The 230,686-nt window shown below is 52.2% G+C and carries 205 protein-coding genes, 7 tRNA genes, 30 pseudogenes and 1 riboswitch (1 of these 243 cut by a window edge); of the genes and pseudogenes, 118 read left to right on the top strand and 124 right to left on the bottom strand.

Translation table 11 applies throughout. From position 1 onward, the window contains the following. From L1889_RS05030 to L1889_RS05015, 4 genes and pseudogenes are all read right to left on the bottom strand, one after another. Window positions 1–1,079 carry the 5' portion of an outer membrane protein assembly factor BamB family protein gene (locus tag L1889_RS05030; RefSeq protein WP_238664197.1) on the bottom strand. Its footprint begins 247 nt before the window's first position, so 1,079 of the gene's 1,326 nt are visible here — the first part of the coding sequence; it begins with the start codon at window positions 1,077–1,079; the stop codon falls past the left edge of the window. Beyond that, window positions 1,076–1,525 carry a PQQ-binding-like beta-propeller repeat protein gene (locus L1889_RS05025; RefSeq protein ID WP_238664196.1) on the bottom strand — a complete coding sequence of 150 codons (450 nt, stop codon included), beginning with the start codon at window positions 1,523–1,525 and terminating at the stop codon, window positions 1,076–1,078. The genes L1889_RS05030 and L1889_RS05025 overlap by 4 nt, the downstream gene beginning before the upstream one ends. 89 nt (window positions 1,526–1,614) lie before the next feature. Then, window positions 1,615–2,373 (bottom strand): c-type cytochrome, encoded by a 759-nt coding sequence (locus L1889_RS05020; RefSeq protein WP_238664195.1) that lies wholly within the window; start codon window positions 2,371–2,373, stop codon window positions 1,615–1,617. Window positions 2,374–2,613: 240 nt separating this feature from the next. Next, window positions 2,614–3,038: pseudogene (locus L1889_RS05015) on the bottom strand (OsmC family protein). 232 nt (window positions 3,039–3,270) lie between these two features. Here L1889_RS05015 and L1889_RS05010 point away from each other — a divergent pair. After that, window positions 3,271–3,818 (top strand): annotated as a pseudogene (locus L1889_RS05010) (type 1 glutamine amidotransferase domain-containing protein). A gap of 31 nt (window positions 3,819–3,849) precedes the next feature. Here L1889_RS05010 and L1889_RS05005 read toward each other — a convergent pair. Further along, window positions 3,850–4,641, bottom strand: coding sequence for an alpha/beta fold hydrolase (locus L1889_RS05005; protein WP_238664194.1), 792 nt, complete (start codon window positions 4,639–4,641; stop codon window positions 3,850–3,852). 221 nt (window positions 4,642–4,862) lie between these two features. Between L1889_RS05005 and L1889_RS05000 the strand changes: the two are divergent. The 6 genes and pseudogenes from L1889_RS05000 (at window position 4,863) to L1889_RS04975 (ending at window position 9,857) form a co-directional block, all read left to right on the top strand. Continuing rightward, window positions 4,863–6,195: pseudogene (locus L1889_RS05000) on the top strand (FAD-dependent oxidoreductase). Window positions 6,196–6,245: 50 nt separating this feature from the next. Continuing rightward, complete coding sequence (locus L1889_RS04995; protein ID WP_238664193.1) at window positions 6,246–6,686, top strand: thiosulfate oxidation carrier protein SoxY; 441 nt, start codon at window positions 6,246–6,248, stop codon at window positions 6,684–6,686. Window positions 6,687–6,698: 12 nt separating this feature from the next. Then, entirely contained in the window at window positions 6,699–7,025 is a 327-nt protein-coding gene (gene soxZ, locus L1889_RS04990) for a thiosulfate oxidation carrier complex protein SoxZ (RefSeq protein ID WP_238664192.1), read from the top strand. A 123-nt stretch (window positions 7,026–7,148) separates the two neighbouring features. Further along, window positions 7,149–7,502, top strand: coding sequence for a c-type cytochrome (locus tag L1889_RS04985; protein WP_238664191.1), 354 nt, complete (start codon window positions 7,149–7,151; stop codon window positions 7,500–7,502). Window positions 7,503–7,504: 2 nt separating this feature from the next. Further along, window positions 7,505–8,800: an NAD(P)/FAD-dependent oxidoreductase gene (locus L1889_RS04980; RefSeq protein ID WP_238664190.1), complete on the top strand. Its 1,296-nt coding sequence runs from the start codon at window positions 7,505–7,507 to the stop codon at window positions 8,798–8,800. A gap of 34 nt (window positions 8,801–8,834) precedes the next feature. Continuing rightward, entirely contained in the window at window positions 8,835–9,857 is a 1,023-nt protein-coding gene (locus L1889_RS04975) for a YeeE/YedE family protein (RefSeq protein WP_238664189.1), read from the top strand. Between the two features lie 14 nt (window positions 9,858–9,871). Here the strand turns inward: L1889_RS04975 and L1889_RS04970 are convergent, their stop codons facing one another. Both L1889_RS04970 and argG read right to left on the bottom strand, forming a co-directional pair. Continuing rightward, window positions 9,872–10,111 (bottom strand): DUF4351 domain-containing protein, encoded by a 240-nt coding sequence (locus L1889_RS04970; RefSeq protein WP_238664188.1) that lies wholly within the window; start codon window positions 10,109–10,111, stop codon window positions 9,872–9,874. A 376-nt stretch (window positions 10,112–10,487) separates the two neighbouring features. Then, window positions 10,488–11,825 (bottom strand): argininosuccinate synthase, encoded by a 1,338-nt coding sequence (gene argG, locus L1889_RS04965; protein ID WP_238664187.1) that lies wholly within the window; start codon window positions 11,823–11,825, stop codon window positions 10,488–10,490. A 312-nt stretch (window positions 11,826–12,137) separates the two neighbouring features. On the opposite strand from argG, the gene L1889_RS04960 reads away from it, so the two are divergent. Further along, window positions 12,138–12,611, top strand: coding sequence for a hypothetical protein (locus L1889_RS04960; RefSeq protein WP_238664186.1), 474 nt, complete (start codon window positions 12,138–12,140; stop codon window positions 12,609–12,611). A gap of 49 nt (window positions 12,612–12,660) precedes the next feature. On the opposite strand, the gene L1889_RS04955 is transcribed toward L1889_RS04960, so the two are convergent. Next, window positions 12,661–13,158, bottom strand: coding sequence for an HPP family protein (locus tag L1889_RS04955; RefSeq protein ID WP_238664185.1), 498 nt, complete (start codon window positions 13,156–13,158; stop codon window positions 12,661–12,663). Window positions 13,159–13,278: 120 nt separating this feature from the next. On the opposite strand from L1889_RS04955, the gene L1889_RS04950 reads away from it, so the two are divergent. Beyond that, window positions 13,279–13,836, top strand: coding sequence for a TetR/AcrR family transcriptional regulator (locus L1889_RS04950; RefSeq protein ID WP_238664184.1), 558 nt, complete (start codon window positions 13,279–13,281; stop codon window positions 13,834–13,836). Between the two features lie 66 nt (window positions 13,837–13,902). Here L1889_RS04950 and L1889_RS04945 read toward each other — a convergent pair whose 3' ends face one another. The 5 genes and pseudogenes from L1889_RS04945 to hemN all read right to left on the bottom strand — a co-directional run bounded on the left by L1889_RS04945 (window position 13,903) and on the right by hemN (window position 19,664). Beyond that, window positions 13,903–15,414, bottom strand: coding sequence for a tripartite tricarboxylate transporter permease (locus L1889_RS04945; RefSeq protein WP_238664183.1), 1,512 nt, complete (start codon window positions 15,412–15,414; stop codon window positions 13,903–13,905). A 3-nt stretch (window positions 15,415–15,417) separates the two neighbouring features. After that, a pseudogene (locus L1889_RS04940) lies at window positions 15,418–15,756 on the bottom strand (tripartite tricarboxylate transporter TctB family protein); the annotation flags it as partial. Window positions 15,757–16,113: 357 nt separating this feature from the next. Then, the gene (locus L1889_RS04935; protein WP_238664181.1) at window positions 16,114–16,815 is read right to left on the bottom strand and encodes an aquaporin; all 702 of its coding nucleotides are present in this window, start codon (window positions 16,813–16,815) and stop codon (window positions 16,114–16,116) included. 99 nt (window positions 16,816–16,914) lie between these two features. Next, window positions 16,915–18,056 (bottom strand): annotated as a pseudogene (locus tag L1889_RS04930) (NAD(P)H-dependent flavin oxidoreductase). 174 nt (window positions 18,057–18,230) lie between these two features. Continuing rightward, window positions 18,231–19,664 (bottom strand): oxygen-independent coproporphyrinogen III oxidase, encoded by a 1,434-nt coding sequence (hemN, locus tag L1889_RS04925; RefSeq protein ID WP_238664180.1) that lies wholly within the window; start codon window positions 19,662–19,664, stop codon window positions 18,231–18,233. Between the two features lie 203 nt (window positions 19,665–19,867). On the opposite strand from hemN, the gene L1889_RS04920 reads away from it, so the two are divergent. The 8 genes and pseudogenes from L1889_RS04920 (at window position 19,868) to L1889_RS04885 (ending at window position 28,439) form a co-directional block, all read left to right on the top strand. Then, window positions 19,868–22,783 (top strand): monovalent cation/H+ antiporter subunit A, encoded by a 2,916-nt coding sequence (locus tag L1889_RS04920; RefSeq protein WP_238664179.1) that lies wholly within the window; start codon window positions 19,868–19,870, stop codon window positions 22,781–22,783. Beyond that, window positions 22,783–23,129: pseudogene (locus L1889_RS04915) on the top strand (Na+/H+ antiporter subunit C). The gene L1889_RS04920 and the pseudogene L1889_RS04915 overlap by 1 nt, the downstream one beginning before the upstream one ends. Beyond that, window positions 23,129–24,762, top strand: a pseudogene (locus L1889_RS04910) (monovalent cation/H+ antiporter subunit D). The pseudogenes L1889_RS04915 and L1889_RS04910 overlap by 1 nt, the downstream one beginning before the upstream one ends. Then, window positions 24,759–25,247 carry a Na+/H+ antiporter subunit E gene (locus L1889_RS04905; protein ID WP_238664178.1) on the top strand — a complete coding sequence of 163 codons (489 nt, stop codon included), beginning with the start codon at window positions 24,759–24,761 and terminating at the stop codon, window positions 25,245–25,247. Before L1889_RS04910 ends, L1889_RS04905 begins: the two are co-directional and overlap by 4 nt. Further along, window positions 25,244–25,525 (top strand): K+/H+ antiporter subunit F, encoded by a 282-nt coding sequence (locus L1889_RS04900; RefSeq protein WP_238664177.1) that lies wholly within the window; start codon window positions 25,244–25,246, stop codon window positions 25,523–25,525. Before L1889_RS04905 ends, L1889_RS04900 begins: the two co-directional genes overlap by 4 nt. Continuing rightward, a complete protein-coding gene (gene mnhG / locus L1889_RS04895) occupies window positions 25,522–25,950 on the top strand; it encodes a monovalent cation/H(+) antiporter subunit G (protein ID WP_238664176.1) in 429 nt (142 codons plus the stop codon). The genes L1889_RS04900 and mnhG overlap by 4 nt, the downstream gene beginning before the upstream one ends. 121 nt (window positions 25,951–26,071) lie before the next feature. Continuing rightward, the gene (locus L1889_RS04890) at window positions 26,072–26,530 is read left to right on the top strand and encodes a hypothetical protein (RefSeq protein WP_238664175.1); all 459 of its coding nucleotides are present in this window, start codon (window positions 26,072–26,074) and stop codon (window positions 26,528–26,530) included. A 322-nt stretch (window positions 26,531–26,852) separates the two neighbouring features. Then, window positions 26,853–28,439 carry a TerC family protein gene (locus L1889_RS04885; RefSeq protein ID WP_238664174.1) on the top strand — a complete coding sequence of 529 codons (1,587 nt, stop codon included), beginning with the start codon at window positions 26,853–26,855 and terminating at the stop codon, window positions 28,437–28,439. A 62-nt stretch (window positions 28,440–28,501) separates the two neighbouring features. On the opposite strand, the pseudogene L1889_RS04880 reads toward L1889_RS04885, so the two are convergent. From L1889_RS04880 to L1889_RS04810, 15 genes and pseudogenes are all read right to left on the bottom strand, one after another. Then, a pseudogene (locus tag L1889_RS04880) lies at window positions 28,502–29,589 on the bottom strand (sensor histidine kinase). A gap of 47 nt (window positions 29,590–29,636) precedes the next feature. Next, a complete protein-coding gene (locus L1889_RS04875; RefSeq protein WP_238664173.1) occupies window positions 29,637–30,314 on the bottom strand; it encodes a response regulator transcription factor in 678 nt (225 codons plus the stop codon). A 165-nt stretch (window positions 30,315–30,479) separates the two neighbouring features. Further along, a complete protein-coding gene (locus L1889_RS04870) occupies window positions 30,480–30,968 on the bottom strand; it encodes an ExbD/TolR family protein (protein WP_238664172.1) in 489 nt (162 codons plus the stop codon). Continuing rightward, window positions 30,968–31,846 (bottom strand): MotA/TolQ/ExbB proton channel family protein, encoded by an 879-nt coding sequence (locus tag L1889_RS04865; protein ID WP_372871193.1) that lies wholly within the window; start codon window positions 31,844–31,846, stop codon window positions 30,968–30,970. Before L1889_RS04865 ends, L1889_RS04870 begins: the two co-directional genes overlap by 1 nt. Before the next feature lie 9 nt (window positions 31,847–31,855). Then, complete coding sequence (locus L1889_RS04860; protein ID WP_238664171.1) at window positions 31,856–32,704, bottom strand: energy transducer TonB; 849 nt, start codon at window positions 32,702–32,704, stop codon at window positions 31,856–31,858. A 166-nt stretch (window positions 32,705–32,870) separates the two neighbouring features. Beyond that, window positions 32,871–33,941, bottom strand: a complete 1,071-nt coding sequence (locus L1889_RS04855) for a sulfate/molybdate ABC transporter ATP-binding protein (RefSeq protein WP_238664170.1) — start codon at window positions 33,939–33,941, stop codon at window positions 32,871–32,873. After that, window positions 33,942–34,847, bottom strand: a complete 906-nt coding sequence (gene cysW / locus L1889_RS04850) for a sulfate ABC transporter permease subunit CysW (RefSeq protein ID WP_444329658.1) — start codon at window positions 34,845–34,847, stop codon at window positions 33,942–33,944. Beyond that, the gene (gene cysT / locus L1889_RS04845; protein WP_238664169.1) at window positions 34,844–35,725 is read right to left on the bottom strand and encodes a sulfate ABC transporter permease subunit CysT; all 882 of its coding nucleotides are present in this window, start codon (window positions 35,723–35,725) and stop codon (window positions 34,844–34,846) included. The genes cysW and cysT overlap by 4 nt, the downstream gene beginning before the upstream one ends. Before the next feature lie 28 nt (window positions 35,726–35,753). After that, window positions 35,754–36,773 (bottom strand): sulfate ABC transporter substrate-binding protein, encoded by a 1,020-nt coding sequence (locus L1889_RS04840; protein ID WP_238664168.1) that lies wholly within the window; start codon window positions 36,771–36,773, stop codon window positions 35,754–35,756. Between the two features lie 100 nt (window positions 36,774–36,873). Continuing rightward, window positions 36,874–37,605 (bottom strand): cysteine hydrolase family protein, encoded by a 732-nt coding sequence (locus tag L1889_RS04835; RefSeq protein WP_238664167.1) that lies wholly within the window; start codon window positions 37,603–37,605, stop codon window positions 36,874–36,876. A gap of 70 nt (window positions 37,606–37,675) precedes the next feature. Further along, window positions 37,676–37,996: a 2Fe-2S iron-sulfur cluster-binding protein gene (locus L1889_RS04830; RefSeq protein WP_238664166.1), complete on the bottom strand. Its 321-nt coding sequence runs from the start codon at window positions 37,994–37,996 to the stop codon at window positions 37,676–37,678. Between the two features lie 34 nt (window positions 37,997–38,030). Further along, window positions 38,031–39,251 (bottom strand): NAD(P)/FAD-dependent oxidoreductase, encoded by a 1,221-nt coding sequence (locus L1889_RS04825; RefSeq protein ID WP_238664165.1) that lies wholly within the window; start codon window positions 39,249–39,251, stop codon window positions 38,031–38,033. Next, window positions 39,251–40,357: an S-(hydroxymethyl)glutathione dehydrogenase/class III alcohol dehydrogenase gene (locus tag L1889_RS04820; protein ID WP_238664164.1), complete on the bottom strand. Its 1,107-nt coding sequence runs from the start codon at window positions 40,355–40,357 to the stop codon at window positions 39,251–39,253. Before L1889_RS04820 ends, L1889_RS04825 begins: the two co-directional genes overlap by 1 nt. 17 nt (window positions 40,358–40,374) lie before the next feature. Further along, on the bottom strand, window positions 40,375–41,364 hold the full coding sequence (locus tag L1889_RS04815; RefSeq protein WP_238664163.1) for an IolE/MocC family protein: 990 nt from the start codon (window positions 41,362–41,364) through the stop codon (window positions 40,375–40,377). Between the two features lie 70 nt (window positions 41,365–41,434). Further along, window positions 41,435–42,466: an aromatic ring-hydroxylating dioxygenase subunit alpha gene (locus tag L1889_RS04810; protein WP_238664162.1), complete on the bottom strand. Its 1,032-nt coding sequence runs from the start codon at window positions 42,464–42,466 to the stop codon at window positions 41,435–41,437. 222 nt (window positions 42,467–42,688) lie between these two features. Between L1889_RS04810 and L1889_RS04805 the strand changes: the two genes are divergently transcribed. Then, the gene (locus L1889_RS04805; protein WP_238664161.1) at window positions 42,689–42,874 is read left to right on the top strand and encodes a hypothetical protein; all 186 of its coding nucleotides are present in this window, start codon (window positions 42,689–42,691) and stop codon (window positions 42,872–42,874) included. A 44-nt stretch (window positions 42,875–42,918) separates the two neighbouring features. Further along, window positions 42,919–43,362, top strand: a complete 444-nt coding sequence (locus tag L1889_RS04800; protein WP_238664160.1) for a hypothetical protein — start codon at window positions 42,919–42,921, stop codon at window positions 43,360–43,362. A gap of 32 nt (window positions 43,363–43,394) precedes the next feature. On the opposite strand, the gene L1889_RS04795 is transcribed toward L1889_RS04800, so the two are convergent. Together L1889_RS04795 and L1889_RS18355 are read right to left on the bottom strand one after the other, a co-directional pair. Then, entirely contained in the window at window positions 43,395–44,102 is a 708-nt protein-coding gene (locus L1889_RS04795) for a porin (RefSeq protein ID WP_257793933.1), read from the bottom strand. A 2-nt stretch (window positions 44,103–44,104) separates the two neighbouring features. Further along, window positions 44,105–44,473 (bottom strand): porin, encoded by a 369-nt coding sequence (locus L1889_RS18355; RefSeq protein ID WP_257793849.1) that lies wholly within the window; start codon window positions 44,471–44,473, stop codon window positions 44,105–44,107. A 544-nt stretch (window positions 44,474–45,017) separates the two neighbouring features. Between L1889_RS18355 and L1889_RS04790 the strand changes: the two genes are divergently transcribed. Next, on the top strand, window positions 45,018–46,331 hold the full coding sequence (locus L1889_RS04790) for an MFS transporter (protein ID WP_238664159.1): 1,314 nt from the start codon (window positions 45,018–45,020) through the stop codon (window positions 46,329–46,331). 54 nt (window positions 46,332–46,385) lie between these two features. Here L1889_RS04790 and ligD read toward each other — a convergent pair whose 3' ends face one another. From ligD to rnr, 8 genes and pseudogenes are all read right to left on the bottom strand, one after another. Then, window positions 46,386–48,968 (bottom strand): DNA ligase D, encoded by a 2,583-nt coding sequence (gene ligD, locus L1889_RS04785; RefSeq protein ID WP_238664157.1) that lies wholly within the window; start codon window positions 48,966–48,968, stop codon window positions 46,386–46,388. A 65-nt stretch (window positions 48,969–49,033) separates the two neighbouring features. Continuing rightward, a complete protein-coding gene (gene ku / locus L1889_RS04780) occupies window positions 49,034–49,972 on the bottom strand; it encodes a non-homologous end joining protein Ku (RefSeq protein WP_238664155.1) in 939 nt (312 codons plus the stop codon). A gap of 166 nt (window positions 49,973–50,138) precedes the next feature. Next, window positions 50,139–50,214: transfer RNA gene (locus tag L1889_RS04775), tRNA-Val, on the bottom strand. An 82-nt stretch (window positions 50,215–50,296) separates the two neighbouring features. After that, window positions 50,297–50,372, bottom strand: a tRNA-Val gene (locus L1889_RS04770). Between the two features lie 81 nt (window positions 50,373–50,453). Further along, window positions 50,454–50,726, bottom strand: a complete 273-nt coding sequence (locus L1889_RS04765) for an HU family DNA-binding protein (RefSeq protein WP_238664154.1) — start codon at window positions 50,724–50,726, stop codon at window positions 50,454–50,456. A 310-nt stretch (window positions 50,727–51,036) separates the two neighbouring features. After that, window positions 51,037–52,269, bottom strand: a complete 1,233-nt coding sequence (locus tag L1889_RS04760) for a cystathionine gamma-synthase family protein (protein WP_238664152.1) — start codon at window positions 52,267–52,269, stop codon at window positions 51,037–51,039. Window positions 52,270–52,477: 208 nt separating this feature from the next. Further along, complete coding sequence (rlmB, locus tag L1889_RS04755) at window positions 52,478–53,224, bottom strand: 23S rRNA (guanosine(2251)-2'-O)-methyltransferase RlmB (protein ID WP_257793848.1); 747 nt, start codon at window positions 53,222–53,224, stop codon at window positions 52,478–52,480. Window positions 53,225–53,315: 91 nt separating this feature from the next. Continuing rightward, a pseudogene (rnr, locus tag L1889_RS04750) lies at window positions 53,316–55,769 on the bottom strand (ribonuclease R). A gap of 115 nt (window positions 55,770–55,884) precedes the next feature. Here rnr and L1889_RS04745 point away from each other — a divergent pair. Beyond that, window positions 55,885–55,969 (top strand) — tRNA-Leu (locus L1889_RS04745). A gap of 71 nt (window positions 55,970–56,040) precedes the next feature. Here L1889_RS04745 and L1889_RS04740 read toward each other — a convergent pair. Then, the gene (locus L1889_RS04740) at window positions 56,041–56,682 is read right to left on the bottom strand and encodes a LysR substrate-binding domain-containing protein (protein ID WP_238664149.1); all 642 of its coding nucleotides are present in this window, start codon (window positions 56,680–56,682) and stop codon (window positions 56,041–56,043) included. Window positions 56,683–56,713: 31 nt separating this feature from the next. Here L1889_RS04740 and L1889_RS19085 point away from each other — a divergent pair, with 31 nt between their 5' ends. The 4 genes from L1889_RS19085 to L1889_RS04725 all read left to right on the top strand — a co-directional run bounded on the left by L1889_RS19085 (window position 56,714) and on the right by L1889_RS04725 (window position 59,072). Next, window positions 56,714–56,818 carry an LLM class flavin-dependent oxidoreductase gene (locus tag L1889_RS19085; RefSeq protein ID WP_372871186.1) on the top strand — a complete coding sequence of 35 codons (105 nt, stop codon included), beginning with the start codon at window positions 56,714–56,716 and terminating at the stop codon, window positions 56,816–56,818. A gap of 98 nt (window positions 56,819–56,916) precedes the next feature. After that, on the top strand, window positions 56,917–57,210 hold the full coding sequence (locus tag L1889_RS19080) for an LLM class oxidoreductase (RefSeq protein WP_372871184.1): 294 nt from the start codon (window positions 56,917–56,919) through the stop codon (window positions 57,208–57,210). Window positions 57,211–57,430: 220 nt separating this feature from the next. Next, window positions 57,431–57,895 carry a GNAT family N-acetyltransferase gene (locus tag L1889_RS04730; RefSeq protein WP_238664146.1) on the top strand — a complete coding sequence of 155 codons (465 nt, stop codon included), beginning with the start codon at window positions 57,431–57,433 and terminating at the stop codon, window positions 57,893–57,895. Window positions 57,896–58,046: 151 nt separating this feature from the next. Next, a complete protein-coding gene (locus tag L1889_RS04725; RefSeq protein WP_238664145.1) occupies window positions 58,047–59,072 on the top strand; it encodes a PTS sugar transporter subunit IIC in 1,026 nt (341 codons plus the stop codon). On the opposite strand, the pseudogene L1889_RS04720 reads toward L1889_RS04725, so the two are convergent. Beyond that, window positions 59,062–60,014, bottom strand: a pseudogene (locus L1889_RS04720) (LysR family transcriptional regulator). The gene L1889_RS04725 and the pseudogene L1889_RS04720 overlap by 11 nt on opposite strands. A gap of 147 nt (window positions 60,015–60,161) precedes the next feature. Here L1889_RS04720 and L1889_RS04715 point away from each other — a divergent pair. After that, entirely contained in the window at window positions 60,162–61,679 is a 1,518-nt protein-coding gene (locus L1889_RS04715; protein ID WP_238664142.1) for a CoA-acylating methylmalonate-semialdehyde dehydrogenase, read from the top strand. Window positions 61,680–61,727: 48 nt separating this feature from the next. Here L1889_RS04715 and aptA read toward each other — a convergent pair. Next, window positions 61,728–63,073 (bottom strand): annotated as a pseudogene (aptA, locus tag L1889_RS04710) (omega-aminotransferase AptA). 106 nt (window positions 63,074–63,179) lie between these two features. Between aptA and L1889_RS04705 the strand changes: the two are divergent. The 7 genes from L1889_RS04705 to L1889_RS04675 all read left to right on the top strand — a co-directional run bounded on the left by L1889_RS04705 (window position 63,180) and on the right by L1889_RS04675 (window position 71,046). After that, window positions 63,180–64,097: a LysR family transcriptional regulator gene (locus tag L1889_RS04705; protein ID WP_238664141.1), complete on the top strand. Its 918-nt coding sequence runs from the start codon at window positions 63,180–63,182 to the stop codon at window positions 64,095–64,097. Between the two features lie 187 nt (window positions 64,098–64,284). Beyond that, the gene (locus tag L1889_RS04700) at window positions 64,285–66,012 is read left to right on the top strand and encodes an L-lactate permease (RefSeq protein ID WP_308217596.1); all 1,728 of its coding nucleotides are present in this window, start codon (window positions 64,285–64,287) and stop codon (window positions 66,010–66,012) included. A 202-nt stretch (window positions 66,013–66,214) separates the two neighbouring features. Then, window positions 66,215–66,721: a M48 metallopeptidase family protein gene (locus L1889_RS04695; protein WP_238664138.1), complete on the top strand. Its 507-nt coding sequence runs from the start codon at window positions 66,215–66,217 to the stop codon at window positions 66,719–66,721. 254 nt (window positions 66,722–66,975) lie between these two features. Beyond that, window positions 66,976–69,462, top strand: a complete 2,487-nt coding sequence (locus tag L1889_RS04690; protein WP_238664137.1) for a DUF3141 domain-containing protein — start codon at window positions 66,976–66,978, stop codon at window positions 69,460–69,462. 104 nt (window positions 69,463–69,566) lie between these two features. Further along, window positions 69,567–69,664: riboswitch (SAM-I-IV-variant riboswitch) on the top strand. Window positions 69,665–69,809: 145 nt separating this feature from the next. Then, complete coding sequence (locus L1889_RS04685) at window positions 69,810–70,178, top strand: hypothetical protein (protein ID WP_238664135.1); 369 nt, start codon at window positions 69,810–69,812, stop codon at window positions 70,176–70,178. A gap of 11 nt (window positions 70,179–70,189) precedes the next feature. Further along, window positions 70,190–70,636: a D-aminoacyl-tRNA deacylase gene (gene dtd, locus L1889_RS04680; RefSeq protein WP_238664133.1), complete on the top strand. Its 447-nt coding sequence runs from the start codon at window positions 70,190–70,192 to the stop codon at window positions 70,634–70,636. Between the two features lie 2 nt (window positions 70,637–70,638). Continuing rightward, window positions 70,639–71,046 carry an HIT domain-containing protein gene (locus L1889_RS04675; protein ID WP_238664131.1) on the top strand — a complete coding sequence of 136 codons (408 nt, stop codon included), beginning with the start codon at window positions 70,639–70,641 and terminating at the stop codon, window positions 71,044–71,046. Here L1889_RS04675 and L1889_RS04670 read toward each other — a convergent pair. Together L1889_RS04670 and L1889_RS04665 are read right to left on the bottom strand one after the other, a co-directional pair. Further along, complete coding sequence (locus L1889_RS04670; protein ID WP_238664129.1) at window positions 71,032–73,257, bottom strand: DUF3772 domain-containing protein; 2,226 nt, start codon at window positions 73,255–73,257, stop codon at window positions 71,032–71,034. The genes L1889_RS04675 and L1889_RS04670 overlap by 15 nt on opposite strands. 2 nt (window positions 73,258–73,259) lie before the next feature. Beyond that, complete coding sequence (locus L1889_RS04665) at window positions 73,260–73,457, bottom strand: hypothetical protein (protein ID WP_238664128.1); 198 nt, start codon at window positions 73,455–73,457, stop codon at window positions 73,260–73,262. A 184-nt stretch (window positions 73,458–73,641) separates the two neighbouring features. Here L1889_RS04665 and imuA point away from each other — a divergent pair, with 184 nt between their 5' ends. From imuA to L1889_RS04640, 7 genes and pseudogenes are all read left to right on the top strand, one after another. Continuing rightward, the gene (imuA, locus tag L1889_RS04660; RefSeq protein WP_238664126.1) at window positions 73,642–74,376 is read left to right on the top strand and encodes a translesion DNA synthesis-associated protein ImuA; all 735 of its coding nucleotides are present in this window, start codon (window positions 73,642–73,644) and stop codon (window positions 74,374–74,376) included. Further along, window positions 74,288–75,733, top strand: coding sequence for a Y-family DNA polymerase (locus tag L1889_RS04655; protein ID WP_238664125.1), 1,446 nt, complete (start codon window positions 74,288–74,290; stop codon window positions 75,731–75,733). The genes imuA and L1889_RS04655 overlap by 89 nt, the downstream gene beginning before the upstream one ends. A gap of 11 nt (window positions 75,734–75,744) precedes the next feature. Then, a complete protein-coding gene (locus tag L1889_RS19075; RefSeq protein ID WP_372871179.1) occupies window positions 75,745–77,490 on the top strand; it encodes a PHP domain-containing protein in 1,746 nt (581 codons plus the stop codon). Continuing rightward, window positions 77,487–77,824 (top strand): annotated as a pseudogene (locus L1889_RS19070) (error-prone DNA polymerase); the annotation flags it as partial. The gene L1889_RS19075 and the pseudogene L1889_RS19070, both read left to right, overlap by 4 nt. Continuing rightward, a complete protein-coding gene (locus L1889_RS19065) occupies window positions 77,810–78,889 on the top strand; it encodes a helix-hairpin-helix domain-containing protein (RefSeq protein WP_372871712.1) in 1,080 nt (359 codons plus the stop codon). The pseudogene L1889_RS19070 and the gene L1889_RS19065, both read left to right, overlap by 15 nt. 126 nt (window positions 78,890–79,015) lie before the next feature. Continuing rightward, complete coding sequence (locus L1889_RS04645; RefSeq protein ID WP_238664123.1) at window positions 79,016–80,575, top strand: phospholipase D family protein; 1,560 nt, start codon at window positions 79,016–79,018, stop codon at window positions 80,573–80,575. Window positions 80,576–80,739: 164 nt separating this feature from the next. Then, on the top strand, window positions 80,740–81,228 hold the full coding sequence (locus tag L1889_RS04640) for a hypothetical protein (RefSeq protein WP_238664122.1): 489 nt from the start codon (window positions 80,740–80,742) through the stop codon (window positions 81,226–81,228). Window positions 81,229–81,243: 15 nt separating this feature from the next. Here the strand turns inward: L1889_RS04640 and L1889_RS04635 are convergent, their stop codons facing one another. Both L1889_RS04635 and L1889_RS04630 read right to left on the bottom strand, forming a co-directional pair. Next, window positions 81,244–81,933, bottom strand: a complete 690-nt coding sequence (locus L1889_RS04635; protein ID WP_308217662.1) for a class I SAM-dependent methyltransferase — start codon at window positions 81,931–81,933, stop codon at window positions 81,244–81,246. A 130-nt stretch (window positions 81,934–82,063) separates the two neighbouring features. Next, window positions 82,064–82,498, bottom strand: coding sequence for a GNAT family N-acetyltransferase (locus tag L1889_RS04630; RefSeq protein ID WP_238664119.1), 435 nt, complete (start codon window positions 82,496–82,498; stop codon window positions 82,064–82,066). Between the two features lie 169 nt (window positions 82,499–82,667). Here L1889_RS04630 and L1889_RS04625 point away from each other — a divergent pair, with 169 nt between their 5' ends. Next, on the top strand, window positions 82,668–84,422 hold the full coding sequence (locus L1889_RS04625) for an FMN-binding glutamate synthase family protein (RefSeq protein ID WP_238664117.1): 1,755 nt from the start codon (window positions 82,668–82,670) through the stop codon (window positions 84,420–84,422). A gap of 170 nt (window positions 84,423–84,592) precedes the next feature. On the opposite strand, the gene L1889_RS04620 is transcribed toward L1889_RS04625, so the two are convergent. Next, window positions 84,593–84,748: a hypothetical protein gene (locus L1889_RS04620; RefSeq protein WP_238664116.1), complete on the bottom strand. Its 156-nt coding sequence runs from the start codon at window positions 84,746–84,748 to the stop codon at window positions 84,593–84,595. Between the two features lie 50 nt (window positions 84,749–84,798). Next, window positions 84,799–86,183: pseudogene (gene dbpA / locus L1889_RS04615) on the bottom strand (ATP-dependent RNA helicase DbpA). 342 nt (window positions 86,184–86,525) lie between these two features. Here dbpA and L1889_RS04610 point away from each other — a divergent pair. Together L1889_RS04610 and L1889_RS04605 are read left to right on the top strand one after the other, a co-directional pair. Continuing rightward, window positions 86,526–86,602: transfer RNA gene (locus L1889_RS04610), tRNA-Met, on the top strand. A 139-nt stretch (window positions 86,603–86,741) separates the two neighbouring features. After that, window positions 86,742–86,939, top strand: coding sequence for a hypothetical protein (locus L1889_RS04605; RefSeq protein WP_238664114.1), 198 nt, complete (start codon window positions 86,742–86,744; stop codon window positions 86,937–86,939). Between the two features lie 432 nt (window positions 86,940–87,371). Here the strand turns inward: L1889_RS04605 and L1889_RS04600 are convergent, their stop codons facing one another. After that, entirely contained in the window at window positions 87,372–88,394 is a 1,023-nt protein-coding gene (locus L1889_RS04600; protein WP_308217595.1) for an MFS transporter, read from the bottom strand. A gap of 411 nt (window positions 88,395–88,805) precedes the next feature. On the opposite strand from L1889_RS04600, the gene L1889_RS04595 reads away from it, so the two are divergent. Further along, complete coding sequence (locus L1889_RS04595; protein ID WP_238664113.1) at window positions 88,806–89,276, top strand: Lrp/AsnC family transcriptional regulator; 471 nt, start codon at window positions 88,806–88,808, stop codon at window positions 89,274–89,276. A 38-nt stretch (window positions 89,277–89,314) separates the two neighbouring features. On the opposite strand, the gene L1889_RS04590 is transcribed toward L1889_RS04595, so the two are convergent. Further along, a complete protein-coding gene (locus L1889_RS04590) occupies window positions 89,315–90,547 on the bottom strand; it encodes a diaminopropionate ammonia-lyase (protein ID WP_238664111.1) in 1,233 nt (410 codons plus the stop codon). 251 nt (window positions 90,548–90,798) lie between these two features. Between L1889_RS04590 and L1889_RS04585 the strand changes: the two genes are divergently transcribed. Continuing rightward, window positions 90,799–90,990 carry a hypothetical protein gene (locus L1889_RS04585; RefSeq protein WP_238664109.1) on the top strand — a complete coding sequence of 64 codons (192 nt, stop codon included), beginning with the start codon at window positions 90,799–90,801 and terminating at the stop codon, window positions 90,988–90,990. A 180-nt stretch (window positions 90,991–91,170) separates the two neighbouring features. Then, complete coding sequence (gene rlmF, locus L1889_RS04580; protein WP_238664107.1) at window positions 91,171–92,103, top strand: 23S rRNA (adenine(1618)-N(6))-methyltransferase RlmF; 933 nt, start codon at window positions 91,171–91,173, stop codon at window positions 92,101–92,103. Window positions 92,104–92,195: 92 nt separating this feature from the next. Here rlmF and L1889_RS04575 read toward each other — a convergent pair whose 3' ends face one another. Beyond that, window positions 92,196–93,101, bottom strand: a complete 906-nt coding sequence (locus L1889_RS04575) for a LysR family transcriptional regulator (protein ID WP_238664106.1) — start codon at window positions 93,099–93,101, stop codon at window positions 92,196–92,198. 95 nt (window positions 93,102–93,196) lie between these two features. Here L1889_RS04575 and L1889_RS04570 point away from each other — a divergent pair, with 95 nt between their 5' ends. Continuing rightward, on the top strand, window positions 93,197–94,039 hold the full coding sequence (locus L1889_RS04570) for an SDR family oxidoreductase (RefSeq protein ID WP_238664104.1): 843 nt from the start codon (window positions 93,197–93,199) through the stop codon (window positions 94,037–94,039). Between the two features lie 21 nt (window positions 94,040–94,060). Here L1889_RS04570 and L1889_RS04565 read toward each other — a convergent pair whose 3' ends face one another. Together L1889_RS04565 and L1889_RS04560 are read right to left on the bottom strand one after the other, a co-directional pair. Beyond that, window positions 94,061–94,570 carry a GNAT family N-acetyltransferase gene (locus tag L1889_RS04565; protein WP_238664103.1) on the bottom strand — a complete coding sequence of 170 codons (510 nt, stop codon included), beginning with the start codon at window positions 94,568–94,570 and terminating at the stop codon, window positions 94,061–94,063. A gap of 37 nt (window positions 94,571–94,607) precedes the next feature. Beyond that, window positions 94,608–95,719: pseudogene (locus tag L1889_RS04560) on the bottom strand (alkene reductase). Window positions 95,720–95,904: 185 nt separating this feature from the next. Here L1889_RS04560 and L1889_RS18715 point away from each other — a divergent pair. Both L1889_RS18715 and L1889_RS04550 read left to right on the top strand, forming a co-directional pair. Further along, window positions 95,905–96,123 (top strand): annotated as a pseudogene (locus tag L1889_RS18715) (hypothetical protein); the annotation flags it as partial. A gap of 164 nt (window positions 96,124–96,287) precedes the next feature. Further along, window positions 96,288–96,623, top strand: coding sequence for a TetR family transcriptional regulator C-terminal domain-containing protein (locus L1889_RS04550; RefSeq protein WP_238664101.1), 336 nt, complete (start codon window positions 96,288–96,290; stop codon window positions 96,621–96,623). 2 nt (window positions 96,624–96,625) lie between these two features. On the opposite strand, the gene yghU is transcribed toward L1889_RS04550, so the two are convergent. From yghU to L1889_RS04435, 23 genes are all read right to left on the bottom strand, one after another. Next, entirely contained in the window at window positions 96,626–97,465 is an 840-nt protein-coding gene (gene yghU, locus L1889_RS04545; protein WP_238664100.1) for a glutathione-dependent disulfide-bond oxidoreductase, read from the bottom strand. Window positions 97,466–97,557: 92 nt separating this feature from the next. Then, a complete protein-coding gene (gene arfB, locus L1889_RS04540) occupies window positions 97,558–97,977 on the bottom strand; it encodes an alternative ribosome rescue aminoacyl-tRNA hydrolase ArfB (protein ID WP_238665855.1) in 420 nt (139 codons plus the stop codon). Window positions 97,978–98,181: 204 nt separating this feature from the next. Further along, the gene (locus L1889_RS04535) at window positions 98,182–100,620 is read right to left on the bottom strand and encodes a TonB-dependent receptor (RefSeq protein ID WP_238664098.1); all 2,439 of its coding nucleotides are present in this window, start codon (window positions 100,618–100,620) and stop codon (window positions 98,182–98,184) included. Window positions 100,621–100,895: 275 nt separating this feature from the next. After that, a complete protein-coding gene (locus tag L1889_RS04530) occupies window positions 100,896–101,915 on the bottom strand; it encodes a FecR family protein (RefSeq protein ID WP_238664097.1) in 1,020 nt (339 codons plus the stop codon). Window positions 101,916–101,973: 58 nt separating this feature from the next. Then, window positions 101,974–102,480, bottom strand: a complete 507-nt coding sequence (locus L1889_RS04525; RefSeq protein WP_238664095.1) for an RNA polymerase sigma factor — start codon at window positions 102,478–102,480, stop codon at window positions 101,974–101,976. A 98-nt stretch (window positions 102,481–102,578) separates the two neighbouring features. Continuing rightward, window positions 102,579–103,334, bottom strand: coding sequence for a phosphonate metabolism protein PhnP (phnP, locus tag L1889_RS04520; protein WP_238664093.1), 756 nt, complete (start codon window positions 103,332–103,334; stop codon window positions 102,579–102,581). Then, window positions 103,325–103,918, bottom strand: a complete 594-nt coding sequence (gene phnN / locus L1889_RS04515; protein ID WP_238664091.1) for a phosphonate metabolism protein/1,5-bisphosphokinase (PRPP-forming) PhnN — start codon at window positions 103,916–103,918, stop codon at window positions 103,325–103,327. The genes phnP and phnN overlap by 10 nt, the downstream gene beginning before the upstream one ends. Continuing rightward, complete coding sequence (locus L1889_RS04510) at window positions 103,918–104,172, bottom strand: amidohydrolase family protein (protein ID WP_238664089.1); 255 nt, start codon at window positions 104,170–104,172, stop codon at window positions 103,918–103,920. The genes phnN and L1889_RS04510 overlap by 1 nt, the downstream gene beginning before the upstream one ends. Beyond that, the gene (locus L1889_RS04505) at window positions 104,106–105,062 is read right to left on the bottom strand and encodes an alpha-D-ribose 1-methylphosphonate 5-triphosphate diphosphatase (protein ID WP_238664088.1); all 957 of its coding nucleotides are present in this window, start codon (window positions 105,060–105,062) and stop codon (window positions 104,106–104,108) included. The genes L1889_RS04510 and L1889_RS04505 overlap by 67 nt, the downstream gene beginning before the upstream one ends. Next, complete coding sequence (gene phnL, locus L1889_RS04500) at window positions 105,052–105,756, bottom strand: phosphonate C-P lyase system protein PhnL (protein ID WP_238664086.1); 705 nt, start codon at window positions 105,754–105,756, stop codon at window positions 105,052–105,054. The genes L1889_RS04505 and phnL overlap by 11 nt, the downstream gene beginning before the upstream one ends. A gap of 9 nt (window positions 105,757–105,765) precedes the next feature. Next, window positions 105,766–106,536, bottom strand: coding sequence for a phosphonate C-P lyase system protein PhnK (phnK, locus tag L1889_RS04495; protein ID WP_238664085.1), 771 nt, complete (start codon window positions 106,534–106,536; stop codon window positions 105,766–105,768). Further along, complete coding sequence (locus L1889_RS04490) at window positions 106,533–107,405, bottom strand: alpha-D-ribose 1-methylphosphonate 5-phosphate C-P-lyase PhnJ (protein ID WP_238664084.1); 873 nt, start codon at window positions 107,403–107,405, stop codon at window positions 106,533–106,535. Before L1889_RS04490 ends, phnK begins: the two co-directional genes overlap by 4 nt. After that, the gene (locus tag L1889_RS04485) at window positions 107,402–108,502 is read right to left on the bottom strand and encodes a carbon-phosphorus lyase complex subunit (RefSeq protein ID WP_238664083.1); all 1,101 of its coding nucleotides are present in this window, start codon (window positions 108,500–108,502) and stop codon (window positions 107,402–107,404) included. Before L1889_RS04485 ends, L1889_RS04490 begins: the two co-directional genes overlap by 4 nt. After that, the gene (gene phnH, locus L1889_RS04480) at window positions 108,462–109,109 is read right to left on the bottom strand and encodes a phosphonate C-P lyase system protein PhnH (RefSeq protein ID WP_238664082.1); all 648 of its coding nucleotides are present in this window, start codon (window positions 109,107–109,109) and stop codon (window positions 108,462–108,464) included. Before phnH ends, L1889_RS04485 begins: the two co-directional genes overlap by 41 nt. Further along, window positions 109,078–109,569, bottom strand: a complete 492-nt coding sequence (gene phnG / locus L1889_RS04475) for a phosphonate C-P lyase system protein PhnG (protein WP_238664081.1) — start codon at window positions 109,567–109,569, stop codon at window positions 109,078–109,080. The genes phnH and phnG overlap by 32 nt, the downstream gene beginning before the upstream one ends. Beyond that, on the bottom strand, window positions 109,559–110,281 hold the full coding sequence (locus tag L1889_RS04470) for a GntR family transcriptional regulator (protein WP_238664080.1): 723 nt from the start codon (window positions 110,279–110,281) through the stop codon (window positions 109,559–109,561). Before L1889_RS04470 ends, phnG begins: the two co-directional genes overlap by 11 nt. 33 nt (window positions 110,282–110,314) lie before the next feature. Beyond that, the gene (gene phnE / locus L1889_RS04465) at window positions 110,315–111,076 is read right to left on the bottom strand and encodes a phosphonate ABC transporter, permease protein PhnE (RefSeq protein ID WP_372871709.1); all 762 of its coding nucleotides are present in this window, start codon (window positions 111,074–111,076) and stop codon (window positions 110,315–110,317) included. A 96-nt stretch (window positions 111,077–111,172) separates the two neighbouring features. Beyond that, on the bottom strand, window positions 111,173–112,177 hold the full coding sequence (phnD, locus tag L1889_RS04460) for a phosphonate ABC transporter substrate-binding protein (RefSeq protein WP_238664078.1): 1,005 nt from the start codon (window positions 112,175–112,177) through the stop codon (window positions 111,173–111,175). Window positions 112,178–112,252: 75 nt separating this feature from the next. Further along, window positions 112,253–113,086 carry a phosphonate ABC transporter ATP-binding protein gene (gene phnC / locus L1889_RS04455; protein WP_238664076.1) on the bottom strand — a complete coding sequence of 278 codons (834 nt, stop codon included), beginning with the start codon at window positions 113,084–113,086 and terminating at the stop codon, window positions 112,253–112,255. Window positions 113,087–113,136: 50 nt separating this feature from the next. Next, window positions 113,137–113,454: a hypothetical protein gene (locus L1889_RS04450; protein WP_238664074.1), complete on the bottom strand. Its 318-nt coding sequence runs from the start codon at window positions 113,452–113,454 to the stop codon at window positions 113,137–113,139. A gap of 381 nt (window positions 113,455–113,835) precedes the next feature. After that, window positions 113,836–115,467 carry a copper resistance CopC/CopD family protein gene (locus L1889_RS04445; RefSeq protein ID WP_238664073.1) on the bottom strand — a complete coding sequence of 544 codons (1,632 nt, stop codon included), beginning with the start codon at window positions 115,465–115,467 and terminating at the stop codon, window positions 113,836–113,838. A gap of 56 nt (window positions 115,468–115,523) precedes the next feature. After that, window positions 115,524–116,063, bottom strand: a complete 540-nt coding sequence (locus L1889_RS04440) for a YcnI family copper-binding membrane protein (RefSeq protein WP_238664072.1) — start codon at window positions 116,061–116,063, stop codon at window positions 115,524–115,526. A 64-nt stretch (window positions 116,064–116,127) separates the two neighbouring features. Beyond that, window positions 116,128–116,523 (bottom strand): hypothetical protein, encoded by a 396-nt coding sequence (locus L1889_RS04435; protein WP_238664071.1) that lies wholly within the window; start codon window positions 116,521–116,523, stop codon window positions 116,128–116,130. Window positions 116,524–116,723: 200 nt separating this feature from the next. Between L1889_RS04435 and L1889_RS04430 the strand changes: the two genes are divergently transcribed. The 13 genes and pseudogenes from L1889_RS04430 (at window position 116,724) to L1889_RS04375 (ending at window position 126,967) form a co-directional block, all read left to right on the top strand. Further along, complete coding sequence (locus L1889_RS04430) at window positions 116,724–117,512, top strand: IclR family transcriptional regulator (protein ID WP_238664069.1); 789 nt, start codon at window positions 116,724–116,726, stop codon at window positions 117,510–117,512. Between the two features lie 19 nt (window positions 117,513–117,531). Beyond that, window positions 117,532–118,299: an ABC transporter substrate-binding protein gene (locus tag L1889_RS04425; protein WP_238664068.1), complete on the top strand. Its 768-nt coding sequence runs from the start codon at window positions 117,532–117,534 to the stop codon at window positions 118,297–118,299. 56 nt (window positions 118,300–118,355) lie between these two features. Continuing rightward, window positions 118,356–118,637, top strand: a complete 282-nt coding sequence (locus L1889_RS04420) for a type 2 periplasmic-binding domain-containing protein (RefSeq protein ID WP_238664066.1) — start codon at window positions 118,356–118,358, stop codon at window positions 118,635–118,637. A 177-nt stretch (window positions 118,638–118,814) separates the two neighbouring features. Beyond that, window positions 118,815–120,437, top strand: coding sequence for an ABC transporter permease (locus tag L1889_RS04415; RefSeq protein WP_238664064.1), 1,623 nt, complete (start codon window positions 118,815–118,817; stop codon window positions 120,435–120,437). Next, a complete protein-coding gene (locus tag L1889_RS04410; RefSeq protein ID WP_238664062.1) occupies window positions 120,430–120,657 on the top strand; it encodes an ATP-binding cassette domain-containing protein in 228 nt (75 codons plus the stop codon). The genes L1889_RS04415 and L1889_RS04410 overlap by 8 nt, the downstream gene beginning before the upstream one ends. A gap of 11 nt (window positions 120,658–120,668) precedes the next feature. Further along, window positions 120,669–120,917: pseudogene (locus tag L1889_RS18350) on the top strand (ATP-binding cassette domain-containing protein); the annotation flags it as partial. A gap of 147 nt (window positions 120,918–121,064) precedes the next feature. Next, entirely contained in the window at window positions 121,065–121,529 is a 465-nt protein-coding gene (locus tag L1889_RS18345; RefSeq protein WP_257793929.1) for a TOBE domain-containing protein, read from the top strand. Further along, complete coding sequence (locus L1889_RS04400; RefSeq protein ID WP_238664060.1) at window positions 121,513–122,751, top strand: CaiB/BaiF CoA transferase family protein; 1,239 nt, start codon at window positions 121,513–121,515, stop codon at window positions 122,749–122,751. Before L1889_RS18345 ends, L1889_RS04400 begins: the two co-directional genes overlap by 17 nt. After that, window positions 122,748–123,593, top strand: coding sequence for an HpcH/HpaI aldolase/citrate lyase family protein (locus tag L1889_RS04395; protein ID WP_238664059.1), 846 nt, complete (start codon window positions 122,748–122,750; stop codon window positions 123,591–123,593). Before L1889_RS04400 ends, L1889_RS04395 begins: the two co-directional genes overlap by 4 nt. 46 nt (window positions 123,594–123,639) lie before the next feature. Beyond that, on the top strand, window positions 123,640–124,662 hold the full coding sequence (locus L1889_RS04390; RefSeq protein ID WP_238664058.1) for a hydroxyacid dehydrogenase: 1,023 nt from the start codon (window positions 123,640–123,642) through the stop codon (window positions 124,660–124,662). A 25-nt stretch (window positions 124,663–124,687) separates the two neighbouring features. After that, window positions 124,688–125,365, top strand: coding sequence for an RraA family protein (locus L1889_RS04385; protein WP_238664057.1), 678 nt, complete (start codon window positions 124,688–124,690; stop codon window positions 125,363–125,365). A gap of 204 nt (window positions 125,366–125,569) precedes the next feature. After that, window positions 125,570–126,124 (top strand): PadR family transcriptional regulator, encoded by a 555-nt coding sequence (locus L1889_RS04380; RefSeq protein ID WP_238664056.1) that lies wholly within the window; start codon window positions 125,570–125,572, stop codon window positions 126,122–126,124. 27 nt (window positions 126,125–126,151) lie between these two features. Further along, the gene (locus tag L1889_RS04375; RefSeq protein ID WP_238664054.1) at window positions 126,152–126,967 is read left to right on the top strand and encodes a siderophore-interacting protein; all 816 of its coding nucleotides are present in this window, start codon (window positions 126,152–126,154) and stop codon (window positions 126,965–126,967) included. Window positions 126,968–127,001: 34 nt separating this feature from the next. Here the strand turns inward: L1889_RS04375 and L1889_RS04370 are convergent, their stop codons facing one another. Next, window positions 127,002–127,940: a LysR family transcriptional regulator gene (locus tag L1889_RS04370; RefSeq protein WP_238664053.1), complete on the bottom strand. Its 939-nt coding sequence runs from the start codon at window positions 127,938–127,940 to the stop codon at window positions 127,002–127,004. A gap of 141 nt (window positions 127,941–128,081) precedes the next feature. Between L1889_RS04370 and speB the strand changes: the two genes are divergently transcribed. The 6 genes and pseudogenes from speB (at window position 128,082) to L1889_RS04340 (ending at window position 133,582) form a co-directional block, all read left to right on the top strand. Then, entirely contained in the window at window positions 128,082–129,041 is a 960-nt protein-coding gene (gene speB / locus L1889_RS04365; RefSeq protein WP_238664052.1) for an agmatinase, read from the top strand. A gap of 32 nt (window positions 129,042–129,073) precedes the next feature. Continuing rightward, a complete protein-coding gene (locus L1889_RS04360; RefSeq protein ID WP_238664051.1) occupies window positions 129,074–129,310 on the top strand; it encodes a hypothetical protein in 237 nt (78 codons plus the stop codon). Next, window positions 129,256–130,481: pseudogene (locus L1889_RS04355) on the top strand (sodium:solute symporter family transporter). The gene L1889_RS04360 and the pseudogene L1889_RS04355 overlap by 55 nt, the downstream one beginning before the upstream one ends. A 6-nt stretch (window positions 130,482–130,487) precedes the next feature. Continuing rightward, entirely contained in the window at window positions 130,488–131,165 is a 678-nt protein-coding gene (locus L1889_RS04350) for a thiamine pyrophosphate-binding protein (RefSeq protein WP_238664049.1), read from the top strand. Then, complete coding sequence (locus L1889_RS04345; protein ID WP_308217661.1) at window positions 131,075–132,103, top strand: thiamine pyrophosphate-dependent enzyme; 1,029 nt, start codon at window positions 131,075–131,077, stop codon at window positions 132,101–132,103. Before L1889_RS04350 ends, L1889_RS04345 begins: the two co-directional genes overlap by 91 nt. Before the next feature lie 18 nt (window positions 132,104–132,121). Beyond that, window positions 132,122–133,582, top strand: coding sequence for an aldehyde dehydrogenase family protein (locus L1889_RS04340; RefSeq protein WP_238664047.1), 1,461 nt, complete (start codon window positions 132,122–132,124; stop codon window positions 133,580–133,582). Here the strand turns inward: L1889_RS04340 and L1889_RS04335 are convergent. Both L1889_RS04335 and L1889_RS04330 read right to left on the bottom strand, forming a co-directional pair. After that, window positions 133,482–135,035 (bottom strand): NAD-dependent succinate-semialdehyde dehydrogenase, encoded by a 1,554-nt coding sequence (locus L1889_RS04335; protein ID WP_308217594.1) that lies wholly within the window; start codon window positions 135,033–135,035, stop codon window positions 133,482–133,484. The genes L1889_RS04340 and L1889_RS04335 overlap by 101 nt on opposite strands. A gap of 192 nt (window positions 135,036–135,227) precedes the next feature. Then, complete coding sequence (locus L1889_RS04330; protein ID WP_238664046.1) at window positions 135,228–137,564, bottom strand: mechanosensitive ion channel domain-containing protein; 2,337 nt, start codon at window positions 137,562–137,564, stop codon at window positions 135,228–135,230. 308 nt (window positions 137,565–137,872) lie between these two features. Here L1889_RS04330 and L1889_RS04325 point away from each other — a divergent pair, with 308 nt between their 5' ends. Next, complete coding sequence (locus L1889_RS04325; protein WP_238664044.1) at window positions 137,873–139,087, top strand: MFS transporter; 1,215 nt, start codon at window positions 137,873–137,875, stop codon at window positions 139,085–139,087. Window positions 139,088–139,127: 40 nt separating this feature from the next. Here the strand turns inward: L1889_RS04325 and L1889_RS04320 are convergent, their stop codons facing one another. Then, complete coding sequence (locus tag L1889_RS04320; protein ID WP_238664043.1) at window positions 139,128–139,751, bottom strand: nitroreductase family protein; 624 nt, start codon at window positions 139,749–139,751, stop codon at window positions 139,128–139,130. 339 nt (window positions 139,752–140,090) lie between these two features. On the opposite strand from L1889_RS04320, the gene L1889_RS04315 reads away from it, so the two are divergent. From L1889_RS04315 to L1889_RS04290, 6 genes are all read left to right on the top strand, one after another. Then, entirely contained in the window at window positions 140,091–142,034 is a 1,944-nt protein-coding gene (locus L1889_RS04315; RefSeq protein ID WP_238664041.1) for an LTA synthase family protein, read from the top strand. 185 nt (window positions 142,035–142,219) lie between these two features. Continuing rightward, a complete protein-coding gene (locus L1889_RS04310; protein ID WP_238664039.1) occupies window positions 142,220–142,894 on the top strand; it encodes a response regulator transcription factor in 675 nt (224 codons plus the stop codon). A 2-nt stretch (window positions 142,895–142,896) separates the two neighbouring features. After that, a complete protein-coding gene (locus L1889_RS04305) occupies window positions 142,897–144,135 on the top strand; it encodes a sensor histidine kinase (protein ID WP_238664038.1) in 1,239 nt (412 codons plus the stop codon). An 83-nt stretch (window positions 144,136–144,218) separates the two neighbouring features. Then, window positions 144,219–145,610, top strand: coding sequence for an ATP-binding protein (locus tag L1889_RS04300; protein WP_238664037.1), 1,392 nt, complete (start codon window positions 144,219–144,221; stop codon window positions 145,608–145,610). Then, window positions 145,607–146,305, top strand: coding sequence for a response regulator (locus tag L1889_RS04295; RefSeq protein WP_238664036.1), 699 nt, complete (start codon window positions 145,607–145,609; stop codon window positions 146,303–146,305). The genes L1889_RS04300 and L1889_RS04295 overlap by 4 nt, the downstream gene beginning before the upstream one ends. Window positions 146,306–146,414: 109 nt before the next feature. Continuing rightward, window positions 146,415–146,912: a Spy/CpxP family protein refolding chaperone gene (locus L1889_RS04290; RefSeq protein WP_238664035.1), complete on the top strand. Its 498-nt coding sequence runs from the start codon at window positions 146,415–146,417 to the stop codon at window positions 146,910–146,912. 84 nt (window positions 146,913–146,996) lie between these two features. On the opposite strand, the pseudogene L1889_RS04285 reads toward L1889_RS04290, so the two are convergent. The 3 genes and pseudogenes from L1889_RS04285 to L1889_RS04275 form a co-directional block, all read right to left on the bottom strand. Further along, window positions 146,997–147,964, bottom strand: a pseudogene (locus L1889_RS04285) (tripartite tricarboxylate transporter substrate binding protein). 71 nt (window positions 147,965–148,035) lie between these two features. Beyond that, window positions 148,036–148,923, bottom strand: coding sequence for a carboxylating nicotinate-nucleotide diphosphorylase (gene nadC, locus L1889_RS04280; RefSeq protein WP_238664034.1), 888 nt, complete (start codon window positions 148,921–148,923; stop codon window positions 148,036–148,038). A gap of 203 nt (window positions 148,924–149,126) precedes the next feature. Next, window positions 149,127–150,121: pseudogene (locus L1889_RS04275) on the bottom strand (NUDIX hydrolase). 194 nt (window positions 150,122–150,315) lie between these two features. On the opposite strand from L1889_RS04275, the gene L1889_RS04270 reads away from it, so the two are divergent. The 3 genes from L1889_RS04270 to L1889_RS04260 all read left to right on the top strand — a co-directional run bounded on the left by L1889_RS04270 (window position 150,316) and on the right by L1889_RS04260 (window position 153,830). Then, window positions 150,316–151,041: a PAS domain-containing protein gene (locus tag L1889_RS04270; RefSeq protein ID WP_238664033.1), complete on the top strand. Its 726-nt coding sequence runs from the start codon at window positions 150,316–150,318 to the stop codon at window positions 151,039–151,041. Then, complete coding sequence (locus L1889_RS18710) at window positions 150,960–151,976, top strand: methyl-accepting chemotaxis protein (RefSeq protein ID WP_238664032.1); 1,017 nt, start codon at window positions 150,960–150,962, stop codon at window positions 151,974–151,976. Before L1889_RS04270 ends, L1889_RS18710 begins: the two co-directional genes overlap by 82 nt. A gap of 252 nt (window positions 151,977–152,228) precedes the next feature. Next, complete coding sequence (locus L1889_RS04260; RefSeq protein WP_238664031.1) at window positions 152,229–153,830, top strand: methyl-accepting chemotaxis protein; 1,602 nt, start codon at window positions 152,229–152,231, stop codon at window positions 153,828–153,830. A gap of 16 nt (window positions 153,831–153,846) precedes the next feature. On the opposite strand, the gene L1889_RS04255 is transcribed toward L1889_RS04260, so the two are convergent. Both L1889_RS04255 and L1889_RS04250 read right to left on the bottom strand, forming a co-directional pair. Continuing rightward, window positions 153,847–154,680, bottom strand: a complete 834-nt coding sequence (locus tag L1889_RS04255) for an EcsC family protein (RefSeq protein ID WP_238664030.1) — start codon at window positions 154,678–154,680, stop codon at window positions 153,847–153,849. Window positions 154,681–154,824: 144 nt separating this feature from the next. Next, complete coding sequence (locus L1889_RS04250; RefSeq protein ID WP_238664029.1) at window positions 154,825–155,580, bottom strand: RNA polymerase sigma factor FliA; 756 nt, start codon at window positions 155,578–155,580, stop codon at window positions 154,825–154,827. A 282-nt stretch (window positions 155,581–155,862) separates the two neighbouring features. Between L1889_RS04250 and L1889_RS04245 the strand changes: the two genes are divergently transcribed. The 13 genes from L1889_RS04245 (at window position 155,863) to L1889_RS04185 (ending at window position 167,485) form a co-directional block, all read left to right on the top strand. Further along, window positions 155,863–156,282: a flagellar protein FlaG gene (locus tag L1889_RS04245; RefSeq protein ID WP_238664028.1), complete on the top strand. Its 420-nt coding sequence runs from the start codon at window positions 155,863–155,865 to the stop codon at window positions 156,280–156,282. A gap of 106 nt (window positions 156,283–156,388) precedes the next feature. Continuing rightward, window positions 156,389–157,786, top strand: coding sequence for a flagellar filament capping protein FliD (gene fliD, locus L1889_RS04240; protein ID WP_238664027.1), 1,398 nt, complete (start codon window positions 156,389–156,391; stop codon window positions 157,784–157,786). A gap of 11 nt (window positions 157,787–157,797) precedes the next feature. After that, a complete protein-coding gene (gene fliS, locus L1889_RS04235; RefSeq protein ID WP_238664026.1) occupies window positions 157,798–158,217 on the top strand; it encodes a flagellar export chaperone FliS in 420 nt (139 codons plus the stop codon). A 16-nt stretch (window positions 158,218–158,233) separates the two neighbouring features. Further along, window positions 158,234–158,572: a flagellar protein FliT gene (locus tag L1889_RS04230; protein ID WP_238664025.1), complete on the top strand. Its 339-nt coding sequence runs from the start codon at window positions 158,234–158,236 to the stop codon at window positions 158,570–158,572. Continuing rightward, the gene (gene fliK / locus L1889_RS04225; protein WP_238664024.1) at window positions 158,569–159,870 is read left to right on the top strand and encodes a flagellar hook-length control protein FliK; all 1,302 of its coding nucleotides are present in this window, start codon (window positions 158,569–158,571) and stop codon (window positions 159,868–159,870) included. The genes L1889_RS04230 and fliK overlap by 4 nt, the downstream gene beginning before the upstream one ends. Continuing rightward, window positions 159,863–160,192: an EscU/YscU/HrcU family type III secretion system export apparatus switch protein gene (locus L1889_RS04220; RefSeq protein WP_238664023.1), complete on the top strand. Its 330-nt coding sequence runs from the start codon at window positions 159,863–159,865 to the stop codon at window positions 160,190–160,192. The genes fliK and L1889_RS04220 overlap by 8 nt, the downstream gene beginning before the upstream one ends. Window positions 160,193–160,317: 125 nt before the next feature. After that, the gene (gene fliE / locus L1889_RS04215) at window positions 160,318–160,650 is read left to right on the top strand and encodes a flagellar hook-basal body complex protein FliE (RefSeq protein ID WP_238664022.1); all 333 of its coding nucleotides are present in this window, start codon (window positions 160,318–160,320) and stop codon (window positions 160,648–160,650) included. 150 nt (window positions 160,651–160,800) lie between these two features. Further along, window positions 160,801–162,498: a flagellar basal-body MS-ring/collar protein FliF gene (gene fliF / locus L1889_RS04210; protein ID WP_238664021.1), complete on the top strand. Its 1,698-nt coding sequence runs from the start codon at window positions 160,801–160,803 to the stop codon at window positions 162,496–162,498. Continuing rightward, window positions 162,485–163,489, top strand: a complete 1,005-nt coding sequence (fliG, locus tag L1889_RS04205) for a flagellar motor switch protein FliG (RefSeq protein WP_238664020.1) — start codon at window positions 162,485–162,487, stop codon at window positions 163,487–163,489. The genes fliF and fliG overlap by 14 nt, the downstream gene beginning before the upstream one ends. Next, the gene (gene fliH, locus L1889_RS04200; RefSeq protein ID WP_238664019.1) at window positions 163,482–164,273 is read left to right on the top strand and encodes a flagellar assembly protein FliH; all 792 of its coding nucleotides are present in this window, start codon (window positions 163,482–163,484) and stop codon (window positions 164,271–164,273) included. The genes fliG and fliH overlap by 8 nt, the downstream gene beginning before the upstream one ends. After that, window positions 164,270–165,715: a flagellar protein export ATPase FliI gene (gene fliI, locus L1889_RS04195; protein WP_238664018.1), complete on the top strand. Its 1,446-nt coding sequence runs from the start codon at window positions 164,270–164,272 to the stop codon at window positions 165,713–165,715. The genes fliH and fliI overlap by 4 nt, the downstream gene beginning before the upstream one ends. After that, window positions 165,712–166,161, top strand: a complete 450-nt coding sequence (fliJ, locus tag L1889_RS04190) for a flagellar export protein FliJ (protein ID WP_238664017.1) — start codon at window positions 165,712–165,714, stop codon at window positions 166,159–166,161. The genes fliI and fliJ overlap by 4 nt, the downstream gene beginning before the upstream one ends. Window positions 166,162–166,723: 562 nt before the next feature. After that, the gene (locus L1889_RS04185) at window positions 166,724–167,485 is read left to right on the top strand and encodes a flagellar hook-length control protein FliK (protein WP_238664016.1); all 762 of its coding nucleotides are present in this window, start codon (window positions 166,724–166,726) and stop codon (window positions 167,483–167,485) included. A gap of 144 nt (window positions 167,486–167,629) precedes the next feature. On the opposite strand, the gene L1889_RS18335 is transcribed toward L1889_RS04185, so the two are convergent. Further along, window positions 167,630–167,761, bottom strand: coding sequence for a hypothetical protein (locus L1889_RS18335; protein ID WP_257793847.1), 132 nt, complete (start codon window positions 167,759–167,761; stop codon window positions 167,630–167,632). Between the two features lie 114 nt (window positions 167,762–167,875). Here L1889_RS18335 and L1889_RS04180 point away from each other — a divergent pair, with 114 nt between their 5' ends. The 7 genes and pseudogenes from L1889_RS04180 to fliR all read left to right on the top strand — a co-directional run bounded on the left by L1889_RS04180 (window position 167,876) and on the right by fliR (window position 172,181). Then, window positions 167,876–168,232, top strand: a complete 357-nt coding sequence (locus L1889_RS04180) for a flagellar basal body-associated FliL family protein (RefSeq protein WP_308217660.1) — start codon at window positions 167,876–167,878, stop codon at window positions 168,230–168,232. Then, window positions 168,233–169,251 (top strand): annotated as a pseudogene (gene fliM, locus L1889_RS04175) (flagellar motor switch protein FliM). Further along, window positions 169,235–169,801, top strand: coding sequence for a flagellar motor switch protein FliN (gene fliN, locus L1889_RS04170; RefSeq protein WP_372871155.1), 567 nt, complete (start codon window positions 169,235–169,237; stop codon window positions 169,799–169,801). The pseudogene fliM and the gene fliN overlap by 17 nt, the downstream one beginning before the upstream one ends. Window positions 169,802–169,813: 12 nt before the next feature. Next, window positions 169,814–170,209 carry a flagellar biosynthetic protein FliO gene (gene fliO, locus L1889_RS04165; RefSeq protein WP_238664014.1) on the top strand — a complete coding sequence of 132 codons (396 nt, stop codon included), beginning with the start codon at window positions 169,814–169,816 and terminating at the stop codon, window positions 170,207–170,209. Window positions 170,210–170,357: 148 nt separating this feature from the next. Then, the gene (gene fliP, locus L1889_RS04160) at window positions 170,358–171,101 is read left to right on the top strand and encodes a flagellar type III secretion system pore protein FliP (protein ID WP_238665852.1); all 744 of its coding nucleotides are present in this window, start codon (window positions 170,358–170,360) and stop codon (window positions 171,099–171,101) included. 10 nt (window positions 171,102–171,111) lie between these two features. After that, a complete protein-coding gene (gene fliQ / locus L1889_RS04155; RefSeq protein ID WP_238664013.1) occupies window positions 171,112–171,381 on the top strand; it encodes a flagellar biosynthesis protein FliQ in 270 nt (89 codons plus the stop codon). An 11-nt stretch (window positions 171,382–171,392) separates the two neighbouring features. Continuing rightward, window positions 171,393–172,181: a flagellar biosynthetic protein FliR gene (gene fliR / locus L1889_RS04150; protein WP_238664012.1), complete on the top strand. Its 789-nt coding sequence runs from the start codon at window positions 171,393–171,395 to the stop codon at window positions 172,179–172,181. On the opposite strand, the gene L1889_RS04145 is transcribed toward fliR, so the two are convergent. From L1889_RS04145 to flgB, 15 genes are all read right to left on the bottom strand, one after another. Further along, a complete protein-coding gene (locus L1889_RS04145; RefSeq protein ID WP_238664011.1) occupies window positions 172,178–172,888 on the bottom strand; it encodes a 3'-5' exonuclease in 711 nt (236 codons plus the stop codon). The two genes, fliR and L1889_RS04145, sit on opposite strands and share 4 nt — an antisense overlap. 6 nt (window positions 172,889–172,894) lie before the next feature. Then, entirely contained in the window at window positions 172,895–174,847 is a 1,953-nt protein-coding gene (locus tag L1889_RS04140) for a DUF294 nucleotidyltransferase-like domain-containing protein (RefSeq protein WP_238664010.1), read from the bottom strand. A gap of 173 nt (window positions 174,848–175,020) precedes the next feature. Further along, window positions 175,021–175,365: a hypothetical protein gene (locus L1889_RS04135; RefSeq protein WP_238664009.1), complete on the bottom strand. Its 345-nt coding sequence runs from the start codon at window positions 175,363–175,365 to the stop codon at window positions 175,021–175,023. Further along, on the bottom strand, window positions 175,365–176,903 hold the full coding sequence (locus L1889_RS04130; RefSeq protein ID WP_238664008.1) for a methyl-accepting chemotaxis protein: 1,539 nt from the start codon (window positions 176,901–176,903) through the stop codon (window positions 175,365–175,367). Before L1889_RS04130 ends, L1889_RS04135 begins: the two co-directional genes overlap by 1 nt. Before the next feature lie 84 nt (window positions 176,904–176,987). Next, the gene (flgL, locus tag L1889_RS04125) at window positions 176,988–178,301 is read right to left on the bottom strand and encodes a flagellar hook-associated protein FlgL (RefSeq protein WP_238664007.1); all 1,314 of its coding nucleotides are present in this window, start codon (window positions 178,299–178,301) and stop codon (window positions 176,988–176,990) included. 23 nt (window positions 178,302–178,324) lie between these two features. After that, the gene (gene flgK / locus L1889_RS04120; protein WP_238664006.1) at window positions 178,325–179,995 is read right to left on the bottom strand and encodes a flagellar hook-associated protein FlgK; all 1,671 of its coding nucleotides are present in this window, start codon (window positions 179,993–179,995) and stop codon (window positions 178,325–178,327) included. A 104-nt stretch (window positions 179,996–180,099) separates the two neighbouring features. Further along, entirely contained in the window at window positions 180,100–181,077 is a 978-nt protein-coding gene (flgJ, locus tag L1889_RS04115; RefSeq protein ID WP_238664005.1) for a flagellar assembly peptidoglycan hydrolase FlgJ, read from the bottom strand. A 7-nt stretch (window positions 181,078–181,084) separates the two neighbouring features. Next, window positions 181,085–182,218, bottom strand: coding sequence for a flagellar basal body P-ring protein FlgI (locus L1889_RS04110; RefSeq protein ID WP_372871150.1), 1,134 nt, complete (start codon window positions 182,216–182,218; stop codon window positions 181,085–181,087). A 14-nt stretch (window positions 182,219–182,232) separates the two neighbouring features. Further along, window positions 182,233–182,922 (bottom strand): flagellar basal body L-ring protein FlgH, encoded by a 690-nt coding sequence (locus L1889_RS04105; RefSeq protein ID WP_238664004.1) that lies wholly within the window; start codon window positions 182,920–182,922, stop codon window positions 182,233–182,235. 32 nt (window positions 182,923–182,954) lie between these two features. Further along, window positions 182,955–183,740 carry a flagellar basal-body rod protein FlgG gene (gene flgG / locus L1889_RS04100; RefSeq protein WP_238664003.1) on the bottom strand — a complete coding sequence of 262 codons (786 nt, stop codon included), beginning with the start codon at window positions 183,738–183,740 and terminating at the stop codon, window positions 182,955–182,957. Window positions 183,741–183,786: 46 nt separating this feature from the next. After that, window positions 183,787–184,533 (bottom strand): flagellar basal-body rod protein FlgF, encoded by a 747-nt coding sequence (gene flgF, locus L1889_RS04095; protein WP_238664002.1) that lies wholly within the window; start codon window positions 184,531–184,533, stop codon window positions 183,787–183,789. 12 nt (window positions 184,534–184,545) lie between these two features. Continuing rightward, entirely contained in the window at window positions 184,546–185,748 is a 1,203-nt protein-coding gene (flgE, locus tag L1889_RS04090) for a flagellar hook protein FlgE (protein WP_238664001.1), read from the bottom strand. A 62-nt stretch (window positions 185,749–185,810) separates the two neighbouring features. Further along, a complete protein-coding gene (locus tag L1889_RS04085) occupies window positions 185,811–186,506 on the bottom strand; it encodes a flagellar hook capping FlgD N-terminal domain-containing protein (RefSeq protein WP_372871147.1) in 696 nt (231 codons plus the stop codon). 17 nt (window positions 186,507–186,523) lie between these two features. Next, complete coding sequence (flgC, locus tag L1889_RS04080) at window positions 186,524–186,940, bottom strand: flagellar basal body rod protein FlgC (protein ID WP_238663999.1); 417 nt, start codon at window positions 186,938–186,940, stop codon at window positions 186,524–186,526. Between the two features lie 14 nt (window positions 186,941–186,954). Continuing rightward, window positions 186,955–187,362, bottom strand: a complete 408-nt coding sequence (gene flgB, locus L1889_RS04075; RefSeq protein ID WP_238663998.1) for a flagellar basal body rod protein FlgB — start codon at window positions 187,360–187,362, stop codon at window positions 186,955–186,957. 186 nt (window positions 187,363–187,548) lie between these two features. On the opposite strand from flgB, the gene flgA reads away from it, so the two are divergent. The 3 genes from flgA to L1889_RS04060 all read left to right on the top strand — a co-directional run bounded on the left by flgA (window position 187,549) and on the right by L1889_RS04060 (window position 189,148). Next, the gene (gene flgA, locus L1889_RS04070; protein ID WP_238663997.1) at window positions 187,549–188,244 is read left to right on the top strand and encodes a flagellar basal body P-ring formation chaperone FlgA; all 696 of its coding nucleotides are present in this window, start codon (window positions 187,549–187,551) and stop codon (window positions 188,242–188,244) included. Window positions 188,245–188,356: 112 nt separating this feature from the next. Further along, complete coding sequence (flgM, locus tag L1889_RS04065; protein WP_238663996.1) at window positions 188,357–188,656, top strand: flagellar biosynthesis anti-sigma factor FlgM; 300 nt, start codon at window positions 188,357–188,359, stop codon at window positions 188,654–188,656. Window positions 188,657–188,668: 12 nt separating this feature from the next. Further along, window positions 188,669–189,148 carry a flagella synthesis protein FlgN gene (locus L1889_RS04060; protein ID WP_238663995.1) on the top strand — a complete coding sequence of 160 codons (480 nt, stop codon included), beginning with the start codon at window positions 188,669–188,671 and terminating at the stop codon, window positions 189,146–189,148. A gap of 25 nt (window positions 189,149–189,173) precedes the next feature. Here the strand turns inward: L1889_RS04060 and L1889_RS04055 are convergent, their stop codons facing one another. From L1889_RS04055 to L1889_RS03975, 16 genes and pseudogenes are all read right to left on the bottom strand, one after another. Beyond that, window positions 189,174–189,533: a hypothetical protein gene (locus L1889_RS04055; protein ID WP_238663994.1), complete on the bottom strand. Its 360-nt coding sequence runs from the start codon at window positions 189,531–189,533 to the stop codon at window positions 189,174–189,176. 44 nt (window positions 189,534–189,577) lie between these two features. Beyond that, window positions 189,578–191,530 carry a flagellar biosynthesis GTPase FlhF gene (gene flhF / locus L1889_RS04050; RefSeq protein ID WP_238663993.1) on the bottom strand — a complete coding sequence of 651 codons (1,953 nt, stop codon included), beginning with the start codon at window positions 191,528–191,530 and terminating at the stop codon, window positions 189,578–189,580. Further along, complete coding sequence (gene flhA / locus L1889_RS04045) at window positions 191,527–193,641, bottom strand: flagellar biosynthesis protein FlhA (RefSeq protein WP_238663992.1); 2,115 nt, start codon at window positions 193,639–193,641, stop codon at window positions 191,527–191,529. The genes flhF and flhA overlap by 4 nt, the downstream gene beginning before the upstream one ends. Window positions 193,642–193,650: 9 nt before the next feature. Beyond that, on the bottom strand, window positions 193,651–194,796 hold the full coding sequence (flhB, locus tag L1889_RS04040) for a flagellar biosynthesis protein FlhB (RefSeq protein WP_238663991.1): 1,146 nt from the start codon (window positions 194,794–194,796) through the stop codon (window positions 193,651–193,653). Window positions 194,797–194,978: 182 nt separating this feature from the next. Then, window positions 194,979–195,614 carry a protein phosphatase CheZ gene (cheZ, locus tag L1889_RS04035; RefSeq protein ID WP_372871706.1) on the bottom strand — a complete coding sequence of 212 codons (636 nt, stop codon included), beginning with the start codon at window positions 195,612–195,614 and terminating at the stop codon, window positions 194,979–194,981. A gap of 27 nt (window positions 195,615–195,641) precedes the next feature. Next, the gene (cheY, locus tag L1889_RS04030) at window positions 195,642–196,028 is read right to left on the bottom strand and encodes a chemotaxis response regulator CheY (RefSeq protein WP_238663989.1); all 387 of its coding nucleotides are present in this window, start codon (window positions 196,026–196,028) and stop codon (window positions 195,642–195,644) included. A 48-nt stretch (window positions 196,029–196,076) separates the two neighbouring features. Further along, complete coding sequence (locus L1889_RS04025) at window positions 196,077–197,132, bottom strand: protein-glutamate methylesterase/protein-glutamine glutaminase (protein WP_238663988.1); 1,056 nt, start codon at window positions 197,130–197,132, stop codon at window positions 196,077–196,079. A gap of 36 nt (window positions 197,133–197,168) precedes the next feature. Further along, a complete protein-coding gene (locus L1889_RS04020; RefSeq protein ID WP_238663987.1) occupies window positions 197,169–198,014 on the bottom strand; it encodes a CheR family methyltransferase in 846 nt (281 codons plus the stop codon). Between the two features lie 8 nt (window positions 198,015–198,022). Beyond that, window positions 198,023–199,749 (bottom strand): annotated as a pseudogene (locus tag L1889_RS18700) (methyl-accepting chemotaxis protein). 59 nt (window positions 199,750–199,808) lie between these two features. Next, window positions 199,809–200,309: a chemotaxis protein CheW gene (locus tag L1889_RS04005; RefSeq protein WP_238663986.1), complete on the bottom strand. Its 501-nt coding sequence runs from the start codon at window positions 200,307–200,309 to the stop codon at window positions 199,809–199,811. A gap of 25 nt (window positions 200,310–200,334) precedes the next feature. Further along, window positions 200,335–202,352: pseudogene (cheA, locus tag L1889_RS04000) on the bottom strand (chemotaxis protein CheA). 82 nt (window positions 202,353–202,434) lie between these two features. Continuing rightward, window positions 202,435–203,357: pseudogene (gene motB, locus L1889_RS03995) on the bottom strand (flagellar motor protein MotB). Between the two features lie 3 nt (window positions 203,358–203,360). Next, window positions 203,361–204,234, bottom strand: a pseudogene (motA, locus tag L1889_RS03990) (flagellar motor stator protein MotA). Window positions 204,235–204,396: 162 nt separating this feature from the next. Beyond that, entirely contained in the window at window positions 204,397–205,059 is a 663-nt protein-coding gene (flhC, locus tag L1889_RS03985; protein WP_238663984.1) for a flagellar transcriptional regulator FlhC, read from the bottom strand. Between the two features lie 27 nt (window positions 205,060–205,086). Then, on the bottom strand, window positions 205,087–205,422 hold the full coding sequence (gene flhD, locus L1889_RS03980) for a flagellar transcriptional regulator FlhD (RefSeq protein ID WP_238663983.1): 336 nt from the start codon (window positions 205,420–205,422) through the stop codon (window positions 205,087–205,089). A gap of 474 nt (window positions 205,423–205,896) precedes the next feature. Next, entirely contained in the window at window positions 205,897–207,486 is a 1,590-nt protein-coding gene (locus tag L1889_RS03975) for a glycerol-3-phosphate dehydrogenase/oxidase (RefSeq protein WP_238663982.1), read from the bottom strand. A gap of 158 nt (window positions 207,487–207,644) precedes the next feature. Here L1889_RS03975 and glpK point away from each other — a divergent pair, with 158 nt between their 5' ends. The 4 genes from glpK to L1889_RS03955 are packed head-to-tail and all read left to right on the top strand — an operon-like array spanning window position 207,645 to window position 210,575. Beyond that, entirely contained in the window at window positions 207,645–209,135 is a 1,491-nt protein-coding gene (gene glpK, locus L1889_RS03970) for a glycerol kinase GlpK (protein ID WP_238663981.1), read from the top strand. Window positions 209,136–209,152: 17 nt separating this feature from the next. Continuing rightward, window positions 209,153–209,620: a TM2 domain-containing protein gene (locus L1889_RS03965; RefSeq protein WP_238663980.1), complete on the top strand. Its 468-nt coding sequence runs from the start codon at window positions 209,153–209,155 to the stop codon at window positions 209,618–209,620. Next, entirely contained in the window at window positions 209,617–210,387 is a 771-nt protein-coding gene (locus L1889_RS03960) for a lipoyl protein ligase domain-containing protein (RefSeq protein WP_238663979.1), read from the top strand. The genes L1889_RS03965 and L1889_RS03960 overlap by 4 nt, the downstream gene beginning before the upstream one ends. 5 nt (window positions 210,388–210,392) lie before the next feature. Continuing rightward, window positions 210,393–210,575, top strand: a complete 183-nt coding sequence (locus L1889_RS03955) for a ribbon-helix-helix protein (RefSeq protein WP_238663978.1) — start codon at window positions 210,393–210,395, stop codon at window positions 210,573–210,575. A 2-nt stretch (window positions 210,576–210,577) separates the two neighbouring features. Here the strand turns inward: L1889_RS03955 and L1889_RS03950 are convergent. Further along, window positions 210,578–212,235, bottom strand: a pseudogene (locus tag L1889_RS03950) (SulP family inorganic anion transporter). A 118-nt stretch (window positions 212,236–212,353) separates the two neighbouring features. Beyond that, window positions 212,354–214,552: a heavy metal translocating P-type ATPase gene (locus L1889_RS03945; RefSeq protein ID WP_238663977.1), complete on the bottom strand. Its 2,199-nt coding sequence runs from the start codon at window positions 214,550–214,552 to the stop codon at window positions 212,354–212,356. Window positions 214,553–214,670: 118 nt separating this feature from the next. Here L1889_RS03945 and cadR point away from each other — a divergent pair. The 3 genes and pseudogenes from cadR (at window position 214,671) to L1889_RS03930 (ending at window position 216,414) form a co-directional block, all read left to right on the top strand. Then, window positions 214,671–215,098: pseudogene (gene cadR, locus L1889_RS03940) on the top strand (Cd(II)/Pb(II)-responsive transcriptional regulator). 45 nt (window positions 215,099–215,143) lie between these two features. Continuing rightward, window positions 215,144–216,006: pseudogene (locus L1889_RS03935) on the top strand (MBL fold metallo-hydrolase). Between the two features lie 30 nt (window positions 216,007–216,036). Next, the gene (locus L1889_RS03930; protein WP_238663976.1) at window positions 216,037–216,414 is read left to right on the top strand and encodes a SirB2 family protein; all 378 of its coding nucleotides are present in this window, start codon (window positions 216,037–216,039) and stop codon (window positions 216,412–216,414) included. 1 nt (window position 216,415) lies between these two features. On the opposite strand, the gene L1889_RS03925 is transcribed toward L1889_RS03930, so the two are convergent. Continuing rightward, window positions 216,416–217,486 carry a YeiH family protein gene (locus tag L1889_RS03925; protein WP_238663975.1) on the bottom strand — a complete coding sequence of 357 codons (1,071 nt, stop codon included), beginning with the start codon at window positions 217,484–217,486 and terminating at the stop codon, window positions 216,416–216,418. Window positions 217,487–217,594: 108 nt separating this feature from the next. On the opposite strand from L1889_RS03925, the gene L1889_RS03920 reads away from it, so the two are divergent. Further along, window positions 217,595–218,488, top strand: coding sequence for a LysR substrate-binding domain-containing protein (locus tag L1889_RS03920; protein ID WP_238663974.1), 894 nt, complete (start codon window positions 217,595–217,597; stop codon window positions 218,486–218,488). A 10-nt stretch (window positions 218,489–218,498) separates the two neighbouring features. On the opposite strand, the pseudogene L1889_RS03915 reads toward L1889_RS03920, so the two are convergent. Beyond that, a pseudogene (locus tag L1889_RS03915) lies at window positions 218,499–219,421 on the bottom strand (DMT family transporter). Window positions 219,422–219,694: 273 nt separating this feature from the next. Between L1889_RS03915 and L1889_RS03910 the strand changes: the two are divergent. After that, window positions 219,695–219,770 (top strand) — tRNA-Asn (locus tag L1889_RS03910). Between the two features lie 410 nt (window positions 219,771–220,180). Here the strand turns inward: L1889_RS03910 and L1889_RS03905 are convergent. Next, window positions 220,181–221,782 carry a methyl-accepting chemotaxis protein gene (locus L1889_RS03905; protein ID WP_238663973.1) on the bottom strand — a complete coding sequence of 534 codons (1,602 nt, stop codon included), beginning with the start codon at window positions 221,780–221,782 and terminating at the stop codon, window positions 220,181–220,183. 370 nt (window positions 221,783–222,152) lie between these two features. Here L1889_RS03905 and L1889_RS03900 point away from each other — a divergent pair. The 3 genes from L1889_RS03900 (at window position 222,153) to L1889_RS03890 (ending at window position 224,611) form a co-directional block, all read left to right on the top strand. After that, window positions 222,153–222,228, top strand: a tRNA-Asn gene (locus L1889_RS03900). Window positions 222,229–222,618: 390 nt separating this feature from the next. Continuing rightward, a complete protein-coding gene (locus L1889_RS03895; protein ID WP_238663972.1) occupies window positions 222,619–223,302 on the top strand; it encodes a tellurite resistance TerB family protein in 684 nt (227 codons plus the stop codon). Between the two features lie 223 nt (window positions 223,303–223,525). Then, window positions 223,526–224,611: an AI-2E family transporter gene (locus L1889_RS03890; protein ID WP_238663971.1), complete on the top strand. Its 1,086-nt coding sequence runs from the start codon at window positions 223,526–223,528 to the stop codon at window positions 224,609–224,611. A gap of 241 nt (window positions 224,612–224,852) precedes the next feature. Here the strand turns inward: L1889_RS03890 and L1889_RS18695 are convergent. After that, window positions 224,853–225,089: pseudogene (locus L1889_RS18695) on the bottom strand (MAPEG family protein); the annotation flags it as partial. Window positions 225,090–225,421: 332 nt separating this feature from the next. On the opposite strand from L1889_RS18695, the gene L1889_RS03880 reads away from it, so the two are divergent. The 5 genes from L1889_RS03880 to L1889_RS03860 all read left to right on the top strand — a co-directional run bounded on the left by L1889_RS03880 (window position 225,422) and on the right by L1889_RS03860 (window position 228,653). Further along, window positions 225,422–225,497 (top strand) — tRNA-Thr (locus L1889_RS03880). Window positions 225,498–225,677: 180 nt separating this feature from the next. Continuing rightward, window positions 225,678–226,349, top strand: coding sequence for a tyrosine-type recombinase/integrase (locus tag L1889_RS03875; protein ID WP_238663970.1), 672 nt, complete (start codon window positions 225,678–225,680; stop codon window positions 226,347–226,349). Next, complete coding sequence (locus L1889_RS03870) at window positions 226,334–226,936, top strand: tyrosine-type recombinase/integrase (RefSeq protein WP_238663969.1); 603 nt, start codon at window positions 226,334–226,336, stop codon at window positions 226,934–226,936. Before L1889_RS03875 ends, L1889_RS03870 begins: the two co-directional genes overlap by 16 nt. A gap of 410 nt (window positions 226,937–227,346) precedes the next feature. Further along, window positions 227,347–227,955, top strand: a complete 609-nt coding sequence (locus tag L1889_RS03865) for a hypothetical protein (RefSeq protein ID WP_238663968.1) — start codon at window positions 227,347–227,349, stop codon at window positions 227,953–227,955. Between the two features lie 197 nt (window positions 227,956–228,152). Continuing rightward, entirely contained in the window at window positions 228,153–228,653 is a 501-nt protein-coding gene (locus L1889_RS03860) for a hypothetical protein (RefSeq protein ID WP_238663967.1), read from the top strand. Between the two features lie 862 nt (window positions 228,654–229,515). On the opposite strand, the gene L1889_RS03855 is transcribed toward L1889_RS03860, so the two are convergent. After that, window positions 229,516–230,055, bottom strand: a complete 540-nt coding sequence (locus L1889_RS03855; protein ID WP_238663966.1) for a hypothetical protein — start codon at window positions 230,053–230,055, stop codon at window positions 229,516–229,518. 437 nt (window positions 230,056–230,492) lie between these two features. Beyond that, window positions 230,493–230,686, bottom strand: a pseudogene (locus L1889_RS03850) (hypothetical protein); the annotation flags it as partial.

Raw genomic sequence — 230,686 nt, 5'->3', positions numbered from 1 at the left:
GTAAACAGAAGTCCGCCTGCTGTAGTGAGCAATGAAGAACTAAAGATAGGTTTCTGTTTTTTCACCCAAAGAAACTCGCCTGTTTTCACATCAATCGCAAAGACGCGACCGGTGCTGTCTTCGCCAGGAGCAAAAGAGGCAACACCAGAGGCTTGGGCACCTACGGACTCGCCGGTGCGCATTTCAATAGGCAGCGGAGTCAGTTCTTTGCAAGATGAGCTGACAGGAATATACATGGCGTTGGTCATGGGGCTGTAGGCTCCGGCCATCCATAATTTCCCAAGGTCACGGCCACCACAAACAGTAACGGCGTTATCGATCGCCATTGCCATATGCTTGGTGTTGGTAATGACTTTACCGTCGTCCGTAAAGCCTTCCACTACGTCCTGATAAACGGTATCGCGTGCCCAGAGCAACTCGCCAGTGTCACGGTCAAGCACAAAGGCAATGCCATTCTTCCCAGGCACGGATGCCACGACGTCGTATTTTTTGCCCGGCTCTACGTTATCGCTAAGGTAGCTGACTTCGTCTGCCGCAGGCGCAATCTCGCTCTCTACCAGCATACGTTCGAATGGGCTATCCAGATCCCAGTCATCACGGGGAAGATGCTGATAATACCAGGCGACCTTTCCTGTTTCCGCATCAATGGCAAGCGTGCTGTTGGTGTAGAGCACGTCGCCATCGGCCGAACCGCGCAGCACAGCCGGGTATGGAAGCGGCATACCTACGCCCCAGAACAGCATATTGCGTTCTGCATCGTAAGCACCTGTGATCCAGGGTGAACCACCCCAACGGTTTTCAGGCGGTAATCCGCCCCAGCTATCATCAACTTCCGGGCCGCCAATCGTGTTCAGGCGCCAGAGTTCTTTACCAGTCTCTGCATCATGAGCTGTGATGTAGCAGCCGCCCGCTGTTCCGGTAATGCTGCAACCTGATGTGCCTGTGAAGATTTTGCCATCAGCGGCAAGGGGCCCCGCCGTAAAGCTATAGCCTTTTTCCCAGTCAAGTACCTGCACTTCCCATGCGGCCTTACCGGTCGCTGCATCCAGAGCCACCAGCTTGGAATCGGGCGTGGTCATGTAGACCTTGTCTTTATAAAGCGTGAGTGAGTTACGCTGGCGATTGGCCTGCGCATCGTGGTAGCCCCCGTAAATTCCGGAAGTTCCTGACGATACTCCCAGATCAGGTCCCCCGTCGTTGCATCCAGCGCCTGAACAATGCCACGGTTCATGCCCAGAAACATCACCCCGTCACGAACCAGCGGCGCCGTTTCTTGCAGGCCGCCTATAGGCATAGACCAGGACCATTTAAGGCTAAGCTGATTCACGTTTTCTTTATTGATCTGATCCAACGGGCTGAAGGCCTGATTGTCGACAGTTCGACGCCACATCAGCCAGTCTTCCGCCGCAGGTGCCAGAATTTCCTGATCGCTGACTGGCTTATAGTTTTCAACTTGTTGCGCATGGCTCGACAGTGCAAAAAGCACTGCGGCAGAGGTTGCCAAAAGTAGATGTCTTGTTTTCATTGAGTGTCCGATTCTTTAAAATTGTCTAACCCGGGTCAGATGCCTACTAGGCAGTCCGCGGCAAATACTGATAAGGCAAAACATGCCGGTTAACGGGCAGCCTCGACCTGTTCAGGCGATACCGCGCCGAATTCGTTGCCCCAGCTATTTCTGACGTAAGTCGTCACGGCTGCAACTTGCTCATCATCTAGCACCGGGCCCAACGCCGGCATACTGTTTAGACCTAAGAGAACCGTACGCACTAAACTCGTGCCATTGGCCAGACGCTCAAAACCTTCCAGCTTGGTACCAAAAGCCCCCTGCCCCTGCGCGCCATGACATTGTGCACACGTAGTCGCATACACTTCCTGCCCATGAATCATCACCTCCGGTCTGACAGGCCCTGCATCAGCGACTTCCGCTATCGGCAATGCGGGCTCTCCAAGTACAGACACCATGTACCACATGTCATTCACGCCTTGACCACTCGTGTCACCCGCCTTGCTGTCGCCATTGAACAGATAAAGTGGGTTCTCGCGATACGTTACCTGCTGGACACCGTCGTTATCAACCGTGGAAATCATCCCGGGAAGGACCATTTTTGCCAGCGGACGCCCGTCAGAGACATAGGGTGTCCAGTCCTTCATACAATCAGCATCACAGGCGGCCTTATCTCCGCCATCAGCACCTGCCAATGTATATAAGGTCCGGCCTTCGCCGTCTGTAATGAATGGTTCCGCATCCGGAGAGGTCGCTTTGGCTATGACAGCAGGACTGGCCACGGCACCTTGCGCACCTGCTGACAACGGCACCAAGGGCAATGCGCCCGACATGATACATGTCAGTAGTAATTTATGATGAAATTTCAAGATTTAAGCCTCGTAATATTACGACGCGTCGGCAGAGTGCCGACAATAAAGAGATAGGTTCGGGTCAGGGGGTGAACAGCCAAGCCTGCTCAACAAAAATGTTACTTAAATTAAGTAACAAAATCAGTTGAACAATAAAATACAGTTGCTTTAGCTATAAAGCACCCTTCCCGTCGGCTTATAGTAGCCCGCCCGCCTCTCGACCACCAGCTAAATATCCAGCAGCCACTTAATGAGTGGTTAGGTTTCGAGTTTTGCGTCCAAGGTTATTTTGGCGTTGAGCAACTTGGAAACCGGGCAGCCTTCTTTTGCTTTTTCCGCAATGTCTCGAAACGTTGCTTCGTCAATGCCCGGCACTTTTGCCTGCAGAGTTAAATGGCTGGAGGTGATTTCAAAGCCATCCCCTTTTTTTCCAAGGTCACGGCGGCTTCGGTATGAAGCTTGTCCGGCGTCGCTCCCGCCTCACCCAGCATCATCGATAGCGCCATTGAAAAACATGCTGCATGTGCAGCGGCGATAAGTTCTTCAGGATTCGTACCTTTACCGCCCTCGAAACGGGACTTAAAGCCATAAGGCGCCTCGTTAAGTACGCCTGTTTCGGTGGAAATAGTGCCACCGCCTTCTTTAATGCTGCCTTGCCATACTGCAGATCCTTTCTTGCTCATATTGACTCCTGCGTAATGAATTCATGCATTGTGAAGGGGCCCGATGCGTCAGCATCAAAGCTATGTTCAACAGTAATTGAAATTTAAAAGAATGCTATTTCCACTCGTAACAATTAGTCAGCAAGGCTTTGAGCCCGGCGCCCGCAGAACGCCTCTCAGCGAGCAACAGGCACGGCACTTGCTTCTGACCATCAGGCTGTAGTCCATTGCCAAACAGAAACAGGAGCACACTATGCGTAATTTAGATGGTTTTAGAGTAGCTGCATTAGCCACTGACGGATTCGAGGAAAGCGAATTGCTGGAGCCCATGAAGGCATTAACGGACTCAGGCGCCCGGGTTTTTGTTATCTCGCCCAAAAAGGGGAAATCCAGGCAGCCATTCATGACAGCGACAAAGGGGCAAAGATTAAAGTTGACCGTGCGCTTAACGACGCAAATGCTGAAGACTACGATGCCGTGCTGATTCCGGGCGGTACAGTCAACGCAGACAGAATGCGTGCAGAACCTGGCGTACAGGCTTTTCTGCAGGCAATGCAACAAAGCAAAAAACCAATAGCTGTTATTTGCCATGGCCCGTGGGAGCTCGTATCGGCTGGGCTCGTAAAAGGACGCACTCTAACCAGTTTTCATAGCCTTAAGGACGACATCATCAATGCAGGCGGTAACTGGGTAGACCAGGAAACCGTGGTGGACGGCAACTGGCTAAGCAGCCGCTCGCCCGAGGATCTACCCGCCTTTAACAAGGCCATGAACACGCTGTTTGCAGAGTCCAGACGGTGAAAAGCTTAAAATATCGGCAAAGAGCCCGAGCTTATTCAAAAACGGAGTCAAGGATCTTGCCAATCTCTGCCGCCAGCAGTTCAGGGGCTTCCACATGAGCCAAATGCCCCTGCCCCCGAAGGCGGGCAAGACGGGCATTTGGCATGGTACGTTGAAAACGGGAAAATGCTGTTCCGTAGGGTTCGCAACCTTCAGTCAGCTCCCCAACCATCAACGTCAGCGGTACCTGTATTGTTGAATAGCTGACATAGTCGGGCTCAACGTTATTGATAGCGGCAATTTCCTCACCTGCAGGCTCAGCCAGCCTGCACAGTTTTTGCCAGTCGGGGCCGGTACGCAAGGCTTCTACGACGCTGGCGTCGAACCCTGACACCAAGGTGTTGATGAGTTCTACCGCAAGCCCCGTATCCCCGGCTGCCACGGCGCGACGGATAGGCTCTGTGGCATCAGGGACAAAGGGACATGATACCGGCTCGTAGGCGATTAATGAACGCACCATCAGCCCCGATGCAACAGCTTGTATGGCAATCAATGCACCGTAGCTCCATGCAAAAAGATGCACGGGCTCTGCCAACGATTTCACGAGGGTGTTCAGGTCGTCAATTTCGACCTGAAGGTCATAGTTCTCACCCAGCCCGCGGCTTGGAGCTCTTCCGCGCCGGTTCACGATAATAACGGGATTAGGTACCTGGAGGGCATCTGCAACGGCTTTCCATGTATAGGCATCGGCCATTGCTCCGGGCAGAATCACTAATGGTGCGCCCTTTCCATCGCGGCGCAACGTAACCATTCCATCTGTTTCAAATTGCTCGTAGTTCGACATGAACAAATCCTTGTTCTATTCCACACTAACAAGGTTAAACAATGCCATAAGATTAGTGAACTAGCCGAATAGACCCTACCTGCACCTGAAGAATGTCCGTCTTCCGGGCGATCTGCATAATTTCAGCCATTTCATATTAAATTCAGTTACTCTATTGCCAGCTTTGGGCCCTCTTAGCCCAACAGACGTGTGTCATGTCATGACTACGAGGAAAAAACATCATGAATCGAAGAAAGTTTTTACTAGTGCCACCTGCTGTGGCACTAGGTTCCCTGGCATTGCCCTCCGCCGGTCTGGCCGCCCCCTCGCCATACACAGTAAAACGCAGCTCTTGCCACGCAACGGCAACAGCAAGGGGCCGCGTATTGTTATCTGCGGCGGTGGCTGGGGCGGCATGACTGCCGCCCGCTACTTGCGCGAACTCATCCCCCAGGCCGAAGTAGTACTACTTGAACGCAACCCCACCTTCTGGTCAGGCCCGATGAGCAACAAGTGGCTCATCGACATCGTGGACACCGACTTCCTGAACCACGATATGCTCAGCCCGGCCATAAAATATGGCTATACGCTTGTCCATACTGAAGTGATAGGCATCGAGCGCGACACAAAAACCGTGCGCACCGCCAAGGGCAACATTCATTACGATTACCTGATTCTATCGGGCGGCATCCGCAACGCCTACGACGCCTGGTTCGGCAATGACCTCAGGGCCGCTGAGTATACACGTCAGCACTTCCCCAATGCCTATGAGCCCAATGCCGAAATGCTTGCACTCAAGCAAAAGCTCAAAGACTTCAAGGGGGCACTATCGTCATGAATTTGCCCCCACCACCGCATCGCTGTCCGCCCTCGCCTTACGAGCGCGCCTGTCTGATGGCGTGGCATATAAAAAGCACCAAGATTCCTGGCAAGATCATCATCCTGGATCCCAAGCCTAATATCGCCCCCATAGGCGAAGGCTACCGCGCTGCCTTTGAAGAACTCTACCCCGACATCATTACCCACGTGCCCAATGCGGCCATCAAAGAAGTCGACCCCTTTAACAAGCGTATTAAAACCACAGCTGGCGATTTTGAATTTGACGATGCCGTATTGATGCCACCGCACCAGGCCGCCGACATGATCTGGTATGCCGACCTGATCGGCACAGGCCCCGACGGCAAGCCCACTGGCTGGGCAGATATTCATCCACGGCTGTTTACTGCCAACACTGATGAAGATGTGTATGTGGTGGGTGATGCCATGGGCTTCATTTCAGACCAGTTTGGCCATTATCCCAAAAGTGCGCACGTCGCAAACGCCGTCGGCAAAATTGTTGCCCAAAATATCGCCGAGCGTGTCGCAGGCAAAGAAGTCGTTGCCGTCTTGCCCGATAACCTTTGCTACATGATGGTCAATGGCGACCCGCAGGAAGAGATTTCAGTCAAGTTTGAATATGAACTCGACCCCACAGGCAAAGTGCTGCAAACCCAGATTGACATGGATGTGCGCACATCCGACCTGGTCGCAGACGATTTCAACTGGATCAAGAGCCGTTTCAATGATTTCCTTTAATACCTTCACCAAGGGCTTTGCCCGCCGCCGGCTGTTAAAAGGGGCGGCGCTTGGCCTGGGTTCGGCTCTGTTTCCTTCGGTACTGCACGCGCAGCAAGCGGTGCAGCAGTTACTTAAAGGCGCGAGCCGAGGCAGAGGTAAAGGCCATTGTCGACGAGTTCCTGCAGGGAACACAGCCTCTTGAACAAGACCTTAAGCTGGACATGCCGGTGCTGGGCGACAACCCTGCAGCGGTGCCGGTCAAAGCGATTGTAGAGCTGCCGATCACGCCTGACTCCTACTGCGAAGAACTCATCATTCTGGCCGAAGGTAACCCCCGCCCACTGGCCTGCCGTTTTAAATTCACGCCGTTGACAGGCCGTGCCGAAGTTGCCGTACGCCTGCGATTGATCGAAACCCAAACTGTCAGCGCCCTGGCCCGCATGAACGACGGGCGAGTTCTGATGGCCCGCCAGCACATCACTGTAACGGCCGGCGGCTGTGGAATGTAAGGAAGCTTCGAAATGAGCAAACCACGTATCTGGATTAGCAATGCAAGCCCCAAGGCGGGCGAAGTCGTACGCGTACGCGCCCTGATCGAACATCGCATGGAAAGCGGTCTGCGCCAGGGGCAGGACGGAAAAGAAATTCCCCGCAATATCATCAATGAATTCGAAGCCAGATTAGACGGTGAACTACTGTTTAGCTGGGAGCCCGAGACCGCCATTTCCCAGAACCCCTACATCGAGTTCACGTTCGTAGCCCAGAAACCCGGCGAATTACAAATGAAATGGGTCGATGATGAAGGCACGGTAATAACCGGCAGCCAGGCCCTTACAGCGGCGCCATAAGCCAGCCTACTCGCTGGTTCTCTTCATTGCTATAAAGCATAAGCATGGACAAGAAAGCTCGTTTGAACCAAAGCGGGCTTTGGCTACCATGTAAAACATTACAAATTGATTAAAAGTAAATCCATGCGTACCGTTTTTAGCTTAATGCGCCCTGCCATCGTTGCAGCGGCCTTGATGGCTGGCCTCGCCCTTGCTCCGGCAGTCGCGGCGCAATCCACCTTTGACGTCTCTATTCTTGCGGGAGCCTGTGCGAACTGCCATGGAACTGATGGCCGTTCGCCTGGCCTCATCCCCAGCATCGCGGGCCGCCCTGAAAGCGTTCTTCTTAGCCAGCTCAGGGCCTTCAAATCAGACAATCCACCGGCCAACACCACGATCATGAACCGCCTTGTCAAAGGCTTCAGCGACGAAGAGATTGCAGCCCTTGCCCAACATTTCTCGCAGATCAAAACCCAACCCGGTAAAGAAGGCCAGTAATCATGAAAAGTCCTCAAAATTTTTCCCGACGGCAATGGCTGAGTCGTGTTGGTAAAGCAACCGCTGCCGGCGCCGTATTGCTGTCTGTTCCTGCCTATGCCCGTCCTTCGGCCGGCAATGTCGTGATCGTTGGTGGCGGATATGGTGGCGCCACTGCCGCTCGCTATATTAAACGCCGCAATCCGGCCATCCAGGTCACATTGGTCGAGCCAGCCAAGACCTTCTATACCTGTCCTTTCACCAACTTGTATTTCGGCGGGCTACGTACATTCGAACAGCAAGGTCATGGCTTTGACGATCTACGTGCACTTGGGGTTGAGGTCATACATGACTACGCCTCGGCAGTAGATGCTTCTACTAAACAAGTCAGGCTCGCCGGAGGTCAAACCCTTGCTTACGACAAACTGCTGTTGTCGCCAGGCATCGATTTTCGCTGGGGTACACTGGAAGGCTACGATGAAGCCGACTCGCTATTAGCTCCGCACGCCTGGAAAGCCGGCGAGCAAAGTATTCTGCTAAAAAAACAGTTAGAGGCCATGCCTGACGGCGGCACATTCATGATGGTGATCCCCGACAATCCATTTCGCTGCCCGCCCGGGCCCTACGAACGGGCCAGCATGGTGGCGCACTACCTCAAGCATAATAAGCCCAAATCCAAGATCCTGATGCTGGATGCTAAAGATGCTTTTTCCAAGCAGGGTCTTTTTCAGGATGGCTGGAATGAGCTCTATGGCGATCTGATCGAATGGGTACCGTTCTCGAAAGACGGCAAAGTTGTGCGTGTGGATGCAAAGAACCTGTCTGTAGAAACTGAGTTTGGCGAAATTCATAAAGCCGATGTCATCAATGTCATTCCGCCGCAAAAAGCAGGTGCTATCGCCGAACAGGCGGGCGTCACTAACGACAGCGGCTGGGTTCCTGTTAATCCTCAGAGCTTTGAATCTGAACTAATCCCCGAGATCTATGTGGTGGGCGATGCCACGATTGCCTCGCCTATGCCCAAATCGGGTTTTTCGGCTAACGCCCAGGCCAAGGTTGCTGCCGCTGCCATTGTGAATGCCTTAGATGACAAACCCGCCGCACAAGCTTCCTTCACAAACACCTGCTACAGCCTGATCGGTCCTGACTACGGCATTTCTGTAGGGCACCTGTACGCGGTTGAAGACGGTAAACTTGTTGAAGCGTCTGGAGGTGTAAGCCCCAAAGAGGCTGATGCGAATTTCCGCAAACTTGAAGCCGAGTACGGAGAAGCCTGGTACAACGCAATTGCACTTGATACCTGGGGTACACGCGCTTAAGACCTTCACCCTAGCCTGATCCATTCCATTACGTATGCCACAACTTGAACTTGTACTCTGGGCCGGTCTGGCCATCGGCTTTGTCTTCGGTGCCAGCGGACAACTCAGCGGCTTTTGCCTGCACCGCGGTCTGAGCGAGTTCTGGTCAGGCCGCAATAGTGGCTACAAGTTGCATGCCTTCGCCCTGGCCCTCGCCGTAGCGCTTGCCGGCACTCATTTAGTGGCCTCAGCAGGGCTGGTTGATATAAACCGGTCGCTTTACCTTATGCCCTCGTTCTCGTGGTTGCTGCTGCCCATTGGAGGGCTGATGTTCGGTTATGGCATGGGTCTGGCTAACGGCTGCGGAGCTCGTGCACTGGTCTTGCTGGGCCAGGGTAACCTGCGATCATTGCTCGTGCTGCTATGCTTGGGCATCGCCGCCTATATGACGCTGACCGGTCTGCTTGCGCCCTTGCGCAGCTTGGGCGCGCAGCACACGCTGTTGACCCCTGCCGCCACGACTTTGCCTGAAGGCCTGCTTCGATCGCTTATCGTGTGGGCACTGGTTGCAGGCCTGGCATTTTTTGCCTTGCGTGCCGGTCCACCCGGGCGGCGCACTTCAGATCTGACCGGTGGAGCCGTCGTTGGCTTGCTGGTGGTGGCCGGCTGGCTAACCACCGGCTGGCTGGGCGCCGACGACTTCGATCCGCTACCCGTGGCGTCCTTAAGCTTTATTGCTCCTGTAGGCGATACCATTCAGTACGCCATGATAGCCACTGGAATGAGCTTACGATTCAGTATTACGCTGGTGTTGGGGGTAGTAGCTGGTTCGTTTGTGGCTGCTGCTCTGCGGGGGCGGTATCGTATTGAGGGTTTTGAATCTGCCGTACAGATGTCTCGCTATATCGCCGGGGGTATATTGATGGGTGTGGGCGGTACCCTGGCCCTGGGCTGCTCGATAGGGCAAGGCTTGGCTGGCCTGTCTACCCTTGCTTATAGTTCTATGATCTCGGCGCTGGCTATCGTGGCTGGTGCACGCCTGGCTTGGAAATTTGGAAGCGTGCCAGGGGGTTCTTGACACGCCACGCACGTTTAACTAAGGAATACCTCGTCCAGGGTATTAGCGTCCAGAATATTCAACGACCAGGGTTCCAGTTGCTCTGGTGTGCCCCATTGAATACGGTGCTGGAGATCTTGGGATAATGGGCCAAATTTTCGGATTAACTGTCGCTGCAGCAACCCGGTTTCGCCTTGTTGTTTACCCTCATACCTCGCCTGATCTAGCACGTCTTCAGCGTCAAGCAGTGCCAGTTCACAGCGCTCGGCGGCCAAGCGGGTTCGTCGTCGGAGTACATAGTTTCCAGGTGCGATAGCGCTTCGCGTACGGGCGGGTGGGTGATTTCGTTCATGGCGGCCTGCGCGTTAAGGGTTGCTAAGCAGATAATGTATGACAAGCTAGCCGGCCGGCCAACTTGGCGAATTTGCCAAGCCGGATGGGAAAAGCACGGGGTAATTGGGCTGCAGCGCAAGTGTCGCACCACAGCCCTTGAACACCTAGAAGCCCAGAATCTGCACGCTGAAGATAGACGGCTAATTCTGGCGGGCTTCCTTGCGGGCTCGCAATATGGTGTCGGTGGTGGCAGTCGCCACATGCAGATCTGTTAGCGCATAAGCCCGAAGACTTCTTGCCTGCTTAGCTATAACAATCTTAGTTTTCGCCCTTGAGCTTGGGCATTTCCGCGTCACTTGCTGCAGACAGCAACCCTGCCTGTGAATAGGTGAAAAGCTTCGCTCGCGTATCGACGATATCCATATTGCGCATGGTGAGCTGACCAATACGATCACGGGGCGAGAAGGTGTCATCACCCTCTTTTTCCATCGTCAGGCGTTCTGGCATGTAAGTCAGGTTTGGCGATTCGGTATTCAAAATAGAGTAATCGTTACCGCGACGCAGTTCGAGCGTGACTTCACCTGTAATAGCGCGTGCTACCCAGCGCTGTGCAGTTTCGCGCAACATAATGGCCTGAGGATCAAACCAGCGGCCTTGATATAGCAGACGGCCAAGACGCAGCCCGTTGAGGCGATATTGCTCGATGGTGTCTTCATTATGAATGCCGGACAACAGGCGTTCGTAAGCAATATGCAACAGTGCCAGACCCGGAGCTTCGTATATGCCACGGCTTTTGGCTTCGATAATACGATTTTCGATTTGATCGCTCATGCCCAGACCATGGCGTCCGCCAATGCGATTGGCTTCAAGCATCAGGTCGACCTGGCTAGCGAACTCTTGACCATTCAGGGCGACAGGCTGTCCCTCTTCAAAACGGATGGTGATTTCTTCAGCCTTAACCTGGACGTCGTCACGCCAGAACGCCACACCCATGATGGGCTTCACAATTTTGATACCGCTGTTCAGGAACTCAAGATCTTTGGCTTCGTGAGTAGCGCCCAGCATGTTCGAGTCGGTAGAGTAGGCTTTTTCTGACGACATTTTGTAGTCAAAACCATGCTCTTGCATGTACTGGGACATTTCCGAACGACCACCCAGCTCGTCAATAAACAGCTGATCAAGCCAGGGCTTGTAAATTCTAAGCTCGGGGTTGGTAAGCAGGCCGTAGCGATAAAAACGCTCGATATCATTACCCTTGTAGGTACTGCCGTCGCCCCAGATATTGACGTCGTCTTGCTTCATGGCGGCCACCAGCATGGTGCCGGTAACAGCGCGGCCTATAGGCGTGGTATTAAAGTACGTAACGCCCGCCGTTGAAATATGGAAAGCCCCGCTTTGCAATGCTGCGATGCCTTCTGTTACCAGTTGAGGACGACAATCGATGAGTCTGGCCTCTTGTGCACCGTAACTTAGTGCCTGGCGAGGAATAGCGTCGTAATCGGATTCGTCAGGCTGACCTAGATTAGCCGTATACGCATAAGGGATCGCCCCTTTATTGCGCATCCATAAAATAGCCGCGCTTGTATCCAGGCCACCCGAAAAAGCGATACCAACTTTTTGGCCCGCTGGAAGAGATTCAATAATTGTTGTCGTCATTTGATGGAATTAGGGTCGCAGTAAAAACAATCATTCATTATATAGTGCCAGCCTGCATACATACAGCCTTGTGCGATAAGAGTGATCATTGGCGTGGTTTCTGTGCTCGATAATGTGTTGTGTTAGGTGTTTCAGCGGCGTGTAAAGAAGCCCAGCACAACAGCAGAAACCTAGACGTTTGCCAAAAGCACCACTTAAATAGTGTCGAGGCTAAATAGATGCACACCAGCAGGATAAACGGCATAATGTGCGCTTAGCCATTTTCCGTTCTATAAATACCGTGCCCCACGGTATCCCTTAATCCTGTCTTGCATGAACTTCTCCACTCGATCCTGTGATCTTCAATCGTTTACCCTGCAACAACTTCGTGCAGCGACACAAGCAGGAGGCGTAGCTAGCGTAGTGCTTAAAGGTCAGGGCAATGGCTTTTTCATACAGATTCACACCCGCACCGCTCAAACCGCTGTACTGGTCACAGCACGTGGACGCCAACCACGACAATTCAAAAGCCCCACCCAGGCCTTTAGCGTCTTAAGAGAAATCGGCATCATGATCGGTAGCTTTGATCTGGCCCAATATTCGCCCGAGCAGCGAGAGACACCAGTCAATGCGCCCCAGGCGGCAACCGTCCCCGCAACCGCTGCAGCAGCTCTTGCCTCTGAAGATTGGCAAGACCTGGTAGAGACCATCAAAAGTAGCGTACAAGCCACCCTTGACGATCCCGCTTTAAACGTCAATGATGACCAGGCCAGACAGCTTTATAACCGCCTGAAAAAAGGACGCTGAACAAGGCTGGCGCCGTTCTTGAGCTTAGTCTCTTTAAAGCACTACGCTATTACCACCAGTAACGTGGCCAGCGTACAGGCCTACCAATGTTGTTAACCACTATGGCTACCAGGACCAGGGCAGCCGCCCCGATCAGCACCGGAAAAAACAAGAAAGACCAACCCATCTTCGCGCTTAACAACACCACAATTGGATTGGCCCCTGCAGGCGGGTGTATGGTCTGCGTTGCCATCATCAAGGCTATGGCAAGGCCCACTGCCAAACCCATGCCAAAACTACTGTCCCAGCCAAACTGAAAGAAGAGCAAACCAACGAAGGCTGCGATCAAATGGCCGCCGATGACGTTGCGTGGCTGGGCCAGTGGCGCATCAGGTATGGCGAACAGCAATACACAGGTGGCCCCGAAAGGAGCCATCAGCCATTCGTATTCAGTAAAATTGCTTAGCCAGGCAATCAGGCTTATTCCCACAGTACCGCCAACTAACGATCGTATTAGCTGAAGGCCATTAGGCTTGGGTAAGCGCGCAACCGGCGGGTTATTCGACATTGTTATCCTTTTCGTATCCAATTTTGTGCGCTCATCGTATTATAGACAGACCGGTCTGTCTACCTATCACTCCATTGTTGCTGACCTGACCTTTACCTAAGCTGATTTACACTCTTATTTATGACTAAACGAACACAAATTCTGGAAACAGCGCTTCGTCTCTTCTCAAGAGAAAGCTTTCATCGGGTAGGTGTAGACCGCGTGAAAAAAGAAGCCGGGGTTTCTAAAATGACCTTGTACAAACACTTCCCCACCAAAGAAGCGCTGATTGAGGCCGTGTTGCTGTTACGTGATCAGCACTTTCATGAAGGTCTGGAAGCTGCTGTGGCGTCAGCCCACACGCCCCATGCCCAAATCAAGGCAATTTTTGACTGGCATCGTGAGTGGTTTGCGCAAGAAGGCTTCTATGGCTGCATGTTTATCAAGGCCAGCGAAGAGTTTGAGGTCACAGCGGGTCAGATTCACCCTATCTCGCGCGATCATAAACTCTACATTGAGCGCTTATTAACGCAAAGGCTTACCCAACTTGATCCTCAACTTGCCCAAAACCTGGCCACACACCTGCTTGTCGTACTTGAGGGACTAATTATTCATGCCCACATGTTTCCGGAGCGCGACCCCACCCCGGGCAGTTGGGCGCTGTGCTCACAATTATTCAAGGCACATGGCATCAGCTAAAAACAAAGGAGCCCAACAATGTGGGCTCGTTTACAGGTGCTCAGACTATGTCTGCCATTCCCCCCGTCAGCCGAGCTGCTTTACGGCCAAACGCTTAGCCTTGCGGTGCTTATAAATCACACCACCTATCATTAGCAGGGCAGCCAGAATACAAGCCGCGCTGATAGGCCGGTCGGGACTGATAAACACAGTTATATCGCCACGCGACAATAACAAGGCGCGCCGGAAGTGCTCTTCCATCATGGGGCCCAGCACCACACCCAGCAACAAAGGCGCTGCCTCAAAGCCCATGTGCTTTGATACGTAGGCAAAAATACCGATCGCAAGCACCACCCCTACATCAAACAAGTTATTGTTAGCGCTGAACACGCCAATACAGATAAAGAAAAGCACTGCCGGATAAATAAGGCGATAAGGGATAGACAGCAAACGCACCCACATACCAATTAGCGGTACGTTCAACAACAGCAAAATCAGGTTTCCTACCCAAAAGCTGGCGATCAGGCCCCAGAATACAGTGGGATGTTCGACCATCATTTGAGGGCCTGGCTGGATTTCATGAATCATCATGGCACCCAGCATCAACGCCATTACGGCGTCTCCGGGAATGCCCAGCGTCAGGGTTGGGATGAATGCCGTTTGTGCAGCAGCGCTATTGGCAGCCTCGGGCCCCGCTACGCCTTCTATGGCGCCTTGTCCGAAACGGGCAGGCTGCTTGGCTGACTTTTTCTCGACAGCATAGGACATGAACGAAGCAATTGAACCGCCGGTACCGGGCAGCACCCCAAAGAAGGCGCCTATACCCGTACCACGGAAAATGGCTGCTGCCGATTGCTTCAGTTCGCCTGGGCGAAGACGCAGTGAGCGCCAGCCTATTTTCTCTTTTTGTATAACACTGCCTTCGCCAATGCGATTCACGTTTTGCAGTACATCGGCAATGCCGAACAGCCCCATGGCAACCGCCACAATCGCCAACCCATCTTGCAGCTCCGGAATACCGAAGGTAAAGCGGGCAATACCCGTGTTGACGTCGGTTCCCACCACACCAAAGATCAGGCCGACAAGCACCATGGCCACGCCCTTAAGTGGCGAACCCGAGGTCAGTGTAGATGCAGCCAAAAGCCCCAGAAACATCAGTGAAAAATATTCTGCCGAGCCAAACTTCAAGGCCAGCGCCACTAACAGGGGGCCAAATGCCATCATCAACACAATACCCGCTGTAGCGCCAACAAAGGACGACAGCATGGCAATTAACAGTGCTGAGCCGGCCTTGCCCTGCTTGGCCATGGGATGGCCATCGAGACAAACTACCGCATGGGATGCCGTACCCGGCAAGTTCAGCAAGATCGTGGTCGTCGCACCGCCGTAACTGGTACCGTAATACAGGCCCGCCAGCATCATCAGGGCACCCGCGGGCTCTATGCCATACGTAATGGGGAGCAGCATGGATATGGCGGCAAGCGCACCTATACCTGGCAGTACTCCTACGAGGTTTCCGACGAATACACCAATAAATGAGTAGGTGAAGTTCTCTAGCGTCAGGGCGGTGCTAAAACCTAGAAATATATTGTCAATCACAACTTAGCCCCAAACGAATAATGGAAACTGCATTTGCAGACCATAGTGAAACACCACCACGGCCACTGCCGTCACAACCAGGCTCACATAGATCACCGTGCGCATGGAATTTCTTCGATCAGCCAGCGCCGATACAAAAGCCAGGCTAAAGGAAGCAAGCACCAGGCCAGTCCATTTCCCCAGCACAATAAAAAGCAGTACGGCACCGATAACCAAAGCCCAGGCCCTGTAGTCCGCCGCGGAGGGTTTGGATGACATGCTCTGATCAGCCTCGACGGAAGGTGTCACCGCAATGAGCAAGGCAACCACCATTAATACTGAACCCAGGAGCAAAGGAAAAAACCGGGCCCCATGCGCCCAAGGGTGCCAATACTGTGCTGCAGGCTACCCATGACTGTAGCCATGCCAATAAAAAGCATAAAAAGCGCCGGTAAGCGCTCTTTTTTATTAATCACACTCATTCGCTGTGAGACTCCGCGATCTTTGGATAATGAGGAAAAGCCAAATACGATTATGGCCCTTGATGCCGGGTGTGGAGACTGAGATCGCACAACTGACAAGCAAAGGCCACAAGAGGCTATTCGATAAGCTGACGACGATAATAATGGTTTACACCAATACGTTTGGCATTGTACGCCTGATGATGCAAATACGCAGCGTTTTCAATGAGCAAACGCTGCTTTATTGTACCGGCCGTAGCTAGTTTTGAGCTGCAGTCGCCCGGTAGACCAAGCCGCCCAATAGCGCTCCAGCTACAGGAACAAAGCAAAAAAGCCATAATTGATTGAGAGTCCAGTCTTCCTGAAACAATACAACGCTAATAGCACGAGCAGGATTTATCGCTGCGCTACTGATAGGAAAACTTAAATAACAAACGATAGCCAGCGCACAGCCTACAGCGACCCCACTAAATCCGGTAAAGCGCTCTTGTGTAGTAGCACTAAGAAAAATAAAGCTAAAAAGCCCGCATAAGACGAACTCGAAACTCATCACTTCAAACAATGAATAATGTTGCAGTAAATAAGGGGCGTATCGCAACGGCATCAAATGCCCCGCATCAGTCAATAAAAGCAGTCGCGCCAAACCTCTCAATGCTGTAGCAGCAAGAAGGCCCCCTACCAGCTGTGCCGCAATATAGGCAGGCATATCGCTGCGTTTCAACCGTCTGCCGATATACGCGGCCACCGTAATTGCCGGATTAATATGAGCCCCCGATATTGGGCCGATTAGATAGCACATCACGGCCATGATGGTGCCGTAGGTTGCTGCTACGGAAATGGAACCCAATTCGGTGGGAGCCGCAAGCATAGCCGCTAGCGTAGCAGCCCCTCCGCCAAAAACGAGAGCAAATGTACCCGCGCCTTCGACCAGGCACCGGATTCGTAAAGGTATCCCAGACATCGTTTCCTCCTATGCTGTTCGTAGAGGCTGAAACGATTGTAGCGATCAATGCATTTTGTAACAGTCAACGATTGACAATGAGCAGGCTTTATGGCTGAGTCACGCTCCGATCGTTGCCGCCCCGCCTATTGCTTGCATTGATCTTAATACGGGGCGCACCCCGTTAAGCAAATAGTCAATGAGTTCGCGTACCGGACGTATGGACTCGCCGAAGGGCAAGGGTTCAGAGCCTCTGAAGAACAAACCGCGATCAACATCACCTTCGAGGGCATAGGCAAGCTGACGGTCTATGCAAAATTGGCCGCTTCTGGCCACCCCGTCGCGCAGCCCACAATGGGCCAGGCAGTTGAAGCCTTCGCTGCAGGCGCGCTCTTGAGCGACGCTTTGCAGACGTTGCTCTTTATGCAAATACGAGTCTAGCCATGGCGTTAACACGGCACGCGCCGGCAGCCCGGCAACGCTCATGAAAGTTACGATATCCTCGGGTTTAGCCTGAGCCAATACCGTCTTGAAGTTCGTGTGGGCATCCCCCTCTTGGGTGACCGCAAAAGCGGTTCCTACCTGCACCGCGCTTGCACCCAGTTGAAGCAGATCTTTAACTTGCTCGTGTGAATGAATGCCGCCAGCGGCAATCAGCGGAATGTTTTCGTTTTCAATGCCCAGATTTTTAAAGACCTCCAGCGTACCTTCGATGGCCGTTGAAAATACATAATTGGGATTGTTCATGGCCTCAAGATTGGGGAGCCCTAAATGGCCCGCCGCGAACCTGGGGTTCTCAATCACAATGGCATCGGGCAAACGGTTTTTGCGCATCCATTTTTTAAGACCAACTGAATGCCGCGAGCATCTGACAAAATCGGAATAAGTGCAACGTTGGGATAATCGGCTGTTAATTCAGGTAAATCCAGCGGTAGACCAGCGCCCACCACTACGGCGTCTGCCCCGCTTTCACACGACTGCCTGACATAACCCGCATATTGGGAAACAGCACGCATGATGTTGACCGCAATGGCCCCGCTGCCCTTGGCAAGCAGCCTGGCTTTCTCGATTTCCCGATCTAGCGCTTCAAAGTTCGCCTGATCAATGAGGTCAGCGTCGTTGCTTTTATGCGTGCGTTTCATCAGATCCGGATGATGGCGGCGCAAGTCGACGCTTGATATGGTTCCCATCGCGCCCAGGGCAGCCACACTGCCTGCCAGGCGATGTGCCGATATGCCCACACCCATGCCGCCCTGCACCATTGGAAGCAATGCTTTTCCTTGTATTCTTAGGCGCTTAAGTATGTTTTCGACCACTGGATATCCTTTATATGGTTTTTGATTAGCAGCTAATGCTTACTATGCCCAAAAGCAGACCGGCCCTATTAATCCACATCAAACAAGGTGCAAATAAGCGGGCCGATGAGAAGCAGAGCCTCAGATAAGGCGCGAATAGGTTGCCGTGCTTCGCTGCTGCAAGTATTTGTCAAAGATCATGCTGATGGCACGTACGAATAGCCGGCCCGACTCGGTGATTTGAATGCTGTGCTCGTCTGTGCGTACCAGATCAGCATCAGCGAAAGGTCCGAGCTCATTAAGCTCGGCACTGAAGTAATCGCGAAAATCGATGTTGTATTTGCTGCCAAGCCGCGCCATGGGAACGGGCATGGCGCACATCAGGCTCATGATGATCTCTTGACGCAAGCTATCGTCAGGGCTCATTTCAAAGCCACGCGACGTGGGCAGCGTATGCCTGTCAATGCATTGGCAATACTCTTTTAGCGAGCGTACATTCTGTACATGCGTCGTACCGACCTTGCCGATAGCGGAAACCCCAAAGCCCAGCAAGTCGCTATCTGATCGAGTGGTATAGCCCTGGAAGTTTCGGTGCAGGCTTTTGTCCAGACGGGCCAGATTCAGCTCATCGCCGGGCAATGCAAAGTGATCCAGACCGATGTACTCGTAGCCTGCCTGTAATAATCGTTCGGTCGACATCAGGAAAATCTGCAAGCGAGTTTCGGCATCGGGCAAGTCATCCTCGCGTATCAAACGCTGGGCTTTAAAGCGTTGCGGTAGATGCGCATAGTTATAAAGAGCGATACGATCTGGCCGTAGCCCGATCAGGGTATCAAGCGTAAGGCTGAAACTGCCCAGGCTTTGTTTGGGCAAGCCGTAAATAAGATCGGTGTTCACGGATTCAAAGCCCAGAGCCCGACTTTTATCGATGGCATTCTGGACCATCGCCAGCGGCTGCACCCTGTGAATGGCCTCTTGTACCTTCGGGTCGAAATCCTGTACGCCAAAACTGGTGCGGTTAAAGCCCAGCTCGGCCAGATGCGACAGGGTGTCTGCAGACACCGTACGCGGGTCGATTTCCACACTGATCTCGGCATCGTCAGAGAAATGGAAATGCGCACGGACCGTGCGCATGAGAAGGGCCATTTCCTCGTTGCTCAAAAAAGTAGGCGTGCCACCGCCCAGATGCAGCTGCCTAGCGAGACGGTCCGAGCCCAGGTGCATCGACACCATTTCTATTTCACGGATCAGATAGTCCAGGTACTCGGCAGATCGGCTGCGATCTTGTGTAACAATTTTGTTACAGGCACAAAAATAGCAAAGCGACTCACAGAACGGCAAATGGAAATACAGGGATAGCGGCGGGCTCTTCAATGTGGCAGCCCGCCCTTGCAACTGGCTTATGTACGCCTCTTGGCCAAAATCGTCGGCAAAACGATCGGCTGTCGGATATGACGTATAGCGTGGTCCTGAACGATTGAAACGTCGAACCAAAGCTTCAGAGACCTTCAGCCGCGTCGAGCCTGGCTGCGCCACACAGGTATTCAAAGACGATTCAAGGGTTTCGATGCTCATGAGTTTCTCCGATATGGCGGCACATTAATGGACAGCCCGCTGGCTGCATCTCATTATTGTGAACTCTTTGCACCCGTTCTTCATTGACTTTAATCAAGGGTAATTGGCGGCTGTTTTAAAAAAATAGCAGATAATGTACTGAATTTGTCGTGAAATATCGTATTATTAGAGCCAACTAACTCAACTACAATTCTCGGAGCCTGATGTACTTGCTCGTGATCCTAGCACTGCCATTTATCGGCGGTTTGCTTTCCTCCCTGCTTCCTGCCGACTCCCGAAAACTTCAAGCCTCATTAGCAGGTTTGGTGGCCTTGAGTTGCGCTCTTCTCACCATTCAATATTTCCCGGCTATCGCCCGCGGGGAAATCATCGAAATGTCTGCCCAGTGGATTCCCGCTCATGGCATAGACTTCAAATTACGAATGGACGGTTTTGCCTGGCTGTTTAGTGTGATTATCAGCACCATGGGTTCGCTCATTGCGCTTTATGCTCACTATTACTTATCTGCCAAAGATCCTGTTAGACGTTTTTTCGCGTTTTTACAGATTTTTATGGGGGCAATGCTAGGCGTTGTACTCTCGGGCAATATCATCCAGCTCGTCGTGTTCTGGGAACTGACAAGCCTGTCGTCCTTTATGCTGATTGCCTACTGGTACCATCGTCGCGATGCGCGGCGGGGGGCCAGAATGTCGCTTATTATTACGGGCGGAGGCGGTCTGTGTTTACTGGGTGGTGTCCTCATGATGGGCCAGGTCACCAATACTTACGACCTTGGCGAAATTCTGCAGTCCGGCGACCTGATTCGCAACCACCCCTGGTATAGCACGATCCTTACCCTGTTCGCCTTGGGCGCCCTGACTAAAAGTGCGCAATTTCCCTTCCATATCTGGTTGCCCCGGGCCATGGCCGCTCCCACTCCTGTGTCGGCGTACCTGCACTCGGCCACTATGGTTAAAGCGGGTGTTTTCCTGCTGGCCCGCTTTTGGCCGGTGTTAGCCGGTACATCCGAATGGGCATGGATTGTCGGCGGCTCGGGCCTCATCTCGCTCGCATTAGGCGCCTATCTGGCAACCTTCCAGCGTGATATGAAAGGCGTTCTGGCCTATTCCACAATCAGCCATTTAGGTCTTATCACCCTGCTTCTGGGCATGAACAGCCAGATGGCGCTGGTTGCAGCCGTGTTTCACATCATGAATCACGCTACCTTTAAAGCGTCGCTGTTCATGGCTGCGGGAATCGTGGACCATGAAACCGGAACCCGAAATCTAAATCGGCTGTCGGGCCTCAGACATGCTATGCCCCTGACCGCAACTCTGGCCTGTGTGGCTGCTGCAGCTATGGCCGGGGTCCCGTTACTGAACGGTTTTCTATCCAAAGAAATGTTCTTCGCCGAGGCTCTTGATGCGTCAAACGGCAGTTGGTTCGAGAATTTGATTCCATTAGTTGCTGTCATTGCGTCGGCTTTTAGCGTGGCCTACTCATTGCGCTTTATTACACAGGTGTTCTTTGGCCCGCCTACCAAGAATCTTCCCAGGAAACCGCACGAACCGCCTGTGCGAATGCTGATACCCAGCATGATTCTGGTACTAAGCTGCCTGGTCGTTGGCATAATCCCCGGCTTTACGGTTGCACCGTTTCTGCAGGCCGCGGCAGGCTCGATATTAGGTCCCGATATACCAGAATATAACCTGCATATCTGGCATGGCTTCAATCTGCCGCTGATCATGAGTATTCTTGCCATGCTAGGCGGAATCATGCTGATTTTCATTCTGAATAATTACCGCCAGGGGCGTTCCGATCGCGCTCCACTGCTCTATCGTTTCGATGGGCAACGGATCTTCGAAACCGTGATCGAATGGCTTGAAGCCGGCGCTGACATGGTTATCGGCAAAACCTACTCGCCCCGCCTACAGCGTCAGGTGTTACTGATTATCGCGGCCACCTTAATCGTCGTCACCCTGCCTCTATTGCGTGGCACATGGCTGGCTCCGTCGCAATACACAGCCCTTGACCCATTGTTTGCCCTCATGTGGTTAGCCGGAGGCGCCTGCGCCATAGGTGCAGCGTATCAAGCCAAATTCCATCGTCCTGCGTCATTATTATTGGCGGGTGGCGCAGGCTTGATCACCTGCGTAACTTACGCCTGGCTGTCTGCTCCAGACCTTGCCTTGACACAACTGGCGGTAGAAGTCGTTACGTTGGTTCTGATTCTGCTTGGCTTGCGCTGGCTGCCCACTCGTATTCCTAACGACGTGCACACCCCTTTAACCCGGGCTAAAGCCATTACCCGCCGTACGCGTGACATGCTTATTGCAGTGCTGGGCGGCGGCGGCCTGTCTCTCTTGGCCTACAGTGTCCTGACAAGGCCCCACCCGGAAGGCGTTTCGCCCTTCCTGGTCGAGCAGGCTGTACCCTTAGGTGGCGGTGCCAACGTGGTTAACGTCATTCTGGTCGACTTCCGTGGCTTTGATACCTTCGGTGAAATCACCGTATTGGGCATTGTTGCGCTTAGCGTCTACGCCTTGCTACGTCGTTTCCGCCCGCCAGTCGAGACCATAGCTGTGCCCTTGGCTCGCAGACAGAATCAGGCAGACGGCTCCAACGCCACTTTTGTAGAGCCCGACCCTAAGCAGTTGCTGCCCGACGGTATCCTGAAGATACCCGCTGTACTGGTTCGTTTGCTACTGCCCATTGCCGCATTGATCTCGGTATATTTCCTGCTGCGCGGACACAATCTTCCCGGCGGCGGCTTTGTCGGCGGCCTGATCATGGCTACCGCCATCATTTTGCAATATATGGTTGGTGGTGTTGTGTGGATGGAGTCCCGCCCGCTTATCCAGCCTCAGACCTGGATCTCACTGGGCATGCTCACTGCAGGTAGCGCCGCCATGATGGTCTGGTGGTATGGCAAGCCCTTCCTGTCGGCTCAAAGCTGGGATTTCACCATTCCGCTTATCGGTCATATACATACTACAAGTGCCCTTATTTTTGACATCGGGGTGTATATGCTGGTCATCGGGTCAACGATCCTGATGCTGGTCGCGCTTGCTCACCAGTCCCTGCGTTTTTATCGTAAATTGCCGGCCGCACCAAACGAAGAAAATCTGGGTGATTCATAATGGAAATCGTATTATCTCTTGCTATAGGCGTGCTCGCCGGATCTGGCATCTGGTTGTTATTACGTCCTCGTACCTTCCAGGTCATCATGGGCTTATCGCTCTGCTCTTACGCGGTCAACCTGTTCATTTTTGGAATGGGTCGCATCAAGCTTGGGGCTCCTCCCGTCATTCAGGCCGAGCTGGGTGGTGACCCCAGCAAATATGCCGACCCCTGCCCCAAGCGCTGGTGCTAACCGCCATTGTGATTGGCTTTGCAACAACCGCCCTGTTTCTAGTCGTTCTTCTGGCTAATCGTGGCTTAAGTGGTACTGACCACGTAGATGGCCGAGAGGAACACGAGTCGTGATGAACCTGCAACACCATTTACCCATATTTCCTATTCTTATCCCTCTGCTCGCAGCGGGGCTGATGCTCCTGTTACGGGAAAAAACCGTAAGTTCAAAATTGTCCTCAGCATTGTTTCCTTAGCCATACAACTGATTGTGGCAGTTCGCCTGCTAGGCATGGCTGACGGCAGTATTGCCAGCCTCTGGCCTGATGGCGTGGGCGTTTACCTGCTGGGCGACTGGCCGGCTCCTTTCGGCATCGTGGTGGTCGTTGACCGGCTGTCAGCCATCATGCTGGTGCTGACAAGCCTTCTGGCCTCTGCCACCTGGGTTTATGCCACGGCAAGATGGGATCGGGTGGGCGTACATTTCCACCCCTTGTTCCAGTTACTGTTAATGGGCCTGAATGGCGCCTTCCTGACAGGTGACCTGTTCAATCTGTTTGTCTTTTTCGAAGTCTTGCTTGCCGCCTCATACGGCCTTATGCTGCATGGCTCCGGACGAGCGCGGGTCAATGCCAGCCTGCATTACATCGCTGTAAACCTTATTGCCTCGTTCTTGCTCTTGATCGCCATAGCGCTCATCTATGGCGTGACGGGCACACTCAATATGGCGCATTTGGCAATTAAGGCGGGTGCACTGTCCGGACCCGATCGCTTGCTCTTTGAGGGTGCTGCTGCCATTCTGGGCGTGGCCTTTCTGATCAAAGCCGCTGCGTGGCCACTTAACTATTGGCTTATTGATGGTTACGCGCATGCCAGTCCGCCCGTAGCCGGCATGTTCTCGATCATGACCAAGGTCGGCATCTATGCCCTGCTGCGTATCGGTTCGCTGCTTGAGCCTACCGGTGCGCCGGCCGCCTTTGGAGGCGCCTGGATGTTTCCCGCCGGAATGGCGACATTGGCTTTTGGCGCAATCGGTATGTTGGCCGCGCATCAAACTCAGCGTATGGCCAGTTACGGCATTATCCTGTCTTCAGGCACCCTGCTTGCTGCACTCGGAATGCCCGGTGTCATTCTGACGGGTCCCGCACTGTATTACATGCTTAGTTCGGTACTGGCGCTGGGAGCATTTTTTATGCTGCTGGAAATGATCGGACGCGCTCAAAGCTTTGCCTCAGACTTCTTGGCAGCCAGCCAGGAAGCCTTCGATCTAGACGATCCTGATGGTAATGATCAGTCAGAAGTGGTGGTTGGGGTTGCCATTCCGGCCGCAATGGTATTTCTGGGCATGAGCTTTATTGCCTGCGCCCTGCTCATCATCGGCCTGCCTCCTTTCTCAGGCTACGTGGCCAAAGTAGCCTTGCTTTCTGCCGCGCTGCAAGCCTCTGACTCCATTGGCGCTTCCGCCAATGCGGTCATCTTTACTGCCGGGGTTTTGCTGGCCAGCTTTGCCGGTATCATATCCTTATCAAGAACCGGCATACGTTTGTTCTGGAGCTTCAGCGACATTACGGTTCCACGCTTGCGTCTTAGCGAAGCCTTGCCGGTCGCGGCCCTCATCAGCGCCTGCGCCGTTCTGGCCATTCGTGCGGGCCCTATTACCTCTTATCTGGAAGATACCGCCAGTTATCTGGACAGGCCCACCTCGTACATTCATGCCGTGTTGCATAAAGACACACTGCGTACGGTCGAACCAGGAGCCACAGAATGAAAAGCAAATTGAATATTCTTTATTTGCCTGCATTTTTACTGGCTCTGTGGCTGCTGCTGAACAACTCCCTGTCCGCAGGTAATATTGTTTTAGGATTAGGCCTTGGCTTGCTCCTGGGCGTAGCGGCCCTGCCCTTCAGACCGGTACGGGCATCTATCAAAAAGCCGCTGGTAGCCTTGCGTCTGCTCTGGCATGTATTTTGCGATATTGTCCACTCCAATATCGATGTGGGAAGAATCGTCTGGAAAGGATCGAACTCCGGTGCCACGCCCGGCTTTCTGGATATCCCGCTTACCATTACCGACCCGCACGGCCTGGCAGCACTGGCATGTATCGTGACCTACACGCCAGGCACGGTATGGTCAGGCTTTGATGAAAAAAATCATGTACTGACCCTACATGTACTGGATCTGAAAGATGAACAGCAGTGGTTAGATACAATTCAAAAGCGCTATCAAAACCCGCTTATAGAGATTTTTGAATGAACAGCATAATTTACTGGTCCAGCTCCTTTGCCTTGGGATGCTTTGTAATCGGCATTGCCATTGCCGTATACCGTCTGCTTCGCGGCCCTACTGCGGCTGATCGAGTGCTTGCGCTCGATACTGCTTACTCGTGCGGCATGCTGGCCTTGCTTGCCCTGGGCATACGTTTTGATTCACGCCTGTATTTTGACATCGCGCTGCTGATTGCCTTGTTTGGTTTCGTAGGTTCAGCAGCAATGGCAAAATTCCTTCTGCGGGGCGAGGTAATAGAACCATGAGCGACCTATCTATCTGGATTGCATTGCCAGTGGCCCTGCTGTTGATACTAAGCGGCATTATTACGCTAACCGGGGCTTTGGGCCTTATCCGGCTCGAGCACTTCTATAAACGCATTCATGCGCCTACCCTGGGCAATACGCTGGGTGTGTTTTGCATGCTCATTGCCATGACTCTGCTATTTTCCACATTAACCAGCCGCCCTTTTCTGCATCCGCTGCTCATTACAGTGCTACTGGTCATAACCTCGCCGGTTACCGCTATTTTTCTGATGCGCGCTGCCATCAAACGCGAATTGCGCCAGCGCACAGCGCTGTACGCGCCAGATGAGCCCGGATATATGGATATGCCTAATAAAGCAAGCCCTAGACCTTCAAAAAGAAATCGCCCCAAGCCGAGATTAGTGATTCGTAATTCGCTACTATAGAGACAGATCATGAGCTTGGCATCAGTAGCAAAACAAGCTTACCTATATTTACACATAGCGCGTTTATACTCAGTTCATCCGATTTGGATTTACGTGCTTAAATTTCGAAGGAGTTCGTCTTATGCTTACTCAGTTCACGCCCTCGTTAACTAAACTTGCTGTAATGTGCGTATTAGGCGTAGCGAGCACAGCCTCGTTTGCACAAACTACAAATCAGCCTAATAGTGGTGATTATCAGCAACAGCTCCAGCACTGCCAGACCTTAAGTGGTGAAAGCCGTGCTGCATGTCAGCGCGAAGCTGGCGCTGCACTTAGCGAAGCACGTAAAAATGCGCTCACAAACGCAGACGGAAATTTCGACAGCAACCGTACCGTACGATGCGCGGCTCTACCCGCTAACCTGCGTCCTGATTGCGAAGCCCAAATGCGCGGCGAATACGAAACACAAACCTTTGGCTCTGTAGAAGGCGGTGGCGTACTACGTCAAACCACCATCACCATCCCTGGTGAAACCTACCAGCCTGAACCCACTATTATCATTCCTGAAAAAGCCGACCCACACGTGGTTCTTCCACGATAGCCGGACGCTAAGCCAGACATTCACATCACACTTTATAAGCAGTGTGATGTGAATTAATCCATTTACTGTCATTGTTAACCGCTATACTGGATCTGTTTTAAACTCTTTCACTTTCTCATGAGACGTTTTGTCGTCATTGTCTTGCCAAGCTTTCAGCTGGCCTCTGCCTATTCGCTATTCTCGCGAAGACTCCCCAAACCTTTAGCACGCGGTCATTTTCTCTTTGGCCATCAATCTTGCCCCAATATTCATAATTTATTGCAGGCGGCTACGGACGTACGCCTCTACTCATCAATAACGCGCTCACGGATGGCTTTTTAAAATGGAATGGCTTGTAGACCCCAACATTTGGGCTGGTTTACTCACACTGGTAGTACTCGAAATTGTCTTGGGTATAGACAACTTGATCTTTATCGCCATTCTTGCCGATAAGCTTCCGCCTCATCAACGTGATCGCGCCCGTCTCATTGGCCTCTCCCTGGCCCTGGTTATGCGACTGGGGCTGCTTACCATCATTTCCTGGCTCGTTACCCTTACCGCCCCCCTGTTCAGCATAGGCCCTTTCAGCTTTTCCGGAAGAGACCTGATCCTGCTTGCCGGTGGCGTGTTCTTACTCTTTAAAGCAACGAGCGAGCTTCATGAGCGCTTAGAGGGTCCTGCACCCCAAGCCGAAAAAAGCAAAGTTTATGCAAGCTTTGGCGTGGTCGTCGCCCAGATTGTCGTACTCGATGCGGTTTTTTCATTAGATGCAGTCATCACCGCTGTTGGCATGGTCGACGAACTTCCGGTCATGATGGCCGCAGTGATCATTTCTATCGGGTTGATGATATGGGCATCTAAACCGTTGACCCGCTTCGTCAATGCTCACCCTACAGTCGTCGTGCTGTGCTTGAGCTTCCTGCTCATGATTGGCCTGGCACTATTCGCCGAGGGCCTGGGGTTCAAAATACCTAAAGGATATTTGTATGCTGCCATTGGGTTTTCAATTCTAATCGAGTTCTTCAATCAAGTTGCCCGCCGAAGCGTATTGCGCAGCCAGGCACGCATTCCTCTGCGCGATCGTACTGCCGACGCCGTAATGCGCATGCTGGGTAGTAAATCGTCCGACGAGACCGACTCGGAACCCGGCACCAGCGAGCGCGAGCAAGCTATTCAAAACGATGCTTTTCGTACCGAAGAACGCAACATGGTCAGCGGCGTCCTAAATCTCAGCCAGCGCCCTATACGGTCGTTAATGACACCGCGTAACGAGATCACGTGGGTAGACATCCAAGATAGTCCTAAAGAAATTCGTCAGTTACTACGCGAAACACCGCACAGTTTCTTGCCTGTCTGTAATGGACATCTGGATCAGATTGTGGGCGTGGCCAAAAGCAAAGACCTGCTCGCCGACCTAAAGCTTAACGAATCCATCGAACAGTGGCCGGGTCTTCGTTCACCTATTATCGTCCATGAGCATACTGAAGTTTTATTGGTGATCCAGACACTAAAACAATCTAAAGGTCAGTTTGTTCTGGTGGCCGACGAATACGGCACCATTGAGGGCTTGCTGACACCTATAGACATTCTTGAAGCGATTGCCGGCGAATTTCCGGACGAAGACGAACTGCCTGCAGTACGCTACGTTGCGGAAAACGAATGGCTGGTTGAAGGTAGTACTGATTTATTTCACCTTGCACAAGAGCTCGAGCTTCCTAACCACTTAAGTATTGTGCGCAACTTCAACTCGGTAGCCAGCTTTTTACTCGAGAGCCTTGATGCGCTGCCTAAAGAAGGCGATGTAGTCGAGAGCGAAGGATTACGCTTTGAAATTATCGAAGTCGCTGATCGCCGCGTAGTCTATGTACGAGTTAGCAAGCTGGAACACCCGGAAAATGAACTCAACGGGCAGAACTCAACTGCAGATTGACGTGGCTACTGCCCTGCCAGCGTCGTTTTTCTACTTCATGTTTGAACAGACAGCGTGCCATATTAACTGGCGCGCTGTCGTTTTAGATGGGTACCAATTCGGGGGCCCGGAAATACCACGCTGATGCGTGTTCCATTAAAGTCCGGACGGCTGCTTAAATTTAGCCAGGCTCCGTGAACCAGCGCGATCTCACGAACAATGGCTAAACCCAGGCCTGAACCGCCAGCCTGCTGCGTTTGAGGAGAACGATAAAACGCATCAAAAATTCGCATGGAGTCATCCTGGCTAATGCCTGCTCCCGCATCTTCCACAGAGACCGAAGGCGGGTTATTGGTAATACGTAGCGTTACTTCTTTCCCCGTGGCACCGTAACGCAGCGCATTATCAATCAAATTTGCCAGCAGCTCGGCCATCAACACCGGATCCGCGTCAATCCATACAGGGCTCTTGGGGGCAATTAGCTGCAGCGACACCGAATGCGCCCGCGCTGCCGGGATCCATTCCCCCCAATACTACGTGTCCATTCGCACAGATCGAGCCTGACAAAGCTATCTTTAGGGCTAGCCGATGAATCCGCCTTAGCCAAGACCAGCAGCTGTTCACCCAGCCGGATCATGCGATCGGAAATCAGTTTTATACGTTCGGCACGGGCTCGCACGTCATCTTTTAACTCTTGCGCCAGCATCAGCTCGGACTCTAGCCGCAAGCTGCTTAATGGTGTACGCAACTGATGGGCAGCGTGTCCGATGAAACGCTTTTGAGCTTGCAAGGTGTCATCCAGACGTAATAACAAATCATTGAAGTGAGTGGTCAGAGGTAATAACTCTGCGGGTAACCCTGCAGGATCCAGCGCCTGCAGCTCGTCAACTTCCCTCTCATTAATTTGCGCTGACAAATCATGTATGGAAGCAAGACCGCTGCGTACACCCCGCAGCAACACCCATGCAAACAGGGCCACCAGGGCGATCTGAATAAGAAGCATGGTCCAGAAGATATCCTTCAGCACCCATTCCTCAATACTCATCTTGCGTGTCAGCACCCAGGTTACCGCCAAATCCAACACCACCAGCAAGGCGATCGGCGGCATGAGACGGACCACCAGATGCCGGGCAAGACTTCCTTGCTGCCAATATTGAGCCACACCATACATACCCTTTGACGCAGGGCGCTCTGTTGGTCTGTCAGCATCTCGTGCGCTCATGATTGTGCAGCGTCTATATCGAGCAGGTAGCCGAAGCCACGCACCGTCTGTATGGCGACAACCGTCCCCTCCAGGCGCTTGCGTAAGCGGTATACATAAACCTCAACCGCATTTTCACTGAAATCGGCATCGTTGGCTGAAAGCGAACTGACGATTTGCTGTTTAGTGACGACCTTGCCTGCCCGAGCCATGAGCATCTCCAGCACAGAAAGCTCTCGAACTGACAAACTGATACGCTGACCATTTACACGTACTTCTCGTCCCACCGTGTCAAATACCAGCGGACCGACCTCCAGACTGGGCTGAGCCTGACCCGCCCGGCGCCGGGCAAAGGCACGCACTCGAGCAGCCAGTTCAGCCAGCTCAAAGGGTTTAGTCACATAATCGTCTGCGCCCGCATCTAATCCCGCCACCCGGTCTTCAAGTTCGTCTCTGGCAGTGAGAATCAGGACCGGCACCTGGTGCCCAGCCCGACGTAGCCCTTTCAGCACTTCCAGACCACCTATCTCGGGAAGGTTAAGATCGAGCAAGACCAAATCATAATTAACGGACTCGATCGCTGCGGTCACACCACCGCCATGTTGCAGCAAATCGACCGCGTAGCCCTGGTTCGCAAGGAACTCTTGCAATGCCGGCCCCAAATTAGAGTCATCTTCTATCACTAGTAATCGCATAGCGACAATTCTATCCTGAACCACATGGTTTGCCGAAAAAAAACGCCCCGGAATAGAATCCGGGGCGCTTTTCAGAGCCATGGCAGCTAACGCAGTGATCAAAACGATCGGGAAATTCGTTAATACCGGGCTGTATCTGCTGTATTTAAGAGTCGCAGGTTCAGCTTATGGCGCTGGCTCAGCTGGTACGGTTGGCAACTGAACACCAACACCACCGGCATCGGGTGAGGTTTGCCGCTCCGCACCCGGACGCGTCACAAAACCCAAACGAGCCATGCCCGACGCCTTGGCCTGACTCATGACCTGGGCCAGTAGTTCGTAGCGTGTTTCCTGATCTGCACGAATACGGATCTCCGGCTGAGGCGTTTCAGTAGCATAAGGCGCCAAGGTCTGAGATAAGTCCTCCAGCGCCACGGGCTCATTATTCAGGAACAAGGCGCCATCAAGGGTTACGGCCAGATCCAGCGTCTTCTGTTCGTTTTCTACAGGCTGTGCTGTCGCCTGAGGCAACTGAACCTTAATACTATGCGTCAGTAAAGGCGCAGTAATGAGAAAAATCACCAGCAGCACCAGCATGACGTCGATTAGCGGCACCATGTTGATCTCTGACATGGTATTGGTCGAGCTGCGGTTATCAAAACTACCGAAGGACATTACTGGCTCCCGGTCGGCTGTAATTCACCACGTATGGAACGGCTTGCTGCAGGGCTACTTATTGCAGGGCTGCCGTTACCGTCGGTGACTTGCTGGCCTGTAGTCAAAAAGGTAAATAAGTCGTGTGCAAAGGCATCCAGCTGCGACAGGTAAACGCGGTTGGTACGAACAAAGGCGTTAAAAGCCAGTACCGCAGGAATCGCCACCGCCAGGCCCAGGCCCGTCATGATCAAGGCCTCGCCCACAGGGCCGGCAATTTTATTCAGCGCAACCTCTTCAGACAAACCAATGTTGATCAGCGCGTGATAAATGCCCCAAACCGTACCAAACAGCCCCACAAAGGGCGCAGTGGAACCCACTGAAGCCAATAAGGTCAGCCCATTTTCGAGGCGAGCGGTTTCTTCGTCTATGACTTTCCGCATGATGCGCATGACGAAGGACTCGGTTGAACCCTTCTCTTCGAGTTTCAGGGCTCCGTACCGGGCGTGATGACTACGTGCATGGATAGCGTGACTCGCCAGGTGCGCAAAAGGCTCGTTAGCGCCGTGCGTGGCAATCTCGTTTTCAACTTGCTCTAGCGAGCTGGCTGCCCAGAATTCGCGTAGAAAATTCTTGGACTTGCGCTTTAGTCTGAATGATAAGAACGCTTTAACAAAGATTAAATACCAGCTTGCCAACGACATCAGAATGAGTATCGTGAACAGGCTTTTGCCCACCCAATCGCTCTGCCCAATAAAGTGCAGCATGCCCGTAGAAGCCGCCTCTTGCGTCATTACCGGCACATCCGGTGCTGCATTGATAAGCGTTTGGGCCTCGGCGGTAGCCGCGCCGACTTGCGCGAGCCCCATCAACGCGCTCTGGAGAAGGTCCTGCATCATAGAAACGTCCTATAAAACGAAATCGAATGGAATGTCGGCCATTGCGCGATAAGCAACACCGTTTTCTGTGTAGGGTTTAAATTTGGCTTTACGCACCGCGGTAACTGCCGCCGCGTCAAGGCGCTCATGTCCTGACGAACTACGTACCGTGGTTTCGAGTACCGTACCCTGTGTAGAGATAAGAACGCGCACGATTACCCTGCCCTGCTCTTTGCGCCGTTCGGATGCACGAGGGTAAATAGGCTGTGGCGGACGTCCCAGATAATTAACCTGCCCAATGAGTTTAGGAGTATTGGGATCAACGGCTTTTGCTACTTTAGGCGCACCTACATTTGCAGGTGTCACTGGGTTGGTAGCAGGAGCCGCTGGTCGCGGTGGAGTAGGCTCCTGCCGCGGCTTGGGATCTGGCCTGGGCTCAGGCTTGGGTTGAGGCTTGGGTTTGGGCTTCGGCTTCGGAGCAGGCTTGGGCTCAACGACGGGCTCTGGAATTACGGCGTCCTCGACAATGGGCTCTGGCTCGATCTCAGGCTCCGGCTCGATCTCGGGTTCTGGCTCAATAACTGGCTCGGGTTCCGGTTCCGGTTCGGGTTCCGGTTCCGGTTCGGGTTCGACTTCAGGCTCGGGCGGAACCTCAAGTTCGGCTTCCGCAAGCTCAGGTTCACCCACCTCAAGATCGGGCATTTCGACCAAGCTGACGCCAATAACCTCTTCCAGAGCAGGCTCACCCACCATCTTAGGTTCATTGCTGAGCAACAGCGTGGCAAATACCCCCGCATGTAGGCCCAGGGCAATGGTCAAACCCGCCGTTTTCAAAAACCAGCGGGGCCGATCTGCATAATTAGTAGGTGGTTGCTGCATAATTACTGATGAAGGAAATGAACGGCCTGCGCAGGCGGTTCGAGTGCCTACAGACTAAGATCGCATCTTAACAGTAATGCTAACGATTCTCAATAACTATAATTGAGCAATCTACTCTGCCCCGGTGCTGCACGAGCAAAACAGAGTATCAGCCGTGTCTATGCTGCTACACCCGGAAAGCCTTAAATTTCCTGGGTATCGCTGTGGCAGTCGCACCGGGCGACAATTTCAGATTCGACCAGGTTATTTGATCGAACTCGGCCTCCCATGAGGGTGCGCCATTAGGCAGACTGAGTTCAACACGCACCAGGCCGCCCAAAGGCACGACTCGCTCGATAGCAACCACAATACCGTCTTGATGCGAACCTTCGATCAGGCGTAAATCGTGAGGCCGGACAAAACCGACTGCTTCGCCGGTACCTTCGCCCACTACACTTCCGTTCAATGGACTTGAAAACGAACCCAGGCTGGAATCCGCAACAAAACTGGTAGCACTGAGCTTGCCTGGCAGGCGGTTGGCAGCCCCCAGAAACTCATAGACAAAGGGTGAAACGGGATGGTCATAGACCTCTTGAGGGTTGCCCTGCTGCTCGACACGGCCTTTATTAAGCACCACAATGCGATCGGCGACCTCGATGGCTTCCTCTTGATCATGAGTCACAAATAGTGTGCTGATATTAAGCTCGTCGTGCAAACGGCGTAACCAGCTTCTGAGTTCCTTGCGGACTTTGGCGTCCAGGGCCCCAAAAGGTTCATCAAGCAGCAGTACGCTGGGCTCGACAGCCAAGGCGCGAGCAAGGGCAATACGCTGCCGTTGACCACCCGACAAGGCTGCCGGATAACGGTCACCCAGCCAGTCAAGCTGCACCAGTTCAAGCAACTCCTGAACACGGCGTTTGATCTCGGTCTCGGCGTAGCGTTCGCGCTTTGGCTTAACACGCAGACCAAATGCTACGTTATCGAAAACCGTCATGTGGCGAAACAGCGCATAATGCTGAAACACAAAGCCTACCTGACGTTCCCGAGTGCCCACAGAAGCCACATCGGTGCCATTAATAATGACCTGGCCCTCGTCAGCGTGTTCAAGCCCTGCAACAATCCGCAGCAACGTCGTTTTCCCGCAGCCCGAAGGACCTAACAACGCCACTAGCTCACCTGGAGGAAAATCAAGTGTTACGTCTTGTAGTGCAGTAAAAGCACCGAAGCGCTTCACGAGATTTCGAACCTCAATACTCATTTATAATTCTCCAGTCGTCACCAAGCGGTGCTCATGCTCATCTTGATGCATTTTACGCTCAGCCCATAATTTTAGGGCAAGCGTGATTAAAGCCAAAAGAGCCAAAATAGAGGCGGAGGCAAAAGCACCCACCGTATGATAATCGTTGTACTCAACCTCTACGTGCAAAGGCAGGGTATTGGTGAGACCTCGGATGTGACCGGAGATCACCGATACAGCCCCAAACTCGCCCATCGCCCTTGCATTGCATAAAATAACCCCATACAGCAGGCCCCAGCGTATTTTGGGCAGCGTGATCAGTCTGAATAGCTGCCAGCCCGATGCACCCAAGACGCGGCCGGCCTCTTCCTCGTCCGCTCCTTGCGCCTGCATCAGGGGAATAAGCTCACGCGCCACAAACGGAAATGTCACGAACAAGGTAGCCAGCACCAGCCCAGGCACCGCGAAAACAATTCGTAAATCGTTAGCGTCCAGCCACTCCCAGAACGGTCCGTGGCGTCCAAAAATCAATAGAAACGCCAAGCCCGCAATGACAGGGGACACTGAAAAAGGCAAGTCGATCAGCGTAGTCAGAAAGCTTTTCCCCCTGAACTCGAAGCGGGTAATTGCCCATGATGCTGCCAAACCGAAGACCACATTCAGGGGTACCGAAATAGCCGCTACCAATAAGGTCAGGCGCATGGCCGACATGGCATCACGAGAACCCAAAGCCGATAGATAGGCTTCCCACCCCTTGCTAAAAGCGGTAGTAAACACCAATACCAACGGCAGCAGCAAGAAAAACACGAAAAAAGCGATTGCGATGCCGATCAGCAGCCCTCTAACCAAAGGAGCATCCTCTAATGGATTTTGGTGTGCAGCGGCGCGCTCATGCCGCTGCGAATCAAACAGTATCATTTGACTCATGCTGCCTCCAGGGAGCCAGCTGGCAATGCTTCGGCCGCGCCTCGTGCCTGATGCCGGTTTTGCAGCCACCACTGCAGCGAATTTATGCCCAGTAAGATAAAGAACGAAATCAATAGCATAATGGCAGCCAAAACAGCAGCACCGGCATAATCAAACTGTTCCAGACGAGTAACAATCAGCAGAGGGGTGATTTCTGAAACCATCGGAATGTTACCCGCAATAAATATGACAGACCCGTACTCCCCCACTGCCCGTGCAAAAGCCAAGGCGACCCCGGTAAGCAAAGCTGGCAGCAAAGTGGGGAAAACGACATGCCAGACAGTCTGCAAGCGCGTAGCGCCCAGACAAGCAGCAACCTCCTCCTGCTCTCGCTCAAGATCTTGCAATACGGGCTGCACCGTACGCACCACAAAAGGTAATCCTATAAAACTAAGTGCAATCAGAATACCCAGCGGGGTGAAAGCAATACGCATGTCGAACCATTGACCTACCCAACCGTTAGGCGCGTAGATGGCTGCCAAGGCAATACCTGCTACGGCAGTAGGCAAGGCAAACGGGAGATCAATCAAGGCATCAATGAAGCGCCGTCCGGGAAAGCGATAGCGCACCAGCACCCATGCCAGAACCGAGCCAAAAACGGCATTGATCAAAGCAGCCAGCAATGCCATCCCAAAGCTTAGGCGCAGCGACAGCAGTACACGCTCTGAGGTGGCGATCTGCCACATTTGCGCCAGAGTCAACTCGGAGGCTTTTAACAATACAGCCGCCAGCGGAATCAGTATCAATAAACAAAGATAACTAATGGTGAAACCGAGTGTGAGACCAAAGCCGGGCAAGGGGCCTGGCCTGCGCCAGCCCCTTAAAAGAGCTAGTGACATCGTAGGAACTCCTTGATACGCATCACCATTATTTGCTCAGGTAGATCTGATCAAAAATACCGCCTTCACTGAAGTGCTTTTCCTGAGTTAGGGTCCAGCCGCCCAGATCATCATCAACTGTGTAGAGAGTCAGTGGCGGGTATTGATCAGCATATCGCTCGGCGACTTCCGCAAGCCGCGGACGGTAAAAGTTTTTCGCCGCCAGCTCTTGCCCTTCAGGAGAGTATAAATAATTCAGATAGGCTTCTGCGGCCTTGCGTGTGCCCCGCTTATCGACATTTGCGTCAACCACCGCTACCGGGGGCTCAGCCAAAATGCTGCTACTGGGAATGACAATGTCGAACTTATCCGGGCCTAAATCCTTAACTGAAAGCAGGGCTTCGTTTTCCCAGGCAATCAATACATCGCCAATGCCACGCTCGACAAAGGTAGTGGTTGATCCGCGTGCCCCGGTATCTAATACGCTGACGTTCTTATAGATGGTCTTTACGAACTCGCGAGCCTTTTCCTCGCTGCCATCAGGCTGCTTTAGTGCGTGAAGCCAAGCGGCAAGATAGTTCCAGCGTGCGCCAGCCGACGTTTTAGGATTAGGAGTAATCACATTAATGCCTGGCCGAGCCAAATCATCCCAGTCTTTAATCTCTTTAGGATTTCCTTTACGCACCAGCAATACGATCGTGGACGTATAGGGAGTGCTATTGTCAGCCAGTCTCTTCTGCCAATCTTTATGGATCAAAGACGAGTTTGCGATCTCATCGATATCGGAAGACAGTCCTAACGTGACTACATCAGCCTGCACACCGTCAAGCACTGTGCGGGCCTGGCGGCTTGATCCACCATGCGATACATTGATCTGGACGGTGTCGCCCGTTTCTTTTTTATAGTGCTCCTGAAAGGCGGCACTGAACTGCACGTAGAGTTCACGTGTTGGATCGTAGGATACGTTAAGCAGTTCAATATTTGCTGCTTGGGCAAAGGAGGCGCTAAGCGTTAAAACTGTTGCCAGGGCCACTATGGCGGCCCTGGCAGGTGTTGCTCTTTTTTTCATGGTGGCTCTCTAGACTTAAATAAAAACGTAAATTCAGTCTAGCAAGCACCCCAAGCGAAACGAACCAATTATTTGTTCGTTGCATATATCAAATTCAGGGTTAAACGGGCATCTCAAAGGCAGCCTTTACCGGAGTTTCCGTCGACTTTCGCTGTTCTCCCAGCAAGCTAAGCAATTCATCTGTAGCCACCAGATCGGCAAAGTTGACGTACAAGTTGTTTAGGGATGCGTTGTGCTCTTCGTCAGACAAGGCTGCATTGGCATCGGTTAAAAACATCACGTTGTAGCCTAGCTGATGTGCATCCCGGGCTGTAGCTTCTGAGCAGCAGTTAGTCAGCGTCCCACTGATAATGACTGTTTCGATACCAGCCTCTTGCAAACGCTGATCCAGATCACAGGTACCCTGCACAAAAGCACTAAAACGTGTTTTATCTAAAATCCAGTCGTCATCGCTCACGTCAAGACCTGGCCATAGTTCGCCCTCGTGAGCCCCGCGAGTAAATGCATTCCGCCGTTCTGCCGATACCTGGGGACTGCATAAAGAATAATACCAGCTGTTCCAGGGGCGTTTCTCAGCAGGATCATGGGTAAAACGCAGGAAGGCATTGATGCCTCCCGCCTGTCTGACTGCCAGACTAATGCGATTTACGTTGCCTACGATTTCTCTGGCCATCGGCACTTCGACTGCGGCTCCTGGCTCTAAAAAGCCGTTTTGCATATCAATAATCAAGTGCGCCGTCTTGGCGGCTTTAAATGGCCGGGGCCCCGGGTGCCCCTGACGCTGTTGTATCGCTTGCTCACGTATAAAAGAAAGTATCTGTATATTATGCATTCTTGTCTCCTGTTTGACCTCTCAAGTGTCACTGCACGCTAAGCCTCCCTTTTGGGCAGCCCCTGTTTCCTTAACTCTGGAACTCCGGCATACGCACGACCAATCCATCCATATCCGAAGTGACCTTGATTTGACATGAAAGACGAGAACGCTCCTGAGGCTCATTGGCAAACTCAAGCATGCCGCTTTCTTCGTCCTGGGCGCCGGGAAGGCGGTCAAACCACTCGCCTTCTATGTAAACGTGACAGGTTGCACACGCACATGCCCCGCCACACTCCGCATCAATGCCAGGAACACCGTTATACACGGCTCCTTTCATTAAACTATTACCGACTTCCACTTGCACTTCGTGCTTTGTGCCGTCAAATTCTATGTATGTAACATTTACCATCGTCATCGACCCTTAAGTAATGGGCTTATTAAAATTACGCCAGCACGGTTTCAAGCGTCTCCTGGGAGCTTTCCAGGGCTTCTATATCGACTTCTGGCGCTGCCACGATAGCTTTACGTGCAACCATGAAATCCCGTGGTGAGTTGATGCACTCTGCCGCAACAAGTGTGGTGGCTGCAAAATGGAAAACGGAGAACCGGCCTTCTTGGATATTGCCTCGAACAACCGTGCGGGTTGAGCCTATGGTCAAGCCGGCCATCTGCAGCTTCGTGCTGTATTGATCAGACCAAAACCAGGGCAGCTCCTGCGCTGCAGCTGGTTTCCCACACAGCCTCAAGGCTACCTGCCTGGCCTGCTCTAGCGAACTTGGCACACTTTCCAGTCGGACCAGCGCCGAACCCGCACCGATAGCCGGCCGGCGCGTCATATCGCCAATAGCCGAAACCGCAGGGTTGCTGCTTAATGCAGAATCATCAACAATCACCCCCTGATCACAATGCAGACCTGACTGCTGCGCCAGCTCAGCATTGGGAATGGATCCGATACCGATCAACACGGTATCGCACTCCAGCCGCTGACCATCGCTCAGTATGACGGCCTGAACAGTTCCCGAACCTTCAATCGCTGCCAGCTCCACATTCTGCAAAATACGAACCTCTTGCGAACGATGCAGCTCAAACAAATAGCTGGAAACCGTTTGAGACGCCAGCCGGGAAAGAAGTCTGGGTTCGCGCTCGAGTACGGTGACCTCTACCCCTAAGGCCCTGGCTGAAGCTGCCACTTCCAAACCAATAAAACCCCCGCCTACAATCACCAAGTGGCGGCTGCTGGCCAAGGTTTCTTTAAGACTGCTGGCATGCGCCATGCTGCGCAAATAATGAACTCCTTTCAACGACGTATCGACATTGCTTAGATGCCGTGCGCGAGCACCACATGCCAGAATCAGATGATCGAACTCCAAATAGGAATCATCATCAAAGTGCACCCTTTTCTGCTGTGGATCCACTTGCAAAGCGCGCCGTCCCAGCCGCAGATCAATCTGCTTATCAGCATAGAAAGAGACGGGCTTCATATAGAGATCGCCAGCAGACACCTGCCCTTTGAGCCACGCTTTAGAAAGAGGAGGACGCTGATAAGGCGGCTCAAACTCTTCTCCTACCAGTGTCACTGATCCCTGATAGCCATGTTGACGTAGCAAGGCAGCCGCGCTGCCCCCCGCTTGCCCTGCCCCAAGAATTACGACGCGCCCATTCATTAGTACACCACCACTGAACGTATGGATTCACCTCGTGTCATGAGGTCAAAGCCATGATTGATTTCGTCGAGCGACAAGGTATGCGTGATCAGGCTATCGATATCGAGCTTACCTTCCATATACCAGTCAACGATTTTTGGTACATCGGTACGTCCGCGGGCACCGCCAAAAGCAGAGCCTTTCCATTCGCGGCCTGTCACCAGTTGAAAAGGACGGGTAGAGATTTCGGCCCCTGCCTCTGCCACACCAATAATAATCGACTGCCCCCAGCCACGATGACAGCACTCCAGGGCCTGACGCATGACTTTGGTATTGCCAATACATTCAAAGGAATAATCCGCTCCACCGTCTGTGAGCTGAATAATGTGATCCACCACATTCTCGACGTCATTAGGGTTGACGAAGTGAGTCATACCGAATTGCCGGGCCATAGCTTCGCGCTCGGGGTTCAGATCAACACCGATGATTTTATCGGCGCCCACCATTTTGGCTCCCTGGATGACATTCAAACCAATGCCACCCAAGCCAAAGACCACAACACTGGCGCCTGCCTCGACCTTGGCTGTGAAAAGTACGGCACCTATTCCTGTGGTGACGCCGCATCCGATATAGCACACCTTGTCAAAAGGAGCATCGCTACGAATTTTCGCCAGGGCAATTTCCGGAACCACAATATGGTTAGCAAAGGTAGACGTACCCATATAGTGATGCAGTGGCTGGCCCTCCAGTGAAAAGCGGGAAGTGCCATCTGGCATCATGCCTTGTCCTTGGGTTGACCGTATTGCGGTACATAAATTGGTTTTACGCGATAAGCACGACTTACATTGCCTACACTCAGGTGTGTAGAGCGGAATCACATGGTCACCGGGACGTAAGCCCACGACGCCGGGGCCTGTCTCCAGTACGATGCCCGCCCCCTCATGCCCAAGGATCGCAGGAAACAACCCCTCGGGATCAGCGCCTGACAAGGTGTAATAATCGGTATGACAAATTCCGGTCGCCTTCATTTCAACCAGGACTTCTCCTGCCCTGGGGGCCGCCAAATCAACCTCTTCAATGGTTAATGGCGCTCCTGCCTTCCAGGCTACGGCTGCTCGTGTTTTCATGGTATTTCCTTAGTAACTTAAGCGGTAATCAGCTCTGCTGCATGCAGGGCCTGAATTTCTTTCCAGGCGTTGCGAATAAAACGGGCCGCAGCCACATTCTGTTCAAACAAGTCGTAACGCGCGCCTAAACCGTAGTCAGGCAAATTGATCATCTCGGTTGTGATATAAGCAAGCGGGCTTTCGGGATGTGTGATGTGATAGCGTAAGACTTTGCGTATTGCCTCTTTGGAAGGTTCCAGCAAGTAGGCATTCCAAGGCGAATGCCATTCGCCAGGCTCCGGCTTGACCATGGGGTACTGGATACCACGCGCGAACTGTCCATCTTCATTTTTATGCCATAGGTTGGCCGGCTGATTTGGCGCTACCGTACGCAATTGCGTCCATTTCACTATGTTTTTACTTAGCCATTCGTCGCACAATGAGTCAGGCTCAAAAGGGTCAAGAATCACATCCCCGCTTGCTACCGCTGCCTCAACCTGCGAAAGCGCCAACTCAGTGGGCTGGTTCATCTTGAACACCACATGGCTGTAATCCAGCGTGAAGTTAAAAGGAACGCCTCGCGCCTGAACCTGATCAGCGGTGCTGCTTACCCGAAGAAAGTCTTCAGTCCACATATTGACATGCAGCTCGAAGCTGGGCTCTACCCCAAGTTTCATTCCTTGGTCATAGACCTGCAGGTAGTGATCCACAATCTCACCGTCCGATAACTCATGGCCATCTTGGTGGTGTTTGAAGGTCATGATGTTATGGCAACGAGCACCAATTTCTTTGCAGATCTGCAGATTCTCCATGAGCAACTGGTCATCTTGCCCCAGCTTATAGAACCAACTGGCGCTGTGAACCGGTAAGTCATAGGTATCGATAGCACTTAAGTACTCATCAATGTTGGAGCGCAAGGCAATGCGGTCAAAATAATCGAATACCCCTGACTCTTTCACAAGCCTGAACTGCTCATGAATAGAGATTTCGTCCAGCGATACGGGGTTGCCTAATGAAGACTGCTGCACCCCCTTCCGTTACAGCCAAGCAGAAACGGAACAGTCTGCTGATCGGATAATACAGTCATAACAATTCCCTTTAAGCCTCAACCAAACTTTCTTCAGCGCTCATTTGCTCAACCATTTTGCGCATACGTCTCGGAGCAGCATCAATCGCTATCTTGATTTTTTTACGTCCACGGTACTTATTCTCGTTAATTTCAATGGCTTCCAGAATGGCTTTGTCTTCAGCAAATGCTTCTCTGAACGAGGCCGATAGCGCAAGGTTGGTTTCTTCGTCTGCCTTAAAGTTTTTGACATGCAGCCAGTGATCAATTGAGTTTTCCTGATCGACTGGTGTCATGAAATGGCAGGCGAAAATCTGTATGCAATCGTCGCGATTCCCTTCTGGAGCTCCCGTACCCGTGTCAGCTGAACCAAAATCAATAATCGCAATGCTCGGGGCGTAATAATGGTAGTAATGCCAGCGGTCTACATTTCCCTTAAAGTTGCCGAACTTGGCAAACAAAGGAATCGGCGGTGCATCGTTGACCCAGCGCCACGTCAGCATCTTCCCTTCTTCCTGAGCATATTGCACTGGCACATCTTCGCCAGCTGCATTTCCTAAGGTGGTCTGATGAACAAAGCTGACATGAGCAGGATCACAGAGGTTGTCGGCAAGGCTTAGATAGTTGGCTCTGATATGCAGCGCATCGCCTTCTACCGAGGTCCAGCTCGGATCATGGTACTGCTCTAAGTCAAATACGGTCGCTGGGTCGGCCAGCTCAGGGTCTCCCATCCATATCCAGACCAGGCCCATGTTCTCATGTGTCGGATAGGTCTGTACCCGAGCGTTAGCAGGCACCATATCCTGGCCCGGAACACGTACACACGACCCAGCACAATCAAAAGTTACACCGTGATAACCACACTCCACATGGTCACCTTTTAGCTTCCCCATAGACAGCGGCAGCAAACGATGAGGGCAGGCATCTTCCATAGCGATGACTGTGCCTTCGGTGCTGCGAAATAACACGACATCTTTCTCTATGATTCGATGGGCGCTGAGCTCACGGCCGATATCGCGAGACCAGGTTAAGGGGTACCACGTGTTGGTCACATAGTTTTGCATCAGTTTCTCCTATCCATTTACTTATTTGAGCGAACACTCAAATCTTATTTGAGTGTTCAGTCAAATTCAATGGTGTTTACACCTAGATGAAGCGTATACGCTATGAATAATCTCCCATTGTTGGGACGGCCGAGTGTATGAGTTATTATTGAGGGGTAGATTGACTGAGCAATAAGTCCACACGCTGCGCTTACCTATTTATTTATTTTTGCAGATGCCAACATGTCTTTGCCCAACACGAAGAACGAAGAACCGCTAGGCGCCACTAAACCAGCACGACGCTCTCGCGTCAGCAACACTACCAGCGATACTATTCTGGAAGCTGCCGAGTTCGTTTTTGCCCGTAACGGTTATGCTGGAGCAACAGTAAAAATATTGCCAAACAGGCTAAGTGCTACGAAAGCCTGATCTACTACCACTTTGGCAACAAAGACAAACTTTTCGCCGCGGTATTGAAGAACGTCTATCACAAACTGATCCAAGCCGAGCATGCGCTGACGCTAGACACAGACTCGCCCGAGCAAGCGCTCAGCGACATCGTGAGATTCATGTGGGACTACTATCAAAAGAACCCTGAATTCATTATTTTGCTCAATACTGAAAACCTGCTTAAAGGCAAACACCTAAAAAACATAGGTTCCTCTTTGGGCGAATTTCTCTCTCCTGCACTGTCTGTGCTTCAGGGCGTAGTGCGCAAAGGCATAGAAACAAAGGCCTTCAGAGCCGATGTAGATACCGTCGACTTGTATATGAGCATTATGGGTCTGGGTTATTTCTATTTGTCGAATCAGTACACGCTATCGGCATTCTTATCGCGAGATCTGATGTCCGCCGCTCAGCGCAAGCAATGGGGAAACTCTATCGTTCAAACAGTGCTCGCTAGCGTCAAGGCTTAGGAAATGGCATTATCGACGCCATTTCCCCGCTATTAAAATGTGTGTTTAATACCTACACCAACATTGCTACCTTGCCCTGCACTTCGCACCGAATCACGGAAATAGCTTCCGTACAATTGTGTGCGCTTTGAAAGGGAATGCTCGTACGCAACCGCCCACGTGTTGCGACTATCGCTTACGAAACCCGAGGTTTTTGCATGAGCATACGACGCCAGAACCGCCCCGGCCGTACTGGTCGGTACTCTGACGCCGACTTGAGCGCTGTTTATTCTAGACTTGGCACTTTGGTACTTATTCTGTATTGACTGATATTGGCCATACAGCTTAAATGATGAAAAATCATAAGCCAAGCCAGCTAAAAGAGCCCGTTGATTCCTAAAGTCTGAACCCAAATCGCCCGCGTTTCTTGAAAAATTAAGCTGCTGCATTGCTACCGTTGCACTGAAAGGGCCCTGCTCGTAGACTACGTTTCCTCCCAGCTTCTGCGCTCCGTTTTCTTTTTCCAAATCTACTGCTTCCTCTGCTGACCCTCTTGCGTATTGCAGGCTTAGCGTCATACCGCCAATAGCAGGAGAGTTATAGAGCACTGATTTGCTCCAACTGGAATCGCCCTTCAGGGGTGCCTCGACGATACCGTTTCCCATATAGGTGTAATAAATAGCAGGTGAAAAGGCAAACGACCCGGCTAAAGGGTTAAATAAAATTGTCGATATAAAGTAAGGCGTGGTCGTTCGTCCCAGCGTTATTCGTCCCCAGTCTCCTTCCAGCCCGGCATAAGCGCTTCGGGAAAAAAGTCATCCCCGTCGTAACGACCTAACTGCCCGTCGTTCATACGTATAAAAGCCTCAATGGCAAAGACTGCCTTTAACCCGTCTCCCAGATTTTCACTGCCGCTTAAGCCAAAGTACGAAGTCTGCATCCCTCCGGACTGCAGTTGCCGCTGACTGCTCCCCTTGCCCAATTCCTTACTGCTACCTGCCCAGATATCTGCGGTTCCGTAAATGTTCACCGAATCATCAGCCCAGGCCCCCATTGATGCGATTGCTGTCGCCCCCGCCAAAGCCAATCTCATAACGGTACACACTGCTCCTCCTGCTTCCTTTCTTCTCATTATTTTTCCTTGTGCTGCCCTATTATCAGGCGTAATTTTTACTGAAGCTCTTCTCCCAACGCCCATCCTCATTCATGGGAAAACAGCGAGTTCAATAGCGTAGTTGTCAAAGAAAATGGCGAAGGAGTTCCTCGCCTATTATCCAAGACTGAGAAAATATAGCGTACACAATGCTTATTAACAACTTCACAAGGTAAGGTAAAACCCTAATTTTAGCGTTTACTCAATCAATTTATTCTTTACATACCTTGAAAAACGCTATTCTTTGTCATTCATCCAATAACTCTTATTAATAATCGATAAACTCCCCCTTAAAAAAAACGCAAACTAACAGTGCCTACACTATGTATAGGCTTAAAAGTCCAATCATTTCCTGGAGACAAAAGTGGAGTCACAACAAAAAATCAGTGCAATGCGCCCTTGTCCCGACAGCGTCATGCGGAAGCCAGCCGGCCATCGCTAGGTCATTTTCCCCGCACTCTCAAGCAAAACCACACCACCCGTTCGGACTCGCAATCTAAACGAGCCAACAAGGAGAATAAGAATGTCACAGCCCTACCCAGCGAGCCTGCCTGTCAGTCTCGACACGGACACCTCGACGGAAGCGTTATATAGCAAAGTGGCCTGGCGAATCATCCCTCTGCTCTGTGTCTGTTACATCGCCGCTTACCTCGATAAAATCAATATCGGCTTTGCAAAGCTACAAATGCAAAGCGATCTGGGCTTTAGTGAGACAGTCTATGGCCTGGGAGCGGGCCTCTTTTTTATTGGCTATATGCTTTTCGAGGTACCCAGCAATCTGGTTTTGCAACGAATGGGTGCAAAGGTATGGATAGCACGCATTATGATCACCTGGGGCTTGATTTCAGCATGCATGATGCTTGTTACGACCCCCACCCAGTTTTACGTATTGCGCTTCTTGCTCGGTGTCGCTGAAGCGGGCTTCTATCCAGGCGTGATGCTCTACATCACCTTCTGGTTTCCTACCTTCAGACGTGGCAAGATCATGGCGCTGTTCCTTCTGGGCATTCCTTTGTCGAGTATGATCGGAGGCCCGCTCTCCGGATGGATCCTGAGTGCCTTCGATGGCGTGCAAAGCATGTCTGGCTGGCAGTGGATGTTTTTACTTGAAGCCATACCCTCAGTGTTGCTTGGCCTGCTTATCTTGATGTATCTGCCTAATGGGGTGCAAGATGCCAAATGGCTAGATTCCGGCGAAAAGAAAGTGTTGCTCGATACGCTACAAAAAGATCAGAGCTCACAATCCCACACGTCAGTGCGCGAAGCCTTTGCGAGCGCAAGAGTATGGTTATTAGGCGTGGTCGATATTTTCCTGATGATGGCTGTCTACGGTCTGAATTTCTGGTTGCCTACCCTGATTAGAGACTCCGGTGTCAGCAGCAATACACACATAGGCTTGCTTACAGGTGTATCAAGTATATTGGCCGTCGCCGCATTAGTGCTTAACGGTATGAGTTCAGACAAACATCGAGAGCGCCGATGGCACATTGCCCTCCCGGCTTTTCTCGCGGCCGGCAGTATCTGGGCCAGCACTTTCTTTAGCCTGGACCCTGTTATTACCGTCGTGTTGTTCTCTCTTGCTAATATAGGTTTGATGGCTACCTTCCCGGTTTTCTGGTGTATTCCGAGCACCTTCCTGGCTGGCCGAGCCGCCGCAGCAGGCATAGCCCTTATCGCTTCTCTTTCTACGCTAGGCGGAATCGGAGCTACTTATCTGATGGGCATTTTAAAAGACCTGACCCAGTCGTCAGAGACAGGTTTAATTATGTTCGCTGTTTGTCTGGTTGCGGCAGGCCTGCTCATCCTTTTGCTACCCAAGCACGTGGTTAACCGCTAAGTTGACAAGAACGTCGAAGCCCGCCCCAACGAGCCTGCCCTCACAGGCAGGCCTCTAGGCACGGCTGTACTTCAAAGTTCTCATCGCTTGCGTCAGAGTGGCAGCCGAACTCGCGTACTCAGCCCAGGGCGCATTGCCAACGTCAAGCCGTTCATGGATGTTGCCGATATGCCATTGAGTAGCGCTGGTGATCTGCTCAACCTCATCCCATTCAATGGGTACGGATACGCCCATTCCGGGGCGTGCACGCAACGACCAGGCCGACACGGTGGTGGCGCCCCATCCATTGCGCAGATAATCGATAAATATCTTGCCTACTCGATTCCGGGGCCCGCTTTTGGCCGCAAACCGCTTAGGAAAGGTCTTGGCCAAATGCTGCACAACAGCCTGGGACACCCCTTTGACCGTCTCCCAGTCATGCCGCCGCTGCAGAGGAACAACCACATGCAGGCCCTTGCCGCCGCTGGTTTTCACAAAGGCCGTCAGACCTAGCTCACTCAAGAATACCTGTAAAAGCAAAGCAGCTTGCTGCATCAATGCCCAGTCGACACCTTTACCAGGATCCAAGTCAAACGTCATTCTGTCTGGTTTGCCTATCAGCGTGTTGACAGCGTTCCATGTATGAAATTCCATAACGTTCATCTGCGCCGCCGAACTCAGGCCCTTTTCTGCGCTTACTTCGACAAGGGGATCGTGCCCCGGATCTAGCCTGGCCGGCAAGGAGCGCATGCCTGCCATCTTGTTCGTCTCAAGATGCTTTTGAAAAAATATCTGGCCCTTTACACCGTCCGGAGCCCGTACGAGCGAAACCGGTCGTCCCTTCAAATGCGGCATCATCAATGGCGCAATCAGTCCGTAATAGCGAACAACATCGATTTTCCTGGTTTTTGTCGTGAAATCCACAACACGCTCTGGATGCGTCACCCTTAATTGCCCCAGGCGAGATGTCGCGGCGGCACTTGCCTTGGTTTTTGCGACGGATTGAGGACTCTCTTTCTTCTGTTTTCCTGCAGGCGTATTCGCTTTGGGTGCCAACGTTGTCGCTGTCATGTTTTCCTCCCGGATAATGGCCTTCGCGGCTTTATCACTACGCAAGCCGTGAAATACCGCATGGCGTATTCGACCACCGCTAGTCCATTGCGCAAACGAAACTTCGGCCAACAACGTGGGCTCTACCCAGTGCGCAAGCTGCTCGCCGGGGACGTCTTCGCCAAAAGGTCTCTTATTCGATTGCAGTGCATCCAGTCGCTGATGGATATCCCGCAGACTGCGGCTGCTAAATCCGGTACCCACTTTTCCGGCATAGCGCAGTATGCCGTGCTCATCATGTACACCCAGCAACAAAGCACCGATGCCGATACGGGTGCCCCGCGGTTGCGTATAGCCGCCGATGACAAACTCTTGCCGATGGCCACACTTGAGCTTGAGCCATGACTTCGAGCGCCTGGACACATAAGGTGAGTCCTGGTGCTTGGCAATAACTCCTTCCAAACCCAGTCGGCACGCACTCTCCTGAATGTCGCGCAAAGAGGCATCGAAAATGGCGCTCAACTGCACTACGCTCCCCTCGCCGACGATGGCGCCCTGCAAGGCATGCTCAAGAGCTTCGCGACGCCGTGTCAGAGGCAGACCCCGAAGGTCGGCCCCCTGGAAGTAAGGCAGATCGAATAGGAAATAGCGGATACTGCTGGTTTTTGCACTGTCAAAGGCGTTCTGTAACGCCTGAAAATCCGGTAGCCCCCGGTCATTAATCAGGACGATTTCTCCGTCATACCATCCAGAGGGTAGTTTCAGCGACAGAAGCGCCTTAGCCAAATGCGGTAAGCGATCGGTCCAGTCATGAGCATTGCGCGTCATAAGCCGGACTTTTCCTTTATCGATTCGAGCGAGCAAGCGGTAACCGTCAAATTTAAGCTCGTAAAGCCAAGACTGCGGGTCAGGAGGCGGCGCATCGGCCAAGGTGGCAAGCTGCGGCTTGAAGGACTCGGGAAGTGTCGCTTTGGGAGCTTTCATGAACGCCATGTCACGGACAGCCCCTTTAGGTACCGTTTTTACCGAACTCTTGCGCTTGGGCTGACTTCTCTCGTTTTGCTCAGGCCCCACGCTATCGGGTAACTCGTCCACAACACTGAATGACAACGCCGGTCTGGCAAACTCATCTTTTTCCTTGATAAGCAGCCAGGCATCCTGCTTGCGGGTATCACCGCGCATTCGAACAAGAGCCCAGCCCCCTTGAAGTTTGCTGCCATTCAAGACAAACTTCAATTTTCCGGCACGGTATGCTTTGCGCGGGTCAGGCTCCGGCGTCCACGTGCCCCGATCCCAGATAATGACTTTGCCCGCTCCATATTCGCCTTTCGGAATCTGGCCTTCAAATTGATTGTAGGAAAGCGGATGGTCCTCGACATGAACCGCCATGCGCTTGTCGGCCGGATCCAGGCTCGGCCCCTTCGGTATGGCCCAGCTTTTCATGACGCCATCCAGTTCCAGGCGGAAATCGTAATGCAAGCTGCGCGCCCAGTGCTTCTGTATGACAAAGACAGGTGCGCCATCGTTAGCCGTGCCACCCTGCTCGGGCTCTGGAGTTAGGGAAAAATTTCGTTTGGATTTGTATGGTACGAGAGGATCGCGGGCCATAGGCGTCTCATGCTGCCTTGCGGCCACGCGACGAAGACTTGGCCGCTCCAGCTTTCTTTTTGCCGCTACCTTGGACGCTTTCTTCGCCCCTTTCCTGGCTGCGGCTTTTTTAGCTGTGTTGCTGCTTTTATTACTGACCGCTTTCGCGGTCGCCTTGCCAGTCTTCCCGGCACGCTTCTGAGCGGGGATTCAGTCCGTTTGCCTAAACTGCGTTGCAGCATCTCGGTCAGATCCAAAATTTTCGCACCGCCAGCCTCAGTCTCATGTGACTCTGGCTCGCCAACAGTTTCTGTCTCGCCCGCCTCCACTTTTTCCTTTACCAAAGCCAGGATTTGCTCTTTGAAGGAGTCGGTGAACACCTCAGGCCTCCATGGTCCGCTCATATCTTCGACCAGCTGCTCACCCATCTGCATCTCTTTATCCGTCAATCCGGCTGCTTTAACGCCTATGGGCGGCAAATTCAGCTCATCCCACGAACGGACCTCGTCCTCCCATCGCAACAGGTTCAATATGAGTGCAGGGCCGCAGGCCATGAGTATGGCCAGATGCTGTTTGGTCTGGATTACCACCTTGGCCAGGCCGACCTTGCCCGTCTTTCGCAGCACTTCACGCAATAGCGCGTAGACCTTATCACCTTTGCCGATTGGAGATGTGTAGTATGGCCGTTCCAGGTAAACGAAAGGCACATCATCAATGGAAACAAACGATTCAATTTCGACGGTCTGCGTCGTCGTGGGATAAGCAGCCGCAATTTCCTCGGCAGAAAGTATCACATACTCACCCTCGCTATACTCCACGCCCTTGGTGATATTGTCCCGGCTGATTTCCTTACCCGTAACCTTATTGATACGCTTGTAGCCCACCGGGTCCATAGTGCGCTTATCCAGCCAATCAAAATCCACGCCTTGGCTGGTCGTTGCCGAATGCAGCGCAATAGGAATATGAACCAATCCAAACGAAATGGCACCCTTCCATAGGGCGCGTTTGCTTGCAGTAGCTGCCATGCTGTCCTCCGTAGCCTGTTTGATAAGCAAAGCAAGAACTATGCCCGACGCTATGAAGTCGTTCTACCGCGACCTTTTAAGATCTGTATGCTGGCCGCTGAGCCGGAGGAAAATGGACAAAAAAAGAGCCAGGCCAAAAAGCCGGACTCTATTTTTGTAAATCAAATGGTGGGTGCTACAGGGGTCGAACCTGTGACCTACGCCTTGTAAGGGCGCCGCTCTACCAGCTGAGCTAAGCACCCATTTGATCTTCAAGAAAATGGCGAGCAAATTAAAAAAGAGCCTAGCGATGAGACTAAGCCCTTAATCTTACAACTTGATTAATGGTGGGTGCTACAGGGGTCGAACCTGTGACCTACGCCTTGTAAGGGCGCCGCTCTACCAGCTGAGCTAAGCACCCATTTATCATTCGTTGTGCTCTGAAACCAGAAAAAGAATTATATGATCAGTTCAGAGTAAATGCAAGCAATTTTAAAAGAGCTTAGTTAACAGCGTCTTTTAGTGCTTTTCCTGGACGGAACTTAGGAACGATGGCTTCCTGAATTTCGATTGTTTCACCGGTGCGTGGGTTGCGGCCTGTACGGGCTGCACGCTCTGACACAGCGAAAGTGCCGAAACCGACCAACGTTACCGTGTCTTTTTCTTTTAGCGTGGTGGTTACGGCGTCGATGAACGCATCTAGCGCACGACCAGCATCCGCCTTAGACAGGTCCGCCTTGTTAGAAATGAAGTCGATAAGCTCGGTTTTGTTCATTTAAGGAATACCCCTGATGTTTGTAGTAGCCGGATTCGAAGAATTCAAACCCGCTTTCCATAAAAATTTAGCAATGATGCTAAGTACACGTTATCCGCTCGCAGCGGATACTGCCCGAGCACACATTGCTTTATGGCTCGTAGCAAGCTAAGCCGTATTAAGCCTATGATTAGGCCTTGTGTCAAGCAAATAATACGCTGTAACCCGCATATTTGCTGATGTTTTAACATTTTTAAACAGCATGGCCCTAATTTGCATTTATGCTCTTAACGGAGAAGACGAAATGTGCTAAAAGGCCAAACGACGTAAATTACGCTTCCAAAGCCTGGGCAAAATCACCTTCTAAATCGGCATAATCCTCGATTCCAATTGATATTCTTAGCAAATTATCACCGATTCCCATCAGTGCTCGCTGCTCCGCACCCATCTCATAGTAAATCGTATGAGCTACAGGTAACGTCAGGCTTCGGGTATCACCCAGATGGGTAGACAGCACAACGACCTTCAGTTTGTTTAGAAAGTCGAACACATCAATATCGGCGGCTAACTCTACACCCATTAATGTGCCATAACGCCCGTTAAACAGACTCGTGGCACGCCGGTGCTGAGGATGACTGCTCAGACCTGGGTAAAGCACCGTGGTAACAGATGGATGCCCTGCCAGGTAGTGCGCCAACTGGCAGGCGTTATCGCAGGCCTTGGCCATACGCAAAGGCAAGGTTTCCATGCCCGTGGCTACCCGATGGGCAGCATCCGACGACAAGGTTCCCCCCATGTCTCGCAGACCTTTCTTTTTGATTTGTGTCAGCCCCCACCCTTTCGCATTGCCCTGCTGATAAGCAGATGAAATGTTTGGATAACGTGACCAGTCAAACAGGCCTGTATCGGTTACCATGCCGCCCAGGGCGTTGCCATGGCCGGCGATATGCTTGGACAAGGAGTTAACGGCCAGGCCAGCACCAAACAGCCTGGCTGGCGACAGCCATGGAGTTGACAGAGTGTTGTCGACTACATACAGCAAACCTTCAGTCTTGCACCACTCGCCTATAGCTTCTAAATCGGCAATTTGCGTACCTGGATTGGCGATGGTTTCTGTGAATACCATTATGGTATTGGAACGCTTGGCTTGTTTTACCGCTTCGACATCGGTTGCATCTACCAAAGTAATTTCAACACCCAGCCCCTGCAAAGTGCCTAGCAGACTATTGGTATTGCCAAATATATACTTGCTGCAAATCAGGTGATCACCCGCCTTCAACAAAGTGAAGAATGTAGCGCTCAAGGCGGCCATGCCCGTCGCAAAACTCACGCTGCCAATCCCCTGCTCCATATGCGTCAGCTTTTTCTCGAGCGCAGCGGTAGTGGGCGTGCCCTGACGCGAATAGCTAAAGCCCGGCTTACCCTGAAATACTGCAGCTAACTCACGAGCATCGGCGAAGGCATACTCCGCAGAAGGGTGCAGCGGCTGATGGACTGCGCCAAATTCACATCCGGTGCGGCGATCAGAATGAAGTATTTCGGTAGTAAAACCGTTTTTTGACATAATTAGACTCAAAGTACGGACTCACGCGGGTACAAAGACCACACGCAAAAACGGCGCCTACGCGCCGCGACTAAATCAACATGAATGCTCGAACAGCAGTCTGTGCAGGGCTAGCTATTATCGCCGCAAGCGATATCAATCATGAGTATCTTCTTTATACATTATTGCTATAAAGAAAAACAGATGATCTGGCAGTGCAGCTCAGCACCTAGACAGAACGGCGTTGACGCACACTTTCATACAGGCAGACTGCGCTGGCCACGCTGACGTTCAAGCTTTCAACCGACCCGATCATGGGGATGGATACCAGCTCGTCACAGGTCTCACGTGTCAGGCGGCGCATGCCTTCACCTTCCGCACCCATAACCCAGGCGATACCACGCGTGACGTCAATGTCATGGATGCTGTTTTCTGCCTGGTCATCCGTACCCACTACCCAGACATCACGCTCTTTAAGGCTACGCATGGTACGGGCCAGATTGGTGACCGTTAAGTAAGGTGTGGTCTCGGCAGCGCCACACGCCACCCTGCGCACCGTTGCATTTAAGCCTACCGCCCGGTCTCGGGGTGCGATAACCGCATGGCAGCCGGCAGCGTCAGCTGAACGTAGGCAGGCACCTAGATTATGGGGATCTGTCACGCTGTCTAACAACAGCAATAGCGGCTTTTCGCCCTTGTCTTCCAATAGGTCAAGCAACTCGTCCACGTCCATGGCGAGTTCGGCTTCTGTAGCCATTGCCACCACTCCCTGGTGGCGTACGCCGCGAGCAATGGTGTCCAAGCGCTTCTTATCGACAAAGACGATTTTCAAGCCCTGGCTCTCGGCTTGCTCGATGAAGCTTTGCATGCGTTTGTCGCGCCGCGCTTCTTCTATGTAGAGCTCTTTAATTGAGCTGGCTGCATGACGAATACGTGCACGCACCGCATGAAAGCCCGCTAACATTTGCAGCGCCATAATTTTCCTTCGCCTACCCAGGCATTTCTTGACAGCCAAAAAGTGGATGGGCGCTTAAAAGCGCCCGGTACATCCCATATTGTACGCTCAACTAGCGCTTTTGACGCTTTGCTTTGCGAGCCTCGGATCGGGCTTTTGTTGCCTGATCGCGGGCGGCCTTTTTAGCTGCAGCCCGACGTTGACTTGAGGTGGTTCCTTGCAATTCTTTAGGTTTGGTAGACGCCGCTTTTTTGAGGACGGCCTGTACGGTCGGCATTGCCCGGCCCGGTTAACGCCTTAAAGCTGGTCCCTTGCACCAAACGGAAATCAATACGTCTTGCTTCAAGATCGACTCGTGCCACCTGAACCTGCACCGCATCCGTTAACTTATACCGCAGACCGGTGCGCTCACCCCGTAAATCATGGGTGGATTCGTTATAGACGAAGTAGTCGGAACCCAGTTCAGAAATATGAACCATGCCTTCTACGAACAACGTATCCAAAGTGATAAAAATACCGAAATTAGCCACACCGGTAATTTTGCCGCTAAAGACCTCGCCGACGTGTTCTTTAACAAAGAAGCACTTCAGCCACGCCTGAACATCGTAAGACGCATCATCAGCACGGCGCTCACGCTCTGAAAGCATTGTTCCAAGGCGTTCCCATAGAATGTATTCGCGCTTGGCGACGCTGAGCTGCTCATCACCGGGCTCTTCTTCGATATCAGGGCGATAGCGTTTGCCGTGCAAGATGCTCTTGATTACCCGATGCGTCAGCAGATCAGGGTAACGTCGAATGGGCGAGGTAAAGTGTGTATATAGCTTGTAAGACAGTCCGAAGTGACCTGCCTTTTCAGGACTATAAATGGCCTGTTGCATCGAACGCAGGCACATGGTCTGTATGATTTCAAAATCGCTACGGCCCTTGGCTTGCTGTATTACGGCAGCATAATCGGCCGTAGACGGTTCGTCTCCGCCTTCGAGCGTTAAACCCAAAGTTCGCAAGTATTCGCGAAACTTAAGAAGTTTCTCGGGAGTAGGGCCTTCGTGCACACGATACAATCCATTGCGGCGATTGCGTGACATAAAATCTGCCGCGCAGGTGTTGGCAGCCAGCATAAACTCTTCAATCAGCTTATGGGCATCATTACGAACCAAAGGTTCAATACGCTCAATTCGCCCCAGCGGATTACACACAATTCTTGTTTCGACGGTATCAAAATCAATGGCCCCACGGTTCTTGCGCTGTTGCGCCAGCGCACGGTATAGACCATAAGAGGACTGAAGCTGCTCCAGAACCTCGGACACCCCTGAGCTGCAGGTCCCGTAGGCTGCTGCAAGGCTTCCCATACCTCGGTATAGGTCGTGCGTGCATGCGAATGAATAACCGCTTCATAAAACTGGTAGGCGGTGACTGTGCCTTCAGTAGCTCCATCGGCGGGAATCACCATGTCGCAGACCAGGACCAGCCTGTCTTGCGCGGGATTCAGAGAGCAAATGCCGTTGGACAAGGCTTCGGGCAGCATCGGAATAACGCGACGCGGAAAATACACACTGGTGCCGCGCTCAAGGGCATCATGATCTATACCATCGCCCGGACGCACATAGTGGCTGACGTCGGCAATAGCGACTAACAGACGCCAGCCTGGCCGATGCCGCAAACCGCGGCCCACGTTGATTTCTTCGCAATAGACTGCATCATCAAAATCGCGGGCGTCTTCACCATCAATCGTAATGAAGGGCAAGTCGCGCAGGTCGAGGCGACCTTTAAATTCAGATTGCCGCACGTGCTCAGGAACACGTTCTGACTGACGCAAGGCGGCATCGCTGAACTCAAATGGCACATCGAATTTACGCACTGCAATTTCGATCTCCATGCCCGGGTCATCGATTTCACCCAGCACATCGATGATCTTGCCCATAGGCTGTGTGTGTCGCGCAGGCTGGCGCGTAATCTCGATCATGACGACTTGTCCGGGCTTGGCCTTGCCGATATCGGCAGGCGCGATGCGAATGTCGTGCTTGATACGCTGGTCTTCTGGAATAACGGTATAAATGCCGTGCTCGGATACAAAGCGCCCCACCAGCTTATCTGTGTGCCGCTCTAGCACTTCAACAATAACGGCTTCGGGCTTACCACGGTATTCGCCATCGGGCCGCACCAGCACGCGGTCACCGTGCAAAACACGCAACATTTCTCGTGGCGCCAGAAATAAATCCTGACCGCGGTCATCGCGTATTAAAAAGCCAAAACCGTCACGATGGCCCTGCACGCGTCCGGCAATAAACTCTGTTTGATTGCTCGCAGTGATCAGGCCTTCAGCGTCTATAACGATTTGCCCATCGCGCTGCATCGCTGCCAAGCGACGTTCAGCACCCACAGGCAGAGGGAAACTGATCCCTGTTAAGGCTGCCAGGCCATCGACTGTCAGTGAGTCGCTGTTATCTCGTAACAACTGCAGAATGGCTTCACGGCTAGGAATTTGAGGGTCAAAATCAGGAGGCAACTCGTACGAACCGTCGCCGGCCGACTTGTTATAAGTTGGTTGTTGAGATTTTTTAACCAAAAGAGCTTCCAATTTAAAAAAGTTATGCTTATAATCTCATCTTTCTCGAAACAGTGCGAACTTTTCGTTTAAATACGACTCTATAAGTTTATAAAGTCATAGCATACAACGATATGCCCAGGTGGCGGAATTGGTAGACGCGCATGGTTCAGGTCCATGTGCCGCAAGGTGTGGAGGTTCGAGTCCTCTCCTGGGCACCACTGATAAAAAAACAGACGTCAACAGACGTCTATTTTTTTGCCTAAAATCTAGCAATCATGCTGATTTCGCATCAGGCACCCCCAAGCCTGCTAACCATGAAGTCCACAAACACCTTGATTTTGGGCAGCGACTGGCGCCCGGATGGCCACAAGATAGAGACATCTTGATGATCGTCGATATGCTTTTCAAGCACCACGATCAATTGGCCAGTTGAAATAGCGTCAGCCACCGTAAAATCTGGCAAAAACGCAATTCCCAGTCCCGCTTCGGCCATCGCCTGCAACGCTTGAGTCACATCGGCAATAGCGGATTGCGGAAGATCTACAGAGACAGGACGCCCTTTTACAAGTAATGGCCAGGGCTCCAGCCTTCCGCTAGTCGGGTAGCGGTAGCGCAAACAGGCGTGGGATGCAAGATCGGCCGGGCGCGTAGGGGTTCCATGCTGCGCCAAATAAGCTGGCGCAGCCACTAAACGGTGCCGATATCCGGTAAGGCGGCGCATCGTCAACCGTGAATCGCCAATCTCGCCAATTCGGATCACTGCATCAAACCCTTCGTCAATCACATTGACCAGACGGTCACTGAAGCTCAGCTCAAGCTCGATGCTCGGAAACTCCTGCTGAAACTCAACCAACTGTGGCAACAGATACTTTCCCAGTTGCGGCAAGCCGATACGCAACCTTCCTTGCGGACTGATATTGGCCTGAGTCACTCGGCGCATCGCCATCGGCACTGCTGGAATTGTGTTGCCGCTACGCGATCCGCTGATTGTAGCCAAGCAAGCGACAATCGTGGACCAGTTGTTGGGTGGCCGCTTCCTGCTGGGATTGGCCACCCCAAACCCGTAGCGGCACGGCTTCCCACTATCATCATTGGGCATGCGGGACAGACAACCGACTGGACTGCCCAGAATAGCGACGGCATTATCTCCTATATTTCCAATCCTTTGCGTATACCTGAAATCATCAGGCAATGGCGTGCCGCCAGCACTCCCGGTATTTTCAAACCCTATGGCTACGGAACCCTATTCGATCTGGATCGTGATCCCAACGCTCCCGTCCAGCCCGGCCGCGTGCTTCGCGCCGGGCGCAATGCGCTGCGTGAGCTCTGGCTACGCCAGCAAGAACAAGGTGTGTCCCACGTCGCATTGCACTTCAAACCACAACGGCGTCCCGCGGCGGAGGTAATCGACGAGCTGGGCGAGCATCTGCTGCCCTTATTTCCAGCCCACTCCCGATGAACAAGGGCAAATATAACTTACCCGGGACTATTCATTGTTGCGGGATTTCGAACGCATTCTATGGTTGTCGTACACCTAACGTCCTGATCATCCAGCGCCCCTAAACTTTCTCGCAACATCCGAATAAGATAGAGAAATTGCGTCATGGTTTTACGCTTTCACCCCGGCACTCTCGATAAAACATCCAGAATGCCCACTCTTCTATTACGGAGTACGCCCGATGAAAAACAGCACTGTAGATTTATTTTTTCGTGAAGCCGAGCATGATGACCTTCCCGCCATTGCAACATTGCTGTCTGAAGACATGCTTGGCGTCACACGCGATGGCATGCAGTATTTGCCAGATTATGCTGCGGCCCTGGAGGCCATCAACGCACAGGCAGGAAACACGGTGATGGTGGCTACGCTGGGCGATGAGGTCGTCGGTGTTCTGCAATTAACCCTGATTCCTGGCCTGTCGCGCGGAGGAATGCTCAGGGCTCAAATCGAAGGGGTAAGAGTCAGCAGCCAGCACCGAGGAAAACGCATTGGGCATCAGTTCTTTGAGTATGCAGTTGGCCTGGCCCGGGATGCCGGCTGCAGCCTGGTCCAGCTTAACAGCGATAAGCAACGCACTGATGCCGTACGTTTTTACGAAAGCCTTGGGTTCATAGCCTCTCATGAAGGGCTTAAGCTGATGTTGTGACGCAGCACGCTCAACGCTAAGCAAGCACGGAGCAGGAGAAGGTGACTACCCCCAGCTTTCAAACAAATCCTTCCACAGCACAATATTTTTCACCCGCATGCAAATCTTCCTATAAACTAGAGGCTTCTCTAATTATGCTCAAGGTGAGTTTATGTCGGTTTCTACGTTCTTACGCGAGCGTAATGTGGAGTTCTCACTACGTCGCTATGGCATAGAAGCGCTTAATTACATGACGCTGGGATTATTCAGCTCATTGGTTATAGGCTTGATTTTAAAGACGGTAGGAACCTGGACCGGACAAGCCTGGCTTATAGATATTGGAGCAATGGCACAGTCAGGAATGGGAGCAGCCATCGGCGTAGGCATTGCCTATGGCTTGCAGGCCCCCGCCATGGTGATATTTACCAGCGCCATTGTGGGCTCGCTGGCGGTACAGGTGGGTGGAGGTCCGGTCGGCTGTTTTGTAGCGGTTGCTATCAGTACCGAACTCAGCAAACTCGTACATAAAAGCACTCCCATTGATATTATCGCCACCCCGGCAACAGCGCTGATCACAGGGGCGCTGGTCGCCCATTGGGTCGCCCCTTGGCTAGGCGACATGATGCGCGCAACGGGTCAGACCATAGAATGGGCAATGACGCTGCAGCCATTCTTTATGAGCATCATCATTTCGGTATTGATGGGCGTGATCTTGACCGGCCCCACCTCCAGTGCTGCGCTGGCGATTTCGCTGGAGCTCGGAGGGCTAGCGGGCGGAGCCGCAACGGTGGGATGCTGCGCCCAAATGATCGGCTTCGCTGTCATGAGCTATCGCGAGAACGGAAGTTCAGGGCTTTTAGGCATAGGCTTGGGAACGAGCATGCTGCAACTGCCCAATATCGTCCGAAACCCGCTTATTTTGATCCCGCCCACCTTGACCGCTGCCATACTGGGACCCATTGCAACGCTGGTCTTTGGCATGAAGAACATTCCCACAGGTTCGGGAATGGGTACCAGTGGCTTCGTGGGCCAGGTGGGCACCTTAGAGGCAATGGGGCATAGCAGTTCGGTATGGCTATCCATTGGTCTGCTTCATTTTCTGGCCCCTGCCCTGCTTTGTATTGGCATCACCTGGCTGCTGCAGCAACAGCGCTGGATCCGCGAAGGCGATTTGCGTATGGAAAGCTCTAAGGCATAGGGGGCATAGGCGTTGCCGCCAACGCTGCTTGTAAAAAACTTACCAGGCTTCGTACCGATTTAGGCACACTGGGCGACCACGGCCGCATAGCAAAAATGCCGTCACCAAAACCGCCCAGTGGACGCCAGTCAGTCAGGATAGGTAGCAAGGTACCTCGTTCAACTTCCTCTTTAGCCGAAAAATCCGGCAATACAGCAATACCCAGGCCCGCCAGAGCGGCTGAACGAAGTATTTCACTATTGTTCACGCTAAGCGGGCCTCGTATTAGCACCTGCACATGCGCATTCTCCGCCTCGCCTGGGGCCCTTCTGGGCTCAAAGCTCCAGGTCCCAATACGCTCGCCACGCAAATATTGCAAACACTGGTGTTGAATCAGATCTGCGGGATGCCTCGGCGTCCCGCGCTGCTCGAGATAACCTGGCGTAGCCAGCAACCATGATTCTGCGGCACAAAGCTTCCAGGCTACATAGGTTTCAGGGGGCTCTGTGTATGCCGGATCGCCAGATCAAAACCTTCACGCTCCAGGTTTAGCAATGCATCTGAAAGCTCTAAATCAATAGTGACTTCAGGATAAGCTTGTAAAAACCGGGTGATTAAAGGGGCCAGCATTTGTCGGCCTAACGCCACGGGTGCCGTTACCCGCAGTTTTCCGCGAGGCTCGCCCACCAGGTCTTGAATCATGGTGAAACTTTTGCTGATCTGATTAAAACTATGCACAAGCTCGCTTGATAGCTGCAGACCAGCTTCAGTTAATTTAACAGAACGTGTTGTTCGCCTGACCAGAGGCACACCCGCATCCCGCTCAAGCTTGGCAATACGCATGCTTACCGAGGCCTTTGAAATTCCCAATCGGGACGCAGCCTGAGTAAAACTACCGGTTTGCGCCAACACGGTTAGCAGGTGCAGGTCGGCCAATACCGGGGCGATACGCTCTAAAGACATAAGAATAGACCTCTAAGGGATACAAGCTTTATTATGCCCCCATTGTTCATTTAACTAAACATTTAAATACGAATCTAGATCTAGGCGCATCATGGTTTCGTCTCTACACTGGATCTTATCTACTCACATCATTACACGAGGCCGACCATGAAACCCGCTCCTTACACATCAACTCAGGACATTAGTCATTGGGTTAATAATCAGCCTTATTCAGGGGATGCATCCCGTAAAAAAGAGATTTTCAACCCTGCTACCGGAGAAGTGGCCCGTTCCATACTGGTGGGCGGATCCGATGAAGTCCAGGCCGCAGTCACAGCTGCGCAGGCTGCTTTCCCTGCCTGGGCCGATACGCCCCCCATTAGACGGGCTCGAATATTGAACCAGTTCCTGGCGCTGCTCAATCAGCATCGTGACGAATTAGCTGCCATGATTACCGCCGAACATGGCAAGGTGTTTAGCGATGCCCAGGGAGAAGTCACCCGGGGCATTGAGATCGTCGAATTCGCCTGCGGCATTCCCCAATTATTAAAAACTGACTTTAGTGATCAGGTCTCTACTGGCATGGACAACTGGACACTACGTCAGCCTTTAGGTGTGGTAGCTGGCGTTACCCCCTTCAACTTTCCGTGTATGGTACCGCTTTGGATGATACCGGTCGCGCTTGCAACCGGTAATACCTTTGTCCTGAAACCTAGTGAGCGCGATCCCTCTCCCAGTCTTTTGATGGCAGACTTACTGCGCCAGGCCGGATTACCGGATGGAGTGTTCAATGTAATTCAGGGTGGCAAGGCCGCTGTGGATGCACTGCTTGAGCACCCTCACGTCAAAGCGCTGAGCTTTGTGGGTTCCACGCCTATCGCGCGCTATATTTATGAGACTGGTGCCAAAAAAGGTAAACGCGTACAAGCTCTGGGAGGGGCAAAAAACCATCTGGTGGTGATGCCTGATGCCGACATTGATCAAGTCGTAGACGCATTGATAGGCGCGGCTTACGGCTCGGCTGGCGAGCGTTGCATGGCCATCAGCGTGGCCGTCATGGTGGGCGATGTCGCCGAGCGCGTGCTTCCCCTGCTGATCGACCGCATAAAAACATTAAAGATAAAGAACGGAATGGAGACTGATGCCGAAATGGGTCCTATCGTCACACGCGAAGCCCGTGATCGTATCGAGAGCTACATACAAACCGGTGTAGACGAAGGAGCCACGCTATTGACCGATGGCCGCGGGTGCTCCATCCCGGGCCACGAAAACGGATTTTTTACCGGCGCAACACTGTTTGACCATGTCACGCCCGACATGAAAATCTATAAGGAAGAAATTTTCGGTCCCGTCTTGTCGTGTGTACGCGTAGATAACTTTGCCCAGGCGGTTGAGCTTATCAACGATCACGAGTTCGGCAACGGCGTGGCCTGCTATACCCGAGATGGTCATATCGCACGCGAGTTCAGCCGCCGAATTCAGGTGGGAATGGTGGGTATTAACGTGCCCATTCCGGTACCCATGGCCTGGCAAGGCTTCGGGGGCTGGAAATCATCATTATTTGGCGATATGAACGCCTATGGCGAGGAAGGTGTGCGTTTTTATACCAGGCAAAAATCGGTCATGCAGCGCTGGCCTGAAAGCACGGCAAAAGGCGCCGAATTTATGATGCCCACGGCAAAATAAACCAAACAATCGGGTGCCTAAAAGCACCCGATAAACCAGCTAAATCCATCAGGCTACGTTACTAATGGCCTCACCTACCGCGTCGAACAGGCGATCCAGGTCCTCAGGACTGGTGGTAAAAGTGGGGCCGAACTGCAGCGTGTCGCCGCCAAAACGCACATAGAACCCCGCTTTCCATAAGGCCAGGCCTGCTTCAAAAGGACGTATCGTGGCATCGCCATCACGGGGCGCCAACTGAATCGCACCCGCCAAGCCAAAATTACGGATATCTACGATGTGTTTAGTTCCCCGTAATTGATGAATGGCTTTTTCCAGGTGCGGCGCCAGCTCAGCAGAGCGTTGGACCAGTTGCTCCCGCTGCAAGAGTTCAAGCGCAGCACGGCCGGCCGCGCAGGCAACAGGATGCGCCGAGTAGGTGTAGCCATGGCCGAACTCAACAGCGTGCTCGGGTAAGTCTTGTCCCATAAAGGTGTCGTAAATGTCCTTCGAGACAATAACTCCTCCCATGGGCACCGCGCCGTTGGTAATTTGCTTGGCAATGGTCATCAGATCAGGCGTTACACCAAAGTATTCAGCAGCGCAGTTTTTCCCCAAACGGCCAAAACCGGTAATAACCTCATCAAAAATCAATAGAATGTCATGCTGATCGCAAATTTCACGCAAGCGTTTCAGGTATCCCTCTGGCGGTACAATCACACCCGCCGAGCCAGACATGGGCTCAATCATGACTGCTGCAATATTTGAAGCATCATGCAGCTCAATCAGCTTCAGCAGTTCGTCTGCCAGCTCTATACCTCCGGTTTGGGCTGCCCCTTTAGTAAAGGCCAGTTCAGGCTGCAAGGTATGAGGAAGATGTTCCACATCCATTAGCTGACCGAACATTTTTCGGTTACTGCCTATACCACCTAAACTGGTGCCCGCGACATTGACGCCATGATAACCACGCGCCCGTCCGATTAATTTGGTCTTTTGCGCGCGCCCCTAATGCGCCAATAAGCACGGGCCATTTTCACGGCCGTGTCAGTTGCTTCGGAGCCCGAATTCGTGAAAAAGACGTGATTCAAAGGGTCTGGCACCAGAGCCGTAAGTTCCTCTGCGAACTTAAACGAAAGCGGATGACCAAACTGAAAAGCCGGTGCGTAGTCAAGCGTACCAAGCTGTTTTGCCACGGCGTACTTGATTTCCTCGCGGCAATGCCCTGCTCCACATGTCCAAAGACCCGACAGGGCATCAAACACCCGCCGGCCTTTTTCGTCAATTAAATAATTACCTTCGGCCGCCACTACCATGCGGGGGTCATGCTGAAAGTTGCGGTTAGCACTGAAAGGCATCCAGTGCGCTTTAAGGTTTAATGAAGCCGTCAAAAACACCTGATCATGTGCCGGGTAATTCATTGTTTTGTCTCCATCTTTAAGTATTAGCCATAACTCTAGTTTGTGATCTGTAGTTTGTTTGGTAAATTCAAATCTATTCAACTTCAGTTATGGTTTTACTAAAGCAATGAGCCTTAATAATCCACTCGCCCAAATCAGTGATTTCGAATTGCGTTTACTGCGTGTCTTTAAGGCTGTAGTCGAAGCCGGAAGTTTTTCCGCAGCCGAACGCTTATTAGGCATTTCATCGTCAGCCATCAGCCTGCACATGAGCGATCTGGAAAAACGCCTGGGGATGCGGCTATGCCAACGGGGACGTGCAGGTTTCGCGCTGACCGATGAAGGCAGGCAGGTGCTGGGTTCCGCCAACGCTTTGCTCGCTGCAGTAGAAGGCTTTAAAACTGAAATCAATCAGCTGCATCACACTTTGCGCGGTGAACTTAACATTGGCTTGATGAATAATTTGGTGACTCAGCCCCAAATGCGTATTACTCATGCTCTGCGTGCGCTTCAGGGTATTAGCGACGAAATTCTCATTAATATCAGCATGAGCACCCCTACCGAAATTGAACTAGGTTTAATGGACGGACGCCTGCATGTGGGGGCCTTCCCGCTGGTCAGCCCCTTATCGAACCTGGAGTACGTGCCTTTATACGACGAGCGTTCCTTTCTGTACTGCAGCCACGATCACCCCTGGTTTGCCCAAAGTCAAAGTCTCGACATTGCCCTACTGGATCAGCAGCCTGCTATTGCGCCTGCCTACCGGATGACTCCTCAGGCGGTGGCCATGCATGACCGCTTGCGTTGCACGGCCACCGCCACGGATCGCGAAGGCATCGCATTCCTGATTCTGACAGGGGGTTATATGGGCTTTCTACCTGACCATTACGCTGCAAACTGGGTGCGCAGAAATTTGATGCGTGCTATCAGGCCCGATGCCATTTATTTCGATGTCTCGCTAACGATAGCCACGCGCAAGGCTCGACGCTACAACCGCATTGTTGATCGTTTTCTAAAACAATTATTACAAAGCGAAGACCTCTAAGACGCGCTTAATACGGGCTTCTTATGGGTGTATACCCCTAATTGACGCTCATCTCTGAAGACACCTAAACTCTACACTTTGCACAAGGTCAAGAGGTAAGACCAATGAATCCTCACAGAATCCAATACTGACTTCGCAGCAGACTCATTCATGATCCTGCCTACGATAAGTATCTCCGCGTACATAAATGCAGTACGTTCACGGCCAAGGAAAGATGTATGTCAACTGGTTTATTAGCATTTCTAGCTTTTTCCCCATCTTATTGGCGGGCATATTATTGGTGGGACTACGCTGGACAGCGGCGCGTTCCATGCCAATTGTTTATCTGCTATCGGCGCTTGTTGCTCTGTTTGCATGGGACATGAGTGTTAACCGGGTACTGGCTTCAACCATTCAGGGCCTGATTATTACCATTGGGCTGATCTGGATCATTTTTGGCGCGATCTTGCTGCTAAATACGCTGAAGCATTCAGGCGGCATCACCGCCATACGTGCCGGATTCGTGTCCATCAGCCCGGATCGACGCATACAGGCCATTATTGTGGCCTGGCTATTTGGCTGCTTTATTGAAGGCGCTTCGGGTTTTGGAACACCTGCGGCCATCGCCGCCCCCTTGCTGGTTGCCCTGGGCTTCCCCGCAATGGCTGCTGTCATGCTGGGGATGATGGTACAAAGTACGCCGGTATCGTTTGGTGCGGTGGGTACACCCATGATTGTGGGTGTGAATACTGGCCTTGATACCGCCACCATTAACCAGCAGCTTGTAGCTGCTGGCTCAAGCTGGACCGAATACTTCCACCAGATTGTGGTGCAGGTTGCGTTTACACATGCCATTATCGGCACCCTGATGCCGGTGTTAATGGTTTTGATGTTGACTCGCTTCTTTGGCAAAAACAAGAAATGGAGTGATGGCTTCGCCGCTATTCCCTTTGCTATTTTCGCCGCTTTCGCCTTCACCATCCCCTACACCTTAACGGGCGTATTCCTGGGTCCTGAGTTCCCGTCAATGCTGGGTGGTCTGATTGGTTTGGCGGTAGTCACATTTGCTGCTAAACGTGGCTTCCTGGTTCCCAAAGAAAGCTGGGACTTCGCTGATGCCAAGGACTGGCCAAGCGAGTGGCTGGGTAGTATCGAGTTACGCATTGAAGACATGACACAACGGCCCATGTCCAGCTTTTTGGCGTGGATGCCTTATGTACTAGTGGCATTGCTGCTGGTAATCAGCCGTGTCTTCAAGCCTGTAGGCGATGCCATGAAGTCTGTAGCCATTGTCTTCACAGATATTTTAGGAGAGGCTGGAATCGGGGGCGACTTCTTGCCAGTTTTCCTGCCCGGCGGCATTTTGGTTATTGTTGTGATCGCCACTTTCTTTCTGCATAAAATGCGCTGGGATGAGTTGCGCGCTGCTACAAGCGAATCAACACGAGTGCTGTTAGGAGCCGGTTTCGTACTGCTGTTTACGGTACCCATGGTTCGTATCCTGATTAACTCAGGCGTTAATGCAGCCGATATCCCCAGCATGCCTATTCTGATGGCGCAATGGGTAGCAGACAGCGTGGGGCAAATCTATCCAGCATTTGCTCCCGCCGTGGGTGCTTTAGGTGCCTTTATTGCTGGTTCCAACACAGTCAGTAATATGATGCTCAGCCAATTCCAGTTCGGCGTAGCCACAAACTTAGGTATTTCAGGTGCACTGATTGTGGCAGTGCAAGCCGTGGGCGCAGGCGCCGGTAACATGATTGCCATTCACAACGTTGTGGCAGCATCGGCCACGGTGGGCTTCCTGGGACGCGAAGGCGCTGTGCTACGCAAAACCATCTGGCCTACTCTTTACTATTTGATTGCTGCAGGCTTGATAACCTTATTCGCGATTAATGTATTGGGCGTTACCGACCCCCTCGTTCCCATAGTTTAAGCTTTAGACAAACGGGTGACCGCCAGAGCGACGCACCCAGAAAAGCAGCAGGGGCCTTAACTGGCCCTTGCTGCTTTTTTCATTCAGGCGCCCCTTATCGCCGCCGACGTGAATCAATGGTGTACGGTGAATTCGCGCCGAGAAACGGTAAAGCTTTACAATATGAACTGTTTATCCAGCTACGTATTTACCCGGCTTAACCATGAAATATCTGAATGGCTATCCTCCAGAGCTGCTATCAAAAGTTCGCCTGTTAACAGAACAAGGAAGACTGGGAGACTCATTGCTCTCCCGCTATCCTGATGTCCACACCATACGTACCGACAAAGCCTTATATGATTATGTAGACAGCATCAAGCAACGCTCTATGCGAAACAGCCCCCTGATCAGCAAAGTCGCATTTGACAGCAAAATACAAGTCATCGCCCATGCCTTGGGAACACACACTACGATTTCTCGCAAACAGGGCAAAAACCTGAAGGCAAAACACGAAATTCGTATCGCTACGGTATTTCGCGTGGTACCCGATGCATTCCTGCGAATGATCGTGGTGCACGAGCTCGCCCACCTTAAAGAGCGGGATCACAACAAAAGTTTCTACCAGCTATGCCAGCACATAGAGCCTGATTATTTTCAGTATGAATTTGATTTACGCCTGTATTTAACGCACCTGGATAAAACCGGAGGCCTGCCTTTATGGAACGCCTAATCACGTTTTGTTGCCTGCTTTGCTAAGCCACATTGCGGTCAAGAGCACCAGACAAGGTTAAGGTGGCGCCCAGACACTCGGCTTGCATAGAAAAAGCCATTCATCAAAGTGTCAAAAAACACAGCTATATTATTAATATATATAAAGAAAACCAAAGCATTCCCTGCTTTGATTTGAATATAGCGGTAAATACGGTTTACTATTTCCTGTCAGCAGCAAGCGCTCGCCAAGGTCAACATAAATTAAGGTTTACCATGTCTGCAACTCCTCCTCACGACTCCCCACTTAATGCTTTGCCTACCAACCCCTTAGGGTTCGGCCTCGCCGCATGGGAATACGGCGTAGATGCGTGGCAACGCCTTATTCTGTATGCCGATGTGCAGCGTCAGCGCGGTGATCAATATCGCGAACACCTGGCACTGGAAGTTCCTACTGTATTGAGTTTCCCCTGCGAGCCCGTTCTTTCCGGCCGTGAGCTTGAGCATCCTGTTAATTACTGGCTGGTACGTATTACTCCAGGGCCCGACCAAACCCCTGATCCGCGTAAGCGTCCATTTATTGTGGTGGATCCCCGTGCAGGACATGGCCCTGGTATTGGCGGCTTCAAACCCGAAAGCGAAATTGGTGCGGCGTTAAATGCCGGCCATCCCTGCTACTTTGTCGGATTTACGCCTGATCCTGAACCCGGACAAACGGTTGAAGACGTAATGCGGGCCGAGGCTGCCTTTGTTCGCAAAGTGGGCGAGCTGCACCCTGAAAGTGTGGGCAAACCAGCCGTTATCGGCAATTGTCAGGCCGGCTGGCAAATTTTAATGGCTGCTGCACTATGGCCAGAGTTATTTGGCCCCATCATTGTAGCGGGTGCTCCTATGTCCTACTGGGCCGGTGACGCCCCCATGCGCTACACCGGCGGGCTCGTGGGCGGTAGTTGGCTCGCTGCCTTTACCAGCGATCTGGGAAATGGGCATTTTGATGGCGCGTGGCTGGTTCAAAACTTTGAAAGCCTGAGCCCCGCCAATACATGGTGGAGCAAAAACCACCACTTATACTCCAATATCGACACCGAAGCGCCCCGCTATCTGCAATTCGAAAAATACTGGGGTGGATATGTCTACTTAAACGATGTCGAGATGCAGTACATCGTTGATAATTTATTTATTGGAAATAAATTAAGCACAGTCCAGCTGCGAACATCAGACGGACAACCCATAGACCTGCGAAACATACGGTCACCCATCGTGGTGTTCAGCTCTTACGGCGATAACATCACTCCACCGCCACAGGCTTTGGGCTGGATCACAGACCTCTACCGCTCTGATGCTGAAGTCGTGGAAAACGACCAGACCATTGTGTATGCTACCCACGAAAGTATTGGTCACCTGGGTATTTTTGTATCGTCCAAGGTGGGCAGCAAAGAACACGCCGAATTTGCCAATAATATTGAACTGATTAATCTTTTGCCTGCCGGAATTTACCAGGCCAGCGTCGACGACGTGGCAGAAGACGAACGAAATCCCATACACGATCCTTATCGCCTGAATATTCGTGGGCGTTCCATCTCCGCCATCCAGGACATCGTCAAAGACGACCCTGAAAGCAACAAACGGTTTGCACGGGCAGCAAACGTTTCAGAACAAAACCTGGATTTCTACAAAAGCGTAATGCAGCCTTGGGTGAAGGCCCTTAGCACACCTCAATCAGCCCGTTTTTTACAAGCCACTCACCCGTTGCGAACTTCTTACGAATGGTGGTCTAGTGCGAACCCAATGGCTGCGGTCATAAAAAGCATGGCCGATCAGGTACGTGAGACACGCCAGCCTGTAGCAGAAGAAAACCCCTTCTGGCAGTGGCAAAAACAAACATCTTCAGCTATAGAAGACGCATTGAATCTGTATAGAGATCAACGTGATCAGCAATATGAAAACTGGTTCAAGCTGTTATATAGCTATCCGGTTCAAGACCTGCACAACGAATCCGAAGCCAAATCTATCCCCCAATCTTTTAAGCAGCCTACCGAGTATCAACGGGAGCAAATCAATCATGCCATGACTGAAGGTGGCTTGCTTGAAGCCGGTGTACGTGCAATCTTTTACATGTTGCAGTCACGGGGCAGCGCCGACGAACGTCATTTTGAGCAGGCCAAACAATTGCATGAATGTCCCGAGTGCGATTTTCACGACACCAAGCCCTTTAGGCTGACCGTACGGGAACAGGCAAAAATCTTGACTGCTGATACTACAAAAGCGGTTAGCAGCATTGGACATCTGTTAAGAGAGGGTAGTTCTGACGAAATTCGCCAATTGGCTAGACGCGTCTTTGCTGTGGCCACAGCGGGAACGCAAATTAGTCCTGCTGAACTCGAACGTCTTAATGAAGTGCTGGAAATCTTTGAGCAGGCGGCTCAACAAAACTCTGTAGCTGAGGCTTCCCCGGTTTCCGCCACGCCACACACAGCCACTGATCGTGAACATGCTGCTATCGCTAAAACGCCCTCTGAAACCTCTGCTCCTGCCACCACCAGCACAGAGAAACCCGCTATCAAAAGGCCCGCCCGCAAAAGCACGGTTACTAAAACTACGGCGGCCAAAAAAACAGCTATTAAAAAAGCAGTAGCTAAAAAAACCGTGGCTAAAAAATCCGCAGTGAAAAAAAGTGCGGCCAAAACACGGGCAACCGCCGGGAAGTCAGCTTCTGTGGCCAAAAAAGTTCCTAAACCGTTCTTAAACGGTGCACTGCCCTAATTTGCAGTGCGCCGTTCACACGCTCTGCTTTCCCGCATAGGCGCACAGCTTGCAACATAGCTACGCTAGTGCTCTGGACATTCATTCCAGGCATGGTAGAATTTATTCAATATCAAGAGTTGGGTAATGCCCATGCCAACCTGTGTACCCTCACAAGGTGGATTCATGATATGGCCAACCGTCGGCAACCAAGTGGGTAAGTTAATAAAGCCCGCTTTGTAGCGGGCTTTATTGTTTCTGTGTCGCAAAACCTAGTTGGGCTTAATAACCCGGCCTGCGCCTCAGAGGTGTTTTAATCCAACTTGCTCACCTTGGCCACCGGCCTCAAGAGCTAAAACGGAGCTAATATGACTTCCAGCAACAGTGGCTACACTTTCAGCCTCAATAATCAACAATTTACCGCCCGTAGCGTGTCGGGTTCCAGCCGCTTAAAGATAAGCACTGACACCAACCAGTTCATCGGTTCTTTCGAGCCAAGCTGGCTACGGCGAGCCGATTTGCATTCGGGATATTGGACCAGCCTCGGCTCCCACATTAATACCGACCTATTGCTGCAGCTTGAGCGCGTAGCACTGATCATCAACCGACAGCGATTAATCCGTTTCGCCAAGGCCGGTGATCAGCAGGCGGAGCAAGGTTTGCAACGAACCAGCCCTCCCCCAAAACTACCCGAAAACTGCAAGCTGCATTTTAAGTGCGATGATTCGCCTGAGTAAAAAGGATAACCATGCTAGCTGTTGTACAACGGGTTCGCTCGGCCAATGTTGAAGTTTCGGGTGAGCGCATCGCAAGTATCGGTCAAGGCTTATTAGTGCTTGTGTGTGCAGAACCTGATGACACTCCTGCCACAGCCGATGCTCTGCTCGCCAAGCTGCTGAAGCTGCGGATCTTTAATGATGCCGAGGGCAAAATGAATGATAGCCTGCAGCAGCTAAATGGCGGTTTATTATTGGTAAGCCAATTCACCTTGGCCGCAGATACCAGCCGGGGCAACCGCCCCGGGTTCACCAAAGCGGCCCCGCCTGACCTGGGCCGTTTTTTATTTAACTACCTGGTCGCGCAGGCAAAGCAGCTGCATAATCCGGTAGAAGCCGGTTTATTTGGTGCGGATATGCAGGTGGCATTAATAAACGATGGCCCCGTTACAATCCCTTTAAGCGTACGCATACCGTAATTATGTTTAGCCTACACCCTACTCTTGCTGCTGACACCATTGAAATCGGCGAGCTATCTCTTTGCAAAGTGCTGCTGATCAATGATCAGCAGTATCCCTGGCTTATCTTGGTACCCAAGCGCCCCGATATCAGTGAGATCTTTGAGCTTAATGCTGAAGATCAACAGCAATTATGGACAGAAACCACCGCCGTAGCGAAGGCCTTGTCTGTCTACAGCAAAGCCGACAAGATGAATATTGCCACCTTGGGAAATATGGTTCCTCAATTGCATATGCACATTATTGCCCGACACAAAAGCGACGCGGCATGGCCGGCTCCGGTATGGGGAAAAGTGCCTGCGAAACCCTATTCTGCCGAACAGGCCCACGCGCAGAAAGCCGCATTTTCAGCCTTGTTATTTACGGTTTAACGCTTCAGTAATTTCGTCTGTGCCCTGTTTTCCAGACACTGAAGCAACCGATTGAGCATCAGGCTTTACGGTTACATTTTGCGTGGGATGCAAACTAAGGTCGGCCTGCCTCAAACGTCGCACTATTTCAAAAAACAAAGCGCTGCGTACACGTGACGAATGACGAGGGCTACTGACAAAACAGTTTGCAGAAAATGCGAGTCCATTGGCGTCGAAACCATCCAGGCTAACCGAAGGCGCCGGGTCCTCAAGAATATCGGCCTGCGAGGCCATTGCCTGGCGCAAAACTTCAGCGACCTGATCCGCATCGGTTTTCATCGGCATCAATAAACTTAATTTCACCACACCTAACGGATTGGTCAAAGTCACATTACGTACCGTTTTTGTAATGAACTCAGAGTTGGGAACAATTAAGGTAGAGCGGTCGAACATTTCGATTTCAGTAGCACGAGCGTTAATGCGCCGTACATTACCTTCGACACCATTCAAACTGACCCAGTCTCCTACTTTAATGGGGCGCTCGGCCAGTAAAATCAAACCTGAAACAAAGTTCTGCACCACTGCCTGCAAACCAAAACCAATACCCACAGACAAAGCACTCAGAATCCAGGCCATGCGTTCCAGGCCTATTCCCAGCGAGGAAATCGTCATTGCCCCCACTACAAAATAGCCCACATAACTAAAAAGATTCGAGGCTGAAACGCGCATTCCGGGATCTAAACGAGTGGCCGGCAAAAACTGCTCTTGCATCCAGTTGCGCAGCATTCGAATAATATATACGCCCCCTAGCAAGATGGCCAAAGCCATTAGCAGAGAGGTAGGCTTGAGTACAGCCTCACCTAAATTAAAACCCTCGTAAAGAAAGCCAAGCCGCCGCTTGACCCAGTCGGAAGGGTCTTCGCCAAAGGGGGAAAAAGCCAGGCTGATGGCACTGAACACCAAAGCCACCTTAAGCACGGCCGACAGCACAATAACCACCTGGCTACGCGTACGCAATTGCATCTGGCTAATGTCATCATTCGTACACCAGAGCTTGAGCTGCTGCAGCATGGCCTGGCTACTGTCACCCACCAGTAACATCATAAGATAGGCGCTGCAGAAAATAAGGGCGACCCACACTAACTCAAGCACAACCAAGGCACTAAAAGCATTAAAGCCAAAAAGCAGTGCAAGCAGGTTAAGCCCTATTACTATCCCCAGAAGACTGGGCAAGGTTTTTAACCACTTGGGTAAAAACGGAAGATTAGGATCGTGCTCAGCCAAACTGCGCTTTAATGCCACCGACAGATGAATAGCTGATATGGCAATCACAATGCTAAATGTGATGGTGGTTAAATTCCCCATCAATACCGTGGTGCTTAAGCTGGCATTGGTTAAATTCAACAAGGGCTGCGATACCCACGTAATGACAATCAGAAAAGCCAATACTGGCGCAATCCAGCTTAGCCGTCGGGCGATCCCGTTTGACAAGGGAGGAAGACGCCAGGTGGGACGGTTTGCCGATAGCAAGGCCTTGCCCAGACCCGTCACAAAGCCAGCCATATAAGCCGCTGATGTACAGGCCTGAACCAGGGTAGTTAACGACGTATCCAGCGTTTGATCCCACTCTAGCCCGTGCGCAAAGACAGAAACAATAAGCCCTGGCACAAGCGTAAACACAATAACCTGAAAAAAGGTAGCCAAAGAACGCCGCAAACGTGTGGGTTTAGTGTGCCGAATCGTGAACTCAAGCATGCTTCTGCGCAACAGGATCGAGATCACGATCAGAACCGCAGCCAAGGCGGAACTTACCAGCCACGTACGCAGGGGAACGGCCTGCACAGCCTTTTCAAAATCATTGCTAAGCGATTGGAAGCGCTTCCAGTCGTTAGGAAAGTCACGCTTTAAGTTAGCCCAAAAACGAGGGGTCAGCACAGGTTGAGAGCGTTGCCCAAGCTCGGTTTTAAAGCGTAGCCGACGTTGTTGAGCAATTTCCTCTATGCCTTGACGGGCTTCCACATGGATTAAACGGGCAGACTTAATTTGAGAATCGAGCTCGGTCTGTTCCTGGTTAAGCTGTGTACGCTGCTGGCTAAGTTCAGGCGTTTCAGTGGTATCAATGGCAACCGGTCCCAATTCTTTGACACGCGCCTGCACACTGTTTAGTTCGGGCTCAAGCTTGCTTACGATCTCAGTCGCTTGCGTTTGCGCACTTTGCAGGACGTTACGCATTTCTACCAGACTGGCATCATCAAGGGAGGAGTCTTTTTTTCGAGTTTGCCTTGAATTTGATCTAGGGTTTGCCTGGCTTGCTGCAGTTGAGCCTCGAAAGAAATAGCTTCGGCTGCCCAGCTACCAGACGCAAGCGTCATTACAATCAGAAGGCTCAAGCCCAAGCCTGTTCGAAGCAAAAATCGTTGCAAGGCAGCCATACCGTATCCTGAATCAATAATAAGAAAGTGCTATCAATTATGCCGCTAAGACTTTGTTTTTATGGCTTTACGTTAAATAAAAACTGCCATTGCTTACAAGTTTCAGGGCCACTCACTATTTAAACCCTTGCTGAAGTGCTCAACTAAGGCTAAAACTACTGTATATTTATACAGCAATCAAATCTTGAAAAATACGCACACCATGACAACTCCGCTTTCCCCGGAACATATACACCCTTCTCTCTGGAGGGCTTCGCAAGTGTTAAGCACCTCCGGCTTAGGGCTGGAGACCGGTTTTCCATTGTTGTCCGCCCAGCTGCCCGGCCAAGGATGGCCCTTGGGCTCTCTTATCGATTTCGCACTTCAACAACCCGGAATCGGTGAACTGCAACTGCTAAAACCCGCACTGCTTCAGAAGCAGAAGCTACCTATCGCCCTGATTAACCCGCCGCTGATACCTAATATCATCGCATGGCAACAATGGGGGGCTAATCCCGCGCAGCTATACAGCATCAAGACCTGCTATCTGGCCGATGCCCTATGGGCTTGCGAAAAGGCGTTAAAGCAAGGTTGCTTTGGTGCCGTATTGCTGTGGCAAGAACACATACATTCTGCTGCGTTGCGACGCTTACATTTAGCCGCCCAACACCATGATGCTCTATTTGTCATTATGCGTCCTTTACAAAGTGCAATACAGCATTCGCCCGCTCCGCTAAGGCTGCAGCTAAAGCCTCAGGCTAAAGGTCTGAGCCTTCAAATAATTAAACGCCTGGGCAAGCCTTTAGACTCCCCTGTATTTATTCCCCTGTACCTCAACACCCGTCACGAACATGCTTTGCTGGATCAGCATAAAACTTCCACACCTGCAGCTGGACGCCCACAATCCGAATTGGCCTACACAGGCCATCGCCATCATTGACCGTGATGTGGTGCTTAGCTGTTCGCCACTTGCCAGTGCTGCCGGAGTGCGTACCGGCATGCGCGTCGGCGGCGTCCCTACCCTATGCGCCGATTGCAAAATCATTCCCCTGGATCCCATGGCCGCGCCCCGTCTGCTTGAACAAGTGGGTATCAGCCTTATGCAATACACCCCTGAAGTCAGCCTGACAGGGCCAGACACCATCACCTTGCATGTCAGCGCCAGCCTTCGACTATTTGGCGGGCCATTACGTTTATACAAAGCCATACGCAGTCTATTGAAACGCAGTGGCTATAAGTCCAGACACTCAATGGCCCCTACCGCCACCGGCTCACTTTTACTGCTGCATAGCCCTGGGCGCCAGCACCGTACCCTGAGCTTTAAACGCCTGGGCCGTTTGTTAGCACCAATTTCTTGCGAACACCTGCAGCGGGCACAGGCTCATTTACCATGGCTAAGCGCTATTGGCTGCACCAATCTGGGCGCCCTTGCCGCACTGCCTCGGGCTGCCCTGTTGCGCCGAACCTCGCCCTTGCTGCTAAGCGAACTGGATCAGGCCCTGGGTAAAGAACCCGAACACCTGGCCTTTTTAGAAGCAGCCGATACCTTCAACACCAGAATCGAGCTTTACGACAGTGTCGAACATGCCTCGGCCATACAATACCGCGCTCAGCGTTTAATCGAACAGCTTTGTGGCTGGCTGCAAGCACATCAGCTATCGATTAATCAATTATCTCTTTATCTTGAACATGAACGTGCCCCTCATTTGCTTAGCCCAAGTCTGCTGGAACTGAAGCTGGGTTCGCCAAGCTGGTGCCCAGTCGTACTGGCCCGACTATTGCAAGAACATCTGAACCACTACACCCTGCCCGCGCCTGTCATTGCTATCTCTTTGCAGGTTAATTATTTCCAGGCGCGCGAGACTCAAAGCCAGAGCTTATTTCCTGACCCTGTCGGGGCGATGGCTGAACTTCCTCCTTTACTTGACCTGCTAAAGGCCCGTCTGGGTGAAAACGCCATCTTTGAAGCCGCTCCCCTTGCTGACTACAGGCCCGAGCACGCCAATCGGTGGCTTAGCCACCCCAAGCAAGAAAACGCCGCAGCGCTCTTGCCCACAGGTCCCCGGCCTTTTTGGCTATTGCCCAAGCCTCTGCCTTTAACCGTCAGGCAACATCGCCCTTTTTACACCTCACCCTTATACATGATTTCCGGCCCTGAACGCCTGGAAGACGGCTGGTGGGATTCCCCTATCGCACGAGACTATTTTATTGCCGAAGCCAAGGACGGCTCCAGATACTGGATATACCAAGACCTTAAAGACAAGGGCGAATGGTATTTGCACGGGCTTTTCGCCTAAGGGGTGACAATATGCCTTTGACTTCAGCACTGCCTAACTACGCAGAACTTCATTGCCTAAGTAATTTCAGCTTTTTAAAAGCAGCTTCACATCCCCACGAACTGGTTCAGCGGGCACATCAACTAGGATATACAGCACTTGCAATTACAGACGAATGCTCAGTGGCAGGCGTGGTGCGTGCGCATGTAGAAGCCAGCGAGATCGGATTACAGTTAATTATTGGTGCCTCGTTTCGCTTGCAAGACTCCAGTCTGCCTGTCCCCCTCAGGCTGGTTTTATTAGCTCAAAACCTCGAAGGCTATAATAATTTATGCGAACTGATCAGCCTGGGAAGACAGCGGGTTAAAAAAGGCGATTATCTGCTGCACACCACTGATATCAGTGCACCTGAAAACCCCTTGTTAACGGCCATGCCTGGTTGCCTGGCCATCCTGCTACCAGAATACTGCGCCAAACAGGCAGAATTACAAGCACAAGCCTTATGGCTTAAGGCTCATTTCGAAGGCCGCTGCTGGCTAGGCCTTAATCTGCAGCTACGCAGCCGCGACGCTCAACACAAGCAGCAACTAGCCACTGTGGCCTGCCAATATCAAATGCCTATAGTGGCTACGGGCAACGTACACATGCACGTACGTTCACGTAAGCCCCTGCTCGACACCTTAACAGCCATTGCGCACACCACGACCATTGCTTTGTCTGCGACCCGGCGCTATGCCAATGCCGAACTGCATCTGCGTACACGGGTACGCCTGGCCAATATTTATGCGCCTGAACATTTACAGGAAAGCGTGGTTATTGCACAGCGCTGCAACTTCTCTTTAACGCAAATTCAATATCAGTATCCCTATGAAATTTGCCCTGAAAACCGCAATCCTCACGATTACTTGCGTGAACAAACCTACATAGGAGCCAGATGGCGTTATCCCCACGGCATACCCCTGCACGTCCAAAAACTGCTTGAGAAAGAACTCGACTTAATTCAAGAGCTAAAATTCGAAGCCTATTTCCTGACGGTTTACGACATTGTGCAGTTCGCGCGTCAGCATCAAATACTGTGCCAGGGCCGGGGTTCAGCGGCAAATAGCGCTGTGTGCTATTGTCTGGCAATCACCGAGGTTGACCCCGACCAAAGCTCCACCCTGTTCGAACGCTTTATCAGTAAAGAACGAAACGAACCGCCAGACATCGATGTAGATTTTGAGCACCAACGGCGCGAAGAAGTCATTCAATATATTTATAATAAATACGGTAAAGACCGTGCGGCGCTTACGGCAGTGGTGATTTCCTACCGATCCAAAAGTGCCTTGCGCGATGTAGGCAAGGCTTTAGGCATAGATCCTTTAATCATTGATCGCGTAGCCAAAGGCCATAGCTACTGGGATGGCCGGGAAAAAGTGGCTCAACGCATGGCTGAATACGGCGTAGACATGACATCAGCAAAAAGCAAACAGTGGTTGATACTAAGCGAAAGCCTTATCAACTTTCCTCGCCACCTTTCTCAACACCCAGGAGGGTTTGTCATTGGCAGGGAAAGTCTAAAGCGATTAGTTCCCATAGAAAATGCCGCTATGCCTAATCGGCGTATTGTGCAGTGGGACAAAGACGACCTGGATGCGCTTAACTTTTTAAAGGTTGATATCCTGGCCCTGGGAATGCTGTCTGTAATACGCCGCGCCCTTGATTATGTTTCCGAACGCCGGAAGGCCCCTTTACACAACAGGATATCGAACAGGAAGACCTCCCTACCTACCGCATGATCCAGGCAGCGGACACCATCGGCACCTTTCAAATTGAATCTCGTGCGCAAATGTCCATGCTTCCCAGGTTAAAACCTAAAACCTTTTACGATCTGGTAGTTCAGGTTGCCATTGTTCGTCCCGGCCCCATTCAAGGCGGCATGGTTCATCCTTACTTAAAGCGCAGAGAAAAAACGAAGAAGTCTCTTACCCTAAAGAAGAGCTTAAAGCCGCGCTGGAACGCACTTTAGGGGTGCCTATTTTTCAGGAACAGGTCATGCAAATCGCCATGATTGCTGCAGGCTTCAGTGCAGACGATGCCAATGGTCTGCGCCGCGCCATGGCTACCTGGAAACGCAAAGGTGGCATCAGCAAGTATTATCACAAAATCATCGAGGGTATGAAGACTAATGGCTATGAAGAAGGCTTCGCCATACAAATCTTCAAACAAATCGAAGGTTTTGGTGAGTATGGTTTCCCTGAAAGCCATGCAGCAAGCTTTGCTCTATTGGCCTATCACAGCAGCTGGCTAAAACGCCATGAACCTGAAGCTTTTTTAACAGCCTTGCTCAACAGTCAGCCCATGGGTTTTTATTCGCCTTCAACCTTAATCCAAGATGCCCAGCGGCATCGGGTCCAGGTGCTGCCCATTGACCTCTTGCACAGCGACTGGGAGGCCAAACTCGAAATGGGCCCTGCCCAACGGCCCGCAGTACGCCTGGGTTTCAATTTAATTAAAGGCTTAAACCAAGACTGTGGCTGGCGCCTGGAAGAAGCGCGGGCCGTTCAAATATTTAGTTCAGTGCGTGATGCCGCACAGCGCGCACAGCTTAACAAACATGAAATAGACGTTTTAGCTTATGCAGGCGCCTTACAAAGCCTGGCCGGCCATCGCCACCAGGCTGCCTGGGAAGCCAGTGCCAGTCTACCTGACAAAGGGCTATTAAAAGAAAGCCCTATTATTGACGCCCCTACAGATAGGCCCGTACTAAGCGAGCCCAATGAACTCAGTAATTTACTGTCCGATTATCAGCACACTGGTATAAGCCTGAACTCACATCCCCTGGCCTTGCTTCGCAGCTCTTTACAGGCCAGACGCTACTTAAGCTCTAAACAATTGCTTGATCAGCCCGACAGACGGCTGATTCGCACCTGCGGAATGGTCACGGTGCGACAGCGCCCTGGTACGGCCAAAGGGGTTGTGTTCATCACACTGGAAGACGAGTTCGGACAAATAAATCTCATCTTGCATGCAGACACTGCCGAACGGCAACGCCAAATATTACGGCATGCCACATTGCTTGGGGCCTTTGGTGTATGGCAGTCCCATCAACAAACACAAAGCCTGCTAACAAAACGAATTGTGGACCTTAGTCATCTTCTACCCACACTCAACAAAAAAAGTCGAGACTTTCATTAACGTGCGTCCTGAATTTTTACTCATTACAAGCTCAAACTTGAATACAACAACATCAAGTAGCCTAATCTGCAAACTTTTCTTATGCTTAGGTGGCACAAAAACTGATAATTCTAAAAGGTAGCGCTAATGTTACGTATTTTGTCACACCGTCTTTGGCGATATCTTGTCGTGCTCAGTTTGGCGTCACTGCTGGGCTGTAGTTTGCCTCCGGCAGGACATCGGATTGAAAGCACGGCCATTTCGACCAGCGAAGCGCTAGACACCCAACTGGGTAAAGCCCTTTCACCCCTGGCAAAGGCGCACCCCGGCTTAAGTGGCATTCGCTCGTTACCGGATGCTCATGAGGCCTTCGCCGTACGCGTGCTCTTGGCCAAAGCCGCCCAAAAGACCCTGGATATTCAATACTACATCTGGCGAAACGACACTACCGGCGGCCTTATGCTGCAAACCCTGAAAGATGCCGCTGACCGGGGCGTACGTATACGATTATTATTGGATGATAATGGCATTACCGATCTGGACACGGCTCTGGTCACCCTGGACAACCATCCCAATATTCAAGTCAGGCTCTTTAACCCCTTTATGCTGCGCAGCCCCAAATTCCTGGGCTACCTGTTCGAGTTCAAGCGCCTTAATCGCCGCATGCATAATAAATCGTTCACGGCCGATAACTCCGCCACGATTGTAGGTGGACGCAATATCGGCGATGAATACTTCGGCGCCGTCTCCGAGATACATTTTACAGACCTTGATGTGCTCGCTATAGGCAAAGTCGTGAACGACGTGTCTGAAGACTTTGACCGCTACTGGTCTAGTGAATCGTCCTATCCGGTTAGCAGCATTGTGCAAGACATGAAGGCCTATGACCTTTCCAAAGTCGACTTGACGCGTCTCAATCTTAAACTGCCCGATCGCCGCAAAGATTACATAGAGGCTATTAGCCGCACTGCCATTATTCGCGACCTGCTAGGCGGCGAGCTGGGCGTCGAGTGGGTGCCTACCGAAATCATCAGCGATGATCCCGCCAAGGCGCTGGATAAGGCACATGAAAGAGACATGTTCACCTATCAGCTCAGCCGGGCCATCGGCACACCGCGCTCCCAGGTCGACCTGATTTCTTCTTATTTTGTTCCCACCAAAGCCGGGGTCGACAGTTTTATCGAACTTATGAAAACCGATGGCCTGAACATACGGATACTGACCAATTCCTACGATGCTACCGACGTCGCCGTGGTTCATGCAGGCTATGCCAAATGGCGTAAAATCTTGCTGGCTAACGGCATAGAACTGTATGAGCTTAAGAAGCTCTCCTCCGGCGACTTAAAAAAATCAGGTATTGGCCGTTTTGGCAGTTCTGGCTCCAGCCTCCACGCTAAAACTTTCTCTATTGATCATGACCGTTTGTTTGTGGGTTCGTTTAATTTTGATCCACGCTCGGCACATTTAAATACCGAACTGGGCTTTGTCATCCACAGCCCCAAGCTAGCAAATGAAATCTCATCACTCTTCGATAAGCAAATCCCCCGATCCAGCTATCAGGTCAAGCTAAGCCCTGAAGGCAAGCTGATCTGGGTCGAACTGGATGACGGAGCAAGTATCATCCACACCCAGGAGCCAGGCACCAGCATGATGTCCAGATTCGGCATCGGCATTCTCTCCAAGCTCCCCATAGACTGGTTACTTTAAGCCCATGCCAAGTACCTAAACTCGAGGGTTCTGTCAAGGCAAAACCCCGAGAATAATACAAACAATATTTAACAAGTTTGTAGAACAAAGCGCACTATATTGTTAAGGTCGCTGCTAATTCCATGTATCGACATCATGAACTTGCTTGTAAAAGGAATTTTAGGATGACGACTGTCACTGGGAAGTTTGAGACTCGCGAAGCGGCCGAAGTAGCCGCCGAGACTCTAATTCAGCGCGGCTATCCTGCACATCTTATTAGTATTGCCTCTACCGACAATGAGACGGGGTGCGACATTTATGTGCACCAAACAGACAGTGACAGTCTGACCCTTGTTGCGCCCTACAAACGTCCGCAACCGCTTATTGGGGCTGCAGTCGGCGGCCTTGCTTTAGGTGGAGTTGCTGCTTTTTACTTCAGTATTGGCTACCTGCATCTGCTATGGGTATTTGCAATGTTTGGCGTAGGCTCCTATGTAGGGCTGGCATTTGGCAGTATGATTTCGCCATCAGAGCGTTTTCGCCCTGCTCCTCACCGTCTTTCTTCGTCGCCCGCCTTGATAAAGATCTGTACCACCCCGCACCAAAGCTCGATACTGGGCAGCGACTTAAAACGTGCTGGAGCTACCCAAATATATAATCACTACACGGTTTAAATGCATTTACCCTCATTATTCCTGTGTGTGCGGCGGCGCCCAATCGATTAGTGCCCACCGTATAGGCTCGCCACCCGTTGCGGCTCTATCCACGTCAGCGTCATACCAGGCTTGCAACCGGGATCGCTGCGATTCACCTAGATTTTCACCCTCTTCCAGCTGCGCCAGAAACTCGTCGAAATTTGCTGTATCGGCCAATGGGCCTGGATACTCGATAAAAGACAGATTGGGGTAGATCCCCATCGCATGCAAAATCGCCGGAATATAAAAATAATCAGGAAGAGCCTGTTTTTCGCGGCCTAATATCCGGGCCACCTGAGCATCAACGAAATAGGGATTGGCCGGATAGCTGATATAGACGCGTTTACGCGCATGCTGATTTAAACGTAACAATGCGGCCTGCATATCGTCCACCAAGGTAGACCGCGACGCAATAACCACATCACACTGCGGCACAGCATCCCAGCTTTCGTACCAATCCTTGCATATTGTTGAAATATTATTGACCTGATGAAAAGCAGCGTTCTCTTGCACTCTTTTCAGCATGGCAGGACTGTAATCCAATGCATGCACATGCTTGGCTCGTTTTGCCAGTAGCACGGCTAAAGCGCCACTGCCACAGCCCACGTCCAGAACGGTATCGTTTTTGGAAAGCTGTACGGTATTGCTAAAAGTAGTGGTATAGGTATTTTCGACAGGGCCTATTTTTATTTTTTCAGCGCGGGCTTCCCATTTTTCTAGTGGTGTTCTTCCACGGCCCGAACTTTTTTATGCTGAATATACAGTTCAGAAAAATCAATGTCACTTAAAAACATTTAAATTACCATTCCTAACATTACATGGTTAACGCGCGTCGCATACGCACATGCTTAATCCCGACTTCAATATAAGGCTCGCCTACAACCGTAAAACCGGCCTTTTCGTAAAAAGCACAAGCGTACACCTGTGCGGACACGATGACTTCCATCAGCCCACGCCGTCTGGCCTCGTCGGTCAAGCCCAGTAATAGCCGAGCTCCTAAGCCCAAACGTCTGTAATTCTCTAATACCGCCATACGGCCTATATGCCCATCCGGCAGCAAACGTCCTGTAGCCACGGGTTCCCCATGCTCATTATAAATTACAGCATGCAGGCTGACGGCATCATCATTGTCGATTTCTTGCTCTACGGGCACATTTTGCTCGATCACGAACACAGGATTCCGTACCTGCATGGCATCGGTACCCAACTCGTTCCATGAGCCCGTTTTCAAGGTGGTTACAACCTGCATCTTTGTTCCCTATACATTCATAATCGTCTAAAAAATATATGTTAGCTCGAAAAACAAAAAGCGCTATTACTATCTATTGATTTATTCTGTCTACAGTTATGGACTTGCTTCTGTTAAGGTTTAAAATTAGGTTTTGGTTTTAGTCCTTAAAGCAGTTCGGAGCTTTTGCATGTATCGTCTAATGACGCGTTATACAGCCTTATACGCAGTGCTATTAGGCACGCTGATATTTATATTACTTTCAATTTTTCAGACACCATGGTGGTTGCTGCTCGCCATACCGTTTGTTGCCCTTTGCGTGTTGGGCATCGTAGACCTCAATCAAACCCGTCATGCGATTCGACGCAACTACCCGGTTATCGGAAACTTACGTTTTCTATTCGAATTCATACGACCTGAAATTCGTCAGTATTTCATTGAAAGTGACTCGCAACAGCTGCCCTTTTCCCGTGCTGACCGCTCACTGGTGTATCAACGTGCCAAGCAGCAAGACGACAAACGCCCTTTTGGTACACAGCAAGACATTTACGGTAGTGGCTACGAATGGATGAACCATTCCATGGCACCGAGCAGTATTAAAGACAGCAACTTTCGTACACTCGTCGGCGGGCCGGCCTGTACCAAGCCCTACTCGTTATCGGTATTTAATATATCGGCCATGAGCTTCGGCGCACTTTCAGCCAATGCGGTCATGGCACTTAACAAAGGCGCTGTGCTTGGCAACTTTGCGCATGATACTGGCGAAGGTGGCGTCAGCCGCTATCACACCATGTACGGCGGAGACCTCATCTGGAACATCGGCTCCGGCTATTTTGGCTGTAGAGACGAACACGGTAACTTTTCACCCGAGAAGTTTGCCGAGCGCGCCAGCCAAGACAATATCAAGATGATCGAAATCAAACTCTCTCAAGGTGCCAAGCCTGGACAGGGTGGTATTTTACCCGGCGCTAAAGTCACTCCTGAAATTGCCGCTGCCCGCGACGTCCCTGTCTGGCAAGACTGCAACTCACCTGCCCAGCACAATGCCTTTTCAACGCCTATTGAACTACTCGAGTTCGTCGCACGCTTACGCGAGCTGTCCGGTGGCAAGCCCGTAGGCTTCAAATTAACGATTGGCCACCCTTGGGAATGGTTTTCCATTGCCAAGGCCATGCTTAAAACTGGTATTACCCCTGACTTTATCGTCGTAGATGGCTCCGAAGGCGGGACCGGCGCCGCCCCCGTAGAGTTTATCGACCATGTGGGCACACCCCTTCGCGAATCGCTACGGTTGGTGCATAACACCTTGGTGGGTATCGGGTTACGTGAACAAATACGCATCGGCGCCTCGGGAAAAATCATCAGCGCCTTCGATATGGCCCGCATCATGGCTTTGGGTGCCGACTGGTGCAACAGCGCCCGCGGGTTTATGTTTGCGGTAGGCTGCATCCAGGCCCTGACCTGTCATACCGGGAAATGCCCAGTGGGCGTAACTACCCAAGACCCGCGGCGCCAAGAGGCCCTGGTGGTCTCCGACAAGTCGTTACGGGTAGCCAGCTTTCACAACAACACCTTGAAAGCGTTGGCCGACCTGCTGAAAGCGGCTGGCTTGCAACACCCGGATCAGTTGCGTCCGCACCATATCGCACAGCGCATTACAAACGGCGAAGTTCGGGTATTATCGGCCTTGTTTCCTGACCTGGAAAAAGGCGAGCTATTACAAGAGCGCTATCGTCAAACCATCTTTAGAACAGGCTGGCCCATGGCTCAGGCCGAGTCATTTCAACCCTTGTACAGCTTAAGCGCAGCCCTGTCCGGCCTGGGTAACCGGGAGCTTCCACCAGAAGCTAAAATGCCCGCGCCGCCCTCAGATGATGAACAGCCTACGACCGCACCCATCGTGGTTCCTACAGTAAAGCCCCGGGCCCCCGATGCCACTCTCTAAGTGACGGATGCCAAATAAGTATTAGCTGGCGCCCAAAACAGCAACAACGCAGACGGTACAAAAATGCCCCAAAGGCGATTTACTCTTTGGGGCATTTCTTATTGCTACAGCCCGAAGATCAATAATCCATTGGCATACGCAAAAAAAATAATTAAACAAAAACCCGTGGTTTAGTTTCGGATTTCCTGGGTACCTACACCCACATCCATCTCGCCATACACCTGTACACCCGAATGGCTGCCTGCTGTAGACGATGGCGTCTGCGCGCAGGCGCTTAATGTCAGGCCAGCGACAATGGCCAATACGACTTGTTTAACTGTTTTCATCTTTATTCCTCAGTAGGCTGCAACATTCTTGAAGCAGTGGTACCCATAGCTTAACGGCTAATAATATGCATTCTAAAACGCTTGGTTTTGATGCCGTGATCTGCCACCCGCTGCAAAGCCTCGTACGCAACGTGCCTTTCCAGCGCCACATGACTTACGACCACACCCACATTAATTTTACCGACTTGCTCACGCGTCAAGCCCCCGTCACCGGTAAAGGCGCCCAGAATATCGCCAGGGCGCAATTTATCTTTTTCCCTCCAAGAATAACGGCGGTAACCATTGGCGCAGGAGCCGGGCGTGTGTTTTTAACACTTAAGGAGCGCAGCTTGGCCCATTGCAAACCCTTTTGTTGGTAGGCTTCGATAAGCCCAGCAATTTGCGTATCGAAATGCGTACTTAAACTTAAGGCCAGACCTTTTTCCTGACTTCGTCCTGTACGTCCAATACGGTGAATATATACTTCGGGGTCACGCGGAAGCTCGACATTGATCACGGCCGCGAGCGACGAAATATCCAGACCACGCGCAGCCACATCAGTGGCGACCAGCACCGTGCAACTGCCGTTGGCAAACTGAATCAGCACTTCATCGCGATCGCGCTGTTCTAAATCACCATGCAGCGTCAGTGCACTAAAGCCCAGCGACACCAGGTAATTAGCCAAACCATCGCACTGCGCCTTGGTATTACAAAAGGCCAGAGCAGACTCAGGCTGATAATAGCCCAGCAAACGCGCCGTTGCCTCATAACGTGCATCGGGCTCCACCTCAAAAAACAACTGTTCGATTTGTGAACCACGAACAAAGGACTCCACCTTGACTTCAATCGCATCGCGCAGAAACCGGCCGGAGTCTTTACGTATGGTCTCGGGATACGTTGCAGAGAACAGCAGCGTTTGACGACGCGGGGGGCATGCGGCCACCACTTCAACCATATCGTTATAAAAGCCCATATCAATCATGCGATCGGCTTCATCCAGCACCAGCGTTTCGACTGGAGACAGATCAATGGTGCCCCGCGCAATATGATCCAGCACACGGCCTGGCGTACCCACCACAATATGCACACCATGAGCGAGGGAATCGATCTGGCGCTGCATAGGAACCCCGCCGGTGATAGTCAGGATTTTGATATTGCTTTCAGAGCGTGCCAGACGGCGCAGCTCTTCGGCCACCTGCCCTGCCAGCTCACGCGTAGGACACAGCACCAGGGCTTGAATGGAAAACCGCGCAGGCTTTAGCTTGTGCAAGATACCCAGACCAAAAGCAGCGGTCTTGCCGCTACCGGTTTTAGCTTGAGCAATAAGGTCACGACCTTCGAGAATAAACGGCAAGCTTTCGGCCTGAATCGGCGTCATCTCGCTAAAACCCAACTGGGCCAAATTGCTTTGCAACGTGTGCGAAAGCGATAAACTACTAAAAGATTGAGATGACATAAATAGAAAGCTGACGTAAAGAATCAAAAATAACGATAACAATGGCGCGTCAGCAGAGTGCGATGCGCCAAAACCCTATTGTACGGGCATAAGCGTAGCTGCCTACAGCTTCCAAGCCAGAAAGACGGATAAAGAGCCTAATAAGCAGAAAAAAGCTTGAGCCAAGCAGATAGTATTGAGGCTGAGTTGCTCAGGCGTATTTGTTGTTTTTGAGGCTTTTAAGCTAAGCCCTTGTATTTAAAATGGTTTTAAAAGCCTGCTAAATGACAGTAGAAAGTAATGTAATAAATGGGCGCCAAAACCTTGCTTTTCTAAATTTAATCGTGCTATAGTAACGTTCTTGGCGCATTAGCTCAGCAGGTTAGAGCGACGGAATCATAATCCGCAGGTCCCCTGTTCGAATCAGGGATGCGCCACCAAATGATAAAGAAATCAAGCGCTTAAGTTTAATCACTTAAGCGCTTTTTCTTTGCTTATCGCCTTTTATTAGACAGTGTCTAATAGCCAGTAGCTGGATTACAGTAAGCCATAAGCAATATGTCCGCCATTGAGCCCCTGATGGCTAGATTGCTGGGGACGGCACAGGAGATCGACTGGGTCGATTCAGTATGCCGGAAACTGCCCGCATTAGCCGTCATGAAAGGCCTGAAATTCTCGGAAACGGATATTGATACCGTAATCGCGCAAGTCTATCCTCCCATGCATCGCCATATCACCCATAGCGCTACACTGCGCCGACTGGCTGGGCAGCGATGAGGAAGCAGCCAGACGAGCCGGTCAGACCATCGAGCAACAGCTTCTGTTACTCGAATCAACGCCCAACACTGGCCGACCATTTCCCGAAATGCCCGAATTGCGCGAACTGGCGGCTCCCTGATCCGAGGCGAACTGCTTGGGTCCACACTGGGCTGGGATGAGGGGTGAGTCTATGATGACATGATGGCTCCCGATGGGACTTGAGAGTGCAGTTATTGAATTAGGTCAACAAGATGGGAGTTGTCTCGGGTACGTTGGTCAATTTTGGAACTTTTGAACTCATTATGATTACCAACTGTGCAATAAAACCCATTGCTGCGACGAGAATGCAGTATTCGGGAGGATAAACACTTGCTATAGCAGCCGCTATTAACGCTCCAAGCGGCCTTGCTCCATAAGTCATTGTCATGATGACGGCGGAAACGCGGCTTATTAGATCAGTTGGGGTGACGGCTTGGCGAAGCGTTGTTGTCGACACCGTCCAAAGAATCGGCCCTGCTCCAAAAAGAAAAAACCAAGGCACGCAAGAGCGAAGCTCGGATACCAAATCGTGCATGCTATTACTATCGCACCTAACAATGCACCTATAGGGCCAGAAAGGATCATCGAACCAAACGAGATGTTTTTACTGATCCATGGCGCTAAAACCGCACCACCAATCATACCCAAGCCATAACAGGCCATCGTGACTCCAACCTCAAATGCGGATAACCCCAGGTGATGGACCGCATAGGGAACAAACGCCGCTTGTAGGATGAACCACGACGTATTGAAGATAACAGCGGTGACCAGCACAGGCCGCAGCAGCGGACTTGCCAAGGTAAAAGAGACCCCTTCGGTCAGTTGCGCCCATAACTTGCCCTGTCTTGGTGTGACGGAATTGGAGGGCAAAGTGCGTAAGAGGTTAACGGCGGAAAAGGAAAATATCAGGGCAATGCAATAAGATAAGGACACGCCAACAGAACTGAATACGAGTCCCGCTACACTGGGGCCCGAGGTGAAAGCAATACTACGAGCAAGCTCCAGGCGGCTATTTGCCATAGAAAGCAGAGGCCTTTCCACTAAAATCGGTACCAGTCCTGGCGTGGTTACGTTATAAGCCACCGTGCCCATGGCACCTATAAAGCCAAGCAGCGCCAAAGTTGAAAGCGTTAAGTTTTCCAAAGCCAGCAACAGCAGAATCAAAGCAAACGAAAATGCGCGCAGAGCTTCTGCACAGGCAAGAACGGTTTTACGGGATGAACGATCTGCCAACAGGCCCGCCGGGACGGCCAACAACAAAAACGGCAGCGTTTGTACCATCTGTAGCGTCGCCGTCTCGCTGGTGCTGGCGTTAAACAGAAAGACCGCTAACAGGGGTGCTGTTGCAAGACCGATCTGCTCGGCAGCCTGAGCCAGAAAATTCGACCAAACCAATCGCTTGAACGGCGGACTGAAACCTCCTGTGGTTCTCATTCTTGCCTCTTGTTGTGTCAGTTCGCATCATACTGACTTGGCAAGAGTACTAAAGCACCCCGTTTCTTGCGCTCAATATGAAACTCCAGGAGAAAAACAAGGCCGCTCCACCCTTCCAACAACACATTGCCGCGCTTGCGGGCTGCTCAGTAAGTTGGGTCTGGTATTGCCTGTAGGAGTCGAGTTTTTCGTTCATCCCATTGCTTACTGTATACTCACGGCTATCGCGCAATGGTCACATATCGTACAGAATCGGGGCATCTCATATGGCAATCCGCTTTTCTGGCGGAATAGGCGCACCACTCAAACTTATGAAGCACCGGGCCAGACTAGCGCCGGCTAGAAGAAGCGCTGTGTGAACATCAGGGCCTAAGATGCCGCTGGATACGCCCACCATCCGTCTACTATGTCATGCTTGAACTAGATAGTTTTGACCTTAAGTTATTATCCGCTGTTCAAAAAAACAATAATTTGACGGCAACACACTTGTCAGAGATCGTGCACCTTTCTCCGGCCTCATGCTTGCGCCGCCTCAAGCGGCTACGGGATCACAAAGTGATCACGAAGGACGTCGCTATCGCCGATCCGGCCAAGCTGGGCCTACGCGTTACGATTATCGTAGCGGTCACATTAGAAAGCGAGCAGTCTCACATCTCTAACAAATTTAAAAAGGACATGCATGACGCTGAGGAGGTGACGCAGTGTTATTACGTAACGGGAGATCACGACTATATATTGGTGCTCTCATTAACCGACATGAGTCATTATGAACGGTTTTGCAATAAGTACTTCTTCAAAAACCCACACATCAAGAAGTTCAACACTTCTGTCATGATCAACCAAATCAAGTTCGAAACGGCCATTCCCATAGACGTCAGCTAACTCACGGCCGCTTATAAGGCGGGCCCACAGTACCGTCCCTAGGCAAGCGAATACTTGCGTTGCCAATCGTTTTGTCTTTGTCTTATCTCTTCACTTTTAGCCCCTACCATCTCGGCGTAAATGTCGGGTGCGGTCGCACCTTCGGTATTAATCAGAAGAACGCGGGCCTCATTATTCAATTTAATTTGAGCCCTTAGACCGGCATCATTAGCGATGGTCCGTAAACCAACCAGGCCTGCCACACCCGACTCACCTGCAACGACAGGAATATCATTATCGGCGCCTTTTGCTAACAGCTGCATAGCCCCTTGTACCGCCTCTTCTTCTACGATGATAAATGCATCTATTTCATGACGCAGAAAGCGCCACGCAATGGGTGAAGCCTCGCCGCACGCAAGGCCTGCCATCACGGTATGAGTCGAGCCGGTTGCGGGCATCAGCGTTTGATGTTTGGCTGATTGAAACAAACAATCAGCGGATCGAGGTTCAACTACGATCATCTTTGGTCTATTGGCACCGTAACGCTCGTGCATGTAACTCGAAATACCGGCCGCAAACCCGCCGACGCCGCCTTGCAGAAAAACATGTGTAAACGGAGGTGTATCATCATGCGCTTCCGTTTGCCCTAGCATCTCATCAGCAATAACCGAATACCCTTGCATCACGTCGCGTGGGATAGTCTCGTCACCATTTGAGGATGTATCAGCAATCACATGCCAGCCGTTTTCAGCCGCCAAGCGCACGGCTTCTTTCACCGAATCATCGTAATTGCCTTTAACCCGAATAATCCGCGCTCCGAGCGAGGCAATAACGTCTTCGCGCTCTTGACTGACCAACTCGTGAAGGACAATCACACACTCACAGCCGATGGCCAGGGCTGCTGCCGCAAGCGAAGTACCATGGTTACCATCAGTGGCTGTTATCACCACAAGGTCTGCCAGCTCGTTCGCATGCCCTCCGGCAAACAGCTTTGCGGGCACATAATGCGCCTCGGGTTTGGTCCGCAAGATCAATCTGAGAAGCGCAATGGGCGCACCAAGCACCTTAAAGCTCCCGAGGTCAGAGCGTAATGATTCATCTTTTAGTTGGATGCGGCTCACTCCCAGTTGTGCTGCCAAGCCAGGCAAATCCCACAAAGGCGTAGGCGTAGAGCGCAGTCGCTCCCACGAGGCCAGCCACTCTCGATTTTCTTTGGCAAGGGCAATATTTATGATATTGCGAAGGTCATCAGGATACGAATTAAACTCAGCCGATGCGTTTTGAACAAACATGTAAATCCTTCAAGCGATGCGTTATTGGAAATAAGCACTAAGCCCCCGCAGGGTAGGTACGCCATAGTCTGCCGCGCACAATGCCTCCTTTTGATATCCACTAGTATAGGCAGCCCGCGCGACCAGAAAGACACATAGATGCGGGGTAAAATGATAAAAAACCTCAATAATCGCACGCTGCCGACTAAATCAGTCAGAGGTCAAAAACACAGCCACTTGTCGCATCAGCTTTGCGTGGAACGGTCTCCAGAGTGGCGATTACAGCGGCTATGGTGCCTGAGCCACCGTACGGTTACCTTCGTGGCCCGGATGAAGAGGGCCACCGGAGTCGAAGCGCGGCGCTATGCGGCAGGATGCCCGGGATCGCACAGACCAGCGATGGCGAGGCGCTGCGTCGTCTGGCCTTAGCCGGGCTGGGGCTGACCGGCCTGGACCTTTACTAGTTGAAAGCCTCACGCCGAAATTGGGTTCGTTGCTATACTTATCTGAACGAACTCCGAAGGCCGATAAGTAAGATCAGAACATCGGCAAGCTAGAGCAAAGACTCACTTTGGAAGTCAACGCTATCCTCAAAAACAGGTAATACCATTTCCAAATCACCAGCATCTGCCAAGACGACGGTTTTGCTCCATCCGCGTAACCGCCATCAAGGCCGTTACGACTTTGCTCGTCTCATCAAAGATACGCCCGAACTGGCTGCTTTCGTCTTCTTGAATCCATACGGCAATCAAAGCATTGATTTCGCCGACCCCGGGGCGGTCAAGCTCCTGAATCGCGCCTTGCTAAAGACCTATTACAACATCAAGCATTGGGATATTCCTGTTAATTATCTGTGTCCGCCCATCCCGGGACGTGCTGATTATGTACACCATCTGGCTGATTTGCTAGCCACCAACAATGCGGGAATCATTCCCTCTGGCGCCACGGTACGTGTCCTCGATATTGGTGTGGGTGCAAATGCCATCTATCCCTTGATTGGCCATGCGGAATATGGATGGGCATTTCTGGGGTCGGACATCGACGCCGTTGCTCTGACGTCTGCACGAACTATTATTCAAGCTAATCCCGGATTCTCCACGGCAATCAAATTACGTCAACAAAAATCACACAAGCATATTTTTCAGGACTTACTGGGTGCAAACGACTATTTTGACCTTACGCTGTGCAACCCTCCCTTCCATACCTCACGGGAAGATGCATTAAGCGGCACTCGGCGCAAATGGCGTGGCCTGGGCAAGGCTGTACCAAAACAAACAACTTCCGCGCTGAATTTTGGAGGACAGAGTACTGAACTCTGGTGCGAGGGTGGTGAAGCGCTTTTTATACGCCGTATGATAGAAGAGAGTACGTCCATACGCAGTCAAGTGCTTTGGTTCAGCACGCTGGTGTCCAAAGAGTCTAATTTGCCTGGCTTGTTGCATGCCTTAAGAAAGGTTAACGCCTTTGACGTACGCACTGTGGAAATGACGCAGGGCCAAAAGAAAAGTCGCTTCATTGCCTGGACGTTTCTAAATGCGGCAGCACAGCAGGCGTGGCGCAGTGAGCGCTGGAGATAGACTCATACCAGCCGCATGACTAAACAAAGACACCCGGCATTCTAAGACCCTCAAGAAATTGCTCATCGAACAGCGGGGATTAGTGGGATATTTCATTCAAGCTCTTCCCTGGCCATATCGATAAATGCCCTTAGGTTCACTGGCATATGTCGATTGTTAGGAAAGTAAAGAGACAGCCCCGGAATGTATGGGCACCAATCTTCCAGCACAACAAGCAAACGCCCCTCGGCAATGAGCGGACGGGCATAAGTTTCCGGCACGTAGGCGATGCCCAGACCGCCCGCCGCCGCCTCAACCATCAGCTGGCTGTTGTCCAGCGTCAATCCTCCCGGCACATCAAGCGCCAGCTCCTGCTCCCGTTTACGGAATTCCCATCGATAACGTTTACCGCTGGGAAGACGTTGTCGGATGCACTGGTGCGCGACAAGCTCGTCGGGCGTTTTGGGCGTCGGGTGAGCAGCCAGGTAGCCCGGGGACACGACTGCCAGGAAACGCATATCAGGACCGAGGCGAATTGCCACCATGTCCTTGGGCACCGCTTCCCCCAGCCTCACACCCGCATCAAAGCCCTGCTCAACGATGTCCACTAGCTGCCCTTGCGCTACGAGATCAAGTTCTACGCCAGGATAGCGTGTCAGAAACGTCGGCACCAACGTCTCAAGCAGCAATCTGATAGCGGCATCGCTACCATTGATCTTCAACGTCCCTGTCGGCCGCCCTTGCGCTCCCGCGACGTCCTCAAGAAGTTGGCCCAAATCGCTCAGTAAGGGGTCAAGGCGAGCAAGAAATTGTTCCCCCACTTCGGTCAGCGCTACGCTGCGTGTGGTCCGGTGCAATAGACGGGCTCCTAGTCTATCTTCAAGACCTCGTACAGTATGGCTGAGCGACGAACGCGTTACGCCCAACAACTCAGCGGCGCGGCGAAAACTGCGGTGCTCCGCCACGGCCATAAAGGCATTCAGGTCCTTCAGTGATGGAGAGCCTATTGATGATTTCATTTCACCTACTCATGCTATTTATTGGTCATTCTAATAACAATGATAATCCCATAACATCCTATTAGTCGTTCATCTTCTCTTTTGGGATTCACACTATGACTAAGACATGGTTTATTACCGGGACCTCAAGCGGCCTGGGCCGCCTTCTCACTGAACGCTTACTGGCACGCGGTGATCTCGTGGTTGCAACGCTGCGCCAGCCTGAGGCTCTGACGAGTCTGGCAAAACAATACGGCGATCAGCTGCATATCTTCACTCTTGATGTCACTGAGCCCCAGGCCATCAGATCTGTGGTGGCGGAGGCTTTCCAGCGTGCAGGCCCCATCGACGTCGTAGTCAGCAACGCGGGATACGCACTCTTTGGAGCGGCCGAAGAAGCAAGCGACGCCCAGATCGAGCGGCAGATTGCCACGAACCTGATGGGTTCCATTCAGCTCATTCGTGCGTTCTTGCCTCACTTGCGTGCCCAAAATGGCGGTCGTATCGTTCAGCTTTCGTCAGAAGGCGGACAAATCGCCTATCCGAACTTCAGCCTCTACCATGCCACCAAATGGGGGATTGAAGGCTTTATCGAGTCGGTCGCCCAAGAGGTTGCGCCGTTCGGCATAGACTTTCTGATTGTCGAACCCGGGCCAACCGGTACCAATTTCGTCGAAGGACTGGATCGCGCACAGCCTATGAGCTGCTATGAAGACACCTCGGCTGGCGAACTACGACGAGCGATAGCGTCGGGTGCCTTTGCCATTAGGGGCGATGCAGGCAGAACAGTCGATGCCATGATTGCAGCAGCAGATGCCGTGAACCCGCCCTTGCGTCTAGCCTTGGGCAGCACAGCCTATACATCGATTAGTCAGGCACTGGCAAACCGACAAAACCAGCTTGAGGCTCAAAAAAAGTGGCATTTTCTGCTGATAGGCATGGCTCAACTTAATGAGTAATCTCTGGAAAAAAACCGCCTTTTAGCCGGCCCCGTTCAGCCTCTTGCTCATGTAATAAGCCGGGCCGGTATAGGTTGCCAGTCTGGCCTGCTGTTGCGGCGATAGTTTCTCTACCACGCTATAGCCTTGCCGCTGCCAAAAACCAACCGAATTTTGTACTGAAATCAGTGCGGAAAATGGGTAGCCCTGATCTTCGGCATAACGAATTGCTTTATTAATCAGGGCCAGCCCCATTCCTGTACCTTTAGCCGCGCTAAGCACCGCCAAGTCATGCAAATACAGACAGTCTGGATCAGCAGCGCACTGAAAATTTTCCCCTAATGCGGTAAGCGCGCCCAGCCGTGAAGGATAAGTGACCAGGTAAGCCTGCAAGCCTTGCCCTGCTTGCGCCACCCAGGCGGTGTCTGGCGCCGTATCCAAACGGACAGAAATCACCGTTTCCTCTTCCTGCTCCTCCCCGAAGTAAGCATCGGCCTGAATGGCCAATATAGCCTCAATATCAGCGGCGACCATGGGTCTGATAACAATCATAAATTCTAAACACCTTAAAAACTCAGTGCGGTGCGCATTATGGCAGCCGGGCTACTGAAGCCTCATACACCGGATAGTCGGTATATCCCATCTGATCTCCCCCATAAAAGGTATTCTGATCAGGCTTAGTCAAAGGCCAACCGTTTTTCATGCGCTCGACCAGATCAGGGTTGGAAATAAAGGGACGGCCAAATGCGACCAGGTCAGTCAGGCCTTCGCGGATATCCCGCTCCCCTCTTCTTTCGTGTACAAACCAGCCAAAATCAAGGTTCCGGCATAGCTTTCCCTGAATTGCTTCAGAAATGCCTTTCCGTCCTCGTTTGCAATCAGCGCATCACGGTTACTAATATGGACGTACGCCAGATTCCGGGTAGAGAGTTCACGCGCAAGCTTGATCCAGGTCTCTTGCTCGCCATCAAAGGCAGGCATGTCGAAAATACGATTGAACGGTGAAATCCGAATCCCGACCCGCTCACGGCCTACCTGGGCAATCACGGCGTCCACTACCTCTAGCGCCAGACGTAGACGGCCTTCGATCGTCCCTCCGTATTGATCATCCCGAGTATTGACGCCTGCATTGATGAATTGCTCAATCAGGTAACCATTGGCCCCGTGGATTTCGACCCCGTCAAAACCAGCGTCGATAGCTTTTGCCGCAGCCTTGGCAAAATCCTGAACAATGCTCTTGATCTCGTCGGTCAACAGTGGGCGTGGTTCGCTGGTTTGCACAGGCCCAGGCTTACCCTTTTCGTCGTAAGCGAATGAGGTCGTATTCTCGGCTGTTTTGGACGTAGGCCCCACAGGCGATGCTCCATTTTCATGCAGGGAGGTATGAGAGAGACGGCCGACGTGCCAAAGCTGGCTGAAAATTTTTCCGTCTTCTTCGTGCACGGCCTGCGTTACCTTTCTCCAGCCTGCGGCCTGTTCATCCGTATGAATACCGGGAGTGAACAAATAGCCAACCCCCTGGGAAGACACCTGGGAGCCTTCGCTAACAATTAGCCCGGCACTCGCGCGCTGCCCATAATACAGCGCCGTTTCATCGTTAGGAATGGTGTCTACGGCGCGAGACCGGGTCATGGGGGCCATGACGATACGATTGCTTAGTTGCAGCCCTGACAAATTGTAGTCTGTGAAAAGATCTTTCATTGGTACGAAATCCATCAAAAATTTAGAAGATAAGCATTTAAATGCGGCTGTCCTCTGCAATGGATGACGCCGTCATCACAACTTATGGATCGATTGATCCAAAACAAAGACTAATCAAGTTATCTGATGTTGTCAAATACATATGGATTGAATAGTATATAAGTAAGTCAGGCTAATCAGAGCATATTAGCGTCAAAATTCCATGTAAACCGCAGACAGAATACTCACGTTTAATAGCATATAGACTGACTGGTATATTTTTATGTTGGGGAAATTGGTATGGCACAGATGGGCAGGCCGCGCAACTTCGACCGAGACGAAGCCGTAAACAAAGCCATGCTTCTTTTTGGGAGCATGGCTACGAATCAACAAGCCTCGCGCAACTGCGTGAGAGCATAGGCGGCATTTCAGCTGCCAGTTTTTATGCCGCTTTCGCTTCAAAGGAAGCGCTGTTCAGAGAAGTAGTGGAGCGCTATGTCGCCTGTCACGGTCAGGCTATCGCCCCCTGTGGGATACTTCGCTCTCCCCCAGGCGAGCCCTTGAGCTGGCTCTTCGACAGACGGCCAAGATGCAAACAAATAGCGCATATCCGCAAGGTTGTCTTCTGGTACTGGGCGCCAGCGCCTGCTCACCAGAAAGTGCGCATATCCAGGCCTTGCTGGCCAAAGAGCGTGAGCGCGCCCGCTCAGGGATTCGCGCCTGCCTAGACAGGGCACGTAAGTGCGGAGAGCTTCCTGCTACCAGGGATATTGCGGCATTAGCAGGCCTGTTCGATAGCTTTATGTTCGGCATTACGATTCAGGCACGTGATGGCACACCTTTGCCCTCACTCAATCAAGCCATTACAGAGATCATGACCTTACTGATCGATCCCGTGACGGGAAGTGCCGAAGCGACTCTTTGATATCAGTCAAGATCACTGGCTGAGTGCCGTTCCGGCACCTGCTCGTCCTGCTCGCCCCAACTGCGATTTACCTTACGGCCACGCTGTACTGCAGGACGTTGTCCTATCTCTTCAGCCCAGCGTAATACGTGCGTGTAGGTGTGAGCCTCAAGAAACTCCGCCGCCTCGTACACCTGATTCGTCGCGACTCCGCCGTACCAGGGCCAGATGGCCATGTCGGCGATGCTGTACTCGTCTCCCGCCACATAGCGGTGTCCTGCCAACTGTCGATTGAGCACATCCAACTGACGTTTGGTTTCCATGGTGTAGCGGTTGATCGGGTATTCAAATTTCTCGGGGGCGTAGGCATAAAAGTGACCGAAACCGCCACCTAGCAAAGGTGCACTACCGACCTGCCAGAATAGCCAATTTAGACATTCTGTTCTGCCACGAACATCTTTAGGGATAAAAGCGCCAAACTTTTCAGCCAGGTACAGCAGAATGGAGCCCGATTCAAACAACCGTAACGGAGGAATGACGCTGGTATCCAACAGGGCCGGAATCTTGGAGTTAGGGTTGAGTTCGACAAAACCGCTGCCAAATTGCTCACCCTCGTTGATGCTGATCAACCAGGCATCGTATTCGGCCTCAGCGATTCCCAGTGCCAGCAGCTCCTCGAGCAAAATGGTGACCTTGACGCCATTAGGCGTAGCCAGGGAGTACAACTGCAGCGGGTGCTTGCCCCGGGGCAATTCCCGGTCATGGGTCGCACCAGCGATCGGCCGATTGATGTTGGCAAACTTGCCACCATTATCTTTATCCCAGGCCCAGACCTGGGGCGGTATGTAGCTGTCCTTGCTCATACTGCATTCTCCTTTTGATGTACGTTTACATAAACAATCCAGCACATCCCGGTGCCAGGACACCCCCTATTAGACCCGATTGTGTTTAGAAGTCAGGGGTGCTTGATGCGCGATCGAAATTGCTTGATCTGTGCGCGTGCTGTTTTTTGTTCCAGCCTGCGCCGCTTTGAACCCAGCGTAGGACGAGTCGGCCGGCGTGCTTTTGGAACGCTGGCGACACTGTCAATCAGACTTTGAAGACGCGCCAGCGCGTCTATTTTGTTTTGCTCTTGCCGGCGGCTGTTTTGGGCCTTAATCACGATTTCACCCGCGCCGGTGATGCGATGATCTCGCAGCGCAAGCAATCGCGCCTTTACCGGCTCTGGCAAGGAAGACGCCGCAATGTCAAAGCGTAAATGTACAGCACTGGATACCTTATTTACATTTTGCCCTCCAGCGCCCTGCGAGCGAATGGCCGTGAAAACCACCTCGTCCTCGTTCACGGCCAACTTTGATGTGAAAGCTTCGTTCATGCGAACTATTGTAGCTGGCAAATAGTCGTACTCCTACCAGCGTGGCCATTGCTGTACGCGGCGCTTTAATTTGTCACACCGCCTGCTGCCATCAGACTAGCGGTGTGCCCCTGATATAGAGTAGCTTACGCGTCCCCTCTTATAAGCGAGAGATCTGGATATCCTGAAACCATAAACGAATGGCTCTTTTTATAACCATTGGTTCTAAAACTCAATCTCTGCCGACAACAGAACAGTTCGTGGTGCCGCGACAGTACCCACCGTCAGCAGCGTACTGCTAGACAGCCAGTAGTTCTCGTTGGTCACATTTTCTACCGTGGCCCGTAAAGTAACCGGATGGCCATGGACTTTCGTGCGGTAGCGCGCGCCCATGTCGTAACGGGTCCACGATGGCAACGTCAAGGTGTTCTCGGCATCGTAAGGCGTTGCAGCGGTGTGAATGGCACGCGCGTTCACGCTCAGACCTTGTACCCAGGGTACGTCCCAGTCGGCACCCAGATTAAAGGTGCGCTTGGGCACGCCATGGGCTTTGTTTCCCTGGTTCACGCTACCAGCAGTTTGCTGCAGCTTTGCGTCATAGAAGGTGGCGCTGGCCATAAGACGCAGTCCGGACATAACTTCTCCAACGGCGGACAGTTCAAGTCCGCGGTTGCGCTGTTCTCCATCGAAACTATAAATGTTGCTAACCGGATCAGTCATCGAGTTGGGCCGGTCTATCTGAAATACGGAAACCGTGGTGATGACACGGTCCCAGTCCACTTTCACACCAGCCTCGTACTGCTTGGACTTGTAGGGTGCGAACACCTCTCCGGCGTTGGCGGCATCGACAGGAGCCGTACCGCCACGAGTCAGGCCCGACGTAAAGTTACCATAAACCGAGACGTTCTCAAATGGCCGCACAACGATCCCAGCCAATGGCGAGATAGCGTCTTCGTCGTAGGAGGAAGTGACCCCGCCTGCTGCGTTGAAGTTCTCCGACTTCACGCGCTGCTGGCGCAGGCCGCCGGTAATCAGGATCCTGCCGTCAGCAAATGAGAGCGTGTCGGTCAGCGAGAAGCTGGAAAGTGTGGTCTCTGAGGCTTTAGTCGGCGAGTGACGCTCACCCGTCATCGGAATCAACGGTACCGGATTATAAATGTTGGAATCAATGGTCTGGCTCACTGGCGCCGACAAGAAAAAACTACCTGCCTCCGACTTCAGTATCGAGCCCGACAGGCTCACCACGTGCTTGACTCCGAGCGTGTCGAAGTTCATGCGCGCACCGATTTCGCCGGTCTTGTTACGCGAATAGGCGTCATACCAAGCATTGAGAGCCCGGAAGTTGCCCTGCGCATCGACGGCATTGGTGGTCCGAGCCGAGGGAAAATCCTGCTCACTGGCACCGTAACGATAGCCCGCCGCACCATAAACCATGAGACGGTCGGAAACATCGTATTCCAGGCGTGAGGCCACCGTCGCGTCGCGTGAGGTCAGGTCAGCGCCGGAGTATATAGCGCGGTGCCCGGATGGAGGCGCAGGAATATTCGAGACACCTGGACGGAATCCGTTCTGTGAGCGGAAGCTGTCGACGTTCTCGCGCTGCGCATAGGTATCCAGTGACCATCGCAGCGTGGGCGAGCGATAATCCAGCGCCAGCGCGCCCAGGCCAAGTTTCTGTCGGCCATTGTCCAGGCTGGTTTTACCATTGCGATATACGCCGTTGAAACGGATGCCCCATTGGTTGTCTGTACCGAAGCGGCGTCCCATGTCCAGATGAGCGCCCAGCACCGCTTTGCTTTCGTAGGTCGTGGTCAGACGGGTCAAAGGCTCATCGCCGGCCCGCTTGGTCACAATATTAATGTTGCCCCCGATGCTGCCGTTAGGGCTGATGCCATACATCAGCGTGCCAGGCCCTTTAAGGACTTCGACACGCTCCATGAGCGCAGCTGGCATGCGGTGAGACGAGGTCAGGCCATACAGGCCGTTCAGACCAACATCACCACTGGTGACATTGAAACCGCGAATCTGGAAGTCTTCACTAAAACTGCCTGTAGAGGTCATCATGCGTACCGACGATTCGTTGACGACTACGTCGGCCAGGGTACGGGCCTGCTGGTCCTCAAGCATTTGCGACGTGTAGTTGGTGGTACTGAACGGGGTATCCATCACATCTTGAGAGCCTAGCACCCCCAGCCCGCCGCCGCTCGCCACCTGGCCACCAGCGTACGGCACGGGAAGTTCACCTTCGGCAATGGTGCCGGTTACAGTCACGGGCGCTAACTGTGCCGTGTTCACAGAACGCCGCAGATTGACTGTATTTCCCTCACGCGAGTATTCGATCTCCGTCCCCGCAAGCAAACGACGCAGAGCTTCCTCGGGGGCCATCTGGCCGCTGATCGGCCTCACGGAATACCCCTGTACCAAATCTGAAGTGTAGATAAATTGCAAAGGCGTCTGCTGCCCCAGTTGCAACAGTGCCTCGCTTAGAGACTGCTGTTGAATGTTGATCTGCACAGCACTCTGCTGAGCGTATACCGACGGCGATACACTGATCAAAGCCAGGGAGCCAGCAACGGCCAGACGACTCAACGTTGTGGAGAAGGCCGCAGCCGAATTATTTTTAACGCCCGTCTTGCGGGCAGTAGGAGGGGTCCTGTCAATCACGAGAAGTTTCCTGTTACGTATTTCTTACGAGCGCAATGCTCCACCCCTTTGGCCAAAGGATCCCAAAGGGGTGGCACACAGCACAAAAAACACCCCTTCATGAGGTAAGACGGACGAGCTCCGGAAAACCCTGAACAAAAACCGAATCTAAATTGTAACAACAACGATTCTTATTCTGGATTGTTCGTCTAATCAAAAGCCGCCTCCGCACCGGGGAGCGTGCAATAAGCGTACCCAGGTGATAAAAAGACTACATCAGAAAGCTGTACTGACGTTTAGCGCAACAGAGCCAGGTTCACGCCGCCATCCGGACGGTGTACAACAACAACGGGAAGATGGGTCTGCAACGCCTGTAAAAAGCCCTCGGCATCCTGAATGCTAAACACGCCTGCCATGCGCAGGTGTTTAAGCCGGCTGTCCGTCAGATAGATGGGCTCACGCAGGTAGCGATTCATTTCCTGCACTACGTCTTCAAGGAGTTCGTCCCTGAATACCACCTTGCCTTGACGCCATGCCGTTAGCGCCGCGACATTGACTGCGTCCACAGACAAAGGGGTGTCCGGCCATGCATGAGTCGTCATGCCTGCAGTCAGCACGGCTGTTTCACGATTCCACCACCGGCCGGAAGACACCTCAACGGAGCCGCTTTGAACAGCAACCGATACATGGTCTTGATTACGCCTTACGTTAAACACCGTGCCCGTGACCCTGACATCCACGTTATCCGCCACCACGGTGAATACCTGCTCGGAATTGGCAACGACCTCAAAGGAAGCTTCACCCCTGATAAGTTCGACAACACGGCGGCTAGCGTAGTAGCTCACAATCAGTTCGCTGGAAACGTTCATTTCTACTACAGACCCATCTGGCAGCACTTCCTTGCGCTGCTCACCGTGGGCAGTGACATAACGCAATACATGGGAAGCAGGATATAGATCGTGTCCACGAAGAAACACGGCTCCTATGATCGCCGCAGTAGAGACTGAAGCAGCGCCGATCATCAAGCGCCGTCGGGTCATCCAGCCTTGCTCTGCCGGTGAGTTCGGTGCCTCCAGCAGTTCACGCAGCTCGTCTTTGGGCAACATGCTGGTCGCTTGCCAGATCTCATCCAATGCCCGGTATTCTTGCTCGTTGTTAGGATTGGCGCGGCGCCATTGCTGGAAGCGCTCACGTTCTGCCACGGTGAAGTTACCGGAATGGACGCGCGCAAACCAGTAGGCTGCGGCGGCAGGGGATCGTTTGGTAGGTTCGGCTTTTGAGTGTTCATAGCGAGCAGGAGTCCGATGGGTTGCCATCGTTATGATTTTCTACCCCTTCATTAAGTAAGACGTATGAGAAGGTAAAAACCCTGACTCAATGTGGCGCATGATTTTGTAACTGTTTCCGAAGGTGCCTGATCGCGCGAATCATATATTTTTCGACCATATTAACGGAAATACCCAGCTTCTCAGCGATTTCTTTTTGAGAGTAGCCTTCCAGCCGATGCCACAAGAATACCTGACGGCACTTAAGCGGCAAGTCGGTCAAAGCAATCTTCAAGGAGGCCAACAGTTCCTCGGTTCGAGCCTGGGCATCGGGATCGGTCAGCACCGGATGCTCGGCCTCATCCAGCTCGTCAAAAGAAACCACGTCAAGGACCCTGGATTGCCGATGCCCGTCGATCAGTCGGTTATGTACGCTGCGATGCAGATAAGCTCGCGAATTAACCAGGGAGCCCACCTCTTTTTCCAGGACGCGGACAATTGCATCGTGCGTAGCGTCCTCGGCATCTTCGCGATTAGCTCCCCATCGCGTCCACGCCGCGACTAGCTCGCTGTAATGAGCGAGCCAGCCATTCTTGGGAACAGGTGGACGTGACATGATGAGTGGAGGCTGAGCCCGATGAAATAAACCAGCATAATAACAATGATTCTCATTCCAATGTTGAGCATAGCCTGTTTACAACGCTCTACAAAAAATCAACTGGAAAAGCACATCCCTTCCCTGCCAATAACCACATCTGCAGGCAGCTTTACACCTTCGGTCATCAACCAGACATCCAGCTCGTGGCCTATGTGTGTCAGAACGGCCAGACGTGGGTTCAAAGTCTCCACTACCTTCATGGCCATGGTGAAGTCATTATGGTTGCGAGAGATTTTCTCATTTGGGGGAAACGAACAGTCCAGTACCAGTACGTCTATAGTTTCGGCCTTCAGGTAATCCTCGGTGTCCGTTGGCAGGCCTACCGTATCCGTCAGATAGGCAAAGCGTTTTCCTTCTTTAGCGAACACATAGCCATAAGTCAGCTTCGAATGAATTAGCGGCACAGGGGTCAGCTGCAGTCCGTCAAGATTAATGATCTCAAAAACCTTAAGTGTTCTTGAGAAATCCAGAATACCGGGGTGCTTGTATAAATCTGCGAACCCGTCCGGATCAGGTGGACCGAGCACAGGGATACGAATCCCTTGCCCCCACCGCAGGTGCAGCAAACCTTGTGCGTGGTCAGCGTGGTAATGCGTTTGCAGGATGCCCTTTAGGCTTCCGGGCGAAAACCGCTGGCTAAGGTCGGTAAGACCGGAATCAATCAGCCAGCGGGAATCATCAAACTCAAGTAATGCAGAACATGGACCACGCTGATAGCGAAGGTCTGTTTGCGCCCGAATACAGGCGAGGCAATCACAGTTGTACACTGGAACCTGTGCTGCGTTGCCTGTGCCCAGCAAGGTCAAACGCATGATGAAAGCCCGTGTCGGTATTGGGTACCAGTGTGCCCGATCAGGCTTGCGTGCAGCGCATGTACCGCATTTTCAATCGTGCCCGAATTGTCGATACGGATAATAGTACCTTGCATGCTTAGCTCATCCATGGTGGTAAAGCGCGCATTGCGCTCAAGCCGCTGCTGGATCTGCTGCAGGCTCTCACGCCCCCTTTGCTGCAGGCGCTCCTGCAGCAATTGCACTGGCACATCAAGCAATACCGGTACCAACAGCGGATATAGCTTGCATGCTTGCGGCAGATATTGTCTGGATCCGTTCACCAGCACATCCCGCCCGCTGTTCAGTATATCGTCGATGTTGACGCTGATACCGTAGGCATGACCATTGGCAAGCCAGGCCATCGCCAACGCGCCTGAAGACTCCATCTGCCCGAATTCGGCAGCCGAGACAGAGACGGCATTCGCCTCTGAATCGGGCACCGGACGTGTCACTATACGCGGCGCAAGGTGGGCTGTTTTTCCTAACAGGGTAGCGACGCCTTGCAAGATTGTGTCTTTGCCGCCCCCGGAAGGCCCCATCAGATAAATTAGACGGCCGGCCATTAAAAGACTCGCTGCCCGGTACGCCAAACCTGATTAACCACAAATTGCTTTTTATAGGATCGCACACGCACGAGATCAGCGCGCAACCCTTCGCGAATCTCTCCACGGTCATGCAGCCCGGCGGCCTGAGCCGGGGCCAGGCTGACGGTAGCCACGGCCTTGGGCAGGTCGTAGCCCTCGTCCTGGTCTACCAATATGCGGGCTGCCTGCAAAAGGCTGGCCGGATAATAATCGCTGGATAAAATATCAAGCACGCCCAGGCTGGCAAGATCGGCTGCGGCAACATTGCCAGAATGGGACCCCCGCGAACAATATTGGGAGCCCCCATCAGCACTTTCAATCCAAGCTCGTGGCTTAAGGTGCCTGCTTCGATCGTCGTGGGGAACTCGGCAATGCTCATACCGTAATCTGCAGACTCTTGCGCATGTTCGATTGTGGCATCGTCATGGCTTGCCACCGACAACGAACGCTGATGACATTCATCGACGATAGAGCGGCGGTAGTTATCGCTATACAGCTCTGCGTTTTCTAACTGCTTAACGATGAACTCATTCATTTCAGCATCACTTAAGTGATACTTGCCCTGGAAGTATTCACGGTACTTTTCGATGCGCACAAACTGCCGCTGTCCTGGTGAATGATCCATGACCGAAACTAGCTGCACCAGCGGACTTTCAACAAGCTCCCTGAACAAATCCAAGGTCTTTTCATGACTTAACTCGCAGCGCAGGTGCAGACGGTGCTCTGCTCGTGTGTGCCCCTGCGACTCCGCTTGCGTTATGGCTTCCAGCATCACAGGCAACTGCCGCAGCCGCTCGCCTTTAGGGTTGACGTCACCGATGGACAAGGCGTCGAACACTGTCGTGATCCCCGCCGAGACGACTTGCGCATCGTGTGCCAGTACCGCAGACTCAGACGGCCAGTCCACCCCCGGTCTGGGATTCATATACTTTTCCAGATTATCAGTATGCAGCTCGACCAGCCCCGGCAACAGATAATCGCCGTCCAGATCCTGAGCCTGTGCAAGCTGACTCTTGCCCTGACTTACATCGTGTATGTATCCATCGCGCACCGCCACAGTGCCCGAAAAAACCTCTGTACCGGTCACAACCCGGGCATTCGTGAATATTTGTTCAGCAGGCATTTGCCAGCTCCTTAGGTGTCATATCCAGATAGCGATCAGCCATCGCATCTCGAGTTGTTTGATCATGAGAGATTGCCAGCAAGGCTGTCCCTTCTGCTTTTGCTTCTGCAACCAGCTCCAGCACCACCGCACTATTCGCATCATCCAGCGAGGCTGTAGGTTCATCAAGCAACAGCAGCGGCCAAGAGACCATAAAACTGCGTGCAATGTTTACCCGCTGTTGCTCACCACCTGAAAACGTACCAGGCGCCAAAAGCCACAAGCGTTCCGGAATCCCCAGGCGCTGCAATAGTTCTTGGGCGCGCTCGTGTGCGTACTCACGAGCCACACCACGCTGCAATGCCGGCTCCATGACCACGTTCAGGCAACTGACGCGCGGAATCACCCGCAAAAACTGACTTACGTAACCCATGGTGCGCCGACGTATATCCAGAACTTGCCGCGGCTCCGCCCCTGCCATCTCAATGATCTGGCCATCGTGACGGATTCGTATACTGCCCGAGGCCGGCAGATAATTGCCATAGAGCGTACGCAATAAGGTAGATTTCCCTGCTCCCGAGCATCCATGCAATACCAGACACTCGCCAGGCACAATGTCAAAGCTTAAATCCCGCAGTACATTAAGTACCGCCCCTTGCTGCTGATGCATGGTGAAGGTTTTGGCTAGATCCCGGACTTCCATAATTGAATTCATCGTGTCACCTCAAGGCTGTAGGACGGAGGAAACCAGCAATTGGCTATAGGCATGCTGTGGATCATCAAGGATTTGATCTGTCAGTCCGCATTCCACGACCCGGGAGTTGCGCATGACCAAGAGCCGGTCAGCCAGCAATCGGGCGACCGCTAAGTCGTGCGTCACAATGACCACAGCAAGCTGCAGTTCGCGAACCAGACCACGTAACAGATCAAGCAAGTTAGCCTGTACCGACACATCCAGCCCGCCCGTGGGCTCGTCCATGAATATAAGCCGTGGCTGTGACACCAGATTGCGCGCTATTTGCAATCGCTGCTGCATGCCGCCCGAAAAGGTGCGAGGCAAATCATCAATACGCTGCGGATCAATTTCCACTTGTTCAAGCCACTCCAGCCCAGCCTGGCGCAGTTGCCCATAATGACGCATGCCCTGAGCCATAAGCCGTTCGCCGATATTCGCGCCGGCCGACACACCCATGCGCAGACCATCCCGCGGATTCTGCTCAACGAAACCCCATTCGGTACGCAGCAATGTACGCCGCTGGGCTTCGCTGGCCTGGTAAAGATCGATGGCATTATCTTCTTTGCCACGGTAGAGCACCGAGCCGGAATCCGGAGGCATACGACCCGCCAAAACGCTGAGCAGCGTGGACTTCCCTGAGCCGGACTCCCCCACGATACCCAGCACTTCACCAGGATAAAGATCGAAGGAGACGTCCTGGCAACCCTTCTCGGGGCCGTAAAGCATCGTCAAGCCTCGCGATGATAACAATGGGCTCATCGTTTTAACTCCTGTGAGGCGCAGCGCTGGGAGCAGTAATCCGTATCGGAACAAATAAATTCACGGGTACCTTCGTCGTCCACGATAAGTTCGTCCAGATATGAATCGGCACTGCCGCAGAACGCGCAGTTCTGTTCCCAGGTTGGGATTTCAAATGGATGGTCTTCGAAATCCAGGCTTTCCACTTCCGTGTAAGGCGGGACAGCATAAAGACGCTTCTCCCGGCCTGCGCCGAACAACATCAGTGCAGGGCTCATGTTCAGCTTGGGATTATCAAATTTAGGAATAGGAGATGGATCCATGACATAACGGTCATCGACCATCACCGGATAGGCATACGCCGTGGCAATATGGCCATACGTGGCAATATCCTCGTACAGTTTGACGTGCATGACGCCATAGTCATTCAGGGCATGCATGGCTTTGGTCTCGGAATCAGAAGGTTCAATAAAACGCAGTGGCTCCGGAATAGGCACCTGATACACCAGAACCTGCCCCTCGCACAGCGAGGTTTCCGGTATCCGGTGACGCGTTTGAATCACCGTGGCGCTGTCAGTCCGCTCGGTGGTTTGAATGCCCGCAGTACGGGTAAAAAAACGGCGTATGGAAATGGCATTGGTGGTGTCATCGGCGCCTTGGTCTATCACTTTCAGTACATCGTCATAGCCCAGGATCGCTGCCGTTATCTGCATGCCCCCCGTCCCCCACCCATACGGTAAGGGCATTTCGCGGCCACCAAAGGGAACCTGATATCCAGGTATGGCGACTGCCTTGAGCAGTCCCCTGCGCAAACTACGCTTGGTTTGTTCATCCAGATAGGCAAAGTTATAGCCAGGCTGTATGTCGGCATCTGGTGTCGTGGATATCATGAGTGTGTGTCCTCGTGTGTAGCCTGCGCCTTCTCGGCGTGGTCGCGGCGCAGTTTGCGGATAAGGTCCAGCTCCGACTGAAAATCGACGTAGTGCGGCAATTTCAGATGCGACACAAAGCCGGCGGCCTCGACGTTATCGCAATGCATCAGCACAAACTCTTCTTGCTGGGCCGGTGATTGAATGTCTTCCTGGTACTCGGAGGCACGAAGAGCCCGATCGACCAGGGCCATGCCCATGGCCTTACGTTCCGCGTTGCCAAAAGCCAGCCCATAGCCACGCGTAAACTGGGGAGGTGTCTCTTTGCTGCCTGCAAACTGGTTGATCATCTCGCATTCCGTAACCTCGATATCGCCCAGCGGCACCGCAAAATCAAGCTCTTCAGGTTCTACCCACACCTCTATCTCGCCTATGCGAATTTCGCCGGCAAAGGGGTGATTCCGACCGTAGCCCCGTTGGGTGGAATACCCCAGAGCCAGTAGAAAGCCTTCGTCGCCCCGAGCAAGAACCTGCAGGCGCTGGGCACGATTGGAAGGGAAGTCCAGAGGTTCGCGGGTAATATCCGGCACGGGCTCTCCGGTGTCGGCTTCCTGGCTTAACAAACCTTCACGCGCCAGCATATCAACGACACGCGGACACGTCTGGGATTGGGCTTCGCTATGAATAGCCGGTTCTGGAATTTCTGAAGCTTCGGCAAGCAAGGCAAAATCTAGCAACCGATGTGTGTAGTCGAAGGTGGGCCCCAATAGCTGGCCACCCGGTAAATCTTTGAAAGTCGCAGATATGCGCCGCTCTATCTGCATTTTTTCGGTCTGCAGGGGCACACTGGCCGCAAAGCGCGGCAGCGTTGTGCGATAGGCACGCAGCAGGAAGACGGCCTCAACAAGATCACCCGCTGACTGCTTGATGGCCAGCGCCGCCAGTTCTTCGTCGAATAAGGAGCCTTCCCCCATTACACGGGCGACAGCCAAGGACATTTGCTGGCGTATCTGCTCCACACTCAGCTCGGGTACCGAGGTATCGCCTCGTCTTTTACTAGCAAGCAACGCATGGGCATTATCGATGGCTTTTTCGCCACCTTTCACGGCAACATACATTTAGTTCACCTCTTTTGGCACGGCGTGCAGGACACGTGTGCTGCGTGGAAGCGCTGTCAGGCGATTTCCGGTAGTAAAAAACATCCAGTCCCTGAGGGAAACGATGCGCATGACGTTGCGACCAGAAGCCATCAGTCAGCGGAAGGTGCATGTTTCGCTCCTTCAATATCCCCGGACCTTGCCAGAAAGTCGCGTGGCCCTGTTCCAGGCTGTCCAGTTGAACCAGCAAGGTGCAAGATTGGTCCGGATCGCGGTCAGTGCCGGCAGTAAAGCAGGACAAATCGCCAAGCTCATTGACAGTCAGCAAAGCAAAGGCGGCCTGCTCGCGGTGGGTCACGAATGGACAGCCACAATGAAAAGCCAGATTGGCGCGCAAGGCAGCGGTATCAAGACCGGGTGCCAGCCATACCGGGGTCTCGTTGTCCAGCAGACTAAGACACAGTGCATAGCCCGCCGGAGCCAGCTGATCTATACCTTTCAAGCTAAGACTATCGTCCAGGGTATGCATCGTGCCAGGCTCAGCGATGGCTTTCAAAGCCGTACGAAAGACTCGCTGGCTAGACCGCACGGCATCGTCAAATGCCGGTAGAAGCGTTGCTTCGGACATCAGTCATCCCCCTTACCATCGTCACAAAATCCACCTTGGTCGCACCTGAACGAGCAGCGCGCATCAAGGCAGCTGCCTGTTGCTCTTGCTCCAGCGGCGTGATCAACACCGACATCCAATGTTCATGCTCCTTTCCTTGCAAATGCGCATCAGCCAATGCTGCAAGCTCTGCATGGGCTTTGCTTCGGCCTGCTACATAGCTGTGTCCGGTACAGCCGTCGTTCAACTGAACGACGCAGCGCGTCACCGTCATTTCGCCAAGATTGAAAGGTGCACCGCTGGCACCTATGCGGCCACGCACCATGGCCATGCCGATTTCAGATGGTCGAATGAAGCGATGTCCTGATTGACGCAGCTGCGCATCATGGGCCAGCAGTTGAGATTGCGCGCGCGCCAGCACACGCATCCAGTGTTGGCGTGGTGTTATCCCGCCGTCGCTGATCTCGGAATCATTGTTCATGTTGCTCTCCGGAAGTAATGTGATAAGTAAAGCGGTCTGCGCGAGTGACCGAACGCGAAAGCTCCACGGCCGTGCCAGCGGGATCCGCGGATATAGTACGTATCGTCAAAACAGGTGCGTGACGTGGCATAAGCAGTTGAATCGCCTCAACTGGCGTGGGCACTCGCGCCCCGATAAGTGTCGAGACACGCTTGAGGCGAATTTCGTTTTTCTCCATATGCAGGCGAAGTGAGCCGCCTTCGTAGCCATGCAGGACCTGCTCATAACGATCTGAAAAGCAATGCGTGATCAGGCTGATGGGTTGATCATCAAGCAAGCGCAGTGTCTTGATTTCGATGACACGACTGTCATCGGCAAGCGCCAGCCCCCTCGTCTCGTCGGGGGTAGCGAGACGATGTTGCCTGCCCAACAACACAGCCTCGGAACGAAAGCCCATGCTCGTAAGCGTCTTGCTATAGGCACTGCTGGCATCCACCGGATAGACAATGTGCTGCGCCAATACGCACGTTCCGCGGCCCTTATGGCGCAGCACTCGCCCTTCCCGCACCAGTTCGTCAACAGCACGGCGCAATGTGTGGCGGTTAACTCCGAATCGTTCGGCCAGGCGGGCTTCCGACGGCAGATAGTCACCAACCGAAAAACCATTCAATTCGCTACGCAAAATATGGGCAATTTCCATGTAGCGCGGCTCGAGCTGTCTAGACAAGTTCATATATAAATAAAAGGCGATTCCGCCCTCTTTGTATTAAATAAAGTGTTTGCGCAAACGTTGCGAAAGGATGTCTATTGCACTGACCACCACGATGATCATGATCAAAATGGCGCAAGTCTGCGCGAGCTGAAAGCCGCGGATGGCTTCCCAGAGCATCACTCCAATACCCCCTGCTCCGACCATTCCCACCACTGTGGCAGAGCGCACGTTGGACTCAAACCGATATAGCGAATAGGAGATCCATAAGGGCAATACCTGCGGTATCACTCCGTAAATGACTTCTTGCAGGGCACTGGAGCCGGACGCACGCACCCCTTCAACGGGTCCAACCTCGATGGCCTCCACAGCTTCGGCAAACAGTTTTGCCAGCACCCCGGTCGTGCCAATAAACAGCGCCATGACGCCGGCAAAGGGCCCTAGCCCAACCGCCACGACAAACAACATGGCAAACACCATTTCATTGATCGAGCGAAACGCATCCATAACGCGCCGTACCGGCTGGCATATCCACCATGGAGCAATATTCTCTGAACATAAAACACCCAGCGGAATCGAACAGACGATGGCCAGCACGGTTCCCCAGACGGCAATCTGCAAGGTCACCAGAATCTCGCTCAGGTACATTCGCCAATAGCGGAAATCCGGCGGGAAGAAATCGGCCAGAAACACGCGCATATTATCTGCGTCGCGCCACAGCATGGCGGGATTCATCTCGGCACCATCCCATGACCAGGCCAGAATTACTGCCACCGCACACCATCCCAGCCACTGAGACCATGAGCGCCTGGCTTTCATCTTTGACTCTGGATGAGTTACTAACGTTGTCATGTATAGAATTCCCGAATGAGTTGGGCCCTTGCCCGAAAATTGCCAGGCAAGGGCAATCGCGGCTTATTGCGTACTAACTACCTTCTTTTCGAGCGTATCCATGCGAACCGTCAATTTTTCGAGGCTGGCATCGATTTCCTGAAGGCGCGCCTGTTTTTCTGCCTCACTCATGGTGCTGTCTACCGCAACCTGGCTACGTTCCTTAAACAGCTCAAGCTGACGTATAGGCAAGAGCTGATCGTCGCTGGAGGCGCGGAATTTGCCCCACTGCAGCCCGGCCAGAACGGCCAGTTCCTTTTCGTCGGAGCCGTAAGTGGTGAAAAAATCATTGATTTTCTTTTTAGCGTCCTCTGGCAGGTTTTTGCGCCACACAATAGGATCGGCGGGGATAAGAGGCGACTTCCAGATAACCTTAAGTTGTGCTGCCTTGTCTGGATTCGTCTCTTCCAAGCGCTCCATACCTTCGGTATTGAACGTTGCAATGTCTGCCTGCTTATTGGCAACGCTAAGCGCGTTGACCTCGTGGCTGGCATTCAGGGTACGTTTGAAGATCTGATTTGGCTGAACATCGTTCTTGGCAAAAACGTAGTAGCCTGGCACCAGATAGCCGGAGGTAGAGTTTGGATCACCATTGCTGAAGGTCAAGTCCTTGGCGTTCTCCAGCATCTCTTCGACGGAGTTGATCGGGCTGTCTTTATGCGCTATCAGCAAACTCCAGTACCCCGGGTTTCCGTCAGCCGCCACGGTTTGAGCAAAAACCTCGCCACCCGCACGGTCTACCGCCTCCATCGCCGACTTGTTGCCATACCAGGCCACATCGACCTTGTTAAATCGCATGCCTTGGATGATTCCAGCGTAGTCCGGGGCAAAGAATGAGTTGATTTTCATGCCTGTTTGCCTGGCCATTTCGGCCAGGAATGGATCCCACTGCGCCTTGAGATTCTGTGAGGACTCGGTAGAGATGATGCCGAAATTGAGCTCTTCCAATTCCGAAGCTGTCGCTGCTCCGAACACTGCCGAACTGACTACCACAGAAGCCAACAGGGTTTTACGTATGCTGATGAACATATCCATACTCCGGTAATTTAGTTTCAACTTGTCTAGACAAGTTGGTTTTAAAAAGAGGACCTAACTTGCCGATGCTCAGGCAGCGATCGGGCACGCCAGGCGTGTAGCATTCTGATGCGATTCTTTATCAGAAAGAACAAGCGACATATCAAGATCGCCGCTGTAAAGCTCGCTTAAGAAAGGGCTGTTCAGAGCCTGCACTGAGCCATCAAAATGAATATGACCACCCTTCAGGGCAACCACCCGCTTGCAGTAACGCACGGCGTAGTCCACTTGGTGCAAGGTGACCACCACCGTCTTTCCGTCGCTTTGATTGATGTCGGCCAGGATATCCATAACCTTGCGTGCCGACTCAGGATCCAGCGAAGCAATGGGCTCATCAGCCAATATCACTTCAGCCTGCTGACTGAGCGCTCGCGCTATGGCGACTCGTTGCTGCTGCCCGCCCGACAAGGTAGAGGCACGCCGATGCGCATATTCGACCAGCCCGACCCGTTCAAGAGCGGCCATGGCCCGTTCTATCTCTTCTGCACTGAATAAGCCCAGCGAACCACGCCAGCGCGGCATACGGCCCAGATGGCCCAACAAAACATTAGTGAGCACACTGAGGCGCCCAACAAGATTAAATTGCTGGAAGATATAGCCAATGTCAGCACGCAGACGACGTACCTGATTATTAAGGCTGCCCGCCTGCTGAACAGACTGGCCCAGAATCTGAATAGAGCTGGAATTACTCTTGTCACTGCAGGCCAAACCCGCCAGATGACGCAGCAAGGTGGATTTTCCCGACCCTGATGCCCCAATAAGGGCAACCATTTCTCCGGCTTTTACGGTTAGTCCCAGGTCAAACAAGACTTGTTTCCCGGAAAAGCTTTTATTTAAACCCTCGACACGGATTACTGAGTTCATTCGTGCTCTCCCAATTAGCTGGACGACGCATTGTCGCAATAGGCAGCATCTTAGGTAGCTTGTATGACCTTGGCATTAACCGTAGATGACAAATTCATGACCCCCTGCAGAAACACCGGGCGAACAGACAAAAAAACCTGCTGACGGTGCGCGTCGCAGGTTTTTGTAAAGGTCACCGGTCTAAACCAGAGTTGGGTCGTTTTCATCGCCCGGAATGTTGTCTGACTCGTTTGGCAATGGGGGTCGCCGGGGCGACGCTGCGGATGTACGTCTGAATCAATCTCCGGTTTGGGAGGTGGTTTCTCTGCGGGCCGCTGTGCAGGCGGATTAGCAGGTTTGTCTGAGTTTCGCGTGCTATGTAGTGGCATAATCGTCTCCTTATCAAAACCGTAGCAAGCGGTCTATACACAATCAATGTAATGGATATCGGAAGCGGCCCGGCATCGAAATGAATCTTGGGGTAAGTGGATGATGCCAAGAATTCAAGTGAGAAGAATTCCGTTCTTATTCTCCATGGCTTTCCGCTCTTCCAGTATCGGCAGACTGCAGCGCCAACTCTATCAAGCCCCGTCCTTGTAACCGGCGTTCAAGCAACCAGCAAAAGGCTTAAGGCTTAAGGCTCTTTGATGGCACCGCCCGAATCATTAAGACAGCAAGCGTTAAATATGTTAAGGCCACACATCGTGGCGTGGCCGCTGGGAAAGCACGACAAATAACCCATGATCTGGGCAGCAATAGTAACTGTAAAATTATTCAGTCAATTTCAGCGTGGTCTCAAGGCGGACTCGCTCAAAATCCGAGATCAACGCGTCAATGCGAATCTGCCAGCTATCCTGCTGTGGCAACTGAATATCCCTGACCTCCCATTCGCCCTCGCTCAGGCGTCTCGCGGGCAATACAATAGCCGCGATACCGGCTGCTGTATTTGAAAATGACACATCCACCTCTTGAGCTTTCAAGGGGTTTAGACCTGTCTCTGACAAGGACAAGGTCAATGCGGTGGGTTGTCCGTGAGCTGCGAGGGTCAGGTTCAGCCTGGCTATGGCAGCCGGGGCTTGAATATAGGCCGAAATGACAGGAACGGCTGGCGGAATGACACTCAGTGCCCGCGGTGGTGGCGTAAACCGCCAAAGCGATACCACCGCAAAAATCGCCAAAGCCAGCATAAGCTCTACATAAATAATGTGCTTCATGGCTCGTCGCGCACCAGTATGGGAACGCAGTACAGCATCCGTGAGCCGATAACGATTGTAGGCCCCTAAAGCCAAAAGTATGCTTAACAATATAAGCTTAAGCAGCAATATTTGTCCGTAAGCGCTTAGCCAAAGAGACGCTGGCGAGTCAAACTGCAGGTAAATCAGCACGCCTCCACTTGCAAAGAGCAGCACCAGGCCAAAGGGGATCAGCCTGCTAAAGCCTCTAAGCAACGTCACGCTTTCCGAATCATTCAGCTCATAAGCCAGCGGCCACAACGATCCGATCCACAATACTATTGCAATAGCGTGTAGCCATACAGCCGGCCGGGCCAACCATTCCGGAGGCGCCACGCTCGCATGACCACTGGCTGCCAAAGAGGCTCCCAACAAAAACACAGCCAGCCCAGCCCACAGCCTTTTGGCCCAAACCGGCGTGCTACTCCAGGCTATCCCTGCGCAGGCAAGAGCCGCTAGCGCGAAAATGGCGGAAACACCAAACGAAGTAGCGCTGGCAATACTCCAGGCTTCTTTAGCCAGCAGACCTTTAAGCGGCAAGTCCAACGCATCCACACCTAACAGGCCTACGTTCAACACTGTAGCAACACCCCCGAATGCCAACGCGCACAGACCTGCCCGGCGTCTGCCGCCGCGCACTAAACCTAAAGAATGAAAAACAGCCAAAGCTATTCCAAAAACCAAGCCTGCGTACGCGCTCAAGCGTGAAAGCCAGATCAGAAAGTTCCTCCCTGCAGAGACTGTGTCCGCCGTAGCTGCATTTGCACCTGTGTCGCCGGATCCGACCGAAAAGCTTAATGCTCCACTTACCGGATGGCCGTCTGCCGAGACCACCCTCCAGCTCAGCGCGTATGAGCCTTGCTGAATCAATGGCGGCAAAGACAGCGCCAAGCCTTTGGGCAATGTTCTTATCTGGCTTAGATTTATCGCGGTTCCATCAGGTTCAACCAGCTTTAGCACTAACGGCGACACCGGCTCATTGAACACAAGTTGTGCCTGCGTGGGCGCACTGGACAAAGTAGCGCCCATCGCAGGCGTACTGGATACCAGCGAAGCATGTGCAAACGCGACTGAGTTCCAGGCAGCCATCACCACTACCAAAAACAGCGTTATCAATGTGCTCAGCAAGCAGGCGGATGTGGACTTCACAGGACGGTGGAATGCCTGCATTATCATGTCTCCTTTCATCGACGCATCCTGATGAATACGTCGACGTGCCAGGCTAATTACTGTTTAGGCAGCAGTTCAAGTCCAGGAGCGGGAGAATCGGAGTGATCGCCGCCTGTCGCTTGCTGTTCGGTGGAGGGCAAATCTATCCATCGCTCGACGCCATCTTGGCACTCTTGCACGACCGGAAAGTGCAGTGTGCTGTTGGCCTCCAAGCTGCTGCTCAGATAAGCGACGAAAACAAACTCGTCATAGTGTTCATCAAGTAAAGGACCGCCCGTCCAGGACACCTCTTTAACACCGGCACTGACTTGCGCACCATATAAAGTGTAAGGCTGAGCGTAATCGCCTTTGACGGTTTCTAAAGTCCACCCGGCCTTGGGCTGGGGCTTTACTCCCACCACACCTTCAGGAATACGGACCCGGATCTTTACCGTGGGCGAACCCTGGCAGCCGTGCGGAACCCGGAAAACCGCTTGATAGCGGCTCTCTACCGGCGCTTCCCTGGTTTCAAGGCTAACGTGTGAAAAAACCTGGGGAGCGATAAAAATGGACGCCAATGCAATAGTAAAGCGAGCGCTGCTACGAAATATAGTCATGGTCAAACCTCGGAGTGAAACTCATCAAAGCATGGCCATTGAAGCAACGGCCACCAAGAACAAATCAATCGAGGCTTGAAGGCGGGGCCCGAGATCCAAGCGGTGGGCCCTGGGCCGGCAAGGGCGGCAGCGCGTAGTTACGCACTAGCAGCTGCAAGGAATGCCGGGATAGCGTCCCAGGCAGCACAAGCTCATTATGAAAAGGAACCACGGCCTGCGAGAGCCCCAGACCAAATGAGCAGTCTGCAGCGCTGGTGTGCTTATCAGAAGAAAGCGGACCGCCGGACTGAGGCGACAAATCGAGTGGCAGTAGGCGGCTTCCCCCTTCTATCGAGCAAAGGGTAATAGCAAGCTTGCCATGGCGCCCACCGGAGCCATCTGGCATGTAGCCCGCCGGAATGACTGAGCGGAACAAAAACGAAATCACAGTCAGGCAAAAAATAATTTTCCAGACTGCCATACCTTTATACCGAATGCATTCTCGAAGGGTGAGCATAAAGCGAATTATATGACAGTTGCGATCGTTATTTCCCTAACAAACTGTAGGTTCTATCCCTCTCCATAATGGCTTAAGTGCTGAAAGCAGTTAGGTATTAGCCCTAGATTGACACCTATAACAGGCAAACCTAAACTCAAAAACATATTCAACACAATAAACCCATGCAACATATTGAACTCTCTGCCATGCCTAAAACACCCTCTACTGCAGCACGGGGATATAAACGAATACTTTTACTGATCGAATGGTTGGCGCTACAGCCACATTCAGTTGCATTAATTGATATTGTTAACCAATTCACTTGGCCTAAAAGTACAGCACTTCTCTTGATACGTGCGCTCGTCGAAGACAACTATGTCAGCCGTGAGTCCGACGGACGCTACACGCTCATACGCCTGCCTGGCGAGCCAAGTCTAAATAATTTGGCCTGGGGTACGATCTTACGCAACTGTGAAGGGGTGTTAAGTGGTGTAGTTAGCGAAATTAATGAAACTGGTTTTATCGCAGTACTGACTCCTGAACTGCGTTTACATTACTTGAATAAAATCTTGCCGGAGCGTGAAATTCGTTACGACCGCAATATCGAAGTGCAACGCATCCCACACTACGTAGCAAGCGGCTTAATGCTGCTGGCAGGAAAAAGTGAGAGCGATCTCGAACGTTATCTGGATCTGATTCCTCCAGAAAGCGGAGAGGACATTCTTAGCATCCGGAAAAAGATTGAAGCCGCACGCAAAGACGGCTATGTCGTCAACCTTCAAGGCCGGGTAGAAGGCGCTGCAGGCGTTGCAGCACCCATCTTAGATGGCAAAGGCCATTCGGTAGCAGCCATCAATATTTCTGGCCCCAGGGACCGACTCACTCAGAACCTGGAGCAGGTGATAAAAGCAACAGTCACTGCCGCCGCAGAAGCAAGCAAAAAATTAAAGCTTTTAACGCTTCATCATTAAAATTAAAACGGAGACATTCATGTTTATACGCACCTCATTGGCCAGTTTAAGCTTGCTACTAGCCGCTACTATTCCAACTGCTGTAGCCGATACGGTAACAGTACCCGAATACTACCCGGCCAACTATCAGGAGTTGATTCAAGCCTCTAAAGGAGAGAATGGCCTGGTCATTTATTCCAATATGGCTGACAACAACTGGAGGCCAGTAATCAATGGTTTCAACAAACATTATCCCTGGATAAAAATCGAAACCTTAGATTTGGGTTCCGGTACAGTGCACTCCCGCTGGGAAGCGGAAGCAGGTAGCGGATCACGCACCGCCGATATATTGGTTTCCGGAGCTAACGATCGCTGGGCCAAGTATGGACTGGAAGGCACGATGCTGGATTACCAGAGTCCGGAACATGAATATTTACCGGAATTTGCCGCCCCCTACCCCGGGGTCAATGTCATGTCCACTGACCCATTAGTAATTACCTATAACGCTGTCTTACTACCAGAAGATAAACGACCGACAGGCTTGGGATCTCTTGTTGAACTAGCCCAGGCCGAGCCCGATAAATATAAAGGGCGAATCACCACCTACGACGCCGCTCGCAACTCTTTCGGTTTAGCTGCATGGTGGCAAACGCTCCAAGTTAAAGGTGAAGAAGGTTGGGAGGATCTACGCGCGATTGGTCCTATGATTCGCGGCGAAACCTCTGGCGGACCCATGAATGAGAAAATTGCTGCGGGTGAGTATATGGTTGGAATCGCCGTGTCCGGCATTACCATTTTCCCCGTTTAGATCAGGCTGGCGGAAAAGTTTTAGGCTTTGCTTTTCCTGATGACGGCACCCCGGTAATGCTACGAGGACTGGGCATTGCCAAAGACTCTGCTAACCCTAACTCCGCCAAACTACTCATCGACTTTCTGCTTAGTAACGAAGGTCAGACGCTTGTAGGAAAAGGAGGTTTAACTCCATATCGAGATGATGTAGATGAAAAAGAAGTTCGCTATACCTATCAAGGCATCGCAGATATCGTTGGAAACGACAACATCATTGTTGTCGGTTTTGAAAAAGCCTTGATTGACCAGGCTGGCGACTTCGCAAAGAAGTGGACCGCAGCCATGTCGGGCAAATAAATACGCCCTATCTGGAACTCGCAGCCAGCAATACGCTGGCTGCCTTAAAGAATGATCCCACACCATGGCAAAACTGTCAGAAACAGAAATGCAGGTCTCTCCACGCCTAAAGTCTTCCGGGCCTAATCGTTCCAATCTACTTTTTGGACCGTGACCATTCTTACGTTCGTAATGGTTATGGGCCCACTCGCCCCGATTGTCGCTCAGGCTTTTCTTGATAAACCTTTATACCTTAGCAACGCTGCATTTACACTCAACAACCTATGGCGACTGTTCACTGAAGCCGGAATGGGTGTCATCGCATTAAATACTATTTATTTCGCGGTGTTAACAATGGGCATTGCGCAATTTTTTGGTGCCATGCTGGCAATTATTATCGGACGCACGAACTTGCCCGGCCGCAAGTGGATGGCCGAGCTTATCATCTGGCCCTTATTCGTCAGTAATCTAGTCATTGCCTTTGGCTGGTTCACCATGTATGGCCCTTCAGGCTATATCACACTGGCGTTACGCTCATGGACCGGCCTGGAGCTTTGGAATCTATACACTCTCACTGGTATGGGTCTGGTTGCTGGTCTAAGTCAGGCTCCTCTTACCTATTTGATGTGCATCGGTGCTGTAACTAAAGCTGACGCCCAGCTTGAGGCCGCTGCACGCTCAGTCGGCGCCAGCCCTATGCGTGCATTATGGAGTGTCACTGTTCCCATGATGCGCCCAGCCCTCATTTACTCTGCCGTGTTGAATTTCGTAATTGGGGTAGAGATGCTTGCTATACCCTTGGTGTTCGGCGGCCCCGTGGGGTTAGATACCATCACCACGTTCTTATACGATCAGGGCATTAATGCAGCGGTAGAGTCCGATTACGGGATTGTGGGTGCTGCAGCACTTGTGCTGTTATTAATGGTCGGCTTCCTAGTGTGGCTGCAAGGGCGGCTTATGCGTAACACTGACCGCTTTGTTACTGTTCGGGGCAAAGCTACCCGCCCATCAATAGTAGCGCTAGGCTCATGGCGCTGGCCCTTGTTCCTTGTCGTATTTGCCTATGTGTTTTTTACGATTATCACCGTATTTAGCGGGATATTGATGCGTGCCAGCGTTACATTCCTTACCCCTCTAGTACCCTTTTGGGAGTTACTGACGTTAGATAACTTCAAACTAATATTTAGTCAGGCCAGCTATGTACGCTCAATTTGGAACTCGGTGGTTATTTCACTCTTAGGCGGCATTATTGGCACCATTGTCGTGGTGTTAATTGCTTTCGTCGCAAGGCGCTCTGCCTTTCGCTTTCGCCGCACACTGGAATACGTTGCCTTGCTACCCCGCTCGCTTCCAGGGATTATCGCTGGCCTAGGCTTCTTTTACGCGGTGGTCTGGGTACCCGGCCTGGATATTATCCGAGGCACAATTTGGGTACTAATTGCCGCTTTTGTCATCCGCTACATCCCTATAGGTTTCGGTGCAATCGCGCCTGCCTTGGCCCAAATCGGCGAAGAGCTAGATCGCGCAGCCCGCATCTCAGGGGCTGGGTGGTGGACCACTATGCAGCGCATTGTATTACCACTGCTTAAACCTGCCTTGTTCTCGACCTTTGCTCTACTTTTTATCCATTTCTTCAAAGAGTATGTAACGGCCGTCTTCTTATACCAGTCAGGATCAGAAATTATAGGAACAACAATGCTGAGTTTATACACCCAAGGAGATAACGGCCCTGTTTCGGCACTCGCCGCCGTACAGATTTTAATTACCGCTGCTTTTGTATTTCTTTCTCGCCGTCTGTTGGGAGTAAAAATCTATGGCTGATCTCGTTCTAGAAAATCTCACCATCGCATATGGCGATGTCACCGCCGTAGAAAACATTTCGTTGTCTATACCTTCAGGCGAATTTTTGACATTGCTGGGTCCTTCAGGCTGCGGTAAGTCTACTACTCTGTTCGCTATCGCCGGACTAAACGATGCTACCTCCGGACTCATCCGCGTCGGAGACACGGAGCTATTTAACGGTCAAAAAACCTATCAGTAGAACCTGAACATCGCAATATTGGTCTGGTTTTTCAAAGTTACGCTCTGTGGCCTCATATGTCGGTTGCCGAAAATCTGGCTTTCCCGCTGAAGCTGCGACGCATAGGAAAAGCCGAACGCGACAAACGCATTCAAGAGGCCTTAAGCCTGGTGGAAATGGATAAGTTTGCGAGTCGCTATCCTTTTGAACTGTCTGGCGGCCAACAACAACGCGTAGCCTTAGCCCGAGCACTTGTATATACCCCAGGTCTATTGCTACTCGATGAACCCTTATCCAATCTGGATGCCAAGCTGCGCGAGCGTGCCAGAGTCTGGCTACGTGAACTGCAAGAACGACTCAAAGTGACTACTGTATATGTAACTCACGACCAAGCCGAGGCTTTAGCCGTCTCCGATCGTATTGCCGTTATGTCCAATGGCAAAGTGCGCCAATTGGGGACACCAAAAGAAATCTACGAAACGCCTGCTGACTCTTTCGTGGCGGATTTTATCGGATCATCCAACTTCTTACGCGGCCAGATTCAAGAAACCAACGACTTATGGGCCACGGTCAAACTTACCGACGGAAGCCTGTTGCGCTGTGGTATCGGCAAAGAAACGCTAGATAAAGACGTAGTGATCGCCATTCGTCCAGAAAAAATAGAAATCGTAGATGCAGCGCAGGACAATACCTTGAACGTAAGTCTGCTCAGCAGCATTTACTTGGGTTCTATATACCAGCATGAAGTAGCAGGTCCCGGTGGGAGTTTTCGTATTCAAACGAATCATGAACTCATGGACAGGCAACTCTGCGTCCACATCCCTCCACAAGCAGCCACTCTATTTCGTGGCGACTCCATGCCTAAAAAACCTAAAAATGCAAAGTTCAAATAGAACCATTCAAGATCCAATCCGCTTTAATTCTTCGGCTGTAGGTCCGCTGAATCGCTATAAAGTCGTCGATATGTCCCGATTAGTAGCGGGTAACATGCTATCTCTACAACTAGGAGATTTTGGCGCCGACGTCATAAAAATTGAATCCCCCAGTGGTGATCCACTTCGAGATTGGCGTGAAAATGGCCAATCTTTCTATTGGAAAACATACGGGCGAAACAAACGTTCTTTGGTGCTGAACTTGCGTCAACCAGAATGCATGCAAGCATTAAAGCTCATCATTGATCAAGCCGACGTACTAATTGAAAACTACCGTCCAGGGACCCTGGAAAAAATGGGCCTGGCTCCGGACCTGCTATTGGCCCGTAACCCCAAGCTCATAGTGGTGAGAGTATCAGGGTTCGGACAAACAGGCCCATACTCTAACTTGCCTGGTTTCGGAACCATAGTAGAAGCCATGAGCGGCTTCGCCGCTCGCACCGGCTTTCCCGACCGTGAACCAGTATTACCTCCGTTGGCGTTGGCGGATATGCTTGCGGGAGTATATGGAGCATCGGCTGTCAGCATGGCTCTTTTAGCCCGAGAACGTAACATGTCCAACGGCCAAGTCATTGATCTGTCCTTACTGGAACCTATATTTTCTGTGTTAGGACCCGAGGCCGCCATCTTCGAGAAAACAGGCATTATCAAACAGCGCGTAGGTAGTGCCTCTAATACTGCTTCGCCACGTAATGTATATCGTTGCGCAGATAACAAATATGTCGCTTTATCAGGCTCCACCCAAGCTATAGCAGCCCGAATTTTCGAGATTATCGGAAAACCCGAAATGATAACCGACCCGCGCTTTTCCACTAATACCCAGCGCGTCAAGCACCGTGATCTTGTGGATCAAGCAGTAAGCTCTTGGTTCGCGTCACGAGATCGTGATGAAGCATTAAAGATCATGCGAAATTCCGGAGCTACTGTAGGTCCTGTCTACGACATTGCCGATGCCGTAAGCGACCCACACTTTCTTGAGCGCGATGTCATCGTAGATGTGGAGGATGAAGACTTCGGTTCTCTCCCTATGCACAACATCGTTCCTCGCTTGTCCAAAACACCAGGTGTGTGGGCTAGGCCGGCCCCTAAATTGGGTGAACACAGCGCTGAAGTTCTGCGCGAATTTGGATTAACTGAAGAGGAAATTCTTGCTATTTTGCCCACGCCCAAGGAGCCAATATGATCAGATCCTTACTGTATGTGCCAGGCAGCGCTTCCCGCTTTATAGAAAAAGCTCATTTGCGCGGCGCCGATGCAATTATCGTGGATTTAGAAGATGCAGTAGCACCAAATAAAAAAATCGCCGCGCGCCAGAATCTCAAGAAAACAGTCACAAGCGTAGGCCAAAAAGGTACACCCGTATTTGTCCGAGTCAACAACGACGCCCAACTGCTCTACGAGGACTGCATCGCTGCTTGCCGTGCTGGCGCCTTCGGACTCTATTTACCGAAGATTTCCGATGTTGAAACGCTAAAAAATCTCGATGAACTACTAAGTCCTATAGAGCAAGAAATGCAACGCCCACCGCTCCACTTTGTTCCTTTAATTGAAGACGCATTGGGGGTAATCAAGGCACTTGAAATAGCTACCGGACCACGTGTGTATGCCATCAGCGCAGGGAGTGAAGACCTAGCAACTTCCATGGGAGGACTACCCACTCCAGAAGTGTTGTATCTACCCAAACTACTCGTACACATGGCGGCTAAAGCTGCCGGGGTCTTATCGTTCGGCCTATTACGTTCGGTAGCAGACTACAAACAAATTGACAGCTACAAAAGCTCCATCGCCGAAGCACGAGATTTCGGTTTCGATGGCGCATCATGCATACACCCCAGCATAGTAGAACTGCTAAACGAAGGCTTCGTTCCATCCGAAGAAGAACTCGCACGTGCTCATCGTTTAGTTGCAGCAGCTCAGGCCCAGGAAGCTCTGGGCGTAGGTGCTTTCAATTTTGAAGGGGATTTTATTGATGCGCCCATCACGGCAAGGGCTCGCGCCCTAATTTCAAAATACTCTTCTCATTAATTTGTATATTCACTATTGATCGCTCAATATCTATCTGGAACTAACCATGCCACACGGTATTACCCCGCCTCCAAGCTATACACGACGTTTTCGGGTATTGGTTACTCATCATCAAATTGCCCCTAGCGCGATTGCCATCTTGAATGACAACGACTGTGACGTCATTTTCTCGCCTCCTTATGCTGCGCCCGAAGCCGTGGCAGCAAAAGCAGCCGAACTGCAAATTGACGCGATCATGGTAAGGCAAGGATATATTAACGACTTAGTGATCGCTGCGTCGTCCAACTTAAAAGTAATCGTCAAACATGGAGTGGGTGTAGACAATATAGATATCGCAGCAGCTACAGTTCGAAACATTCCAGTCTTACGCTCGCTAGGCTCCAATGCCCGATCCGTGGCCGAACACAGCATTTCGCTAACCCTGGCATTGATTAAAAGGATTCAACCTTTAGATCAAGCGGTCAAGGCCGGTCAGTGGCCTAAACCGAGCTTCATCGGGCAGGACATTCAAGGCAGTCTAATCGGTCTGATCGGATTCGGTGCGATTGGACAAGAAACAGCAAAACTCGCCTTAGCCCTAGGCATGAAAGTATTGATATACGACCCGCACGCTAATCAAAACCGGGAAATTACTGGCCTTGAGTTTACAGAGAACTTGGACTTGTTACTTAAAAATGTGGATGTCGTAAGCATCCACTGCCCCCTCAATAACGAAACTCATCATTTACTTAATGCAGAAAAACTGGCGTTGATGAAACCCAGCGCCGTGCTCGTTAACACGGCGCGAGGCGGCGTAATTGACGAGGCGGCGTTAGTCAACGCTCTACAAAACCAACAGATAGCAGGCGCAGCCTTGGACAGTTTTGATGTTGAGCCTCCGGCACCTGAGCATAGCCTGTGGTCATGTCCAAACTTAATCGCTACACCCCATATTGCAGGTGTAACCGTAGGGTCTGCAATTTGCATGGCAGAAACTGCAGCGCGGCATATTGTCAGTGTGCTTAAAGGCAATCCGGCACATAAGCCTAGCTTGGCAACAGTAGATCAACTTGCCTTAAAAAGAACTTAAAACATCTCAAAGGAGCACAATTATCATGGCCATCGGCTTCAAAGTTCGTACTCAAATACCCAGAGTCAGTATCCCAAATATAGAGCGTTTTCGCACGTTGCCTGTCGCCAACGTATCGGATGCCATGTCAAGGTTACTTGGCGGGGGTTGTACTTTACGACCTATGCATAAAAATGGCATTTTGGCCGGCCCGGCATTAACGGTGAAAACTCGGCCTGGTGATAATCTCATGTTGCATAAGGCCATAGATATCGCTCAGCCTGGCGATGTCATTGTCGTTGACGCAGGCGGCGATCTGACTAATTCGCTAATGGGCGAATTAATGCTAGAGCATGCCATTATGCGAGGTATTGCCGGATTTGTACTTAACGGTGCAATTAGAGACGCACAAGCCATATACGACCGTAATTTGCCTTTATATGCCCTAGGCATCACCCATCGGGGCCCCTACCGCACCGGACCTGGTGAAATCGGTTATCCCATAGCAATAGAAGGTATGGTCATTCAACCGGGTGCTTTAATTTTAGGCGATTTGGATGGCGTGGTATGTATCAATCACGAGCAACTGGACGAGGTTCATCAAGGTGCCAGCGCAAAGCACGCCGCCGAAACCAAACAGATGGAAATCACCAAAAACCAAACCATAGATCGCTCTTGGGTAGACAAAGAACTAATAAAACTAGGTTGCGTGTTTGAGAACTAAACAAAGCAGAGAACTATGGGCGGCGACGATACAGAGAAACGACATACCACATAAGCCCATAAGTAATTAATACGATATTTCACCATCGGCTGCATTACAAAAACATTGACTCCTCCCTTAAGTTTATATATCGTACGATACATCGTAAGATTGTTTTAATAAATTGAATTACGATTTATTCATTTATATTCGGGGCTTATTTTGATGAGAAAGGGGACGGATGCCGTGCGCCAGCGTGGTGGTCATTTGACCAGCGGGCGTAAATTCAGCGCTGACGAGCTGCAATTAATGTTGCTCTGGTTTTTGCGCGACTCACCAGCCCACGGCTACGAACTGATCAAACGCATCAACGATTTGTCACACGGTTACTACAGCCCAAGTCCGGGGGTGCTGTATCCCGCCCTTGGTCAGCTGGAAACCTTGGGGCTGGCGCAGGTCGAGCTTAAAGGCAAGCGAAAAACCTATCAGATCACGCCCGCAGGCTTTGAGCATCTACGGCTTCAGGCTGCACGCACAGAGCCACTGTTAGCCATTCTTAAACATGCTGCAAAGAAGATGCTATGGATGAGTCAAGCCAATGAAAGCGAAGCGGCCGCAGCAGAGGCCACAGGCTGGCTGCCTGAATTCGTAAAAGCCCGAAAAGCATTCCACGTTACTTTAATAGCGCAAAACGAAGCAGATCATGCCGAGCAGCGGCGCATCATCGCCATATTGCAGCGGGCGTCTGAAGAAATCCTGCAAAAACCGAGCAGTCCATAACGACCATTCAAAAAATTGAGAGCAGCCATGAGCACAGATCATCTTAAAGTAGAAAAAATACAGCATCCCATCAAAACACGCCTGTTAACTGTCAAACGCATCAGCGATTTAAACCCTTCAATGCGCCGTATCACCTTAACGGGTGACGATCTGGCCGGTTTTTACTCTGCCGCCTTTGATGACCATGTAAAGTTAATGGTGCCTGACGTGATCGGCGAAAAGCCCAACGTACCTGCGGTAGGCCCTACTGGTCTGGTCTTTGATGAAAGCAAGGCCAAGCCAGCTATGCGTGACTACACACCACGTCGCTATGACCCCGTCACTAACGAACTCGACATTGATTTTGTCTTGCACCACGAAGGGCCGGCTACTGACTGGGCCAGCCACGCCGAACCCGGACATTTCGTAGGTATTGGCGGACCACGCGGCTCTTTCATTATTCCCACCGCCTTCGATTGGCATCTGTTAATCGGCGATGAAACCGCCATACCCGCTATTGGACGTCGCCTGGAAGAACTGCCAGCCACCACCAAAGCCATCGTAGTTATCCAAACCAAGACCGAAGACGCCAAGATTGAACTTGCCAGTCAGTGCCAGCTTGAAACTTACTGGGTACGTGAAATCGAAGCGGGACTCGATAGTGCAAGCGCACTTGAGTCAGCGGTTCGTAAATTACGCCTCCCTGAAGGGGAAGGTTACGTTTGGGCCGGAGCAGAATACAGTGACGTGCAAGCAGTACGACAGTATCTGACGCAAGAACTCGGAATCGATAAAAGCCGTATTCGTGCATCTAGCTATTGGCGCAAACCGACAGCAGAAGCACAGGAACAAACCACAGACTAAACCGCCGGCTGCACCATCGGTCAGCCTTAATTCCTCATGATTTCCGTTCTACGCCCCTGCTCTGGGGCGTCGTTTTTCCCCTGTCAGCCTTTTTTAAATCCTGCATAAACGCCATAAGCGCTTCGTCCTTTTCGCTAGCGCGGTTCACCACCGTATGCAAGGTGACTTCATAACTTAAGCCCCGCGGGTTCAAAGCACGCATTTCACCTCGCTGCACATAACTGTTGCCGATTTCTTCGGGCAGATAACCCAAGTGCTCCCCTGACTGTATGAGTACAGCAGCAGCGTCCATATTGTTGGCAAGGGCACGTATATTCTGTGGCGGAACACGCAAGTGATTTTTTGGCGGGACATAACCTCTGGAAACCCACGGATAGCGCAGTGCCTCATCAAAGCCGATGTCGCCGGCACGCTCGTATAGCGCGTGTCCATACCCGCAATACGCTATCTGCTTTTCAATCAGCAAGGGAGCATATCGCAAATGCTGCGCCCTCCTCCAAAAATAGCCGATGGCCATATGCAATTGACCATTAATAAGCATTTCTTCCAGCTGGTCCGGAGATAACACTGACACGCTCAGCCGCACAGCTTCATCGCGCTGCCTGAACAGTGAAACGGCGCGGCTTAGACGCCGACTGCCACTTCTCGGCAAATGACCAATAAACCCAACATTCAACTGGCCTATCAGACGCTTCTCAAGGTTTTGGGATTCGATGGCGAACTCATCCAGGGTGCCTAATAAGCGACGGGCGGATTTCGCGAAACGCTCGCCTTTGGCCGTGAGTTTAAAACCAGCCCTTCCCCGTTCGCACAACCTGAATCCCAGGCGAGTTTCCAAAGTACCGAGCTGAGTGCTGATGGTGGACTGGCTGACGTTAAGCCTGTCTTGCGCAGCAGAAATACCATTTGCATCCACAATTGCCAGAAATACACGGATGAGCCGTAAATCCAGATCTCTTACATTGATCAACATAGTAACAACCCTAATATAGAGAGCAATACATTGATAAAAGGCTATGCATAGCTTGATCAATCGTCATAGTAGCTTAGTCGTGCCGCAGTTAGCCTTGAATCATCTGAACAAGCAATATCAATTATTCAGGAGGCGGTACTCATGCAACCCCAACGCAGTTTTAATCAGCCCGTCAGTGGTAACGACATGCCTCGCTCAGGCGGCATAGCAACGATGATGCGGCTCCCTTTCGAAACAGATGCATCCAGGCTGGACATTGGCTTTGTTGGCATCCCTTTGGACATCGGCACATCAAACCGTCCTGGAGCCCGATACGGCGCCAGGGCAATTCGCTCTGAATCCACTCTGCTTCGCCCTTACAACATGGCGACACGTGCCGCCCCTTTTGACAGCCTGCAAGTGGGAGATGTAGGTGATATTGCCATTAACCCCTACGATCTTAAAAAATCCGTGCAGATGATCGAACACGGCTATCACGATCTGATTGCCGAGGGATGTAAATTAATTGCACTCGGCGGTGATCACACCATGACACTACCTATTTTGCGCTCCATCAAGAAAAAATACGGCAAGGTAGGATTGGTGCACGTAGATGCTCACGCTGACGTAAACGACGTCATGAGCGGCGAAAAAATAGCGCACGGCACCCCGTTTCGCCGTGCAGTGGAAGAAGATCTGCTCGATTGTGAGCGCGTAGTGCAGATCGGCTTACGCGGTACCGGATACGAAGCTGAGGATTTCGACTGGTGTACACAGCAAGGGTTCAAGCTCTACCTGGCCCACAGCTGCTGGCACCAGAGCATGAGTCACATCATGCAAGAGGTGCGCGAACGCTTGGGCAATGGTCCGGTGTATTTCTCGTTTGACATTGACGGTATAGATCCTGCTTACGCCCCCGGTACCGGTACGCCTGAAATCGGTGGCTTGACCGTACCGCAAGCCCTGGAGATCGTGCGCGGCATGCGCGGTGTCAATTTGGTCGGGGCTGATGTGGTTGAAGTCAGTCCACCTTATGACCACGGCGGCTTGACAGCGTTGTTAGGCGCAAATCTGGCTTATGAAATATTGTGCGTTTTCCCCGGCGTGCACTACGCCACCTAAAAAAATAAAAACCCTTCCCTCAGGAGACAAAAATGGCTATTGATATTGGTGTTGTGCTGATTTATGCCATCGTGATCATGGGCTTCGGCTGGCTCGGGCTGCATCGAATACGAGGTAGCGAAGACTACCTGGTGGCGGGTCGTAATTTAGGTCCTGGCTTTTATGTCGGCACCATGTCCGCCACGGTATTAGGGGTGCATCCACCATTGGTACCGTGCGGCTGGGTTATGTCTATGGTATTTCCGGATTTTGGCTGTGTGCCGCCTTAGGCCTGGGTATCATCGGCTTAAGCCTGTTTCTGGCAAAGCCCTTAATGCGCTTTCGGGTGTATACCGTCACCCAGGTACTGGAAATGAACTACAGCTCGTCCACACGACGGGCGAGTGCCTGCATTATGCTGGTGTATGCGCTGATGATTGCCGTGACATCCACCATTGCCACCGGAACCATTTTATCGGTTATTTTCAATCTGCCTTTTGTCGTAGGAGTGCTGCTAGGGGAGGTCTGGTGGTGATCTACTCCACCATTGGTGGCATGTGGTCACTAACGCTGACCGATATCATCCAGTTCATTATCATGACGGTAGGCCTGATTTTCATTCTTTTGCCTATATCAGTCTACAGTGCAGGTGGCTGGGATACCCTGACTGGGTCTTTGCCAGAGACGCACTTATCATTCAGCAATATCGGCTACGACACAATTCTTACCTACTTTCTGATTTATTTCCTAGGCATCTTTATTGGCCAGGATATCTGGCAACGGGTGTTTACGGCAAGGTCAGAAAAAGTTGCGGTTCGGGCTGGTGTGGTCAGTGGACTTTATTGCATTCTTTATGGCCTTGCGTGCGCTGTTATCGGCATGGCAGCCAAAGTCATGCTGCCTGATTTAAGCGTGCCGGATAATGCCTTTGCGGCAATTGTGACTGATGTGCTCCCAACGGGTGTTCGGGGTCTGGTGGTAGCCGCCAGTCTGGCGGCCCTGATGTCTACCGCCAGCGCAGGCTTATTGGCTTCTTCCACCACTGCCGCACAAGACTTATGGCCCCTGCTGCGTGGCAATGCAGCTATAGAAAATACAAACATTAACGTCAATCGGGTGTGTACGCTTGGACTGGGTGTACTGGTATTAATTATTGCGCCCGCTATTGGCGATGTCATCAGCGCCCTGACGATGGCCTATAACCTGCTGGTTGGCGGAATGCTGATCCCGTTAATCGGCGCTATATACTGGCGTGGGGCCACAACTCGTGGTGCAATTGTCAGTATGGCCGTTGGGGCCCTCGTGGCATGCGTGTTCATGTTCAAAGACGGCCTCCTGGCCAACACCCCTATTTATTACAGCCTGACGGCTGCTTTGCTTAGCTTCATTCTTTTCAGCGTCACCGACTCCAACAAACGCATAGCGCGCCCGCATACCGGCGTTAACGAACACAAAGGATAAATAACGATGCTGTCCTGCAGCCAGTTTCTTATTCAGCAATTGGAACTCTGGGGAGTTGAGCATGTGTTTGGCATCCCGGGTGTCCATACTATCGAGCTATACCGCAGCCTGGAAGGAAGCGGTCTTCGCCACCTTAGTCCGCGCCACGAACAAGGCGCCGGTTTCATGGCCGACGGCTATGCCCGTGCAAGCGGCAAGCCAGGGGTGTGCTTCATTATTACCGGCCCTGGCATGAGCAACATCATGACAGCCATGGGCCAGGCTCTCGCCGATTCAGTTCCGATGCTTGTCGTTTCCAGCGTTGGCCGGCTTGATACCCTGGGCTCCAGGCAAGGCCGTCTCCATGAACTTGCGTCGCAGCGTGACATGGTCAGTAACGTAGCCCGCTTCAGTCAGACCATACTCGATCCGGAGCAACTGCCGGGTGCGCTGGCCCGCGCCTTCGCCTTATTCAAGGCAGCACGTCCTGGCCCTGTACATATTGAAATTCCCATTGATTTGCTGGACGCCCCTTTGCAAACTCCTCTGCGTCCAAACCCACCCTTGTTCTATAGTGCGGGGGTGACTCCGCAGGCGATAGAAACGGCGGCGTCCTGGTTAACCGAAGCTTCTCGTCCGCTACTATTAATTGGGGGGGCTGTGCATCTGCAGCCGCATCGGTTCAGCGCCTGGCTGAATTACTAGATGCTCCAGTCATCACCACCATCAATGCCAAAGGCGTATTGCCCGGGACGATTAACTCTCCGCACCCTCTTGATCTGGGCGCAAACGGTGCATTCCAGCCCGTACGCGAACTCGCTGCAGCGGCTGACGTGATACTGGCCCTAGGCACCGAGATCGGGGAGACAGACTACGATGTGGTGTTTGACGACGGGTTCGCGCTAAACGGCAGGCTGATCAGGGTAGACATTGACGCTGAACAAGTGGCTAGTCATAACAGCCTTGCCTTGGGTATCGTGTCAGATGCACGCAGCTTTGCCGAAGCCCTGGCTCTATCGTTTGATAAGCCTCTGGACCACAATGGAAACGCCTGTGTAATACAAATACGCAAGGCCCTGAACTTGGCTCACGACGACGACTTCGGCCCGTATCTGCCCCTTTACCAGAACCTTGAAACCTACCTTCCTGATGCTATCTTGGTGGGTGACTCAACCACCCCGGTCTACGCAGGAAACCATCTTGTCAGCCAACGTTTTGCCCGACGCTATTTTAACGCGTCCACAGGCTATGGCACACTTGGTTATGCCTTGCCCGCTGCCTTAGGCGCAAAAGTAGCAAAGCCCGACCTTAGGGTAGTGGCCCTGGTCGGCGATGGCGGTTTGATGTTCACTGTCGCCGAGCTGGCGACCATGATGCAAGAAGGAATCAACGTCCTTGTCATTATCTGGAACAATTGCGGTTACGAGGAAATTCGCCGTTATATGGACAAGGCCGGCGTTGAGCGCCTCGGAGTGAACATTATTGCGCCCAAATTCAAGGAATTATGTGGCAGTATGAAAGCTCCGTATTGTCGCGTCACGAGTCCGGAGACCTTGGCTAGCGCTTTGAAGAACTGGAGTCAGCAAGCACCGCTGGTCATCGAAATACAGGCAGATTCGTGGCTTGACGCCCTGGAAGACTGAAACAACGGTGAGGAATTTATGCGTAAGTTACATCAACAATTTATCGCAAATCAGTGGCTGGACAGCGAGTCAGAAAACACGGTTCCTGTACATAATCCTGCTACAGGCATCGCCATCGCCACTCTGACAACAGGCTCTCCCCTTGATGTCAAAGCGGCCGTCGACGCTGCTTATCACGCTTTTCCCAAGTGGCGCGACTTACCCAGTTCCAAACGAGCCGACTATTTACGAAATATTGCAAAAGAGCTGTCAACGCGTCGCGACGAACTGGTTGACTTATCGGTGCTGTATAGCGGTAAGCTCAAGGTCGAAGCTGAGCTTGATCTGGACGATGCGATAGACTGTTATCGCTACTACGCCAGTCTGGCAGACACGCTTGATGCAGAGCAAGGAAAAGAGCGCAACATCAATGTCGACGGCTTTAGTGCCAAAGCCTATACATCTCCCCTTGGAGTCGCTGCCTTGATCACTCCTTGGAATTTCCCACTTGTCACCTCGGCATGGAAAATAGCCCCGGCCCTTGCCGCTGGCTGCACCGTTGTCTGGAAACCTTCCGAGCTCGTCCCCCTGCCAGAGCAGATCATGGGCAACATCGCTCAAGATATAGGCTTGCCCGCAGGCGTGTTAAATATAGTACATGGTGACGGCCCGAACGTTGGCGCTCCTTTGTGTGCAAGCGCCAATGTCGCAAAAATATCTTTCACAGGTAGCAACGAGGTCGGCGAGCGGGTCATGCAGGCGGCTTCGGTTGGCGTACGTCCAGTGTCGCTGGAACTAGGCGGAAAATCGCCCATTATCGTTCTGGCCGATGCCGATATAAAACAGGCATGTGAGTGGGTGTGGACGGGTATTTTCTCGAACGCAGGCCAGATGTGTTCGGCCACCTCCAGATTGGTGGTGCACCATAGTGTTGCACCTGCCTTGTACTCTGCCTTACTGGAACGTGCCACCACCTTGCTTGCGGGTGATCCATTACTCGAGAACACCACCCTGGCCCCGGTGGTCAGCGCCGCCCAACGGACGACAATTCAGCAGTATCAGAAGACGGCCCAAGAGTCCGGTCTGGTTGATCTGTTTGCGGCCCTGGATTTTGATCTGCCGGAAAACGGTTTTTTTGTGCGCCCTGCCATTTATCAGAATGTACCTGCAGACAGTCCGCTTTGGACTGAAGAAATTTTTGGTCCGGTGCTGTGCGTTCAGGAATTTGACAATGTAGCCGACGCCATCCGCATCGCCAACAGCAGTGATTTTGGCTTGGCGGCTACGATAATAAGCGGCGACATCAGCCAGGCTGAAGACCTTGCTGTACAGCTGGAAAGCGGAGTTACCTGGATCAACAGCCACCAGTTCGTCCCTTCTGCCGGCTCATGGGGCGGCTTCAAGCACAGCGGCATAGGAAGAGAGCTGGGGCCATGGGGGCTAGAGGCGTTTCAGGGGGTAAAGCATATCTATACCCCACGTCAATCAGCAAAGCCTTAGTTAAATCCCCCATCAGCATGTACTTCACCACCATATAGTCGTCCAGGCCATAATTAGAGCCTTCACGCCCTATCCCCGATTGCTTGACACCACCAAAGGGTGCCGCTTCGTTGGAGAGAATGCCCGAATTAACACCGACCATCCCGTATTCCAGCGCTTCGGCAACGCGCCAGACGCGGCCTATGTCACGACTATAAAAATAGGCGGCCAAACCAAATTCAGTGTCGTTAGCCATGCTTATCGCTTCGTCGTCGCTATGAAAACGGAACAAAGGTGCAAGCGGACCAAAAGTCTCTTCTTTTGCCACCATCATTTCAGAGCTTGCATTAGCGACTACCGTTGGTTGAAAGAAAAGGCCGCCGAGCTCGTGTGAATCGCCGCCGATCAGCACGTTGCCGCCCTTTTCCAGAATATCGGCAATGTGTTCGTTCACTTTATCGATGGCCTTCTGGTCAATCAAGGGCCCCTGTGTGACACCCTCATCCATGCCATCCCCGACTTTCAGCTTTTTAACCGCAGCCACGAATTTTTCGGCAAAGGCATCGTAAACCTTGTCGTGCACATAAATGCGATTAGCACACACGCAGGTTTGCCCCATATTGCGATACTTACTGGCCATCGCGCCTTCAACTGCAGCATCCAGATCGGCGTCGTCAAAGACAATAAACGGGGCATTACCGCCCAGTTCCAGAGAAATTTTCTTGATTTGCTCTGCACTTTGCGCCATTAACAGACGGCCAATTTCAGTTGATCCTGTAAAGCTAACTTTACGCACAGCAGGATTAGAGCTCATCTCTTTGCCGATTTCGGATGCCGATCCGGTGATCACCGAAAACACACCTGCCGGAACCCCCGCCTCTTCAGCGAGCACAGCCAAGGCATAAGCCGAATAAGGCGTTTGCGTAGCCGGCTTAACCACAATTGTGCAGCCGGCTCCCAAGGCTGCACCAACTTTCCGGGTAATCATCGAAAGGGGAAAATTCCACGGTGTGATGGCTGCGCACACCCCCACGGGCTCTTTGACCACAAGAATGCGACGGTCCGCGCCTGGGCCCGGTATGGTTTCGCCGTAGGCGCGCTTGCCTTCCTCGGCATACCATTCAAGATAAGATGCACCGTAGGCGACTTCTCCCCGCGACTCAGCCAAGGGTTTGCCTTGCTCACGCGTCATGAGGCGAGCCAGGTCTTCCTGGTTTTGCATGACAAGGTCAAACCATTTGCGCATGATGCCAGCCCGCGCTTTTGCTGGCATCGCCCGCCACGAACTAAAAGCGTCGCTGGCCGCCGCGATCGCCCTGGCTGTTTCCGCGGCCCCCATTTTTGGAATGGTACCAATGCGCTCGCCGCTGGATGGATTGACTACGTCGATGGTTTCGCCAGAATCAGCGTCAACCCATCGGCCATTAATATACGCTTGCTGCTTGAGTAATTCAGGACGTTCTAGCATAGTCATAAGGGCTCCCGAGCAAAATAAGTCATTCAATCTGATTCATCACGCATCGTTTCCCCTAGCAATTTTCGGGCCTGGACTATCCAGGCCCGGCTTGGCAGATCGCAGGCTCATCTGCTCAACGAAGCTGTCATGCAGGTGCAAGCGCACAAGGCCATACTTGAAAGCGGCGACTGGCTAAGCCTTTTGCCACTTTCAGCTTGCATCCGGCAAGGGCCTTAAGGTCTGCCCAGGTGCAGGTTCGGTGTGAGACTTGCCCTCGTGATGAGCCACCGCGTCTACCATGCGCATATCCACAGGCGGGGCAAAGCCATTTTTATCGCGTCCAAAATGCAATACGGTGTGCGGGTAAGGCAGTTCAATACCTGCCGCGTCAAAGTACATTTTGATCAAGCGGTTAAAACTGCGCTGCACCGCCCACTGCATCCCCGGAGTCGTCTTGATCAGGACGCGTATGGTGTAGCCCTGTTGATTAATTGAGGTCACGCCCGGAATCGAGATGTCGTCAATAATGGCAGCTGCCACTTCGGGATCTTTCTTCAGGGCCTCAAAGGCCAGATGCATTTGTGCAATGACGTCGTCTACAGACTCCCTTAGTCCCACCCCATATTCGCCATAGTGATAGCCAAAATCGCGAGTGTGGTTACTGACCTTATCAATAGAGGAAAACGGGATAAGATGATAGCCCCCATCAAGAGTACGGATCACTACCGAACGTATAGTGAGCTTTTCCACCGTACCAAACAGACCCACCAGTTCAACGACATCATTTTGATTCAGACCGTTTTCAAGCTGTATAAAAATACCGGTAATCACGTCTTGAACCAGCTTCTGGGCTCCAAAACCAATCGCCAGGCCCACAACACCTGCCCCCGCAATCAATGGCGCAATGTCAATACCTACCTGTGACAGCACTACCAACGCCGTCATGGTACTAATCAGAATAGCCAAGGCGTTCCTGAACAGCATCAACAAGGTTTTTTCGCGTTCTGTAGGCACTCGCGTACCTTGAGACGTAGACAGGCGATGCTCGATAACACTCGCAAGCACAGTCCAGGTCAAGGCAGCAATCAGCAGCACAACGGCCACGCGGAACACGGTATTAATAGCCGCTTGTCCATTTGCGGAACTCAGCCAGAGCGTCAGGTCAAAGACTCGCCAGGCGTCCAGAATCACAAGCACAACGACTACTGTCACAGCCAGCCGCAACGCCTTTAAGCAAGCCGGTATATATGAATTCAGGCGACGTTCCAACAGGGGGAAAGCCTGATTCCAGCGCTCTGATAGATGCAATCTGCGGGTCATCCAAGATTGCAGCAGCATAGAGAGAAACGCTCCCACCAGCACCGCAAGCAGTGTCTGCAAGCTTGCCGTACCCATATAGGACAAGGCATGCTGCTGATCTGCAAGGCTCACCAATAGCAGCACTGTGAGGTAGGCCAAAGCGAGCCACGCCCAACTACGTGCGGCGATGCGCATCAGCGTACCGAACACCGAGGTGGTGGCGTGTTCGGCACTGCGCGTTAGTTCTGCACTGACCGATTTACGGTTTTTCCAGACCACACTGACTGCGTAGACATACACCGCAATCATCAGCACCACGCCCAGCAACTGGCCTACCGACGTAGAAAGCACCGTTTTCACCACCGGCACCATCACCAATAAGCCATAGCCAGTTACGCTAATCAGAATAACAATCCAGCGATTCCAGTAAGTGGCATTCTCCGCACTTACCGGCAATAAACGTAGTTGCTCATAACGTGTAGCAAAGACGCCTCGACTACATGCCTTAACCACTTCAATAGCCACAAAAGCCGTTAAAAACTGCATTGCCAGCAGGCTTGCCTGCCCTGCCGAGCCGGGGTTGCTTAGCACGGCAACATAGCCCGCCAAGGCGGCCACTACGGTGACCGCTACATCCACCACCAACGCACCAAGGGCAGCCATAAACTTGCGCCCCAGGTGCTTGGGGACTCGTCTTCCCCGCCGCCCGGCAACGGCTGCTTTAGGCTGTTCAGATAAACGGATCCCGGACGGCTCTGGCACGGCATCCTCGGGAAGGGAGCGTGGCCGGGTAGCCCAGGCATTCAGCCGGGCAAAGGCTCGCTGCGCCGGTAATCGGCACACCGCGTAGACAAGTCCTACAACCAGAATAGTAATCAACAAATTCAGCAATGCGGGCCGCCAGCTGCTAAGTGCTTGCATAGCCCGGGAATCAGCATCTCCTAATGCTCCAAAAACGCGCCAGGTCTGGTGTATGTCTCGACGCAAGCTAGAGGCGAAGCTTTGAAGCTTAAGCGCAATAGTTGTTGAAACCGAGGATCCTTCTGCATTATCTGCCCTCAGCAAACCACGTTCTGACGGGGTCTGGGCAGGGTCTTCGGCTCCTTGCACCGCTAAGCCACGCAGCTGTTCTACCAGCTGATTTCGCGTTTCCTCATTCTCCAGCAGGTCAGCCAGCACATCGTATTGTGTGGTTTGGGCAGACTCGGGCGGTGTTTGTGCCTGGGCTTGGGAGCCGTAAAACAGCAAGCCCAGACATATAAAAAAACGAGCGCGAGCGCTCGTGGTATAAGGCTTAAAGATCGATCGTAGGGGACGGCAGATACGGTCATGGTCGTACTCTCTTTTGATCGGATTCAAAAAAATAAGCGACACCGTTTGTGTCGCGAACCAGATAAAGGTTAACACCCGAGTAAGAGGATGACAAAAAACCTCCCGAAATTTTTGAAACAGTTTTTTGACGTTTTTTGGAAGTAAAAAAAACTGAAACTTTCAGCTCATACTGCCTCCCAGATACTTTGTTCTGTTAATTAAGCACCTCAGACCAGGACCTTTTTATGTTTAGAACGCTGCGCCGCCCCGACGTCATGATTATTACCTTGGCGGCGGCAGGCGTACTCATGGTGACCATGGGCATACGTCAATCCATGGGTCTGTTTATCAGCCCCATGAACAGCACCACTGGCATGGGTATCACTAGCATCAGCCTGGCCTTGGCTGTCGGACAGCTGACCTGGGGCGCTATTCAACCCATCGCGGGCGCTGTCGCCGATCGCTATGGGCCGGGGCGCGTATTGGTAGCAGGTTTGATTATCCTCGCTTTAGGCTGCGCACTGACACCCATGATTGGCAGCGGCTTCGGCCTGACCGTTACGATAGGCCTGATGGCTTCGATGGGTTCAGGCGCCAGCAGTTTCTCGACACTGATTGGCGCAGCAGCAAACCGTATTCCTAATGAATCCAGGGGCGAGGCCTCTGGCGTAATTAACGCCGGCGGATCATTCGGGCAGTTTGTCTTTGCGCCAGTGCTGCAAAAGCTCATACAGAGCATAGGCTGGATGGGCGCCATGTGGGCAATGGCAATTACGGCTCTTGCTACCCTGCCCTTGGTATGGCGCTTGCGCGGGGCTCCATCACCTGCTCACACCTCGACAACGCACCCACAGCAGCGTTTGGGTGCTGCAGTCTCCGAGGCACTCAACGATCGCAGTTATTGGTTATTGAACCTGGGTTTTTTCACCTGTGGCTTTCATATTGCCTTCTTGGTAACCCACCTTCCTGGCGAGATCGACCTATGCGGATTACCACCTAGCGTGGCCAGCTGGTCTCTGGCATTAATTGGCCTGGCCAATATATTCGGCAGTATCTACGCTGGATCGGCAATCTCAAAATATCGCAGTAAGTATGTACTGGCGATGATGTACGGGTCCAGGGTGTTATTAGTCGCCTGGTATTTGATGATGCCTCGTACCGAATGGGTATTCTATGTATTCGCGATAGGGCTGGGTTTTACCTGGCTAGCCACCGTGCCGCCCACCGCCTCAGTGGTGGCAAAGTTATTCGGTACTCGCTATCTGGCCACCCTGTTTGGCCTGACATTGCTGTCACACCAGATTGGCGGTTTCTTAGGTGCCTGGCTCGGGGGCATTGCCATTAGCCGTTTTGGTGACTTCACATGGATGTGGTATGCCGACATGGTGCTTGCGGCTATTGCTGCCATTGCCAACCTGCCCATACGCGAGCAGCCCCTAGGCTCGGCAGCTCGGGCCTGACGGTCCGGACCTGAAAGTAGCCGCCTGCTTTGACCGTGCCTTAGCCCAGAGGATGAGCTGGAATATGGCCCACGCAAAGGGCGGCGACGACCTCTACATCATCAGCCAGCTGTAATGACACCTTAAGCGCCTGTTCGTTTACACCCATTACGACAATGGCGCCCAAGTCTTCCATCATGGATTGCAGATGCATATTCTGCGACGCTGCGCCCGCTTCAAAATCAACATAGCGCTGTCCCCGCTGCTGTCCTTCGATGTCCTGCTCGACGAAGTGTTCGATTGCTTTCTTGATATTGGCACAGATCACCACCACACAAGGAGCATCTTCCAGCCAGAAATCACTGGCCAACGAGGCATCAAGCAACACGCCCTCGGCAGGAAGCTCCCCGGCACGCTTTAGTTCGTTGTTCTCTGGAAAGTAATCATACAAGGCGGGTTCGAGCCCCTGCACGTTCCGGGCAAGCAGTCGCAACAGCAAGGGGTACAGCCGATGGGCAGAAGGGGCTGCCCGTTGTCCTTCGCTGCCCGTAATGCCTTGTCCCGCCGTTAATATCGCCAGCGCCTGCTCCAGACGAATGGACGTATCTTCAAAATCTCGAGTGCTGCGACGCTGCGCTAGGAGCGCGGAAAACTGCTGAGCTGTGACTATTGCCGGGGATGTCATTGAAGTGTCTCCTCTGATTGAGAATAAACGCCTGAAACCGCTATCCACATGCTCATTAACGCAGCAAAAACGGTTTGAGGATTTTGCTGGCCAGAGCTTAAAAGCTGTTTTTTCAACCCTAACGGCTTTTAGGCGCCGTATCAAGCTTTCCCGCCCCGGGTACCGAAAATTTACCCACCTGAAGCCAAGACCGTCCAGGGCAAACAAACACAACGTTTCTCTACGATACATTTAGATTCAAGCTTGATGGAAACTTGATATTTGATTGACATCCTTTTGACGGGCGATCCCTAGACTCACAACTTTAAACGACGCTCGACGCTAGCAAAAGGAATAGCTTTGTATCTACAGGTTTTGACATTTGTCTTGCTCACTTATCTGACGCTAACTGCCACCCGGCTAGCCCTGTGTTTCTGGATACGGGAGCGTGTACGCAATGCTGGCGGAATTGTCCCCATTTTGCTCGGTGGTTTGCGCATTGATACCACCACCATAGCGATAGTGACTGCTCTGCCTCTGCTAGCCTCGCCTTGGCTGAATAATGCAGAATGGGCTCAAGGATTGAACCAGTTATGGCTGGGCACTGCCTGGGCAATTATTATGTTGCTGGAAGTATCCACCCCACAGTTCATTATTGAATATGACACCAGACCCAATCGTTTATACATCGACTATTTAAAGCATCCCAAGGAAGTCATGGGAATGCTTTGGCGCGGCTATAAAGTCGCCATCGGACTCGCATTGGGGCTTTTCCTTATTATCTGCGTTGGCGGTTTTCGCAGTCTGGCCCCACCGCCGGATGCCGTCAACGAGTTTTCGGCCCTGACCGCAGCCTTGCTGAGCATTTTGGCAGCAGCCTTATGCTTTGCGGGCATCCGAGGAACCTTGCGTCATCGGCCGATCAATCCCTCTACCGTAGCCTATTGTGGCGACAGCCTGCTCAACACCCTTGCCTTAAACTCAGTCTACAGTGTGGCTTATGCTATTTACAGCATCAAAAACGAACGCTCTGCCTCGCAGGTTTACGGCAAAATGCCCGACGCCGAGGTACACCGTCTGGTACTTGAACAGGCCAATATACAGCCACAGGCCGGGCCGTTAAACAGCCTGCATAAGCAAGCTTGCGCCAGGCAACAGAAGCGTCCGCTGAATATCGTGATTATTGTCGAAGAAAGCCTGGGTGCTCAGTTTGTTGGCAACCTGGGTGGAAAAGATCTTACCCCATGCCTGGACGAACTCGCGGGGCAAGGCTGGAACTTCACGCGCGCCTACGCCACAGGAACTCGTTCAGTACGGGGTCTCGAAGCACTTAGCGCCGGCTTCCCGCCTACGGTTTCTGACGCAGCCGTCCGCCTGTCCGGCGCCCAGGGCCGTTTCTTTACGCTGGCGCAAAGTCTGAAACTTGAGGGCTATCGTTCACACTTTGTCTACGGCGGTGAAGCCCATTTCGACAATATGAAAAGCTTTTTCATGAGCAACGGCTTTGACGAGCTGCATGAACAGGCCCAGTTCGAAGCCCCCGCCTTTGTAGGCACTTGGGGCGCCAGCGACGAAGACATGTTCAATAAGGTCGATGACATTCTGGGCTCCAGTGGCGAACAGCCCACTCTGTGCCTGGCCTTTTCAGTATCCAATCACTCGCCCTGGGAATACCCTGAAGGCCGTATTGAAGCTAGCAGCCCAAGCGCCTCGGTGGAAAATACGGTTCGCTATGCTGACTGGGCTATAGGCCAGTTTTTTGCCAAGGCAAAAAATGCTGCGTACTGGAATAACACGGTATTTTTGGTAGTAGCCGACCACGATGCTCGCGTAGGGGGTGCGAATCAGATTCCACTCAAACATTTTCATATTCCAGCGCTGATTTTAGGTGGAGGCATCACCGCCAGAAGCGATGACCGGCTGATTAGTCAGATTGATCTGCCAGTCACGCTGCTATCGCTAGCAGGTGTTTCGAGCTTTCATCCCATGATCGGCCAAGACCTGTGCCATGCCACCAAGCCGCGAGCCATGATGCAGTATGGGGAGAACTACGGTTATCTGGAACACGATGTGCTGACCGTTCTTGAGCCGGGACAAAAGGTAAGTCAGTATCGTTACCAGGCCCCCAATTCCTATGTGGCCGTTCCCCCTGATCAACGGCTGATCGACCTGACTAAAGCACACGCCCTGTGGCCTACCTTGGTTTATGACTCGCGCACTTATACGCTTCCCCATTTGTACAATGAGATCAAAGTCAAGACAGCCACACTACCTATACGGGCCAAAGGCACAGTCCAGTCCTAAATGCGATGTATTAGCCTCAAGAGCATGGAAACAAGCCCTTGAGGGCCCGATGACAGCTTTGCCTCCATGTCATCGCGGGCGCACGGCCTTCAGCAAAAAGAGACGCCACGGCCTTTTGCAGCTTAAGATAAGCCCATCACCGCCAACTCTCCGCAGACCATGACCCTCAGCACAAAAAAACACGTATGCTTGTTGTGGAAGACAACGTGCCTCTGGCCGAAAATATCTTTGAATACTTTGGCGAACAAAACTATGTGCTGGACTTCGCCTCGGACGGCCTGACCGCACTGCATCTATTGGCGGTCAATGAATACGATGTCATTGTTCTGGACGTCATGCTGCCCGGGCTAAATGGCTTTGAGATCTGCAAACGCATACGCCAGGATCTGCGTTGCGGCACACCCGTTATTCTGGTTACCGCCAAAGACCACATTAGCGACAAAGAAACTGGCTTTAATGCCGGCGCTGATGACTATCTGGTCAAACCCTTTAACCTTAAAGAGCTTAGTTTGCGTGTGCAGGCACATACCCGACGTGATACACGCAGCAGTAATTTACTTAGCTTCGAGTCCGTCAGCTTTAACCCTGAGACCTTCGACGTCTATCAAAAAGGCACCCTGGTAACCACCTTGACCGGACACGGAGCTCGAATTTTTGAATCCTTGCTACGCGCTTACCCTCGCCCCCTGAGTCATGAGCAGCTTGTAGAGCAAGTGTGGGGTGGTCGCAGCACCGAGAGCAATACGGTACGCACGCATGTTTATGCTCTGCGTAAGCAGCTTAACGAAAGCACACAGCGCAATTTAATCAAAACGCTGCACGGCCGCGGCTACATCCTTAACGACAACGCTTCGAGTTAGTCATGAAAAGCATTGCCAACCGCATTTACAAAACCATTCTTGCGATCAGCATAGCCAGCATGCTGGTGATGGTGACTACGGTAATGCTGATCAACGATGACCTGGAAGACAAGATGCTCGGAGGCGTTACGCATCCTGACGTTCTGGCCGAGGTGATGCTAAGCGACGAGTTTTTTATGTGGGAAGGCGGATTGAACACCATAGTGTTCATGCCCGCCGAACAGCCCCTCCCGGAGAATTTCCCAACTATGTTCAAAAATCTGGGTGAACTCAAGAAGGCCGAGCTGGAAATAGGCGGTTCTACTTATCTGATTAATATCGAACACAGTGAAGCGGGTACTTTATATTGGGCACGCGACATCAGCGCCTTTGAGATACGTGAAAACAAGCTAAGTCTGACGATGCTGCCAATTATCCTGGCCATCACGCTATTCAGCGTTATATTGGCTTTTTTCAGCAATCGCACCTTGGTACGACCTTTACGTAAGCTGAGCGAACAAATCGGAGCCTTGCCCATTGCTAAAAACCTGCCTCCCATCGAGCACGATTACAAAGATCAGGAGCTGTACGATATCGCAATAACAGTCAACCGTTTCCTGGGCGAGCTCGAATCTTATATACAGCGTGAGCAACAGTTATTGAGCCTCGCCAGCCACGAACTACGCACACCTATCGCCGTGGTGTCCGGGGCCCTGGACGTTATTGAAAGCCGTGATCAGCTTAGCCGCAATGATCAATTAACCTTGGGCCGCATTCGCCGCGCCAATAACGAAATGGGTGATAACGTCAATGTGCTGCTCAGGCTGGCTCGCCACGACACTGCGCTGGAAAGCCCTTCCCAAGTTAATGTTGGCGGCTGCGTAGAGGAAATCCTTGACGATATGGCCACACGCTACGCTATTGAAGAACGCGTCAACCTAAATGTTGCTGGGACCGTATGTATTCAAAGCTACCCCGTACCGGTCAAAATGCTGCTGCGCAACCTCATCCAAAATGCCTTGCAGCATACTTCCGGTGAAATCGATATCTCGGTAAACACGCAAGGCATCATAATCCGGGATCACGGTACCCATTACTCTGAAAACGTAGAGCAGAAACTAAAGAATGCTCCCACTCTTCCCACGAGCTCCGGCGGATTAGGCCTGTATATTGTGACGTTGATGTGCGAACAATTGAAGTGGAGCCTGCATGTGAGCAGCGCTGACTCTCAGGGCACTCTGATTACTGTTGATTATCCTTAGGCCGTCTTCAGGGCGGCGTCTCCATAATTTCTCCATGAAGCTTGGGTACACTGAAACCTACTGCGATCTTTTTCCGGTGCCTCATGCGCTTTAACCTGTTTTTCAAACTATTCCTGGCTATTCTCGCCACCTCAATACTGGTCGTTCTGGCTATGGGTTTTGCGGTGCGCTGGAGTTTCGAGCGAGGCTTTGTCAATTACATACAAGAACGCGAACAGCAGCGTATTGAATCATTGTCCAGCCTGCTGCTTGAAGATTACGTAAATCTGGGCGGCAACTGGAACTTCATTCAGGAGAGTCGCACATGGTGGTGGCGGGCGTTACGGGCAACAACCGAACCCCAATCGTCTAGCGATACCCAACGCAAGCATCGTCTGCCACCACCACCGCGCACTGCATTGCTGAACGAAAAAGGTGAAATCATTGCAGGCGGACTTTCCAGGCACGATAACGATCTGCAGCACTATCCACTGATCGTCGATGGAGAAACAGTTGCTACGCTAGTTGCGCCCACGCCTAAAACCCATTTTCTGGATGCCAATGCCGAACAGCGCTTTCAGTCGCAACAACTTTCAGCCACCTGGTCCATAGTGGCGTTATGCGTATTGCTGGCTGCACTGGTCAGTTACGCACTCGCGCGTCGCCTGCTGCTTCCTATACGCCGTATCGGCCATGCCACACACCAGTTGGCGGCGGGCGACTACACAACTCGCATTATTACCGACAACACAGATGAACTAGGCCAACTCGCCGCTGATTTCAACGCCTTGGCCGGTGCCCTGGAAACCCATGAGAAGCTAAGGATGGCGCTGGTTGCAGATATTTCTCACGAATTGCGCACCCCTTTAGCCATTCTGCAAGGTGAAATCGAAGCCTTGCTTGACGGGCTGCGCCAGCCCACGCCAGAAACCCTGCAATCCTTAAAGCAGGAAGTCGTACATTTAAATCAGCTTATCAACGACCTCTATGTATTGTCTCTGGCTGATGCCGGCGCTCTGCAATATGATTTCGACGACTCCGTAGACCTCTGCCCTATTGTTCACCGTTGCTATAGCTCCCTTCAGGACCGGCTTAATGCAGCGGGCATCACGACAGAGATTCAGTGTGCGCACATGCCGCTTATCCGTGCAGACGGGCTTCGCCTGACTCAGGTTTTTACAAACATACTCGAAAACTCGCTGCGCTACACCGATGCACCGGGGCAGCTTCGCGTCGACGTCAGCCACGACGCCCGGCAACTTTGTATCAACATTGACGACAGCGCCCCTGGCGTCCCGCCTGAAGACCAAGAACGCATTTTTGAACGCCTGTACCGGGTTGATGCCTCACGTAATCGTGCACACGGCGGGGCCGGACTGGGCCTGGCCTTATGCCAGCGTATTATTCATGCACACGGCGGAAACATCGAAGCTCACCCTTCTCGCCTGGGCGGGTTACAACTACGTATTTATCTGCCCCTGGCCACACAATTATGACCCCTACCATCCTGATCGTTGAAGACGAACCCAAGCTCGTCGAATTACTCGCCTTGTACTTGCAGGCAGAACACTTTCAGACAGTATCTGTCGGTGACGGCACAGAGGTGCGGGCTGCAATCCAGGCCCATCAGCCCGATTTGGTACTGCTCGATTTAATGCTGCCAGGCAAAGATGGTTTAGCGGTATGTAAAGACATTCGTCAACACAGCGACCTCCCTATCATCATGGTAACGGCCAAAGTTGAAGAGCTTGATCGATTGTTAGGTCTTGAACTGGGCGCCGATGACTATATCTGCAAACCCTACAGTCCCCGAGAGGTCGTAGCCCGGGTGAAAGCCGTATTACGTCGTCGCCGTACACCACAAAGCAACGCCGGGTCTGAGCACAGCGCGCTTTATATAGATGAAAGCACCTACACCGCCAAGCTGGATGGCGTGCTGCTGGATCTCACCCCTGTTGAGTTTCGCCTCTTTGCCTTGTTCGCCAGGTCACCCGGCCATATCTACTCGCGTGATCGTCTACTGGCGTTGATTTACGACGATCACCGTATCGTGACCGATCGCACGGTAGATAGCCATATCAAGAACTTGCGCCGCAAGCTGCAGGCCATACGCCCCGAACAAGATCTGATCAAATCCATTTATGGCGTGGGCTACCGCTACGAAGATGACCCGGTTAATTCAACAACTTGAATTAGGTCTCCACATTTTCTTCATAGTTCTTCCCTTTTTGCTGCACAGTTGTTCCCTAAGATAGCACTGTAGCCAACTCAAGTTGGTCTTTCTTAACGGAGCAAACCCTATGTCTATGTTCAATTTAAAAACCACATTCAGCATTCTGGCTCTAAGCGCTGGCCTATTGGCCGCCCCCATGGTCGCAAACGCCAACGACGCAAGCGCCATCAGCGTCTCGCCGGCTAAACAGCACAAAGCGGGTGCCAAAGGTTCTCATCATGGCTGGAAGCAGCTTAAGCTAAGCGATGAGCAAAAAGATAAGATTTTTGAACTTCGTCATGCACAAGCCCCCGTCTTGCGCGAATTGCACAAAGACGTCAAGGCTGCCCGCGGCGAGCTGAAAACACTGAGCCAGGCCGACAGTTTTGACGAAAGCAAAGCCAAGGAAGCTAGCGACAAGCTAGCTCGTGCTCAAGCCGATATCGCCCTGAATCGTGCACAACAGCATTCGCAGCTTAATGCAGTGTTGACACCGGAGCAGCGCAAGCAGCTAAGCGAGCTTCATTCTCAACGCGGTAAACGCGGTGGCCCTGCAAAAGCCCGTCATCATGGCACACGCAGCTAAAGAAGCCTGGTCACCGCACCTGGTCTGCCGCAAATGCGACAGACCAGGTGCAGAAATCGAAGCCCGAGCTTGCAAGATAGACTTTTAATTCACGTTTAAGCCAATGCGCTGAGTCAAACCCGAAAAACGATCAATGTCACGAACAATCAGTTCATTAAACGCTTCTGGCGTACTGCTTGCCGGCGTGTAGCCTAAAGCGGTTAAAGAAGCCTGCATTTCAGGCTCTTGCATGATGCCTTGCAATGCCGAACTTAATTCACGCAATGTGAGCTTCGGAATACCTTTAGGTGCCAGCACTCCGTGCCATTGATCCAGCTCGTACCCCTCCACTCCAAGCTCGGCAAAACTAGGCGTATCACCCAATACCGGCGAGCGCTTCGCCGAGCTGACGGCAATAGCTTTGACACGCCCGCTCTCAATAAAGCTCATTGCGCTCGAAATTGTCACAAGCCCCATCGGAACCTGATTCGCAATCACATCATTCAAAGCCGGTCCGCAGCCTCGATACGGTATGTGCAACAAAGCCACACCTGATTTTTCCTGAAGCATTTCACCTGCCAAATGTTGGGGCGTTCCATTTCCACATGAAGCAAAGGCAACATCGTTTCCATCCTTGTACTTAAGCACATCATTAAAGTTCTGGATAGGGCCATCTACAGGAACCACCAGCACTGAAGGAATTACCGCCACATTGATGATTGGCGTGAAGTCATTTTTGGATCAAAGCCCAGCTGGCGATAAACGCCAGGGTTAATCGCAAACGAACTATTCACCATCAACAGCGTGTAACCATCCGCCTTGGCATCCGCCACATGCCTGGAGCCGATATTACCGCTGGCACCAGGACGATTCTCAATCACCACCGGTTGACGCCACCTCTGCTCTAGCTCAGCGCCCAGTTTTCTGGCTAATAGATCTGTGCCACCACCCGGCGGGAAAGTCACCACCAGGGTCACAGCGCGTTCAGGAAAACTCTCCTCCTGCACTGAGGCCTGCACATCAAGTTGAACTACCCGCCAAATCAAAAGCAGCAGAACCACTCCTGCCCCCATCCATGCAAAACGCTTCATTAAGGTCTTCATATGTATTGCCTTAAACAGAATGAATCAGCAACGGCAGAGATTCAGGTAGTGGTCCACGTATCCAAGGTGTCCAGACCTATATCCAACACCTTCGCACTGTGTGTCAGCCAGCCTATGGCTATACGATTCACGCCTGTCTTTGCCACCGACACAACCGTCTCTGGCGTGATGCCGCCGGATGCCTCGCTAATCGCCTTGCCATCAATGCGCCGCACGGCTTCCCTTAAAAGTTCAGTAGACATATTGTCCAGAAGAATGACCTCTACACCCAGGGCCAACGCCTCGTCCAGCTGTTCCAGCGTATCCACCTCAAGTTCAATTTTGACCAAGTGACCAATGTGAGCTCGAGCACGTTCTACCGCTTGAGCAATACCACCCGCAATCGCAACGTGATTGTCTTTGATCAACACGGCATCATCCAAGCCAAAACGATGATTACTGCCGCCCCCTACACGGACGGCGTATTTTTGTACGGCACGCAGGCCCGGCATGGTTTTACGCGTGCAGGTCACCTTGGTGCCGTAAGGTGCGATCAGCCGGGAAATAGAAGCCGTTGCAGAAGCAACTCCACTTAGGTGGCCAAGAAAATTCAGGGCGGTACGCTCGGCGCTCAGCATGGCACGGGCGGGGCCTCGCACTACTGCAATGACACTGCCCGCTTCCAGTACATCACCGTCTTTAAGATTGGCCTCAATGTTCAGGTCTTCACTCATCAGCCTGAATGCCAGACGGGCTAAATCCAGTCCGGCCAGTACACCTGGCTCACGCGCGACCAGTCGAGTGGTGGTGCGCGCAGCCGCAGGAACCACCGCATCACTGGTGATATCACCCGCTCGCCCCAGATCTTCCAGTAAAGCGGCACGCACTAGCGGCTCCAGCAGTGCTAGAGGTAGGGGTGGTACTGCCAGCTGTGTTAAAACTCCGTGCATAGTAAATGTCTCAGTCCTGTTATTTATACTCACATTGAGTATTTTGTATTTGAAAAAAATGACATGCGTTCATGCCCATGGACCTTATGCTAAACGTGAGCATAATTAACTGTCAAGCACAGTGCGAGATACCGTATTCAAAACAGTACACTCACACAATAAAACGAGATTCAGTTCAGGCTTAAGGAGTTTGGTTAGCAGGCTTATCGTGCAAGTGGAAGCTTGGTGCCGGCGATGGCTCGCTCGATAACCACATCGCCTTTGAAGCGAAATAGTTTAGCTGGACGGCCTGCGCCGCCCAGTGCGACCCCGCCAGTTTCTTCCACCAGATTCTGCTGTTCGATAAGCCGTCTGAAATTTTGCTTATGCAGGCCGCGGCCTGCCAGAGCCTCTACAGTGTGCTGAAGCTGCAGCAAGGTAAACTCGGGGGCATTAGCTCAAACACCACAGGACGATATTTGATTTTGGCACGTAAGCGCGCCACACCCGTAGCAAGAATGCGGCGATGGTCAAAACGCATCGGCAGGCCCAAAAGACCTTCTTCTTCCAAAGAATCAATAGCGTTGCCTGCCCGCAAGGCTTCGGGTATGAGACGCGCCTCAAACAACAGCTCATAACGCTGCAATGCCATGTCTTCGTTCCAGGCAGCCCCATCAAAACCGAAAGTGTAGCAAGCGCGCTGCCAACGCTGGTACTGTTCGGTACAAGCCTGGGCTGAGTTGGCCCAAGCCTGCAATTGAGGCTGGATCACAGTGCTTAACAGGGGTGATTCGCCCTGCCGGCGATCTTCCCACGGAAAGTAGCGATACCAGTCTTGCCAGCCCACATCGGCCACTGCCTGTTCATCGCCCTCCAGCGTAAGCCCCAGATAACTTACCGAGATAACCCGTTCGCCCGAGGCATCAAAACGGCCATGATCAGCAAAGGTATATAGCTGTTCTACATAGCCCAGGGGATGGTGGGTGCGTGTTTCGACCCATTCGCGCAGGCCGGTTTGCAATGAGCGGTGCGTATGCTCAAGCGGGCCCGACGGTAAAGCACGGCCACATTCGGTAGTAAGAACGCGCGGTTCACCTTGGCTTACCGCTGCTAAGACGGCCACAAGTTCAGTAGTAACAGCAAGTTCAGAGTGGTGGGGTGTCACAAAAAACCTAAGGCTGACGGTTACCGTTATGTGCCAACGGAAAAGCAAGGGCATTATAACCTGCTGACATTTCCACACTACACAAGCCATGCAAATTCGGTTTAGCTCATCAGAGATAATAAAAAACAAAGCGCCCCACCCTAAAGAATTCGGTAAATCTGCCGTCTACTGCTATCTCAGGCATGGCTTCAAGACACTTAAAAGCCTTTATTGCAGGGTTTTTCAAGCAAATTTCTTGCCATAACCCCATGAGTCCTTCGTCTGCTTTCATCAATCATGTATTGGTGGCTATTTATCGAGTTAACCCCTTAATGCGCAAAAACTTTCCGGTCACCCAGGTAGAAACCCAGCTACGCCCCGATCAATACTTGATCTCTAAAACGGACCTTAAGGGGCGTATTACCTACGCCAACCCTGCCTTTATTGAAATCAGTGGCTTCACCCGGGATGAACTGATCGGCAAAGCTCATAATATCGTGCGACATCCCGACATGCCCCCGGCTGGCTTTCACGATCTCTGGGAAACGCTAAAGGCTCAGAAGCCATGGCTGGGGCTGGTCAAAAATCGACGAAAAGACGGCGGTTACTATTGGGTTCAAGCGCTGGTTTCACCCCTTTATGAAAACCAGAAAGTGGTGGGTTACGCCTCGGTACGCGTTCGGCCCAGTGCCGAGCAAATCGCTCAAGCCGAACAGTTCTACCAACACCTTAACAAAGGCCGGCGCAGCAACCACACCCTAAAAGAAGGCCGTATCGCCCCCACCGGCTGGCGTCGGGCAAGAGAGCTATTGCACATGCCTTTCAATCGTTCATTACGATCCAGCATGTTCAGATTATCAGTCATGGCCATTGCCATCGTCAGCGGCACCACTTACCTTGCCCTGTCGGGGGCGTGGAGGCCGATCAGAAATCCGGCCTGGGCCTGCTGGTACTGGCTAGCCTTGCCCTGTTTATGGGCTACGGTTGGCGCATAGCTCAACGCATGGTGACATCATTGGCCAATGCTTCGCGCATTGCCCAGCAAATAGCCACCGGAAACCTGATGCTGCATATTGAAGATACACAATCCATCCCCCACAATGAGACTGGCCAACTGTATTTTTGTCTGGAGCTGATGCGTAAAAGCCTCACGGGCATAGCGTCCGACACCCACCGGGGCATCGAAGCATCCCTGCAGGCGGCTGCTGAACTGCATAGCAACAATCAGTACCTGTCCGAGCGCACTAATCACCAAGCTGATTCGTTACAACAAACTGCCGCCAGCATGGAAGAGCTAACCGTCACAGTGAAACAAAACGCCGACAATGCCGTGCTCGCCAGTCAGCTAGCCGACAACAGCATGCAAACCGCCAAACGAGGCGGAGTTGCCGTAAACGAGCTAGGCATCACGATGCAAGACATACACGACAGCTCACGCCAAATCACTGACATCGTAGACCTTATAGACGGCATCGCCTTTCAAACCAATATTCTGGCATTGAATGCGGCTGTAGAAAGCGCTCGTGCGGGTGAAGCAGGCCGAGGTTTTGCCGTTGTAGCGGGCGAAGTGCGCAGCCTCGCGCAACGCAGCTCTAAAGCGGCGGGTGAAATCAAAACATTGATAGCAGAATCAGTGACGCGCATGAATGAAGGTGTGCATAAAGCCGAACAGGCAGGACTGACCATGAAAGACATAGAAGAGTCTGTGCAACGGGTCAGTGACATTATCAATGAAATCACCTACGCCTCAGAGGAACAAGCCATCGGGCTGCACCAAATCAATATCGCCGTTTCAAACATGGATGAGGTGACCCGCCAAAACACCAGCCTTGTCGACAACCTGGGGGCAACGGTAAGCGCCATCTCGGAACAGGCTCAAGAGCTTGATCAGTCTATACGGGTACTTAACAGCCAAATCCCCAGGCATTGACTGGCCAAGCAAACTGATGTCATTGCATGGCTGAATGCCGCTTTCCGACCCGCCTTATAATCACTTTCTACATATGATTACATTAACTTTCAAAGTGTTATTAATCGAACCCTAAAGTAATAATGCCATAACGCCGTTAAGAAGGCCTAGACACTAATTTTAAAATTAGCGGGTCCTTATAACGGCGGTCACATTTAACGCAGAATCGCCCTTCTTAACGTACATCGTAAGTTTTATGTAGGGGACGAAGCTATGCGAATAAACTTACCGATTACCCAGGTGGAGACAACCCTTGGGCCAGAACAATACCTTATTTCCAAAACGGATCTAAAGGGGCGAATTACTTACGCCAACCCTGCGTTTATTGACATCAGCGGCTATGCTCGCGAGGAACTCATCGGTCAGCCTCAGAATATCGTACGCCATCCCGACATGCCGCCCGAAGCCTTTGAGGATTTCTGGACTACCTTAAAAAATGGCCGTCCCTGGATGGGACTGGTAAAAAACCGTCGCAAAGACGGAGGGTATTACTGGGTACACGCCCTAGTCGCCCCCATTTTTGAAAACGAGACCATAACGGGCTACGCCTCAGTACGCGTCAAACCCTCTGCCGAACAAATTAACGAAGCCTCTGCCTTCTACGAACAGCTAAGCAACAAGCAGACTCGGGGGCGCGCCCTGCAGCGCGGCAATATCGTGCCCACTGGCTGGCGCTGGGCGCTACATAGCCTGAAACGTCCTTTTAGCAATAACATCCCGGGAACCCAGGTACGCATGGCGGGGCTTGCCATCATCGCAATGCTCGTCACCGCTGCCAGCATCACTCATCCCGCCTTGGCAGAACCCGACTGGCTACGCTTTGTACCTCCAGTCGTAATGGGCTTATGGATAATGGCTTATGCCAGACGTTTGGCCCGCCGTATCGCGAATCCCATTCGGCATGCCTCGATGGTGGTACAGCAAATCTCCACTGGCAACCTGCTTCTGAAGCTGGAGCAACTTGGCCTGGAAGGTTTTGAAGAAAACCAGCGGCTCTTTTTTAACCTGGATTTAATGCGTAAAAGCCTGACTGGCATCTCAGGCGAAACGCGCCGAGGAGTTCAGGCTGCCGACGAAGTCGTAGCTCAGTTGCACCATGCCAACGAGAGCCTTTCACTACGCACGCATGAGCAGGCCAACTCACTACAGCAAACCGCAGCCAGCATGGAAGAGCTTACTGTTACCGTGCAACAAAACGCCGACAATGCCCAATTGGCTAATCAGCTTGCCAGCAGCAGCATGGAGACCGCACAGCGTGGTGGCGCTGAAGTCAGCAATCTGGTGGGCACCATCCAGGACATACACCAAAGCTCCAGGCAAATTGCGGATATCATCACCATTATTGAAGGCATCGCCTTTCAAACCAACATTCTGGCCTTAAATGCCGCCGTAGAAAGTGCTCGCGCTGGTGAGGCGGGCCGAGGCTTCGCTGTCGTGGCAGGCGAAGTCCGCAATCTCGCCCAGCGCAGCTCGCAAGCCGCAGGCGAAATCAAGACACTGATCCAAGAATCGGCGAGTCTGGTTAGCACAGGCGTATCCCAGGCGGAAATCGCCGGCCAAAGCATGCGCAACATGGTGGAGGCGACCCAGCAAGTCAGCAGCGTCATCGCTGAAATTTCCAGTGCATCACTAGAACAAGCCACAGGCCTGCAGCAAATCAGCCAAGCCATCACGCAAATTGACCACGCCACCCACCAAAACGCCGATTTTGTAGAACGCCTTGGTGAGACTGTTGCCCAGTTGGCCCACGAGACTCAAGAGTTGGACGTCGCCATACGCGTGCTGGCGACCGAAAGCCATGTACAATTTCATTAGCTTCGTTGCGCTCACATTAGCAGCCCTTGCGCATCACCACATACTCGGCCTTCACCGCTTCATACCCATACTTATGCTCCAGCCGTTTAATGATGAAGTGTCCGCGTGCCATTTCCTGGTAAAAGTCGAGAAATAACGTGTTGATAGTCGCTCCGGTGGCTGCGCCCAGCAAGGGAACGGCCTGGGCGGCAAACTTATTGGTGATAACGACGCCGAACTGGCTGGCTACTTTTTCAATTAAGGCGGCCAGCCATTTTCCGGCCTGTGATGGGGTGAAACTTGCGCTCATCGCATGAGCGCCTTGTTTGGCTGCGATTTCAACAAGCTCTTTGGATAAATGACGCATGGTTTCAGTGGTGAAGCCACGCGTAAGGTAGTAGCCGGTTTCAGTTGCGTCATCGCTTTTGGTCTTTCCACCCATTGCAAAGACTTCGACACAGGCTAGCTTGGTCGTCAGATCCTGTAGATCGAAGCCTTCACTACGCGCGATATCAGCCACCGAACGCATCATCAAGGTGGTAGATATGGGCAGCTCTACAAACAAGGCGGCAAAACCAAATGCCCCACCTATGGCTCCTGAGCCTGCTGCATAGAGCTTATGCAGCTTATTTGAAGCCAATTTATTAGGCGTATTGTCCAGGCTGCTTAGCGCTACATCTACTGACTTGTGTAGCGCTGCCTCGACCACTCCATTAACCTTTTTTGAAACGGATGCGGGCAGCCTTTTCACAGCCCCCTCGATGGGCGAGCCGATAATGTTAGACAGCCTTGCGGTGATAGAGGGTGCCTCAAGCAGCTTCACGGCCAATTTAAGGTCGCTATAGTCCTTTGGATCATCGTGGATGGACACGGTAGCCTCCTGATTATGGTCGATGCGATCTCATGTCTATTTTGACAGATCGCGCACAACTCAGGGGCTTGTATGCGCTTCCAGTTTCTTAAAAAACTGCGCTACCTCTTATGAATAGATTTCTTCTTTTCCACTTAACCTGTACTACAGCAAGTGCTCCGCCACTTCCTCAGGCCTGCCGTGCCACTGAGCGCTGGCCAGACTTGCACGTATACGCGCTATGGCTTGGGATCTAAGCTGTGACACGCGCCCTTCAGTCACTTCCATCACGGCAGCGATTTCTTTTTGATTCAGGTCTTGTTCAAACTGGAGCGCGAGCAAGAGCTTCTCTCGCTCGGGAAGGGCATTAATAGCCTCAATCAGCGCCAGACGAAGCTCGTTGGAAACAATCTGATTAAAAGGATTGTCTGTATGGACGGTACTTTCAGCACTGGACAAAAACTCAAGCACGTCGCCCCCGCCCTCGGACCGTCTGGCCAGGTCTTCATAATGCACCACCTGAACTCCGCTGGCCTCTTCGAGCAACAATCGATACTGCTCGAGACCTAGCTGTAGCTCGTCGGCAACTTCCTGCTCAGAAGGTTCGCGCATGAATCGCTGACGTAGCGCGCTTAGCGCCAATTCGATAGTACGCGCTTTGGTTCTGACACTACGCGGCAGCCAGTCCTGACTGCGCAGCTCGTCGACCATGGCACCACGGATGCGTGTGACGGCGTAGGTTTCAAATTGGGCCTCAGCCATGATTTGATAGCGCCTGATTGCATCAAGCAGGCCCATCATGCCCGCCTGAATCAGGTCGTCAAGCTCGACGCTGGAGGGCAAGCGAGACACCAGCTGCAGTGCCTGGCGACGGACCAGCGGAGCATACTGCTCGACCAGAGAGTCTTCAGAACTGAACATGACAAGTAATCCGGCAGTTTATAAAAATATGATCTTATTCTCGCGCCCACTCTCCCAACTTGTTCTGTGGATCAATAAAGAGAATTGCAGCCTATTCTTCCCATTGCTCAGCCGCATCCTGTCAACACGCGCCTTATTCCAGAAAAGTTTGCTGCGCCATGGGGCTAAAGAAGCGATTCAAGCAGCCGTAAACCGCTTTAAGCACAGGTGGAGGCGTCTGAAAATGGCTGTATTTATACACGATCGCTACCGCCAATTACTCTAGCTTCCGGAGCCAAATCCATGATCGATCCTCTTGCCGTTCATTCTTTCACCCATGCTCCAGCCGGCCTTGCTGGCCCAGATGCTGATGAGAATTCCGCCGTGCAAAACATCAACGTGGCCGCCACGGTAAATGCTCCGGAGAAGACTCAAAGCGCCGCAAACGACGCGAGCGTCAGGCCACACATGAAAAAACAGCCTGCTGCTCACGAGCACGAAAGCAGCTCGCTGGATAAAGCCCTGGAACACTTAAACGATTCGATGAAAGCCTGGGCAACGGGTATGCGTTTTGATATAGACCCGGATACCCAGCGCATTGTTTTAACATTGATAGATAACGAATCGGGTGACGTGCTTCGTACAATCCCATCTGAGGCGGCCTTAGCGGTTGCCAAGATGATTATTCAATTCCAAGGTAATGGCATCAATACCAAAGCCTGACTGTCTCGGTACAGATAAGTAGCAAGCTACAGCAGTTTATACGGCTTAACAGGCGCTTTGTCTCGCACGGTATTACGGCAAAATAATGCTCAAGGAGTAAAATCAAATGGCAATATCTTCAATTGGAGTAGGTTCAGGCCTTCCCCTGGACGACCTGCTCGCTGATCTGCGCAAGGCAGAGAACAGTTCTTTGGTCTTGATACAGAACAAACAGATCGAGGCCGAAAACCGCCTGTCCGGCTATAGCAAACTGAAAAGCGCCATCGACGCCTTGCAAACTGCAGCCAAGACCCTGGGCAACACAGATACCTACGGGGCACTGCGCGCAAGCTCGTCTAAAGACTCCATCAGGGTCACGGCCGACAATACCGCCATTGCCGGCAATTACAGTGTCAACGTCACACAGCTGGCTAGCGCACACCGCCTGACCTTCGCCCCGCAAGCCAGCCGTAGCGATGCCAACAGCGAAACTGAGGGCGGAACTCTTAGCGTCACCCTGGGTAATGGCGATCAGCACGAGATCAGCCTTGAAGGTTTTTCAAATTCTCTCGAAGGCATGGTCAAGGCCATTAACAGTGACTCAAAACTGGGAATCAGCGCAACCCTGGTAAATACAGGCGACCCCGACGCTCCGCATCGCCTGATGATCACTGCCAACAATACGGGTACTGACGCATCAGTCAGCAAGATCGAGATCAGGGACAACGCCGAGCTCAACGCTTTTTTCGGCTTCGATGCCTCCAGTCCTGACGACAGCGATTTCACACAGACCCTGGCAAACAATGCCAAGCTCACCATCAATGACATCGATATCACAAGCCAAAGCAACACGGTAGAGAACGCCATTGAAGGCGTTACACTGAGGCTGAACGAGTTAAGCAGCGATAGCGACGTCAATATCAGCATAGTCCGCGATGACAGCGTAGCGACTAAAGCCATCAAAGGTTTTGTGGATGCCTACAATTCCCTCCACAGCACACTTAAGTCGCTCACCAGCTACGACGTAGAAGCACAGCAAGCCAGCGCCTTAACAGGCGACTCCTTAACTCGCCGTATACAGTCCCAGGTTCGGGATTCGCTGAACGTTTTTTCTGAAGAAGGCAATCTGCGCAACTTAAGCCAGTTAGGCATCACCACCGACCCTATAGACGGCAAACTTCTGATCGATGACACTAAACTCGAAGCTGCCTTAAAAGACGACCTGGTTGATGTCACAAAACTGCTGACCGGCGACAACGGCTTAAGCAAACGCGTTATGGACGTCACTGAGCCCTATCTGGATAAAGACGGCTTTATCGATAACGTTAACGAGAGTATTAACGAAAATATCAAACAGCTGGCCAGCCAGATGATCAGGGCCGAAGAGCGTATTGATATAAAAATGGAAAACTACCGACGCCAGTTTTCTCAGCTTGACGTCATGGTGAACCAAATGAATGGCATCAGTAGTTATTTAACCCAACAGTTGTCCATGCTTTCGAACATGAACAACAGCAATTCATAGTTGATGACAACATGACGTACTCTGCCCACCGGCAAGGCTACAAACGGCACTCGGCTCAAGCCTATGCAAATGTAGGCCTTGAAACCGAAGTGCTAAGCGCCAGTCCTGAACATCTGATTACCTTGCTGTATAACGGCGCCCGGGCTGCGATCATGCAGGCAAAGCTGCATTTGCAACAGGGCAATATTGCACAGCGCGGCATGGCTATATCCAAAGCCATCGACATTGTTGACTCAGGCCTGAAAGCCTCGGTCAGTGTCGAAGAAGGAGGCGAACTCGCCACCAACCTGATTGCCACCTACGAAATCATTATCCATAATTTATTACGCGCTAACATGCAAGCCGATGTCATCAAGCTCGACCTCGCCGAGCAGTTGCTTAGCGAACTCAGTCAGGCCTGGACAACTGCGGTTGACACGCAACGAGCGTAGACATTAGGCACCTATCATGAGCACAAATACCTCAACACTTCTGCAGCATTACGAAGTTATCGCAGAAATCACGCGCAATATGCTCGAGCTTGCGCTGGTTAATGAGTGGGACGAAGTGGTTTCACTAAGCGAGCGTTACGTACATGCGGTTGATCAATTACGTGAAGTGGATACGCTTAGCGCCACTGACAGGGCTGCCAGACGGCAGCTGCTAAGCAGAATCCTAGAAAATGATGCTCAAATCCGCCATCTTGCGATGCCTGAACTCGGACGGCTGAACCAGCTACTCGGCAATATGAAACGTCAGCAAGACGTTCTGCAGGCCTACTGCGCGCCAAGCATTAATCACGCATGAGCATAGGTGGCTCCTCGCCCCTGGGTACTCTTTTAATACAGCGTCTCGACGCTGCATTGGGAAACACCACGGGTCAGCAGAGCAACATAGTAACCGGTGCACGCCCTGACGCAGTAAGCCAAAGTGCGCAGGCCGAACGAACCCAGGCCCTTCAAAATCAGACGGCGCGACATCCGCGAGATCTGATAGACCAGACACAGCAACAAGGCCAGCAGCCTGGCAAAGATACGGTTCGGCACGGAACTCAGCTTGACAATCGCCAGGCTGCGATTGAAGCCCTTCTACGCCATACCAACAGCAGCGCGACGCAGTCGGCGCCAACCACCCTGGGCCGTGCAGCGCGCACCATCCTTGAAATTATCGAACGCTTCCCCGACGGCTCGGCACCGCTGCAGGGGCGCCAGCCAATTATTAGCAGCCCCCGCTTACAGGCTTTGCTTCAAGAGGCCTTACTCAGTGGCCAGGCACTGCATTCGCGTGCCCGTTCAGCTTCCAGCAGTTTGCCAGGCGGCGTGGTCTCGCAATCGGCTACGCCACCCGGCACGACAGCTGGAGCAAAGCTTCAGGGTTCTGCCGGATCGCCCGGCTCCGTACCGCCCGCTCAAATCGCTTCGTTACTGCCGCACCTCAAACTGGATCAGCTAGTGCAGCATCTGGCACAGGGCCTGCGCACCACACTTCAGCAAAGCGGCATGTTCTATGAATCACAGCTTGCACAGCTTGCTTTTGGCAAAGGCAACTTGAGCGATCTCAGGCTGCAGCCACAAAATACACCTTCTGCTGATTCAGCTCTGCCCTCTTCGAACCGCTCTTCATCTGCCGATGCAGGTGAGCTTGCCCGAGGCTCCAACCCAGCGTCCCCCAGCTCTACACCAGCAGCGGGTCTGCTGCCAGGCCAGGACGGCGGCCATCTGGCCCTGATACGTCAGCAATTAGAAGTGCTGGCTGCCCAGCAGTTCGTGTGGCGCGGAGAAGCCTTGCCGAACCTGCCTCTGGAATGGCGAGTGGAACGTGAACAAGAGCACGAAGGTTCACCCAATCACCGGCAAACCGTCAACAGTGAACGCTGGAACAGCAAGCTACTAATGCAATTACCCAGCCTGGGCTCTATCGAGTTCCAGGTCAGCCTGAATCAAAAACAGGTCTCGCTGAGCATACGAGCTTCAGACGCCGCTGTCACTCTTCGCCCCCACCTGCAGGATCTGGACAAACGCTTACGCGCCCGTGGGCTCACAATTGAGAGGCTATCCCTAAACGCGACAGATACAAACAGCGGAACGACGGCACCAAATGAGTGATCAAAAAATCTTCCGGCCCCCTCGCCGCAACAGCGCAGTGGCCATCCGCTACGAAGCTTCTGACGCGGCTCCCAAGGTGGTGGCCAAGGGGTACGGGAACGTGGCCGATACCATTATTCGGACGGCCCGGGAAAACAACCTGCATGTGCACGAATCACGCGAGCTCGTCAGCTTGCTCATGCAGGTCGACCTCGATCGGCACATCCCTCCCGAACTCTATTTGGTAGTAGCCGAACTGCTCGCCTGGGTTTATGCCATTGAGGGCGAAACCCAGAGTTCAAGCCCATTTGAAGACGTGACCCCTAAGCCAGAAGAACAGTAACCACTGAAAAGCCCAGTTTTTTGGCGGTAGATGCACGCCTTACATTTGCTTAGGTGCGGGTACATTAGCTCATGTAATCGGCCTGCTATGTGCTGGCGAGACGTCTTGTTTTGGGCTAAGAATCAATGTCAACATCACCGCTTTCCAGTTTAGAGTCCGTTCTAGGACAAATGCGCGCCATCAGCGCCAGCGCTACGGGCCAGCCTCAACGCAGCTCCTCTGCTGCCGAAGATAGCGGCGGCTTCGCTGCCGAACTCTCCCGGTCACTGCAGCGCCTTTCCGCCACGCAAAACCACGCTTATCAGCAAGCACAGGCATTCGAGGCCGGTGCGCCTGATATCGCGCTGAACGACGTCATGATTGATTTGCAAAAAGCCAATATCGCTTTTCAGGCCTCGGTGCAGGTACGTAACCGTCTGGTTGCGGCCTACCAGGAAATTGCCAGCATGCCGGTCTAAGCAGACCATGCTCCGCAATGGGCTATCAGCTATCCATCGTGATGACTTCCGTTTTGCCAACCCATTAACTGTGTTCTGCATGCAAGATCCTATTTTACAGAGCCTCGCTTTGCTGGTTCCACCACTCCATCAGTTGCTACGAGATAAGCCGTGAACCAGGCTACCCAAATATTCTCCCGGGTTCCGGGCTTTACAAAAATCCAGTCCTTGCCTCGTCCGGTGCAGCTGGGGCTGGCCGCAGCTTTGGTTGCGCTGATCGTAATGGCTGCCATGTGGTCAAAGGCACCGGCTTACAGCGTACTGTTCTCTAACCTGGACGATCGCGACGGCGGCGCAATCGTCAGCTCGCTGACTCAACAAAACATTGCCTACCAGTTCTCTGAAAACGGCAGCGCCATCCTGGTGCCCAAGGAGTCTGTGCACGAAATACGTATGCAACTGGCCGCGCAGGGCTTACCCCGCGGCGGCAACGTAGGCTTCGAACTCATTGATCAAGCTCGTTTCGGGGCCAGCCAGTTTACCGAGCAGATTACCTACCAGCGTGCTCTTGAAGGCGAACTTGCCAATTCAATCCGTGCCGTCCATGCGGTGCAGGAAGCCCGCGTCCACCTCGCCCTGCCACGCGAAAGCCTGTTCGTGCGCGATCGCCAGGAACCCACAGCATCCGTGCTCGTCAGCCTGCATGCGGGCCGCAACCTTTCTGAAAGCCAGGTATCGGCGATCAGCTGGCTCGTCTCATCCAGCGTTCCCAACCTGAATGCCCAAAATGTATCGGTTGTCGACCAGGATGGCAGACTGCTCACCATGCCCAGCGGTGAAAGCGGATCCGACTCGTTGCAGCGCAGCTTCGTCAATGATATTGAACACCGCTCTGTTCAACGCATCCTCACCTTGCTGAACCCCATCCTTGGCCCAGGCAACGTACGAGCCCAGGTCAGCGCCGATGTCGACTTCTCCAGACGCGAACAAACCTCGGAAATCTACAAGCCCAACCAGCGTCCTGGCGAAGCGGCCATACGTAGCGAACAAACCAGTACCTCCATCAACAACAACGTCAACCCGGCCGAAGGGGTGCCGGGCGCCCTGACAAATCAGCCGCCAGGCAATGCAGCAGCACCCATTGTGAACCCCAATGCCGGCGCCCAAGCTCAAAATGAAGGCGGCAATGCCAGCCCTGACGATGCCGACGCACCGAATCAGCAAAACCTGATCAATCAGCTCAGTAACCAGGCTAACTCTGTCTCGGCCAGTGGTAGCGCTCGCAGCGATGCCACCACCAATTACGAAGTCGACCGCACAATCAGCCACGTGAAAGGGCCTATGGGCGAACTCAAGCGTCTGTCAGTAGCCGTGGTGCTCAATTACCGCAAGGACGAGAACGATTTCGTCGCTCTTGACGCAAACGAGCTTGAAAGCATACGCGATCTCGTGCGGCAAGCAGTGGGCTACTCCGACGAGCGCGGAGACACTTTAAGCGTCGTCAACAGCAAATTCAGTGACGCTCCGGACTATTCCGTGCCCTTCTGGAAAAACAATGACTATATCGAGCTAGGCATGACCTTGATTAAGTACCTGCTCATCGCCCTTCTCTTCTTCCTGTTTTGGCGCATTGTGATCAACCCAATCATTCAGGGGCTGATCCAGGCTTCCAGCGAAGCAGAAGCCCGCCGCGAAGAGCTTGACCTGGATCGCGAACGTCAACAGCAGGCGCAAAAGCAGGCCAACGACATTAATCGCTACGAAGACAACCTCAACACCGCACGCACTATGGCTGAAAAAGACCCACGTGCAGTCGCCATGGTGCTTCGTAGCTGGATGAGCAAAGAAAGCAAAGATGACAAGCGCTGATAGCAAAATCGAAGAAAGCGCCATTTTAATGATGGCCATAGGCGAAGATGCCGCCGCCGAAGTATTCAAGCACCTGAACCCTAAAGAAGTTCAGGAGCTGGGCATGGCCATGGCAGATCTCAAGCAGTTAACCCGCGCTGACATGGATAATGTGCTTGAAGAGTTTCGTCAGGAAGCTGACCAGTTCATGGCGGTCACCCTCGACTCCAATGCGTACATTCGCTCCGTGCTGAATAAAGCCCTGGGCTCAGATCGCGCCGCTGGCCTGATCGAGGACATTCTTGATGCCGGCGACGGCACCAGCAGCGGTATTGATGCGCTGAATTGGCTTGATGCACACAGCGTGGCAGAACTTATCAGCGATGAGCATCCCCAAATCATCGCCACCATCCTGGTTCACCTGGAGCGCGACCGTGCCGCTGATATCCTCACCCAGCTCCCCGAACGACTGCGTGATGATGTGGTGTTGCGGGTGGCAACTTTTGGCGGAGTACAGCCTACCGCCCTGCACGATCTAACTGAGGTGCTTAATGGCATGCTGTCAGGCCAAGGCGCCAAGCGCAGCAAAATGGGTGGTACCCGTACCGCAGCCGAGATTCTTAACTATCTCAGCGCCAATGACGAAGAAGCCATTATCGGTAGCTTGCGCAGCATGGACGGTGATCTCACCTCGCGCATCGTCGAAGAGATGTTCGTCTTCGACAATATGGCTGACATCGAAGATTCAGCCATTCAACTGGTGCTTAAAGAAATCGACACAGTCTCTCTTACCATTGCCCTCAAGGGCGCTGAAGAAGAGCTACGTGAAAAGTTCTTCAGGAACATGTCCAATCGTGCTGCAGACATGTTGCGCGAAGACATTGAGGCCCAGGGGCCGGTACGCATGTCCAAGGTAGAGGAAGAGCAAAAAGCCATTGTAGAGGTCGCACGCAGACTGGCCGAGACAGGTCAGATCACTCTGGGTGGCTTGGGCGGTGACGAATATGTCTAAGCTCGGCGAGCCATCCCCCTACGCGCAGTCCCAATGGGAGCGCTGGGAAATGAAAGCCTTCGAACTGCCAAAGGCAGAACGACCTGACGCCAGCCCCTGCGACGGCAAGCAGACTCCCGACGCCGCAAGTCTGATGGCAGAAATTGAAAGCGCGAAGCAGGCGGCCGAAAAACGCGGGCATGCTGACGGCTATGCACAAGGACATCAGCAGGGGCACCAGACGGGGCTGACTGAAGGCCATGCCGAGGGTCTGAACAAAGGTCTGGACGAAGGCCATGCCAAAGGATATAGCGAAGGCTACGAAGAAGGCTCTGTTCAGGCCAGACGGGAAGCAGAGCGCCTTGCCGAACTGGTTGCTGCAACTCAGTCTGCCTTGAGCCGCATACACGATGACATGGGCCAGGCTGTATTAGCTTTGGCCGTCAAGATCGCAGGCCATGTCCTGCAAAGTACGCTGGAAGACGACCCCGCTCGCCTTCTTGATGTCGTTAAACAGCTTTTGCACCTGGACCCTGATGGAAAAAACCCCTTAACGCTATTTCTCAATCCCGGCGATTGTGAACTGGTCTCCGGTTACTTGCGCGACAACGAAAACACACAGGCCTGGCGCATTATTGAAGACGTCTCCATTACTGCTGGCGGCTGCCGTGCCCGTACCGCCCTGGGCGATATTGATGCCACGCTTGAGACTCGGTGGCGACGCGCCGTCACAACCCTCAACCTGAAGGGCCAACTGCCAACGCCCGGTCACCTTGCAGGGCCGCAGGCGGAGTCCGGCTCATGAGTACAAGCGCGACTCTGGCACAGCAATGGTCTGCACAGCTCGACAGCGCCGGTCTGCGCGTCATAGCCAGCGAGCCACTGCTCTATAGCGGCCGTATCACACGTGCGACCGGGCTTGTTCTGGAAGCCACCGGACTACGGCTTCCTGTGGGGGCTGCATGTCGTATTGAGGTTTCCGCCTCACAAAATAGATGGGCCGACGCTGAAGTCGTAGGTTTCGAAGGCTCCAGGCTCTTTTTAATGCCTCAAAGCGATACCTCAGGGCTAGGACCCGGAGCCAGGGTATTGCCGGTTGAATCCGGTTATGACGGGCCGGTTGCGCTGGACGCACAGGCCAAGGTCGTCTCCCCTCCTCCGCCAAATCTCTCTCACCATTTACCGGTAGGTCTGCACTTGCTGGGCCGTGTGGTCGACGCCGCAGGCAAGCCCTTAGACGGCTTGGGCGAACTGCCCCAGGCACACACAGCCAGCCTGAATACGGCACTGATCAATCCACTTTCTCGTGCCCCCATTGATACCGCTCTAGACGTAGGCGTACGCGCCATCAACGGTCTGCTCACAGTAGGCCGCGGCCAGCGCATGGGTCTGTTCGCAGGCTCAGGGGTAGGGAAAAGTGTATTGCTGGGAATGATGGCCCGATATACGCAAGCCGACGTAATCGTTGTTGGCTTGATTGGCGAACGCGGACGTGAAGTCAAGGAGTTCATCGAACACAACCTGGGAAGTGAGGGTCTGGCTCGCTCGGTAGTGGTGGCAGCACCCGCCGACGTATCGCCTCTGCTGCGCCTGCAAGGTGCTGTGTACGCTACTCGACTAGCCGAGTTCTTTCGTGATCAGGGCTTGCACGTACTGCTGATCATGGATTCCCTGACGCGCTATGCCATGGCGCAGCGCGAGATTGCACTGGCCGTGGGCGAACCGCCCGCCACCAAAGGCTATCCACCCTCAGTCTTTAATAAGTTACCGGCCCTGGTTGAACGTGCTGGCAATGGTGCGGTAACTGCCGATAACAGTGGCGGCTCAATCACGGCCTTTTATACGGTCTTAACCGAGGGTGACGACCAGCAAGACCCCATCGCAGACTCGGCTCGTGCCATTCTCGACGGCCATATTGTGCTATCGCGCAGCCTGGCCGAGACGGGCCATTACCCGGCCATTGATATTGAAGCCTCGATATCACGCGTCATGTCGTCCATCGTACCCAACGAGCAATTTAAATCGGTGCACCGCTTCAAGAGCCTGATGTCACGCTATCAGCGCAATCGTGACCTGATTGCCGTAGGTGCTTACAGCAAAGGCAACGATCCCGGCATTGACGAAGCAATTGAACGCTTCCCCTGGCTGGAAACCTATTTACGCCAGGACGTGGGCGCTCGCGTTAACTACGAACAAGCGGTAACTGAACTTCATGCAGTACTTAACCACCGACAGGATCTGCCATGAAACATTCCAATGCTTTTGATCTGCTTATTGAGCTTTCGACTCACCAGACCAACGAGGTCGCGCAAAAGCTCGGCAAGCTGGTCACCGAACGTGAACAGGCGGGCCTGCAGTTGGAGGCTCTCAATCAATATCGCCTGGATTATGCCCAGCGCCTGCTGGAAGCAGGCCAAAGCGGAGTAACTATGTCGAACTACATGAACTTCCGCCGTTTCATTGGCACTTTGGACGAGGCCATTCAGCAGCAAAATAAGCTGGTGGACATTCTCAACCAGAAAATCGCTCAACAACAGGCTATCTGGATCGAGGAAAAGCAGCGGCTCAACGCTTACGAAACGCTGCAAGAACGTCGCCGTGCCGAATTGAGCTTAGCCAATTCACGGCGAGAACAGCGTTTGAACGACGAAATGTCTGCCTCTTTATTTCAACGCGCCCAGCATTCTTACTGATATAGGGATTACACATGAATGCCACTGCTCTCGCTGCGGTTTCAACGGCAGCTAATACTGCCCCGGCAAACTCTGCGTCGCAGGGTTCTGACGCACACTCCGGTACCGGCGAGACAGCATTTTCTCAAGCTCTAGCGCAACAAGCTGATGCGCGCTCTTCCGCCCTTGACTCTGCTCGGGAACACAGTCAAAACCCAGGCAATAAAGTTTCAAAAAAACAGTCGCCTCAAAGCAAGAAGAGGCCAGCGAGTCATCGGATGAAGAAAACGATGCCCTTATCCAGGCAGCACTGTTTATCGCCAACGAATCAGCAGGCATACGTCATGCTTTAAGCCAAAGCGGACGTCACAGCAGCAAAGCTGATCTTGAGACGGCTGGGGAAAAGGCAACGCAGTTCATTCAAAACGCGCTCAGTTCCAACCACACAGATAAAACAAATTACAAGCTGAGCGGCCTGGCTGCTGGTGCAGATGCGATAAAAACCGCCGACTCCAAGGCAGCACGCTTAGGCATCCCAACAACTCTTTCGACTTTTTTAGTCAGCGATCAACGTCCGATTAACTTGTCTGAAGGTCGGAATACTGCTACCCAGACAGCGGATGGAAAATCAGCAACACGCATTAATGGCAAAATTGCCAGCCTCAGTACTCAGAGCCAGCTGAGCTCGAAAGCGGAAGCGTTGCATAGCGGCACTTCTGCCCCATCGGCCAGCGATCACGGTGACCTGCCATTCGCCATGGGACAGCTAATAAGCTCTGCACCGGCTGGCCCGGACATCGCGCCTCTTGACGTCGCAGCCCTGAACCCGGCACCGGGGCCGGCACACGGCACAAATACAAACACGGTCCCCCTTAGTCTAAATGCCGGTGTGAATGTACCGTTACACAGTCAGCAATGGGGACACGAGTTCGGCAAGCAAGTGCTTAACATCACGCAAGGTGCGCACAATGGCGTGCACCATGCCGAACTCAGGCTTGATCCACCCGAACTGGGGCCCATACGAATTAGCCTCAGCCTTAGCGATAACGTGGCTCATGCCTATATTGTTTCTGCTCATGCCAACGTACGCAGCGCCATCGAGCAAGCGCTTCCTCAATTGCAACAGGCTTTTGCGCAGGCGGGCTTATCGCTGGGGCAAGCCGATGTCGGTGACCAGGGCATGGCCCAGCAGTTTGCCCAAGACTCACAGGGCGAATCAGCTCAGCAAGGTCGCAGCAGTTTTGGCAGCTTGCTTGAGAACCCTGCACTTGCTTCCTCCAGCAACGACAGCAAGCCGGCATCGCGTGTCTTGAACCCCAACGCACTGGTGGACACCTTTGCCTAATCCATTGTTAACGGAGTGCCGTGCAGAAACGCTGAGTTGCAGTGCAATTCACGGATTAAGGCTGCAATCGTGGCCTTGTTCAAACGCACTCCCCAGCACATCCCAGGGCATAATTCTTAAAGGGCTTATTTTGCGGCCAGGCCATTAGCCTGCTGCTTTACTGAATGATATGGCGACTTCAACCAACGCACGCTCGCGCGCTCCACTCGATACACCCAGGCCCAAACGTAATGGGAAAGGGTCAACCCTTGTACGTTCCATAAAAATAATAGTCATGGTGCTGCTGATTATCGCGGCCAGTGTAGCTGCGACCCTGTATTACGCTAGTAGCCTCGGCGGACTCTCTTTTTAAAAGCGAACGCTCAAACACCCGATGCTGCGGGTGAGAACATCCCTGCATCGGAAACCAATACACCGCCTCCACTATCCATCAAGCCTATTTTCACCTCGCTTGATCCCTTCACCGTCACCCTTAACGACGGAAGGCGTACCCGTGTTCTGCATGTGGCCATTACCCTGCGGGTAGAGGATGACGCTTCCCGTCGACTGGTCACCGAATTTATGCCAATGGTCCGCGATCGTGTCCTTAAGGTTTTAGCTGCCCAGGACCCATCCCGCATACAAAGCGCTGAGGGCCGTGAAGAACTCGTTATTGCACTGACTGACAGCCTGCGTAGCTCTTACGATCCGAGCCCCGCTACGCCACGTATTTCCGACGTTTTATTCACCGCTTTCGTGATCCAGTAAATGTCGTATCAAAGTTTTTTATCTCAAGACGAAGTCGATGCCCTGATAGCAGGGGTCACTGGCGAAGGTGTGGAACCCGAAGTCAAAGAGGCCCTTAGTTCAGGGGTGCGGCCGTATGACCTCGCCTCACCCGAACGGGTGGTTCGTCACAGGATGCAAACGCTTGAGCTCATCAACGAGCGCTTTGCGCGCCGCCTGCGTGCCACCATGCTGAGCTTCATGCGCCGTAACGCCGACATTACGGTAGGTACGATTAAGGTTCAGAAGTACAGCGATTTCGAGCGTAACCTGCCGGTTCCCAGCAACCTGAACATGGTCAGCTTGAAACCACTGCGGGGGATTGCACTTTTTACTTTCGACCCTAATCTGGTTTTTCTCATTATCGACAGTTTGTTTGGCGGTCACGGTCGCTACAACACCCGCGTTGAAGGCCGTGATTTCACCACGACCGAGCAACGAATTATTGTGCGCTTGCTTACGCTAACACTGGAAAGCTACTGCGAAGCCTGGGAAAACATTTATAAGCTTGAATTCGAATATATTCGCTCTGAAATGCACACCAAGTTTGCCAGTATCAGCACAGGCAACGATTTGGTGGTCGTGACCTCATTTAACATCGAGTTCGGTGCTCAGGGCGGTAACCTGAACGTCTGCCTGCCCTACTCCATGCTCGAACCTGTGCGCGACCTGCTCATTCGTCCGCTGCAAGACACCAGCAGCAACGCCATCGATCAGCGCTGGACGCAGCAGTTAAGCCGCCAGGTACGCAGCGCCGATGTCGAGCTTATTGCCGACTTCCAAAAATCCATACGTCCATTGCCAGGCTGATGAAGCTGCGCAAAGGGGATGTGCTGGCCATTGATATTCCTGAAACGGTCAGTGCCCACGTAGGCGGTGTTCCAGTCATGGAATGCAGCTATGGCACATCGAATGGCCGTTTAGCCCTACGCGTGGAAAAAATCCTCGCCAATACTGAAACTGAATTACGAAAAGCGAGTCTCCATGACAGATCCAAATAACGACCTCGACTCCGCCGCCCACGAACCTCAAAACCTGGACGATGACTGGGCAGCCGCCATGGCCGAGCAACTTGGGGACGACAGCGCGGCCTCCAACACCAAATCCTCCTCCACGCAAGCCGACGGTTTAGCCGCCCAGCACCTGGATGACGATTGGGCTTCAGCTCTGGCCGAGCAAACCGCTGGTGGCGAAAGCCCTTCCAGTGTTTCTGCTGATGCCAGCCCTGCCGAGCCAGCCACCTCCGTTTTTCAGCCACTGGCAAGCGGATCTGCAGGCGGCAACAGTGACATAGACATGATCATGGACATCCCGGTGCAGCTTTCCGTAGAGCTGGGCCGCACTCGTCTGACGATCAAGAACATCTTGCAACTGGGGCAAGGCTCCGTAGTCGAGCTTGATGGGCTGGCGGGCGAACCCATGGATATTTTTGTAAATGGCTACCTGATTGCCCAAGGCGAGGTGGTGGTAGTAGATGAAAAATACGGTATACGTGTAACCGACATCATCACACCGTCAGATCGTATACAGCGCCTGAACGGCCGTCGGTAAGGCGAACTCAATATGCACGAGGCCGACATTGTTCGTATCAGCTTAAGCCTGGTGCTGATCATTGGCCTGATTCTTCTCAGCGCCTGGTTAGCAAAACGCAGCGGCCTGTTACGCCAGAAAGGGGCTCAGCGCATTGAGATCCTTAGCAGCCAAAGCGTAGGTCCGCGTACCAATCTGGTACTGGTGCAAGTGGCTGGTCAGCAGCTGTTGATTGGGGTGACGCCCCAGAACATCACTACCCTGCATCATCTAGGGGTAGCCAATGCTCCCACTACAGCATCTGGCATCCAGAATCCGGTTACCGATCAGCCCGCCGATAACGCTTACAGCCAGCAGCACAGCAACGCCAGCACTCCTGCAGCCTTCAAAGACCTGTTGCGGCGCAGACAGCAACACAACGTATCTTAATGCTAATCGCGCCCTTAATTCCTCAATTCAAGAATGGCGATTCCAGATGCGCTATGCGTGACAACCAGTGAAATTATTTAGCTTATTACACCGTGGCGGTGACAAAATTCTGCAATATGCAGCTATAGAGTGGCGCGCGCGTCGGCACATGCTTTATTTGCTTGCCCTGACTCTATTAGCGGGACTGACATGGTCAGGCAGTTCTATAGCCCAGGCCACGCTCCCGGCAATTACCTCGGCCTCAAATAGCGATGGCAGTCAGACCTGGTCATTAAGTGTAGAGACATTGGCACTACTTACGCTCATGTCTTTCCTGCCGGCCATACTGCTTATGATGACGGGCTTTACCCGCATCATCATCGTTCTGGGCCTGCTACGAAACGCCATGGGTACAGGAAGCGCTCCTCCAAATACCGTATTGGTTGGGCTTGCCCTGTTCCTGACATTTTTCACCATGGGGCCTGTTTTCGACAAAGTCTATGAAGAAGCTTACGGCCCGCTATCACGCGCAGAAATCTCCTTTCCTGTCGCTGTAGAGCGTGGCGCTGCCCCGCTTAAAGAGTTCATGCTGCATCAAACGCGAGAAACCGATCTGCAGCTCTTTGGTGAAATGGCCAACATAGGTGAAATAGCCGGCCCCGAAGCGGTTCCGCTCCGTGTGCTCGTGCCTGCCTTTGTGACCAGCGAGCTTAAAACCGCCTTTCAGATTGGTTTCACTATTTTCATTCCCTTTCTGATTATCGACCTCGTGGTAGCCAGTGTCCTGATGTCGCTAGGGATGATGATGGTGCCGCCGGTAACAATCTCATTGCCTTTTAAGCTCATGCTGTTTGTGCTCGCAGACGGCTGGCACCTGCTGCTGGGCTCGCTGGCGCGCAGCTTTTATATTTAGGAGCCTTTCGATGACCTCAGAAGTGGTCATGACCATGACCTATATGGCGCTGAAAACCGCTCTTATTCTGGCGGGTCCTCTGCTGCTGGTTACGTTGATTGTGGGGCTGGTCATCAGTATTTTTCAAGCCGCCACCCAGATCAATGAAATGACCTTGTCATTTATTCCCAAATTATTGGCTGTAGGCATTGCCGTAGTTATTCTTGGCCCCTGGTTAATAAGCACCATGGTCGATTACATGCAAAACCTGTTTCTGCAGTTGCCCAACATGGTTCAATAAGCGGTCCGGGCATGATTTCGGTCACCATCGAGCAGCTTTACGCGTGGATGAACGGCTTTCTATGGCCCTTTTTTCGTATTCTAGGGCTAATGGCTACCGCTCCGCTCTTTAGCGAATCCGCCATCAGCACAAAGCTTAAAGTTGGCTTTGCCGCAGCCCTTGCCATCGCCATTGCCCCTGCACTGGGGCCTATGCCTAACCTTCCTACCGCCTCATTTGCCGCCCTATTCCTGGCCGTCCAGCAAGTCATTATCGGAATTGCCCTAGGCTTAGTGATGCGGATTGTCTTTGCAACGGTGCAGACGGCGGGCGAATTTATTGGTTTGCAGATGGGCTTGTCCTTTGCCTCATTCTTTGATCCTGCCACAGGTTCTAACACGGCGGTGTTATCACGGCTGTTGAACCTTGTGTCGATGCTAGTGTTTTTAGCCGTAAATGGACACCTGATCATGCTGAGCGTGTTATTTCGCACCTTCGATATTTTGCCCATTCAAGTGGGCAGTCTTAACCCTAACGGCTGGGGTGTTCTCGTCGAATGGAGTTCTCAGCTGATGGTAAGCGGATTGCTGCTTGCTTTGCCACTGATTATCGTACTGTTGACCATCAACCTGGCATTCGGAATTCTTAACCGTACCGCCCAGCAGCTCACTGTGTTTGCCGTAGGCTTTCCCATTACGCTTTTAGTAGGCTTAATACTGCTCACGGTGGTTGTCCCGCAGATCACGCCTTTTTTAACCGATTTTTTTGATCGTGGATACGAGGCCATGCTTAGGCTGACCTACCGCTTATCAGGTGCTTAAAACACTGGAGACAGATGCTGGCGTACCTGCGCCCAGCTCTTATGCCGGGCGTAAAGATCCGCCCATGTACTGATGTCGGCTGCACGGGCCTTCGCCAGCACAATCAACAATAGCTCGGCAGTAATCGTAGCGTCTCCGAGGGCATTGTGCCGGCCCATTGGGTCAAGCTTAAAATGGCTAGCCCAGTATTCAAGTGTGTTTTCATTGTCAGCCACATCGTGCACCAGCATAGGCAAGAACTCGGCAATGTTCACCATATTAGGCCGAACACGCCATTTCAGCTCTTGCTTGAACGCATTTTGCAATAGCTGAGCATCGAAGCCGGCATGAAATCCTATCCAGACACACTCTTTACCCCAGTGGCATAGAGACCGTAACACGTTGGCAGCCACGTCTCCCTTTGCCAGCTCGCTGGGCATCAGACCATGAATCAACAGTGAGTCGCCCCGCAGCCGCCCGCCATGCCTCAATATGCGATAAAAACTGCTGCTGTAGCTTAGCTGCCTGTTCGAAACCCGCACGGCCCCCACCGACAGAATGCGATTTTTACGCAAATCCAATCCGTCGGTTTCTAGATCCACCACCAGATAAGGGGTCGTATGCAGCTCTACGTCTCTTGCATTAAGCCAAGGCTCTGATTCCAGCCCCACGCAATCGGGCCCAGTATCATCAAACCAGCGTTTACGTATCCTGTTAAATAGACTCATCGCGACCTAAATTCGATAACGCAGTTTCATCATGGTTTGCAAATGGCGCGCCTGTCGCAATGCTTCACGCAACATCCGCTTATCAAGAGGGTCCAGCCCGCCAGGTTCGATTCGATTGCTTAATTCCTCGCTAAGGCCAATTTGCTCCTGATGCTGCTGCATGCGCAACAGCTGCAAATAATTAAATGCCTGGGCATAACTACGTGCGTCTGCCTTGGGTAGAACTCCACGCTGTATCAAATGACGAATCCGCTCATGTGTACTGACCTCGATGCAGCCAGTGGACAAAGCCAGCACACGGATTGAGTCTACAAAAGGACTCAAGCCCTGATACTTCACATCAACCTGGGTTCGCGTTCCCAGAGTTGCGCCAAGCAAACTACGCAGGGTGTCTACGGCGGGCGGCTTGTTCAGCATGGCCGCTCGTGCCAGGGCGCGCTGGAAACGGGTATGCTCCACACAGAGCTGCTGTAAGTAACGGCGCAATACATTAAAGGCGGTGGGCTTACCCCACAGACAACGTAAGTCGAAATAAATACTGGACTCTAATAAATGACGCGGAGACGGGTTTTCGACCAATCGCGAGAAGGTCGCCTTCCACTCGGTCAACGATAAGCAGAGCTTAGGGTTACTGGCCATAATATTGCCTTTGCACCAGGCCAGACCGCACTCATCCAGCAAGGTGTTGACCCCATGGGCAAAAGCCACCAGTTGCCCGCGCCGCTGCTCTGTCTGCTCAGCGCCCTCGGCCTCGAATAAAATGGCATTATCCTGATCGCTAAACAGGGTTTGTTCGCCGCGCCCCTCGCTACCGAACAACATCCAGTTAAAAGTGAAATCAATTTCAGGATGCTTTTCAAGGCACAGCTCTATCGCCCGGCAACAGGTATGATCATTTAGCTGCGTAACCACATCCATAAGCTGATTAGCATTGGCCCCGTGAGCCAGCATCATCGTTACCAACGCCGGAATGTCCGAACGCGCTTCAATCAGGTTTTGGGTATTACTGGCATAACGTAGCTGCCGTGACAAATGCACCAGATCAACTCGTTGCAGTGCAAAGACGTCGCGCTCCGAGATTACGCCCACCAGCGCATCTCCGTCGGTAACACAAATATGCCCAATATGGTGTTGCGCCATTAACATGGCCGCCTCGAAGGCGCTGGAAGTATGAGACACCGTAACCAGGTTTGCACTCATGACATCAGCGACCGGATGTTGCAGTTCGTCATGTCCCTGGGCAACAATACGCCGTAAATCGCGCAGGGTGAAAATCCCTAGCAAGCCTGACTCATCGTCATTGACCACAATACTGCTGACAGCCTCTTTGTGCATGATACCAACCGCCCCGCTTACCGTAATGCCAGGGGGACAGGTTACGGTTTCCCGTTGCACCAGATTTTTAACAGGGGTGCTCAGGCTAATACTGGGGCTGCTTTGTTCATATGCGGTCTGACGAGCCTGCTCGTAAAGCTGTCCGAACAAGCTGCTGACACCACTGAAGGCAAATAAGCGCAGTGGCTCAGATCGCTTCAAAATTTCCAGCACATCCGCCTTAGCAATCAGGATACAAAAGGTGTCTTCCGCTGCCACGTGCAGACGTTGCGTAGAACGTTCACCCAAAAGAGCACCCAAGGGAAACATATCACCTGGCACCAGCAAGGCCTCGGTATCGGGTTCGAGATCAGCCTCCTCACCTTGGGCCGCCGCCGACACACTGACTTTAGCTACGCTGACCAGCCCCTGACGCACAATAAACAAATGATTGCAGACCCCGTCCTCAGGACCAACAATGGCTTCGCCTGCTGCGTAAAAGGCAAGACTTCCACGGCTGAGCAAAGCCTGCAAGTTGTCAGTGTGCATACGGTCAAATGGCGGATACACCTCGAGCAAGTGCACTAAAGACTGTAAATTCTGCTTTACGGCGTCCCTGCCCGCTTTAAAAAGTTGATCGTCCAAAAAACCTCTCTGGATGTTGCTGAAAACAGTGCGATTTTCACCACGAAAACCGTTGATTAATGAGTAGAAGGCTCAGTCTTTTAGCCTAGAGAATAGCATTCTTGCGCGGGCATTCAGCAGGGACGAAAAAAGGCGTCTGAAGACGCCCTTTATCAAGCTCGAAGTCTGACAAACTATTGCGCAGCTTTTGCTCGAACATTATGTTTTTTTACCACCCGATGAAGCACATCCTGCCCGTCGAACAGGAGCCAGAGCTCACGGTTGCGATAGATACCATCGGGGAGCAAGGAACTTGAATGCTTCCAGATCTGCAAGCTACTGCCGTCAGATTGGCGATACACATGAACAGGATCAGCCTCAAGAAAAACACGCACATCGGCGGCAGTACTAATGCCCGGTTGCAGCCAGCCATAACCACTAGTAGCGAACTTATTACCTGTGCTGTAACAACCTGCCAAGAAAGCTGTCATCAGGAATACCACTGCCAGACGTTTCAATGCTGCCGTTAAACAGTGCATTAAAACTCTTCCCAATCATCATCCGAACTAGCGGCTTTTTTATTACCGCTTAGATCTGGCCTTAACAAGGTCATATCGTCCGTAGCCTTGGAGGCTTGATGTCTGTCTGAGCTTGCCCTAGCCGCAACGTCGGTGCCCAAAGTATGGTGGCCATTGATTCCCGCTCCGGCGTTAGCAGTGGCTGTAGCACCTGCACCTAAACGTGCCAGTCTGGTGGATGCCAACGACGCACTTGCCGCGTCTGCCTGAGGAGGATGCTGTCGCCGTGACGTAGCCGTGACGCCGTTTTTTTGCGCATTCAAGCTGTCTAACTGAGCGGTGCGCCGGGTCGCCCGCACTTGCCGGGCAGCGATCTCGATGACGTCGGATTCTGGCAATTTAAAAGTAGAAACGGCGTTGGTCACCTGTTTAATTTGAACGCTTAAACCGGAAGCCGCCCGTGCCGCCTGATCTACCAGCTGCGCATTATATTGGGTGGTTTCATCCATCTGGCTCACCGCACGATTGACTTGATCGATCCCTGATGACTGCTCGATGGTGGCGGCTGTAATTTCGCCCATGATATCGGTTACCCGCTTCACGGAGTCTACAATTTCTTGCATCGTCGCCCCTGCGCGCTCGACTTGTCCGGAGCCCTCGCTGACTTTAGATGCAGAATCTTCGATTAAGCCGGTAATTTCGCGGGCAGCCTGCGCGCTGCGTTGGGCCAACGCCCTGACTTCGGCCGCAACTACAGCAAAGCCCCTGCCTTGCTCACCTGCCCGGGCCGCTTCAACGGCGGCATTCAGCGCAAGAATATTGGTTTGAAAAGCAATGCTGTCAATGACACCTACAATATCGGCAATTTTACTGGAACTGGCAGAAATGCCATGCATTGTTGCCACCACCTCGCCCACTGCCAAACCACCGCGCTGGGCCACATCTGAGGCAGTGACGGCCAACTGATTTGCCTGCTGCGCGTTATCGGCGTTTTGTCGCACCGTACTGGCGAGCTGTTCCATGCTGGCCGCTGTTTGCTGCAAGGCAGCTGCCTGCTCACCGGTGCGATCACTTAGATTGGTATTTCCTTCTGCAATCTCATCTGAGCCCGCATGAATTTCATCGATACCATTTCTTACGGTGCTGACAGTACGTGTCAGACTTTCCTGCATACGGCGCAGGGCATGGAACACGGTACCGATTTCGTTGGTGGTCAGTACATTGATACGTTGCGTCAGATCCCCTGCCGCTATCATTTCAAAATGCTGTGCAACCGTATGTAGTGGCCGAATAATGCGGCGCGACATAAAGACGTGCGTGGACAATGCCAGGACAATAGCCAAAACCACAATCACACTTAGCCAGATCATTGAAGCCTGGTAATTGCTGTTCATCAAGGTGCCATAGGCGGCCAAATTAGCTTCGGTCAAAGCTCCGCCTGTGAGCTTTTGCAATTCAGCTAAATTTTGCTGTTGATAGTACAAGCCTATGACTGAAGCCGATAGCGTCAGCAACATAAGTATCAACACAGAGGCCGCAACACTTGTTTTAAGCTTCATACTTTTAGGTAGCATCAGTTTTTCTCGCTAATTAACGAAGGAGACCTGCTTGCGGAGGCTCTTCCACACTTTTTCACAAAGGTTCTAGCCACGTGCAGTCAATGCAAAAAGGCTGGTGTTTTGAATTTTCTTGAAGGCCAGAGAAGCCGCTTCTAAAGCAGATGAACGAAGCTCCAGCTGGGTCGAGGCCGCAATATAATCAAGGTCTTCCAGCCGGCCCAGCTCGCTTGAGATATGCAGGGCCTGAAGTGAACCGTTGGCTTTAAGGGCATCAATTTCATTCATTCTTGCCCCAACCGATGCGCGTACCGTCAGCACATTGTTGTAATTGATATCGATACGCTGCATGGCTCCGTTCAGCACATTGCGTAATTGAGCCTGGGAAGCCGGATCATTAGCGGTGGGTGTTTCCAGTGCTTGAATGACGTCCTCCAGGGTATTGAACAAGTTCACGTCGGTTTGCCCGTACGCACCAATGGCAGAAGACGTGGCTCGCTGCACACTGAACTCGTCACCCGCCGCAGGAGCACCTTCAAAGGAAATACTGATACCGGATTCGGTCAGCGTATTGCCCTCATCATCGACCTCGAGTGGTAAGGCAATAACACCCGCCCCCTTAGAAGCGTCGTAAGGAATGCCGCTAAGGGTGGTGGTGTTGATAGCGCCGGTGAAGTCGTCAAATACCCGCGTCGTTATGGAGTACGTGCTGTCGTCCGTAAAGCTGATTTCAAAATCCAGGACATTTTCTGCAAGTTTGGGATTGCTAATGGTGGGCTGAGCAATTTGCCCGGTTCCGGTGTTGTTCGCGTTCCCTGCACTCAGAAAAACATTCACACCGGGGGTAGCCCGGGAAAACACGTCAAAACCGTTATCAGTGCTAGGCAACTGCCGAGTCTGATCGACCTGAATATTTCTGTCGATGCGATCGCCCTGATAGCTGATCGACGCCCCCTCTTGCTGAAAGGGGGCCACCAGGCCCTGGCTGCCAGAGAACAAATACTGTCCTGAGCTATCGGTGCTGTTTGCCAGACCTAATAATGCTTGCTGGCTGCTACGCAGGGAGTCAGCCAAGGTGGCTCGATCGGCATCAGACAATGATCCATTACCCGCTTCCACCAGGCGCGTTTTTACGTCTTGCAGCTGTGAAGTAATAGAATTGAGTATGCTCTCTTCTTCATTAAGCACACGCGACGCCACCTCACGGTTCTCTGCAAACCGCTTGTTCATGCCTTGCGCCTGAGACAAGGTAATGCTTTGCGCTGCGGCCAATGGATCGTCAGCAGCAGTAATCATACGTTTTCCGCTGCCAACCTGCTGAAACAGATGCATCAGATCGGACTGCTGCTTATTGATTGAATTTAGCCCTGTCTGAAAATAGAGAGTCGAACTTATACGCATGATCTGATCCTGGATAAAAAGGCTTAATTACGCATGCCCAGAAGCGTATCGAACATGCTGGAGCTGACCTCGATCAGTCGTGAGGCTGCACGAAATTGCTCTACATAGCGATCAAGCATTAAATATTCTTCGTTAAGGTTGACCCCGGCCACGCGTTGCTGAGCTGCAAAGTTTTGCTGAATCAAGCTGGCCTGAGCGTTGGCCGAAGTGCCATTTTGTTGAGCTTGAACCGCTACTTTATTCACTATCTGTCCAAATGCATCGTTAAAGCTTAAAGTACCGTTACCAAGGGTTTTTTCAGTTTGCAGGGCAGCGAGCTTCAGCGCATTTTCGCCATTCGCGCTGCCGAGCGGATTCCCCTCTGTGTCAGCCCCGGATGCAGCCACCTGTGCTGGATCTTTGATAGCCACACTGATATCACCGGCCGCATGGCGCGTAGGCTGGATCAGCCAGCTATCGCCTTCGACGGCAGTGTCTGATTCCGTAAAGCTAAAGCTGATTCCGTCGACAATGACCGGCCCGGATACGTCTATTTCTTGCGCGATACCATTAGGCAGAGTCCGCATCATGTATTTATCGTCTTTGTATTCGATAAGGTAATCGCTGCCGCTGAGCTTTGAAGTATCGTCGAATTCTATGCTTAGCTGAGGGCCTGGAGCCACACCGGTTTTGTTGCTGGGAATGGGTGTGCCTGGCTTGAAGTTAAAGAATTCGATGCCGGTATTACCGGCCAGATCGTAACCTTGCTGGTGAACCTGATTAATTTGATCTGCAATGCCGATGGCCAGACGCCCCAGGGCATTCTGCGTGGCATCGAGGCTTTGTTCACGATATTGCAGCAAACCACCCAGTTGACCGCCTTTAAATGCAGAATCGTTCAGCTGAACCATCTGGGGTTCGCCATTTACGATTGCCGAGGTGTAGGCAATGACACTGCGCGAAGGGTCGCCATGGGCAGGCTGAACTTTAAGTGGAAACACTTTGCCTGCGCCCAGCACAACCTGGCCATTGCCTATAGTGAGATTAAACACCTCATCCTGCTCGTGAACTTTAACGTCAACCAATTGATTTAGCTCAGAAACAAGCTGATCGCGCTGATCAAGCAAATCGTTAGGCGTGTGTTGCGGACTTGAGGCTACTGCCGCGCTGACCTGCTGATTTAATTCGTTAATACGTTCGAGATAGCTATTAACCTGGGATACCGTCGTCTGCAGCTGCGTATTAATGTTTTGACGCTGATTTTGCAAAAATGAATTGGCATCATTCAGTTGAGTAACCAGACTTTCGGCACGCCCTAGCAGCTCTTGCCGCGCAGCCGGATCGGCAGGCGCTGAGGCGACTGCGTTCAAGCCATCAAAAAAATTCTGTATGGCAGGATTGATGCCGACGGTGCGATCAGAAAATAAATTGTTTACTTGGGCAATTTCGTGGCCGTAGGACACCAGTGCTGCACCCGTACTTTGAGCCTTAACAAGCTGACCCGACAAAAAACCATCGTAGGCTCGCTGAACCGTTACGGCTTGTACCCCTCGGCCTATATAGCCTGCGCCCGTGCTACTTGCTCCCGCTGTCTGGGAGAGCACGGTTTGCCGACTATAGCCTTCGACCGCCGCATTATTAATATTATGGCCAATCGTTTGAAGGTTGTTCTGTGCGTTAAGTAACGCCGACTTGCCGAGGCTGGATAGGTTCATAACGCGTTCCGTAATCTGGTGCGCCGCTTGTCACTGCAAAGGGCGACACCTATTAAATAGTATTGGGATAATTAACGGCTGCCTGAACAAAAACTTTAGGCTCGTTATCGTGTGCCAGAGTCGAAATACGACATAATGGCAATCAGCTTTTCTGCATAGGCAGGATCCGTGGCGTAACCCGCGTCCTGGATGCGACGGGCCGCCTCGTGCGGAGTAGCAGCACTTAGCACAGCTTCATAGCGAGGGCTTTCACTGATCAGTTTTGCGTAATCTGAAAACGACTCTTCGTACGAATCGTAGGCTCTGAACGGCTGGCTTAGTTTTTTCATTTTGCCGTCTTCAAACTCGGTCGTCATGATATCAACTACTTTGCCCGTCCAGCTTTTACCCGCCTTGATACCAAAGAGGTTATGCGAGCTTTGCCCGTCGCCGTGCTTGATTTCTCGCTTGCCCCAACCCGACTCAAGCGCTGCCTGACTGAGAATTAACTTGGCGGGCACACCACTGCTGGCAGCTACCTGTTCAGCCGCACTTTGCATTTTTCCTACAAAGTCGCGCACATGCTCGGGTGCACCACGTATAGCTGAAAACACCTGATCTATGCCGGTTGGCCCGACGAGCTTCTTGATTAAGGCCAATACCGAAGGTGCATCGATGATACGTGCCTGCTCCCCGACGCGAGAGACGTATTCAGGCAGACGTGAACGGCTGGCTTCAGGCACGGTGCGTTCAGGCAGCGATGAGTCGGGCTCACCTTGATTACGCCGCATCTGGGCCATAAGGGCATCGGCCAGCCCTATGCCCGGCCTGGCTAGCTGCAGCGCCAGCTGCTCGTCGCCCATACCTTGTGCCATTTGCACTTGCTGGCTATCAAACAGCCCATTTCCGCTGGCCGTAGCCCGCGCCTGCTTGAGTAGCTGCTGAATGAACAAAGCTTCAAATTGCTCGGCTACCTTTCGTTGCTCATCTATGGTTCCACCCTTGTTTTCACCAACCCCGCGGCGCAACTGCGCCAGCTGGCTGGAATCAAACATGGAAACAGGCGCGCTATAGCCAGGTCGAGGATAAAAATTAGCGGACATGATGAACTTAAATAATTTCCAGATCGGCGCGCAGGGCTCCTGCGCTTTTAAGATTTTGCAAGATCGACAGCAAATCCTGTGGCGTGGCGCCCAGGGCATTCAAGGCAGACACTACATCGGCTAAGTTCGCGCTGGTACTCACTCGCTGCAAGGCTCCGGTATCCGAGCGCAGCTCGATATCGGTACGATCCGTAATAACCGTCTGTCCTCCGCCAAATGGCGTATCAGGCTGAACCACTTCGGGCTGACGGCTGATGATGACCGATAAATTGCCGTAGGCAATTGCGGCCTCGTCGATCGTGACCGTGCGATTCATGACCACTGACCCCGTGCGGGCGTTGATTACGACACGCGCACGCGCAGGAGGGAGACTCACCTGAAGATTCTCAATTCTTGATAAAAACTCGGCTTGGGCGTCCGGATTCAGCGGCGCCCGCACCTGAATAACCCGTGCGTCTATAGCCGTCGCTGTTTGGCTACCCAGATGCTGATTCAAGGCCGACACGACATTTTGCGCCGTACCAAAATCGGAACTGTTCAGTTCAAGTGTAATGAAGCCATCTTGAATATAGGTCGTGGGAACACCGCGCTCGACGATTGCCCCGCTGGGTATGATTCCGCCGTTCAACTGGTTTACCTGCACACTGGAGCCACCCGCCTCGGCCCCTGCTCCACCCACCAGCAAGTTACCTTGCGCCATGGCGTAGACCTGGCCGTTAGCACCTTTCATCGGTGTCATCAGCAGCGTACCGCCTCGCAGGCTTTTGGCATTTCCCATAGAAGAAACGACCACATCCAGGCCCTGGCCCGGACGTGAAAAAGCAGGCAGTCGCGCTGTTACCATCACAGCCGCCACGTTCCTGAGCTGCATATTGCTGCCTTGAGGAATCGTCACCCCCAGCTGCGACAGCATGTTAGTCAGACTTTGTTGCGTAAAGGGTGCCTGGCGAATCTGGTCACCGCTACCGTCCAGGCCGACCACCAGCCCATAGCCAATTAGCTGATTATCACGAACGCCTTGTATAGAGGCCAGATCCTTGATGCGCTCCGCGCTGGCTGGCGAACTTATTAGTAGCGCGGCACCCAGCAACACTGAACGCAGACTTTGAGCAAAGAGACGAATAACTGCGACTGCTGTCAATTGCGATACCTTCGTTAGAATGGCGAAATATTAAGAAAGAAGCGTTGCAGCCAGCCCATGGTCTGGACTTCGTCCATCACGCCTTTGCTTCGAAACTCGATACGGGCATCAGCTACCTGAGTAGACGCAACAGTATTCGAGCCAGTGATTGAACGTGGGTCAATAACCCCCGAAAACAACAAATACTCGCTGCCCCGGTTGATGGCAATCTGCTTTTCGCCGGCTAACTGCAGGTTTCCATTAGGCAGGACGCCCACTACGGTGGTGGTAAGGGTGCCTGTGAACAGATTGTCTGCTCGGCTGCTACCTGTGCCGGTGGCCTGATTTGAACCCTCTACACCAAAGTTCTGCCGGGCGCCCAGATCGCCTGGCAATATTGAGGGCGTTGCGCCAAACTCCAGGCCTGCGTTCGAGTTCCGATTCGTGCTGGTAGACACATTCTTGGCCGCATTCGTGCGCTCTTGAATAATGATAGTGACAATGTCACCCACGTTTCTCGGGCGCCGGTCCTCGAACAGCGGGTAATTACCGTAAGCACCCGGCTGATAGATCGCTCCGTTGGCAACCACTTCGGGCGATATCGGTACAGGCGGAGGTGCAGTAAGCGGACCGGTCACGACGGCCTCGGGCGGCACCATCGCGCAACCGTGCATCACTATCACCACAGCAGCGATCACGCCGCGAAAGAATGTGCTTTTTTTCATTGCCCGCTATCAGGTATGGGTAGACTGAATAATTACAGCTGGGTCAGACGCGCCAGCATCTGATCGGAAGTCTGAACAGATTTACTGTTCATCTCGTAGGCACGTTGAGTAGTGATCATGTTCACCAGCTCTTCAGCCACATTAACGTTAGAAGTTTCGGTGTATTCCTGCAAAACCAGACCCGCTCCGTCCATTCCGGGCTGCAGGAAGTTAGCGACGCCGGAAGCATCGGTCTCGACATACAGGTTCTCACCCATACTCTGCAGACCGCTGGTATTCACGAAAGTAGTCAGCTGCAGCTGCCCCACTTCCACACTGGTTCCCACCGCACCGGGCTGCGTCACCGATACGATGCCGTCGCGACCGATGGAGATTTGCAAAGCGTTGTCGGGGATCATGATTGGAGGCTGAATCGGGTAACCACCTGCTGTCACCAGCTGTCCATCCTGATCAATTTGCAGGCTGCCATCGCGTGTGTAGGCAAACGTACCATCCGGCATCTCAACCTGCAAAAAACCACGTCCTTGAATGGCAATATCCAGTTCATGCCCGGTATTCTGAAGATCACCCTGCGAATGAATGCGCTCGGTAGCAACCGTTCGCACACCGGTGCCAAGCTGCAGACCCGTAGGCAACTGGTTGGCAGCCCCAACCTGAGCGCCGGGCTGGCGCAAGGTCTGGAACATCAAGTCTTCGAACACAGCGCGACTACGTTTGAAACCCGCTGTATTCACGTTTGCCAGGTTGTTCGATATCACATCCATGTTGGTCTGCTGTGCTTCCAGACCTGTTTTCGCAATCCACAATGAACGAATCATAATGAGTCCTCAGCAACGGCTATTCAGAGACCGCTGCACTATAAATTTAGCCGTTGAATGAAAGAATGGAGTTCGCACGCTCGGCGTTGGTACTGGCGTCTTGAATGACTTTCATCTGCATTTCAAAACGTCTTGAGTTGTTAATCATGCCAACCATGGCTTCAGCAGTACTGACGTTACTTTTCTCGATAAAGCCCGACACCACGCCCACACCGGGGTCTGGCTGCAGGACCTGCCCCGTCACACTTCTGAATAAGCCGTCGCCACCACGCTCAAGCGTAGTCACGTCAGGATTAACCAGTTTCAGCTGCCCCAGAACCTGTATGTCCCGGGGATTGTCACCCGCGCCCAAGGCAGTAATTTGCCCATCACTAGAGAAGGTGATTACCCCTTGCTCCGGAACCTCAATAGGCTCCCCATCAGCAGAAAGTACCGGCAAGCCCGTTTTGCTGACCAGCAAATTGTCAGTACTGACAGAAAAATCACCCGCCCTCGTATAGGCTTCGCCCTCGTCTGTCTGAAGAGCAAAAAACCCCTGATCGGCAATGGCCACATCAAGGGCGTGACCAGTTTCTGCCAGAGCGCCCAACTGAAATTTGCTGCCTGCTGTGACAGTCGCAGTGGTTACGCGCGTAGGCAGGCCCGGCGGACCTTCGACGGGCACCGCCCGTTGCATGGCCAACTGCTCGCGAAAACCGGCGGTGTTCACGTTGGCCAGGTTATTGCTGATCACCGACTGCTGCTCAAGCAAGCGCTGTGCGCCATTCATGGCCGTATAGATTATGCGATCCATTATTTACCGGCCTTAACGCAGGGTAATCAGGGTTTGAAGGATTTGATCCTGCGTCTTGATGGTCTGGGCGTTAGCCTGATAGGTGCGCTGTGCAATAATCATATTGACCAGTTCCTGACTCATATCCACATTGGACTCTTCAATGGACTGACCCTTGATAACAGCCAGCCCGTTCTCCCCTGGGCGTCCCAGCAGAGGCTGACCCGATGTAGCTGTTTCGCCCCAGGCGTTTCCGCCCAAAGCCTGCAAACCTTGCAGGTTATTGAAATCGGCCAGTACCAGGGAGCCCATGTTCTGGGTTTCACCATTGGTGTAGTTGGCCACTATCGAACCGTCTGCAGCCACTGACATACTGGCGTACTCGCCCGTGGCGTAACCGTCTTGGGTCGGTGTCGTAGTGAAGGCGCCGTCAAACTGGGTGGAATTTGCATACGACAGGGAAATTGCCAGCGGCTCAGCAGGTGAGTTAGTGGACGGCGTAGCAATATTAAGAGTAACGGCCTCAGTTGGATTGGTTAAGCGGCCGGCGACATCAAAACGTAAATGAGTAGGCTCGTCTGCCGGATCAACCAGTTCACCATTAAGGCGATAGTGCACATCCCATGCTGATTCACCCTCAGCAGTACCTTCACGCTTTACAAAGTATTGAGTCAACTGGTGGGAGTTCCCCAATGAGTCAAACACGTTAAAAGGATACGAGTTTGTGTAGCTGTCAGGGTTTTCAGGATCAAAGGTGCCTGTCTTGACAGGTGCGTTAGCCTCAAAGTTTGCAGGAAAATCAAGCCGTGAGGTTGCATTGGGCTCGATGTTCCCGATAGGAACGCGGATAGGCGCGGGATTATTAGAGCCAGGTGCGTAACCAGTTAATTTATGCCCCTGAGCGTTAACCAAATAAAGGTCTTTGTTAGGAGCGAACTGGCCATTACGCGAATAGATAATAGCGCCACTTTGATCTTCAAGCCTGAACAGCCCTTTAGCCCCGTCAATGGCCATATCGAACTGGTTGCCCGAGGTGCTGATATTACCGATGCTGAAGCGTTGGTTGACGCTGGCTACGCCCACGCCCAAACCGACTTTCGAGCTGGCATAAACGTCTGCAAAGTTGATGGTAGATGCCTTGAAACCTACCGTGCCCGAGTTGGCAATATTATTACCAATTACATCTAGATTTTGTGAAGCGGCATTTAAACCGCTAAGTCCCTGTCCGAAACCCATTGTTATCCTCGTCTGTGTTGTGTCACGACGGCCGCCACTGATAGCCGGCCTGTGAGTCAGAATTACATAATTTTGCGAATATCCAGCAAGGAGTAGTTCCCCGCCAGCCCCAAGTCGAGCTGTAGCCCTTTAGAGCTGTATGCCACGCTTGATACCCTGCCCGACGTTAGTGCTTCGGCGTAGATGCTTTGGCCATCGCCGTCAAAAGCATCCACCCGGGCAGCATAAACGCCATCAGGCAAGGCATTGCCCGAATCATCAAGACCATCCCAGTCAACCGTATAGACGCCTTCCGATAAAGGATCCAGTTCGATCTGACGCACGGCCTTGCCACTTTTGTCGCTAATCGTGACGGTGATCTTTGCGGCTGGAGAAATCACATCAATACCAAAAGCGGTCGCCGTTTTAATGGTGGGATCATCAGGATTGCTGCCCAGACTTATCTTGGAGCCAGGCACCAGCACATCTTTACCGATCAGCTCCGCTGCCTGCATGGATTGCGACACATCGATTTGCCCTGCTACCGCCAATAAAGTGTTGTTGAGATCATTAATGCCGTTTACCGTTGATAACTGAGCAATTTGGCTCGTGACCTGGGAGTTATCCATAGGATTCAGCGGATCTTGATTTTGCAGTTGCGTAACCAGCAAGGTAAGAAAGCGATCTTGGGTATCACCTAGCAAATCGTTATTTTGCGCACGTGCTAACGACATTGCGTTCGCGGCCGGATTCTGTGTGACGTTATTTACCGTTGACACTGTCATGGACTCCAGTTTTATTGACCAATGGTCAGAGTGCGCATCATCAAATTCTTGGCGGTATTGACCACCTCGATGTTGGCTTGGTAGGAACGCGACGCAGAGATCATGTTTACGGTTTCAGCAACGACGTCGACATTTGGCATAGTGATATAGCCCTGATCGTTAGCGAGTGGATGGTGCGGGTCGTACTGCATGCGCGCAGGCTCGTTGCTTTGCACCACAGACGATACTTTCACACCGCCGACCTCAGAGGCATAGCCCTTGGTTTGCAGCGGTGCGACCTGAAACACCACATGACGGGCCTGATAAGGCTGGCCATCAGGCCCGGCCACGCTATCGGCATTGGCGATATTGCTGGCTGATACGTTCATGCGCTGCGATTGAGCGCTAAGCGCTGAACCGGCGATCTGGAAGATACTAAAACTGCTCATGGTGGCTCTACTCGTTATTGCTGCAGCGCAGCCATTAAGGTTTTAATGCGTTGCGAGAGCACATTCAGACTGCTCTGGTAATGCAGCGTGTTGTCGGCGAAGGCCATGCGCTCGGCATCCATATCAACAGTATTTCCATCCAGACTAGGCTGAAATGGCTGGCGATAAAGCAGATCGGCCGCGTGCGCTTCGCGCGCTGCGGCAGGAATATGCTGGGCCGATGTCAGGCTGAGCTGCGTCGCAGGCAAATTTAAGCTGTCACCCATGGCCTTGTTAAGGGCCTGGCTGAAGTCAAAATCCCGAGCTTTATAATTAGGGGTATCGACGTTAGCAATGTTCGCAGCCAAAACTTCCTGCCGTTGCTGACGTAGGCTCAGTGCTGTTTTATGAAAAGCAAAATCGTCACCGATACGGTCAATCATGTGTGATCTCGAATAAGGCCCGAAAAAATAGGCGTTAATGAATGACTAAATCGGATGGATTGCAACCATTAGTCACCGAATAACGTCATGGTAGCGTTTGCCTCTCTTCTACAAAGGTAGAAATAACCCACTAATAGCTAGCCAGTTCCATCCTTGGACTAGCCAGAGTCTTTCTAAAATGAAGCCATGCCTGCACTCCGCCCTTTACTAACCGCTTTTTTTATTTTTACTTCCGGCTGCATCGGCCACGTTCATGCGTCTGTGCAACAGCCGGACGAAATCGTAGATCTGGTTCAACACCACCTGGAGGCGCAGGCCAGCGCATATCCCGGCTCTGCAAGTGTCAGCGTCAAAGCACCCCGCATACGACAACAGGCCAGCTGCGATAATCCATCGGTCCAGCTTCCTGCAGGGCAGCGACTACGATCACGCATGACGGTCTCTGTGCGCTGTACTTCGCCTACCTCATGGACGATGCACGTACAGGCAGAGGTCTCGGTACTGGGCTATTACTACGTCACCAATCGAAGCATTAATAAGGGCGAGATCCTTTCACTTGACGATCTTAATCCGCGAGAGGGCGATATACTAAGGCTTGCCTCCAGCGTTGTCACTGACCCAAGCCTGATTGTTGGCTTTATGGCGGGACAGCGCCTCAGCATGGGCAATATCATCAAGTCTACCGCCCTGCGTGACCCCCAATCCGTGCAGCGGGGGCAAGCTGTGCGTACAATTGCAAGAGGCAAAGGTTTTGTCATTAGCGGTGAAGGCCAAACCCTTCAAGGTGGTGCACCGGGTAGTCAGGTGCAGGTACGGGTGAGTTCGGGCCAGGTCATTACTGCCACCGTTCTGAACGCCGGCACGGTGCAAGTCATTATGTAAACCTTAATGAACATTTATACATAGGCTGCTAAAGATGTTTGGCGGGCAGCCGTTACCACCCTAAGCACACATTCAATATTTGGCAGCGACTGCTCCTAAAGGCGGAGACATCATGAAAGTTACCCCTAATTCCATTACGCACACAGCCTCCGAGCGCATCAGTAGCACTCGCCCCTCGACTGGTGCAGCCGCTTACGGCCAAAGCAGCGGCACAGCCGGTGGCGAAAAAGCAGCCAATGTAGACCTCAGCAGCACCGCGCGCCAATTACAACAATTGCAATCGTCCGAAAACGACATCAATATCGAGCATGTTCAAGCCATTAAAGATGCTATTGCTGCAGGTAAACTTAAGATCGACACCAGCCGCATTGCCGATTCACTAATCGCAAGCGCCCGTGAACTTCTTAAATAATGACTGACTACTATGGCGCTTGAAGCCACCTCATCACTACAGCAAGCCCTGCAGGCCGAAATAGAACTACTGCTTGTTTTTAATACAGCGCTGACTCAAGAAACTGAACTTCTACTAAGCAATCACGACAACGACGCTCTTAACGAGAACGCGGCACTAAAAACACAATTCTCTGAGGCGCTCGCCGCTGCCAATCAGCGTCGCGTGCTTGCTTTAAACGAACTTAATCTGCCTGATTCAAAGCAAGGACTTGAAGAGGCGGTCAACCTGGATAGTCAGCTAGGTCCCTTGGTAGAAGAACTCTTCCGCCTGGCCCAACAAGCCAAAGTACAGAACGAAAACAACGGCACGCTGATACACACCTTTCTACAGCATAACGAACAGGCCCTTGAGGCATTGGGTCAACTTACTCAGCCTGTAGAAAAAGTGTATGACGCAAGCGGCAAAACTTCTGTGCATCGCGCTGGCAGTCGAGCGTCGATCAAGGCCTGACTTCCATTTGTCGACACCGTAGCCCCTATTGCAATACGTCTTTAAGAGCGAAAAGCCGGAGTAATGCGTCAAGGCCTTTAGAGGCCGTCAACGTAGCCCGACCCGGCAGCAACTGCTCAAGCATTTGACGCAAAGACTGCTCTCTGGATAACAGCATTGCATTACATGTCGCTGCCGCGAATAACGCCGAGGCGCGAGCTTGATACGCCAGCGATAAACCTTGTCCGGCAGACAGTTCCCAGGCAGCGGACATCAGCCTTGTCGTCAGCTTCAGTTCAGCCTGCGTCACAAGCCACGCAGCCACGGTTGCGTCTGCGCATGTAAAGTCAGGAGCATGCAGCAGTGCAATCTGGTCGCGGATAAGCTCGTTGGTGTATCGATTCACTACCCTTAGGCAAACTAGTTCCAGATGCAAAACCTTTAGGTTTCTTATACGCAACTCAATGGGCTCCCTGGCGATCCAAAGCCCGACCTCGCCCAGATAGGCTCCCCCACTTTGCTGAAGCCCAGGGTGGCTTGCAAATCAGCCACGGCGTTGAACTGGAGCAGCTTGGTCACTGCCTTGGCTGTAGTTGTACCATTTTGATGCCAGACCCGCGTCGAAGGGGCTACCACGGCAAGAAACGAAGTGCCGGAAGCCACCAGATCCTGCCATAACGAGACTGCTCCACCGTCAATAGCGTGCATAAGTTCCTGCCCTTGCTGCTGCTCAGCCCATTCAATCGCATGCTTTAGATGCTCGACTCTGGAACTCGCCGACAAAACATGGCTTCCGGCAGTAGACAGCCATTCGGTTTCGCTGACCACCTGCTGCTGGGGAGAGCTAAGAACCGCCCCATCTGATCCGCATACGTAGCTGGCCACAAGTCGCTGAAAAGCTTCGTTTGCTTTAGACGTCCGCGCCGTCTGATACACACATAGAGCAGGTATATCAGTTTCTTTGTTGGCCTCATGCTTCGCAGATCGCAATAGCGCTTCGCCCTGCTGCACCACATCCGGCAACGTTTGCGGACGGGTCTGCAAGTCACGCCAGTATTCAAAAGCGGAAGACAAGCTTAAACACTGGTCCAAAGCAGCTGCCTGGGTCCTAAGCTGTTCCACGGTGAGCTCTGTGGACCCCGCACTGGCCCTGAGCATTTTGCTTAGCATTTCATTACGCTGAGCCTGCGAAATCGACATGGTTTCTTCGGGCTGAGCCGCCGACAGCAGAGCTGCCACATCGCCGGACGTAGGAGAATACAAGGCTCTGGCATTATGGGCCTCGTGTGCAAAGGCTCTGTCTACCAATTGCCTGGCCGATAAAAACCCTAAGTTCTCCGGCACTTTTTGTCCGTCAGACACATAGTGAATGGGCAGTTGATAACGAATGGCTGTATCAAGGGCCGGCCCTATACGGCTGGCCTCGTCGATCTTGGTAACGATGCAACCTATGAGCGGACTCCCGCCATCAGTTTTGTAGACACGGGCCACCTCGTCCAAGGTATCACCGTGACTTGAAGCATTAAGGGCCAGCAAACGCTGGACTCTGCGACCTGAGCTCGCAAGCAAAGCGGCCTGCTCCTTTACATAGCCATCGCGCTGGCTGATGCCGACGTTATCAATCAGTACAATCTGCTCTGGCCTGATGCCCAGCATCACTTGACGCAAGGCCTGCCCGTCCTGCACCACATGTACGGGAACACGCAATATATCAGCGTAAATCTTCAACTGCTCATGCGCCCCAACACGATAGGTGTCTGTGGTGATCAGCACTAGCTGGTCTGCACCGAAGCGCTTCACGCACCGTGCCGCCAGCTTGGCAATGGTAGTGGTTTTCCCCACGCCTGTAGGCCCGACCAGCGCCAATGCACATCCAGGCTGCCAAAGAATATCTTCGCTGGCCAGCACCGGCAAATGCATATCGAGCTCATTGCGCGCCCACTCAAAAGCGAGGCGCCCTGTTAAGTGAGCAGGCAGACGCTTCAACATGGCGCGCAGCAAGGCAGTGCTGAATCCATAGCCCAGCAAACTCTGAAACAGGGATATCGTTTCGGGAGTGCGCTGCAACTGGTGGCTCCAAAGCAATTCGTCGATGCGACTTTCCAGGGCTCCCTGCATCGCTCCGATGGCACCCATCAATTCGGCACGGGGCTGAGCAGCCGAAGATGGCGCGGGCGAAACTGGTGCAGAAGAAACGGAAGCGGCGCTGGCCGGAGCGACGGACGGCGCAACGCTATTCTGTACAGGATCGAGCACAGCCAGCGACGTTGCATCTGCTGCCATGATTTCAACACCACCGTTTACGCGGCGATTGGAAACGATCATGGCATCGGGACCCAGAGCCATGCGTACCTGACGCATCGCCTCGCGGCTGGTACTACCAAAAAAACGACTTACATTCATGCATTATTACCTATAACCGCGGTCACTCGAATGGTGCGCTCGTCGGGAATTTCCTGATTGGAAAGTACCCCAAGCTGAGGAATATGGTGGCGCAGGAAGCGCGACAGAGAGGCTCGCAAGATAGGCGGTACGACCAAAACCGGAGAGTCGCCGCTTTCTTCCTGCTGATGTGTGGTGCGCTGCGCTTCGGACAACAAGGTTTCTGCCAAGCCTGGCTCCAGTGCGCCACTGGTGGTCAGGGCCTGGGTCAAAACACGTTCCAGGCGAGCATCCAAACCGATCACGCGCAGCTCGCCTTCACCAGGAAACCACTGTTGAGTAATGGCACGGCCCAGCGAAGCCCGTGTCAACGCAAGCAGCTCGGCAGCCTCGTCTAGGTTTGCATGGCCCTGGCTTTGCGTCTGCAGTCGCGGCGCATTTTCAGAAATAACCTCAATAATGCTGCGCATGTCGCGGATAGGGACTTCCTCAGCCAGAAGGCCGCGTAACACCTTATGAAGCAGACTGAGACTGATAGTTTTAGGGACGAAGTCGTCAACCAGTCGGGGCAAGTCGCGCGCCACACGATCCAGAAGCTGCTGCACTTCCTGGCGGCCTAACAGCTGCGAGCCGTGGCGGTGCAGCAAATGATTCAGATGGGTTGCAATCACCGTGCTAGCGTCTACAACGGTGTAACCCGCGATCTGTGCTTGCTCACGAAGGCTGATATCTATCCAGACAGCCGGCAAACCAAATGCCGGGTCAGTGGTAGGCGTGCCCGGCAGGCTTATTGTCACGCCGCCCGGATCAATCGCCAGCCATTGGCCAGGGGTAGCTACACCGCGGCCAACCTCAACCCCGTAGAGCAAAATGCGATAGTCATTAGGCTTGAGATCAAGGTTGTCACGAATGTGAACCACGGGCGGCAAAAAGCCCACATCCTGGGCAAACTTCTTGCGCAAGCTGCGGATACGGTGCAACAGCTCACCATTCTGGGCATGGTCCACCAGGGAGATCAGCCTATAGCCTACCTCAAGGCCCAAGGGATCAACCATGGATACATCATCCCAGGTGGCTTCAGCCGCTGCCGCATCGGCGGCGGCCAATTTTTCCTGGGGCGCCTTCTGTGCAGCCACAAGCTCGGCCTGTTGACGTTGCAGCATCGCCCAGCCCACGCCCCCCATAATAAAGGCCAGGGAAAGGAATGCCACATGCGGCATATTCGGGATCAAACCCATTAAACCCAGGATTCCCGCGGTTAAAAACATAACGTTGGGATTCGCGAATAACTGTCCTACTATCTGCTGGCCTACATCTTCGTCAGTCGCCACGCGCGAAACCACCACGCCTGCGGCGGTGGAAATGACCAGGGCGGGAATTTGCGCAACCAGGCCATCCCCGATGGTCAACAAGGTATAGACATGCCCGGCCTCTGAAAAGCTCAAATCGTGCTGCATCACCCCAACCACCAGACCGCCCACTACGTTGATGACCATAATGAGCAGCCCCGCCACAGCATCCCCTCTGACGAACTTGCTGGCTCCATCCATAGAGCCGTAGAACTCGGCTTCCTGTGCCACTTCTTGACGGCGCTTGCGAGCATCGTCTTCGCCAATCAGGCCAGCATTCAGGTCGGCATCAATCGCCATCTGCTTGCCCGGCATTGCATCGAGGGTAAAACGTGCTCCGACTTCTGCAATTCGGCCAGCCCCTTTAGTGATTACGACGAAATTGATAATGACCAAAATGACAAAAACAATAATCCCTACGGCGAAATTACCGCCCACCAGAAAATGGCCAAAGGCTTCAATTACCTGACCCGCCGCGTCAGGACCTTTGTGGCCGTTGAGCAAAACCACTCGAGTGGAGGCGACGTTCAAGGACAGGCGCAACAAGGTAGCAAATAACAACACTGCAGGAAAGGCGGCAAAATCCAGCGGTTTTTTGGTGAACATGGCCACCAGCAGCACCATGACGGCCAGCGCAATGTTAAAGGTAAAAAATAGATCCAGCAGAAATGGCGGCAGCGGCAAAATCATCATGGATAGCACCATAAGGATCAGCACTGGTCCAGCCAGCAGTTTTGCCTGGGCCGAGCCGTTCGCTTTAATTAATGCCAAAAAACTATTCATGTATTCTGCTTATGAGGAAGACGGCTGCAAGGGATCAAACCCTGCAGGTACGATTAATTCTGAGGGTACAGACGGTGCATCCCCTATACCCTGGTTCCAGTTACGCAACTGAAACACCCATGCCAATACTTCGGCTACCGCGGAATACAACTCAAGCGGGATCTCAAGGCCAAGATCAACATGCGCGTGCAAGGCCCGTGCCAGCGACGGCGACTCCAGGGTGGGCACCCGGTGCTCTGCGGCAACTTCTTTAATACGCTGGGCAATGATCCCTGTGCCTTTTGCCACCACGCGCGGAGCTCCCTGTTCCCCCTCGGCATAGCGCAGAGCCACCGCATAGTGCGTCGGGTTAGTGATAATGACATCCGCAGTCGGGACTTCGGACATCATCCTTCGCTGCGCCATAGACCGTTGCTGCGAACGTATGCGGCTCTTTAAATACGGATCACCTTCGCTTTCCTTGTGCTCTTCTTTCATATCCTGTTTGGACATGCGCATTTTCTTATGAAAACTGAAGAGCTGCCACGGCACATCAATGAGTACGATCAGCAGCAGGCTGGAAACAATCAATCCGCAGCTTAGAGCGATCAGACCCATGCCTTTGATGAGGGCTTCCGTAGGATTAACATGCATCAGACTGATCATCTCGTCACGAAAGTGCCAGATCACCATCACTGCCACACTGCCGATCAGACCCGCTTTAGCCAAGGCCTTTAGCAGTTCAATCAGGGTTTGCGCTGAAAACATGCGCTTTACGCCCTTCAGGGGATTGAGCTTTTCGAACTTGGGTTCTACTGATTTCCATGAAAACATGAAACCACCCAGCAGAGCCGAACCCATAATCGCTGTCACGAAAAGCGCGATAAACAAGGGAAACAAACTGAAGACAGCCTCGATGACAGACTGTGCGGCGTTAGCCACCATGACTTCACTTTCTCGTCCGACGCGAGGGTCGAACCACATACTGTTTCGCATGACGCCGTTTAAGGCGCGGAACATGAAGCCGCCCGATAGCCACAAGGTTGCCACCCCCACCGCCAGCAGCAAAAAGGTGCCTAGCTCTCGTGAGCGCGCAACCTGGCCGTCCTCGCGCGCCTTTTCCAGGCGGCGGGGCGAAGCCGGTTCAGTTTTTTCTAGATCGCTATCCTCTGCCATTCGCGGGAGACGTAAGAGTGGTTACACAGCGCTTAACAAGGTGATCAGTCGCATTGCGCAGCACCCGAGCCTAAGAATTTTAATTCAGAGGCGTCTTTGCTAACTCCGGAGCAATAGCAATAAAACGGCCCTGTTCCCAGAGCCGATATGGAGAAATACACGAGGGGACGCTTATAGCGTATCTAAAAGCCCAGGCTGGCCAGCAGGTCATCGACCTGATCTTGATCCGTTACGACTTCAGGAGCCTCTGAATTCACCACCGGGCCATTCAGCAACCCAGCTGTTTCCTCTCGGCGCTCGGCAGGAACACTGTCAATTAGCACCTGAACGAGTTCAGTTTCTATATTGCCAATCAGCTGCAGCATGCGCTGTATCACCTGCCCGGTAAGATCCTGAAAATCCTGGGCCATGATAATTTCCAGAAGGTTCTCCTGGGTCTGCTTAGCGTTTACTTCGACCTGCGTTAAAAAGCCGCGAGTATCATCGACCAAATGCCGCGCTACAGGCAGTTCGGCAGGAGCATCAAACCACTCTTGCCATCGGCCGTCTAATGATTTGGCTTCGTTTGCTATATCTTCTTGCAAAGGCCCTGTTTGTTCTGCCGCCGTTAGTACCCGATTGGCGGCCTGTTCTGTCATGCGACCTACATAACGCAGTCTGTCCCGCGCATCGGGAATCGCATGCGCAGCGTCCTTTACCGCCTGATCCAGGCCCAGCTCGCGCATGCTGTCACGCACCTCTCGCGTTAGCTGGGCAATACGCTGCACTACATCAACAGGCAAGTGCTTCGCCTCTCCGGCGGCTTCGGTCTTGTCGATGGCATCCATCAGACTCTCCTTATTAAACTAGCCCATCTTGTCGAAAATCTTGTTGAGTTTCTCTTCGAGTGTGGCTGCAGTAAACGGTTTGACCACGTAGCCGCTGGCGCCAGCTTGCGCCGCAGCAATAATGTTTTCTTTTTTGGCCTCTGCCGTCACCATCAGAACCGGCATGGTAGACAGCGTGGCATCCGCACGTATCTGCTTCAGCATTTCCAGTCCATCCAGGTTAGGCATATTCCAGTCGGATACCACAAAGTCAAAACTTCCGTTGCGAAGCTTTTCCAGTCCCATTGCCCCATCTTCTGCTTCATCCACGTTTTCATAACCCAAGTCTTTCAACAGATTACGAATAATGCGACGCATCGTGGGAAAGTCGTCAACGACGAGAATCTTTATATTTTTGTTAGCCATTCATTAATTCTCCGTAAAGAAGTCACAAGCCCTGACAAGGTGCCAAGCTTATACTCGATGTCCATAAGAGCCTGCGCTCGTTAGTATTTTTTCACTGATGTCGCTCAATGCCACCGCTTCGGTCGCCGCACCAATTAGCAGCGCTTCGCGGGGCATCCCGAACACCACGCTGCTTGCTTCATCTTGGGCAAAAGTCACGGCGCCTGCATTTTTCATGGCTAGCATGCCTTGGGCTCCGTCTTTGCCCATACCTGTCAATATGACACCTACTGCATTTTTCCCCGCTACATTCGCCGCCGACATAAACAGTACGTCTACGGCGGGGCGATGGCGATTAACCGGTTCACTGTAGTCAAGCTCAATGACGTAGTTTGCGCCCGAGCGTGCCAGCTTCATGTGAGCGGCTCCTCCGGGTGCCAGATACACATGTCCGGGCAATACCCTCTGGCCATCCTCAGCCTCATGAACCTGCACCGTGCACAGCGAGTCCAGGCGCTGTACAAATGAGCGCGTAAAGCCCGCCGGCATATGCTGGGTAATAAGAATGGCCGGGCTATTTGCCGGCAAGGGTTCAAGCACCTGACGAATGGCTTCAGTTCCCCCAGTCGAGGCACCGATCAGGATGATTTTTTCAGTGGTCGAGAAGCTGTGAGTCAGACGCGGACGTATAGCAGTACCCGGTACACGACTACTTTGCCGGGGCCTTGAGACTGCAGCGGCACGAATCTTATCTGCAATAAGGTCCGAATAATCAAGAAGGCCATCACGCAGTCCCAACTTGGGCTTGGTGACAAAGTCAACCGCACCCAGTTCAAGGGCACGAATGGTGACGTCGGAATTGCGTTCAGTCAGCGACGACACCATGACGACAGGCATTGGCCGCAGGCGCATGAGCCGCTCAAGAAAATCCAATCCGTCCATACGCGGCATTTCGACGTCCAGCGTAAGAACATCGGGTGTGAACTGTTTGATCAGGTCACGCGCCACCAAGGGATCCGGAGCCACCGCCACAACTTCCATATCGGAATGACTGTTTATGATCTCGGCCATAAGGCTACGCACCAAGGCTGAGTCATCAACACATAAAACACGAATTTTTTTCATAAGAGCCAGCTACGTGAGTGAATTTAGCGGGAAGCACTATACCCGCACGTACACCGTCTGCCCCTGCAAGCGGAACGACGTGCTCATATGCGAGATATTCTCTGAATGCCCCACAAATAAGAGTCCGCCCGGTTTCATTAACTGAGCAAAGCGCTCAAGTAATTTAATTTGCGTATTTTTATCGAAATAAATCATGGTATTACGACAAAAAATAGCATCGAATTTTTGATGTTTCGGCCAGTTTTCGGCGGAAACCAAGTTCACTATCTGAAAGTCAATCATGTTGCGCAAGCTGGGTTTGACGCGCACCATGCCGGCATAACGCCCTTTGCCTCGCTGAAAATATGTTTTTAGCAAGGCTTCAGGAACGGGCAGCACACGATCGGTAGAAAACACACCTTCCCTGGCGCGGCTCACGGCAACGGTATCAATATCCGAAGCAAGAATTGTTGCGTTCAGCTCGGCATTCATAATTGCCTGCTGTAGCGTCAAGGCAATGGTGTAGGCCTCTTCGCCGGTAGATGCTGCACTGCACCATACCGAAATAGGCTTGGGCCTGGCTGCTGCAAATTTAGCCAGTACGTCAAAGTGATGATTTTCCCGATAGAAGGCCGTGTGATTAATCGTGAATGTATTGACGAACTCTTCCCATTCGGGAGATCGTGGATTGAACTCAAGGTGATCCAGATACTGCCTAACGTTGCCCAGGCCCGTTTTTTGGGTACGTAGCCCCAGGCTGCGCGACACCATGTCTACTTTATGCTCGCCCAGCACGATACCTGCGCGCTCGTACAGCATTCTTGAGCTACGGCTAAAATCATCATGCGTCGCTTGAGGCATAACAGGTAGCGTATAAGTAAAAGCCTCGACTGAGTTTGTCATGGCTGAGGCTACGAGCCCGTGGCTTGTGGATGCATGGATAAAGACGCCTTATAAACAGGCGCATGAGCGAGTTCTACAGGTGGCAAGTCAATGACATCACCAGAGTTGATACGGAATGCAGCCACCACATCTGTCAGACGAGCTGCTTGATCCTGCAGGGCCGCCGCAGCTGCTGCCGCCTGCTCGACCAAGGCAGCGTTTTGCTGAACCACAGTGTCCATTTGTGAAACGGCCAGATTCACCTGATCGATACCTTCGGACTGCTCATGTGAAGCCGAAGATATCTCCTCCATTAGCGTGGTGACCCCCGTACGGAACCCACTACATCACGCATGATGGATCCGGCATCATTGACTTGCCGTGTACCAGAACTGATCTTGCTTAACGACTCTTCGATCAGGGACTTAATCTCGCGGGCCGCCTGAGCGCTGCGCTGCGCCAACGAACGAACTTCACCGGCAACCACAGCAAAACCGCGTCCTTGTTCGCCTGCTCGTGCAGCTTCTACCGCTGCGTTCAGCGCCAGAATATTGGTTTGAAATGCAATGCCATCAATCACGTTAACGATTGCGGAAATCTGGCTGGAACTGGCGGAAATATCATTCATGGTGCTGACCACAGATGTCACTGCGCGACCGCCCTTCTCGGCAACCTCAGAGGCTTGATGCGCCACGTCATCAGCCTGGCGAGCATTATCCGAATTCTGGCGAACGGTGCTTGAAAGCTCTTCCATGCTGGCAGCCGTTTCCTGCAGTGCGGCTGCCTGCTGCTCTGTACGACTGCTGAGGTCTGAATTGCCCAGGTAGATCTCCTGGGAGCCCAGATTAATTTCCTCTACGCCCTCGCGTATGGCCAGCACCATACGGCGCAAGCTATCTTGCATGCGACGCACTGCCTCGTACAGCACACCGATCTCGTTATTGGAACGTACATCAATCCGCTGTGTTAGATCGCCACTGGCAATACGTTCAAAGTGCTCTCCAGCAATACGCAGCGGGCGCAACACCATGCTACGCAAGAACAAATACACAGTCACACAAATCAGAACGCAAAAGACCAAGGCAAAACCGACTAGTTTCAGAACCAGCGCGTATTGCCTTGCTTCTTTCTCATACTGCTGACTAATAATGTCATTTTGCTGCCAGTAAAGGCGATCAAGCGTGTTGTAAAGATCATTTTCCAGGCTGAGCGTCGTTCCCGACAGGAACAGCCGGAACTCGGTAAGTTTTCCCTCTTGAATCAGCTGAACCAGCGGAGGTATGCCCTCTGACATCAAAGCACCAAACGATTCTGCAACATCACGATAGGTACCTTGCTCATCATTCAGGGTCGAGCTGATTTCGTTGAACTCTTCAAAGGTACTCAAGGCTCGCTGGTATTCGAGCTGAGTACGATTTAATAAAGCGCTGGTATCGCTATCAAGCTCTTTAACGCCGCCGGCCCCTTCTTCGACCCACTCGCTGGTGGTGGTGTAATCTTGTCTGGCGTGATTAACGACATAACTGGTGACAGCCCGGCCCAGATAGGTTTGGGTATCTTTATAACGATCTATAGCTTGTGTCAGTGCAACGCCTGCGCGCTGGTTAAGTACAATCGTCTGCAAGGCCTGGTTATTAGCTTTGAGCGATACTATGCCCAACGCCGCCCCTGCCAGTAGCATCAGCATGAAAAAAATCAGCACAACTATCAGGCTGGTTCGTACTTTCACATTCGAAAGCTTGAATAGCTTAAGCATCAGTATTCCTTAGTCTATAACAGCAATAAACATTTGATCCTGCAGCGGCGTCCTGTGCATTAAGCAATCGCGCTATCCACCAGCTCCATTTCTTCGCTGGTCATGAGTTTTTCGATATCCACCAAGATCAGCATGCGCTCGTCCAGGGTGCCAATACCTGTCAGATACTCAGTTGAAAAAGTGGTGCCAAACTGAGGGGCATCGCTAATTTGCGAACCTTGTAACACCAGGACATCAGAGACTCCGTCGACCACCACCCCAACCACGCGGGATTCAAGATTCAGAATAACCACCACGGTCTGATGGTTGTAGCTGACGTTCTCAAGCGAGAATTTGATACGCAGATCGACGATCGGAACAATCACACCGCGTAAATTGGTTACGCCTTTGACAAAGGACGGGACATTGGCAATGCGGGTTACGGTCTGTGCGTCGTAACCCCGGATCTCTTGTACTTTAAGAATGTCGATGCCGTACTCCTGCTCTTCGAGTATGAACACCAGGTATTCTTTACCCGTGCTTTCATTTTGCTGGTCGTGTTTTGCTGCATGATTAGACATAGATTTCTCCGAACCGATTTTTGGCTTAGATGGACGCACGTTCGCGCGTTAAACGATGCAATGCGAACACATCGACAATGAGCGCTACACTGCCGTCCCCCAATATGGTGGCGGCCGAAATGCCCGGTATTTTTCGATAGTTGGCTTCCAGGTTTTTCACTACCACCTGGTGCTGGCCAATAAGGTGATCGACCAGCAAGGCAAAGCGCATATCTTCAGCCTGCAAGACAACTGCAATGGCTTTAGTCATATCTTTTTCAGCATCGTCGACCGCAAACACGTCGCCCAAGGCAATAACAGGCAGGTATTCGCCCCGCACATGCAGTACCCGGTCTTCATTGGATAAGCTGCGTATCTGCTCAAGAGTAGGCTGCATGGACTCGGTGACATGGCTAAGTGGCAAAATAAAGGTTTCGTTACCCACCTGAACCGACATCCCGTCAAGAATGGCCAGGGTCAAGGGCAATACAATGCGCGTGGTGGTTCCCGCGCCTTCGCGCGAGGACATCTGTACATGTCCGCCCATGCTTTGAATATTTCGTCGCACAACGTCCATGCCCACACCACGTCCAGAAATGTCCGTTACCTGTTCGGCCGTTGAAAACCCGGGTGCGAACAGTAATTGCCAGAGTTCGTCGTCGGAAATATTTTCATTGGTAGTCAGGCCCTGGGAGATGGCTTTCTTGAGGATTTTTTCGCGATTCAAACCGCCGCCATCGTCGATAACTTCGAGCACAATGTGCCCGCCTTGATGCTGGGCAGAAAGAGTGAGAGTCCCTTCGCGGCCTTTACCGGCTGCTTCGCGCTTTTCAGGCGTTTCGATGCCATGATCAATGCTGTTGCGCACCAAGTGGGTAAGCGGATCGATAATGCGTTCGATCAGGCTTTTATCAAGCTCAGTCCCCTGCCCCTTGGTTACCAGCCGAATCTCTTTCTTCATGCGCGCGGCGTTCTCACGCACCACTCGGGGAAAGCGGCTGAATACGTAATCCATGGGCATCATGCGTATGGACATGACCGACTCTTGCAAATCACGGGCATTACGTTCAAGTTGCTCGATGCCGTTGAGCAGGCGGTCGTGAACCACCGGATCCAGTGTTGAAGCCGTTTGTACAAGCATCGCCTGCGTAATGACCAGTTCACCTACCAGGTTGATGATTTGATCAACCCGCTCTACACCGACACGAATGCTGCTGGATTCGCTACGGGGCGGTGTTGAGGGAGCCTTTGCTTTTTTAGGTGCTTTGGCAGCGTCGGCATTCGACGGGGCGGAAATTGTTTCGTTAACGGCTTCGGGTACTATTTCAGGACCCGCTACGGGAGCCACTACTGATTCCGCCCCAGGAGTTTGGGGAACTGCCTCGGCTGTGGCGGAGACTTGGTCCTCGTTGACAACAAAACAGCATACTGCAATCACATCTTCCGCCGTTACAGTAGTGTCGAGCCAGACACTTAGCTCGGTGTCACTGTGACTTTCGTGCAAAACGTCGCCCATCAGGGCCATTTCATCTTTTAACGCTGCTATATCCTTCGCGTTTGAACGTACAACACGCACACATAACGGCAGGGTTACCGCCTCAGCGGACTGAACGGCGGCGTCGGTCTTCACTGTTTCTGAAGACGCAGAAGGTGCTACATCGTCCTTTTGCTCAACGGCAAGCTCTCGCAATTGAGCGCAAATGCGGGCATAGGCCAACTCGTCAGGATCTTGTTCGTCTCGGTACGCAGAAACTTGGTCGGTAAGCACGTCTTTGGTCTCTAGGAATAGATCAATCATGTCTTTACGTAGCGACATTTCGCCATTACGGACGAGATCGAGTAAGTTTTCCAGCAAGTGGGTGGTTTCAGCTAAGTGCCCGAAGCAACCGAATGTGCCTGCTCCCCTTTTATGGAATGGGCAGCACGAAAAATACCGTTGAGCTTATCGATATCCGGATCGTCCAGATCAAGCTCAAGAAGCAGTGTTTCCATGTCGGCCAACAACTCGTCAGCCTCATCGAAGAAGGTATCAAAAAATTGGCTTAGATCAACGCCGGAGCTCATGCGTGATTCCTTCGTAACAGTTATCCGAATACATACTTTGCGGGGCAGCGTTTGGGTCGGGCACGATACAAAAAACAGCGATTTAAGGGCTGACTACGGAGTCAGGCACCTTCGGCAGTCCCGGAATATTAACTTCCGGAAAATCGAGAGAGTCTCGAAGGTCGAAGCTCGGCTCATCAAACTTGTTTTGTGCATCTAAGCGTCGTTCAGCGCGCTGGTTTAGTACGACTATGCTGATACGTCGGTTAACGGCTGCAGCAGGATTATCTTTAACCAGACTAATCGTTGCCGCCAAACCCAGGATCTGTTTGATTTTGGCTTCGGCCAGCCCCCTGCCACCAGCTCTTGACGAGCCGCGTTGGCCCGATCAGCCGAAAGCTCCCAGTTCGAGTATTCACGCTCGCCGCTGGCATATTGAAAGGAGTCTGTATGACCAGCCACCTGCAAGCGATTCGGCATTTTGTTCAAGGGATTACTAAGTGCCCGCAGAATAGTACGCATATACGATTGAATGCTCGCGCTACCCATGGCGAACATAGGACGATTCTGCTTATCGACAATTTGAATGCGCAAGCCATCAGGTGTCATGTCAAGCAGCAGCTGCTCACGAAACTCGCTAAGTATCGGGTCGTTCTGAATCAGAACTTCAAGTTCGTCCTTAAGATCCTGAAGACGCTCTACGTCGCGACGGTCACTGTCCGGATCACCACCATTCAAGGGAAAGACACTAGGAATGACGCTGGGATCGCCACCCGGGATGATGCTACGAGAATGATCAGCCCGCATCCCTCCCGAGACGGCCTCAAGCAAGGGCATACGGAAATAGTCGGCGATCTCGCTGAGTTCATCGCGCGGCACCAGCGATAGAATCCACATCACCAAAAAGAACGCCATCATGGCGGTCATGAAATCGGCGTAGGCGATTTTCCAGCTGCCCCCGCGATGAGGAGGACTGGCTACTTTTTTACGCCTGATGACAATGCGATCGGGCCTGGAAGTGCTCATGTCTTAGCCCTGCTTATTCGCGCTACTACGCGACTGTCGCACATGCTCCTCGAGCTCAAGGAAGGATGGCCGGTCGGTGGCATATAACACCTTGCGACCAAACTCGACTGCGAGCTGTGGCGGATAACCATTCATGTTGGCCAACAGCGTAACCTTGATGCATTCAAGAACTTTGGAAGCCGCCTCGTTACGACGTTCGATGACATTGGCGAACGGTGCCACAAAGCCGTAGGCTAATAAAATACCAAGAAAGGTTCCTACCATGGCTTTAGAGATCAGGTCGGCCAGAATCGCCGGCGGCTGATCCACCGAGGCCAGCGCTTTGATTACCCCTAGCACCGCCGCCACAATACCAAAAGCCGGCAAGGCATCAGCTACAGTGTGCATCGCATGGGCGGGGGTATTGCGCTCGGCCTGAAACGCCTCGATCTCCTGGTCCATCAAGGTTTCTATCTCGAAGGAGCTCATGTTGCCGCTGATCATCAAGCGCATGTAATCGGATACAAACTCTACAATTGCCGCATCTTTGATTACCGTTGGGTAAGCAGTGAAAATGGGGCTCTGGGAGGGATCCTCGATGTCGGCCTCGATGGACATAAGACCATCACGGCGCGCCTTGTTAAGCAACACGTACAACAGCCCCATCAGCTCCATGTACAGCGCCTTGCTGTAGGGAGTGCGCTTTATGGCGACGGGAATTGCGCTGAACATCAGTTTTACGGAACGGCCGCTACTGGCCGCAATGTAGGCTCCCATCGCCGCACCGCCAATGAGCAAGAGTTCAAATGGCTGATACAGCGCACCCAGATGCCCCCTAGTGCAACGTAGCTTCCGAATACGGAGAAAAAACAATGAGGTAGCCAAGCAGTATGAACACGAACACGCCTTTATCTAATACACGACCTTATGATCGCTGGTATAGACGAAATCAAAAGCGCCTTTAAGAAGGGTTTTTTGTGGATATTTCTACGCTTAGACCGCAAAAACATCGACAATACCAAGTTAACGTCCCTTCTGTATAAGCCGCGGTTTTTCGTTGTTATGAAGATGCGGCGTGAACGTTACCCGCACTTGATGAGGATTTCTTGGCAACCGCTGAGGGCGCCTTGGCCTTGCGCGCTGTTGCCGATGACCCGGACAGCTCTTTTTTATTGGCAACCCGCACCTTTTTGCTTGCCCGGGTTTTTCCGGCACGGGGAGGAGGACGGCATATGGCGCAGACAAAGTCTGAGTTAGGATCATGAGCGTGGGCGACGAACTGACCTGCACATTGGGTGCAACTGGACAACTGCACCATCCCGCTTTCGAAAAATCGTATAAGCATCCAGGCCCGGGTAAAACTTAAGACGGGCTCTTCTGCAGCCCCTTCATAACGACCGGCGCATGCCTGCTCGAGATATAAGCGATAGCCTTCGACCAAAGCCCGCGCCTTGCGTGCCGGCGTAAGTTCATCCATATAGCGGTAAACGCTATAAAACAGGCTGGAATGAATATTAGGCAGCCAAGTCATGAACCAGTCAACAGAGAATGGCAGCATACCCTTAGGTGGCGAGCATCCGCGTACCTCACGATACAGACGCGCGAGTCTGTCGTAACTAAGCGATGTTTCGGCCTGCAATACCTGAAGGCGGGCGCCCAGCTGGATCATGTCAGTAGCCAAGCCTATGTCTTGTGCTTCTTTTGCGACGCTTCGTGTGGCCATAATTAATAGATGCGGAAAGTAAAGGGCCTAGACCTGCTCTGCCGCGGCGGTGGCCGTAGCGCGTTGCGATAATAGAATGGTGGAATGAGCTTGTTGCAATACACCGCCAAGCACATCTTGCGTCAGGGTGGAGAGCAAATCGTAATCGTTGAGCCTGAAAGCACACACCAGTGCGTTGGAGGCCGACAATCTGACAAGCTGTGCCGGGGACAGTCGAAGCACAGTTTCTGCCACATCGGCGTCAAAGCCCAACCGGTACATTCCTGCTGCAAAATTCTCACGCAATAGACGCTGAGCCAGCATAAGATACGATAAATTGACTTCCTGGATATCGCTCAACAAAGTGTCGTCTGTGACGGGCATGATGCCCTCCTTGCAAAAAACCGGTTAACCCACTAATGAATTCAACAAAGCATGCATTCAATGCTTTTCGTTACATATGAAACACTATATATCTCTTTTATGAGAATTATGTGACATTAAGCCGCCGTATAGAAAAGACACATTTATTATGAAAATTAGCAAGAAATGCTATTAAATGTCGCACATGTATGCATATTTCGTATGGAAACGATTTAGATGTTAACAGATACCAACTAAAAGAAACATATAGCAGCCCTACAGTTACATGATCTAGATCAATAAAGTCTGAATTTAATTTCAAGATGTGACGGATCAGCTGCAGTTAACCCCTAAAACGGGACTATCCGTAACAATTAATGAACGTAACAAAAGCTCTGCCGGCCACCATCTAAACCCACTTTTATAGGGCATTTAAACAACAATGCCACTGACATTGCATCAGTGGCATTGGCTACTGCGTATATAACAGTCAGTCTAGGCCGGTACAGTGGCGTACTGCTCGGCCAGCTCCAGGAAGCGCTCTACAGCCGGGTCAACACCTGTTTCCTCGAACAGTAACTCAGCTACCCTCGCGGCGGCAGACGCTGCCAGGCGAGCATCCAGAAAGAGCGTCCGTACGCGCCTGGCCAGTACATCTTCGACTGTCAGCGCATATTCGTAGCGGGCGGCAAAACGCACCATCGCCTCGGTCACACCAGGAATAATCTCTATGTCGTGACCTGGGGTAGCGCTTACCCAGTTTGCGTCCTCACCATAGGCCAGAAGCGTTGCAGCCTCGCCCAGGTTCCGTTTGCTTCCCGCATTTGGTGTACCCACCAGTTTATGAAAGGCTGTAACAGACGGCGGAAGCTTAGGCAAGACCCCCGTATCCTGGCATTGCTGCAGCACATCGTCGGCCATGGACCTATAGGTAGTCCACTTGCCACCGGTTACCGTCACCAGGCCACTTGGACTTGCCACAATCGTATGCTCACGACTTATTCTTTTAGTGTTACTGCTGTCGGTGGTGTTTCGCACCAAGGGGCGCAAGCCTACCCAAACGCTACGCACGTCTGCCCTGGTAGGTGCTTTTTCCAGATAGTTTGCCGCCTCGCCAAGAATGAAATCAACTTCTTCCGGAAAGGCCCTGGGCTCAGCCTCCAACCCCTGACTTGGTGTGTCGGTAGTTCCCAGAATAAGCTTGCCCAACCAAGGCACTGCGAAAAGTACACGCCCATCTTTGGTCTTGGGCACCAGCAAGGCATGCTGACTGGGCATAAACGAGCAGTCAACCACCAGGTGCACACCCTGGCTAGGCGATACCAATGGCTTGTTATGGCGTTCAGAGACTTTTTCGTCCAGCTGACGAATTCCGTCTACCCACACCCCTGTCGCATTGATTACACATGGGGCATGAATAGTAAATTCGCGCTGTGTCACGTTATCGACGCAGCGCACACCACAAACGCTGTCATTAGCATGCAAGAGTTCAACCACTTTGCAGTGATTAACCATCAAGGCGGAGGCCGCAGCAGCGCTACGAGCCAAGGCAAGAGCCATCCGGGCGTCGTCAAACTGACCGTCCCAATACATAACGCCGCCCTTCAATCCCTGGCGTTTTACGCCAGGAAGCTCTTGCAGCGTCTTGTAAGTATTCAGAAAACGGGTATTACCCAGACCCTCTGTGCCGGCAAGCGCATCGTAAGCCTTAAGACCGACTCCGTAAAACGGGGTTTCCCAACATTTGTAGCTGGGCATTACAAAGCCTAGCGGCTGAGCCAGATGCGGGGCTATGCGCATGAAGGTAGCGCGCTCGTATAAGGCCTCGCGAACTAAAGAAACATTGCCCTGTGCCAGGTAACGCACCCCTCCGTGTACTAACTTGGTTGCACGCGAAGAGGTACCCACAGCAAAGTCGCCCGCCTCGAGCAGCACGACGTTCAGACCACGCAATGCAGCATCAAGCGCTATACCCAGGCCTGTGGCTCCGCCCCCGATTACGACAACATCTGCGTGCTCAGTTCGTGCTAAGGCGGCCAGGATTTGAGCGCGGTCAGTAGGTAATGGAGAAGTTCTGGAATTCATTGAAAGGCTGATAAGAATGATGAAAGCCGCTACAGTTTAAAACAGCTGGCGAGGAGTTAACAGTTAAAAGGCAATACCCCTGACACAACACGGTGTATACCTTCAGAACTACAATAGCAAACGACTCTATTTACGATCACCCTACTGCGATCAGGTCCATGACTTATATTCTTTCTTTAGACCAGGGCACATCGAGCTCACGAAGTATTGTTTTCGACCGTGAGGGCGCCATCGTCGCCCAGGCGCAACAAGAATTTACCCAGCACTTTCCTCAATCCGGATGGGTAGAGCATGATGCGCTGGAAATCTGGCGGACCCAACTCGACACTGCCAGAAAGGCAATGAAAAGCGCCAATATCCAAGCCCGCGAAATTTCAGCTATCGGTATCACCAATCAACGGGAAACCACTGTTATCTGGGATCGTAAAACGGGCCAGCCCATTCACCCTGCAATTGTGTGGCAAGACCGCCGTACCGAAGCCTTGTGCGCCCGCCTTCGTGCCGAGCAGCATAACGAGCTGATCTTTGAACGTACGGGCTTGCGTATCGATTCCTACTTTGCCGCAACCAAAATACGATGGATTCTTGACCATGTGCCAATGGCCCAAGAGAGGGCTGAACGCGGTGAGCTTGCATTTGGAACCATTGATAGCTGGCTGATGTGGAACCTGAGTAGCGGTCAGCATCACTGCACAGACGTAAGCAATGCCTCGCGCACCATGCTATTTAATATACGAAGCAATCAATGGGATGACGAGCTGCTCGCCATGTTGAATATTCCCCACGCATTACTGCCTCGCGTACAGCCTTCAAGTTCATATTTTTTTCATACTTCAGCTGAACATCTAGATAAAGCCATTCCTGTGCATGGTGTGGCGGGAGACCAACAAGCCGCTCTTTTCGGTCAGGCCTGCTTTACCGCAGGTATGGTTAAAAACACCTACGGCACCGGCTGTTTCATGCTTATGCACCTGGGCGAAAAATTTACGCTCTCACAAAACGGCTTGCTTACCACCAGCGCAGCCCAAAGCAGCGCTACTCCCGAGTTCGCTCTGGAAGGAAGCGTATTCATTGGCGGGGCCGTTGTGCAGTGGCTACGTGATGGCCTTAAAGCCATATCAGCCAGTCATGAAGTCGAAGCTTTGGCAGCAACCGTTCCAGATGCAGGCGGCGTAGTACTAGTACCCGCCTTTACCGGTCTGGGCGCCCCCTACTGGGACCCCGAGGCACGAGGCAGCATTACGGGCCTTAGCCGCGGCACCACCATGGCCCACATTGCCTACGCTGCCCTGGAAAGCATCGCCTTTCAAAGCACCGCCCTGTTACGTGCCATGATGCTGGATGCCAGTGCCAGCCAGCACCCTCTCATCGAACTGCGCGTTGATGGCGGAGCCAGCGAGAACGACACCCTGATGCAATTGCAAGCTGACTTACTCGGTATCGATGTGGTACGCCCTGGCATAACCGAAACAACAGCCCTGGGCGCGGCTTATCTTGCAGGCTTAAGCTGCGGCCTGTTCAAGAACAAGAACGAACTTGAAGCTCAATGGAAAACCCAACGGCGCTTCGTGCCCAGCATTAGTGAGGACGAGCGCAACGGGCGTCTACGTCTTTGGGAACACGCTGTGCGCAAAACCTGCGCCGTCTAACTTACGCCGAGAATCTTATGCTACAAAAAATAGTGCTGGCCATTGCTGTCTTCCTTGTTATTTTACTTGCGCTCAGCTTTGGCGAAACGGCATTCAGTACTTTCTTCGCCTGGATAAGCTGGATCAGCGGTGCCGCCATAGAAAGCTTTAGCGACGTCTATCAACGTGTTGCCGACTACGTGCAAGCCAGCCCTGTCAAAGTTGTTATTGCCCTGCTTCTTACCATCCCCATCAGCTACTGGATCAGCCGCCGCCAACAGGGCAACGCCACACCTTCGACTTCCAAACGCAAAGTCACTATTTTTCTGGCGGTGTTTTTGGGATGGATAGGCATACATCGTTTCTACATCGGGCAATACTTCTGGGGCCTGCTCTACATTTTACTTTTCATGGTCTTTGCTCCGATCTCGATACTGCTTGCGTTGATTGACGCCGTACGATATATCACCATGAACGATGATGAGTTTGACCTTCTCTACCGATGAGTCTTCACTACAGCCTGGTCGCGCCCCCTGCCCCCTTATCGTCTCCGCTGGCAGATGAAACCCTTATTCAGGCTTGCCTCTTTGATGCACAGCCTCAAGCCATGCTGTGGTCATCCTTCCAGTCACTGGTAGTGCCCCGCAGCTACGTGCGTTTTACCGCATTCCAGCACGCTAGCCAAACCATGAAGGCCGAAGGCTGGCCTGTTTACGTAAGGCAATCCGGCGGGGGCGTGGTTCCCCAGCTTCCTGGCATACTTAACTTAAGCTTATGCTGGGCCGACTATGGCCGTCCGCTCGATCTGTCGAATCTGGCCTACGAACACCTTTGTTCTGTGATCCAACGTAGTTTGCACAGGCAAGGTGTTGCGGCAGAAACCACAGCAGTTGAGGGCTCTTTCTGTGATGGACGCTACAATTTAGCCGTTAAAAGCACTGACGGCACATATGCGAAAATCGCAGGTACTGCTCAACATTGGGTAAACGCGAGATCGGCTCCGTGGTATCAAAACAGTGCGCGTCGTGCGGGTGACCCCACTGACTGGCATATCGTCCTGGCTCATGCCCTGCTATTTATAGAAAGCGATCTCGTCATGGGTACTGAGCAGGCAAATAAACTTGAACTGCTGCTAGGCAGCCAGAAACGATACGATGATGCCAAGGTGCTGTCCTTATCCGACTTAGGCCTGAATGCGTATCAATTCGAACAAGATTTAAATCATATTCTTCTAACAAGCTTCCCTCCCGCTGGTCACCACCCCGTTTTATAGCTGCCATGGAAAAGAAAACTGCCCGCCTTACTGTCTTGATTGACCCGGCCAAAAAGAAAGCCCTTGAAGAGCTCTGTGCCTCTCAAGATCTCACCCCCTCACAGGTGGTCAGGCAATTAATCAGAGACTACCTAGCACGGCATGAGGTGTCTTACCACGACACTCCGCCAACCAATCCCAAAGTATGACTCTAACGAGTAGACTGTTCTTTTAGCTTCTTATTGACGGTATTCAATGCCGTCTCCACATCGTCGAACAAGGCCTGATAACCCAAACTGCGTTGTAAGCCTACTCGAGCCAGCTTGGCTTTAAAACGTGGGTTCAGGTCACAAAAAACCACATATACGCCTTTTGCGTGCAAAGAAAGCACCATTTTCTCCAGGGTTTGCAAACCCGTTCCATCTATCAATGGTACGTAACGTAAGCTCAGCACAAGAGCTTTAGGCGACGACAAAGCCTCGACAGCACGCTCAAGCGTGTCGACCCCAGCATAGAAGAACGGCCCCTCAACCGAAAGTACGATCACGCCGTCTGGCGTTGCATCTAGAGTTTCAGCAGAAACCATGCGCTGAAGCTGGCTTTTGGCCAGAGCTTCAACTTTCACGCTATCGGACATGCGCTTCAAAAAGTGCAACATCGCCAGTACCACCCCGATATTGACCGCAACGACGAGGTTAACAAACACGGTCAGCGCAAGCGTGACAAGCAATATCAGCACATCAGCACGAGGCGCCTGACGCAAAAGCCTGAAAACCAATTTAGGCTGACTCATATTCCAGGCCACTACAAATAGAATAGCCGCCAATGTTGCCAGGGGAATATGTACGGCTAGCGGAGCCAAAAGCACCAAAACCAATATTAAGGTAATGACATGGACAATCCCCGCCAAGGGACTGGTTCCACCATTTCGAATATTGGTGGCCGTTCTGGCAATGGCACCGGTAGCGGCTATACCACCGAATAATGGCGTTAAAATATTTGCCAGGCCTTGTCCTATGAGTTCTTGATTGGAGTTATGCCGGGTGCCGCTCATGCCATCAGCCACCACGGCAGATAAAAGCGACTCTATAGCGCCAAGCATGGCGATGGCGAAAGCTGGCCCAACCAAATCGAGCATACGCGCCACGCTTAGCTCGGGCACACTGAAAGCAGGTAACCCCCGTGGGATTTCACCAAACGCAGAACCAATGGTGGCAACCGTCTCGAAGTTAAACAATGCCTGCACCACGCTTAACACGACCAATGCCACCAACGGGCCTGGCACACGTGTAAAACCTCTTACCTTAGAAGTGCCAATAACAAGCACCAGAGAAATCAGAGCAACTGTCGTGGTGGTTAAATCCAGCGTAGCCAGCGACGTGAGCAATTGCCACAACTGCTGATGAAAATAGTCACCGTCAGGGGCAGACAATCCAAGAAAGTCTTTCCATTGCCCTACCCAGATAATGATACCGATGCCAGCCGTAAACCCTACGATTACAGGAACGGGGATAAATTTAATGACCATCCCCATTCGGGTAATGCCCAAAAGCAGCAGAATCCCCCTGCCATCAAGGTGGCGATTTGCAAACCCTCTACGCCATGCTGCGCCACCACTCCGGACAAGATAACGATGAAGGCGCCTGTTGGCCCCGCAATTTGTAAACGGCTTCCGCCAAATAAAGACACTGCCAAACCAGCGACGATGGCAGTGTAAATTCCTTGTTCTGGTTTCACACCAGAAGCAATGGCGAAAGCCATGGCCAAAGGCAGTGCAACAACCCCCACGATAACGCCCGCTACAATATTGGAAAGCCAGTGCTGACGTGCCAATAAACCTGCTCTTTTAGCTTCGACAATCGCTATCATGGAGACAACCTCAGTGGAAAGATGTGCATCACATTATAATATGATGTAAACCCAATCCGGAAAGCGGCCGGAATCTGTGACCTCTTGTGCCTTAGCCCACAAGTTATCCTGCCACCAATTAGCGTAACAAGCGTAAGCTATTAAGCACCACCAGCAGACTCGCTCCTACATCAGCAAACACCGCCATCCACATCGACGCTCCGCCTGTCATTGCCAGACCTAAAAATATTGCTTTAATAGCCAAGGCCGTACTGATGTTCTGAACCAGCACACGATGCAGGCGTTTAGACAGTTGCAGCACATCGGGAATCTTGTTCAAGTCATCATTCAAGATCGCCACATCAGCGGTTTCAATGGCGACGTCTGAGCCTAAAGCCCCCATGGCAAATCCAATATCAGCCTGTGCCAGGGCAGGTGCATCATTGATGCCATCCCCCACCATGGCAACCACCCCCGTTTGCTGGTGCTGAGTAAGCAGGGTGAGTTTTTCCTCAGGCAAAAGATCAGCCTGAAACTCATCTATACCCACCGCCGTCGCGACTGCTCTGACAGCATGCTCGTTATCGCCAGAAGCGATGCTGACACTCACCCCTTGGGATCGTAGCCGCTGGAGCGCCGTTTTAACGCCGGACTTGATCGCGTCGTTCACAGCAAAGGCAGCCACTATGGTCTTTCCATCATGCAGATAGACAAAGCTGGCCCCACGTGCCTGCCAGCCAGCCTCCCATTGCGTCAACATCGCCTGGGCGCCGGCACCTTCCGCAGCAGCCCACGCCTTACTCCCCAGCCGATAGCATATATTGCCTGCCAAACCCTGCACTCCCTTGCCAGGAACAGCCATGAAATCTTGAATCTCAATGGTATCTTCATGAACCTTAGCCTGTACCAGAGCCTGTGAAGCAGGATGATCGGATCGCATCGCCAGGCTATAGGCCACCTGTTTGACCGGCTCTGCATGCTCCCCCGCAATAAACATGTCCTGCAGGCTGGGCCGCCCCTCGGTCAAGGTACCGGTCTTATCAAGAATCACATATTTGATTTGACGGGCGCGTTCCAGGTAGACACCACCCTTCACCAGCAAACCCTGTCGTGCGGCCAGCGTTAAGGCGCTAACCACAGCAACCGGCGTAGAAATAACCAAAGCGCATGGGCAGGCAATAACAAGCAGCACCAGTGCTTTATAGACCCACTCGGAAAACGTGCCCATACCCAACAAGGGTGGAGTCACAGCTATGGCAGCGGCAACAGCCACCACCACAGGGGTATAAATACGCGAAAAACGGTCAACAAAACGTTGAATCGGTGCCTTGTTTTGCTGGGCCTGCTGTACCGAATGGGTAATACGCGCCAATAAGCTATGGTCATAATCGGCGGTAATACGGTATTGCAACTCGCCCATGCCATTAATGGAACCGGCATACACCACGTCGCCTGCCGATTTGGTGACGGCTTCACTTTCTCCGGTAATGGGGGCCTGATTCACCGCGGAACTTCCAAGTTCGACAATCCCGTCCAGACCCAGACGCTGCCCGGGCAGCACCTTCGCCAAGGCTCCTGCCTGAACATTTACCGCTTTTTCAGAAACCCAGCCCTGCTCTGCAGACCACACATCCACCAGGTCAGGCGTAATAGACAACAATCGATCGACTGCCGAGCGTGCCCGATCCAGGGATCTGGCTTCAATCAACTCCGCCAGGCCAAACAGACTCATCACCATGGCGGCTTCGGGCCACTCGCCCAGCACCAGCGCCCCCGTTACCGCAATGCTCATCAGGGCATTGATATTTAAGTCACGATGACGGATGGCGATCCAGCCCTTTTTATAAACCCCCAGGCCGCACAGGCCAATTGCCGCTACTGAAAGCAGCAGCACCAACCAGGATGGGGCCTGAAGCCACGACGCCGACTCTGCCACCAACGCCACAACGACGGCCGCCCCGATACGTAGCCATGACGACCAGGCATTGCCTGAAGCGACCTTGGCGCCCGGCTCAGTCGCAGGCGATTCTAATTCAGAACTCATGCCAAGCTGGGCAATCAGGCCCTGCAGCTGGGAGCGAAAGCCGGGCGAATGCACGACGTTCAGCTTACGCTGCATCAAATCGAACTCGAGCGCATACACCTCGGCCCTGTTTCCCAGGACTTTTCGGATGAGACCCTCTTCTGTCGGACAGTCCATCTGTTCAATGCGTAGCGTCGACTGTTCCTGGCCATCCCCCGCAGAAGAAAAGCCCGACTGACTTGCCTTTGGTGCGGGCGTGCCAGCGCAGCACGCAGCCGAATGGCCGTGATGAGTATGGGTAGATGAAGTGCTCATGGTGCATCCTTTAATCAGATATGACACCAGTACACACCTTGTAGTGGCTTTAAGGTCAAGAGCAGCGTATAACTAAAGTGTTACGCTCTGATTGAGCACTGTTTCCAAGGAGAATACGATGAAAATCGGCGAACTTGCGCAACAAAGCCATTGCAGCACCGAGACAATTCGTTATTACGAAAAAATCGGACTATTAAGCCCCCGAAGCGCGGGCTCAATAATTACCGGCGATATACCGCGGCACATGCCGAGCGATTACGCTTCGTACGTAATTGCAGGAGCCTGAACATGACTCACGACGAAATACGTGAGCTTTTGAACTATATGGATAGGCCTAGCCAAAACTGTGCGCCTATTAACGACCTGATCAAAGAGCACTTGATGCATGTCACCACCCGCATTAACGAACTTCAACACCTTGAGCAGCAATTACGTGAACTGCACCAAATGTGTTTGCATCAAGGGAACGTTAGCGAATGTGGAATTCTGGAAACACTCAACCAGTTAAAACTTGAAGACAATGCGGGTGCCACCCATCTGGGCTAGCTTGCTTGCGTTCTCCATTTTCAACTTAACGATGGAGTTTTAATTATGCCGACTCCTTTATTCAACGTTTTTTTCCACCGGGACACCTCCACCTTCTCCTACGTGGTGCACGGGTCAGACAGCTCTGAATGTGCCATCATTGACCCCGTACTGGACTACAACGCCGAATCCGCCCGCACCAGCACGGTCTCCGCACAAGCTATCGTCGATTACGTCAAAAGCCATAATCTGAAAGTGCAGTGGCTACTCGAAACTCACGCACATGCCGATCACCTGTCCGCTGCTTCATGGCTTAAGGAACAACTGGGCGGGCAACTGGCGATTGGAGATCCGATTACTGAAGTTCAGCGCATCTTCAAGAACATCTATAACTTCAATGACAGTCCCACCATCGACCTTGCCTTCGATGTGCTTTTTATTCCAGGACAGCATTTCACCATTGGAAACCTGGAAGTAGAGGTCCTGCATGTACCCGGACACACTCCTGCTGACATCGCTTACCATGTAAAAGGACTGGGGGTTTTTGTAGGCGACACGCTATTTATGCCGGATGTAGGTACTGCACGGTGCGACTTCCCCGGCGGCGATGCCAGGCTGTTGTATAGCTCGATACAAAAGCTTCTTAATCTGCCCGGCGACACACATTTGTTTTTTGCCACGATTACCCGCCGGCCGATCGGCTCGTCAGGCATAGCTGCACCGTGGCGGAACAACGCCAGCGCAACATTCACGTCCACGATGGAATTACGGAAGATGAGTTTGTAGCAATGCGCGAGAGCAGAGACGCAACCCTGGATTTGCCGCGCCTGATGCTGCCCGCGCTTCAGGTTAATATCCAGGCAGGTCGATTACCTGAAAGTGAAGACAATGGCCATCAATACCTAAAAATCCCGCTCAACCGTTTTTGAGCTTTTCCACCCCCGTTCGGAGCTCCATCTATGTATCATGCGTTAAAGCATTTACACGTTACTGCCGCAGCACTCAGCATTCTGTTTTTTGTGGTACGAGCCTACTGGTCTGTCAGCGAATCTGCCATGCTGCAGAAAAAGTTCGTTCGCATCACACCTCATATTATTGATACTGTTTTTCTGGTCTGTGGGTTGGCCTTAGCCGGCATGTTAGGCGCGGCAGCCGGAGCTCCCTGGCTATACACAAAAATAGCCTTGCTGATCGCCTATATTGCGGTTGGTGTCTACGCCATTAAACTCGGCCCTACACCCACACACCGGGGCATTGCTGCCATTGTCGCTGTGCTTATCTTTATCTACATTGTGGGCGTGGCCTTAAGGCATAACCCTGCTTCGTGGTTTGCCTGAACTACCAGTTTCCGCCCAGGTACTGCACAATCAGGCTGCTGATCGAGACGGCCATCCACACCCCTAAGCCCAGCGCAACCGGCTTCCAGCCGGTATTCGCTATACTTCGCAAATTCGTCGACAGCCCGACTGCAGCCAAAGCCATTACCATCAGGAACAACGACACTTGCTGCAGGCCGGGCAACCATGCCTCAGGAAGCAAGCCACTGCTGCGTACAAGCGTCGCCAGCAAAAACCCCAAAATAAACCAGGGAACAATTCGCTTCAGGTCAAGGCTCTTGCCTGTTTTACGATCTTCACGAGCCTGAAGAAAGGCCATCAGCAAACAGAGCGGAATAATCATACTGGCGCGCGTCAGCTTCACGATGGTCGCGTAGTCTCCGGCGGTGGTGCTGTAGCTATAGGCGGCTGCCACGACTGAAGATGTGTCGTTAATGGCCGTACCGGCCCACAGCCCAAAGCCCAGGTCGCTCATCTGAAAAGCATGACCAATCACGGGAAAAGTTACCACCGCAACCACGTTAAACAAAAAGATAGTAGAAATAGCAAAGGCCATTTCGTGATCTTCAGGTTTAATAATAGGTGCCACGGCGGCAATGGCAGAGCCACCACAAATTGCAGTTCCTGCCCCGATCAAGTTGCGCATATTGCGGCTGACGCCCAAGGCCTTGCCCAGGAAAAAAGCAACGATGAATGCCACTGCGATTGTGATCAACGTAACCCACAACGACTCAGCTCCAGTTTGCACCACCTGTTTAAAGCTTAGGCCAAAGCCCAGGCCTATAATGGACCACTGAAGCAGCTTTCTGGACGCGAAGGCAATACCCGGCACCAAGGGTGCCTTCAAACCCAAGCTGTTTCGCCAAACCACGCCGATCAAGATCGCGAATACGGGGCCGCCTACAGTAGGAACCCAACGCCCCAACAGCATTGCGACCGCAGCAATCACCGCAGCAAACGCCACTCCTTTCCAAATCGAGGGGCCCTGCGGGGAAACAGTGGTACGGTTTACAGCCTCGGTTGAGGCCGTATACTGAGGCACAGATTGAAGACGGCGAGCGGGAGATAGCATGTTAACTTCCAGTAGTCCAGTGATCTAATAACTGAAAGTAATTTTAGTCCCTATATAACCAAAACAAAATTCATCATTACTTATCGTAAGTATCAATATAATTGATTCATGATCAGCATTAGTATTCGCCATCTGGAAACTTTCGTCGCTATCGCTGCCACAGGCACCGTAAAAGCCGCGGCAGCGACGCTGTTTATCACTCAGCCTGCGGCCAGCATGGCGCTGGCTGAGCTAGAGCGCCAAGTTAATACGCCACTGTTTGATCGCTTGCGCGGCAAGATGCAACTAACATCCAAAGGCAAGGAACTCCTGCCTCAGGCCCAGGAAATAATCGAACGCCTGCAGGCGCTGCAACATACCGCGCTGGGAAACGAAGCCCTGCTACGGGGAGACTTGCGCATTGGCAGCAGTAATACGGTGGGAAATTACCTGATCGGGGATTTGCTGGGTGATTTCGTAAAAAACCACCCCTTGGTGTCATTGCATGTAGATGTGGCCAACACCGCAATGATCATACGCCGGCTGCTTGAGCATAAAAGCGATGTGGCCTGCGTAGAAGGACCCGTGCATCATCCGGAGCTTGAAAGCCGCATATGGCGTGAAGACAGCCTCCATGTATGCGCGGCGGCGGATCATCCTTTGGCCCTGAAGCCAAGCCTGCAAAGCGACGACTTCGCTGGCGTCAACTGGATCATGCGAGAGCATGGATCAGCATCAAGAGCCTTGACCGAACTGGCTATTGCAGAACTCCCCCGGGGAAACATTCTTCTCGAACTGGGACAAGTCGAAGCCATTAAGCAAGCCACTATCGCGGGCCTTGGAATTTCATGTCTTCCCAAAGCCGCGACCCTGGATGCGGTGACCACCGGGCGCCTGGTTTTATTGCACACGCCGTTCTTAAATTTAAAACGTTATTTATCCCTGGTGGTGCATCAATCACGATACCAGGGAAAGGTGCTGCAGGCTTTTTTACAGCAGCAAGGATGGAATGCCCAGCAGTAGCCGGGCTAGTTTATCGGCGACTTAACACCATTGCTCCGGTCAGCACCAAAATCGTGCCCGCTATTTGCAGCGGTGTAATGGGCTCGCCCAAAAACCAGTTGGCCAGAAACAAGATGGAAACAGGCCCTAGCAGCCCCAGTTGCGAAGTCATTGGAGCACCAATGCGTTCTACTGACCACATGATCATAAATGTGGGCGCGACGGTGTTGAACACCGCATGGATCAGCGACAGGCCGTAAACGGCTGCGGGCTGCTGCAGACCGTGCCATCCGTTTACATAGAAAAAATGTATCAAGGTATAGATTGCCGATGTACACATGGCATAGGCCACTAGTCGCGTAGCACCAATGCGTTTTAACAATTCGCCTGAGCCGATAAGGTAAAAAGCATAGGACAAGGCAGAACCCAGTACACACGCTGCACCCAGCAAGACATTCTGCCCGCTGAGTGATAAATCTTGCACAAAAACCAGACTTACGCCCAGATAGGCCAAGGCAAGTGCCAGCCACTGCTTGGGCAAGATGCGTTTTTTTAGAAAGAGAGCTGAAAACAGCAGGACAAAGGTTGGCGACAAGAACAGGATCAGACGCTCTAAGCCTGCCGTGATGTATTGCAGCCCGATAAAATCCAGCAAACTGGCCAGGTAGTAGCCAATAAAGCCCAAGAACACCATTTGCAGACGCTGCTTTCCGTCTAGCTTGGGCAGTTCACCCCTGGAGGCTTTGCGTGCCTGCCAAATAGCAACAGCCAAAAAAAGGGCAAGGACAGTAGCATTCTGAAGCCGATTACTGTCAGCGCATCCGGCCCATAGGCATAGGTTAGCTTGGCCACAATGGCTTTCGCGGAGAACATTACCGAGCCCAGGCCCGCTAATACAAAACCAATCCAAAATTCTCTGCGCGCGTTTGCGCTAGCATCGCCGGAGCTAGTCATGAATAAAGAAATACCTAGTGCGTATATGAGCTGTTTTTGACAGTATGAAAATGTTCGAACCCCAGCATTTTACATCCAGATGTCTAAACAGTAAGTGCTTCGGTAATTATCGGCCACTCGTTAAGAACATCATCAGTTTTATAGATAAGAAGCCCATAAAACTCCATCCGGAACCGGTGAATTAGCAGTTAACACAGACTTGGTTTTAGCCTTTATTGCTACTTAGGCTTGCAAACTGCTTATTAACCATGCTATAGTATTTTTCTTTGCAATTCCCCGATAGCTCAGTCGGTAGAGCGACGGACTGTTAATCCGCAGGTCCCAGGTTCGAGCCCTGGTCGGGGAGCCAAAATTATCAAGCTGCACTTAAGGTCTTTGATTCATTAAAGCCTTAAAAAAACAAAACAGCAAAAGCTCAATAAGCAAGCCCATTTACCGGGCCTGGAATTCGCTTCTAGGCAATAAGTGGCAAATTCAAAATCTATTCAACACCCTATTCATTTAGTCTTTAATCAGACTAGATGAAAGACTCGTGGCTGCCGTTTGGTGTAACAACGCGCTTTTAAGGGCCAGCCGTCACCTCAATGAAGGCCGGCGGTTAGGTGTGCACCGCGTGCTGACGAAGGGGAAGGTGGGGGCTTTCGCCGGACGCTGTTTGAGCGTTAGCGAGTTCGTCCGCCCCCGCCTGTACGAAGCAGACGCGGAAAAAGCACACCGTGCCGGCCTTCATTGAGGTGACGGCTGGCTTGGAGAGCTTAACTACTGCCGTATCGCTATTGCGTGCTGATCTTCCATGCCTAGCTGAAAGACCCTGACCACTTCGACCAGGTGTTGCGCCTGATCACTTAAGCTTTCTGCTGCGGTGGCTGATTGCTCGACCAGGGCGGCGTTTTGCTGCGTGACATCGCTTAGCTGTACGACGGCATCGTTGATTTGAGAGAGGCCTGTGGTTTGTTCCGTGGTGGCTGCGCTAATGTCACTGATCAGGTCTGTTACATGCTTAACCTGAGTCACGATGCCTTGCATGGATTCGCCGGCTTCGTACACCATTTTTGTGCCAGCTTCGACCTTATTGACGCTATCGTCTATCAGGCTTTTAATGTCGTGTGCAGCCGAGGCGCTGCGCTGCGCCAGGCTTCGTACTTCGCTGGCTACCACGGCGAAGCCACGGCCTTGTTCGCCGGCGCGGGCGGCCTCTACTGCGGCATTGAGCGCCAAAATATTGGTCTGGAAGGCTATGCCATCGATGACCCCTATGATTTCCACGATTTTCTTGGATGAGGTATTGACCTCTTCCATGGTCGTGACTACGTTATCGACCACCACACCACCTTCAACAGCAGCTGCACTGGCTCCGCTAGACAACTGAGCTGCCTGACGCGCGACTTCAGCATTGCTTTTTACAGTACTGGAGAGTTCTTCCATGGCTGCTGCCGTTTCGGTGATATTGGCCGCTTGCTCTTCTGTACGTTGGGACAAATCGGCATTGCCGATGGCAATCTGATTGGATCCGGTAGCAATGCTGTCGCTGCTGGAGCGTACGGCCGCGACCACCTTGCGCAAGGAGGCTTGCATCTGGCTCATGGCTGCAACCACACTGCCCTTTGGTGCTCGGGCGGCATCTATCGCTGTATTCAGGTTGCCTTCGGCGATGGAGTAGGCAATGTTTGCAACTTCCAGCGGTTCGCCGCCAAGCTGACGGGTAAGTACTCGCGTGATCAGCATACCTATCAAGATTGCAAGTACCGCTCCCAAGGCTGATAAGCCTATCATCAATATTACGACCTTGTTATGCATGTCTTGCGCATGTATATCCAGCGCTTGCGCGTCGTCAAGTTTGCGCTCTATCAGGATGTTGATGAGTTGGCCCACAGCATCGGCGATGGGACGTACTTCCTGAGACATGAATCGATGTGAGCGTGCGTCGGGGTCACCGATGGCTTCGGTTGCGACCAGGTCAACGACCGTGTGAAGGGTTCTCTCATAGGTAGTTAAGGTGTTTCTGGCCTCTTGAAGCAGAACTCGACCCTCTTCTGAGCTAAATGAAGGATCAAGCTGAGCTATTTCCTTTTCTGCGCCTGCCAGAAAACGTTTGGTGGCGTCCAAATGACGCTGACGTTCTTCTGTGGTTTGAACCAGCATGGCGTTGCGTATGGCTCGTTCTGCCGACAACAATTGTATGCTGGTGTTTGAAGCCAGGCGTAAGCCTATGATGTCCCGGTTGTACATGGTTGCCAGCAGGCCGTTAAGCTCTGTGGCCGAACGCATTCCGATCAGACCTATGATCGCAGCGATGATGGCTACGATTAAAAAACTGCCTATTAATTTAGTGCCTACTTTTAAGGTGTTAAGCCAGTGCATTGACATCTCCTGCGCAGTGATGGGCAACGTGGTTAAGAAGCTGCTGATTGATGGACATCAATCGATGAGCCCTACTACGTAAGTGCGCTTAATAACGGCAGGATGGGGTAAAGCTTTAGATTTAACAGGGTTATTTGTTCTTAAGGGTGGAGGACGAACTTGCTCGCGCTCAGACTGATACCGATGGAGGCTTTCAGATGGCGTTGCATTAGGGGTTCTTAACACACCACCACCGTGGTTGTGTGGCTGGACGCTCGACAAAGGTATGTCAAAAAAGTCTTAACATCGCTAAAACGGCTTTATTGATGAAATAACTCATAAGTAGATACACAAAAAAAATTACCTATGTTATATTCTTTTGCTTAGCAATTCCCCGATAGCTCAGTCGGTAGAGCGACGGACTGTTAATCCGCAGGTCCCAGGTTCGAGCCCTGGTCGGGGAGCCAGAATTTAGCATTTGAATTAAGCGCGTAAGTCTTTGACTTAGGCGCTTTTTTATGCCTATAACATTCAGGCCAAGAATATCCCCCATCGCGGGATACGCAACTGCGCACCATGCGATGCAAGCTAAACATGTAGCTGACGACAGTCCGGTCCAGATTATGCTTAATAATGGTGGCGAGAGTATCCGAAAGCCAAGCCGATCAAATTCTTAGCATTAAAATCATGCACGTGCTTTAATCCATTCGATACTTCTGCCCTGCTTCAACGATAGGATGAAATTCTGCTGCAATCTTGCGCAACTAATCGTGTGGCCAGACGTCTTACATTTGGACACGGGCTATCCCGTTACATCGTTTATAAAGCAAAAAGCTCCACAATTTATGAGGCTAGTGATGTCCATACAAAATTTACTGCAAAAACTTTTAGCCTCTGGCGAACAAAGCGTTAAAGGTCTGGGTTCCGACCTTAAATCCAAAAACCTGGGTGGCTTTAGCGGCGGTGCCTTGGCCGGCGGTGCCCTCGGTCTGCTGCTTGGCAACAAGAAATTCCGTAAGATGGGTGGCTCCGTGGCTGGCTACGGTGGGGCCGCTGCATTGGGCGCCATTGCACTCAAGGCTTATCAGGGATGGGAGAACAACAAAACACAAGCCCCCAGCCCCGCGACCGTGCCAACGCAAACGCCGGCCCCAACACAAAGTCTTGCCCTGAATGTGCTGACCCCTACTGTTATAGAAGATCACAGCACCGCAATCCTTGCAGCAATCATCGCCGCCGCTAAAGCAGATGGCCATATTTCTGCTGACGAGCAACAGCATATTAACGAAGCAATCAAAGAGCTCGCTTCTGATCCCACAGCCCAAGCTTGGTTCCAGGCTGAACTTAATAAAGCGGTCGATCCACAAAGAATTGCCCAACTTGCGAATACTCCCGAGCAAGCTGCCGAGATTTACCTAGCGAGCGCTTTGGTTATTGATGAGCAAAACTTCATGGAACGCAGCTATCTTGACGAGCTTGGTAAACAATTGAAACTGGAACCCGAGCTGCGCACCCACCTGGAAGCGCAGCTTAAGCAGTAAGACACAGCTTGTGAGCTGGTAACGGTTTTTATCGGACAACCCGCTCACAGCACAGCCAGACAATTGCTCATTAATGCGAATTCGATAGTCTTTTAAAACCCTGAAACCAGGGGCTGCCTTAGCGCGCGTCAGTCTGTAGCGCTGAGTCTCATAATGTTGTCAAAAATCCGCAGATAAATGCGTACAATTTCAGCTATCTATTTCACTTAATACTGGATGTGGAATGACTACCGAAAACTCCTTGTTTTTTCGCAGCTTCTTACTATTGCTTGCCATCGTCACCTTGGCATTTTTATGGTTGTTGGCACCTTTTTACGGAGCTATTTTCTGGGGAGTGATCCTGGCCATTATCTTTGCTCCACTGCAGCGTAAGCTGCTAACAAAGACCAAAGGCAAGAAAACACTATCCGCTCTAATCAGCCTGTTGATTATTGTCTTGATTGTGATTATTCCATTGATACTCATCACCGGGGCCCTGGCACAAGAGGTTGCCACCTTGTATAAGCTGATGGAACGAGGGGATCTCAATCTGGGTTACTATCTGGAACAAGTTCTGAACGTATTGCCACAAAGCGTACAAAGTGGCGTGGACACTCTTCTAGGTGGCGACTTAGCCCAATTACGTGACCGCTTTTCTGACTTCGCTTTAAGTTCCGGCCAATTTCTGACTAAGCAAGCCGTCAGCATTGGTTCTAACACATTCCAGTTCCTGGTCAGTCTGGCAATAATGCTGTATCTATTATTCTTCTTATTGCGCGACGGCACTCAGCTTGCTCGTCATTGCAGGCAACTGGTGCCATTAAGCGACGATCAAAAATCGCATTTGATGCGCAAATTCACAACCGTAGTACGCGCTACTGTGAAGGGCAATATTGCAGTTGCTGCCACTCAGGGCGCCTTGGGCGGGATTATATTTTTTATACTGGGAATTCAAGGGGCTCTGTTCTGGGGTGTATTGATGGCAATTCTTTCGCTGCTGCCCGCCGTAGGCGCAGCGTTGATCTGGGCACCTGTTGCCATCTACTTCTTTGCCACAGGTTCGATCGTGCAAGGCGTGATACTGGCCGCTTTCGGAGTTTTCGTCATTGGTTTAATCGACAATATCCTGCGTCCAATACTGGTCGGCAAGGACACCAAGATTCCAGACTATATAATTTTAATTTCCACTTTAGGCGGAATTTCAATTTTTGGTCTAAATGGTTTTGTCATAGGGCCTTTAATTGCTGCCATCTTCATGGCAAGCTGGGATCTTTTCCCTTCTGCCATTAAACGTCAAAATGACATCATCGAATATGAAGATGAACATTGAAATAAAAAATCAAGGTATCCAAGCTTTAAGGTATTGGAGGTTCAACTTCAAAAAACCGTATAAAAATATTAGGTGATAAACAGAATCCGTACTATGTGACTAAATTATCAGCTCTAATTGAAAAGGCCAGGCAAAATTACCTGGCCTTTTCTTTTTCTGAACCGAATAACATGCTCCTTGCAGCGCGAGCCTGGCAAAACACCTACATACTCATAACGCTACAATTACGAATCACCCCAGTCTAGATAAATAGAATCCAGATATTAACGATCAAAGCCAGACCCCACACTATGCTACGAGGAGTAGCCATATTTTTTACATATAAGCCAATGTAAAACAACCTAAGAGCTAGCCAGATGAAGCCTAGAGAAACCAGAAACTGCACATCAGCCTGGGAAAAGAAAGCAAATAAAAAAGCCGCATAAAAAAACGGTAGCGCCTCGAAACTATTAGCCTGCGCAGCATTCGCCCGAGCTCTCCAGCCCTCTTGATCAGAGAGCCAGCTACGAGGAGTATGATTTTGAAAACCTCTCCCCCAGCCTTCGCGCTAACTGTTGCCACTAAGGGTAAAAAAGCAGCCAATAGCAAAATAAGCTTTACAGTCATATGCACTCCTAATTGAAACAGCCAGGGGTCAAAAAAATCTTATACAAATTTACAAGGACGCTGGGATTTATTATAATTTTTATTTGCATAGCGCGTCGTCAAATACAAAAAAACGTTACATCACCTCTTTTGCATCTACAGCAATCCCGTTACGTTACTTATATTAGCTCCCTAATAATACTAATACCTTAGCGTGATTTCTGTGCCGGCATAGCTCAGTTGGTAGAGCAGTTCATTCGTAATGAAAAGGTCGGGGGTTCGACTCCTCTTGCCGGCACCAATACTTGTAGAAGGTTGGATCAACAACCTAACTAAAGCCCTGATTTCATTAAGAAATTGGGGCTTTTTATCGTTTATAGCCCCCAACAATCAAAGCTTCCACAAGTTGTTATAGGGGTACGCTTCGGGGTATGCTTCGGTCGTTGGGGGTACGGTACCTCCACCCCTAATAAGGCACCACATGGCAAAACAAATCATTCCACTGAGCGACGCTAAATGCAGAGCAGCAAAATATAGTAGTGCTGGCGGTAATAAACTCTTTGACGGCGGCGGCATGTATTTGCACCTTACCCCTGCCGGCACTAAGAAGTGGCGCATGAAGTTTCGTGGGATCTCCGGTAAAGAGAACCTGCTGACCTTTGGGGACTACCCAGGCGTCAGTTTATCAGACGCTCGAACCAAGCGAGATGAAGTTCGAGCCCAGCTTAACGCGGGGATAGACCCAGCCCTCCAACGAGACGCCGATCGACGCAAGGCTCGGTACGCCGCGGTCAATACATTTGAATCTATAGCCGAAGAATGGCTAACGACTCGTTTTAGCAGCTGGAGCGCCAAGCATGCCCAGCGGATCACAAGCATACTCCGTAAAGACGCCTATCCGATGATTGGCCGTCTGCCAATGGACGACCTGACCAGTACCGCCGTTCTCGAGGTGTTACGCAAGATTGAACAGCGCGGAGCACATGAAATAGCATTTAAGGCCGTCGAGTGTATCGGCCAAGCCTGTAGGTACGCAGCGGGAACAGGACGTGCTCGTAGTGACGTAACTCAGGGACTGCGAGCATTTCTCAAGCCTCGCCCCCAGTCAAGCGTCACCCGCGAGTCACTGAGGAAGAATTGCCTGAGCTGCTGACTCGCATTGATGGCTATTCAGGCTTAGAGCAAACTAAGGTGGCCACTAAACTCATGATGTTAACTTTCTTGCGCACAAACGAGCTCCGCTGGGCAGAGTGGACAGAGTTTGATTTCGATGCAAAAGAGTGGCGCGTCCCAGCCGAACGGATGAAGGGTGACTTAGTAAAGAAAGCCACTGACGAGGATCACATCGTACCGCTGGCATCACAGACCATAGCGATTCTGCAAGATCTCAAGCAGATTAACGGAAAGCAGCGCTTCTTATTCCCAGGTGTACGCAACCCCAGAACTCAAGCCATGAGCGCAGCGACAATTAATAAGGCGTTAAAGGTTCTTGGGTTCGAGGGCAAACAGACCGGACACGGCTTCCGTAGCCTGGCTAGCACGATACTTAATGAGCGAAGCGATTTTCACCCTGATGCTATCGAGCGGCAGCTTGCGCATATTGAAGGAAACAAGGTGCGCGGCGCCTACAATCACGCTAAGCATATGGAAGAGCGCCACCGGTTGATGCAATGGTGGGCTGACTATCTTGATGGTGCTGCTGGTAAACAAAAAATCAGTAAGGTGGTAAACATACGCTGATAGCTGCCACGTGCTATAGCCCGCCATCGTGCGGGTCTTTTTGCTTCGAGAGCAGATGATATCGACCCACCCCTCTGTCAAGCCTCAGGTTACTAATGCGTGGCATTCCTAAGTGCTGAGTTTAGCTTAAAGCCGGAGAGGCCTACAAAACGCACTCTAAGTATACGCATATACTTAAATCCACTCTTAATGTTTCAGCTAGTAACTTCTATGTTATAAAAGTGAAATAGATCGCTATAGAGCAATCGCAAATGAAAACCAATCCGCTCAGACTAACGGACTTGCATCAGCCCTATTGTTCGTAGCAATTAGATGGAACAATCCTCTTGCATTTGGAACGCAGCCTGCAAAAAAGCTCACTAAGAGTAATTAACTCAAGCTCTCGGCGGGAGCACTAACAGGAACAAATCATGAAACTTGAGCAGGTCTTTGGAGTGAGCCGAGAAGCTGTCGAAAGTTATGTCGAACGTGAGTCAGTTGATATAGCTCTTTCTGCTGCATTAAAAGAAACCCGACAGATCATCATATATGGATCATCAAAACAGGGGAAGACTTCTTTGCTACGGCGACACGTGGCAGAGGAGAAGCGGATCACAGTCCACTGCGGGCCAGCAACTACTGCAGAGGACATTTATCGCTCGCTTCTGAGACAGCGTGACATTGAAATCAAAACCGAGACGGTAGTTGGTAATGACCGCGAAGTTAGTGCCGGACTTTCTGCTAGATTTACCGCGATAATCCCACTATTCGGAAAAGGTGAGAGCGAAGCAAAGGGAGAGGCAAGGACTGGTGTTTCAATAAGCGAAACGCGGCAGGCAATAGAGTTCAACTTAGCTAACGCTCAAGATGTAGGGGAGCTGCTTTTCAAGGTTCAGGGAAAAGAAGTCATCTACGTACTAGAAAATTTTCATTATCTTTCGGATGATGTTCAGCGTCAGTTGGCGTTTGACTTGAGAACTTTCGAGGAAATGGGGCTTCGGTTTGTCATCTTGGGGTTTGGCGCGAACGAAACCGACTAGTTCAATACAACGGTGATCTCCAAGATCGTATTGCGGAAATTCCGGTCGAGCCATGGGAAGCCTCCGACTTCCAAAGAATTATCGATAAAGGCGTCCCCCTTCTCAACATTAGTTTTTCTAAAGAAGTGACGGCTCTTATATTCGAAGAGGCTCACGGAAGCGTCGCTGTTGTGCAAGAGCTACTGAGGCAAACTTGCGTGCAGTACAAAATAACCCAAACCTCTAGCAACCACATCGAAGTCGCGAATCTAGAGTTTGTACGCCAAGCAATAGCAGACAAAGTTGCGGAATACGCCGCAAGACATATTCGCAGCTTGGAATCAATTGCTGCTGGCTCACGTGCTCGCCGGGCGACCGAGGGGATCTCAGCACTTTTTCTGCCGTATCACCTTGTGCGTGTTATGGTGCATCGTAACTACCAAGAACTCAAGGACGGGATCGAGCGGAAGACTCTCCAAACCCTTATTCAGCAAGAGCACAAAACCCCTGATAACGTTAGAACTTCGGACGTAACCGGTATGCTGAGCCGGCTGGGTGCGCTACAAGCTGCCGCAAAGATTATTCCGCCTTTATTCGACTTCGATCCGGGAACGCGCCGCCTAAAAGTGGTGGACTCAACGCTTTACTTTTTTATTGATAATTGCGATCCGAACGAAGTCATGGCAGAGATTCCCCACCCAGACCCAGATCTCAACTAGAAAGAATCACAATTGATTTTTGAGCCTCTTTCGCTATCAATACAAGACCTAACAAGTGTGAACAAACCGTCTTGATTCAAAATCCATTTTTTTCGCAAAAACCACCGTTAATAGTATTGATATTGCACTAAGCCTGAGTTGAGCTAAAAGCTCGCTCTAGCTAGTCGCTCATCTACGCCCACAAGCCTCGCCAAACTTTCTATTATGATCTCTCACCTGTCGATTTATCTCAACAGGCGTCTGATCTACCTGCTCGTCCGACTCATAATAAATAGGCCGAGCGATATCACAATAACTACCGCCGCTTACTACCGCGCACCCAGTCACGCTTAAGCTCATCAGCAAAAGCGCCATCGTGGCGACTCTTTGGAAAGCTCAAGCGTTAGCAACTCGAAGGAACAGCCCTCCATCCATCAACCCAACGAGCACTGGGAGGCGACTGAATCCCTATAACCTGGCACTACCAATTTATGCCAAACACTAATACAAAAAAGGCGCCCTTTCTAAAAAGGGCGCCTTTAGCGCTAGAACAAAACTAACTGCCCTGGATAAGAGCGGCAGTGCTGTCTGACGCTCTCCAATCTACCTAGGCGAAAGCGCGTATATGCTCTGACGTATACACCAAGTGGGTACATGCAAGTCATATTGCACCTCCTTTAAAGGAAGTCGCCACCACTTGTAAATTAGCTAGACAAAAGCATGTTATTTGTTTACGATCTAAAGGTTTGGCATCTTGATCCAACGTAACATACACATGTTGCAGCGGGTGGAGAACTGCTAAGAATTGGTGCTCTAATACCAACTCTCTAGCTAGGGGTCGCTAACATTATGCTGGCCGGCATATTGTTAAGCGGCCCTTTATTTATTCATCTACGACCTCATCGGCCCCATCCTCTAAGTCTTTAGTATCAAAATACCCATCAGGAATAGGCGTAGTAGAATAAACCCCTTTCCTTTCTGAGGTTGTGTATATCATGCCTTTATTCTGCATGCGATACAGCCTTGCTACCAACCTAGTTCTCTTTTCGATTTCCCCTGTTTCCTTGTAAATGGAAATTAACAGCTTATTTATAGACGCTATCCCGCCTAAGTTATTTATAAGATCAATTAAAAGATATTCTTTACGGTCTGAGTCAGTAATACCTAGCTCCTTCACCAGTTCATCGGGAAGTCCTGCTAGATCATCAGGGGATAGGTGGAACTGAGCCTCTTTGTTGGGCGATGGAATTGACTGAATTGCATCTGTAACAGCGGACCACATTTCTTGTAGCTTTTCTGCACGATCCGCGTATCCATCCGCTCTAATCCGATCATTTTTTTCAGCGTAATAAACAGCTGTTCGCTCTTGATGGGCGATCTGATCCTTGACAAAAAGGTCATATTTTTCTATGATTGATAGCAAGTTCGCCTCCCTATGGATGTGAGCTTTTAATGTTGAAAGGGTTGGTCTTAACCAATTAAATTTCCCTCTATTGCTTTAAAAAGAGCCCAGTAGCCGTCCAAAGTTGCTGGGCTTTTTTACGTTAAGACCTATTGTAATGGCACAAAACAAAAAGCACAAGTAACTAATGAGCAAGCAAGAGACAAAGGGACGACTAAACAAGTTATAGAAACTTTAAAAGCAGCGCCAAAAGAATGAGCCGAGCAAGATCATTCCGTTTTTTCGTCACAAACAAACACAGCGGTAGATCAACTAATCGCTAACGCCGAGAAGCTGACTATCCACATAACCGCTTTACCCTCATATTGTTTTCCAACACCTGACGCTTAACCTGAGCCGGTGTTGCGGTCAGCTCTGACTGATCAGCAAACCATATCGACTTAGCGTGTACGCAGTACTCAATCCCGACCTTTGGGCTTGCGCACCCACTCGTCCAGGCGACTATCGAGATCAGAGTCAGCCACCGCAGCCACTTCGTTTTCAACATCGCGTTGCTCCTTTTGTGCGCGGTGCGCCTGCCTATTAGTTTTCGCGGCATCCTCCGTTCGCGCTGCCGCTTTGCCCGACTGCCGGACATAAAAAAGGCCGGCGA

Source organism: Paenalcaligenes niemegkensis (genome assembly GCF_022230885.1).
Lineage (GTDB): Bacteria > Pseudomonadota > Gammaproteobacteria > Burkholderiales > Burkholderiaceae_B > Paenalcaligenes > Paenalcaligenes niemegkensis.
This window is presented reverse-complemented; position numbering and strand designations above follow the sequence as displayed.

What these genes read in the sequence shown, in the direction of transcription:
- L1889_RS04645 (WP_238664123.1), top strand. Translation starts at nt 79,016, where the DNA reads ATGTTACGTATTTTGTCACACCGTCTTTGGCGATATCTTGTCGTGCTC.
- fliI (WP_238664018.1), top strand. Translation starts at nt 164,270, where the DNA reads ATGAGTACAAGCGCGACTCTGGCACAGCAATGGTCTGCACAGCTCGAC.
- nadC (WP_238664034.1), bottom strand. Translation starts at nt 148,923, where the DNA reads ATGCACGGAGTTTTAACACAGCTGGCAGTACCACCCCTACCTCTAGCA.
- L1889_RS04505 (WP_238664088.1), bottom strand. Translation starts at nt 105,062, where the DNA reads ATGCCTGCTGAACAAATATTCACGAATGCCCGGGTTGTGACCGGTACA.
- L1889_RS04605 (WP_238664114.1), top strand. Translation starts at nt 86,742, where the DNA reads ATGGCTAGATTGCTGGGGACGGCACAGGAGATCGACTGGGTCGATTCA.
- L1889_RS04335 (WP_308217594.1), bottom strand. Translation starts at nt 135,035, where the DNA reads ATGACTATGCTAGAACGTCCTGAATTACTCAAGCAGCAAGCGTATATT.
- flhD (WP_238663983.1), bottom strand. Translation starts at nt 205,422, where the DNA reads ATGCCCGTCACAGACGACACTTTGTTGAGCGATATCCAGGAAGTCAAT.
- phnL (WP_238664086.1), bottom strand. Translation starts at nt 105,756, where the DNA reads ATGAATTCAATTATGGAAGTCCGGGATCTAGCCAAAACCTTCACCATG.
- L1889_RS04350 (WP_238664049.1), top strand. Translation starts at nt 130,488, where the DNA reads ATGCTGTCCTGCAGCCAGTTTCTTATTCAGCAATTGGAACTCTGGGGA.
- phnD (WP_238664078.1), bottom strand. Translation starts at nt 112,177, where the DNA reads ATGTTCATCAGCATACGTAAAACCCTGTTGGCTTCTGTGGTAGTCAGT.
- L1889_RS03965 (WP_238663980.1), top strand. Translation starts at nt 209,153, where the DNA reads ATGCTACAAAAAATAGTGCTGGCCATTGCTGTCTTCCTTGTTATTTTA.
- L1889_RS04565 (WP_238664103.1), bottom strand. Translation starts at nt 94,570, where the DNA reads ATGATTGTTATCAGACCCATGGTCGCCGCTGATATTGAGGCTATATTG.
- L1889_RS03895 (WP_238663972.1), top strand. Translation starts at nt 222,619, where the DNA reads ATGTCCATACAAAATTTACTGCAAAAACTTTTAGCCTCTGGCGAACAA.
- cheY (WP_238663989.1), bottom strand. Translation starts at nt 196,028, where the DNA reads ATGGCTAACAAAAATATAAAGATTCTCGTCGTTGACGACTTTCCCACG.
- L1889_RS03975 (WP_238663982.1), bottom strand. Translation starts at nt 207,486, where the DNA reads ATGAATTCCAGAACTTCTCCATTACCTACTGACCGCGCTCAAATCCTG.
- L1889_RS04955 (WP_238664185.1), bottom strand. Translation starts at nt 13,158, where the DNA reads ATGTCGAATAACCCGCCGGTTGCGCGCTTACCCAAGCCTAATGGCCTT.
- L1889_RS04485 (WP_238664083.1), bottom strand. Translation starts at nt 108,502, where the DNA reads ATGTATGTTGCCGTGAAAGGTGGCGAAAAAGCCATCGATAATGCCCAT.
- L1889_RS03960 (WP_238663979.1), top strand. Translation starts at nt 209,617, where the DNA reads ATGAGTCTTCACTACAGCCTGGTCGCGCCCCCTGCCCCCTTATCGTCT.
- L1889_RS04765 (WP_238664154.1), bottom strand. Translation starts at nt 50,726, where the DNA reads ATGAACAAAACCGAGCTTATCGACTTCATTTCTAACAAGGCGGACCTG.
- L1889_RS04370 (WP_238664053.1), bottom strand. Translation starts at nt 127,940, where the DNA reads ATGTTGATCAATGTAAGAGATCTGGATTTACGGCTCATCCGTGTATTT.
- fliS (WP_238664026.1), top strand. Translation starts at nt 157,798, where the DNA reads ATGACGTACTCTGCCCACCGGCAAGGCTACAAACGGCACTCGGCTCAA.
- L1889_RS04380 (WP_238664056.1), top strand. Translation starts at nt 125,570, where the DNA reads ATGAGAAAGGGGACGGATGCCGTGCGCCAGCGTGGTGGTCATTTGACC.
- L1889_RS04950 (WP_238664184.1), top strand. Translation starts at nt 13,279, where the DNA reads ATGACTAAACGAACACAAATTCTGGAAACAGCGCTTCGTCTCTTCTCA.
- L1889_RS04390 (WP_238664058.1), top strand. Translation starts at nt 123,640, where the DNA reads ATGCCACACGGTATTACCCCGCCTCCAAGCTATACACGACGTTTTCGG.
- flhA (WP_238663992.1), bottom strand. Translation starts at nt 193,641, where the DNA reads ATGAATAGTTTTTTGGCATTAATTAAAGCGAACGGCTCGGCCCAGGCA.
- flgL (WP_238664007.1), bottom strand. Translation starts at nt 178,301, where the DNA reads ATGCGTATAAGTTCGACTCTCTATTTTCAGACAGGGCTAAATTCAATC.
- L1889_RS18355 (WP_257793849.1), bottom strand. Translation starts at nt 44,473, where the DNA reads ATGAGAAGAAAGGAAGCAGGAGGAGCAGTGTGTACCGTTATGAGATTG.
- L1889_RS04525 (WP_238664095.1), bottom strand. Translation starts at nt 102,480, where the DNA reads ATGTCACGTCCACCTGTTCCCAAGAATGGCTGGCTCGCTCATTACAGC.
- L1889_RS04375 (WP_238664054.1), top strand. Translation starts at nt 126,152, where the DNA reads ATGAGCACAGATCATCTTAAAGTAGAAAAAATACAGCATCCCATCAAA.
- L1889_RS04020 (WP_238663987.1), bottom strand. Translation starts at nt 198,014, where the DNA reads ATGACAAACTCAGTCGAGGCTTTTACTTATACGCTACCTGTTATGCCT.
- L1889_RS04245 (WP_238664028.1), top strand. Translation starts at nt 155,863, where the DNA reads ATGATCGATCCTCTTGCCGTTCATTCTTTCACCCATGCTCCAGCCGGC.
- L1889_RS04705 (WP_238664141.1), top strand. Translation starts at nt 63,180, where the DNA reads ATGAGCCTTAATAATCCACTCGCCCAAATCAGTGATTTCGAATTGCGT.
- L1889_RS04230 (WP_238664025.1), top strand. Translation starts at nt 158,234, where the DNA reads ATGAGCACAAATACCTCAACACTTCTGCAGCATTACGAAGTTATCGCA.
- L1889_RS04670 (WP_238664129.1), bottom strand. Translation starts at nt 73,257, where the DNA reads ATGCGTAACGTCCTGCAAAGTGCGCAAACGCAAGCGACTGAGATCGTA.
- fliJ (WP_238664017.1), top strand. Translation starts at nt 165,712, where the DNA reads ATGAAACATTCCAATGCTTTTGATCTGCTTATTGAGCTTTCGACTCAC.
- L1889_RS04805 (WP_238664161.1), top strand. Translation starts at nt 42,689, where the DNA reads ATGTCTTTGCCCAACACGAAGAACGAAGAACCGCTAGGCGCCACTAAA.
- L1889_RS05005 (WP_238664194.1), bottom strand. Translation starts at nt 4,641, where the DNA reads ATGTCGAACTACGAGCAATTTGAAACAGATGGAATGGTTACGTTGCGC.
- flgM (WP_238663996.1), top strand. Translation starts at nt 188,357, where the DNA reads ATGAAAGTTACCCCTAATTCCATTACGCACACAGCCTCCGAGCGCATC.
- ku (WP_238664155.1), bottom strand. Translation starts at nt 49,972, where the DNA reads ATGGCAGCTACTGCAAGCAAACGCGCCCTATGGAAGGGTGCCATTTCG.
- L1889_RS04860 (WP_238664171.1), bottom strand. Translation starts at nt 32,704, where the DNA reads ATGCAGCAACCACCTACTAATTATGCAGATCGGCCCCGCTGGTTTTTG.
- L1889_RS04440 (WP_238664072.1), bottom strand. Translation starts at nt 116,063, where the DNA reads ATGACTATATTTCGTAGCAGCGCTCGCTTTACTATTGCATTGGCGTCC.
- L1889_RS04625 (WP_238664117.1), top strand. Translation starts at nt 82,668, where the DNA reads ATGTATCGTCTAATGACGCGTTATACAGCCTTATACGCAGTGCTATTA.
- L1889_RS04360 (WP_238664051.1), top strand. Translation starts at nt 129,074, where the DNA reads ATGGCTATTGATATTGGTGTTGTGCTGATTTATGCCATCGTGATCATG.
- L1889_RS04865 (WP_372871193.1), bottom strand. Translation starts at nt 31,846, where the DNA reads ATGATGCAGGACCTTCTCCAGAGCGCGTTGATGGGGCTCGCGCAAGTC.
- L1889_RS03875 (WP_238663970.1), top strand. Translation starts at nt 225,678, where the DNA reads ATGGCAAAACAAATCATTCCACTGAGCGACGCTAAATGCAGAGCAGCA.
- L1889_RS04820 (WP_238664164.1), bottom strand. Translation starts at nt 40,357, where the DNA reads ATGAAAACACGAGCAGCCGTAGCCTGGAAGGCAGGAGCGCCATTAACC.
- fliH (WP_238664019.1), top strand. Translation starts at nt 163,482, where the DNA reads ATGTCTAAGCTCGGCGAGCCATCCCCCTACGCGCAGTCCCAATGGGAG.
- rlmB (WP_257793848.1), bottom strand. Translation starts at nt 53,224, where the DNA reads ATGGCGCTGCAAATGTTAGCGGGCTTTCATGCGGTGCGTGCACGTATT.
- L1889_RS04305 (WP_238664038.1), top strand. Translation starts at nt 142,897, where the DNA reads ATGAAAAGCATTGCCAACCGCATTTACAAAACCATTCTTGCGATCAGC.
- L1889_RS04340 (WP_238664047.1), top strand. Translation starts at nt 132,122, where the DNA reads ATGCGTAAGTTACATCAACAATTTATCGCAAATCAGTGGCTGGACAGC.
- phnK (WP_238664085.1), bottom strand. Translation starts at nt 106,536, where the DNA reads ATGAGCCCATTGTTATCATCGCGAGGCTTGACGATGCTTTACGGCCCC.
- L1889_RS04445 (WP_238664073.1), bottom strand. Translation starts at nt 115,467, where the DNA reads ATGCAGGCATTCCACCGTCCTGTGAAGTCCACATCCGCCTGCTTGCTG.
- L1889_RS03905 (WP_238663973.1), bottom strand. Translation starts at nt 221,782, where the DNA reads ATGCACTGGCTTAACACCTTAAAAGTAGGCACTAAATTAATAGGCAGT.
- phnN (WP_238664091.1), bottom strand. Translation starts at nt 103,918, where the DNA reads ATGGCCGGCCGTCTAATTTATCTGATGGGGCCTTCCGGGGGCGGCAAA.
- L1889_RS04220 (WP_238664023.1), top strand. Translation starts at nt 159,863, where the DNA reads ATGAGTGATCAAAAAATCTTCCGGCCCCCTCGCCGCAACAGCGCAGTG.
- L1889_RS04630 (WP_238664119.1), bottom strand. Translation starts at nt 82,498, where the DNA reads ATGCAGGTTGTAACCACCTTGAAAACGGGCTCATGGAACGAGTTGGGT.
- L1889_RS04595 (WP_238664113.1), top strand. Translation starts at nt 88,806, where the DNA reads ATGCTTGAACTAGATAGTTTTGACCTTAAGTTATTATCCGCTGTTCAA.
- fliK (WP_238664024.1), top strand. Translation starts at nt 158,569, where the DNA reads ATGAGCATAGGTGGCTCCTCGCCCCTGGGTACTCTTTTAATACAGCGT.
- yghU (WP_238664100.1), bottom strand. Translation starts at nt 97,465, where the DNA reads ATGAGCAAGGACAGCTACATACCGCCCCAGGTCTGGGCCTGGGATAAA.
- L1889_RS04665 (WP_238664128.1), bottom strand. Translation starts at nt 73,457, where the DNA reads ATGGCTGCCTTGCAACGATTTTTGCTTCGAACAGGCTTGGGCTTGAGC.
- cysT (WP_238664169.1), bottom strand. Translation starts at nt 35,725, where the DNA reads ATGTCACTAGCTCTTTTAAGGGGCTGGCGCAGGCCAGGCCCCTTGCCC.
- fliQ (WP_238664013.1), top strand. Translation starts at nt 171,112, where the DNA reads ATGACCTCAGAAGTGGTCATGACCATGACCTATATGGCGCTGAAAACC.
- L1889_RS04295 (WP_238664036.1), top strand. Translation starts at nt 145,607, where the DNA reads ATGACCCCTACCATCCTGATCGTTGAAGACGAACCCAAGCTCGTCGAA.
- L1889_RS04385 (WP_238664057.1), top strand. Translation starts at nt 124,688, where the DNA reads ATGGCCATCGGCTTCAAAGTTCGTACTCAAATACCCAGAGTCAGTATC.
- phnP (WP_238664093.1), bottom strand. Translation starts at nt 103,334, where the DNA reads ATGCGTTTGACCTTGCTGGGCACAGGCAACGCAGCACAGGTTCCAGTG.
- fliP (WP_238665852.1), top strand. Translation starts at nt 170,358, where the DNA reads ATGCTTTATTTGCTTGCCCTGACTCTATTAGCGGGACTGACATGGTCA.
- L1889_RS04145 (WP_238664011.1), bottom strand. Translation starts at nt 172,888, where the DNA reads ATGAGTCTATTTAACAGGATACGTAAACGCTGGTTTGATGATACTGGG.
- flgK (WP_238664006.1), bottom strand. Translation starts at nt 179,995, where the DNA reads ATGAACCTATCCAGCCTCGGCAAGTCGGCGTTACTTAACGCACAGAAC.
- L1889_RS04885 (WP_238664174.1), top strand. Translation starts at nt 26,853, where the DNA reads ATGGAATGGCTTGTAGACCCCAACATTTGGGCTGGTTTACTCACACTG.
- argG (WP_238664187.1), bottom strand. Translation starts at nt 11,825, where the DNA reads ATGACGACAACAATTATTGAATCTCTTCCAGCGGGCCAAAAAGTTGGT.
- flgC (WP_238663999.1), bottom strand. Translation starts at nt 186,940, where the DNA reads ATGAGCAGTTTTAGTATCTTCCAGATCGCCGGTTCAGCGCTTAGCGCT.
- L1889_RS04975 (WP_238664189.1), top strand. Translation starts at nt 8,835, where the DNA reads ATGCCACAACTTGAACTTGTACTCTGGGCCGGTCTGGCCATCGGCTTT.
- L1889_RS04575 (WP_238664106.1), bottom strand. Translation starts at nt 93,101, where the DNA reads ATGAAATCATCAATAGGCTCTCCATCACTGAAGGACCTGAATGCCTTT.
- L1889_RS04900 (WP_238664177.1), top strand. Translation starts at nt 25,244, where the DNA reads ATGAACAGCATAATTTACTGGTCCAGCTCCTTTGCCTTGGGATGCTTT.
- L1889_RS04590 (WP_238664111.1), bottom strand. Translation starts at nt 90,547, where the DNA reads ATGTTTGTTCAAAACGCATCGGCTGAGTTTAATTCGTATCCTGATGAC.
- L1889_RS04400 (WP_238664060.1), top strand. Translation starts at nt 121,513, where the DNA reads ATGCAAAGTTCAAATAGAACCATTCAAGATCCAATCCGCTTTAATTCT.
- L1889_RS04415 (WP_238664064.1), top strand. Translation starts at nt 118,815, where the DNA reads ATGGGCCCACTCGCCCCGATTGTCGCTCAGGCTTTTCTTGATAAACCT.
- flhB (WP_238663991.1), bottom strand. Translation starts at nt 194,796, where the DNA reads ATGGCAGAGGATAGCGATCTAGAAAAAACTGAACCGGCTTCGCCCCGC.
- L1889_RS04905 (WP_238664178.1), top strand. Translation starts at nt 24,759, where the DNA reads ATGAAAAGCAAATTGAATATTCTTTATTTGCCTGCATTTTTACTGGCT.
- L1889_RS04425 (WP_238664068.1), top strand. Translation starts at nt 117,532, where the DNA reads ATGTTTATACGCACCTCATTGGCCAGTTTAAGCTTGCTACTAGCCGCT.
- L1889_RS03930 (WP_238663976.1), top strand. Translation starts at nt 216,037, where the DNA reads ATGTATCATGCGTTAAAGCATTTACACGTTACTGCCGCAGCACTCAGC.
- L1889_RS04005 (WP_238663986.1), bottom strand. Translation starts at nt 200,309, where the DNA reads ATGTCTAATCATGCAGCAAAACACGACCAGCAAAATGAAAGCACGGGT.
- L1889_RS03865 (WP_238663968.1), top strand. Translation starts at nt 227,347, where the DNA reads ATGAAACTTGAGCAGGTCTTTGGAGTGAGCCGAGAAGCTGTCGAAAGT.
- L1889_RS04655 (WP_238664125.1), top strand. Translation starts at nt 74,288, where the DNA reads ATGCTTTGCTGGATCAGCATAAAACTTCCACACCTGCAGCTGGACGCC.
- ligD (WP_238664157.1), bottom strand. Translation starts at nt 48,968, where the DNA reads ATGGCCCGCGATCCTCTCGTACCATACAAATCCAAACGAAATTTTTCC.
- L1889_RS04060 (WP_238663995.1), top strand. Translation starts at nt 188,669, where the DNA reads ATGGCGCTTGAAGCCACCTCATCACTACAGCAAGCCCTGCAGGCCGAA.
- L1889_RS04135 (WP_238664009.1), bottom strand. Translation starts at nt 175,365, where the DNA reads ATGCACTGTTTAACGGCAGCATTGAAACGTCTGGCAGTGGTATTCCTG.
- flhF (WP_238663993.1), bottom strand. Translation starts at nt 191,530, where the DNA reads ATGAATGTAAGTCGTTTTTTTGGTAGTACCAGCCGCGAGGCGATGCGT.
- L1889_RS04600 (WP_308217595.1), bottom strand. Translation starts at nt 88,394, where the DNA reads ATGAGAACCACAGGAGGTTTCAGTCCGCCGTTCAAGCGATTGGTTTGG.
- phnH (WP_238664082.1), bottom strand. Translation starts at nt 109,109, where the DNA reads ATGTCCGAAGCAACGCTTCTACCGGCATTTGACGATGCCGTGCGGTCT.
- L1889_RS04920 (WP_238664179.1), top strand. Translation starts at nt 19,868, where the DNA reads ATGTACTTGCTCGTGATCCTAGCACTGCCATTTATCGGCGGTTTGCTT.
- L1889_RS03890 (WP_238663971.1), top strand. Translation starts at nt 223,526, where the DNA reads ATGACTACCGAAAACTCCTTGTTTTTTCGCAGCTTCTTACTATTGCTT.
- flgF (WP_238664002.1), bottom strand. Translation starts at nt 184,533, where the DNA reads ATGGATCGCATAATCTATACGGCCATGAATGGCGCACAGCGCTTGCTT.
- L1889_RS04695 (WP_238664138.1), top strand. Translation starts at nt 66,215, where the DNA reads ATGAAATATCTGAATGGCTATCCTCCAGAGCTGCTATCAAAAGTTCGC.
- L1889_RS04490 (WP_238664084.1), bottom strand. Translation starts at nt 107,405, where the DNA reads ATGATATCCACGACACCAGATGCCGACATACAGCCTGGCTATAACTTT.
- L1889_RS04700 (WP_308217596.1), top strand. Translation starts at nt 64,285, where the DNA reads ATGCAGTACGTTCACGGCCAAGGAAAGATGTATGTCAACTGGTTTATT.
- L1889_RS04420 (WP_238664066.1), top strand. Translation starts at nt 118,356, where the DNA reads ATGCTACGAGGACTGGGCATTGCCAAAGACTCTGCTAACCCTAACTCC.
- L1889_RS19075 (WP_372871179.1), top strand. Translation starts at nt 75,745, where the DNA reads ATGCCTTTGACTTCAGCACTGCCTAACTACGCAGAACTTCATTGCCTA.
- fliN (WP_372871155.1), top strand. Translation starts at nt 169,235, where the DNA reads ATGACAGATCCAAATAACGACCTCGACTCCGCCGCCCACGAACCTCAA.
- L1889_RS04725 (WP_238664145.1), top strand. Translation starts at nt 58,047, where the DNA reads ATGTCGGTTTCTACGTTCTTACGCGAGCGTAATGTGGAGTTCTCACTA.
- L1889_RS04810 (WP_238664162.1), bottom strand. Translation starts at nt 42,466, where the DNA reads ATGCAAAACTATGTGACCAACACGTGGTACCCCTTAACCTGGTCTCGC.
- L1889_RS04715 (WP_238664142.1), top strand. Translation starts at nt 60,162, where the DNA reads ATGAAACCCGCTCCTTACACATCAACTCAGGACATTAGTCATTGGGTT.
- L1889_RS04830 (WP_238664166.1), bottom strand. Translation starts at nt 37,996, where the DNA reads ATGGTAAATGTTACATACATAGAATTTGACGGCACAAAGCACGAAGTG.
- L1889_RS18335 (WP_257793847.1), bottom strand. Translation starts at nt 167,761, where the DNA reads ATGACTATTATTTTTATGGAACGTACAAGGGTTGACCCTTTCCCATTA.
- L1889_RS04260 (WP_238664031.1), top strand. Translation starts at nt 152,229, where the DNA reads ATGCGAATAAACTTACCGATTACCCAGGTGGAGACAACCCTTGGGCCA.
- L1889_RS04105 (WP_238664004.1), bottom strand. Translation starts at nt 182,922, where the DNA reads ATGAAAAAAAGCACATTCTTTCGCGGCGTGATCGCTGCTGTGGTGATA.
- L1889_RS04825 (WP_238664165.1), bottom strand. Translation starts at nt 39,251, where the DNA reads ATGAATGGGCGCGTCGTAATTCTTGGGGCAGGGCAAGCGGGGGGCAGC.
- L1889_RS04640 (WP_238664122.1), top strand. Translation starts at nt 80,740, where the DNA reads ATGACGACTGTCACTGGGAAGTTTGAGACTCGCGAAGCGGCCGAAGTA.
- L1889_RS04430 (WP_238664069.1), top strand. Translation starts at nt 116,724, where the DNA reads ATGCAACATATTGAACTCTCTGCCATGCCTAAAACACCCTCTACTGCA.
- L1889_RS05025 (WP_238664196.1), bottom strand. Translation starts at nt 1,525, where the DNA reads ATGAAAACAAGACATCTACTTTTGGCAACCTCTGCCGCAGTGCTTTTT.
- flgJ (WP_238664005.1), bottom strand. Translation starts at nt 181,077, where the DNA reads ATGTCCGCTAATTTTTATCCTCGACCTGGCTATAGCGCGCCTGTTTCC.
- L1889_RS04300 (WP_238664037.1), top strand. Translation starts at nt 144,219, where the DNA reads ATGCGCTTTAACCTGTTTTTCAAACTATTCCTGGCTATTCTCGCCACC.
- L1889_RS04675 (WP_238664131.1), top strand. Translation starts at nt 70,639, where the DNA reads ATGTTTAGCCTACACCCTACTCTTGCTGCTGACACCATTGAAATCGGC.
- flgB (WP_238663998.1), bottom strand. Translation starts at nt 187,362, where the DNA reads ATGATTGACCGTATCGGTGACGATTTTGCTTTTCATAAAACAGCACTG.
- hemN (WP_238664180.1), bottom strand. Translation starts at nt 19,664, where the DNA reads ATGAGCATCGAAACCCTTGAATCGTCTTTGAATACCTGTGTGGCGCAG.
- glpK (WP_238663981.1), top strand. Translation starts at nt 207,645, where the DNA reads ATGACTTATATTCTTTCTTTAGACCAGGGCACATCGAGCTCACGAAGT.
- soxZ (WP_238664192.1), top strand. Translation starts at nt 6,699, where the DNA reads ATGAGCAAACCACGTATCTGGATTAGCAATGCAAGCCCCAAGGCGGGC.
- L1889_RS04395 (WP_238664059.1), top strand. Translation starts at nt 122,748, where the DNA reads ATGATCAGATCCTTACTGTATGTGCCAGGCAGCGCTTCCCGCTTTATA.
- L1889_RS04730 (WP_238664146.1), top strand. Translation starts at nt 57,431, where the DNA reads ATGAAAAACAGCACTGTAGATTTATTTTTTCGTGAAGCCGAGCATGAT.
- L1889_RS04450 (WP_238664074.1), bottom strand. Translation starts at nt 113,454, where the DNA reads ATGCCACTACATAGCACGCGAAACTCAGACAAACCTGCTAATCCGCCT.
- mnhG (WP_238664176.1), top strand. Translation starts at nt 25,522, where the DNA reads ATGAGCGACCTATCTATCTGGATTGCATTGCCAGTGGCCCTGCTGTTG.
- flgG (WP_238664003.1), bottom strand. Translation starts at nt 183,740, where the DNA reads ATGATTCGTTCATTGTGGATTGCGAAAACAGGTCTGGAAGCACAGCAG.
- L1889_RS04790 (WP_238664159.1), top strand. Translation starts at nt 45,018, where the DNA reads ATGTCACAGCCCTACCCAGCGAGCCTGCCTGTCAGTCTCGACACGGAC.
- fliO (WP_238664014.1), top strand. Translation starts at nt 169,814, where the DNA reads ATGCACGAGGCCGACATTGTTCGTATCAGCTTAAGCCTGGTGCTGATC.
- L1889_RS03925 (WP_238663975.1), bottom strand. Translation starts at nt 217,486, where the DNA reads ATGCTATCTCCCGCTCGCCGTCTTCAATCTGTGCCTCAGTATACGGCC.
- L1889_RS04835 (WP_238664167.1), bottom strand. Translation starts at nt 37,605, where the DNA reads ATGCATAATATACAGATACTTTCTTTTATACGTGAGCAAGCGATACAA.
- L1889_RS03945 (WP_238663977.1), bottom strand. Translation starts at nt 214,552, where the DNA reads ATGAGCACTTCATCTACCCATACTCATCACGGCCATTCGGCTGCGTGC.
- L1889_RS04130 (WP_238664008.1), bottom strand. Translation starts at nt 176,903, where the DNA reads ATGAAGCTTAAAACAAGTGTTGCGGCCTCTGTGTTGATACTTATGTTG.
- L1889_RS04985 (WP_238664191.1), top strand. Translation starts at nt 7,149, where the DNA reads ATGCGTACCGTTTTTAGCTTAATGCGCCCTGCCATCGTTGCAGCGGCC.
- fliR (WP_238664012.1), top strand. Translation starts at nt 171,393, where the DNA reads ATGATTTCGGTCACCATCGAGCAGCTTTACGCGTGGATGAACGGCTTT.
- flgA (WP_238663997.1), top strand. Translation starts at nt 187,549, where the DNA reads ATGCCTGCACTCCGCCCTTTACTAACCGCTTTTTTTATTTTTACTTCC.
- cysW (WP_444329658.1), bottom strand. Translation starts at nt 34,847, where the DNA reads ATGAGTCAAATGATACTGTTTGATTCGCAGCGGCATGAGCGCGCCGCT.
- L1889_RS04960 (WP_238664186.1), top strand. Translation starts at nt 12,138, where the DNA reads ATGAACTTCTCCACTCGATCCTGTGATCTTCAATCGTTTACCCTGCAA.
- L1889_RS04025 (WP_238663988.1), bottom strand. Translation starts at nt 197,132, where the DNA reads ATGAAAAAAATTCGTGTTTTATGTGTTGATGACTCAGCCTTGGTGCGT.
- fliD (WP_238664027.1), top strand. Translation starts at nt 156,389, where the DNA reads ATGGCAATATCTTCAATTGGAGTAGGTTCAGGCCTTCCCCTGGACGAC.
- L1889_RS04840 (WP_238664168.1), bottom strand. Translation starts at nt 36,773, where the DNA reads ATGAAAAAAAGAGCAACACCTGCCAGGGCCGCCATAGTGGCCCTGGCA.
- L1889_RS04550 (WP_238664101.1), top strand. Translation starts at nt 96,288, where the DNA reads ATGCAAACAAATAGCGCATATCCGCAAGGTTGTCTTCTGGTACTGGGC.
- arfB (WP_238665855.1), bottom strand. Translation starts at nt 97,977, where the DNA reads ATGAACGAAGCTTTCACATCAAAGTTGGCCGTGAACGAGGACGAGGTG.
- L1889_RS04435 (WP_238664071.1), bottom strand. Translation starts at nt 116,523, where the DNA reads ATGGCAGTCTGGAAAATTATTTTTTGCCTGACTGTGATTTCGTTTTTG.
- L1889_RS04935 (WP_238664181.1), bottom strand. Translation starts at nt 16,815, where the DNA reads ATGTCTGGGATACCTTTACGAATCCGGTGCCTGGTCGAAGGCGCGGGT.
- phnC (WP_238664076.1), bottom strand. Translation starts at nt 113,086, where the DNA reads ATGAACTCAGTAATCCGTGTCGAGGGTTTAAATAAAAGCTTTTCCGGG.
- flhC (WP_238663984.1), bottom strand. Translation starts at nt 205,059, where the DNA reads ATGGCCACACGAAGCGTCGCAAAAGAAGCACAAGACATAGGCTTGGCT.
- L1889_RS19065 (WP_372871712.1), top strand. Translation starts at nt 77,810, where the DNA reads ATGGCTACCTGGAAACGCAAAGGTGGCATCAGCAAGTATTATCACAAA.
- L1889_RS04530 (WP_238664097.1), bottom strand. Translation starts at nt 101,915, where the DNA reads ATGGCAACCCATCGGACTCCTGCTCGCTATGAACACTCAAAAGCCGAA.
- L1889_RS04320 (WP_238664043.1), bottom strand. Translation starts at nt 139,751, where the DNA reads ATGACATCCCCGGCAATAGTCACAGCTCAGCAGTTTTCCGCGCTCCTA.
- L1889_RS04890 (WP_238664175.1), top strand. Translation starts at nt 26,072, where the DNA reads ATGCTTACTCAGTTCACGCCCTCGTTAACTAAACTTGCTGTAATGTGC.
- L1889_RS04570 (WP_238664104.1), top strand. Translation starts at nt 93,197, where the DNA reads ATGACTAAGACATGGTTTATTACCGGGACCTCAAGCGGCCTGGGCCGC.
- flgE (WP_238664001.1), bottom strand. Translation starts at nt 185,748, where the DNA reads ATGGGTTTCGGACAGGGACTTAGCGGTTTAAATGCCGCTTCACAAAAT.
- speB (WP_238664052.1), top strand. Translation starts at nt 128,082, where the DNA reads ATGCAACCCCAACGCAGTTTTAATCAGCCCGTCAGTGGTAACGACATG.
- L1889_RS04470 (WP_238664080.1), bottom strand. Translation starts at nt 110,281, where the DNA reads ATGAACTTGTCTAGACAGCTCGAGCCGCGCTACATGGAAATTGCCCAT.
- dtd (WP_238664133.1), top strand. Translation starts at nt 70,190, where the DNA reads ATGCTAGCTGTTGTACAACGGGTTCGCTCGGCCAATGTTGAAGTTTCG.
- L1889_RS03955 (WP_238663978.1), top strand. Translation starts at nt 210,393, where the DNA reads ATGGAAAAGAAAACTGCCCGCCTTACTGTCTTGATTGACCCGGCCAAA.
- L1889_RS04980 (WP_238664190.1), top strand. Translation starts at nt 7,505, where the DNA reads ATGAAAAGTCCTCAAAATTTTTCCCGACGGCAATGGCTGAGTCGTGTT.
- L1889_RS04685 (WP_238664135.1), top strand. Translation starts at nt 69,810, where the DNA reads ATGACTTCCAGCAACAGTGGCTACACTTTCAGCCTCAATAATCAACAA.
- L1889_RS04690 (WP_238664137.1), top strand. Translation starts at nt 66,976, where the DNA reads ATGTCTGCAACTCCTCCTCACGACTCCCCACTTAATGCTTTGCCTACC.
- L1889_RS18345 (WP_257793929.1), top strand. Translation starts at nt 121,065, where the DNA reads ATGTCCAATGGCAAAGTGCGCCAATTGGGGACACCAAAAGAAATCTAC.
- L1889_RS04325 (WP_238664044.1), top strand. Translation starts at nt 137,873, where the DNA reads ATGTTTAGAACGCTGCGCCGCCCCGACGTCATGATTATTACCTTGGCG.
- L1889_RS04310 (WP_238664039.1), top strand. Translation starts at nt 142,220, where the DNA reads ATGCTTGTTGTGGAAGACAACGTGCCTCTGGCCGAAAATATCTTTGAA.
- L1889_RS04870 (WP_238664172.1), bottom strand. Translation starts at nt 30,968, where the DNA reads ATGTCCTTCGGTAGTTTTGATAACCGCAGCTCGACCAATACCATGTCA.
- L1889_RS04290 (WP_238664035.1), top strand. Translation starts at nt 146,415, where the DNA reads ATGTCTATGTTCAATTTAAAAACCACATTCAGCATTCTGGCTCTAAGC.
- L1889_RS04620 (WP_238664116.1), bottom strand. Translation starts at nt 84,748, where the DNA reads ATGAAAACAGTTAAACAAGTCGTATTGGCCATTGTCGCTGGCCTGACA.
- L1889_RS04250 (WP_238664029.1), bottom strand. Translation starts at nt 155,580, where the DNA reads ATGTTCAGTTCTGAAGACTCTCTGGTCGAGCAGTATGCTCCGCTGGTC.
- phnG (WP_238664081.1), bottom strand. Translation starts at nt 109,569, where the DNA reads ATGAACAATGATTCCGAGATCAGCGACGGCGGGATAACACCACGCCAA.
- L1889_RS04855 (WP_238664170.1), bottom strand. Translation starts at nt 33,941, where the DNA reads ATGAGTATTGAGGTTCGAAATCTCGTGAAGCGCTTCGGTGCTTTTACT.
- L1889_RS04875 (WP_238664173.1), bottom strand. Translation starts at nt 30,314, where the DNA reads ATGCGATTACTAGTGATAGAAGATGACTCTAATTTGGGGCCGGCATTG.
- fliG (WP_238664020.1), top strand. Translation starts at nt 162,485, where the DNA reads ATGACAAGCGCTGATAGCAAAATCGAAGAAAGCGCCATTTTAATGATG.
- fliE (WP_238664022.1), top strand. Translation starts at nt 160,318, where the DNA reads ATGTCAACATCACCGCTTTCCAGTTTAGAGTCCGTTCTAGGACAAATG.
- L1889_RS03920 (WP_238663974.1), top strand. Translation starts at nt 217,595, where the DNA reads ATGATCAGCATTAGTATTCGCCATCTGGAAACTTTCGTCGCTATCGCT.
- phnE (WP_372871709.1), bottom strand. Translation starts at nt 111,076, where the DNA reads ATGAAAGCCAGGCGCTCATGGTCTCAGTGGCTGGGATGGTGTGCGGTG.
- L1889_RS04760 (WP_238664152.1), bottom strand. Translation starts at nt 52,269, where the DNA reads ATGTCAAAAAACGGTTTTACTACCGAAATACTTCATTCTGATCGCCGC.
- L1889_RS04410 (WP_238664062.1), top strand. Translation starts at nt 120,430, where the DNA reads ATGGCTGATCTCGTTCTAGAAAATCTCACCATCGCATATGGCGATGTC.
- L1889_RS04270 (WP_238664033.1), top strand. Translation starts at nt 150,316, where the DNA reads ATGAGTCCTTCGTCTGCTTTCATCAATCATGTATTGGTGGCTATTTAT.